The sequence below is a fragment of the Streptomyces sp. AgN23 genome (genome assembly GCF_001598115.1).
GTDB lineage: Bacteria > Actinomycetota > Actinomycetes > Streptomycetales > Streptomycetaceae > Streptomyces > Streptomyces antimycoticus.
Genome location: NZ_CP007153.1, coordinates 3,383,773 through 3,611,011 on the forward strand (window position 1 = coordinate 3,383,773; position 227,239 = coordinate 3,611,011).

The 227,239-nt window shown below is 71.6% G+C and carries 203 protein-coding genes, 1 tRNA gene, 1 other RNA gene, 12 pseudogenes and 1 riboswitch (2 of these 218 running past the window's edge); of the genes and pseudogenes, 126 read left to right on the forward strand and 91 right to left on the reverse strand.

Going from position 1 to position 227,239, the window contains the following annotated elements; translation table 11 throughout:
* A protein-coding gene (locus AS97_RS14840) for an MFS transporter (RefSeq protein WP_247204371.1) crosses the window boundary here: on the reverse strand, positions 1–139 show its beginning. 1,115 nt of this gene lie to the left of the window's left edge; only the first 139 of its 1,254 coding nucleotides appear in the window; its start codon is at positions 137–139; its stop codon lies off the left edge, out of view.
* A 1,012-nt stretch (positions 140–1,151) separates the two neighbouring features.
* Between AS97_RS14840 and AS97_RS14845 the strand changes: the two genes are divergently transcribed.
* Positions 1,152–1,913, forward strand: a complete 762-nt coding sequence (locus tag AS97_RS14845) for a helix-turn-helix domain-containing protein (protein ID WP_059143374.1) — start codon at positions 1,152–1,154, stop codon at positions 1,911–1,913.
* A gap of 445 nt (positions 1,914–2,358) precedes the next feature.
* Here the strand turns inward: AS97_RS14845 and AS97_RS14850 are convergent, their stop codons facing one another.
* Entirely contained in the window at positions 2,359–4,020 is a 1,662-nt protein-coding gene (locus tag AS97_RS14850; protein ID WP_210565040.1) for a regulator, read from the reverse strand.
* Positions 4,021–4,224: 204 nt separating this feature from the next.
* Here AS97_RS14850 and lipB point away from each other — a divergent pair, with 204 nt between their 5' ends.
* The 4 genes from lipB (at position 4,225) to AS97_RS14870 (ending at position 7,433) form a co-directional block, all read left to right on the forward strand.
* Positions 4,225–5,049, forward strand: coding sequence for a lipoyl(octanoyl) transferase LipB (lipB, locus tag AS97_RS14855; protein ID WP_197049042.1), 825 nt, complete (start codon positions 4,225–4,227; stop codon positions 5,047–5,049).
* Positions 5,050–5,347: 298 nt separating this feature from the next.
* Positions 5,348–6,298, forward strand: coding sequence for a lipoyl synthase (gene lipA / locus AS97_RS14860; RefSeq protein ID WP_210565042.1), 951 nt, complete (start codon positions 5,348–5,350; stop codon positions 6,296–6,298).
* 246 nt (positions 6,299–6,544) lie between these two features.
* Positions 6,545–6,742, forward strand: coding sequence for a hypothetical protein (locus tag AS97_RS14865; protein WP_014060111.1), 198 nt, complete (start codon positions 6,545–6,547; stop codon positions 6,740–6,742).
* A gap of 10 nt (positions 6,743–6,752) precedes the next feature.
* On the forward strand, positions 6,753–7,433 hold the full coding sequence (locus AS97_RS14870; RefSeq protein WP_059143230.1) for a DUF4191 domain-containing protein: 681 nt from the start codon (positions 6,753–6,755) through the stop codon (positions 7,431–7,433).
* 106 nt (positions 7,434–7,539) lie between these two features.
* On the opposite strand, the gene AS97_RS14875 is transcribed toward AS97_RS14870, so the two are convergent.
* Positions 7,540–8,007, reverse strand: a complete 468-nt coding sequence (locus AS97_RS14875) for an RDD family protein (RefSeq protein ID WP_078641008.1) — start codon at positions 8,005–8,007, stop codon at positions 7,540–7,542.
* Between the two features lie 254 nt (positions 8,008–8,261).
* On the opposite strand from AS97_RS14875, the gene glnA (AS97_RS14880) reads away from it, so the two are divergent.
* Complete coding sequence (gene glnA / locus AS97_RS14880) at positions 8,262–9,671, forward strand: type I glutamate--ammonia ligase (RefSeq protein ID WP_059143228.1); 1,410 nt, start codon at positions 8,262–8,264, stop codon at positions 9,669–9,671.
* A gap of 76 nt (positions 9,672–9,747) precedes the next feature.
* Here the strand turns inward: glnA (AS97_RS14880) and AS97_RS14885 are convergent, their stop codons facing one another.
* Positions 9,748–10,338 carry an Ig-like domain-containing protein gene (locus AS97_RS14885; protein WP_059143219.1) on the reverse strand — a complete coding sequence of 197 codons (591 nt, stop codon included), beginning with the start codon at positions 10,336–10,338 and terminating at the stop codon, positions 9,748–9,750.
* 383 nt (positions 10,339–10,721) lie between these two features.
* Here AS97_RS14885 and AS97_RS14890 point away from each other — a divergent pair, with 383 nt between their 5' ends.
* Entirely contained in the window at positions 10,722–11,060 is a 339-nt protein-coding gene (locus AS97_RS14890; RefSeq protein ID WP_059143218.1) for a nuclear transport factor 2 family protein, read from the forward strand.
* Between the two features lie 85 nt (positions 11,061–11,145).
* Here the strand turns inward: AS97_RS14890 and AS97_RS14895 are convergent, their stop codons facing one another.
* Positions 11,146–11,784, reverse strand: coding sequence for a LysE family translocator (locus AS97_RS14895; protein ID WP_059143217.1), 639 nt, complete (start codon positions 11,782–11,784; stop codon positions 11,146–11,148).
* A gap of 220 nt (positions 11,785–12,004) precedes the next feature.
* On the opposite strand from AS97_RS14895, the gene AS97_RS14900 reads away from it, so the two are divergent.
* Positions 12,005–13,951, forward strand: coding sequence for an ABC transporter ATP-binding protein (locus AS97_RS14900; protein WP_210565044.1), 1,947 nt, complete (start codon positions 12,005–12,007; stop codon positions 13,949–13,951).
* Positions 13,952–14,021: 70 nt separating this feature from the next.
* On the opposite strand, the gene AS97_RS14905 is transcribed toward AS97_RS14900, so the two are convergent.
* A complete protein-coding gene (locus AS97_RS14905) occupies positions 14,022–14,531 on the reverse strand; it encodes an inorganic diphosphatase (protein WP_059143215.1) in 510 nt (169 codons plus the stop codon).
* Positions 14,532–14,614: 83 nt separating this feature from the next.
* Positions 14,615–15,331, reverse strand: a complete 717-nt coding sequence (locus AS97_RS14910) for a TetR/AcrR family transcriptional regulator (protein ID WP_059143214.1) — start codon at positions 15,329–15,331, stop codon at positions 14,615–14,617.
* A 120-nt stretch (positions 15,332–15,451) separates the two neighbouring features.
* On the opposite strand from AS97_RS14910, the gene AS97_RS14915 reads away from it, so the two are divergent.
* Positions 15,452–16,507, forward strand: coding sequence for a medium chain dehydrogenase/reductase family protein (locus tag AS97_RS14915; RefSeq protein ID WP_210565046.1), 1,056 nt, complete (start codon positions 15,452–15,454; stop codon positions 16,505–16,507).
* 105 nt (positions 16,508–16,612) lie between these two features.
* Complete coding sequence (locus AS97_RS14920) at positions 16,613–17,245, forward strand: GntR family transcriptional regulator (RefSeq protein WP_059143212.1); 633 nt, start codon at positions 16,613–16,615, stop codon at positions 17,243–17,245.
* 137 nt (positions 17,246–17,382) lie between these two features.
* On the opposite strand, the gene AS97_RS14925 is transcribed toward AS97_RS14920, so the two are convergent.
* The 3 genes from AS97_RS14925 to AS97_RS14935 all read right to left on the reverse strand — a co-directional run bounded on the left by AS97_RS14925 (position 17,383) and on the right by AS97_RS14935 (position 20,132).
* Positions 17,383–17,763 carry a cupin domain-containing protein gene (locus tag AS97_RS14925; protein ID WP_210565047.1) on the reverse strand — a complete coding sequence of 127 codons (381 nt, stop codon included), beginning with the start codon at positions 17,761–17,763 and terminating at the stop codon, positions 17,383–17,385.
* Positions 17,760–18,569 (reverse strand): carbon-nitrogen hydrolase family protein, encoded by an 810-nt coding sequence (locus AS97_RS14930; protein WP_210565049.1) that lies wholly within the window; start codon positions 18,567–18,569, stop codon positions 17,760–17,762. The genes AS97_RS14925 and AS97_RS14930 overlap by 4 nt, the downstream gene beginning before the upstream one ends.
* A gap of 210 nt (positions 18,570–18,779) precedes the next feature.
* On the reverse strand, positions 18,780–20,132 hold the full coding sequence (locus tag AS97_RS14935; protein ID WP_210565051.1) for an MFS transporter: 1,353 nt from the start codon (positions 20,130–20,132) through the stop codon (positions 18,780–18,782).
* Between the two features lie 285 nt (positions 20,133–20,417).
* Here AS97_RS14935 and AS97_RS14940 point away from each other — a divergent pair, with 285 nt between their 5' ends.
* The gene (locus AS97_RS14940) at positions 20,418–21,131 is read left to right on the forward strand and encodes a DUF2848 domain-containing protein (RefSeq protein WP_086711045.1); all 714 of its coding nucleotides are present in this window, start codon (positions 20,418–20,420) and stop codon (positions 21,129–21,131) included.
* Between the two features lie 165 nt (positions 21,132–21,296).
* On the opposite strand, the gene AS97_RS14945 is transcribed toward AS97_RS14940, so the two are convergent.
* A complete protein-coding gene (locus tag AS97_RS14945; protein ID WP_059143207.1) occupies positions 21,297–21,737 on the reverse strand; it encodes an SPW repeat protein in 441 nt (146 codons plus the stop codon).
* Between the two features lie 167 nt (positions 21,738–21,904).
* Entirely contained in the window at positions 21,905–22,276 is a 372-nt protein-coding gene (locus tag AS97_RS14950) for a 5-carboxymethyl-2-hydroxymuconate Delta-isomerase (protein ID WP_059143206.1), read from the reverse strand.
* 201 nt (positions 22,277–22,477) lie between these two features.
* On the opposite strand from AS97_RS14950, the gene AS97_RS48570 reads away from it, so the two are divergent.
* Together AS97_RS48570 and AS97_RS14955 are read left to right on the forward strand one after the other, a co-directional pair.
* On the forward strand, positions 22,478–22,609 hold the full coding sequence (locus AS97_RS48570; RefSeq protein WP_256649896.1) for a hypothetical protein: 132 nt from the start codon (positions 22,478–22,480) through the stop codon (positions 22,607–22,609).
* A gap of 72 nt (positions 22,610–22,681) precedes the next feature.
* Complete coding sequence (locus AS97_RS14955; RefSeq protein WP_210565052.1) at positions 22,682–23,275, forward strand: winged helix-turn-helix domain-containing protein; 594 nt, start codon at positions 22,682–22,684, stop codon at positions 23,273–23,275.
* Positions 23,276–23,365: 90 nt separating this feature from the next.
* Here AS97_RS14955 and AS97_RS14960 read toward each other — a convergent pair whose 3' ends face one another.
* On the reverse strand, positions 23,366–25,561 hold the full coding sequence (locus tag AS97_RS14960; RefSeq protein ID WP_210565054.1) for an MMPL family transporter: 2,196 nt from the start codon (positions 25,559–25,561) through the stop codon (positions 23,366–23,368).
* A gap of 238 nt (positions 25,562–25,799) precedes the next feature.
* Here AS97_RS14960 and AS97_RS14965 point away from each other — a divergent pair, with 238 nt between their 5' ends.
* Entirely contained in the window at positions 25,800–27,074 is a 1,275-nt protein-coding gene (locus AS97_RS14965) for a histidine kinase (protein ID WP_125757103.1), read from the forward strand.
* Positions 27,071–27,382 (forward strand): hypothetical protein, encoded by a 312-nt coding sequence (locus tag AS97_RS14970; protein WP_210565056.1) that lies wholly within the window; start codon positions 27,071–27,073, stop codon positions 27,380–27,382. Before AS97_RS14965 ends, AS97_RS14970 begins: the two co-directional genes overlap by 4 nt.
* Here the strand turns inward: AS97_RS14970 and AS97_RS14975 are convergent.
* Complete coding sequence (locus AS97_RS14975) at positions 27,372–28,775, reverse strand: PT domain-containing protein (RefSeq protein ID WP_247204372.1); 1,404 nt, start codon at positions 28,773–28,775, stop codon at positions 27,372–27,374. The genes AS97_RS14970 and AS97_RS14975 overlap by 11 nt on opposite strands.
* 285 nt (positions 28,776–29,060) lie before the next feature.
* Between AS97_RS14975 and AS97_RS14980 the strand changes: the two genes are divergently transcribed.
* The 3 genes from AS97_RS14980 (at position 29,061) to AS97_RS14990 (ending at position 35,168) form a co-directional block, all read left to right on the forward strand.
* The gene (locus AS97_RS14980) at positions 29,061–29,708 is read left to right on the forward strand and encodes a response regulator transcription factor (protein WP_014060135.1); all 648 of its coding nucleotides are present in this window, start codon (positions 29,061–29,063) and stop codon (positions 29,706–29,708) included.
* 116 nt (positions 29,709–29,824) lie between these two features.
* Positions 29,825–32,965, forward strand: a complete 3,141-nt coding sequence (locus tag AS97_RS14985) for an alpha-N-acetylglucosaminidase (RefSeq protein WP_210565057.1) — start codon at positions 29,825–29,827, stop codon at positions 32,963–32,965.
* Between the two features lie 262 nt (positions 32,966–33,227).
* Positions 33,228–35,168: a hypothetical protein gene (locus AS97_RS14990; protein ID WP_210565058.1), complete on the forward strand. Its 1,941-nt coding sequence runs from the start codon at positions 33,228–33,230 to the stop codon at positions 35,166–35,168.
* Between the two features lie 261 nt (positions 35,169–35,429).
* Here the strand turns inward: AS97_RS14990 and pulA are convergent, their stop codons facing one another.
* The 4 genes and pseudogenes from pulA to AS97_RS15010 form a co-directional block, all read right to left on the reverse strand.
* Positions 35,430–38,087, reverse strand: a complete 2,658-nt coding sequence (pulA, locus tag AS97_RS14995) for a pullulanase-type alpha-1,6-glucosidase (RefSeq protein ID WP_247204373.1) — start codon at positions 38,085–38,087, stop codon at positions 35,430–35,432.
* Between the two features lie 43 nt (positions 38,088–38,130).
* A pseudogene (locus tag AS97_RS15000) lies at positions 38,131–39,519 on the reverse strand (alpha-amylase family protein); the annotation flags it as partial.
* Positions 39,520–39,786: 267 nt separating this feature from the next.
* A complete protein-coding gene (locus tag AS97_RS15005) occupies positions 39,787–40,119 on the reverse strand; it encodes a putative quinol monooxygenase (protein WP_210565059.1) in 333 nt (110 codons plus the stop codon).
* Between the two features lie 156 nt (positions 40,120–40,275).
* Positions 40,276–40,443 (reverse strand): annotated as a pseudogene (locus AS97_RS15010) (alcohol dehydrogenase catalytic domain-containing protein); the annotation flags it as partial.
* A 189-nt stretch (positions 40,444–40,632) separates the two neighbouring features.
* Here AS97_RS15010 and AS97_RS15015 point away from each other — a divergent pair.
* Complete coding sequence (locus tag AS97_RS15015; RefSeq protein WP_210565060.1) at positions 40,633–41,337, forward strand: hypothetical protein; 705 nt, start codon at positions 40,633–40,635, stop codon at positions 41,335–41,337.
* Here AS97_RS15015 and AS97_RS15020 read toward each other — a convergent pair.
* From AS97_RS15020 to AS97_RS15035, 4 genes are read right to left on the reverse strand one after another with little or no spacing between them, the layout of a single operon-like run.
* On the reverse strand, positions 41,292–42,383 hold the full coding sequence (locus AS97_RS15020; RefSeq protein WP_059143194.1) for a LacI family DNA-binding transcriptional regulator: 1,092 nt from the start codon (positions 42,381–42,383) through the stop codon (positions 41,292–41,294). The two genes, AS97_RS15015 and AS97_RS15020, sit on opposite strands and share 46 nt — an antisense overlap.
* Positions 42,380–43,210: a carbohydrate ABC transporter permease gene (locus tag AS97_RS15025; RefSeq protein WP_059143193.1), complete on the reverse strand. Its 831-nt coding sequence runs from the start codon at positions 43,208–43,210 to the stop codon at positions 42,380–42,382. Before AS97_RS15025 ends, AS97_RS15020 begins: the two co-directional genes overlap by 4 nt.
* Positions 43,211–43,212: 2 nt before the next feature.
* Positions 43,213–44,226, reverse strand: coding sequence for a sugar ABC transporter permease (locus AS97_RS15030; RefSeq protein ID WP_210565061.1), 1,014 nt, complete (start codon positions 44,224–44,226; stop codon positions 43,213–43,215).
* Between the two features lie 11 nt (positions 44,227–44,237).
* On the reverse strand, positions 44,238–45,518 hold the full coding sequence (locus AS97_RS15035) for an extracellular solute-binding protein (protein WP_125757089.1): 1,281 nt from the start codon (positions 45,516–45,518) through the stop codon (positions 44,238–44,240).
* A gap of 263 nt (positions 45,519–45,781) precedes the next feature.
* Here AS97_RS15035 and AS97_RS15040 point away from each other — a divergent pair, with 263 nt between their 5' ends.
* On the forward strand, positions 45,782–47,443 hold the full coding sequence (locus tag AS97_RS15040) for a glycoside hydrolase family 13 protein (protein ID WP_059143190.1): 1,662 nt from the start codon (positions 45,782–45,784) through the stop codon (positions 47,441–47,443).
* A 25-nt stretch (positions 47,444–47,468) separates the two neighbouring features.
* Positions 47,469–48,521: a LacI family DNA-binding transcriptional regulator gene (locus AS97_RS15045; protein WP_059143189.1), complete on the forward strand. Its 1,053-nt coding sequence runs from the start codon at positions 47,469–47,471 to the stop codon at positions 48,519–48,521.
* A gap of 60 nt (positions 48,522–48,581) precedes the next feature.
* Here the strand turns inward: AS97_RS15045 and AS97_RS15050 are convergent, their stop codons facing one another.
* Positions 48,582–50,162 carry an IS1182 family transposase gene (locus tag AS97_RS15050; protein WP_210564187.1) on the reverse strand — a complete coding sequence of 527 codons (1,581 nt, stop codon included), beginning with the start codon at positions 50,160–50,162 and terminating at the stop codon, positions 48,582–48,584.
* A gap of 197 nt (positions 50,163–50,359) precedes the next feature.
* On the opposite strand from AS97_RS15050, the gene AS97_RS15055 reads away from it, so the two are divergent.
* From AS97_RS15055 to AS97_RS15100, 10 genes and pseudogenes are all read left to right on the forward strand, one after another.
* Complete coding sequence (locus AS97_RS15055) at positions 50,360–51,208, forward strand: phosphatase PAP2 family protein (protein WP_079059252.1); 849 nt, start codon at positions 50,360–50,362, stop codon at positions 51,206–51,208.
* A 124-nt stretch (positions 51,209–51,332) separates the two neighbouring features.
* Complete coding sequence (locus tag AS97_RS15060; RefSeq protein WP_079059251.1) at positions 51,333–52,256, forward strand: Cof-type HAD-IIB family hydrolase; 924 nt, start codon at positions 51,333–51,335, stop codon at positions 52,254–52,256.
* Positions 52,204–53,484 (forward strand): threonine synthase, encoded by a 1,281-nt coding sequence (locus AS97_RS15065; protein ID WP_247204374.1) that lies wholly within the window; start codon positions 52,204–52,206, stop codon positions 53,482–53,484. Before AS97_RS15060 ends, AS97_RS15065 begins: the two co-directional genes overlap by 53 nt.
* Positions 53,481–54,158 (forward strand): PAS domain-containing protein, encoded by a 678-nt coding sequence (locus AS97_RS15070; RefSeq protein WP_059143187.1) that lies wholly within the window; start codon positions 53,481–53,483, stop codon positions 54,156–54,158. Before AS97_RS15065 ends, AS97_RS15070 begins: the two co-directional genes overlap by 4 nt.
* The gene (locus tag AS97_RS15075; RefSeq protein ID WP_086710858.1) at positions 54,158–55,084 is read left to right on the forward strand and encodes an aminoglycoside phosphotransferase family protein; all 927 of its coding nucleotides are present in this window, start codon (positions 54,158–54,160) and stop codon (positions 55,082–55,084) included. The genes AS97_RS15070 and AS97_RS15075 overlap by 1 nt, the downstream gene beginning before the upstream one ends.
* Positions 55,085–55,320: 236 nt before the next feature.
* Positions 55,321–56,024, forward strand: a pseudogene (locus AS97_RS15080) (N-acyl homoserine lactonase family protein).
* A gap of 362 nt (positions 56,025–56,386) precedes the next feature.
* Positions 56,387–56,581 carry a hypothetical protein gene (locus AS97_RS48955; RefSeq protein ID WP_349017591.1) on the forward strand — a complete coding sequence of 65 codons (195 nt, stop codon included), beginning with the start codon at positions 56,387–56,389 and terminating at the stop codon, positions 56,579–56,581.
* Between the two features lie 159 nt (positions 56,582–56,740).
* Positions 56,741–57,115 (forward strand): hypothetical protein, encoded by a 375-nt coding sequence (locus AS97_RS15090; RefSeq protein WP_125761849.1) that lies wholly within the window; start codon positions 56,741–56,743, stop codon positions 57,113–57,115.
* An 83-nt stretch (positions 57,116–57,198) separates the two neighbouring features.
* Positions 57,199–58,299: a hypothetical protein gene (locus AS97_RS15095; RefSeq protein WP_210565062.1), complete on the forward strand. Its 1,101-nt coding sequence runs from the start codon at positions 57,199–57,201 to the stop codon at positions 58,297–58,299.
* Positions 58,296–59,510, forward strand: a complete 1,215-nt coding sequence (locus AS97_RS15100; RefSeq protein ID WP_210565064.1) for a hypothetical protein — start codon at positions 58,296–58,298, stop codon at positions 59,508–59,510. The genes AS97_RS15095 and AS97_RS15100 overlap by 4 nt, the downstream gene beginning before the upstream one ends.
* 23 nt (positions 59,511–59,533) lie before the next feature.
* Here the strand turns inward: AS97_RS15100 and AS97_RS15105 are convergent, their stop codons facing one another.
* Together AS97_RS15105 and glnA (AS97_RS15110) are read right to left on the reverse strand one after the other, a co-directional pair.
* Positions 59,534–62,770 carry a bifunctional [glutamine synthetase] adenylyltransferase/[glutamine synthetase]-adenylyl-L-tyrosine phosphorylase gene (locus AS97_RS15105; RefSeq protein WP_210565066.1) on the reverse strand — a complete coding sequence of 1,079 codons (3,237 nt, stop codon included), beginning with the start codon at positions 62,768–62,770 and terminating at the stop codon, positions 59,534–59,536.
* A 474-nt stretch (positions 62,771–63,244) separates the two neighbouring features.
* On the reverse strand, positions 63,245–64,606 hold the full coding sequence (glnA, locus tag AS97_RS15110; RefSeq protein ID WP_059143153.1) for a type I glutamate--ammonia ligase: 1,362 nt from the start codon (positions 64,604–64,606) through the stop codon (positions 63,245–63,247).
* A gap of 427 nt (positions 64,607–65,033) precedes the next feature.
* Here glnA (AS97_RS15110) and AS97_RS15115 point away from each other — a divergent pair, with 427 nt between their 5' ends.
* A complete protein-coding gene (locus AS97_RS15115; protein WP_210565067.1) occupies positions 65,034–66,806 on the forward strand; it encodes a multicopper oxidase family protein in 1,773 nt (590 codons plus the stop codon).
* A 159-nt stretch (positions 66,807–66,965) separates the two neighbouring features.
* Entirely contained in the window at positions 66,966–68,720 is a 1,755-nt protein-coding gene (locus tag AS97_RS15120) for an NAD+ synthase (RefSeq protein WP_210565068.1), read from the forward strand.
* 49 nt (positions 68,721–68,769) lie between these two features.
* On the opposite strand, the pseudogene AS97_RS47330 reads toward AS97_RS15120, so the two are convergent.
* The 5 genes and pseudogenes from AS97_RS47330 to AS97_RS15140 form a co-directional block, all read right to left on the reverse strand.
* Positions 68,770–68,913 (reverse strand): annotated as a pseudogene (locus AS97_RS47330) (alpha/beta fold hydrolase); the annotation flags it as partial.
* A 44-nt stretch (positions 68,914–68,957) separates the two neighbouring features.
* On the reverse strand, positions 68,958–70,163 hold the full coding sequence (locus AS97_RS15125) for an MFS transporter (protein WP_059143150.1): 1,206 nt from the start codon (positions 70,161–70,163) through the stop codon (positions 68,958–68,960).
* 241 nt (positions 70,164–70,404) lie between these two features.
* The gene (locus tag AS97_RS15130; protein ID WP_125760249.1) at positions 70,405–71,430 is read right to left on the reverse strand and encodes an endonuclease/exonuclease/phosphatase family protein; all 1,026 of its coding nucleotides are present in this window, start codon (positions 71,428–71,430) and stop codon (positions 70,405–70,407) included.
* Between the two features lie 172 nt (positions 71,431–71,602).
* On the reverse strand, positions 71,603–72,211 hold the full coding sequence (locus AS97_RS15135) for a TetR/AcrR family transcriptional regulator (RefSeq protein ID WP_210565070.1): 609 nt from the start codon (positions 72,209–72,211) through the stop codon (positions 71,603–71,605).
* Positions 72,208–73,833, reverse strand: a complete 1,626-nt coding sequence (locus tag AS97_RS15140) for an MFS transporter (RefSeq protein WP_210565072.1) — start codon at positions 73,831–73,833, stop codon at positions 72,208–72,210. The genes AS97_RS15135 and AS97_RS15140 overlap by 4 nt, the downstream gene beginning before the upstream one ends.
* Before the next feature lie 222 nt (positions 73,834–74,055).
* On the opposite strand from AS97_RS15140, the gene panB reads away from it, so the two are divergent.
* The 3 genes from panB (at position 74,056) to AS97_RS15155 (ending at position 76,880) form a co-directional block, all read left to right on the forward strand.
* Entirely contained in the window at positions 74,056–74,916 is an 861-nt protein-coding gene (gene panB / locus AS97_RS15145; protein ID WP_210565074.1) for a 3-methyl-2-oxobutanoate hydroxymethyltransferase, read from the forward strand.
* Between the two features lie 132 nt (positions 74,917–75,048).
* Positions 75,049–76,059, forward strand: coding sequence for an ATP-binding cassette domain-containing protein (locus AS97_RS15150; RefSeq protein WP_059143145.1), 1,011 nt, complete (start codon positions 75,049–75,051; stop codon positions 76,057–76,059).
* Complete coding sequence (locus AS97_RS15155) at positions 76,056–76,880, forward strand: ABC transporter permease (protein ID WP_059143144.1); 825 nt, start codon at positions 76,056–76,058, stop codon at positions 76,878–76,880. Before AS97_RS15150 ends, AS97_RS15155 begins: the two co-directional genes overlap by 4 nt.
* Before the next feature lie 106 nt (positions 76,881–76,986).
* On the opposite strand, the gene AS97_RS15160 is transcribed toward AS97_RS15155, so the two are convergent.
* On the reverse strand, positions 76,987–80,364 hold the full coding sequence (locus AS97_RS15160; RefSeq protein ID WP_210565076.1) for a BTAD domain-containing putative transcriptional regulator: 3,378 nt from the start codon (positions 80,362–80,364) through the stop codon (positions 76,987–76,989).
* 221 nt (positions 80,365–80,585) lie between these two features.
* Between AS97_RS15160 and AS97_RS15165 the strand changes: the two genes are divergently transcribed.
* Positions 80,586–81,383, forward strand: a complete 798-nt coding sequence (locus AS97_RS15165) for a site-2 protease family protein (protein WP_059143142.1) — start codon at positions 80,586–80,588, stop codon at positions 81,381–81,383.
* A 16-nt stretch (positions 81,384–81,399) separates the two neighbouring features.
* Here AS97_RS15165 and AS97_RS15170 read toward each other — a convergent pair whose 3' ends face one another.
* The 6 genes from AS97_RS15170 to AS97_RS15195 all read right to left on the reverse strand — a co-directional run bounded on the left by AS97_RS15170 (position 81,400) and on the right by AS97_RS15195 (position 86,886).
* Positions 81,400–81,600, reverse strand: coding sequence for a hypothetical protein (locus AS97_RS15170; protein ID WP_059143141.1), 201 nt, complete (start codon positions 81,598–81,600; stop codon positions 81,400–81,402).
* Between the two features lie 103 nt (positions 81,601–81,703).
* The gene (gene npdG / locus AS97_RS15175) at positions 81,704–82,441 is read right to left on the reverse strand and encodes an NADPH-dependent F420 reductase (RefSeq protein WP_059143239.1); all 738 of its coding nucleotides are present in this window, start codon (positions 82,439–82,441) and stop codon (positions 81,704–81,706) included.
* A gap of 47 nt (positions 82,442–82,488) precedes the next feature.
* On the reverse strand, positions 82,489–83,472 hold the full coding sequence (locus AS97_RS15180) for a carbohydrate ABC transporter permease (RefSeq protein WP_236670263.1): 984 nt from the start codon (positions 83,470–83,472) through the stop codon (positions 82,489–82,491).
* Positions 83,469–84,410, reverse strand: a complete 942-nt coding sequence (locus AS97_RS15185) for a sugar ABC transporter permease (RefSeq protein WP_059143140.1) — start codon at positions 84,408–84,410, stop codon at positions 83,469–83,471. The genes AS97_RS15180 and AS97_RS15185 overlap by 4 nt, the downstream gene beginning before the upstream one ends.
* On the reverse strand, positions 84,407–85,762 hold the full coding sequence (locus tag AS97_RS15190; protein WP_059143139.1) for an extracellular solute-binding protein: 1,356 nt from the start codon (positions 85,760–85,762) through the stop codon (positions 84,407–84,409). Before AS97_RS15190 ends, AS97_RS15185 begins: the two co-directional genes overlap by 4 nt.
* Positions 85,759–86,886 carry a sialidase family protein gene (locus tag AS97_RS15195; protein ID WP_210565078.1) on the reverse strand — a complete coding sequence of 376 codons (1,128 nt, stop codon included), beginning with the start codon at positions 86,884–86,886 and terminating at the stop codon, positions 85,759–85,761. Before AS97_RS15195 ends, AS97_RS15190 begins: the two co-directional genes overlap by 4 nt.
* A 262-nt stretch (positions 86,887–87,148) precedes the next feature.
* Here AS97_RS15195 and AS97_RS15200 point away from each other — a divergent pair, with 262 nt between their 5' ends.
* The gene (locus AS97_RS15200; RefSeq protein WP_059143137.1) at positions 87,149–87,754 is read left to right on the forward strand and encodes a hypothetical protein; all 606 of its coding nucleotides are present in this window, start codon (positions 87,149–87,151) and stop codon (positions 87,752–87,754) included.
* Positions 87,755–88,097: 343 nt separating this feature from the next.
* Positions 88,098–89,423, forward strand: a complete 1,326-nt coding sequence (locus AS97_RS15205) for an MFS transporter (RefSeq protein ID WP_210567217.1) — start codon at positions 88,098–88,100, stop codon at positions 89,421–89,423.
* A 288-nt stretch (positions 89,424–89,711) separates the two neighbouring features.
* On the opposite strand, the gene AS97_RS15210 is transcribed toward AS97_RS15205, so the two are convergent.
* Positions 89,712–89,936: a hypothetical protein gene (locus tag AS97_RS15210; RefSeq protein WP_059143136.1), complete on the reverse strand. Its 225-nt coding sequence runs from the start codon at positions 89,934–89,936 to the stop codon at positions 89,712–89,714.
* Between the two features lie 88 nt (positions 89,937–90,024).
* Here AS97_RS15210 and map point away from each other — a divergent pair, with 88 nt between their 5' ends.
* Both map and AS97_RS15220 read left to right on the forward strand, forming a co-directional pair.
* Positions 90,025–90,882: a type I methionyl aminopeptidase gene (gene map / locus AS97_RS15215; RefSeq protein ID WP_059143135.1), complete on the forward strand. Its 858-nt coding sequence runs from the start codon at positions 90,025–90,027 to the stop codon at positions 90,880–90,882.
* A gap of 127 nt (positions 90,883–91,009) precedes the next feature.
* Complete coding sequence (locus AS97_RS15220) at positions 91,010–91,654, forward strand: biliverdin-producing heme oxygenase (RefSeq protein ID WP_086710027.1); 645 nt, start codon at positions 91,010–91,012, stop codon at positions 91,652–91,654.
* Positions 91,655–91,712: 58 nt separating this feature from the next.
* Here AS97_RS15220 and AS97_RS15225 read toward each other — a convergent pair.
* A pseudogene (locus AS97_RS15225) lies at positions 91,713–91,916 on the reverse strand (GNAT family N-acetyltransferase); the annotation flags it as partial.
* A gap of 737 nt (positions 91,917–92,653) precedes the next feature.
* On the opposite strand from AS97_RS15225, the gene efeO reads away from it, so the two are divergent.
* The 4 genes from efeO (at position 92,654) to AS97_RS15245 (ending at position 96,989) form a co-directional block, all read left to right on the forward strand.
* Positions 92,654–93,787: an iron uptake system protein EfeO gene (gene efeO, locus AS97_RS15230; RefSeq protein ID WP_125760831.1), complete on the forward strand. Its 1,134-nt coding sequence runs from the start codon at positions 92,654–92,656 to the stop codon at positions 93,785–93,787.
* Between the two features lie 11 nt (positions 93,788–93,798).
* Entirely contained in the window at positions 93,799–95,082 is a 1,284-nt protein-coding gene (efeB, locus tag AS97_RS15235) for an iron uptake transporter deferrochelatase/peroxidase subunit (RefSeq protein ID WP_210565080.1), read from the forward strand.
* A 73-nt stretch (positions 95,083–95,155) separates the two neighbouring features.
* A complete protein-coding gene (gene efeU, locus AS97_RS15240) occupies positions 95,156–96,133 on the forward strand; it encodes an iron uptake transporter permease EfeU (protein ID WP_059143125.1) in 978 nt (325 codons plus the stop codon).
* Positions 96,084–96,989 (forward strand): hypothetical protein, encoded by a 906-nt coding sequence (locus AS97_RS15245; RefSeq protein WP_059143124.1) that lies wholly within the window; start codon positions 96,084–96,086, stop codon positions 96,987–96,989. Before efeU ends, AS97_RS15245 begins: the two co-directional genes overlap by 50 nt.
* A 146-nt stretch (positions 96,990–97,135) precedes the next feature.
* On the opposite strand, the gene AS97_RS15250 is transcribed toward AS97_RS15245, so the two are convergent.
* A complete protein-coding gene (locus tag AS97_RS15250; protein WP_059143123.1) occupies positions 97,136–97,873 on the reverse strand; it encodes a bifunctional DNA primase/polymerase in 738 nt (245 codons plus the stop codon).
* Between the two features lie 169 nt (positions 97,874–98,042).
* Between AS97_RS15250 and AS97_RS15255 the strand changes: the two genes are divergently transcribed.
* A complete protein-coding gene (locus AS97_RS15255; protein ID WP_210565081.1) occupies positions 98,043–98,945 on the forward strand; it encodes a glycerophosphodiester phosphodiesterase in 903 nt (300 codons plus the stop codon).
* Between the two features lie 375 nt (positions 98,946–99,320).
* Positions 99,321–100,352, forward strand: a complete 1,032-nt coding sequence (locus tag AS97_RS15260) for a small ribosomal subunit Rsm22 family protein (RefSeq protein WP_210565082.1) — start codon at positions 99,321–99,323, stop codon at positions 100,350–100,352.
* Between the two features lie 182 nt (positions 100,353–100,534).
* Here the strand turns inward: AS97_RS15260 and AS97_RS15265 are convergent, their stop codons facing one another.
* Positions 100,535–101,539, reverse strand: coding sequence for a serine hydrolase domain-containing protein (locus AS97_RS15265; protein WP_210567218.1), 1,005 nt, complete (start codon positions 101,537–101,539; stop codon positions 100,535–100,537).
* A gap of 59 nt (positions 101,540–101,598) precedes the next feature.
* Positions 101,599–102,939, reverse strand: a complete 1,341-nt coding sequence (locus AS97_RS15270) for a multidrug effflux MFS transporter (protein WP_210565083.1) — start codon at positions 102,937–102,939, stop codon at positions 101,599–101,601.
* A 91-nt stretch (positions 102,940–103,030) separates the two neighbouring features.
* On the opposite strand from AS97_RS15270, the gene AS97_RS15275 reads away from it, so the two are divergent.
* Positions 103,031–104,044, forward strand: coding sequence for a Gfo/Idh/MocA family oxidoreductase (locus AS97_RS15275; protein ID WP_059143119.1), 1,014 nt, complete (start codon positions 103,031–103,033; stop codon positions 104,042–104,044).
* A gap of 84 nt (positions 104,045–104,128) precedes the next feature.
* Here AS97_RS15275 and AS97_RS15280 read toward each other — a convergent pair whose 3' ends face one another.
* A complete protein-coding gene (locus tag AS97_RS15280; RefSeq protein WP_125760497.1) occupies positions 104,129–105,751 on the reverse strand; it encodes an alkaline phosphatase D family protein in 1,623 nt (540 codons plus the stop codon).
* A 173-nt stretch (positions 105,752–105,924) separates the two neighbouring features.
* On the opposite strand from AS97_RS15280, the gene AS97_RS15285 reads away from it, so the two are divergent.
* The 3 genes from AS97_RS15285 to AS97_RS15295 all read left to right on the forward strand — a co-directional run bounded on the left by AS97_RS15285 (position 105,925) and on the right by AS97_RS15295 (position 108,632).
* Positions 105,925–106,698 (forward strand): SDR family oxidoreductase, encoded by a 774-nt coding sequence (locus tag AS97_RS15285; RefSeq protein ID WP_059143117.1) that lies wholly within the window; start codon positions 105,925–105,927, stop codon positions 106,696–106,698.
* A 252-nt stretch (positions 106,699–106,950) separates the two neighbouring features.
* Complete coding sequence (locus AS97_RS15290; protein WP_125760495.1) at positions 106,951–107,565, forward strand: hypothetical protein; 615 nt, start codon at positions 106,951–106,953, stop codon at positions 107,563–107,565.
* A 182-nt stretch (positions 107,566–107,747) separates the two neighbouring features.
* Positions 107,748–108,632, forward strand: coding sequence for a glycosyltransferase family 2 protein (locus tag AS97_RS15295; protein ID WP_260613516.1), 885 nt, complete (start codon positions 107,748–107,750; stop codon positions 108,630–108,632).
* Positions 108,633–108,681: 49 nt separating this feature from the next.
* Here the strand turns inward: AS97_RS15295 and AS97_RS15300 are convergent, their stop codons facing one another.
* A complete protein-coding gene (locus AS97_RS15300) occupies positions 108,682–109,302 on the reverse strand; it encodes a TetR/AcrR family transcriptional regulator (RefSeq protein WP_059143115.1) in 621 nt (206 codons plus the stop codon).
* Positions 109,303–109,476: 174 nt separating this feature from the next.
* On the opposite strand from AS97_RS15300, the gene AS97_RS15305 reads away from it, so the two are divergent.
* From AS97_RS15305 to AS97_RS15330, 6 genes and pseudogenes are all read left to right on the forward strand, one after another.
* On the forward strand, positions 109,477–110,562 hold the full coding sequence (locus AS97_RS15305; RefSeq protein WP_059143114.1) for a DMT family transporter: 1,086 nt from the start codon (positions 109,477–109,479) through the stop codon (positions 110,560–110,562).
* Positions 110,563–110,712: 150 nt separating this feature from the next.
* Entirely contained in the window at positions 110,713–111,915 is a 1,203-nt protein-coding gene (locus AS97_RS15310) for a PP2C family protein-serine/threonine phosphatase (protein WP_210565084.1), read from the forward strand.
* A 330-nt stretch (positions 111,916–112,245) separates the two neighbouring features.
* Positions 112,246–113,649 (forward strand): annotated as a pseudogene (locus tag AS97_RS15315) (AAA family ATPase); the annotation flags it as partial.
* Between the two features lie 159 nt (positions 113,650–113,808).
* Positions 113,809–114,072 (forward strand): UBP-type zinc finger domain-containing protein, encoded by a 264-nt coding sequence (locus AS97_RS15320; RefSeq protein WP_059149545.1) that lies wholly within the window; start codon positions 113,809–113,811, stop codon positions 114,070–114,072.
* Between the two features lie 502 nt (positions 114,073–114,574).
* A complete protein-coding gene (locus AS97_RS15325) occupies positions 114,575–115,006 on the forward strand; it encodes a DUF2267 domain-containing protein (RefSeq protein ID WP_059149544.1) in 432 nt (143 codons plus the stop codon).
* Between the two features lie 83 nt (positions 115,007–115,089).
* A complete protein-coding gene (locus AS97_RS15330; protein WP_059149543.1) occupies positions 115,090–115,860 on the forward strand; it encodes an IclR family transcriptional regulator in 771 nt (256 codons plus the stop codon).
* 3 nt (positions 115,861–115,863) lie between these two features.
* On the opposite strand, the gene AS97_RS15335 is transcribed toward AS97_RS15330, so the two are convergent.
* A complete protein-coding gene (locus tag AS97_RS15335) occupies positions 115,864–116,817 on the reverse strand; it encodes a citryl-CoA lyase (RefSeq protein WP_210565086.1) in 954 nt (317 codons plus the stop codon).
* Complete coding sequence (locus AS97_RS15340; protein ID WP_086705638.1) at positions 116,814–118,040, reverse strand: CaiB/BaiF CoA-transferase family protein; 1,227 nt, start codon at positions 118,038–118,040, stop codon at positions 116,814–116,816. The genes AS97_RS15335 and AS97_RS15340 overlap by 4 nt, the downstream gene beginning before the upstream one ends.
* Before the next feature lie 134 nt (positions 118,041–118,174).
* Between AS97_RS15340 and AS97_RS15345 the strand changes: the two genes are divergently transcribed.
* The 5 genes and pseudogenes from AS97_RS15345 to AS97_RS47345 form a co-directional block, all read left to right on the forward strand.
* Positions 118,175–119,566 (forward strand): MFS transporter, encoded by a 1,392-nt coding sequence (locus AS97_RS15345; protein ID WP_059149540.1) that lies wholly within the window; start codon positions 118,175–118,177, stop codon positions 119,564–119,566.
* A gap of 4 nt (positions 119,567–119,570) precedes the next feature.
* The gene (locus tag AS97_RS15350) at positions 119,571–120,023 is read left to right on the forward strand and encodes a serine hydrolase (RefSeq protein WP_059149539.1); all 453 of its coding nucleotides are present in this window, start codon (positions 119,571–119,573) and stop codon (positions 120,021–120,023) included.
* 420 nt (positions 120,024–120,443) lie between these two features.
* Positions 120,444–120,683, forward strand: coding sequence for a PAS domain S-box protein (locus tag AS97_RS47335; RefSeq protein WP_247204376.1), 240 nt, complete (start codon positions 120,444–120,446; stop codon positions 120,681–120,683).
* A gap of 134 nt (positions 120,684–120,817) precedes the next feature.
* Positions 120,818–120,985: pseudogene (locus AS97_RS47340) on the forward strand (hypothetical protein); the annotation flags it as partial.
* 119 nt (positions 120,986–121,104) lie between these two features.
* Positions 121,105–121,337 (forward strand): annotated as a pseudogene (locus tag AS97_RS47345) (SpoIIE family protein phosphatase); the annotation flags it as partial.
* 370 nt (positions 121,338–121,707) lie between these two features.
* Here AS97_RS47345 and rnpB read toward each other — a convergent pair.
* Positions 121,708–122,109: RNase P RNA component class A (rnpB, locus tag AS97_RS15360), an RNA gene on the reverse strand.
* 181 nt (positions 122,110–122,290) lie between these two features.
* Here rnpB and yaaA point away from each other — a divergent pair.
* Together yaaA and eda are read left to right on the forward strand one after the other, a co-directional pair.
* The gene (gene yaaA, locus AS97_RS15365) at positions 122,291–123,094 is read left to right on the forward strand and encodes a peroxide stress protein YaaA (protein ID WP_210565088.1); all 804 of its coding nucleotides are present in this window, start codon (positions 122,291–122,293) and stop codon (positions 123,092–123,094) included.
* Between the two features lie 151 nt (positions 123,095–123,245).
* Positions 123,246–123,905: a bifunctional 4-hydroxy-2-oxoglutarate aldolase/2-dehydro-3-deoxy-phosphogluconate aldolase gene (gene eda, locus AS97_RS15370; protein WP_210565089.1), complete on the forward strand. Its 660-nt coding sequence runs from the start codon at positions 123,246–123,248 to the stop codon at positions 123,903–123,905.
* 86 nt (positions 123,906–123,991) lie between these two features.
* Here eda and AS97_RS15375 read toward each other — a convergent pair whose 3' ends face one another.
* From AS97_RS15375 to AS97_RS15390, 4 genes are all read right to left on the reverse strand, one after another.
* Positions 123,992–125,167 (reverse strand): bifunctional RNase H/acid phosphatase, encoded by a 1,176-nt coding sequence (locus tag AS97_RS15375; RefSeq protein WP_210565091.1) that lies wholly within the window; start codon positions 125,165–125,167, stop codon positions 123,992–123,994.
* A gap of 4 nt (positions 125,168–125,171) precedes the next feature.
* Positions 125,172–125,915, reverse strand: a complete 744-nt coding sequence (locus tag AS97_RS15380) for a C4-type zinc ribbon domain-containing protein (protein WP_079059972.1) — start codon at positions 125,913–125,915, stop codon at positions 125,172–125,174.
* A 126-nt stretch (positions 125,916–126,041) separates the two neighbouring features.
* Positions 126,042–126,902 carry a Nif3-like dinuclear metal center hexameric protein gene (locus AS97_RS15385; RefSeq protein WP_210565093.1) on the reverse strand — a complete coding sequence of 287 codons (861 nt, stop codon included), beginning with the start codon at positions 126,900–126,902 and terminating at the stop codon, positions 126,042–126,044.
* Positions 126,903–127,040: 138 nt separating this feature from the next.
* Positions 127,041–128,072 carry an iron-siderophore ABC transporter substrate-binding protein gene (locus AS97_RS15390; protein ID WP_086709173.1) on the reverse strand — a complete coding sequence of 344 codons (1,032 nt, stop codon included), beginning with the start codon at positions 128,070–128,072 and terminating at the stop codon, positions 127,041–127,043.
* 227 nt (positions 128,073–128,299) lie between these two features.
* Here AS97_RS15390 and AS97_RS15395 point away from each other — a divergent pair.
* From AS97_RS15395 to AS97_RS15405, 3 genes and pseudogenes are all read left to right on the forward strand, one after another.
* Positions 128,300–129,313, forward strand: a pseudogene (locus AS97_RS15395) (hypothetical protein); the annotation flags it as partial.
* A gap of 1,154 nt (positions 129,314–130,467) precedes the next feature.
* Positions 130,468–130,758 (forward strand): hypothetical protein, encoded by a 291-nt coding sequence (locus AS97_RS15400; RefSeq protein WP_210565095.1) that lies wholly within the window; start codon positions 130,468–130,470, stop codon positions 130,756–130,758.
* A 137-nt stretch (positions 130,759–130,895) separates the two neighbouring features.
* A complete protein-coding gene (locus AS97_RS15405) occupies positions 130,896–131,057 on the forward strand; it encodes a hypothetical protein (RefSeq protein ID WP_185930445.1) in 162 nt (53 codons plus the stop codon).
* A 288-nt stretch (positions 131,058–131,345) separates the two neighbouring features.
* On the opposite strand, the gene AS97_RS15410 is transcribed toward AS97_RS15405, so the two are convergent.
* The 3 genes from AS97_RS15410 to AS97_RS15420 all read right to left on the reverse strand — a co-directional run bounded on the left by AS97_RS15410 (position 131,346) and on the right by AS97_RS15420 (position 134,392).
* Positions 131,346–132,344, reverse strand: coding sequence for a 3-oxoacyl-ACP reductase (locus tag AS97_RS15410; protein WP_247204377.1), 999 nt, complete (start codon positions 132,342–132,344; stop codon positions 131,346–131,348).
* Entirely contained in the window at positions 132,329–133,414 is a 1,086-nt protein-coding gene (locus tag AS97_RS15415) for a Zn-dependent alcohol dehydrogenase (protein WP_086707894.1), read from the reverse strand. Before AS97_RS15415 ends, AS97_RS15410 begins: the two co-directional genes overlap by 16 nt.
* A 123-nt stretch (positions 133,415–133,537) precedes the next feature.
* Positions 133,538–134,392: a MaoC/PaaZ C-terminal domain-containing protein gene (locus AS97_RS15420; protein WP_059142206.1), complete on the reverse strand. Its 855-nt coding sequence runs from the start codon at positions 134,390–134,392 to the stop codon at positions 133,538–133,540.
* Between the two features lie 338 nt (positions 134,393–134,730).
* Between AS97_RS15420 and AS97_RS15425 the strand changes: the two genes are divergently transcribed.
* The 7 genes from AS97_RS15425 to AS97_RS15455 all read left to right on the forward strand — a co-directional run bounded on the left by AS97_RS15425 (position 134,731) and on the right by AS97_RS15455 (position 141,048).
* Complete coding sequence (locus tag AS97_RS15425; RefSeq protein WP_210565096.1) at positions 134,731–135,939, forward strand: histidine kinase; 1,209 nt, start codon at positions 134,731–134,733, stop codon at positions 135,937–135,939.
* Between the two features lie 77 nt (positions 135,940–136,016).
* The gene (locus AS97_RS15430; protein ID WP_210567219.1) at positions 136,017–136,622 is read left to right on the forward strand and encodes a response regulator transcription factor; all 606 of its coding nucleotides are present in this window, start codon (positions 136,017–136,019) and stop codon (positions 136,620–136,622) included.
* A 142-nt stretch (positions 136,623–136,764) separates the two neighbouring features.
* Positions 136,765–137,361, forward strand: coding sequence for a class I SAM-dependent methyltransferase (locus AS97_RS15435; protein WP_247204806.1), 597 nt, complete (start codon positions 136,765–136,767; stop codon positions 137,359–137,361).
* A 219-nt stretch (positions 137,362–137,580) separates the two neighbouring features.
* A complete protein-coding gene (locus tag AS97_RS15440) occupies positions 137,581–138,501 on the forward strand; it encodes an N-acetylmuramoyl-L-alanine amidase (RefSeq protein WP_247204378.1) in 921 nt (306 codons plus the stop codon).
* 162 nt (positions 138,502–138,663) lie between these two features.
* On the forward strand, positions 138,664–139,491 hold the full coding sequence (locus tag AS97_RS15445) for a DUF5336 domain-containing protein (RefSeq protein ID WP_197048984.1): 828 nt from the start codon (positions 138,664–138,666) through the stop codon (positions 139,489–139,491).
* Positions 139,492–139,678: 187 nt separating this feature from the next.
* Positions 139,679–140,689 (forward strand): LLM class F420-dependent oxidoreductase, encoded by a 1,011-nt coding sequence (locus AS97_RS15450; RefSeq protein WP_059142209.1) that lies wholly within the window; start codon positions 139,679–139,681, stop codon positions 140,687–140,689.
* A gap of 65 nt (positions 140,690–140,754) precedes the next feature.
* Positions 140,755–141,048, forward strand: coding sequence for a hypothetical protein (locus tag AS97_RS15455; protein ID WP_043237004.1), 294 nt, complete (start codon positions 140,755–140,757; stop codon positions 141,046–141,048).
* A 374-nt stretch (positions 141,049–141,422) separates the two neighbouring features.
* Here AS97_RS15455 and AS97_RS15460 read toward each other — a convergent pair whose 3' ends face one another.
* From AS97_RS15460 to AS97_RS15470, 3 genes are all read right to left on the reverse strand, one after another.
* Entirely contained in the window at positions 141,423–142,523 is a 1,101-nt protein-coding gene (locus AS97_RS15460; RefSeq protein WP_059142210.1) for a prenyltransferase, read from the reverse strand.
* A complete protein-coding gene (locus AS97_RS15465; protein WP_059142211.1) occupies positions 142,520–143,263 on the reverse strand; it encodes a class I SAM-dependent methyltransferase in 744 nt (247 codons plus the stop codon). Before AS97_RS15465 ends, AS97_RS15460 begins: the two co-directional genes overlap by 4 nt.
* Positions 143,264–143,349: 86 nt before the next feature.
* On the reverse strand, positions 143,350–144,687 hold the full coding sequence (locus AS97_RS15470; protein ID WP_210565099.1) for a glycosyltransferase family 4 protein: 1,338 nt from the start codon (positions 144,685–144,687) through the stop codon (positions 143,350–143,352).
* Positions 144,688–145,116: 429 nt separating this feature from the next.
* Between AS97_RS15470 and AS97_RS15475 the strand changes: the two genes are divergently transcribed.
* The gene (locus AS97_RS15475; protein WP_059148498.1) at positions 145,117–145,731 is read left to right on the forward strand and encodes a TetR family transcriptional regulator; all 615 of its coding nucleotides are present in this window, start codon (positions 145,117–145,119) and stop codon (positions 145,729–145,731) included.
* A gap of 270 nt (positions 145,732–146,001) precedes the next feature.
* Positions 146,002–146,622: a response regulator transcription factor gene (locus AS97_RS15480; RefSeq protein WP_174887350.1), complete on the forward strand. Its 621-nt coding sequence runs from the start codon at positions 146,002–146,004 to the stop codon at positions 146,620–146,622.
* 27 nt (positions 146,623–146,649) lie between these two features.
* Here AS97_RS15480 and AS97_RS15485 read toward each other — a convergent pair whose 3' ends face one another.
* Both AS97_RS15485 and AS97_RS15490 read right to left on the reverse strand, forming a co-directional pair.
* On the reverse strand, positions 146,650–146,883 hold the full coding sequence (locus AS97_RS15485; RefSeq protein ID WP_059148499.1) for a ferredoxin: 234 nt from the start codon (positions 146,881–146,883) through the stop codon (positions 146,650–146,652).
* On the reverse strand, positions 146,883–148,349 hold the full coding sequence (locus tag AS97_RS15490) for an aldehyde dehydrogenase (RefSeq protein WP_210565101.1): 1,467 nt from the start codon (positions 148,347–148,349) through the stop codon (positions 146,883–146,885). Before AS97_RS15490 ends, AS97_RS15485 begins: the two co-directional genes overlap by 1 nt.
* A 241-nt stretch (positions 148,350–148,590) precedes the next feature.
* Between AS97_RS15490 and AS97_RS15495 the strand changes: the two genes are divergently transcribed.
* On the forward strand, positions 148,591–149,643 hold the full coding sequence (locus AS97_RS15495) for an MBL fold metallo-hydrolase (protein ID WP_210565103.1): 1,053 nt from the start codon (positions 148,591–148,593) through the stop codon (positions 149,641–149,643).
* A gap of 96 nt (positions 149,644–149,739) precedes the next feature.
* Here the strand turns inward: AS97_RS15495 and AS97_RS47355 are convergent.
* Positions 149,740–150,384: pseudogene (locus AS97_RS47355) on the reverse strand (transposase); the annotation flags it as partial.
* Positions 150,385–150,510: 126 nt separating this feature from the next.
* On the opposite strand from AS97_RS47355, the pseudogene AS97_RS47360 reads away from it, so the two are divergent.
* The 7 genes and pseudogenes from AS97_RS47360 to AS97_RS15525 all read left to right on the forward strand — a co-directional run.
* Positions 150,511–150,799, forward strand: a pseudogene (locus AS97_RS47360) (cytochrome P450); the annotation flags it as partial.
* A gap of 82 nt (positions 150,800–150,881) precedes the next feature.
* Positions 150,882–151,454, forward strand: coding sequence for a GNAT family N-acetyltransferase (locus tag AS97_RS15500; RefSeq protein WP_247204379.1), 573 nt, complete (start codon positions 150,882–150,884; stop codon positions 151,452–151,454).
* A gap of 56 nt (positions 151,455–151,510) precedes the next feature.
* Positions 151,511–151,585: riboswitch (cobalamin riboswitch) on the forward strand.
* A 168-nt stretch (positions 151,586–151,753) separates the two neighbouring features.
* Positions 151,754–153,046 (forward strand): prenyltransferase/squalene oxidase repeat-containing protein, encoded by a 1,293-nt coding sequence (locus AS97_RS15505; RefSeq protein WP_210565105.1) that lies wholly within the window; start codon positions 151,754–151,756, stop codon positions 153,044–153,046.
* A gap of 314 nt (positions 153,047–153,360) precedes the next feature.
* Positions 153,361–153,981: an SCO2322 family protein gene (locus AS97_RS15510; RefSeq protein WP_236670216.1), complete on the forward strand. Its 621-nt coding sequence runs from the start codon at positions 153,361–153,363 to the stop codon at positions 153,979–153,981.
* A gap of 8 nt (positions 153,982–153,989) precedes the next feature.
* Positions 153,990–155,294 (forward strand): energy-coupling factor transporter transmembrane component T, encoded by a 1,305-nt coding sequence (locus AS97_RS15515; RefSeq protein ID WP_247204380.1) that lies wholly within the window; start codon positions 153,990–153,992, stop codon positions 155,292–155,294.
* The gene (locus AS97_RS15520) at positions 155,291–156,913 is read left to right on the forward strand and encodes an ABC transporter ATP-binding protein (protein WP_125759395.1); all 1,623 of its coding nucleotides are present in this window, start codon (positions 155,291–155,293) and stop codon (positions 156,911–156,913) included. The genes AS97_RS15515 and AS97_RS15520 overlap by 4 nt, the downstream gene beginning before the upstream one ends.
* Positions 156,910–157,866, forward strand: a complete 957-nt coding sequence (locus tag AS97_RS15525) for an ECF transporter S component (RefSeq protein ID WP_247204381.1) — start codon at positions 156,910–156,912, stop codon at positions 157,864–157,866. Before AS97_RS15520 ends, AS97_RS15525 begins: the two co-directional genes overlap by 4 nt.
* A gap of 59 nt (positions 157,867–157,925) precedes the next feature.
* On the opposite strand, the gene AS97_RS15530 is transcribed toward AS97_RS15525, so the two are convergent.
* A complete protein-coding gene (locus tag AS97_RS15530; protein WP_059148527.1) occupies positions 157,926–158,492 on the reverse strand; it encodes a hypothetical protein in 567 nt (188 codons plus the stop codon).
* Between the two features lie 381 nt (positions 158,493–158,873).
* Between AS97_RS15530 and AS97_RS15535 the strand changes: the two genes are divergently transcribed.
* Complete coding sequence (locus tag AS97_RS15535; protein WP_282615723.1) at positions 158,874–160,034, forward strand: UDP-N-acetylglucosamine--N-acetylmuramyl-(pentapeptide) pyrophosphoryl-undecaprenol N-acetylglucosamine transferase; 1,161 nt, start codon at positions 158,874–158,876, stop codon at positions 160,032–160,034.
* A 265-nt stretch (positions 160,035–160,299) separates the two neighbouring features.
* Here the strand turns inward: AS97_RS15535 and AS97_RS15540 are convergent, their stop codons facing one another.
* Entirely contained in the window at positions 160,300–161,469 is a 1,170-nt protein-coding gene (locus AS97_RS15540) for a steroid 3-ketoacyl-CoA thiolase (protein ID WP_086706355.1), read from the reverse strand.
* Positions 161,470–161,731: 262 nt separating this feature from the next.
* Between AS97_RS15540 and AS97_RS15545 the strand changes: the two genes are divergently transcribed.
* Both AS97_RS15545 and AS97_RS15550 read left to right on the forward strand, forming a co-directional pair.
* Complete coding sequence (locus tag AS97_RS15545; RefSeq protein WP_059148507.1) at positions 161,732–162,964, forward strand: cytochrome P450; 1,233 nt, start codon at positions 161,732–161,734, stop codon at positions 162,962–162,964.
* A gap of 86 nt (positions 162,965–163,050) precedes the next feature.
* A complete protein-coding gene (locus tag AS97_RS15550) occupies positions 163,051–163,320 on the forward strand; it encodes a hypothetical protein (RefSeq protein WP_210567461.1) in 270 nt (89 codons plus the stop codon).
* 74 nt (positions 163,321–163,394) lie between these two features.
* Here the strand turns inward: AS97_RS15550 and AS97_RS15555 are convergent, their stop codons facing one another.
* The 3 genes from AS97_RS15555 to AS97_RS15565 all read right to left on the reverse strand — a co-directional run bounded on the left by AS97_RS15555 (position 163,395) and on the right by AS97_RS15565 (position 167,301).
* A complete protein-coding gene (locus AS97_RS15555; protein ID WP_059148509.1) occupies positions 163,395–164,027 on the reverse strand; it encodes a superoxide dismutase family protein in 633 nt (210 codons plus the stop codon).
* A gap of 98 nt (positions 164,028–164,125) precedes the next feature.
* A complete protein-coding gene (locus AS97_RS15560; RefSeq protein WP_086706349.1) occupies positions 164,126–166,213 on the reverse strand; it encodes a bifunctional glycosyltransferase 87/phosphatase PAP2 family protein in 2,088 nt (695 codons plus the stop codon).
* Positions 166,214–166,485: 272 nt separating this feature from the next.
* Positions 166,486–167,301 carry a helix-turn-helix domain-containing protein gene (locus tag AS97_RS15565; RefSeq protein WP_086706364.1) on the reverse strand — a complete coding sequence of 272 codons (816 nt, stop codon included), beginning with the start codon at positions 167,299–167,301 and terminating at the stop codon, positions 166,486–166,488.
* A gap of 232 nt (positions 167,302–167,533) precedes the next feature.
* Between AS97_RS15565 and AS97_RS15570 the strand changes: the two genes are divergently transcribed.
* Together AS97_RS15570 and AS97_RS15575 are read left to right on the forward strand one after the other, a co-directional pair.
* A complete protein-coding gene (locus AS97_RS15570) occupies positions 167,534–167,860 on the forward strand; it encodes an antibiotic biosynthesis monooxygenase (protein WP_210565107.1) in 327 nt (108 codons plus the stop codon).
* 153 nt (positions 167,861–168,013) lie between these two features.
* Entirely contained in the window at positions 168,014–168,490 is a 477-nt protein-coding gene (locus AS97_RS15575) for a hypothetical protein (protein ID WP_210565108.1), read from the forward strand.
* Here the strand turns inward: AS97_RS15575 and AS97_RS15580 are convergent.
* Together AS97_RS15580 and AS97_RS15585 are read right to left on the reverse strand one after the other, a co-directional pair.
* The gene (locus AS97_RS15580; RefSeq protein WP_236669570.1) at positions 168,462–169,082 is read right to left on the reverse strand and encodes a GNAT family N-acetyltransferase; all 621 of its coding nucleotides are present in this window, start codon (positions 169,080–169,082) and stop codon (positions 168,462–168,464) included. The genes AS97_RS15575 and AS97_RS15580 overlap by 29 nt on opposite strands.
* Before the next feature lie 232 nt (positions 169,083–169,314).
* Entirely contained in the window at positions 169,315–169,500 is a 186-nt protein-coding gene (locus AS97_RS15585; protein WP_210565110.1) for a hypothetical protein, read from the reverse strand.
* 147 nt (positions 169,501–169,647) lie between these two features.
* Between AS97_RS15585 and AS97_RS15590 the strand changes: the two genes are divergently transcribed.
* Positions 169,648–170,838 (forward strand): helix-turn-helix transcriptional regulator, encoded by a 1,191-nt coding sequence (locus AS97_RS15590; protein ID WP_210565111.1) that lies wholly within the window; start codon positions 169,648–169,650, stop codon positions 170,836–170,838.
* A gap of 19 nt (positions 170,839–170,857) precedes the next feature.
* Here AS97_RS15590 and AS97_RS15595 read toward each other — a convergent pair whose 3' ends face one another.
* The gene (locus AS97_RS15595; RefSeq protein WP_125759382.1) at positions 170,858–172,033 is read right to left on the reverse strand and encodes an epoxide hydrolase; all 1,176 of its coding nucleotides are present in this window, start codon (positions 172,031–172,033) and stop codon (positions 170,858–170,860) included.
* An 82-nt stretch (positions 172,034–172,115) separates the two neighbouring features.
* On the opposite strand from AS97_RS15595, the gene AS97_RS15600 reads away from it, so the two are divergent.
* Positions 172,116–172,691, forward strand: coding sequence for a CGNR zinc finger domain-containing protein (locus AS97_RS15600; RefSeq protein ID WP_210565113.1), 576 nt, complete (start codon positions 172,116–172,118; stop codon positions 172,689–172,691).
* Between the two features lie 48 nt (positions 172,692–172,739).
* Here the strand turns inward: AS97_RS15600 and AS97_RS15605 are convergent, their stop codons facing one another.
* Entirely contained in the window at positions 172,740–174,074 is a 1,335-nt protein-coding gene (locus tag AS97_RS15605) for a phosphatase PAP2 family protein (RefSeq protein ID WP_247204383.1), read from the reverse strand.
* 414 nt (positions 174,075–174,488) lie between these two features.
* Between AS97_RS15605 and AS97_RS15610 the strand changes: the two genes are divergently transcribed.
* From AS97_RS15610 to thrS, 7 genes are all read left to right on the forward strand, one after another.
* Positions 174,489–175,904, forward strand: coding sequence for an acyltransferase (locus AS97_RS15610; protein WP_282615724.1), 1,416 nt, complete (start codon positions 174,489–174,491; stop codon positions 175,902–175,904).
* Between the two features lie 168 nt (positions 175,905–176,072).
* Positions 176,073–176,807, forward strand: coding sequence for a response regulator transcription factor (locus AS97_RS15615; RefSeq protein ID WP_059148518.1), 735 nt, complete (start codon positions 176,073–176,075; stop codon positions 176,805–176,807).
* A gap of 18 nt (positions 176,808–176,825) precedes the next feature.
* Positions 176,826–177,563, forward strand: a complete 738-nt coding sequence (locus AS97_RS15620; protein WP_059148519.1) for a HAMP domain-containing sensor histidine kinase — start codon at positions 176,826–176,828, stop codon at positions 177,561–177,563.
* A gap of 123 nt (positions 177,564–177,686) precedes the next feature.
* Entirely contained in the window at positions 177,687–178,931 is a 1,245-nt protein-coding gene (locus AS97_RS15625; RefSeq protein ID WP_210565116.1) for a cytochrome P450, read from the forward strand.
* Positions 178,932–178,954: 23 nt separating this feature from the next.
* Positions 178,955–179,152: a ferredoxin gene (locus AS97_RS15630; RefSeq protein ID WP_059148521.1), complete on the forward strand. Its 198-nt coding sequence runs from the start codon at positions 178,955–178,957 to the stop codon at positions 179,150–179,152.
* Positions 179,149–180,372, forward strand: a complete 1,224-nt coding sequence (locus AS97_RS15635) for an FAD-dependent oxidoreductase (RefSeq protein WP_210565118.1) — start codon at positions 179,149–179,151, stop codon at positions 180,370–180,372. The genes AS97_RS15630 and AS97_RS15635 overlap by 4 nt, the downstream gene beginning before the upstream one ends.
* Before the next feature lie 132 nt (positions 180,373–180,504).
* Entirely contained in the window at positions 180,505–181,854 is a 1,350-nt protein-coding gene (thrS, locus tag AS97_RS15640; protein WP_210565119.1) for a threonine--tRNA ligase, read from the forward strand.
* A 305-nt stretch (positions 181,855–182,159) separates the two neighbouring features.
* Here thrS and AS97_RS15645 read toward each other — a convergent pair whose 3' ends face one another.
* The 5 genes from AS97_RS15645 to AS97_RS15665 all read right to left on the reverse strand — a co-directional run bounded on the left by AS97_RS15645 (position 182,160) and on the right by AS97_RS15665 (position 186,034).
* The gene (locus AS97_RS15645; protein WP_210565121.1) at positions 182,160–183,305 is read right to left on the reverse strand and encodes a serine hydrolase domain-containing protein; all 1,146 of its coding nucleotides are present in this window, start codon (positions 183,303–183,305) and stop codon (positions 182,160–182,162) included.
* A 159-nt stretch (positions 183,306–183,464) separates the two neighbouring features.
* Complete coding sequence (locus AS97_RS15650; RefSeq protein WP_247204385.1) at positions 183,465–184,007, reverse strand: GNAT family N-acetyltransferase; 543 nt, start codon at positions 184,005–184,007, stop codon at positions 183,465–183,467.
* 55 nt (positions 184,008–184,062) lie between these two features.
* Complete coding sequence (locus tag AS97_RS15655; RefSeq protein WP_210565122.1) at positions 184,063–184,638, reverse strand: XRE family transcriptional regulator; 576 nt, start codon at positions 184,636–184,638, stop codon at positions 184,063–184,065.
* Positions 184,639–184,796: 158 nt separating this feature from the next.
* A complete protein-coding gene (locus tag AS97_RS15660; protein ID WP_059146661.1) occupies positions 184,797–185,336 on the reverse strand; it encodes a hypothetical protein in 540 nt (179 codons plus the stop codon).
* Positions 185,330–186,034, reverse strand: a complete 705-nt coding sequence (locus tag AS97_RS15665) for a hypothetical protein (protein WP_086707547.1) — start codon at positions 186,032–186,034, stop codon at positions 185,330–185,332. The genes AS97_RS15660 and AS97_RS15665 overlap by 7 nt, the downstream gene beginning before the upstream one ends.
* 126 nt (positions 186,035–186,160) lie before the next feature.
* On the opposite strand from AS97_RS15665, the gene AS97_RS15670 reads away from it, so the two are divergent.
* The gene (locus AS97_RS15670) at positions 186,161–186,736 is read left to right on the forward strand and encodes a GNAT family N-acetyltransferase (RefSeq protein ID WP_059146663.1); all 576 of its coding nucleotides are present in this window, start codon (positions 186,161–186,163) and stop codon (positions 186,734–186,736) included.
* A gap of 20 nt (positions 186,737–186,756) precedes the next feature.
* Here AS97_RS15670 and AS97_RS15675 read toward each other — a convergent pair whose 3' ends face one another.
* Positions 186,757–188,850 carry an MDR family MFS transporter gene (locus AS97_RS15675; RefSeq protein ID WP_185930054.1) on the reverse strand — a complete coding sequence of 698 codons (2,094 nt, stop codon included), beginning with the start codon at positions 188,848–188,850 and terminating at the stop codon, positions 186,757–186,759.
* Between the two features lie 162 nt (positions 188,851–189,012).
* Between AS97_RS15675 and AS97_RS15680 the strand changes: the two genes are divergently transcribed.
* A complete protein-coding gene (locus AS97_RS15680; protein ID WP_125759982.1) occupies positions 189,013–190,014 on the forward strand; it encodes a peptidoglycan-binding domain-containing protein in 1,002 nt (333 codons plus the stop codon).
* Positions 190,015–190,155: 141 nt separating this feature from the next.
* Entirely contained in the window at positions 190,156–190,806 is a 651-nt protein-coding gene (locus AS97_RS15685; protein WP_125759981.1) for an HAD-IA family hydrolase, read from the forward strand.
* A gap of 459 nt (positions 190,807–191,265) precedes the next feature.
* Here the strand turns inward: AS97_RS15685 and AS97_RS15690 are convergent, their stop codons facing one another.
* Positions 191,266–191,847 carry a TMEM165/GDT1 family protein gene (locus AS97_RS15690; protein ID WP_059146667.1) on the reverse strand — a complete coding sequence of 194 codons (582 nt, stop codon included), beginning with the start codon at positions 191,845–191,847 and terminating at the stop codon, positions 191,266–191,268.
* A gap of 619 nt (positions 191,848–192,466) precedes the next feature.
* On the opposite strand from AS97_RS15690, the gene AS97_RS15695 reads away from it, so the two are divergent.
* From AS97_RS15695 to AS97_RS15720, 6 genes are all read left to right on the forward strand, one after another.
* Positions 192,467–193,135 carry an HNH endonuclease family protein gene (locus tag AS97_RS15695; RefSeq protein WP_210565125.1) on the forward strand — a complete coding sequence of 223 codons (669 nt, stop codon included), beginning with the start codon at positions 192,467–192,469 and terminating at the stop codon, positions 193,133–193,135.
* Positions 193,136–193,241: 106 nt separating this feature from the next.
* Positions 193,242–194,954 carry an alkaline phosphatase D family protein gene (locus AS97_RS15700; protein WP_125758083.1) on the forward strand — a complete coding sequence of 571 codons (1,713 nt, stop codon included), beginning with the start codon at positions 193,242–193,244 and terminating at the stop codon, positions 194,952–194,954.
* A 148-nt stretch (positions 194,955–195,102) separates the two neighbouring features.
* Positions 195,103–197,076, forward strand: a complete 1,974-nt coding sequence (locus AS97_RS15705) for an FAD/NAD(P)-binding protein (protein WP_210565126.1) — start codon at positions 195,103–195,105, stop codon at positions 197,074–197,076.
* Between the two features lie 132 nt (positions 197,077–197,208).
* Positions 197,209–197,691 (forward strand): DoxX family protein, encoded by a 483-nt coding sequence (locus AS97_RS15710; RefSeq protein WP_059146671.1) that lies wholly within the window; start codon positions 197,209–197,211, stop codon positions 197,689–197,691.
* A 217-nt stretch (positions 197,692–197,908) separates the two neighbouring features.
* Positions 197,909–198,598, forward strand: coding sequence for a VTT domain-containing protein (locus AS97_RS15715; protein WP_059146672.1), 690 nt, complete (start codon positions 197,909–197,911; stop codon positions 198,596–198,598).
* Positions 198,599–198,682: 84 nt separating this feature from the next.
* Positions 198,683–199,381, forward strand: a complete 699-nt coding sequence (locus tag AS97_RS15720) for a lytic transglycosylase domain-containing protein (RefSeq protein ID WP_210565128.1) — start codon at positions 198,683–198,685, stop codon at positions 199,379–199,381.
* Here AS97_RS15720 and AS97_RS15725 read toward each other — a convergent pair.
* Positions 199,365–200,147 (reverse strand): alpha/beta hydrolase, encoded by a 783-nt coding sequence (locus tag AS97_RS15725; protein WP_210565130.1) that lies wholly within the window; start codon positions 200,145–200,147, stop codon positions 199,365–199,367. The genes AS97_RS15720 and AS97_RS15725 overlap by 17 nt on opposite strands.
* Before the next feature lie 58 nt (positions 200,148–200,205).
* Between AS97_RS15725 and AS97_RS15730 the strand changes: the two genes are divergently transcribed.
* The 4 genes from AS97_RS15730 (at position 200,206) to AS97_RS15745 (ending at position 202,526) form a co-directional block, all read left to right on the forward strand.
* Positions 200,206–200,424: a hypothetical protein gene (locus tag AS97_RS15730; protein WP_210565132.1), complete on the forward strand. Its 219-nt coding sequence runs from the start codon at positions 200,206–200,208 to the stop codon at positions 200,422–200,424.
* A gap of 127 nt (positions 200,425–200,551) precedes the next feature.
* Positions 200,552–201,187, forward strand: a complete 636-nt coding sequence (locus AS97_RS15735; RefSeq protein ID WP_210565134.1) for a histidine phosphatase family protein — start codon at positions 200,552–200,554, stop codon at positions 201,185–201,187.
* Between the two features lie 241 nt (positions 201,188–201,428).
* Entirely contained in the window at positions 201,429–202,040 is a 612-nt protein-coding gene (locus AS97_RS15740) for a helix-turn-helix transcriptional regulator (RefSeq protein WP_247204386.1), read from the forward strand.
* A gap of 105 nt (positions 202,041–202,145) precedes the next feature.
* A complete protein-coding gene (locus AS97_RS15745; RefSeq protein WP_210565135.1) occupies positions 202,146–202,526 on the forward strand; it encodes a hypothetical protein in 381 nt (126 codons plus the stop codon).
* Between the two features lie 39 nt (positions 202,527–202,565).
* Here the strand turns inward: AS97_RS15745 and AS97_RS15750 are convergent, their stop codons facing one another.
* Positions 202,566–203,171, reverse strand: coding sequence for an ATP-dependent Clp protease proteolytic subunit (locus AS97_RS15750; protein WP_059146678.1), 606 nt, complete (start codon positions 203,169–203,171; stop codon positions 202,566–202,568).
* Between the two features lies 1 nt (position 203,172).
* Entirely contained in the window at positions 203,173–203,835 is a 663-nt protein-coding gene (locus tag AS97_RS15755) for an ATP-dependent Clp protease proteolytic subunit (RefSeq protein ID WP_093461421.1), read from the reverse strand.
* 317 nt (positions 203,836–204,152) lie between these two features.
* Between AS97_RS15755 and AS97_RS15760 the strand changes: the two genes are divergently transcribed.
* The gene (locus AS97_RS15760; RefSeq protein ID WP_210565136.1) at positions 204,153–204,866 is read left to right on the forward strand and encodes a restriction endonuclease; all 714 of its coding nucleotides are present in this window, start codon (positions 204,153–204,155) and stop codon (positions 204,864–204,866) included.
* Positions 204,867–205,394: 528 nt separating this feature from the next.
* Complete coding sequence (locus AS97_RS48960; protein ID WP_349017592.1) at positions 205,395–205,838, forward strand: BBE domain-containing protein; 444 nt, start codon at positions 205,395–205,397, stop codon at positions 205,836–205,838.
* Here AS97_RS48960 and AS97_RS15770 read toward each other — a convergent pair.
* Positions 205,783–206,511, reverse strand: coding sequence for an NAD(P)H-binding protein (locus AS97_RS15770; protein ID WP_125758094.1), 729 nt, complete (start codon positions 206,509–206,511; stop codon positions 205,783–205,785). The two genes, AS97_RS48960 and AS97_RS15770, sit on opposite strands and share 56 nt — an antisense overlap.
* 151 nt (positions 206,512–206,662) lie before the next feature.
* On the opposite strand from AS97_RS15770, the gene AS97_RS15775 reads away from it, so the two are divergent.
* The gene (locus tag AS97_RS15775) at positions 206,663–207,139 is read left to right on the forward strand and encodes an Rrf2 family transcriptional regulator (RefSeq protein WP_059146718.1); all 477 of its coding nucleotides are present in this window, start codon (positions 206,663–206,665) and stop codon (positions 207,137–207,139) included.
* A 258-nt stretch (positions 207,140–207,397) separates the two neighbouring features.
* Here the strand turns inward: AS97_RS15775 and AS97_RS15780 are convergent, their stop codons facing one another.
* Entirely contained in the window at positions 207,398–207,814 is a 417-nt protein-coding gene (locus AS97_RS15780) for a MarR family transcriptional regulator (RefSeq protein WP_125758096.1), read from the reverse strand.
* Positions 207,815–207,916: 102 nt separating this feature from the next.
* On the opposite strand from AS97_RS15780, the gene AS97_RS15785 reads away from it, so the two are divergent.
* On the forward strand, positions 207,917–208,837 hold the full coding sequence (locus AS97_RS15785) for an alpha/beta hydrolase (protein WP_210565138.1): 921 nt from the start codon (positions 207,917–207,919) through the stop codon (positions 208,835–208,837).
* 226 nt (positions 208,838–209,063) lie between these two features.
* Here AS97_RS15785 and AS97_RS15790 read toward each other — a convergent pair whose 3' ends face one another.
* A complete protein-coding gene (locus AS97_RS15790; protein ID WP_201724605.1) occupies positions 209,064–210,077 on the reverse strand; it encodes an NADP-dependent oxidoreductase in 1,014 nt (337 codons plus the stop codon).
* Between the two features lie 112 nt (positions 210,078–210,189).
* Between AS97_RS15790 and AS97_RS15795 the strand changes: the two genes are divergently transcribed.
* Positions 210,190–210,747, forward strand: a complete 558-nt coding sequence (locus tag AS97_RS15795; protein WP_059146685.1) for a TetR/AcrR family transcriptional regulator — start codon at positions 210,190–210,192, stop codon at positions 210,745–210,747.
* Positions 210,748–210,964: 217 nt separating this feature from the next.
* Here the strand turns inward: AS97_RS15795 and AS97_RS15800 are convergent, their stop codons facing one another.
* From AS97_RS15800 to AS97_RS15815, 4 genes are all read right to left on the reverse strand, one after another.
* A complete protein-coding gene (locus AS97_RS15800) occupies positions 210,965–211,936 on the reverse strand; it encodes an SDR family NAD(P)-dependent oxidoreductase (protein WP_059146686.1) in 972 nt (323 codons plus the stop codon).
* 87 nt (positions 211,937–212,023) lie between these two features.
* The gene (locus AS97_RS15805; protein ID WP_059146687.1) at positions 212,024–212,248 is read right to left on the reverse strand and encodes a cold shock domain-containing protein; all 225 of its coding nucleotides are present in this window, start codon (positions 212,246–212,248) and stop codon (positions 212,024–212,026) included.
* A 66-nt stretch (positions 212,249–212,314) separates the two neighbouring features.
* Positions 212,315–212,992: a response regulator transcription factor gene (locus AS97_RS15810; protein ID WP_210565140.1), complete on the reverse strand. Its 678-nt coding sequence runs from the start codon at positions 212,990–212,992 to the stop codon at positions 212,315–212,317.
* Positions 212,993–214,174, reverse strand: coding sequence for a histidine kinase (locus AS97_RS15815; RefSeq protein WP_086709332.1), 1,182 nt, complete (start codon positions 214,172–214,174; stop codon positions 212,993–212,995).
* A gap of 190 nt (positions 214,175–214,364) precedes the next feature.
* Between AS97_RS15815 and AS97_RS15820 the strand changes: the two genes are divergently transcribed.
* From AS97_RS15820 to AS97_RS15835, 4 genes are all read left to right on the forward strand, one after another.
* The gene (locus AS97_RS15820) at positions 214,365–214,640 is read left to right on the forward strand and encodes a hypothetical protein (RefSeq protein ID WP_059146690.1); all 276 of its coding nucleotides are present in this window, start codon (positions 214,365–214,367) and stop codon (positions 214,638–214,640) included.
* 157 nt (positions 214,641–214,797) lie between these two features.
* Positions 214,798–216,264 (forward strand): alpha/beta hydrolase, encoded by a 1,467-nt coding sequence (locus tag AS97_RS15825; RefSeq protein WP_125758100.1) that lies wholly within the window; start codon positions 214,798–214,800, stop codon positions 216,262–216,264.
* A gap of 13 nt (positions 216,265–216,277) precedes the next feature.
* The gene (locus AS97_RS15830) at positions 216,278–216,937 is read left to right on the forward strand and encodes a hypothetical protein (RefSeq protein ID WP_210565142.1); all 660 of its coding nucleotides are present in this window, start codon (positions 216,278–216,280) and stop codon (positions 216,935–216,937) included.
* 124 nt (positions 216,938–217,061) lie between these two features.
* Positions 217,062–217,595, forward strand: a complete 534-nt coding sequence (locus tag AS97_RS15835; protein ID WP_247204387.1) for a hypothetical protein — start codon at positions 217,062–217,064, stop codon at positions 217,593–217,595.
* Between the two features lie 6 nt (positions 217,596–217,601).
* Here the strand turns inward: AS97_RS15835 and AS97_RS15840 are convergent.
* Positions 217,602–217,739 (reverse strand): annotated as a pseudogene (locus AS97_RS15840) (transposase); the annotation flags it as partial.
* A gap of 300 nt (positions 217,740–218,039) precedes the next feature.
* On the opposite strand from AS97_RS15840, the gene AS97_RS15845 reads away from it, so the two are divergent.
* From AS97_RS15845 to AS97_RS15855, 3 genes are all read left to right on the forward strand, one after another.
* Positions 218,040–218,492 carry a hypothetical protein gene (locus AS97_RS15845; RefSeq protein ID WP_210565144.1) on the forward strand — a complete coding sequence of 151 codons (453 nt, stop codon included), beginning with the start codon at positions 218,040–218,042 and terminating at the stop codon, positions 218,490–218,492.
* Between the two features lie 219 nt (positions 218,493–218,711).
* The gene (locus tag AS97_RS15850) at positions 218,712–219,698 is read left to right on the forward strand and encodes a GlxA family transcriptional regulator (RefSeq protein ID WP_125758105.1); all 987 of its coding nucleotides are present in this window, start codon (positions 218,712–218,714) and stop codon (positions 219,696–219,698) included.
* A 177-nt stretch (positions 219,699–219,875) separates the two neighbouring features.
* Positions 219,876–220,505 (forward strand): DJ-1/PfpI family protein, encoded by a 630-nt coding sequence (locus AS97_RS15855; RefSeq protein WP_059146696.1) that lies wholly within the window; start codon positions 219,876–219,878, stop codon positions 220,503–220,505.
* Positions 220,506–221,112: 607 nt separating this feature from the next.
* Here AS97_RS15855 and AS97_RS15860 read toward each other — a convergent pair.
* Positions 221,113–221,184: transfer RNA gene (locus AS97_RS15860), tRNA-Val, on the reverse strand.
* Positions 221,185–221,518: 334 nt separating this feature from the next.
* On the opposite strand from AS97_RS15860, the gene AS97_RS15865 reads away from it, so the two are divergent.
* The 3 genes from AS97_RS15865 to AS97_RS15875 all read left to right on the forward strand — a co-directional run bounded on the left by AS97_RS15865 (position 221,519) and on the right by AS97_RS15875 (position 224,219).
* Entirely contained in the window at positions 221,519–222,790 is a 1,272-nt protein-coding gene (locus tag AS97_RS15865) for a hypothetical protein (RefSeq protein WP_247204807.1), read from the forward strand.
* A gap of 65 nt (positions 222,791–222,855) precedes the next feature.
* The gene (locus AS97_RS15870; protein WP_078641178.1) at positions 222,856–223,086 is read left to right on the forward strand and encodes a zinc ribbon domain-containing protein; all 231 of its coding nucleotides are present in this window, start codon (positions 222,856–222,858) and stop codon (positions 223,084–223,086) included.
* Positions 223,087–223,319: 233 nt separating this feature from the next.
* On the forward strand, positions 223,320–224,219 hold the full coding sequence (locus tag AS97_RS15875) for a DUF4383 domain-containing protein (RefSeq protein ID WP_210565145.1): 900 nt from the start codon (positions 223,320–223,322) through the stop codon (positions 224,217–224,219).
* 65 nt (positions 224,220–224,284) lie between these two features.
* On the opposite strand, the gene AS97_RS15880 is transcribed toward AS97_RS15875, so the two are convergent.
* From AS97_RS15880 to AS97_RS15890, 3 genes are all read right to left on the reverse strand, one after another.
* Entirely contained in the window at positions 224,285–224,947 is a 663-nt protein-coding gene (locus tag AS97_RS15880; protein ID WP_059146698.1) for a class I SAM-dependent methyltransferase, read from the reverse strand.
* Positions 224,948–225,090: 143 nt separating this feature from the next.
* Positions 225,091–225,951 carry a hypothetical protein gene (locus AS97_RS15885; RefSeq protein ID WP_059146699.1) on the reverse strand — a complete coding sequence of 287 codons (861 nt, stop codon included), beginning with the start codon at positions 225,949–225,951 and terminating at the stop codon, positions 225,091–225,093.
* On the reverse strand, positions 225,948–227,239 hold the end of the coding sequence (locus AS97_RS15890) for a phosphoribosyltransferase (protein ID WP_247204808.1). 1,369 nt of this gene lie beyond the right edge of the window; only the last 1,292 of its 2,661 coding nucleotides appear in the window; the start codon falls outside the window, past its right edge — the gene reads right to left on this strand; it ends in the stop codon at positions 225,948–225,950. The genes AS97_RS15885 and AS97_RS15890 overlap by 4 nt, the downstream gene beginning before the upstream one ends.

Sequence of the window (227,239 nt, forward strand, 5' to 3'; positions counted from 1 at the left end):
TCGGCGCGAGCGCGCACCCGGCGGAGGCCACCGTGAACAGCCCGAGCCCGGCGAGGAACACCCGCCGATGGCCCAGCCGGTCCCCCAGCCCGCCACAGAACAGCAGCAGCCCGGCGAAGACCAGCGTGTACCCGTCCACGATCCTCCCCCAGCCTTCGGCCGGGAGGTGCCCCCTGCAGCGCGCCCTGCCCGGCCGCCAGCCCGGCGCCGATACGGGGCGCGGCCACATTGACGACGGTGACGTCCAGGATGACCAGGAAGTACCCGAGGCAGATGGCGAGCAACGGCATCCTCCGTACGGCGGCCGCCACAGGCGGAGCCGAGGATTCCGAGGTGCGATGCGGGGAGCGGTACGTCCTCATGCCTCCACCCTCGCCCCTGATCCCTTCGGCCCAGACCGAAGCATGGCGCGCCCAGGCGCGCGCGAAATGGGTGCCATGAACCTCATCGGACGACGTCCGGTCCCGCCCGAAGCGCCTGCCTACGCCGCAGCACACGGCCTGCGGCCGGAGGCTCGTACGGCGAGGCGTCCGGCCCCAAGCACGCGGCGCCAGGCGCGCGGGCCGAGGCGTGCGGGCCGAGGCGTGCGGGCCGAGGCGTGCGGGCCAAGACGTGCGGGCCAAGACGTGGCGCGCGTAGGGCGCGCGGGGAACGGGGCATCACCCGCCGGACACCGGCGGAGGTCTCGGACCGCATCGCACCCGAAGTACGGGCACGCCGGAGCCCGCGGCCACAGGCGGATGCTCCTAGGGCGAGGCACCCAGCCCCAAGCAGGCAGCGCACGGCGCGCGGGCCGAGGGCGGGTGCGCGCCTGGAGCACCGGGGAACGGCGCAGGGCATGCGGGACGGGCGGCGTCGGGGGCCACATCGCGCAGCCCCGGCGCTCGGCTCCGCCCGGCCCGAAGGGCGGCCATGCCGGAGCCTGCGGCCTCAGGCCGGAGGCTGGAAGGCGCGGCAGGCCCAAGGCGCGCGGCGAACGGGGCCAGCGAGGCGCGCGGGGGAGGCCCCGCGGACTGCGTCGCGCCAACCCGCCCGGCCGGGCCCGAAGCGCGCAGCACAAGGCTGTGCTACGGGCCGTATCGCCGAGGTGCGCACGGGCGTCCGTCCACACTTCGTCCGCTGCCGAAGCGACCCCGACCTACGCTGGACCCATGGCCACCACCACGGACGCCCGTGACGCCGACATCGCCCGCGCGGCCGCCGCGATTGCCGATCCGTCTCGCGCCCGCGTCCTGCAGGCGCTGTTGGAGGGCCGCGCCCTGCCCGCGAGCGTGCTGGCCACCGAGGCCGGGGTCAGCGCCTCCACGGTGAGCGGGCATCTGGCCAAGTTGCTGGAGGCCGGGGTGGTGCGGGTCGAGCCGCACGGGCGGCACCGCTACTACCGACTGACCGGCCCCGCCGTCGGCGAGGCCCTCGAGGCGCTGGCCCGGATCGCCCCGCCGCTGCCGGTCACCTCGCTGCGCCAGAGCACCCACGCACACGCCCTGCGCCGGGCGCGTACCTGCTACGACCATGTCGCGGGCGCCCTCGGAGTAGCTCTGATGGCAGCGCTGCTGGAACGCGAGGTCCTGGAGGGCGGCGACGGACGCTTCCATCCCGAGGCGACGGAGAGCGACCGGCTCTCCGCCCCGGGCAACGACACCACGTACCGGCTGACGGACCCGGGGCGCGCGGAGCTGGCGGCGTTCGGCGTGGACGCGGACGGGCTCCCCGCGCGCCGCCCGCTCATCCGCTACTGCGTGGACTGGACCGAGCAGCGCCACCATCTGGCCGGGGCGCTGGGGGCCGCCCTGACGGACCGACTGTTCGCGCTGGACTGGATCCGCCGTGGCAGCCGCCGCCGCGTGATCCACCTGACCGACGCGGGCCGCACCGGCCTGGAGCGCACCTTCGGCCTCGTCGTGGACGCCTGACCCGCCCGGTGCCCTGACCACGACCGCACCCGGCCCTGACCACGCCCGGCCCTGGGCACACACCCGTCGCGGACGTGACCCCATCCACCCCGAGCACCCCTCCTGGACACCTGACCCGTCCGGCTCAGGCAACGTCCTGGACTCCTGACCACACCCGGCCCAGGCAACCTCTTGGACACTGAACACACCCCGCCCAGGCAGCGTCTGAACGCCTGATCACACCTCGCCCGGGCACCATCCGCGCGCCTGGACGCGCGCCTCGCCACCTGTGCAGCGACGCCCCGCCCTGCGGCCCCGCACCCCGCCACCCGAGCGGCGACCGCCCCGCGCCGCAGCCCCGCGCCCCGCCGCCTGATCAGCCACCCTCCCGCCCTGCGCCCCCGCCCCGCCACCTGAGTCAGCGCCATCCCGCCCCCGCGCCCCCGCACCCCTCCCACCCCCGCCCCTACCCCAGCGCCGCCACCCGCTCTCGGTAGCCCCGGGCCGGGGCCGCGTCCCGGTAGGGCTCCAGGCGGCGCTCGAAGTCCCGTACGTACTCCACCGCCCGCACCGACCGCATTTCCGAAGCCTGCTGGGCGGCCTCCGCCGCCAGCTGGCATGCCTGTTCCAGCTCGCCGAGGCCCAGCCGCGCGCTCGCCAGCACCACCCGGCAGAACAGCCGACTGCGCGCGAAACCGGCGCCGTGGAGCTGCAGGGAGCGCTCCGCGTGCTGGGCGGCGGCCCGGTACTGCTGCAGATCGCGGTGGCAGTGGCCGAACTCGTCGGCCAGCTGCGCCTCGTCGAAGAGCCGTGCCCAGTACGGCACCTCGTCCCCCGGCCGGGCCGTCTCCAGCGCCCGCTCGGCGCGGGCGAGCGAGGCGGTGCACGCGCGCACCTCGCCCAGGACGCCATGGCCGCGCGCCTCGATCGCGTGCAGCAGCGACTGCAGCACGGGCGGGGCGCCGCCGCCGACCCCCTGCTGGGCCACCCGGGCCAGCTGCACGGCCTCCCGCCCATGGCCGAGATAGACGGCCTGGCGGCTCATCGTCACCAGCACATAGCTGCCGTACGTGCGGTCCCCGGCCGCCTGCGCCAGCCGTAGCGCCTGGACGAAGTAGCGCTGCGCCAGACCGTGGGCGGCGATGTCGAACGAGGTCCATCCGGCCAGCCGGGTCAGATCGGCGACCGCGCCGAACAGCCGCCGCCCGGTCGCCTCGTTGTACGAGCCGCGCAGCATCGGCTCGCCCTCGTGCTCGAGATAGCGCACCAGGGCCTGGCGGGCGTGGCCGCCGCCGTACGTCTGGTCCAGCGCCGCGAACAGCTCACCGACCGAGCGCAGGGCCGCGATATCGCCGGAGGTCACCCGGTAGCCCGGTGCGCGCCGGTCGCGGTCGTGCCGGCGCTGACGGGGCAGCGGCGCCCGCCCCTGGGCGCCGTGAGCGCCGTGGGCGGCGTGGGCGCCCTGCGCGCCCTGAGGGCCGTTCGCGCCCTGCGGGCCATGCGCGCCCTGAATGGCCGTACGCCCCGGTGCCACCCCGGCCGGGCCCCCCGCCCGGCCGCCCTGCGCGGGCAGCCGCCCGGCCGCGGCCCCGGCCCCGGTACCGACCCCGGCCCCGGGCCCCGTCCCGGCTCCCACGGCCGCCCCCGCCGGGACGCCGCCCGCCGGTGGCTCACCGCGCGCCACCCGGTCGTCGGGCCGCCCGATCAGCCAGTCACGGCTCGGGACGACCAGCCCCGCCGGAGTGAAGGCGATCTTCCGCAGCTCCGCATGGCTTCCGGAGTCCTTCCGCCACAGCCCGCTGACGATGTCCACCGCCTCTTGCGGGGTGGCGGCGAACTCCAGCCCCGCGTAGACGGGCGCACAGGCGTCCAGGCCCAGGTCCTGGGCGGTCAGCCGTCGCCCTAACCGCCGGGTGAACACCTCGGCGATCAGCGCCGGGGTGGTGCCGCGTGGCTGCTGTCCGCGCAGCCACCGCGTCACCGATGTCTTGTCGTACCGCAAGTCCAGACCGTGCTCCAGCCCGAGCTGGTCCACCCGCCGGGCGAGCCCAGCGTTGGAGAAGCCAGCCTCGGCGATGAGCGCGGCGAGCTGACGATTGGGAATGCGCTGCGGGGGTCGTTCCGTCATCAGCTTGCCGGTCTCCCTGATCGCTCTGTGGAACGGCGCGAATGTAACTGCCGCTAGAGGGCTGATCGCGGCCGTCGGGCGGCATTCATCCGATCGTGTGAGAACGGGCCGGGTGAGGACGTAAGGGGACACGGTCGTACAGTGGCGGGGGCGCCGCCGCGAGGCTCCGCCCCCAATCGCACGTGGGCCGAAAAGGAGCTTGCCGTGACCGCCGTGACCACTGCTTCGCCGGGGTCGGTCCCCGGCTCACCGGCACTGCGCTACGTCCACCTGGGCTTCGGCGCGGACGCCGTGGACTACGAGGAGGCGTGGCAGGAGCAGCGCCGGGTGCACGCCGCCCGCTTCGCGGACGAGATCCCCGACACCTGCCTCATGCTGGAGCATCCCCCGGTCTACACGGCGGGCCGGCGCACGGCCGACAGCGAGCGCCCCCTGGACGGCACCCCGGTGGTGGACGTGGACCGGGGCGGCAAGATCACCTGGCATGGCCCGGGCCAGCTCGTCGGCTATCCGATCCTCAAGCTGCCGCGCCCGGTGGACGTCATCGCGCATGTCCGCCGCCTGGAGGAGGCGCTGCTGCGCACCTGCGCGGAGTTCGGCGTGGAGACGACCCGGGTGGAGGGCCGCAGCGGGGTGTGGGTGCTGGGCGACCCGGTGGACCAGCGCCCCGCGCTCGGCGGGCTGAAGCTGGACTTCGACCCGCGGCTGGAGGACGAGGAGTTCGACGCGCGGCTGAACGGGCCGGAGTACGCCCCGTCCAACGCCGGGCAGCGCCGTGAGGACCGCAAGCTGGCCGCCATCGGGGTGCGGATCGCCAAGGGCGTGACGATGCACGGCTTCTCGCTCAACTGCAATCCGGACAACACCTGGTTCGACCGGATCGTGCCGTGCGGTATCCGGGACGCGGGTGTGACCTCGCTCTCGGAGGAGCTGGGCCGGGATGTGCCGATCTCCGAGGTGCTGCCGGTCGTCGAGCGGCATCTGCGGGACGTCCTGGAGTCCTCCGTCCCGCTGCCGCGGGCGGTCTGACCCTCCCGGGCCGGGCCCACCCGCCGGGGCCCACCCGTCGGGGCCCGGGGCCCACCGGCCCGGCCTTTCCGGGTCCGGCGCTCCGGAAAGGCGCCCCTTCCCGGTCCGGCGCTCCGGCATCGCGGCCCTTCCGGGTCCGGCCCGTCCGGGAATGCGCCCTCGCCCCTATCGGTTGCCCTGGACGTAAATGCGTACGAACCACGGGCGTACCCTGGTGACCGCCGACGATTCGAAAGCCCGCCGGCAAACTCGCCACGCCGAGCCGCCAAGCAGAGCCAAGCAAAGAGGAGTGCCGGACGTGTCCGCAGTCGCACCCGACGGACGCAAGATGCTGCGCCTGGAGGTCCGGAACAGCCAGACCCCCATCGAGCGCAAGCCCGAGTGGATCAAGACCCGGGCGAAAATGGGCCCCGAGTACACCGAACTGCACGGCCTGGTGAAGCGCGAGGGCCTGCACACCGTGTGCCAGGAGGCGGGCTGTCCGAACATCTATGAGTGCTGGGAGGACCGCGAGGCGACGTTCCTCATCGGCGGCGACCAGTGCACCCGGCGCTGCGACTTCTGCCAGATCGACACCGGCAAGCCGCAGGAGCTGGACCGCGACGAGCCGCGCCGGGTGGCCGAATCCGTACGCACGATGGAGCTGAAGTACGCGACCATCACCGGTGTGGCCCGTGACGACCTGGAGGACGGCGGCGCGTGGCTCTACGCGGAGACCGTCCGCCAGATCCACTCCCTGATGCCCGACACCGGCGTGGAGTTGCTGATCCCGGACTTCAACGCGGTCCCCGAGCAGCTCGCCGAGGTCTTCTCGTCCCGCCCCGAGGTGCTCGCGCACAACGTCGAGACGGTGCCGCGGATCTTCAAGCGCATCCGTCCGGGCTTCCGCTACGAGCGCTCGCTCGAGGTGATCACCAAGGCGCGCGAGGCGGGTCTGGTCACCAAGTCCAACCTGATCCTGGGCATGGGCGAGGAGCGCGAGGAGATCAGCCAGGCGCTGCAGGATCTCTACGACGCGGGCTGTGAGCTGATCACCATCACCCAGTACCTGCGGCCGTCCGCCCGGCACCATCCGGTGGAGCGCTGGGTCAAGCCCCAGGAGTTCGTGGAGCTCAAGGAGGAGGCCGAGGAGATCGGCTACGCGGGCGTCATGTCCGGCCCGCTGGTCCGCTCCTCGTACCGGGCCGGCCGGCTGTACCAGCAGGCCATCGAGCAGCGCAATGTCGCCGCGGCCTCCCCGGCGGTCTGAGTCACACTCCGTCACGGACCGTGCGCCGATCGCCCCGTGTGAGCAACACGCTGTGTGATTGCGGGCACACACATATCCGAAGGCTTTGAGAACGCCGCAGGTCAAGGGTGAAATACGGGCCGCAGCAGGGCTTCATCGGTGTTTGACCGGCCAGTCACGCACTGGTAACACCAATGGGTAACGATTGAGCCACGCACTGCTTATACGTTGTGCGTAGCGATCATCCGCCGCTTCCGAGGGGTACCCATGCCGGCTGCGCCCGTACGCCCGTCCGTCACCGACGCGCTCCTCGTCCTGGAGGGTCTGCTGCTGCGGGGCGGGCAGCGCACCGCCCGCCGCAACGCCTGGACGGCCGTGCTCGAGGACCGCCGTCGGGCCAAGGACCGGGACGAGGCCGAACACGTGCTGGAGGCCGTGTCCACCAGCACCTCCCAGGCCACGTAAACTTCGCTGTATGGCGAGGAAGGAAACATCCGAGAACCCCGGGCGGCTGAAGCAGATCGCCCTGACCTACAAGATGACCAAACGGGTCGACCCGAAGGTCACTCTTGTCGTCGCCGGCGTGGGGATTGTCACCTTCGGTGTCCTTCTCGCGATCGGCTTCCTGATCGGCCACCCGATCTTCGCTGGCATCCTGGGCTTCGTCCTGGCGTTCCTCGCGATGGCGATCATTTTCGGCCGCCGTGCCGAGCGGGCCGCCTTCGGGCAGATGGAGGGCCAGCCGGGCGCGGCAGCCGCAGTACTGGAGAACGTGGGCCGCGGCTGGTCGGTGACCCCCGCGGTGGCCATGAACCGGAACCAGGACGTCATCCACCGCGCGGTGGGCAAGGCGGGCGTCGTGCTGGTCGCCGAGGGCAACCCGAACCGGCTCAAGAGCATGCTGGCCGCCGAGAAGAAGAAGATGGCGCGCATCGTCGCGGAGGTTCCGGTCCACGATGTGATCGTGGGCTCCGGCGAGGGCCAGGTCGAGATCAAGAAGCTCCGCACCACGCTGCTGAAGCTTCCGCGGGTGCTGCCGGGCGCACAGGTCACGGTGGTCAACGACCGCCTGCGCGCGCTGGGCGACCTGATGAGCAACATGCCGATCCCGAAGGGGCCGATGCCCAAGGGGATGCGGATGCCGAAGGGGCGCTGAGCGCTCCCCGCACCGAAACGGATACGAGACGGCGGCCCGGACATCCGGGCCGCCGTCTCGTACGTAACGCCGTTGTACGCAATCCGTACGGGTGTGAACCCGGGGCTCAGACCCTGATCTGCACCGCGCGGGAGAGCCGGTCGTGCAGCCCGCGGGTGTCGCGGTCCCAGACCACCGCCGGGATGACCAGCACCACCAGCACACTGCGCAGCACGGCCTTCGGCAGGCTCAGCCGCACCCCGCCCTCGCCGATGACCCGCAGCTTCAGCAGCAGCTTGCCGGGGGTGGCGCCGACGGTGCCCACCGTGACCAGGCTCAGCACCAGGAAGACCAGCAGCGCCCAGTTCCCGGCGGCCTGGGCGTCGCGGCCGGACAGCAGGGCGTAGGAGACGAGCAGGCACAGGGCCCAGTCGATGAAGAGTGCCCCGAAACGGCGGCCCAACGGCGCTATGGCGCCCGGTCCGCTCTCGGGGAGCCCGAGCCCCTGGCCCCGGTAGCCGAAGTCGACGCCCATGTCCTCGGCGGCCGCGCGGGGCCCGGAAAGCCACGATCCGATTGCTTGCCTCTTGTCCACCCGTCTACGTTACTGCGACCGCATACGTTCCCCGGGCCTGGCCCCCGCCCGTCGGCCCCGGGCAGGCCGTCCGGTGCCTTTTCCGAGGCCACGAGGTCCCCGTAACCCCCCTCCGGCCGGTTAACCTGGGTGAAACAAATGGGTCATGCCCGGGAAATCCCGTCTGCCTATGGTCGGCGACAGCGCGCCACCGCACATGGACCGCGCGACCGGACAAATCCCCGTCCCACCGCGGCCGGGCTAGGAGGAGTTGGATGTTCCAGAACGCCGACGACGCTCGGAAGTACATCTCGGACGAGGACGTCAAGTTCGTCGACGTCCGCTTCTGCGACCTTCCCGGCGTCATGCAGCACTTCACCGTACCGGCGGAGGCGTTCGACCCGAACGAGGAGCTGGCCTTCGACGGCTCGTCGATCCGCGGCTTCCAGGCCATCCACGAGTCGGACATGGCCCTGCGCGCGGACCTCTCCACGGCGCGTGTCGACCCGTTCCGCCGGGACAAGACCCTCAACATCAACTTCTTCATCCACGACCCGATCACGGGTGAGCAGTACAGCCGTGACCCGCGGAACATCGCCAAGAAGGCCGAGGCGTACCTCGCCTCCACCGGCATCGCGGACACCGCGTACTTCGGCCCGGAGGCGGAGTTCTACGTCTTCGACAGCGTGCGCTTCGAGACCAAGGCGAACGAGTCCTTCTACCACATCGACTCCGAGGCGGGCGCCTGGAACACCGGCGCGCTTCAGGACAACCGTGGCTACAAGGTCCGCTACAAGGGCGGCTACTTCCCGACCCCGCCGGTCGACCACTTCGCCGACCTGCGCGCCGAGATCAGCCTCGAGCTGGACAAGGCCGGGCTCCAGGTCGAGCGCCAGCACCACGAGGTGGGCACCGCCGGCCAGGCCGAGATCAACTACAAGTTCAACACGCTGCTGGCCGCGGCCGACGACCTGATGCTGTTCAAGTACATCGTCAAGAACGTGGCGTGGCGGAACGGCAAGACCGCGACCTTCATGCCGAAGCCGATCTTCGGTGACAACGGCTCGGGCATGCACGTCCACCAGTCGCTGTGGCAGGGCGGCTCCCCGCTCTTCTACGACGAGCAGGGCTACGCGGGCCTGTCGGACACCGCCCGCTACTACATCGGCGGCATCCTCCGGCACGCCCCGTCGCTGCTGGCCTTCACCAACCCGACGGTGAACTCCTACCACCGCCTGGTCCCGGGCTTCGAGGCGCCGGTCAACCTGGTGTACTCGCAGCGTAACCGCTCCGCCGCGATGCGTATCCCGATCACCGGTTCCAACCCGAAGGCCAAGCGCGTCGAATTCCGCGCCCCGGACTCCTCCGGCAACCCGTACCTGGCCTTCTCCGCGCTCCTGCTCGCGGGCCTGGACGGCGTCAAGAACAAGATCGAGCCGGCCGAGCCGATCGACAAGGACCTCTACGAGCTGGCCCCCGAGGAGCACGCGGGCGTCCCCCAGGTCCCGACCTCCCTCCCGGCCGTCCTCGACGCGCTCGAGTCCGACCACGAGTTCCTCCTCCAGGGCGGTGTCTTCACCTCCGACCTGATCGAGACCTGGATCGACTACAAGCGCACCAACGAGATCGCGCCGCTGCAGCTGCGCCCGCACCCGCACGAGTTCGAGCTGTACTTCGACGTGTGATCCGTACCGGCTCCGGCCGGGCCCCCGCCACCGCCCCGATGGGCGGGGGCGGGGGCCCGGCGTTTGTGCGCAGGTGTCACGCGGCGGCGTTGACCGTCTGGGTGTCGGTGCCGGAGGACGGCAGGAAGCCGGTGTCGCCGGTGTAGAGGGCGACCACGGGGTGGGTGCCGACACCCAGGGCGTTGACGGACAGCGTCGCGACGCCCCCCGACAGCGGCTGGACGAACGCCCCGCCGCCGGGAGCGCCGATGATGAAGGTGACCGTCCCGGTCGGGACACCCGTGCCGGGCGCGACCGGGGTGACGGTGGCGGTGAACGTCACCGTGGCGCCCTCTGTCGACGGGTCCGGCGCCGAGGACACCGAGGTGGTGGTCGCCGACTGGACGACGAGGATGACGTTGGCGCCGGTGGACGGGGAGAAGTCGGCGTCACCGTTGTAGTTGGCGAGGACGGCGTGGGCGCCGACGCTCAGGCTGGGGACGGTGACCGAGGTGGTCCCGCCCGACAGCGTCCCGGTCACGGTGGGGCCACCGGTGACGACGAAGGTGACGTCGCCGGTGGGAGTTCCCACGCCGAGCGGGATGACAGTGGCGGTGAGCGTGACCGACTGGCCGGACGACGCGGGTTGGGGTGAGACCGTGACCAGGGTGATCGTGGGCGTAGCCATGGTGGCCCTCCAAATGGTGTGGAGTGGTGGGCCGTTGCTCGCCACGCATGCGGGAACACGGCGCGGCGGTGCATCGGGAGGCTGGGGGGTGCGCACTTACGGCGATTCACGCGGGGAGATCCCCGCGTCGCCGTCCCCCGGCAGATGGGGAACCCACCGGTATGTAGCACCAGTAGGCGCGCGACTCGCCGCCACCGCCAGGGATACACCCCGAATTACCCCATACAGCCCAGCGCCCGCCCCCTCCCCCGGCGCACCACCCACCCCGCGCACGGCGCGCGCCCCGACTCCCCGACTCCCCGCGCACGCGGGGCGCCGGAGCCCGCGAAACGGGGCGGTACGGTGGCGGGACAGAGTCGGCCGTCCGCCCCAGGGAGCCCGAAATGGCCAACAGTCCGGCAGGCGTCGTCGAAGCGGCGTTTCAGTACTACATGGCGCAGGACGGCGACGCGGCCTTCCCCCTCTACGCCGATGACTTCACCTTCACCAGTCCGCAGGACGATCACATCGACAAGGCAGCGTTCTTCGAGCGCTGTTTCCCGACCGCCGGCCGGCTGAAGGAGCAGCGGTTGCTGCACATCACCCCCGCGGACGACGAACTCGTCTTCGCCTATTACCAGTACGAGCTCACGACGGGCGAGAAGCACCACAACGTCGAGGCGATCACTGTCCGGGACGGACTCATCCGAGAGGTGCAGGTTTTCTTCGGCGGCAAGGTGTGACCAGCCGTCTCGTCTGCTGGCCGTCGGTGCGGAGGGTGCGTATCCGGTCGATCCGCCGCCGGGCGACGGGGAAGTCCGTGCGCGGCTAGTCCGTGCGGCCGGTCGCGGCGACGGTGACGCCGAGGCCGATCATGGAGAGCCCGCCGACGCCGCCGACCAGGGCGAGGCGTCGTGGGGAGCGGGCGAACCAGGTGCGGGCGGTGGCCGCGGCCAGGCCCCAGACGCTGTCGGAGACCAGCGCGATGGCGTTGAAGATCAGGCCGAGGAGCAGCATCTGAAGGGGGACATGCCCCTGGTCGCGGTCGGCGAACTGGGGCAGTACGGCGGCGAAGAACACCATCGTCTTGGGGTTGGCCACACCGACCGCGAACCCCTCCCATAGCGTGCGCAGGCCCCCGTGGGCGGGACCGTCGCCGGTGAAGGCGGCCTGCAGCGAGCGGCGCTGCCGTACCGCTTTGATGCCCAGATGGACCAGATAGGCGGCGCCCACCAGCTTCAGCGTGGTGAAGACGACGGCAGAGCGCTCCACCACGGATCCGACGCCCAGCGCCACGGCTATGACCAGCACATACGCGCCGAGCATATTGCCGATGACCGTGGTCAGCGCCGCGCGTCGACCCTGGGACAGTGCCCGGCCGACCACGAAGAGCACGCTGGGGCCGGGGATCACGATCAGCAGAAGAGACATGGCCGCGAAGGCGAGCAGCCGGTCGATGGACACCATGGGGCGCATCGAAGCACACGGACGGGCGCGGCTCCAACCGTTTTTCCGGTCGTCCGAGGTCGGCTGAGGTCGGCTGAGGCCGCCTGAGGTGAGCGGGCCGCCTGAGGTCAGGGGGCCGCTCCACGATCGGTGGACCTCGCCGTAAACCACGGGCGCCCGAGTCTCGGTCTGCGGCAATCTGAGGCATACCGAACGGAAAACACACCCTCAGGGGGGATTTGTGACGTCCCGAGCCACGGAGCAGGCGGAACAACCACCGGAACAGCCGTCGAAGCAACCGCCGGAACAACCGGCCGAGCGGCCCAATGAGGAGTTACGGTTCCGGCCGCCCGCGCTGACCGCCCTGGAGAAGAACCCCATCACCACCCGGGCCATGGCCCGCAGGCTGCCCCAACTGGTCCGCCGCTCCATGGCGTTGGCCTGGAAAGTGGACCGGACGGCCGTGGTGGCGCTGCTGGTGTGCCAGGCGCTGTCGGGCTTCTTCGAGGCGTTCGGGCTGCTGGCCACCACGGGCACGATCACGGCGCTCATCTCCTCCGGCCACATCACCGACCGGCTCCGGGACGCGCTGCCCTCGATCGCGGTGCTGGCGGGGGCGGCCGGGCTGCGGGCGTTGCTGGGGATCGCGGTCAACAACATCTCCAGCCGGCTGTCCCCGCGGATCTCCCGGGAGGCCGAGACGCAGATGCTGGACGCGGCGATCAACGCCGAGCTGGCGGCGTACGACAACCCCGGGTTCAACGACAAGTGGGACGCGGCGGACCGGGGCGCCGAGGTGGCACAGGGTCTGATCACCGAGTCGCAGCAGCTCATGGCGTGTCTCTCGTCGCTGATCGCGGCGGCAGGCGTGGTCACCGTGCTGCATCCGGCGCTGCTGCCGCTGTTGCTGCTGACCGCGCTGCCGCAGGGGATCGCGGGGATGAAGGCGGCCCGGGTGCACTACGAGACCAGTCGTGCGATGAGCGCCGACCGGCGCACGCTCGGGCTGCTGCGCTGGTACATGGTGGACAAGGACATCGCCGATCAGCTCCGTTCCGGCACCATGGCGGAGTTTCTGCTGAAGCGGTACCGGGCCATCGGGGCGCGGGTGGACGCGGCCACCGACACGGCGGTCCACCGGGGCGCGCGGTACGCGGTGCTGGGCGCGCTGGCGGGAGGGCTGGCGTCCGGGCTGGTCTGGGTGTCGCTGGCGCTGCTGCTGGGCGCGGGGCAGATGTCGGTGGCGTCGGCGGGGACGGCGGTGTTCGCGCTGCGGACGGTGGGTGCCTCGCTGCAGGGGATGGTCGGTTACGGGACCCGGCTGTTCCGTACGGGGCTGTATCTGGACGACTGGGCGGAGTTCATCGAGGAGGCGGGCGGGCACCGGATGCGGCGCGGCACCCGGGTCCCGGCCGCGCCGCGCGTGATCAAAACCGAGGGGCTGACGTACACCTATCCGGAGTCCGACGCCCCGGCCCTGGACGATGTCACGCTCGAGGTGCGGCGGGGCGAGGTGCTCGCGCTGGTCGGGGAGAACGGCTCGGGCAAGACCACCCTGAGCAAGCTGCTGACCGGGCTCTATCTGCCCACCAAGGGCACGGTGACCTGGGACGGCGTGGACGTGGCGGAGCTGGATCCGCAGGCGATGTGGCGGCATACGGCGGTCGTGCCGCAGGACTACGCGCACTGGCCGCTGTCCGCCCGCGACAACATCACCCTGGGCCAGCCGCACGGCGGGGACGAGACGGTCCGGGAGGCGGCGGTCCACTCCGGGGCGCATGAGGTGGTGGACGGGCTGCGCAGCGGGCTGGACACCCTGCTCGCCCGGCAGTGGTGGGGCGGGGTGGAGCTGTCCGGCGGGCAGTGGCAGCGCATCGCGCTGGCCCGCGCGTTCCACCGGCCCGCCGGGCTGCTGGTGATGGACGAGCCCACCAGCGCGCTGGACGCCCGTGCCGAGCACCGGATCTTCGCGGGGCTGCGGCGGATGGCGGAGGACCGCGCCGTCGTCCTGGTCACGCACCGGCTGGCGAACGTGGCCGTGGCGGACCGGATCGTCGTGCTGGAGCGGGGGCGGGTGATCCAGCAGGGCACGTTCGCGGAGCTGACGGGGCGCCGCGGGCTGTTCCGGGAGTTGTGGGAGCTGCAGAACGACCGGGGGGTGCCGGTGCCACGCGGGGAGACGCTCTGAGCGCGGGCGCCCACGAGGAGAGCCCTGAGCGCTGGCGCCGCGTGGGGAGCACCCTTGGCCCCATTCCTGATCAGGGGCTCGGGAACCAGCCGGTTTCGGCGGCGCGGACGCGGGAGGCGGCTATTTCGGCGTAAGCCCGGTCACGGCCCTCCCAATGGGAGCCTTCGACGGACTTGCCGGGCTCGAGGTCCTTGTAGACCTCGAAGAAGTGGGTGATCTCCCGCCGGTCGAATTCGGGGACGTCCTCGATGTCCTGGACGCCGACATAGCGCGGGTCATGGGCCGGGACGCAGAGGATCTTCTCGTCCGGGCCCTGCTCGTCGCGCATGCAGTACATGCCGATGGCGCGGCAGAGGATGACACAGCCGGGGAAGGTCGGCTCGGCGACGGTGACGAGGGCGTCCAGCGGATCGCCGTCCCGGCCGAGGGTGAGGTCGACGAAGCCGTAGTCGGCCGGGTACTTCGTCGAGGTGAAGAGCATCCGGTCCAGCCGGATCCGGCCGGTGTCATGGTCCATCTCGTACTTGTTGCGGGACCCCTCCGGGATCTCCACGACCACATCGAACTCACCGTGCTCCATCGCGGCCTCCGGTCACCCGTGCGCTCCGCTGTCCTTCCAGTGTGCGCCCGGCCCGCGGGGCGGGCAGCTCGGACCTGGGCACCTCAGCCACCCCGCACGAGGGCGTCGATCTCGGCCTCGAAGAGGACCGAGGGATCGAAGCCCATGCCCGTGAACTGCCCTTGCACATCAAGGCTGATCACGCCGTGGAGCCGGGTCCAGGTGCGCAGCGCACGGCCCTTCAGCTCGCCGCCGGGCTCCTCCCCGGCCACCCAGGGGCCCGCGCCCTCCAGATGGCGCGCCAGCGCGGCCTCGAGCTCGGTGAGGGGCTGCCCACCGCTCATGGCGGCGCCACTTCCCCCGGCGCCACCGTCACCGGCGCCGACACCGTCCCCGCCGACGGTGGCGCAGGCGTCGACGATGGTCCGCATGAGCCCGGCCGCGATCTCGGTGGTCTCCGGCGGCGCCTGGTAACCGGGCACCGGAGTGCCGTAGATGAGCAGATAGCGGTCGGGCTGCCGCTTCGCCCAGTCGCGCAGGGCGAGGGCCAGGGCGCGGAAGCGGTCGGCGGGGGTGGCGTCGGCGACGGCCCGGGCGAGGGTTTCGGCCAGATCGCGGTAGGTGTCCGTGATCAGCTCGGTCAGCAGCTCGTCCCGGCTCGCGAAATAGCGGTAGAGCGCGGGGCCGGTCATGCCCATCGCCTTCGCGATGGCGTTCACCGAGATGCCGGCCGTGCCCGACTCGGAGAGCTGGGCCAGGGCCACGGCCTTGGCCTCCTCCCGGGTCTGTTTGCGGTAGCGCTCTCGCCGTGCTGTCGCCATGGACGGGCCTCTCGTACGGGTCGTCGATGCGGGACTTGACACCTCGAGAGTAACAGGTTCATTGTTTGGTTAGAAGTTCTCACAACAACGAGAAGCCCTTACACGAGAGCGAGATCCGCCATGATCACCGAAGTCGTTCTGCCGGGCCAGGTGGAGCCGGAGGGGCTCCAGCTCCGCACCCGTCCGCTGCCCGAGCCCGGCCCAGGGCAGGCGCTGGTGGCCGTCGAGGCGTCGGGGGTCTCCTTCGCCGAGCAGCAGATGCGCCGCGGGAAGTACTACGACCAGCCGCCGTTCCCCTTCGTGCCCGGCTATGACCTGGTCGGCACGGTGGTCTCGACCGGCCCCGGGGTGGATCCGGCCCTGCGGGGCCGCCGGTTCGCGGCGCTCACGAAGATCGGCGGCTGGGCCAGCCACACCCTCGTCGACGCGGGCGATCTGGTGGAGGTCCCCGAGGGGGTGGACGCGGCGGAGGCCGAGACGGTGGTGGTCAACGGGATCACGGCCTGGCAGATGCTCCACCGCGTGGCCAAGGTGCGCCCCGGGATGACCGTGCTGGTGCACGGGGCCAATGGCGGAGTGGGCACCACCCTGGTCCAGCTCGCCCGCCATGCGGGCGTCAAGGTCATCGGCACCGCCTCACCCCGCCACCACGACGCGGTGCGCGCCCTCGGCGCCATCCCCCTCGACTACCGCGATCCGGATCTGCCCGGCCGGGTGCGCGCGCTGGCGCCCGGCGGGGTCGACGCGGTCTTCGACCACATCGGCGGCGAGGGCATCCTCGACTCCTATCGGCTGCTCGCCCGCGGCGGCACGCTGGTCTCCTACGGCACGGCCGCCACCCGGGACATCCCCGGATCATCCCGGGCCCCGGTGCTCAAGCTGCTCGCCCGGCTGACCCTGTGGAACCTGCTGCCGAACGGGCGGGGGGCACACTTCTTCAACCTCTGGGCCGGACGGCGACGCCTGGCCGCCTATCAGGCGCGCATCCGCGCCGATCTGGGGCACGTGCTGGCGCTGCTGGCGAGCGGCGCGTTCACCGCAGTGGTGGCGGCGCGGATTCCGCTCTCCGATGCCGCGGAGGCGATGCGGCTGGCCGAGTCCGGCACCGTCACCGGAAAAGTGGTCCTGGTCGCGGACCAGAGCGCCCGCCGGGACAGCGAGGAGGGCGCGCGATGAGTGCCGAGCCCTTCGGCGGATCCACGGCTCCTGGATCCCCGACCCGGCCGCCGGTCCGTGATAATTTTCGTATACGAGTTGTATGCGACGCAGTATGGGGGCCCAGTGCCAGCGCAGTCCGGACGAGAAAAGGCGTACGCGTTCCTCAAGGAAACCGTGCTGACCGATCCCGACATGCAGGGCCGGTTCCTCACCGAGCAGGAGATCGCCGACCGGATCGGCATCTCCCGGACCCCGATCCGTGAGGCCCTGCTCCTGCTGGCGGCCGAGGACCTGGTCCAGCTGGTCCCCAAGCGGGGTGCGCATATCGCCCCGCTCTCCGGCCGGGAGATCACCGAACTGATGGAGCTGCGCGGGATCGTCGAGCGCTATGCCGCCGAGCACACCATCGAGGCGGGCACGGTGCCGGTCGCGAAGCTGATCGAACTGCTGGACCGGCAGCGCGAGCTGATGGGGCCGGACCAGGCCAAGGAGTTCATCGCCATCGACCACCTCTTCCACGCGACCATGGTCGCCGCGGTGGGCAATGAACTCCTCAACCGGCACTACGACGGACTGCGCAGCCGCCAGATCCGGGCCGGAGTGGTGGCCCTGTACAACCAGACCGGCCGCCAGCAGGAGGTGCTCGGCGAGCACCGGGCGATCCTGGACGCGGTGGCCTCCGGGGACAGGGAGGCGGCCCGCACGGCGATCAGCGCCCATCTGGAGTCGACGCTGAAGGTGCTGCTCACCGGATGAGTCACCACCCGGCGCCCGGACGGGGCTGAGTCACCACCCGGCGGCCGGACGGCCGAGTCAGCGCCCGGTGGCCGGACCGGTGAGTCACTGCCCGGCCCCCGGACGGTAAGTCACCACCCGGCGGCCGGACCGGTAAGTCAGCGCTCGGCGGCCGCCTCCGGATAGGTGATCACCAGCATGGTGACGCCCTCCTCGGAGACCCAGGGGCCATGCGGCATCCCCGGGGGCCGGCAGGCGTAGAAACCACGCGAGAAGGTCCTCCCCAGAGTCAGATCACGCATGCTGCCCTCGAGGAGATAGACCTCCTCCCAGCCGTCGTGGCGAGCGACCCCGGACCGGGAGGTGTCCGTCCCCGGCTCCCAGCGCACCAGGGCGGTGGTGTGGGAGCCGCTCCCGTCCGCGGCCAGGATCTGTTCGCTGACCCCCGCGCCCGCGCCCGGCGGCCGTTGCCAGGGCCCGGCGGGCAGATGGAACTCGAGCTCCGGTTTGGCCCCTTCGGCCTCGCGGGCGTCGCTCATCGGCTGACGCCCAGCCTGCGGTTGGCCAGGACGGACACCGTGCGGCGCACCGCCGTGACCTCCTCGGTGTCCACGTCCCCCATCAGCAGCCCCGGCCCCGCCTCCAGCCGCTCCCGTACGGTGCCGTCGGGGCCGATCAGGGCGCTGTGGCCGATACCGGTGGGGGCGGAGCCCGCGGCCGTCACGCCGGACGCCGCCGGATCGGCCTGGCCCACGGCCGCCAGCCATACGGTGGCGTCGAGCGCCCGCGCCCGGGTCAGCAGCTCCCACTGCTCGCGCTTGCCGGGCCCCGCGCCCCAGGAGGCGGGCAGCACGGAGAGCACCGCGCCCGCGTCGGCGTGGGCCCGGAAGAGCTCGGGGAACCGTACGTCGTAGCAGGTGGCCAGGCCGATCCGGACGCCCTCGAGATCGAAGGTCACCACCTCCGAGCCCGGGGCCACCGTCTTGGACTCGGCGAAGCCGAAGGCGTCATAAAGGTGGATCTTGTCGTAGGAGGTCTCCACCCCCGGGCCGGTGGCCAGCAGGGTGTTGGTCACCCGGCCGTCGGGCGCCGGGGTGAACATCCCGGCCACGACCACCAGCCCGGCGTCCTTCGCGATCTGCCGGACCTCGGTGGCCCAGGGCCCGTCCAGCGGTTCGGCGATCGGGCCGAGCCGGGTGCCGAAGCAGGCCATGGCCGCCTCCGGGAAGACGACCAGACGCGCCCCGGCCTCCGCCGCCCGCTGTGTCCCCTGGCGCAGAAGGGCGAGGTTCGAGGCCGGGTCCGGGCCCGTGGTGAGCTGGCTCAGTGCGATGCGGAGGGGCATGGCGGGTGCTGCCTCATTTCCTGGTCGGGAGGGTCGGAGTGTAGGCGGGGTGCCGGGGTACGCGGTCCCGTCCCGCGTACGTGATCCCATCCCGCCCCTTCCCCGGCACGGCTCGCTTTACAGCTCCGCGGAGCCGGGAGCCGGGAGCCGGAAGCCAGGTGCAGGGCCGGGACGGGATGGGGACGGGGACGGGGACGGGGACGGAACGGGTCAGGACACGGTGGTGGAGGCGGTCTGGCCGACGGGGAGCGGCTCCGGCTCCTCCTCCTGCGCGGAGGAGGGGTCCCGGCCCAGCCAGAGACCCGCCACCGTGACCGCGGCGGTGACCGCGATGTAGATGGCGAGCGGCACCCAGGCGTGATAGATCCCGAGCAGCGTGGTGAAGAGCAGTGGCGCGATCGCGCCGCCGATGATCCCGGCGAGGGTGTAGGCGAGCGAGGAGCCGGTGTAGCGCAGCCGCGGGGCGAACTGCTCGGCGACGAAGGCCGCCTGCGGCCCGTACATCAGCGAGTGGATCACCAGCGCGCCGACGACCCCGAGGGTGAGCAGCGCCCAACTGCCATCCGCGACCAGCGGGAAGAACAGAAAAGGCCAGACACCGGCGGCGACGGCGGCGCCCCCGTACAGCCACCGCCGGTTGACGCGGTCCGAGAGCGCCCCGGCCAGCGGGATGAGCACGATCTGCAGCGAGGAGCCGATCAGCACGGCGGTGAGCGCCGAGCCGCGTGACATGTCGAGTTCCTCGGTGGCGTAGGTGAGCACGAAGACGGTGAACATCGCATACAGCACATCGGGGGCGACCCGGCAGAGGATCGCGGCGATCAGCGCCCTCGGCTGGGTGGTGAACACCTCGCGCACCGGCGCCTCCGGGCGGTCCTGCGCGGCCTCCATCGCCTTGAAGACCGGGGTTTCCTCCAGCTTGGCGCGGCCCCACAGGCCGAATCCCACCAGGGCGCCGGAGAGCAGGAACGCCACCCGCCAGCCCCAGCTGAGGAACTGGTCCTCCGTCAGCAGCGCGCCCAGTGCGGCCAGGACGCCGTTGGCCAGCAGATTGCCCGCCGGGGGGCCGACCTGCGCGGCGGAGGCGTAGAAGCCGCGTCGCCGCGGATCGCCGAACTCGCTGGACAGCAGCACCGCACCGCCCCACTCACCACCGACGCCGACGCCCTGCGCGAAGCGCAGCAGCACCAGCGCGGCCGGGGCCGCGACACCGACCGTGGCATAGGTGGGCAGCAGCCCGATCAGCAGCGTGGCGCTGCCGATGAGCACGAGCGTCGCGATGAGCACCTTCTTGCGGCCGATGACATCGCCGAGCCGGCCGAAGACGAAGCCGCCCAGCGGCCGGGACACATAGCCGACGGCGTAGGTGGAGAACGCCAGCAGGGTGCCGGTGAAGGGGTCCTTGGAGGGGAAGAAGAGGTCGCCGAAGACCAGGGCCGCGGCGGCGGAGTAGACGGCGAAGTCGTACCACTCCAGGGCGGTGCCGGTGAGGCTGGCGACGAAGGCGCGGCGGACCCCGGACCGGTCGGCCCGGGGCGGTGCGCTCGATGCGGTGGGTTGCATGTTCCGTCCTCGAGGTGGTGCGTGAGGCTTACGTGATGGTACGTGGCGTTTGCGCGGTAGTGCGATGAGATGGTCGGGGGGTGTGCGTGGGTCGACCTTCCGGCATACTTGTTGTATACCAAGCGTATGCGCAACCCCTCCGGGGGAAGTTAACCGCTTCGAAATCGCGAAAAGCGCGGTCAGCGCAGCGCGCGCACAACCGCACAACCGCACAACCGCGGAAGCGGAAACAGCACAACCGCGGAAACAGCACATCGCCCCACAGCGCCTTGGAGAGCCCAGCCCATGACGACGCAGCCCACACAGCCCGCCCGGTCCTCGCTCACCTTCGAACTCCCCGATGGCTCCCTCCACCACGTGGAGGTCGTCCAGGTGCTCAACGCGGGCTACGCGGGACGCCGCCAGGACGATGTGGCCGCCCATGTCGCCGAGCTCGCCGAGCTGGGCGTGCCCGCGCCCTCCGTGACGCCCGCCCTCTACCCCGTCTCCCCCTACCTCGCCCAGCAGACCGGCCAGGTCAGCGTCCAGCACGACCGCACCTCGGGCGAGGCCGAGTGGGCGCTGGTCGTGGCCGCGGACGGGGAGCTGCTGCTGACGGCCGCCTGCGACCACACCGACCGGGCGCTGGAGGTGCACGGCGTGGCCTGGAGCAAGAACGCGGCCCCCGATGTGCTGGCCACCCGCGCCTGGCGGCTGTCCGATGTGGCGTCCCGCCTGGACGATCTGACGCTCCGTGCCTGGGTCACTCACGACGGTGAGGAGACCGAGGTGCAGAGCGGCACCCTGGCCGAGCTGCTGCCGCCCTCCTACTGGGTCGAGGTGCTGCGCGAACGCGGTGACCTGGTGCCCGGCACCGTGCTGATCTCCGGCACCATCCCGATGACCGAGGGCGTGGACCAGTTCGCCGGGCGCTGGCGGGTGGAGCTGGGCGACCCGGCCACCGGCCGGACCATCGACTGCTCCTACGACGTGGTCCCGCTGCCCGAGCCGATCGGCTGAGACCGGCCCGCACACCGGCACCCGGCGCCCGCACACCGGCACCGCGCCGCGCCGCGCGAAGAGGGCACCGGCAACGCACGAAGGCCGTCCGCCGCACGACCCCCGAGAGGCGTGCGGTGAACGGCCTTCGCCGATGCGCAGACGGTTCGGTGATTCAGCGTCCGGTCAGGTCTCCCTGCCCTTCCGCATCACCATGCCGGCTGCGATCAGGCCGAACAGGCAGGTGATGGCACCCACGACGACATTGTTCGCGATCACTCCGGCATCGGCACCGCGGGCGACGACCCAGGGGGAGATGATCATCCATACACCGATCGCGGACATGGCCCAGCACAAGCTGTACATCCTCCTCGGCGCCGTGGTGAGGCCGATGCCCAGCAGGGCGATCGCGATGCCGAGGACGAGGTTGTTGACCATGAGGTTGGGGTTGGTGCCCGAGAAGTGCACTACCCAGGGAGAGATGGCGAAGTACAAACCGGCGAGAAGTACCGGCCCGTCGAGGAAGACAACATCCCGAGCGTCCATCATGCGCGCGTAGCGCTCCCGCATCTCGGACACGTCGGGGTGGCCCCTAAGATCACCTTTTGCACGTGAGACGTCGGCCATTCGACTCGCCTCCTTCGATCCATGCAAGTCTGACCGCGCAGTGCGGTAAAAACACCGCACCACCATTGTGCGCCTCGCCCTGGTATATAGGTAGATGTCGGATTCGCATTAAATGACGTATAGTTGTCGGCCGCCGCACGGCGTGCGCACGGGAGGCAGGGGAAGCGTCAGACCGGATGGACCGCCTCGTGCTTCTCGTAGCAGTCACGGTCGAGATCGCGGATATCGACGGTGGTCTGCACGGTCAGCCCCGGCACGGGCGACACATGGGCGCGAGCCACCTCCAGCACGGCGGCGGACAGCTCCCGCTTCGTCCCGGCGTCCCGCCCGGACAGGATGGACACCTCGATGTGGATCATGGCGAGGTCCGGGGCGCCGTCCGCGAGATGGGCCTCCTCTATCCGCCGGAAGCGGGTCTTGCAGCCCGCCACCGCCGTGTCGACGGTCTTGGCGACCACCGGGTGCAGGGCGGCACCGAAGCCAGGGCGGTCGAACGCGTCGGTCAGGGTGTCGGAGTATTCGACGACGATATGCGGCACGGGCTTGCGCTCCTCAAGGGGTACGCGGCGGCCGGTGGCACTGCCGCGGGGGGCCTCTTACGCCCGCATCGTCGCACCTCGCCCCGCTCCACCGCCGAGCACCCCGAGCCCGCCATCGGCTTGAGTCCCAGCCCCGTATCCGCTTCGGTTCCGGCCCGTATCCGCTTCAGCCCTGACCCCGGTATCTGCTTCAATAGCCCTATGGCCAGCCTCCATGACATCGCGACGGGTCGTTACGACCTCGAGCCGTTCTGGCCGTCCCGGCAGGCGCACCACTTCGACCGCGAGTGTTGCCGCGCATCCGATGCGCGGGCCCGCTCGCTCGGCCGCTGACCTCTCCGCCCGGCCGCCCAGCCCGCGCGCACGACGTCCACTGACGCCCTCTCGCGCGAAAGAGCTGACCTCATGACGAACCTCCGTGGCCTGTCGTCCGCCTCCGCCACCCCGGCCGCGACGTCCGCACCGTCCGTCCCGGCCAACCGCCAGCGGCTGCGAGCCGTCGCACCGGACGAGGTGCCGCCGGTCGCCGATCTGCTGCACCCCGGCGCCACCTGGCTGCCCGCTCCCCCGCACACCCTGCCCACGCTCCCCGGCCATCCGCCGATGGTCGGCTATCTGGTGCTGGTCCCGGCCGACCGGCAGCGGCCCGAGGCGGCGGGGCCGCCCCCGGAGGGAATACCGGCCGTGACGGGTGAGACGGGTGAGACGGGTGACGAACTCATCCGGATCGACCCCGACCATCGGACCGCCGAGGTCGCGGGGCGGCCGCTGGACCTGACCTATCTCGAGTTCGAGCTGCTGAGCCATCTCGTCGCCCATCCGCACCGGGTGCACTCCCGCGATCAGCTGGTGACCACGGTGTGGGGGTACGGCCATGTCGGCGACGGCCGGACCGTCGATGTCCATGTGGCCCGGCTGCGGCGCAAGATGGGCCCCGAGCACCGGGGCACGATCGTGACGGTGCGGCGGGTGGGGTACAAGTACGTGCCCACCGTCTGACCGCATCCGTGAACCCATGACGCTCGCCGTGCCGGACAGGCCGGAAGCCTGTCCGGCACGGCGAGCGCGTACCCGGATGCGGACCCTTGCTCAGCGGCCCGCCCCCACCAGCGGCGGCCGCGGCCGCTCCACCGGCTCCTCGCCGTGGTCGAGCCTCGGCAGCCACCGCAGGGCGCGCGGCAGATACCAGTTGCGCTCCCCCAGCAGCGCCATCAGCGAGGGCAGCAGCACCATCCGCACCAGCGTGGCATCCACCAGCACCGCGACCGCGAGCCCGACGCCCATCTGCTGCATGTCCTGCATCCGCAGCAGCGCGAAGACCGCGAACACGGCGACCATGATGGTGGCCGCGCCGGTGACCGAGCCCGCCGTCGTCCGGATGCCCTCCCGGATCGCGTCCCGGGTGGCGAAGCCCCGCTCATGGGCCTCCCGGATCCGCGAGACCACGAAGACGTGGTAGTCCATCGACAGCCCGAAGAGGATGACGAGGACGAACAGCGGCATCCACGACTCGATCGCCCCGGCCGGCTCCATCCCCAGCAGCTCCGCGCCCCAGCCGTGCTGGAAGACGGCGGTCATCGTGCCGTACGCGGCGCCCACCGACAGCAGGTTGAGCAGGATCGAGACGAGGGCGATCGGCAACGACCGGAAGCAGAGCAGCATCAGAACGAACGTCACGGCGGCGATGAAGAGGAAGACCGGTGCGATGTCGGTCTTCAGCTGGTCGTTGAAGTCGCGGCTCCCGGCGAGCTCACCGGTCACATACACCTGGTCGGAGACCGGCCCGAGGATCTTCGGGACCAGATCGTCCCGGAGGGTGTCCAGGGCGCGCCGGGAGGTGGCGTCCTGGCCGTTCCCGGCCAGCGGCACCTCGATCCGGGCCACCCCCTGCGTACGGTGCGCCTCGACGTCGACCGTCCTGCCGAACCGTCCGGACGCGGCGAGTTCCTTCTTGAAGTCCGCCACGGCCGTCTCGAAGCGGGGCGAGGCGATCTCGTCGGAGCGCAGCACCACCTCGGCCGGGGCGGGGCCGCCGGGGAAGGAGCCGGTGATCTCCTGGTAGGCCACGGTGATCGGGGCGTCGGAGCCGAACTGCTTGTCCATGCCGAGCTGTTCGGTCTTCATCCCGAGGGCGGGCGCGGACAGCACCAGCAGCAGCGCGCCCGATACGGCGGCGAACAGCTTCGGCTTGGCCAGGACGGGCCGCATCAGCCTGACGGTGACGCCGCCGCTGGAGTGCACGCCCTTCTTCCGGCGGCGGCCCCGCAGCGGCACCCGCCCGGCGTCGATCCGGTCGCCCAGCCACGACAGCATCGCGGGCAGCACGGTCACCGAGCCCAGCATCGCCATCAGGACGACCAGGATGGTGGCGACCGCGAAGCCGTGGAACAGCAGCAGCCCGGACAGGAACATCCCGGACATCGCCAGCATGACCGTGACCCCGGAGATCAGCACCGCCCGGCCGCTGGTGGCGGCGGCGATCCGCAGCGCGGTCCCGGCGTCCCGGCCCGCGGCCCGCTCATCGCGCTCCCGCCGCAGATAGAACAGCGAGTAGTCGACGCCGACGGCCAGGCCCACCAGGAACATCACCGAGGTGGTGGAGTCGAACATGGGCAGCTTGTGGCTGACCAGGGCGAGCAGTCCGAAGGTGCCGACGCAGGCGGTCACCGCGAGCAGCACCGGCAGCAGCGCGGCGACCAGCGCCCCGAAGACCACCAGCAGAATGCCCAGCGCCAGCGGTACGGCGGTCAGCTCGGCCTTCTTGAAGTCATTGGTGAGCATGTCGTCGAGCCGGTGCTGGGCGGTGGCGTCGCCGAACTCGTAGACCACGATGCCCCGATGGGCCGACTCGGTCTTCTTCACCGCCTCGACGACCGGCTCCACCCGCTTCCCGGCGGTGTCCGGGTCGCCCTTCATCTCAAAGCTGATCAGGGCCTCCCGTCCGTTCTCCGAGCGCACCGGGGGCTGGACGCGCACCGCCTCGCCCGTCCGCTCCAGTCGCGCCGTAAGGTCGCGGGCCGCGTCCCGCCAGCCGTCCGGGCGGTCGCCGCGCAGCATCACCATCTCCCCGGCCGGGGTCTGGAGGCCCGCGTCCTCCAGGATCTTCTCCGCACGTGCGGAATCGCCCGTACCGTTCTCGGAATTGGTCATCTGCCGGGAGCCTGACATTCCGCCGACCACGGCGACGACCACGACGAACAGCAGCCATCCGATGATCGCGGTCTTGCGGTGGCGAGTGCTCCACCCACCCAGCCGCACGGCCAGGCCCTTCCTCGTTGCGCTCATGGCGTCTCTCCCCGTGAGGTACGGACGGAACAGGTCATGCCACGACGCTAGAAAACCGCAGGTCCGCACCCCAGCCGGGCAGCCACCCAGTCGCCGAGCCATAAGGCGAGGTGGGGAGGTGGTGCCAGGTACACCCCCGGACGGTGCCCGGCCCCCGTGTCCGGGCGCCAGGGCGCTGACACACTGAGATGGCCCGACGACACGGGCACGAAGATCCGACCAACGAGGGGGACTCAGGATGAACGGACGCAGAACGCTGACGGCCTGCGCACGGGGGTTCGCCGTCTCCTGGCTCGCGCTGGTGTCGATCACCCTGTCCGTGCTGACGATCCTGTCGATCTCCTTCATCCCGCTGGGTCTGGGGGTCTTCACCACCCCTCCCCTGATCAAGGCGGTGCGCGCACACGCCAACCGGCGCCGGCTCCTGGCCGCCACGTGGTCCGGCGTCACCATCCGGGCGCCGTACCGGCCGCTGCCCGCCGATCGGCGGGCCGGGGTCACCGGGCAGGTGGAGCTGTGCACCTTCCTGCTGAAGGACCCGGCCACCTGGCGCGATCTGCTGTGGCTGCAGGTGGACATGACGGCCGGGTACGTCACCTCGCTGCTGGCCTTCGTTCTCGTGCCGTACGGGATCGAGGGGTTCGTCCTGGCCGCCGGGGTGTGGAAGCCGATCGTGGAGGCGGGCGGCACCTACTGGTACGCGTTCCTCCCCATCGATTCGCTGGGGACCGCCCTGCTGGCCGTCCCGCTCGGCGTCGGCTTCATGGCGCTCGGGGCGACCGTCTCCCCCCTCCTGCTGCGCGGCCACTTCCTGCTGGCGCGCGCCTTCCTGGACCCGACCCCGCAGATGTCGCTCGAACGGCGGGTGCAGCGGCTCACCGAGACCCGGCATGACGCCGTGGACACCTCCGCCGCCGAACTGCGCCGCATCGAGCGCGATCTGCACGACGGCGCCCAGGCCCGGCTGGTCGCCATGGGCATGAGCCTGGGCACCGTGGAGGCCCTGATCGAGAAGGACCCGGCCAAGGCCAAGGAGCTGCTCGCCGCGGCCCGTACGAACTCCGCCGAGGCCCTGGCCGAGCTGCGCGACCTGGTCCGCGGCATCCATCCGCCGGTCCTGGCCGAGCGCGGCCTGGGGGACGCGGTGCGCGCCCTGGCGCTGCGGATGTCGGTGCCCGTGGAGGTGGACGTGGAGCTGGCGGGCCGGGCCGATGAACCGGTCGAGTCGGCCGCCTACTTCGCGGTCAGCGAGGTGCTGACCAACGCGGCGAAGCACGCGGGCGCCTCGCGGATGTGGCTGGACGTGCACCACGCGGAGGGCATGCTGCGCATCACCGTGACCGACGACGGCCGCGGGGGCGCCCAGATCACCCCGGACGGCGGGCTGAGCGGGGTCGAGCGGCGGCTGGGCACCTTCGACGGAGTCCTCGCGGTCAGCAGCCCGAGCGGCGGGCCGACCATGGTGACGATGGAGATCCCCTGCGCGCTCTCGGCGCAGGGCGCCGCCCGATGACCCACCGCCGGGTCTTACCCCAGAGGGGCCGGGGTAAGGCCCTATCGGAGGCCGAGCGGGAGCCCGGGCGGAAAATCCGCGCGGCCGGGGCCGACTCCGTACGGGCGGATCCGGCCACCATGCCGCTGATCCGGCCGGCGACCTATGTGCTCTCACTTCCGCTGGCCGAACGGGCCGCGCCCCGTGCCGAGTTGACCGCCGCGCCGCGCGCCAAGACCGCACCGTTCTCGCCCGACATCAGCGTCGGGGTGGACGACGTCCTGGGCCACCGCCGACACTCCACCGCGCCACACGCGCTCAGTCAGTGATGTACCAGTCGTCCTTCATGTACTCCAGGGTGCTGGTCCCGATCTCGTCTTCGGAGAAGGTGACGGAGGCCTTGACCGCATCGGCCGAAATGTCGATCTTGGCGGGGCTTCGTACGACGACCTTCCGCGGATCGACCGTCGCGGTCTGCAGAGCCTTCTTCTGCGTAGGCGAGATCATCTGGAACGTGATGAGGAACGTGGACGTGCACGGACCGAACCCCTGGTCCTCCGCCTGCTTCGCCGCGGGCCCGGCCACCTCGCAGACCGTCTTGATGTCCTCCCGGCCCACGGCGTGCAGATACTCCTCGTACCGCCGGATCGCCCCTTCCGTCGTCCTGGGCGCGGCCTGGTCCGTGGGCTGTTGTGTGGGCTGGCCCGTCGGCTGGCCCGTCGGCTGGTCCGTCGGCTGGTCCTTGGGCGGATCCGTCGGCGGATTGTCGGCGGGCCCGCAACTGTCGTGGGTGAAGATGCCCGACAGCAGACGCCCCGGGCGCGGGCCCATCGGCCCGTTGAATCCGCTCACATGCTGCTGCGACCCCCACCACCCGGCGTACCCCCACCACGGCTCCCGGTTGACAGGGCGGGCGTGCTCCCAAGTGCGCCACTCGGCGCCGCCCTTCGAGGGCCGATCGAGCGTGCCGTTCACCCACTGGTTCTTATCGGTCGGATAGGAGCCGTGCGAACCACGCGCCGAGTACACCGTCGGATGCCCGTCCTGCGGATCCAGTTCCGACCACTGCACACTGCACGTATCCTTGCCGTGCTTCGCGAACGTCACCGCCTCCGGCTTGCCGTCGCGCAATTGGACCGCGACGCGCTCCCAGTCGCCCTCGTGCCGGTTGCCCGGGGTCAGGTTGTTGTAGGCGTAGAAGAACCAGTAGACGTACGCCGCGCGCTTCGGGTCGGTCTTGTGGTTGTGGTACTCCCAGTAGACCGGCGCGTCAGTGCCCTCGCCCTTCCGCACCTCCTTCGGCGGGTCGAGATAGAAGCCGCCGTCGGCCTCGGTCGAGGTGTGCCACTTATCCCCGTGTCCGGGGCAGGACACCGGCTTGGACGACGACTTCCCCGGCTGCACCTCCGCGTGCTTGTAGGAAGCGCCCTCACTCCCCAACCGCCGCGGGTCGATCGGATCGGCCACCGGTCCCTCGTCGCGGCAGAAGCCCTCGTGGTCGAAGCGCAGCGCGGACCGCCCGATGAACCGCGTCGCGTCCATCGGCAACAGCGACTCCCCCTTGGCCAGCCGCACCAACGGCGCGAACCGCGCGGCCTCGGCCGCGGACCCCTTCGAAGGCTCCGCCCCCGTCCACTCTTTCTCCTTCTCCGGCCCGCACGCCACCAGCGCCACCGAAAACGACAGCGCCACGCCCACCATCACCCGCATCCGACCCAGCACCGGCTCCCCCTTCGTTCGCCCGCCACCAGCCGGCAGCACGTCAAGAGGACATTACGCAGGATCCGGCAGAACGGTTCCCCGCGCGGGGTGCCCATCCTGTATCCCCTGCTCCAGGAGAGGCATCGATGTCTCGGCCGATATGGCGGAAGTCAAGCTTCCGCACCAGAGAAACCGGCGCCCTGGACCACCCGGCCCGCTGATCCCCTCCCGCTCACCGCACAGCGGTACATTCGTCGGATTCGGTCACGTCCCCACCCCAGGGCCCGACGAAGTCTTGGAGCCGCCGTGCGCGTTGTCCTCGCCGAAGATCTCTTCCTCCTGCGGGACGGGCTGGTCCGCATGCTGGAGGCGTACGACTTCGAGGTCGTGGCGGCCGTGGAGAGCGGGCCCGAGCTGAGCAAGGCGCTGGCGGAGCTGGAGCCGGATGTCGCGGTGGTGGATGTGCGGCTGCCGCCGTCGTTCAGCGATGAGGGGCTGCAGTGCGCGCTGCAGGCCCGTCGGGCGCGGCCGGGGTTGCCGGTGCTGGTGCTCTCCCAGCATGTGGAGCAGCTGTACGCGCGGGAGCTGCTCGCGGACGGCAGCGGCGGCATCGGGTATCTGCTCAAGGACCGGGTCTTCGACGCCGATCAGTTCATCGACGCGGTGCGGCGGGTGGCCGCGGGGGGCACGGCGATGGATCCGCAGGTGATCTCGCAGCTGCTGGACCGGCGCGCCCAGGACAAGCCGCTGGGGCGGTTGACGCCGCGGGAGCTGGAGGTGATGGAGCTGATGGCGGAGGGGCGGTCGAATACGGCCATCGCGGCGCAGCTCTTCGTCACCGAGCGGGCGGTGGCCAAGCACACCTCCAATATCTTCGGAAAGCTCGGTCTGCCGCCCTCGGACGACAACAACCGCCGGGTGCTGGCGGTGCTGGCCTACCTCGACCGGGGCTGATGGTCCGTGGCCCCCGGGAACCGGCACCTCCCCGTGCGCCCCATTGCTCCCACCCCATAACGCTGGTTAAGTGCCTTCTTCATACGACGCATTGGCCGTTGTCCGATGGGGGGCGCATGAGCGACCTGAGCAGACGCACGCTGATCGGAACCGCCGGAGCACTGGGGGCCGGGGCCACGCTGGGGAGCCGCATCCCCGCGGTGGCCGATGAGCCGCACGACGCACAGGACACCGCCGTGACCGCTTTCGACACCGCTCCCGCACGCACCGCCCTGCGGCGGCTGCTGCCGACCCACGCCGATCAGTTCCGGCTGGTGGCGGTGGCGAAGCGGGGCGATGAGGAAAGGTTCGAGGTCGACGGGTCCGCGGGGCGGGTGACGGTCTCCGGGACCAGCCCGGCGGTGCTGCTCACGGGCGTGCACTGGTATCTCAAGTACACCTGCCACGCCCAGCTCACCTGGTCCGGCGATCAGCTCAACCTGCCGGAGAAGCTGCCCGCGCCCGCCCGGCGCCTCACGCACTCGACCGCGCTGCCGCACCGCTTCGCGTTCAACGACACCCATGACGGCTACACCGCGCCGTTCGCCGACTGGGACCGCTGGGAGCACCTGATCGACGTCGCGGCCCTGCACGGCTGCAACGAGCTGCTGGTCACCGCCGGCCAGGAGGCCGTCTACCACCGGCTGCTCCAGGAGTTCGGCTACACCGAGACCGAGGCGCGCACCTGGCTCCCCGCCCCCTCCCACCAGCCGTGGTGGCTGCTGCAGAACATGAGCGAATACGGCGGCCCGGTCTCCACCGCGCTCCTGGACAAGCGCGCCGAGCTGGGGCGGCGGATCGCCGACCGGCTGCGGGAGCTGGGCATGCGGCCCGTGTTCCCCGGCTACTTCGGCACCGTCCCCGACGGCTTCGCGGACCGCAACCCGCAGGCCCGTACGGTGCCGCAGGGCGACTGGAACGGACTCAGGCGCCCCGACTGGCTCGATCCGCGCACGGAGTCGTTCCGGAAGGTGGCCGCGGCCTTCTACCGCCATCAGCGCGAACTGTTCGGCGAGGCCGAGCTGTTCAAGATGGATCTGCTGCACGAGGGCGGCGACCCCGGCGACGTCCCGGTGCCCGACGCCGCCCGCGCCGTGGAGACCGCGCTGCGGACCGCCCGCCCCGGCGCCATCTGGGTGATCCTCGGCTGGCAGGAGAACCCCCGCCGCGATCTGCTGGACGCCGTCGACCACGACCGGATGCTCGTGGTGGACGGGCTGTCGGACCTGGACACGGTCACCGACCGGGAGAAGGACTGGGGCGCGGTGCCGTACGCGTTCGGCACGATCCCCAACTTCGGCGGCCGCACCACGATCGGCGCCAAGACCCATATGTGGACGAAGCGGTTCACCGTCTGGCGCGACAAGCCGGGCAGCAAGCTGGTGGGCACCGCCTATATGCCGGAGGCGGCCGAGCGGGATCCGGCCGCGTTCGAGCTGTTCAGCGAGTTGGCCTGGCGGGAGGAGGCGGTGGACCGGGCCGAGTGGTTCCGCTCGTACGCCGAGGTGCGCTACGGCGGGCGGGACGCCAAGGCCCGGGAGGCGTTCGCCGCGCTGCGCGACACCGCGTACGAGATCAGCAGCAAGGACGGCCGCCCGCATGACTCGGTCTTCGCCGCCCGCCCCGCCCTGACCGCCCGTTCGGGCACCAACTACGCGACCCACACCCCCGCCTTCGACCCGGCGGGCTTCGACGTGGCCTTCGCGGCACTGCTGGGCGTGCGCGCCGGGCTGCGCGACAGCGACGCCTACCGCCATGACCTCACCGACATCGCGCGGCAGGCGCTCGCCAATCGCTCCTGGCAGCTCATCCCCCAGCTCCAGGACGCCTACGACCGTAAGGACCGCACGGCCTTCCGGACGCTGGCCCGGCTGTGGCTCAAGCTGATGCGGCTCAGCGACGACATGACCGGCGCCCACCGGCGGTTCCTGCTGGGCCCGTGGCTCGAGGACGCCAAGCGGATGGCGTCGGGCGAGGAGGAGTCGGCGCAGCTGGAGCGGGCCGCGCGCATCCTCATCACCACCTGGGCGGACCGCGCCACGGCGGACGGCGGCAAGCTGGCCAACTACGCCAACCGCGACTGGAGCGGCCTCATCGCCGACTTCCACCTCCCCCAGTGGCAGTCCTATCTGGACGAGCTGGAGGACGCGCTGGCGGAGAACCGGCCCCCGCGCGCCTTCGACTGGTTCACCGTCGAGGAGCCGTGGACGCGCGAGCGCAAGAGCTACCCCGTGCGGCCGACGGCCGACGCCCACCGCACCGCCCAGCGGGTGTACGAGGCGCTGGCGAAGGCCCCGTACCAGGGCACGCTGGCCGTCACCGCCGAGCCCGCCGCCCTGCCGCCCGGCGGCACCGCGGCCCTCACCGCCGCCCTGCGCAACGTCAACGGGCTGCGTTCCACCGGGCGCGTCGACTTCGACCTCACGGTGACCGGTCTGGACCCGGACCCGGACCCGGACGGGCCGACCCGGCTGCCCGGCGTCCCCGCGGGCGGCACGGGCGAGGTCCGCTGGCGCGCGACCGCGCCCGCCGAGCCGCTCGCGCATCCGCTCAAGCCGCTGCCGTACGAGCTGGGCGTCACCTACGGGCCACGGGGCGAGGACCGGGTGCGGGCCGTGCGCACCGGGACGCTGTGGATCGCCGGACCGCTGGCGGACGGCTTGCGGACGGTCACCAACAGCGGTGCGGCCTTCGGACAGCTCGACGAGCGGTTCGCGATCGACGGCGCGGGCCAGGACCTGTGGAAGGGCACCGCCGAATTCGGCTCCGTCTACCGCGACGGCGTCCTTACGGTGGGCACCGCCATCACCGTCACGGTGACCGCCCAGGCGGCCACCGGGCCCTGGGCGCGGGCCGGGATCATCGTCCGCAACGACCTCGCCACGGCGGGCTCCCCCGGCTTTGTGAACCTCTCCGTCACCCCGGCCAACGGGGTCGTCCTGTCGTACGACTCGGGCGGCGACGGCACGCTGGACACCTACCAGCGGATCACCGGCGTCAAGGCCCCCGTCCTGCTGCGGCTGACCCGCACCGCGGCCACCTCCTACACCGGTGAGCTGTCCACCGACGACGGCGCGACCTGGCGCAAGGTGGCCACCGTGACGGCGCCGGGCGCGACGGCCGCGCAGGACGCCGGGATCTTCATGACGGCGGCTAACGGGGGCACGGGGGCCCGGGGGACGGTCGAGTTCAGCGGGTGGAAGACCGGTACGCCGTAGCGGGTCGGCATCGGTGGCGGACCACGCGGCGGAGCCGCATATCGATGCGTTCCCCACCCCGCCCCTTCCCGCGGTATCGATGTGCGCCTCCGCCGCGTGGCGGGCTTCGCCCCTGGCCCCCGGGGTCTGGGGCGGAGCCCCCGTTGTGGGAAGGGGCGGGGAGGCGGAAGCATCGGTGGCGGACCGCGCGGCCCGCCGCAGACGCCAAGTCCCGCCGGACACCCGTAGGTGACCAACCCGGCCCGCCACTCGTTCACGACATGTGGACCAGCACCAGGCGACAGTCGCCCCCGACGACGAAACCACCGGCCTGATCGACGTCGAGCGGGCCGAGGCCGCCCTCGTCGAGCACTACCCGCGGCTGGTGCGGCTCGCGTATCTCATCCTGCCGCCGGGCATCGGGCGCACCCGCCGGGTGCTCGCGGCGCATGCCCTCGCCCAGCGCGCGCTGCCCCGCAATCGGGGCTACGGCACGGGCCCGGAGCCGCACCCCGATGTCGAACTGCCCTGGCAGCGCGGCACGAAGGGCCCGGGTGCCGACACCGGCTATGCCTATGTGCGGCTGCGGGTGCTGCGCCTGGCGCTGCGCGCCGCCCGGCCGCGGCGGTGGTGGCAGCGGCCTCCGGCGCTGCCGCAGGTGTTCGGGCTGCGGCTGTTCCCGCGTTCCGGCGGGGCCGATGAACTCGCCCTGGAGCGGGCCTTGTCGGAGCTGTCCGGGCCCGGCCGCGCCGCATACCTCCTGCGGGAGCTGGAGCGGCTCGGCGAGCACGAGGCGCGCACCCTGCTGCGCGCCGCCGGGGTCGCCGACGCGCGGGCCGCGCTGGACGAGGCGGATGCGGTGCCCGAGCAGGCCGGCAGCCGGGACGGATCGCTGCTGGAGTCCCCGGAGTTCGACCCGTGTTCGCTCCAGGCGCGGCCCACCGATCTGATGCGCCGCCGTCAGCATGTGCGGGCGGTGCTGGTGGCCGTGGTGGCGCTGGTGGTGTGCGGGACGCTGCTGGGCGTGCCGGGGCGGGGCTGGGGGCCGACCGGTTCGGCCGCGCCCTCGTACGCCCGCAATCCGTCCTCCGAACGGGCCCTGGATCCCGCGCGGTTGACGCGGGCCGCGCCCGACGCCTGGCGCACCGCGTCCCGCGCCGGATTCTCCTCCTGGCCCGCGCGCGGCGACCGCGTCCGGGACACCGCGCTGCTGCGCCGCGCGCTGGCCGTCTGGGCGCGGCCGGGCCGCTCCGTACGGGTGTCGGCCACCCTGGGCACGCAGTCCGGGCCGCCCTCGGGGCCGCCGCAACTGCTGTTCGCGGGCGAGGTGGACCAGGCCACGGTGGTGCTGTTGTACGACGGGCTGCGGGTGGCGCGGTACGCGGAGGCGGGCGAGGGCGGTGCGGCCGCGCTGGACTTCGCCCGGCTGGACGCGGCCGACGCGGCCACCTCGACCGCGCTGGTCCTCAGCCGCACGGACGGCAACGTCCGCTATCTGACCGCCCCTTGGGTGCGCCATGCCCGGGTGCGGGATCTGCTCCACCCGAACGGGGCGCCGCGTCCGCTGCACCGCACCGGGCACGGGGTGACCGACCCGGTGCGCACCGTTCCGCAGCTGCGGCCCTGCCGTGGCTGGCCCGCGCTGCAGTTCGGCTCCCGACTCGTGGCCGACCTGGGCGAACTGGCCCCGGCCCGGCTCACCTACGGCACCCCCGGCGCCGGTGTGCGCGATGTGGCGGGGCGGGCGGCCCGTGCGAGCTGGGCCAGGACCGGCTGCCGGCTGGCGATGATGCGCGGGCGGGGGGTGCGCTCGGTCAACTCCTGGCGGTTCGCCGCCCAGGCCCTGCCGGAGGCGGGGGGCCACGCGGCCTGGCTGTGCACCCGCGCCGACACCTGGCGGGACACGGGCAGCAAGGTCCTGGCCCAGTTCCAGCCGTGGGACACCCGCCGGGGCGCGGCGGGGGCGGTCGTCTCCAGCGCCGACAACTCCCCCGCCTGCGGTCCGCGCGAGCCGCGGGTGCTGGCGGGGGTGCTGTGGAAGGCGCGCTCCGGCCGGTGGTATCTGCTGGCCGCCGGAAGCCGTCAGGTCACCGGGATCGTCGCCACCGGCGGCGTCCGGGGCCGGTCCTACGGCCGCGGCCTGACCCTCCCCGCGAAGGCGGGTGCCCGCGCCGACCTGAAGGCCCGACTGGCGGACGGTGGCCGGCTGAGCCCGCTGCGCTAGGGGGTGTGCGGCGCGTCTTGACGCCTGCGGCGGGCTGCTCCCCTCCCCGCCCCTTCCCGCCCCTTCCCGCCCCTTCCCGCCCCTTCCCGCAGCGTCAATACGCGGCTCCGCCGCGCGGTGCGGCTCCGCCCCAGACCCCGGGATCCGGGAGCGGAGCCCCTGCCGATCCAGCCCCTCCGGCGTTTGAGGAGCGGAGTCCGGGGCGGAGCCCCGGCGAGGGACCAGGGGGCGGAGCCCCTGCCGTGCGGTCCGCCCCCCTGCCTAGCCCCCGGCCGCGTAGACGGCGACCGAACGGCCGGGCACCGTGAAGGTGCCGGTCGCGCGCTCGTACCGGGACGTCCTCACCGTGGCGTCGGCGCCGTGCGCCTGGATCGGATGGAGGGCGTACGGGCTCCCGGCCAGGGCAGGGACAGTCTGCGACTGCCGGGACGGGGTGGCGTTGAAGACCACGACCAACCCGCCGAGCCGCATGGTGATGACGCCCGGCGTCTCCCCCGTCCCGGACAGCGGGAAGGACAGCGCCTTCTGCACCCCCTCCGCCGTGCCCTGGCTGAACGCCTTCTCCGTGGTGCGGATCCGCAGCAGATCCCGGTAGGCCGCCGAGGCGCCCGTGATCTCGGGGCAGCCGGGGCGTGCCGCCGGGTTGGTCAACAGGGGTTCGGCGTACGGCCACTTGGACTCGTTGTCCGCCGCCGGGGGCAGTCCCCGGCCGAAGCCGTTGCCGGACGCGCAGTCCCAATGGATGGCGTTGAACCAGTCCCCGCTGTCGAAGGAGTTGCGGTCCAGCGACTTCGAGCGCAGCAGGTCGGTGCCGGCCTGGCTGAGCGCCGGGCCCTGGGAAAGGGTGGCGGTGGCCAGGGCCAGCACCTGTGCGCGGGCCCGGTCGGCGGCCGAGGTGGCGGCGGGCAGCTTGTAGACGAGCGCGTCGTAGAGGGTCTCGTTGTCATGGGCGTCGGCGTAGGCGAGCGCGTCACCGGGGGCGGCGGCGTAACCGGCCGGGGAGCCGTTGTAGTCGACCTCGGAGCCCTTGACCCGGCGTCCGCCGCTATCGGTGAAGGCGTAGTCGGCGAGGTTGCCGGAGAGCCCGACCTTGATCAGGTCCTGGGCGTGCAGCAGCCGGGCCCGCTGCTCGTCCGGGCTCCCGCCCGCGGGCGACCCGTTGGGGTCGGTGAAGAGCCCGGTGGCGAAGCCCTGGACGCGGGGGTCCTCGTCGAACGGCCCGCCGCCGCGCACCGCGTCCCGCGCCCGGTCGCTGAAGGTGGCGATGCCGGTGCCGGCCAAATTGCGCTGGGTGGCCTGGACGAAGCGGGCGTCGTCGGCCACCTCGCCGAAGTTCCAGCCCTCGCCGTAGAGGATGATCGACGTGCCGTCCACCCCGTCCTTGGCGGGGGTCAGGGCGTCGAGGGCCTTGCGTACGGCCAGGATATTGGCCTTAGGGTGGTGGCCCATGAGGTCGAAGCGGAAGCCGTCGACCTTGTACTGCCTGGCCCAGGTGACGATCGAGTCCACCACCAGCTTGCCCATCATCGCGTGCTCGGGCGCGGTGCCGGGGCAGCAGGTGGAGGTGGCCAGGCTGCCGTCGTCCAGCAGCCGCTGGTAGTAGCCGGGCACGATCCGGTCGAGCACCGACTTCTCGTCCTGTCCGGCGGCCACGGTGTGGTTGTAGACCACGTCCATGACGGTGCGCAGCCCTGCGTGGGCCAGGCCCTGCACCATCTGCCGGAACTCGCGGGTGCGGGCCGGGCCGTCCGGGTCGCCGGCGTAGGACCCCTCCGGCACGGTGTAGTGCAGCGGGTCGTAGCCCCAGTTGAAGCCGTCCTTCGCGGCCGTCTCGGCCACGCATTTCTGCTGCTGGTCGGAGTCGGCGGGCAGGGCGGCCAGATCGCAGCCGGGCCGGGCCTGGTCGGACCGCCGCTCCGGGACGGTGCCGAAGTCGAAGGCGGGCAGCAGGTGGACGTACGAGGTGCCGGACCGGGCCAGCCGCCCGAGGTGCCGCATCCCGTCCGAGTCGCGGTCGGTGAAGGCGAGGTACTGGCCGGGGTGGGCGCTGGTGCGGTCCGCGCTGGAGAAGTCGCGGATCTGCAGCTCCTGGATGCGGGCGTCGCGCAGCGGGACGGCCTTGGGCTTCTTCAGCGCGGCCCAGCCGGCGGGAGCCAGCCGGGGGTCGGCCAGGTCGGTGACCAGGCTGCGGGCGGAGTCGGCGGTCAGGGCGGTCGAGTAGGGGTCGGTGACCTCGTTGGTGACGGTCTTGCCGACGCTCGGCGCCCAGACCTCGACCCGGTAGCGGTAGGGCTTGTCCCGCCAGTCGGGGTCGCCGGTCACGCTCCACACCCCGCTGCCGGGGTCCCGCCGCATGGCGACGGTGCGCCCGTCGAGGTCGAGTGACACGGACCGGGCGGTCGGCGCCCATACCGAGAGGGTGGGGCGGGCTCCGTGGAAGACCGGGCCGAGGCGGGCCGAGCGCGCCCGGTCCGCGTAGAGGTCGTCCAGGACGCCGGGGATCTGCACCCTGGTGCGGTGCAGTACGTCGTCGTGGTCGCCGGCCGCGCGCTGGACGGCGGTGAGGGGCCCGCGCAGCGCCGTGGCGGCCTTGTCGCGGTCGCGCGGGTCGAGACGATAGGCGGGACGGCCGGCCAGATGGGGGTAGGCGGCCTTCTGTGCGTCGGTCAGGGAGGCCGGGGTCAGCCGCAGGGTGCCGCCGTCGGCGTAGCTCAGCTCCTCGACGGTCTCGGCGGTGTGCTCGGCCCGCCAGACGACGGTGGCGCGGTCGATCCACTGCGCCTCGGCGGGCGCCGCCTCCGCGGTGGCGGGCGTCGCGGCCCGGGCGGTCTGCGATACGGCGGGCACGGCCGCCGCGCCCAGTGCCAGAGTGGCGAGCGCGGCGGCCGTGCGAAAGAGGGTGGCTCTCGGGGGTTTCACGGGGCTGGTGGCTCCTTGAGTGGCGGGTGGGCGAGGTGGGTCAGCCGCAGTTACGGGCGCCCACATGCAGTGCCACCGCCGTATTGGCTCCCAGCGTGGCGGTGAACTTCCCCGAGGAGTCGACGGTCACGGCCTTGCCGCTCTGCACATCGCAGTAGCCGCCGGCCGGGAGCGAGGTCTGGAAGGTCTGGGTGAGGGAGCCGCTTTCGTGGTTGATGGCCACGTACGCCTTGTCGCCGCGTCCGAAGGCGATGGCGTTGTCGCCGTTGTCCCACCAGTTGGTCACCGAGGCGCCCCGGGCCGTGTTGCGGAGGGCGACCATGCTCATGATCTCGGGCCACTTGTGCTGGCACTTCCAGCCGTCCTGGTAACAGGCGCCCACCGAGCCGCCGTTCGGCGGGCCCGCGTCGTTGTCGCTGAACTCGTAGCCGGAGTGGACGTCCGGCGAGCCGTAGGGCCAGGCCAGCATGAAGACGTTGGCGAGGGTGTAGTCGGCCCCGTTCTTGTAGGTGAGGGTGGAGCCGTTGCGCTCGGTGTCCCAGTTGTCGACGAAGACACCGGACTGGCCGCTCGCCATATAGCCCCAGCCCTCGCCGAAGTTCTTCAGATGCGCCAGCTTCTCGCCCTGGAACACCCGCTTGAGATCACGGCCGTAGCGGAACTCCTGCACATCGCCGTTGCGCAGATACTCCGTCGGGGAGACCGCCTCGCCCTCGCCGTAGATGACCTCCTGCTTCCAGTAGACGCCGGGGTCGCTCAACTGGCCCTTGATGGCGGCCAGGTCCTCGGTCGGGATGTGCTTGGCGCCGTCGACGCGGAAGCCGTCCACGCCGAGCGAGAGCAGGTCATTCAGGTACTGCGCTATCCGGGTGCGGACGTAACTCTCACCGGTGTCCAGGTCGGCCAGGCCCACCAGCTCGCAGTGCTGCACATTCCAGCGGTCCTGGTAGTTGCTGATCTGCGAGGTGCAGTCGTCCATGTCCTGGGCCTGGTAGATCCCGGGATAGCTGTACTTGGTGTACGAGGAGCCGCCGGTGCCGGTGCCGGATCCGGCGGACATGTGGTTGATGACGGCGTCGGCGACCACCTTGACGCCCGCCGAGTGACAGGTGTCGATCATGTTCTTGAAGGCGGTGCGGTCGCCGAGCCGTCCGGCGATCTTGTAGCTGACGGGCTGGTAGGAGGTCCACCACTGGCCGCCCTGGATGTGCTCGGTGGCGGGCGACACCTCGACATAGCCGTATCCGGCGGGGCCGAGGGTGCTGGTGCACTCCTTGGCGACGGAGTCGTAACGCCACTCGAAGAGTTCGGCGGTGACGTCCTTGGTACCGGGCGGTGTCGCCTGGGCCGTCTGCGGGGGCAGTGCGAAAAGGGCCACCGAGCCCGCCGCGAGGGCGAGTGCGGTGGCAAGGGGAATGCGGTTGCCGGCCATCGTTCCTCCGTGGGGGGAAGAGCTGGGGTGACGATTGAGCCTCATGCGGCAACGCGCCATGCCCGCAAGGCCAGTTGAAGGTTCTTGCTGCAAGACGTCAGTCCTGCGGTGGTGACCGGACCGTACTCGCGCGCCCTCCTCGTTGCAAGACCTTTCGCAAGCTGTTGCGGCGGTGTAAATTCAACCCCGTTCTCCGGTCCGGCCGGTCGGGGGTCCGGTCAAGGGCCCCACGCGCCCGGCCGGCCGGACCGGTTCAACGGCCATGGATCAGTCGCGGTCCTCGACGGCCATTTCCCCGAGGAGGGACCAGTCCTCCTGCGGGACGTTCATGTTGACGATCCGCGGAGTCGCGGCGAGATGCGGCGGCAGGGTCCGCTGCGCGGCCTTGAAGTGCGGCGAGTTGACGTGGGCCGCACCGGCCTCCTCGTCGCGGAACGCCTCGACCAGGACGTACTCGTCCCAGTCCGCCACACTGCGAGACCAGTCGAACCACAGACAGCCCGGCTCGGCGCGGGTGTCCCGGGTGAAATCGGCGGCGATCTCGGGCCACCGGTCCGCATGCTCGGGCAGGACGCGGAACTTCGCGGTGATGAAGATCATTGGGGGTTCCTCACATTGTGTCAGGCCGGTCGGCCCGTGGGCATGGACCGGCGGTGTTGCAGGGTCGGCGGTGTTCTGGGGACGGCGGTGTTCCGGGGGCGGCGGTCAGGAGACGAGAATGACGCGCCCCCGCATCCGTCCGGCGCCGAGGAGGCTCACCCCGGACTTGTCCGCCCACTGGCCCTCGAGGATGTGGAGGTCGGTGCGGCACACACCCGCGCCGCCGATCTTGACGATCACGTCGTACGGGCCGGTGACCTCGGGTTCCGGTACATCGGCCATCCGCGGGTGCTGGCCGTAGCCCACGACCTGGACTGCCCTCATGAAGCGTTCTCCTTCCTCGGGAAGAGGTAGCGCGCGGGGAGACCGATCGGCCCCGTCCGGAGATCCACGCTGGGCAGCGTCTACCCACGTCAGCGAGGTACCGGATGTCTCATTTCGAGAGGCCCGCCTTCGCGAGACGGCCCGGCGGGGAGTACCTCGCCACGCTCGCCGGGTCCCCTGGAGGTCGAAGTGGACAGCCGCCGCCTGGCCCCGCGCCTGCTCGCATCGTGGCAGCGCAGCGAGCGGTACGGGCTGTCGCCGGAGGAGATGCGGCCGGTGTTCACCGGTTCGGTCGACACCGCCTCCCTGCTCGACGCATGCGGCCATGAGGCGCTGCGGGACCTGCGCGGGACGCTCGCCAACGAGGCGGTCAGCATGATGATCGCGGACAGCGACGGCCTGGTGCTGTACCGGATGTGCGACGACGCCTCGGCCCGGGGCACCGGTGGGAAGGGCCGGTCACTCCCGCCGCCGGGCCGGGTGTTCCGGGTGTACGCCGACCGGTACGAGCAGCCCGACGACGCCCATCGGCCGCTCTCCCCCGGCTGGACGGACGCCCTCACGACGGCGCGTACGGCCCTGGCCCGCGGGCGGGTGGTCGCGGTGGTCGGTGAGCCCGGCGCGCGGAAGACCGCGCTGCTCTCCGCCGCCCGTCGGCAGATGGGGGCACGGGAGCGCCTGCTCAGCGCGCGTCCGCCCGCTCCCGGCGAGGCCGACGCCTGGCTGCGGCTGTGGACTCCCGAGCTGGAGAAGGACAGCGCCTGCGTCGTCGTCTCCGGGGTGGACCGGCTGCCGGCCTGGGCCGCCACCGAGCTGGCCGACGCCACCGTCTACCGCAAGATGGCCCGCTACGGCATCCAGGTGCCGGGCGGGCGGAGAGGTACCGGGTCCTGAACGGCAGGCGGCGCCTGGGCCGTCGAGCCGCGGACGACCAGGTCCGGCTGGAAGACGAACTCCGTGTGCTGCACCGGGTTTCCGGCCATCTCCTCCAGCAGCGCCCCCACCGCCGCCGTCGCCATCGACTGCACCGGCTGGCGGACGGTGGTCAGCGGCGGATCGGTGAAGGCGATCAGCGGGGAGTCGTCGAAGCCGACCACCGACACCTCGTGCGGCACCCGCAGCCCCCGCCGGGCCGCCTCCCGGATCACCCCGAGCGCCATCAGATCGCTGCCGCACACGATGCCCGTACAGCCCCGGTCCAGCAGGGTGGCCGCCGCCACCTGCCCGCCCTCGACGCTGAAGAGCGTATGCCGCACCAACTCCCCCGCCTCGGCGGGCGATCGGCCGAGCAGCTCGGTGCTGGCCGCGAGGAACCCCTCGACCTTGCGCTGCGCGGGGACATAGCGGGCGGGCCCCACCGCGAGGCCGATCCGGTGGTGGCCGAGCGCGGACAGATGGCGGACGGCCATCCGCGCCGCCGCCCGGTCATCGGGCGAGACGAAGGTGGCCTGGATGTGCTCGTTGTAGCCGTTGATCAGCACGAACGGCACCTTGCGCCCGGCCAGCCGGTCGTAGCGGGCGGGGTCGGCCGTGGTGTCGGCGTGCAGTCCGGACATGAAGACGATGCCCGCCACATCGCGCTCCTCCAACTGCTCCACCAGCTCGTCCTCGGTGGCGCCGCCCGGCATCTGGGTGCACAGGATCGGGGTGTAGCCATGGCCGGCCAGCACCTGCTCGATGATCTGCGCGAAGGCGGGGAAGACCGGGTTGGTCAGCTCCGGGATCACCAGGCCGACCAGCCCGGCGCTGCGCCGCCGCAGCCGCACCGGCCGTTCGTGGCCGGGTACCTCGAGAACGCTGAGGGCGGCGAGCACCCGCTGCCGGGTGGTGTCCGCCACCCCCGCCTTGCCGTTGAGCACCCGGCTGACGGTGGCCTCGCTGACGTTGGCCTGTGCGGCGATATCGGCGAGCCGCGGCCCCGCCGCGGGTGGGCTCGTCACGACTTGGTCGCTCCGGCCGTGAGCCCCGCGACGAGATGGCGCTGAGCCCAGGAGAACACCAGCGCCGCCGGGATGGCGATCATGACGGCCGCGGCCGTCATGGAGCCCCAGTCGGAGGTGTACTGGTTGACGAAGGTCTGCAGCCCGGCGGCGAGCGTGAGGTTGTCCTCGCCCGTCATGAAGGCGGAGGCGTAGGCGACCTCGGCCCAGGCGGTGATGAAGGTGTAGAACGCGGTCACCGCGAGCCCCGGCTTGGCCAGCGGGACGACCAGCCGCCAGAAGGTCCCGAACGGGTTGAGGCCGTCGACCCGGCCCGATTCGTCGATCTCCACCGGGATGGTGTCGAAGAAGCCCTTCATCATCCAGGCGCAGAACGGCACGGCCACCGTGAGGTAGGTGACGATGAGCGAGATCGGCTGGTTGAGCCAGCCCAGCGTCGACATGATGTTGTACAGCGGCACGATGAGGATGGCCACCGGGAACATCTGGGTGATCAGCAGCAGCCACATCAGCGGGCGCATCCCGGGGAAGCGGAAGCGGCTGACGGCGTAGCCGGTGGTGGCCGCGATGAAGACGCCCAGAATCGTGGTGATGACCACGATGAACAGCGAGTTGCCGAACCAGGTGAGGAACTCGGTGTCGCCCAGGACGTGTCGATAGTTCCCCAGCGTCGGGTCCTTCACCACATCGGTGCTGAACGCCTCGCTCTTGGGCTTGAACGAGGTCACCACCAGCCACAGCGGCGGGAAGACCGCGACGGCGGAGGCGATGACGAGCGTCGTGTGCAGCCCGACGGAGGCGAGCGGGCCGCGTCGTTGGTCGCGCATGGCTACCACACCTCTCCCTGCTTGCGGAGCGAACGGCGGTAGACCACCGCGAAGAGCATCAGGATGAGCAGGATCAGCACACCCCAGGCCGAGGCACCGGCGAAGTCGCGCGGGCTGTTGACGAAGGAGAGCCGGTAGGCGTACGTCACCAGGATCTCGGTGGCGTCGCCGGGCCCGCCGCGGGTCAGCAGGAAGATCACCGGGAACATGTTGAACGTCCAGATGGTGGACAGCAGGATCACGGTGGAGCTGACCGAGCGCAGCCCGGGCAGGGTGATGTGGCGGAACCGCTGCCAGGGGCCGGCCCCGTCCATCTCGGCGGCCTCGTACAGCTCACCGGGGATGGACTGCAATCCGCCGAGCAGCGCGACCAGCATGAACGGCACCCCGAGCCAGATGTTCACGGCGATCACCGACGCCTTGGCCATGGTGGGGTCGTTGAGCCAGGGCACCGCGTCGATCCCGCCGCCGTCCAGCACCTTGTTGAGGATGCCGTTCTTCTCGTTGTAGAGCAGCCGCCAGGCGAAGACGGAGACGAAGGCGGGGACCGCCCAGGGCAGGATCAGCAGCGACCGGTAGAGGGTGCGCCCGGCGAACCGCCGGTTGAGCAGCACGGCCAGGCCCAGGCCGATCGAGAAGGTGAGCGCCACACAGCAGACGGTCCAGGTGACGGTCCAGCCGAGCCGGTCCCAGAAGACCTGGTCCTGCAGGATGGCCTTGAAGTTGTCGAGGCCGACGTTCTGGTAGGTGGCGGGGATGTGGTTGATCCCGATGGTGCGCTCGACGTTGGCCTCGTTGGCGTCGGTCAGCGACAGATACAGGCCGCGGCCCAGCGGATAGCCGATGATCAGCCCGATGACGATCACGACGGGCGCGACCATCGCCCAGGCGTACCAGTGGCGGGCCAGCGCGTTGCGGATCCGGCCGCGGGGCGGAGTTCCGGCCTTACGGGCCCGGCCGCGGGCGCCCTTCGCGCCCGCGGCCGGGTCCAGCGGCCGGCTGGTGTCGACAGCCATCGTCGCCGGCCCTACTTCCAGTCGCCCTTGAGGAGCTTGCGGTACGCGTCACCGGCCGACTTCGCGGCCTTCTCGGGTGAGGTCTTGCCGGTGAGGACGTTCGGGAACTGCACCAGGATCGCCTGGAAGAGGCTGTTGCCCTCGGGGATCCAGGGGCGCTCGACGGCCTTGTCGACGGCGGACTTGAAGAACTTCACATTGAGGTTCGCGGCCACCGACTTGTTGGAGTAGACGGAGGTGCGGGTGGGCAGCAGGGAGAGCTTCTCGGTGGTCTTGGCCTGGACCTCGGCCGAGCTCATGTACTGGGCGAAGGCGTAGGAGGCGTCCAGGTTCTTCGACCCGGCGTAGACGGTGAGGTTCTGGCCGCCCTGCGGGGCGCCCTGGCCCTTGCTGCCGGCCGGGACGGGGACCACTCCGAGGTTGGACTTGTCCTTGAACGCCTTGCCCGCGAGGGTGTCCTCGATCGCCCACGGCCCGTTGATCGTCATCGCGACGTCGCCGTTCTTGATGGCGTTCTGCATGTTGTCCCAGCCGTCGGTGGCGTCGGTCTCCGCCGCCTTGGAGGTGACCAGGTCCCGGGCGGCCGCGAACGCCTTGATGCCGGGCTCGTCGTCGATGGTGACCTTCTTGGCGCCGGTGTCGAGGAGATCGCCGCCCTCGCCGTAGATGAAGGGCAGGTACCAGTAGGCGTCGTCGCCGCGCAGATACAGACCGGTCTTGCCGGTCTTCTCCTTGATCTTCTTGGCGGCGGCCTTGAGCTCGGTCCAGTCCTTGGGCGGCTGGACTCCGGCGTCCTTGAGCATCTTCTTGTTGTAGAAGAGGCCGAGGGTGTCGATGACCTGCGGTACGGCGTAAGTCTTGCCCTTGAACTTGGCACCGGCCAGGGCCTTGGGCAGATAGTCGGACTGGTCCGCGAGGGCGGGGGTGCCGTCCAGCGGGGCGAGATAGCCGATGTTGGCGAGGTCCTGGGTCCAGGCGACCTCGGTGCGCAGCACATCGGGCGCGCCGGAGCCGCCGGAGCCCGCGGCGTTCTTGAACTTGGCCAGTGCCTCGCCGAAGGGCACATTGACGTAGTCGACCTTGACGTCGGGGTGCTTCTTCTCAAAGCCGAGGGCGAGCTCCTTGTAGGTGCCCTTCTCCGCCTCGTTCGACGTATCCCAGTAGGTCACGGTGCCGGAGAGCTTGCCGCCGGACTTCTTGTCGCCGCCGCTGCCGCCGTCGTCACCGCCGCATGCCGTCGCCGCGAGCGCCATGGCCGCGACGAGTGCGGTGGCCGCTATGCCACGTCGCATCTGAACTCCTCCAAAGCCGGCCGCTCCGTCGCGGCCCCGGGTTGCGGAGGAACGTAACAGGGCCGCAAGCCCACCGAAAGAGCTTGCGGCAAATTTCTGCAAGGCGCTCGGCATCGTTACGTCCGCGTGTCCCCGCGGTAGCCGCTCCGCTCCCGGTCAGGCGCTTGACATGCGCCCACAGCACGACCGGAGCCACCGCCAAGGGCACCAGCGCCCCCTGCAAGCTCTTCCGCAAGGCATTGCAGAGCTGTTACGTTCGCGCCATGACCCAGGAGCTCACGACCTCCCTTCCCACCGAGCCGGTGCGACCGTCAAACGGCCCCGGATGGTGGCGCGACGCCGTCATCTACCAGGTGTACGTGCGGTCCTTCGCCGACAGCGACGGCGACGGGATCGGCGATCTGCGCGGGGTGCGGGAGCGGCTGCCGCACCTCGCCGGGCTGGGTGTGGACGCCGTCTGGCTGACCCCCTTCTACGCCTCCCCGCAGGCCGACGGTGGCTACGACGTGGCCGACTACCGCACCGTGGACCCGCTCTTCGGCACCCTCGGCGACGCCGACGACCTGGTGCGCACCGCCCATGAGCTGGGGCTGAAGGTGATCGTGGACGTCGTCCCGAACCACAGCTCGGACCAGCACCCATGGTTCCGCGAGGCGCTCGCCGACCGGCCCGGCGGCGCGGCCCGCGCCCGGTACCACTTCCGCAGCGGCCGCGGCGCCCACGGCGAACTGCCGCCGAACGACTGGGAGTCGGTCTTCGGCGGCCCCGCCTGGACCCGTACCACCGATCCGGACGGCACCCCCGGCGAGTGGTATCTGCACCTCTTCGCCCCCGAACAGCCCGACCTCAACTGGGACTCCCCCGAGGTGCGTGCCGAATTCGACTCGGTGCTGCGCTTCTGGCTGGACCTGGGCGTGGACGGCTTCCGGATCGATGTCGCCCACGGCATGGTCAAGGCCGCCGGGCTGCCCGACATCGGCCGTACCGAACAGGCCAAGCTGATCGGCTCCCAGGTGCTGCCGTTCTTCGACCAGGACGGGGTGCACGAGATCCACCGCTCCTGGCGCCGGCTGCTGGACTCCTACCCCGGTGACCGGATCGGTGTCGCCGAGGCATGGGCGCCCACCTCCGAGCGGCTGGCCCTCTACGTACGCCCCGACGAGCTGCACCAGGCGTTCAACTTCCAGTTCCTCAAGTGCCCGTGGGACGCGGCCGCGATGCGCGAGGTGATCGACGAGTCGCTGGCCGCGACCCGCTCCGTCGGCGCCCCCACCACCTGGGTGCTCTCCAACCACGACGTGGTCCGGCACACCACCCGCTACGCCGACGGCGGCCCGGAGCGGGGGCTCGCCCGCGCCCGTGCCGCGGCCCTGCTCACCCTCGCGCTGCCCGGCTCGTCCTACCTCTACCAGGGTGAGGAGCTGGGCCTTCCCGAGGTGACCGATCTGCCGGACGAGCTGCGCCAGGACCCGGCCTTCTTCCGCACCTCCCCCGACGGGGAGGACGGCCAGAACGGTCAGGACGGCTTCCGCGACGGCTGCCGGGTGCCCCTGCCCTGGACCCGCTCCGGCGAGAGCTACGGCTTCGGTCCCGGCGGCAGCTGGCTGCCCCAGCCGGACGACTGGTCCGGGCTGTCCGTCGAGGCGCAGACCGGCGACCCCGGCTCCACGCTGGAGCTCTACCGCGGCGCGCTCGCGCTGCGCCGTGAGCTGCCGGGCCTGGGGGACGGGCCGATGAACTGGCTGGAGGCCCCGGCGGGGGTGCTCGCGCTGTCCCGGCCGGGCCTGGTGTGCACGCTCAACACGCTCGGGGAAGAGGTCGAACTGCCGGTCCCGGGGCGTGCGCTGCTGTCGTCGGCGCCGCTTGCGTACGGGGCCGGAACCGTACGTATTCCGCCTGATTCGTGCGCGTGGTGGGCAATCTGACACGCGACCGGTACAGTCCCACTCCATGACCGCACGGCTTGCTGACATCGCAGCCCAGGCGGGGGTCAGCGAAGCCACCGTCAGCCGCGTCCTCAACGGCAGGCCGGGGGTGGCCGCGGCCACCCGCGAGTCCGTCCTCGCCGCTCTGGACGTCCTCGGCTATGAGCGGCCCGTGCGGTTGCGGCAGCGCAGCGCCGGGCTGGTGGGACTGATCACCCCCGAGCTGGAGAACCCGATCTTCCCCGCGCTCGCCCAGGTCATCGGGCAGGCGCTCACCCGGCAGGGCTACACCCCGGTGCTGGCCACCCAGACCCCCGGCGGCTCGACGGAGGACGAGCTGACCGAGATGCTGGTGGACCGGGGCGTGGCCGGGATCATCTTCGTCTCGGGGCTGCACGCGGACACCTCGGCCGATATGCAGCGCTATGACCAGCTGCGCGGCCAGGGTGTTCCGTTCGTGCTGGTGGACGGCTTCTCGCCGAAGGTGCGGGCGCCGTTCATCTCCCCCGACGACCGGGCGGCGATGGGGCTGGCGGTCACCCATCTGGTCTCGCTCGGGCACACCCGGATCGGTCTCGCGCTCGGGCCGAAGCGGTTCGTTCCCGTACTGCGCAAGATCGAAGGCTTCCAGCAGGCGATGCGGGACCGGCTGGGGCTCTCCCCGGAGGAGTCCGAGGAGCTGATCCAGCATTCGCTGTACACCCTGGAGGGCGGCCAGGCGGCGGCGACCGCACTGATCGACCGGGGCTGTACGGCGGTGGTGTGCGCGAGCGACATGATGGCGCTGGGCGCCATCCGGGCGGCCCGGCAGCGGGGTCTGGGGGTCCCTCAGAACATCTCGGTGGTCGGCTTCGACGACTCTCCGCTGATCGCCTTCACCGATCCGCCGCTGACCACGATCCGCAAGCCGGTGCAGTCGATGGGGCAGGCGGCGGTGCGGGCGCTGCTGGAGGAGATCGGCGGCACCCCGGCCCCGCCCAGCGAGTTCGTCTTCCTTCCCGAACTGGTGGTGCGCGGCTCCACGGCATCGGCCCACGGGGTGGAGGCGCGGAGCCGGGCGGCCGGAGGCGGGGCCTAGAAGGCCGATGAAGATCTTGGTGAGGGGCTGTCCGGCCGGAGGCCGGATGGCCCCTCTTCGTTATGTGGTGGCTGGGGCGAGGTGCCAGGCGCCGTCGATGCGGGTGAGTCCGAGGTTGATCAGTCGGCGGAGGTTGAGGGCGGCGGCTCGGGTGTGGAGCCAGGTGTCGTTCTTGAGGGTGCCGCGGTAGCGGAGTCGGCGGTTGCCGTGGTGGACGAGCCATGCGACGGCGCGTTCGACCGGTGGTCTCCAGCGGCGGTAGTCGGCCTGCCAGTCAGGATCGGTGGCGGCCTGGTGGCGGGCGGCCGCTTGGAGGTCGTGGTGCGGGCGGATGGTCAGGATGCGTCCGGCCTTGGCCTTGGTGCACTGCTCGCGCAGGGGGCATCCGGTGCATAAGTTCCCGAAAGAGGCTTTGCGCTGGTGGTGCTGCCCGCCGGGGTCGGACAGGCCCACGGCGTGTCCGGCCGGGCAGGTCACGATGGCGGTGGTGGTGTCGATGGCGAAGTCGTCGAGGGTGAAGCCGCCGGGGACGGCGGGCCGCAGCGGGGCGGGTTTGAGGAACAGCCGGTGCCCGGCCCGGTCCAGGGCCTGGCGGGCGTCGCCGGTGGAGTAGGCGGTGTCACCGAAGGCGTCCACCGGGGTGTCCTCGTCGGCGAGCAGCTCAAGACCCACGGCAGCCTCATGGTGCTCGGGCCCGGAGCCGGGCCGCAGGGCGACGGCGGTGTATAAGCCGGTCTCGGGCTCGATGGCCAGGTGGGCCTTGAAACCGTCCTGCTGGTGGCTGCGGGTCTTGTGGATGTGCCGGGCTTCCGGATCGATGGTGGAGACCATCCGGCCAGGGACGGTGCCCCGGGTGATGCGCCAGCGTCCGTCGCGGCCGTCGGAGTCCTCGGCGGGCTCGACGTCCTGACCGGCGACCAGGGCCAGGATGCCCACCGCGTTCGCGGCCTTCTCGCCGAGTTGCTGTTCGGGCAGGTGGCCCAGCAGCCGCAGCGCGTCCGTGACGAGTGCGTCGACCAGCTCGGCGCGGGCCTGCTCGTCGTTCCAGGCGATCTTCGGTTTGCCTGGGTCGGTGTAGTCGTGGGCGGTGCACTGGGCAGCGGCGGCCGTGTCGGCGCCGGGGACTTCGCGGATCACCGCGCGGACGGCGGCGATGATCTGGGTGACGGTGTCCTGGGTGGCGACCGCGTCGTCCAGCACAGTGGAGTCCAGAGCCCGGCGGTGCTTGCCCTTGAGGACACCGGTGGCCTTCACGACCTCGCGTACGGTCTCGAAGATGCGGTTCGGGCGGGCGGAACGGGCCAGCCGGCGGCGGAAGTAGGCCAGCAGCGATGGATCGAACGCCATGTCGTTGAGGCCCAGGCCGCATGCGGCCTTCCACCGCAGGTCGCACCGCAATTCCTGGACTGTCTCGAAGTCCGACAGCCCGTGCAGGGCCTGTAGCGCGATCGCGGCGGCCAGGATCTGCGGCGGCATGCTCGGCCGTCCATTCGCCGACGGATACATGTCCACGAACATCTCAGCCGGGAACAGCTCGCCACGATGCTCGGCCAGGAACGCGAACACACTCCCGGCCGGAATCAGGTCCCGGCAGGTCTCCCACACATCCGGCCCGACCATCTCGCCGACCCACTCACCCATCGCCACAAGACAAGTCTGGCCCTGCCGCTGACACGGCAGGGCCAGAACCCAAGATCTTCACGAGCCTTCTAGGCCCCGACCGGGGGACGTAGCTGCACATACGCCCCATGAAGGACCCCCGGACCAGGACATAAGCAACGAAGACCCGATGCCGCGGATGATCTGCGGGTGGACGTCGTCTGGCAGACTGTTGCCCTATGGGTGGAGCGACTATCAGGACGACGGCGGGCCGAATGGCCACCCCGGCACCTCTCGCGGACACCGATGCGGCACGGGCGCCGCACCACACCCTGATGGACCGGTTGCGTACGCCCAGAAGGCCCCGGCTCTGGTTCGAGATCGTCCTCATCGCCGTCAGCTACTGGACGTATTCGCTGATCCGCAACGCCGTCCCGGAGCAGCGGCCGGAGGCGCTGCGCAACGCGGGCTGGATCTGGGAGTGGGAACACCGGCTCGGCATGGCCTTCGAACGCGGGGTCAACCACGCGATCGACTCGGTCAGCTGGCTGATCGTGGGCATGAACTACTACTACGCGACACTCCACTTCATCGTGACGCTCGGCGTACTGGTGTGGCTCTACCACTGGCATCCGGGCCGTTACGCCGCCACCCGGCTGGCGCTCTTCGCGACCACGGGCGTGGCCCTGCTCGGCTACTACTTCTTTCCGCTGGCCCCGCCCCGGCTGATGAGCGGCGGCCATTTCATCGACACCGTGGTGGCGCACAACACCTGGGGCTCGATGGCCTCGGGAAACCTCGCCGATATGTCGAACCAGTACGCGGCGATGCCCTCGATGCACATCGGCTGGTCGCTGTGGTGCGGTCTGACCATCGCCACGCTGGCCCGTCCGGTGTGGGTGAAGATACTGGGGCTGCTCTACCCCTCGGCCACGCTGCTGGTGATCGTCGCCACCGCCAACCACTTCTGGATGGACGCGGTCGGCGGGGTCGTCTGTCTCTCCTTCGGTTTCGTGCTGTCGTGCGCCTGGTACGGCTCGCTGCCGTACCGGCTGCCGAAGCAGGTGGCCGTGATCTGCACGGCTTGATCGTCCCCGGCGGAGCCGCCATTCTCTGTTCCGCATGTCCGACATGAGTTCAGGGGCTCCATGTGTCGCGCTGATCGACGCGGAATGAGCACGATGAGCGTGACGAAAGGGACCACCGGCCACCGTGCACACCGCCGACACCGCTGACGCTGCCGTATCCGCGTCCGTACCCGCCTCCGCCGTATCCGTCACCGGGGCTGTCGCCGCTCCGGGCGTGCTGCTCCCCCGGCCCCGTACCGCCGGGCGGCCGCGCTTCCCGCTGGTGGCCACCGACCTCGACGGCACCCTGCTGCGCAAGGATCTGACGGTCTCGCCCCGCACCCGTGAGGCGCTCGCCCTCGTCCGGGCCGCCGGGTCGCGGCATCTGGTGGTCACCGGGCGCCCGGCCGCGTCCTGCCGGGAGTTCCTGGTCGCGATCGGCTACCGCGGGCTCGCGGTGTGCGGACAGGGCGCGCAGTTGTACGACGCCTCCGCGGACCGGCTGCTGGTCTCGGCGTCGCTGGACCGGGAGCTGGCCCGGTCGGTGGTGGAGCGCACGGAGGAGGCGCTGGGCGCGGGGCCGCTGGAGCTGGCCGTGGTGACGGCGGCGCCCGAGAACCGCTTTGTCGTCACCGCCCGCTTCACCGACCGGAGGCGCCCGGAGTGGGGGCTGGCCGAGCGGGAGGAGCTGTGGACGGCACCGATCGAGAAGGTGCTGATGCGCCATCGGACGGTGGCCGACGGGCTGGTCGCCGAGACCGCGGAGCGGGTGGGCGCGGGCGAGGTGGCGGTGACCCACTCCGAGAAGGGCATGATCGAGCTGCTCCCCGCCGGCACGGACAAGGGGGTGGGGCTGCAACTGGCCGCCGACCGCATGGGGTTCACCCCCGCGGAGACGATCGCGTTCGGCGACATGCCCAATGACCTTCCGCTGCTGGGCTGGGCCGGATACGGGGTCGCGATGGGCAACGCGCATCCGGATCTGATGGCGATAGCCGACGAGGTGGCGCCGTCCCATGAAGAGGACGGGGTCGCGGTGGTGCTTGAACGGCTGTTCGCCCACCCTTGAGCGGCTCTCGCACCGCACTCGCGACCCGCTGGAGGCGCCCGTCGCACCCTTGACTGGGCATATAGAACTAAACAAAATATCCAAGGTGCGAGCTGAACCACGAGCCGAAGCCCACTACGTCGACGAGCGCTCCGGAGCCACGTACTCCATCGACGACCTCCGCTGGTGCGGTGACGACGGGGCTCCCCTCACCGTCTCCGCGCTGCCCGGCATCACCCGCGAGCAGGTGGACACCGGGGCCCGGTCACTCTGGCGCTACCGAGCGGCCCTCCCGGTGCGCATCGACGCCCCGGTGTCACTGGGTGAAGGGTGCACCCCGCTGGTCGAGAAGGGCTGGGGGGAGGATCGGATTCTGTTCAAGCTGGAGTGGTTCAGTCCCACCGGCAGCTTCAAGGACCGCGGCACCAGCGTGATGATCTCGCTCCTCGCCCAGCGGGGCGTAGGGGAGGTCATCGAGGACAGCTCCGGCAACGGCGGGGCCTCCGTCTCGGCGTACTGCGCCGCGGCCGGCATCCGGGCCAGGATCCTCGCCCCCGCCACCACCTCCCCCGCGAAGATCCTCCAGAGCCGGGCCTACGGCGCCGAGGTCGAGCTGGTGCCCGGCGACCGGGACGCCACCGCCGCGGAGGCGCTGCGCCAGTCGGCCCATACGTACTACGCCAGCCACAACTGGCACCCCTTCTTCCTCCAGGGCACCAAGACCCTGGCGTACGAGCTGTGGGAGGACCTGGGCTTCACCGCACCGGACGCCGTGGTGACCGTGGCGGGTGCGGGCAGCACCGTGCTCGGCTGCGACCTCGGCTTCTCCGAGCTGCTCGCCGCGGGCCAGATCACCCGCCGCCCCCGGCTGCTGGTGGCCCAGCCCGCCCACTGCGCGCCTTTCCACGCCGCGTTCCGCGCGGGCACCGAGACCCCGGTGCCGTCTCTCCACGCCCCGACCATCGCCGAGGGCACGGCGATCCGGGAGCCCGTCCGCTTCCCCGAGGTGCTGCGCGCCATCCGCCGCTCGGACGGCGACATGGCGGCCATCCCGGAGGACGCGATCGCCGCGGCAGTCCGCCGGCTGGCCGCGATGGGGCTGTACGCGGAGCCGACCAGCGCGACGGCGGCCGCGGCGATCGAGGTCTTCCGGGCCCGGGGCGCGATCCGCCCCGGTGAGACCACGGTGGTGCTGCTGACCGGGTCGGGCCTGAAGGCGGCGCCGACGATGACGGAGCTCTTCGGATGACCGGGGAGAGCGTTCAGGAGCCGACGGGAACACCCGAGGACGAGCTGCTGCTGCGCGAGACCGAGAAGATCGTGGTCGCCATCGGCCGGATGTTCCCCGGACTGTGCGAGGTGGTCCTCCACGATCTGCGCAACCCCGACCAGTCCATCCGCGCCATCGAGAGCAATCTCTCCGGCCGCGAGGTGGGCCAGCCCACCACCGAGCTGGGCCTGGCCCGGATCCAGGACCCCGGCTTCCCCGACATCGTCCAGAACTACGCCAACCGCTTCCCGGACGGCCGCCCGGCGAAGAGCACCTCGATCGGCATCAAGAACGGCGCGGGCCAGTACGTCGCCGCCATCTGCCTCAACTTGGACGTCTCCCTCTTCGGGAGCGTCGCCCGCAGCCTCAACAACCTGGTCAGGACCGATGAGCAGCAACAGCCGCTCACCGAGACCCTCCGCGCCCGCACCGCAGCGGAGCTGCGCACCGTCATCGAGGAGTTCGCCGCCGCCCGCGGCCAGACCCCACGCAGCCTCGGCACCCCCGCCAAGAAGGAACTCGCCCGCACCCTCAGGGCCAGCGGCTACCTCCAGGTGAAGCACTCCGTCCAGGTGGTCACCGAACTGCTGGGGGTCTCCCGCGCCACGGTCTACAACTACCTGCGCTCATCTGATGCCGGAGACCACCCCTGATGACGCCACCGATCGGGCGCATCGACGTCCCCGAAGCCTTCGCCGCGTCGTTCGGCGAGCACGACGCCGCCGGACGCGCCTGGCTCGCCGCGCTGCCCCGGCTGGCCGCGGACTTCCTCGACCGCTGGGACCTGCGCCCGGCCGGTCCCGCCGCCCATGGCATGGCCTCGCTCGTCCTCCCGGTGACCGGCGCGGACGGAACTCCCTCGGTCCTGAGGCTCCAGCAGGTCAGGGAGGAGACCGAGGGCGCCCCACTGGGCCTGCGGACCTGGAACGGCAACGGCGTGGTGCTCCTGCTCGACCACGACCCGGACACGGGCACCATGCTGCTGGAGCGCCTGGACGCGTCCCGCCCGCTCTCCTCGCTGCCCGACGACACCGCCGCGATCAGCGTCCTGGCCGACCTTCTGGCCCGGCTGACCTCGGTGCCGGCCCCCGGCGGCCTGCGCCGCCTGTCCGACATCGCCGCCGCCATGCTCGAGCGGACGCCCGACGCCGTACCGGCCCTGAGCGACCCGGCGGAACAGCGGCTGGTCCGCGTCTGCGCCTCCGCCGTGGCCGAACTCCTCGACGAACCCGGAGACCGGCTGCTGCACTGGGACCTCCACTACGACAACATCCTCGCCGGTGAGCGCGAGCCCTGGCTGGCCATCGACCCCGAACCGCTCACCGGCGACCCCGGCTTCGAACTGCTCCCGGCGCTGGACAACCGCTGGGACGAGGTCCTGGCCACCGGCGATCCCACCCGTGCGGTGCTCCACCGCTTCGACCTGCTGACCGAGGCCCTCGCCCTGGACCGGCGGCGGGCCACCGGCTGGACCCTCGGCCGCGTCCTGCAGAACGCCCTCTGGGACATCGAAGACGGCAAGACCGCCCTGGAACCGGCCCAGGTCACCATCGCCACGGCTTTGCTGAGCCGCCGTTAGGCGGGCTCCCGTCCGCTCCCGGCAAACCGCCGGGCGCGCACGCCACGCACCACCGCCACAACCCTGCTGAACCGCTGTCAGGCGGGCTCCCGGTCTGCTCCCGGCAAACCACCGGGCGCGCACACCGCGCACTGCGCCACCACCGCCACAATCCTGCTGAACCACCGTTAGGCGGGTCCCCGTCTGCTCCCGACAAACCGCCAGGCGCGCGCCACGCACTGCGCCACCATGGCGGGATGGCCAACGACATCTCCGTGCACCGCCTCGACCTCGGCTACTTCGTCCGCCCCGCCGTCGAGACCGGCGGCCCTCGGCCACGGGTCGAACCGGTACTCGCCTATCTGGTACGGCACGACCACGGGCTGATCCTCTTCGACACCGGCATCGGCGCCGCCGACGCCGAGACCGAGGCGCACTACCGCCCTCGCCGTCGCGCCCTTCCGGAGGCGCTGTCGGCGGCCGGGGTCGCGGTCGCGGACATCTTCCTCGTGGTCAACTGCCACCTCCACTTCGACCACTGCGGCGGCAATCCCCTGCTGGGCACCGACCGATCCTGGTCCAGGGCGTGGAGCTGGCCACCGCGCGCGGGGGCGACTACACATTCGAGAAGTTGGTGGACTTCCCAGGCGCCAGGTATGAGGAGCTCGACGGCGAGGCCGAGATCTGGCCGGGCGTTCACGTCCTCCCGACCCCCGGGCACACCGACGGCCATCAGTCACTGGTCGTCCGCCAGTCCGACGGCACGGTGATCCTCGCTGGTCAAGCGCATGACTTCGCCACCGAGTTCGGCTCGGACCAGCTGGCCCGCAGGGCCGCCCTCGACGGCGTGGCGCAGCCCCTCCCCCCGTACCGCCCCTGGCTGGACCGCCTCACCGACTTCGCCCCCCGGCGCGTCCTCTTCGCTCACGACTGCGCGGTCTGGGAGCCGGCGGGCGGCTGACGGTCTCGTCTCGCGCCTTCGGCGCCTTTGAGCAGGGGCCGGGGGGTGGGGGCGCGGGTGACGTCGCCGACCGCCGGGCCGTAAGTGGCGAGACCGGTGGCGGCTCCGGTGCTCGGAGGCTTGTGCCGATGCCGGACCGCCGGGGGTGGGGTACCCCCCCCTGGAAAACCTTTGACGAATTAGTTGCTTCAGATCAAGCGTTTTGGGAAGGGGTACCCAGAGGGGCCGTCAGTCCGGCCGGGTCCCAGCCCAGGACCGCAGAAGCCGTCACCAATGCCGTCAACGCCTGCCGCACCAGCGGCTGTTCGGCGCCCGTCACCCTCTACGCCGAGTGGGGACCGTACGGCACGCTGCGCGTCCTCGTGAGCGATGACGCTCCCGGCATCCCCGCCCAGCGCGGCCTCGCCCGGGACACGGCCGACGCCGAGAGCGGCCGGGGGCTGCTCATCATCGGCGGCTCCGCCACCGACTGGGGCGTCTGCCAGCACGGCCCAGGCCCGGGAAAAGCGGTGTGGTTCCAGGTGAGCGGGCCCGAACTGCCTCGCCCGGGGCGGTAGCCGACACGTAGTCGACACGTAGCCGGCACCCGGCGCGCACGCCATACGAGAGCACTCGGGGCCCGCCTCTCTCACTTTCGGGCAACGGGCCGGGGGTGCTCCCCCGCGCAGCTACCGTGACGCCACGACTCCCCTGACCCTCGGCACCTGGAGGATGGTGTGCGGTACAAAGGACCGCTTCCCAAGCGATTCACCGACCGGTTCAACGCCTGGATGGTCGGGCTGCGGTCCTCCCCTCGGTGGGGGCGGAGGGTGAGCGGGCGGCTCACGGTCGTCACGTACACGGGGCGGCGCTCGGGCCGTACGTTCAGTACGCCGGTCGCCTATCAGCGCGCCGCCGACGTCGTCACGATCGCCGTCGCCATGCCCGAACGCAAGCTGTGGTGGCGCAACTTCACCGGTGAGGGCTGGCCGATATCGCTGGACCTGGACGGGAGCGGCCGGATCGGGCATGCCGTCGCTGACGTGGACGGCAAGGGGCGCGTCACCATCAGCGTGCGGCTCGACCACCCGCCCGCCGCGAGCAGCCGCTGACGCCTACGGAATTGCCATGACCCCTTCACGTCGTGCGCGGAGCCGCTGAGTAGGATCGGCGACCACACGGGGGAAGGTCATCAATGAAACAGCTGATGGGCGGCGCACGCCGCCGGGCGGCTCTGGTCGGCGCCGTCGCGGTGCTGGTGGCGGCCGGGGTCGGGACGTGGGCCACGGACACCTGGCCGTTCGACGGCAAGGACACCTACTGCTGGGGCGCCTGGAAAGAGGACAGCGGGCCGGGCTTCCTGAGCCGCGAGGCGCTCGACGAGGACAACGCCAGCCGTACGGCCAAGGAGACCGTGCCGACACCGGGGCGGCAGCGCGGGCGGTGCACCGTGGCGCTCCACTCCGAGCGCGTGAGCAGCGACGGCGGCAAGGTCGTGGAGGAGACCGAGATCACGGTCACCTATGGCCCCGCGCCCGAGAGCGCCGCGGAGCGCATGGAGTGGATCGGCGGCTACCTCGGCGACCGGGCGATGCCGCTGCCCGACGGGCTGCCCGGCGCCACCGACGGCCGGCACGCGCTGCTGGTGCTGCCGAAGGGATGCGATGCCCGCGACGGGCGGCCGACCGCGGTGACGCTCGACTCGACGGCGCGGTCGGTCTACAGCGACTCCACCATGCCCGGCGACGCCGGGCTCGGCGGCTCCCAGTCCGTGGCCCGGTTGCTCGTCGCGGCGGCCAACCACGCGATGGAGAAGGCGGGTTGCGCACCGGCCGAGCCGCTTGAGGCGGTCTCGCCGATGCCCACACTGCCCGAGGAGGACGAGGACTTCTTCACCCGGGCCTGCCGGATCAGGGGGCTGGAGTTCGGCGGGAAGGCGGCCCGCGACCTGGAGTACCAGGTCGGCGCGGTCACCCGGGATCTGCAGTCCTGTTCGGTACGGACGGAGCACGGTGAAGGCCGGTACTTCGACGCCCTGATGGTCGCCGAGCCACGGCTCTCCGCGCTGTTCGACGGGGCCACCGGCAGCAAGCCACCGGCGCGCGGCTGGCGCGGTACGGGGGTCTTCGCCGACGACTACAAGGTCGTACGGGCCGACTGCGCGGGGCGCCCGCTCACCGTGCTGATGCTCGCCCCGTCGCTGCACGAGACGACTCCGTACTTCGCCGCCTTCGCCGACGCCGTGGCGCGACGCGTCGGTTGCGCGCCCGTCGCACCTGGGGGTTCCAGCCGATGAACGACTCCGAGAACAACGAGAACAACGAGAACAACGAGAACAACGAAAGCAACGAAGCCGACGAGAGCGGCATCCGCGTGCCGCTGCACGAGCGGCGCCGCCCCATGTGGCACTGGCAGCGCGTGGCCCGCTCCCGGCCCCGGCTGGGCGTGATCATGGCCGTGGTCGGAGCCGTCGTGGGAGCGCTGCTCGGCGGCGCGGGGGTGGCCTGGCGGGCCGAGGCGGGCCCGTTCGCGGACGACCGGGCCTGCTGGGGGGCGTTCGGTCAGGACGATGTGGCGGCGCTGTTCGACGGCAAGCGGGACATTGAGACCTCCGAGGTGCCCATCTCCACCGATCGCATCGGCACCGAGGGCCCCTCGGGCGAATGCCGTCTGACGTCGCCGCGCGGGCGGCGGATCACGGTCGAGACGCACCGGCTGGACTCCGGGTTCGGCGGCGCGGGCGACCGATGGGCCGATGAGTTCCTGTCCGCGCGGCTCACCCCGCTGGGCGACGGGCTGCTGGGCATGGCCTCGGACACCCGGGCCTGGCTCGCGGTGCCCGACGGCTGTATCGGCCGGCCGAGCGGGCTGGACGCCAACGGCGGCCCCACCGTGATCGACATGGAGACCGGCTGGACCGTCTACGACGACGAGGTGGACACCGAGGCCCGCGACGCGCTCGCCCGCGCCGTGGTCAAGCTGGTCAACCACTACATGGCCGACGCGGGATGCACGGGCGAGATCGCCGACCCGGTCCGCCGGATGTCCGGGCCACCGCGGTCCCTGGACGAGAAGAAGGACGCGATGTGCGACATCAAGGGGCTGCGGCTCCCGGCCGCGTTCAACCACGGGGCGAGGGGCGGCACCGTACTGACCCAGGGCGACGGCCCGGTGCGCACGTGCGACCGCGACGTGCTCTTCGGCCACCCCCAACTGCGGCTGATGACCATCGAGGACCCCCGGCTCGCGATGCTCTACGACGGGCTGTCCCGGGACGGCGCCAAGGCCCGGGTAAGCGCCGGTGAGCAGGACGGACGCGGGTTCGTCCGCGACGACATGGGGCTGTTCCAGGCCGAGTGCCAGACCGGTCAGGTCACCTTCCTGGTCCGGGCTGAGAACGGCGACCATCCCGGCGACATCCGTACGATCCTCCCCCGCTACGTGGCCGCGGAGGCCGACCGGATCGGCTGCGGCCCGTTGCGCGTCACCCTGGCCGCGGACGGCTGAGCTGGGCCGCGCACCGCGGGAGTTCAGCTCTCGTAGTCGTAGAAGAGCCGCTCCACCACCGCCCGCGCCCGGCGGGTGATACGGCGGTAGTCGTCCAGCATCTCGCCGACGTGGCCGGGGCCGTAGCCCAGATAGCGGCCCACGGCGGCCAGTTCGCGGACGTCCGTCGGGAAGGTGTCGCCGGGGCGGCCGCGGACGAGCATGACGGCGTTGCGGACGCGGCTGGCGAGGATCCACGCCTCGTCCAGGGTCTGGGCGTCCTCGGTGGAGATCAGCTCGGCGGCGTGGGCGGCGGCCAGGGCCTCGCGGGTGCGGGTGGTGCGCAGGCCCGGCTCGGCCCAGCCGTGGCGCATCTGGAGGAGCTGAACGGTCCACTCGACATCGCTGAGGCCGCCCCGGCCCAGCTTGGCGTGGGTGGTGGGGTCGGCCCCGCGCGGCAGCCGCTCGGACTCCATCCGGGCCTTGAGCCGCCGGATCTCGCGGATCGCGTCCTCGCCCAGCCCCTCGGCCGGATACCGCAGCGGATCGATCAGCTCGATGAACCGCCGGCCGAGCCCGGGGTCGCCGGCCACCGGCTCCGCGCGCAGCAGCGCCTGGCTCTCCCACACCAGCGACCAGCGGCGGTAGTAGGCGGCGTACGAGCCCAGCGTGCGCACCAGTGGCCCGGACTTGCCCTCGGGGCGCAGGTCGGCGTCGATGAGCAGGGGCGGGTCGGTGGTGGGGAGCTGGAGCAGCCGGCGCATCTCGTTGGCCACGGCGAACGCGGCGCGGGCGGCCTCCTGTTCGTCGGCTCCCTCGCGCGGCTCATGGACGAAGAGCACATCCGCGTCGGAGCCGTAGCTGAGTTCGTGGCCGCCGAAGCGGCCCAGGCCGATGACGGCGAAGCGGGTGGGCAGCTCATCGCCCCAGGTGTCGCGGACGGCGGCGCGCAGGGCGCCGGCGAGGGTCGCGGCGTTCAGATCGGAGAGGGCGTCGCCGACCATGTCGATCAGCGCCGCGGCGTCCACGGGGGATTCGGCGGCGGGGGCGGCCGGCCGGGCCGGCATATGAGGTTCGGATTCCCGCAGGGCGCTGGGGACCTCGGGGACCCTGGCCGGCGAGGGGGCGGGCGCCGTCACCGTCGGTCCCGTGGCCCGGCCGGGCGTCCGCTCCTCCGACAGCGGCCAGCTCACGGTCGGGCGCACCTCGCCGTTGGCCAGCCGGGCGCTTTCGATGACGTCCGCGGCCGCCGTACGGAACATCTCGCGCCGCCGCACCCCGCGCGCCACCGCGACCGCCTGCTCGGCGCCGTCGGCGCGCCCGACGGCGGCCAGCACCTCCTGCTCCAGATGGGCCCGGCCGCGCGGGCGCAGCCCCTCCGGGTCGCCGAGCAGGGCGACCGCCTCGGGGGCACGCAGCAGCAGATCGGGGGCGAGTCGCCCGGCGGAGAGCACCCGGGCCAGGTTTTCGGCGGCGGCGCCCTCGTCGCGCAGCAGCCGCAGGTACCAGGGCGTCTTGCCGAGCGCGTCCGAGACCTTGCGGAAGCCCAGCAGCCCGGCATCCGGGTCGGCGGAATCGGCGAACCAGCCCAGCAGCACCGGCAGCAACGTACGCTGAATCGCCGCTTTTCGGGTCACACCGGAGGCCAGCGCCTCCAGATGGCGGAGCGCACCGGCCGGGTCCGCGTACCCCAGAGCCGTGAGGCGCTGACCGGCCGCCTCGGGGCTGAGCCGGATCTCGCCGGGCTGGAGCTGGGCGACGGCGTCCAGCAGCGGCCGGTAGAAGAGCTTCTCGTGCAGCCGCCGCACTTCGCGGGCGTGCCGCCGCCAGGCGGTGCCCAGTTCGGTCACCGGCTCGGTGCGGAACCCCAACGACCGGCCGAGGCGGCGCTGATCGGCCTCGCCCTCGGGCATCAGATGGGTGCGGCGCAGCCGGTAGAGCTGGAGGCGGTGCTCCATGGTGCGCAGAAAGCGGTACGCGGCGTCCAGCGCGGCGGCGTCGGTGCGCCCCACATAGCCTCCCGCGGCCAGGGCCGCGAGCGCGTCCAGCGTCGTACCGCTGCGCAGCGACTCATCGGACCGCCCGTGCACCAACTGCAGCAGCTGGACGGCGAACTCGACGTCGCGCAGGCCCCCGGGGCCCAGCTTGAGCTCGCGGTCGACCTCGGAGACGGGGATGTTCTCGACCACCCGGCGGCGCATCTGCTGCACATCGGGGATGAAGTTCTCGCGCTCGACGGCCTGCCAGACCATCGGCGCGAGGGCGTCCACATACGCCTGGCCGAGCCCGGCGTCGCCCGCCATCGGCCGGGCCTTCAGCAGCGCCTGGAACTCCCAGGTCTTGGCCCAGCGCTGGTAGTACGCCAGATGGCTGGAGAGGGTCCGCACCAGCGGGCCGTTCCGCCCCTCGGGGCGGAGGTTGGCGTCGACGGGCCAGATGGTGCCCTCGACGGTGACATCGGAGCAGACCCGCATCAGCCGGGAGGCGAGCCGGGTGGCGGCCCGCACCGCCTCGTCCTCCTGGACCCCCTCGACCGCCTCCGCCACGAAGATCACGTCCACATCGGAGACGTAATTCAGCTCGCGGCCGCCGCATTTGCCCATGCCGATCACGGCCAGCTTGCAGGCGGCGGCGTCCTGCGGCTCCTCCTCGGCCGCGATCTCCAGCGCGGCCCGCAGCGTCGCGGTCGCCAGATCGGCGAGTTCCGCGGCCGTCTGGGTGATGTCGATGGTGCCGCACACATCACGGGCCGCGATGGCCAGCAGCGCCCGGCGGTAGGCGACGCGCAACGCGTCGGGCCGGGGCAGCCCCGCCCCGGGCGCGCCCCAGACCCCCTCGGCCAGAGCCCGCTCGAACTCGGGGGTGGCCGGATGCAGATCGGCCGACTCATAGGTCACCAGGGCGTGCCAGTCCCCCGGGTGGCGGGCGAGGTGGTCACCCAGCGCCTCGGATGCGCCGAGCACCCCGAGCAGCCGGTCGCGCAGCGGTTTGGCGGTGACGAGGGTGTCCAGCAGCGCCTGCCGCGAACCGGCCCGCTGCCCGCCGTTCGGCTCCCCCGCCTCCCCCTCGTCCTCCGGCAGCGCCTCGACGAGCCGTACGAGCCCGAGCAGCGCCAGATCCGGGTCGGCGGTCGCGCCGAGCGCCTCCAGCAGCACCGAATCGCTGCGCACCGAGGCCAGCTCGGGCGCGTCCAGCAGCCGCTGGGCGGCCGAGGCGTCGGTGAAACCGTGCCGCAGCAGCCGGGTGACATTGCTGCTCCTGCGTCCCTGCGGTACGGACATCCCGCCGCCTCCCGTCCCTGGTCGACTCCGCGCCGCTCGACCACCCGCACACCGATGATCAAAGGCGCCGCTGCCGAGCCTAAGCGACCCCGAGGGCGAAGCGGCAGGTCCGGGCGGCTACGAGCGGCGCGGGGCGGCACGCTTCCCGCCGGGTGGCCCCCCCCAATTGGCCGACGGAGTGGCCGCCCTCCCCTTGATCGCTCCCGTCCTGGCAATCGCCGTCACCGCTCTCGGGATCACCGGTCTGGTGCGTCCCGGTCCCGACCCCCGCTGACACGGGCGGCCGGTGCACGGCCCCGGACGCGGCCGGCCGGGGCACGGTCCCGGGAAACGAAACGCCCGGCCCCCGCCCGTCCGGCGTCCCCGGCCGGTCCGGGCCCGGACCGGCCCGATCCACCCGGCGAGCGGATCAGCACGGGCCCGGGCCGTCACGTCACGTCACGTCACGTCAGCGGCGGACGCCCTGGCCCGCGCCTACAGCACCGGCAGGTTCTTGCGCAGCTCGAAGGGGGTGACCTCGGAGCGGTACTCCTCCCACTCCTGCTTCTTGTTGCGCAGGAAGAAGTCGAAGACATGCTCCCCGAGCGTCTCCGCGACCAGTTCGCTGCGCTCCATCAGGTCGATCGCCTCGCCCAGGTTCTGCGGCAGCGGCTCGATACCGAGCGAGCGGCGCTCGGCGTCGGAGAGGGCCCAGACGTCGTCGTCGGCGCCGGCCGGGAGCTCATAGCCGCCCTCGATGCCCTTGAGCCCGGCGGCGAGCAGCACCGCGTAGGCCAGGTAGGGGTTGGCGCCGGTGTCCAGGGAGCGGACCTCGATGCGGGTGGAGCCGGTCTTGCCGGGCTTGTAGAGGGGGACGCGGACGAGGGCGGAGCGGTTGTTGTGGCCCCAGCAGATGTAGGAGGGCGCCTCGCCGCCCGCACCGGCGGTGCGCTTGGAGCCGCCCCAGATGCGCTTGTAGGAGTTGACCCACTGGTTGGTGACGGCGGAGATCTCCCCCGCGTGGCGCAGCAGCCCCGCGATGAAGGAGCGGCCCACCTTGGAGAGCTGGAACTCGGCGCCGGACTCGTAGAAGGCGTTGCGGTCGCCCTCGAAGAGGGAGAGGTGGGTGTGCATGCCCGAGCCGGGGAACTCCGAGAAGGGCTTCGGCATGAAGGTGGCCTGCACGCCCTGCTCCAGCGCGACCTGCTTCATGACCAGGCGGAAGGTCATGATGTTGTCGGCGGTGGAGAGCGCGTCGGCGTAGCGCAGGTCGATCTCCTGCTGGCCGGGGGCGCCCTCGTGGTGGGAGAACTCGACCGAGATGCCCATCGATTCCAGCATGGTGATCGCCTGGCGGCGGAAGTCCATGCCGATGTTCTGCGGGGTGTGGTCGAAGTAGCCCGAGGAGTCGGCGGGCACCGGACGGCTGCCGTCCACCGGCTTCTGCTTGAGCAGGAAGAACTCGATCTCGGGGTGGGTGTAAAAGGTGAACCCGAGGTCGGAGGTCTTGGCGAGGATGCGCTTGAGGACGAAGCGGGGATCGGCGAAGGACGGGGAGCCGTCCGGCATCAGGATGTCGCAGAACATCCGAGCGGTCCCCGGGGCCTCGGCGCGCCAGGGCAGGATCTGGAACGTCCCCGGGTCCGGCTTGGCGATCATGTCGGATTCGTAGACCCGGGCGAAGCCCTCGATCGCGGAGCCGTCGAAGCCGATGCCTTCGTCGAAGGCGCCCTCGAGCTCGGCCGGCGCGACGGCCACGGACTTCAGGAAGCCGAGCACATCGGTGAACCAGAGCCGCACGAACCGGATGTCGCGCTCTTCGAGCGTGCGGAGCACGAACTCCTGCTGCTTATCCATGGTCCCCTATCCTTGCAGGTCAAACGGCTCTTTTCGCGGGCGCGGGGCACCTTCCGCAGCCCAGTATCACGCGGTGGGATTACACGGAGGTTTCGTCCGGTCGCCCCGGTCTCCCCTCACTTCACCACGATGGATGCATCGTACTTTCACCCGGCCGGTCCCGGCCCCGGACGTTCCGTGCCCACCGTGGCGCCTGCGGGAGCTCCATACCCCTTGGGGGTAGGGTGCCGATTATCACGATGATCAAACGGTCAGATGATGATTTGAACGGTCAGATGGAGGCGGCGATGCGAAGAAGCCCCTCACCCCAGAGCCGATCGCTGATGCGGCGCATAGAGCGGCGCGTCGGCCGCCCGCCCTCCCGGCGGGACGGTGGACGCGCCGACCCTCACGCATCCGGCACACATCAGCATTGGGGTACTGACTCATGCACGAAAAGACTCGCCGTGCCGTGCTCGGCACGGGCATCGCCGCCGCGGGCAGCGGTCTGCTCACCGCCTGCGGCTCCCCCGGCCCCCGCCCCCGCGCCGAAGGCCCCGACGGCGTGGACGGCGTGGACGGCAACGCGATGGGCGCCCCCGCCAGACCCGGCGCGCCCGCGGACGACACCCCGGCGCAGTACGTCTCCCCCCACGGCCCGGAGGTCGCCGCGACCGAGCAGCGGCGGGGCCCCGGCCCGGTGCGGACGTTCCGGCTCACCGCCACCGCGACCACCCTGGACATCGGCGCCCGCAAGGTGACGTCCTGGGCGTACGAGGACCAGGTGCCGGGCCGGGAGATCCGGGTGACGGCGGGCGAGACGATCGCGCTCACCCTCGCCAACAACCTGCCGCAGCCCACCACGCTGCACTGGCACGGCATCCGGCTGCGCAACGACATGGACGGCGTCCCCGGAGTCACCCAGCGGCCGATCAAGACCGGCGCCGCCTTCGACTACCGCTTCACCGCGTTCTACCCGGGCACGTACTGGATCCATCCGCACTCGGGCGTCCAGCTGGACCGGGGGCTGTACGCGCCGCTGATCGTGGAAGATCCGAAGGAGCCACTGAAGTACGACAAGGAGTGGGTCGTCGTCCTGGACGACTGGCTCGACGGGGTGGGCGGCCGCACCCCGGACAAGGAGTTCGAGCGGCTCAACGCGGGCAAGGGCGGCGCGGTCGGCCATGCGATGGACGACGGCTCGATGGGCGATGGCTCCACGGACGGCGGCTCGGCGGACGGCGGCTCGGCGGACAACCACGGCAAGCGCGGCGCCAAGGCCACGGCGACAGCCGAAGCCACGGCGACAGCCAAGGCCAAGGCCACGGCGACAGCCAAGGCCACCGCCAAAGGCACCGCCGCCGGCGGTGCCAAGCGCGACCGGACCCGGTCCACGGCGCGGAAGGAGGCCGCGCCCATGGAGAGCCGACTGCTGGGCGGCCACGCGGGCGATGTCACCTACCCCTACTACCTGGTCAACGGCCGCAGCCCGGAGTCGCCGCAGGTCTTCCGCGCCAAGCGCGGCGACCGGATCCGCATCCGCCTCATCAACGCGGGCGGCGACACCGCCTTCCGCGTCGCCCTCGGCGGCCACCGGATGACCGTCACCCACACCGACGGCTACCCCGTCGTACCGGCCAAGACGGACGCGCTGCTGCTGGGCATGGGCGAGCGCTACGACGTGCTGGTGACCGTCAAGGACGGGATCTTCCCGCTCGCCGTCCTCGCCGAGGGCAAGGGGCGGTCCGCGATGGCGGTGCTGCGCACTCGCGGCAAGAGCCCGGTGAAGTTCCCGCGTCCCAAGGAGCTGGACGGCGAGCTGCTCACCGCGGACCGGCTGAAGGCGGCGGAGGACGTACGCCTGACGCCCAAGGAGCCCGACCGCATCATCCGGATGCGGCTCACCGGCTCGATGCGGCGCTGGGACTGGGCGATCAACGGCCGGCCGTACGACCCCGCGCAGCGCTATCCGGTGCGGGCCGGTGAGCGGGTGCGGATCTCCTTCATCAACGGCACCGACATGTGGCATCCGATGCATCTGCACGGCCACACCTTCGCGCTGCCGGACGGCGGCCCCCGTAAGGACACCACGATCCTGCGGCCGCACCACAAGGTGAACGTGGATCTCGACGCCGACAATCCGGGGCTGTGGATGGTCCACTGCCACAACGTCTACCACTCGGAGTCCGGGATGATGACCGTCCTCGGCTACCGGAAGTAGCCTCGGCGTCCGGGACGGCCCGGCCCCCGGAGGCGACGGGGCCGGGCGGAATCCGCCCCGGCGCGGCCGGCGGCGTGAGAAGGCCGCCGGCGTGAGAAGGCGGCGTGAGAAGGCAGACACCCCCGGCTATCGCGTCAGACAGACGATTACACTGGGCGCGTGCCTCAACTTCGCCTCGCTCTGAACCAGATCGACTCGACCGTCGGAGACCTCGACGGCAACACCGAGTCGATACTCCACTGGACCCGGCACTCCGCCGAGCAGGGCGCCCATCTGGTGGCGTTCCCCGAGATGGCGCTGACCGGCTACCCCGTCGAGGACCTGGCGCTGCGCTCGTCCTTCGTCGAGGCGTCGCGCGCGGCCCTGCACGCGCTCGCCGAGCGGCTGAACGCCGAGGGGTTGGGCGAGCTGCCGGTGGTCGTCGGCTATCTCGACCGCAGCGAGCGCGCCCGGCGCTACGGCCAGCCGGCCGGCTCACCGCAGAACGCGGGCGCCGTGCTGCACCGCGGCACGGTCGCCCTGACCTTCGCCAAGCACCATCTGCCGAACTACGGCGTCTTCGACGAGTTCCGCTACTTCGTGCCCGGCGACACCCTGCCCATGGTGCGCGTCCACGGCATCGACGTCGCGCTCGCCATCTGCGAGGACCTGTGGCAGGACGGCGGCCGGGTGCCGGCGAGCTGCTCGGCGGGGGCCGGGCTGCTGCTGTCGATCAACGCCTCGCCGTACGAGCGGGAGAAGGACGACACCCGGCTGGACCTGGTGCGCAAGCGGGCCCAGGAGGCGGGCTGCACCACCGCGTATCTGGCGATGATCGGCGGCCAGGACGAGCTGGTCTTCGACGGCGACTCGATCGTCGTGGACCGGGACGGCGAAGTCATCGCGCGCGCCCCGCAGTTCGCCGAGGGCTGTGTGCTGCTCGACCTCGAGCTGCCCGCCGCCGACCCGGAATCCGTCCCCGAGGGGGTCGTGGACGACGGGCTGCGCATCGACCATGTCACCCTCTCCGCCGACCCGCTGCCCCGCTACGAGCCGGAGCTCGCGGGCGGCGAGGCCGAGCGGCTCGGCGACGACGAGGAGGTCTACACGGCGCTGGTCGTGGGGCTGCGTGCCTATGCGGCGAAGAACGGCTTCCGCAGTGTGCTGATCGGGCTCTCCGGCGGGATCGACTCCGCGCTGGTGGCCGCCATCGCCTGTGACGCGGTCGGCGCGCAGAATGTGTACGGCGTCGCGATGCCCTCGCGCTACTCCTCCGAGCACTCCGTCGACGACGCCACCGAGCTGGCGCGGCGCACCGGGCTCAACTTCCGCACGGTCCCGATCGCCCCGATGTTCGACGCCTATATGGGCTCTCTGCAGCTCACCGGGCTGGCCGAGGAGAACCTGCAGTCGCGGCTGCGCGGCACGATGCTGATGGCGATCTCCAACCAGGAGGGCCATATCGTCCTCGCCCCGGGCAACAAGTCCGAGCTGGCCTGCGGATACTCCACGCTCTACGGGGACTCGGTCGGCGCGTACGGCCCGATCAAGGACGTCTACAAGACGTCCGTCTTCCGCCTGGCCACATGGCGCAACCGCGCGGCGGAAGAGCGGGGCCAGACCCCGCCCATCCCCGAGAACTCGATCACCAAGCCGCCGAGCGCCGAGCTGCGCCCCGGCCAGGTCGACACCGACTCGCTCCCGGACTACGAGATCCTCGACCGGATCCTGGAGCTGTACGTCGACCGCGACCAGGGGCGTCAGGACATCGTGGCGGCGGGGTACGACGATCCGCTGGTGACCCGGATCCTGCGGCTCGTGGACACGGCCGAGTACAAGCGCCGGCAGTACCCGCCGGGCACGAAGATCTCCGCGAAGGGCTTCGGCAAGGACCGCCGGCTGCCCATCACCAACCGCTGGCGCGAGCGCACCTGAGCCGGTGGGCGGGGGCCCTGTGGGCCAGGCCCGGTCGTCCTGGGCTGTGGGCTAGGGTGTCCAGCTCCAGCGGCCCGCTCGCGCGCGGGGTCCGGCCGGAGCCGGGGTAGTCGGGGCCGACCACGCGGTGGCGCTCGGCGAGGCCGTCCAGGATCGGGCCGTAGTTCCCGTCGATGGAACCGGTCCCGCCATGGCGGGCCGCGCCCCTGAGGGGCAGACCCGCCGAACCCCCGTAGCTCAGCGCACCTCGGACATCCGCGGCATCGACTCGCTGCTCGCGACAACCCGCGAGCCACCCGCCGGAGCCCGGTCGGTCCGCCCCGCGATCAGCGCGATCACCAGACCGATCACCGCGAGCACCGCGCCGACCAGCGTCGGGGAGGTCCAGCCCCAGCCCGCCGCGATGGCGACGCCGCCCAGCCACGCGCCACCGGCGTTCGCCAGGTTGAACGCCGAGTGGTTGGAGGCGGAAGCCAGCGTCGGGGCGTGCTGGGCCTTGTTCATCACCAGCATCTGCAGCGGGGTGGTCGTCATGAAGCCGACCGCGCCCAGCACCACGACCGACACCAGCGCCGCCCACTTCACATGCACCGTGAAGTCGAAGGCCACGAGCGTGACCGCGAGCGCCGCCAGCGAACCGTAGAGCGTCGGGCGCAGCGCCCGGTCGGTCAGCGGACCGGCGATCAGGGCGCCCAGCGTCATGCCCATCCCGAACAGCGCCAGCACCAGGGTGACCGTCGACTCACCGAACCCGGTGACCTCGGTCATCATCGAGGCGAGGTAGCTGTAGACGGCGAAGACGCCGGCGAAGCCGAAGACGGCGGTGAGCAGCCCGAGGATGACCTGCCGGTCGCGCAGCGCGCCGAGCTCCTGGCGCAGGCCGCCGTGCTGCTCAGGGGAGACCTGCGGGACGAGCCGGGCGAGCGCGGCCATGGCGACCACGCCGATCGCGGAGACCACCAGGAAGGTCGCGCGCCAGCCGAGGTTCTGGCCGAGCAGGGTGGCCACGGGGACGCCGACGATATTGGCGATGGTCAGCCCGAGGAACATGGTGGCGACCGCGCGGGCCCGCCGGTCCTCGGACACCAGCCGCGAGGCGACCACCGCGCCGACGCCGAAGAACGCGCCGTGGGGGAGCCCGGCGAGCACCCGGCCCGCGATCAGCAGCCCGAAGTTGGGGGCGAAGGCGGAGGCGAGGTTGCCCACCGTGAAGAGCGCCATGAGCAACACGAGCATCCGCTTGCGCGGGATTCGGGAACCGAGGGCGGTCAGCAGCGGAGCGCCCACCACGACCCCGATGGCATAGGCGGAGACGAGGTATCCGGCCGTGGGCACCGAGGTGTCCAGATCGCCGGCGACATTGGGCAGCAAGCCCATCATCACGAACTCGGTAGTACCAATGCCGAAGGCGCTCACAGCAAGGGCGAGCAGGGCCAGGGGCATGAGAGACCTTTCAAACGAAGGAGAAAAGTGCAGAGGATGCATATGTTCTCTAGCTGAACAAAGTCTCTCACGCCGGATGTTCCCAAGGAGATCCCCAAGGTGAACAGGACGTAAGATCTCGCCGGATGGGCCGTGAGCTGAGTCACCCGCCGGGGTCCACCCCGCCCGGGTTCATCCGACGGGGCTCACCCGCCGGGGTCCGTCCGACGGGGCTCATCACCCGCCGGAGTTCATCCGCGGCTCAGTAGTCGACCGACGCCGCCAGCGGAAGGTGATCGCTGCCGGTCTTGGGCAGCGCCCACGCCGCGACCGGATCCACGCCCCGCACCATGATCTGGTCGATCCGCGCCATCGGGAACGAGGCGGGCCAGCTGAAGCCGAAGCCGTCGCCCGCCGCGCCCTGGGCGGACCGCATCTGCGCGGTGACGGGGGCCAGCGCCCGGTCGTTCATGGTGCCGTTCAGATCGCCGAGCAGGATCACCTTGCGGAGCCGTTCCCGGGAGATGGCCTGGCCCAGCGCCTCGGCACTGGCGTCGCGCTGCCCGGCGGTGAAGCCCGCGTTGAACTTGACGCGCACCGAGGGCAGATGGGCCACATAGACACCCACCTCACCGCGCGGTGTGGCGACGGTGGTGCGCAGCGCCCGCGTCCAGCCCAGCTTGATGTCCACCGGCTTGGTGCCGGACAGCGGGTACTTGCTCCACAGCCCCACCGTGCCCTGCACGGTGTGGTAGCGGTAAGTCCCCGCCAGGGCCCGCTCGTACGCGGGCACGGCCTCACCCGTCAGCTCCTCCAGCGCCACCACATCGGCGCCCGAGCCGGCCACGTCCTCGGCGGTGCCCGTCGGGTCGGCGTTCTCCGCGTTGACGTTGTGGGTGACGACGGTCAGTTCACCGCCGCTGCCGGACTTGTCGGAGAACATCAACCCGCCGAAGAGGTTCAGCCAGACGGCGACGGGCAGCACCAGCGCGAGCACGGCGCTGGCCGACCGCCGCACCAGACCGAGCACCAGCAGCACCGGAAGGGCCAGGCCCAGCCACGGCAGGAAGGTCTCCAGCAGGGAGCCGAGGTTGCCCACCCGGTTGGGGATATCGGCGTGGAAGATCATGACCAGGGCGAGCAGGATCGCGATCGCCGCCAGCACCAGTCCGCGCCGCCAGATGCCGCGATCGTCCCGGAACCGGTCGAGCAGGCGGCCGATCCGGGAGCCCGATCGCCCGGGCGCGTCCCCGAGCTGTCCCGTCTCCTGCGTGTACGCCTGCGTCATTCGCGTCCCTCACTGCCTCAACTGCCGCGCCTTGGCTACGACCCTAGGTGATGACCAGGGCTTTTCCGGACGCCCCCGGGGGCGTCTCCCGTCCGAGGACGTCGGGTCGGCGGCCGGGAGTTCCACATCCCGGCGCGGGAGGGGCTGTTGTGACACAACAGGCACAAACCGCTCAGCGGCGTGGGGAGACCCCTTCCAGGACCGCGTCGACGATCCGCTCGGCCAGCCCGTCGGGGAGTTCCTTCCACTCGTGGAGCATGGCGCGGGCGAGCATCGGGCCGGTGAAGAGGTCGGCGAGCAGTTCCAGATCCACATCGGCGCGGATCTCACCGCTCTCCCGCCCCCGCCGCAGCACGGCGCGCAGGGTCGCCCGGCGGGCCGCTATGACGTTCTCGTCGTAGGCCCGCCACAGCTCCTTGTGCGCGTGCATCTGGGTGATGACGCTGCGCAGCAGGGCGGAGTGACGCTTGGCGAGCCCGCGGCGGCGCATGAACTCCAGGACGGTGACGAGGTCGTCGCGCACCGAGACCCCGGCCGGCTCGGGGCTGGGCTCCTCCAGGGAGCGGAGCACATCGAGCATCAGCGCGTCCTTACCGGGCCAGCGGCGGTAGACGGTGGCCTTGCCGACGCCCGCCTCGCGGGCGATCCCCTCGATCGACAGCCCGCCGACCGAGGCGCCCTCCTCCAGCAGCCGCAGCGCGGCCTCGATGATCGCGGCGTCGGCGGCGGGGCTGCGGGGGCGGCCGCGGAGTTTGGGGGCGGAGCTCTCCGGTGCGGTCATCGGTCGGCCGACGCCTCCTTCCGCGGATGCGGCCGCCCGCTGTCGGGGGCCTCGCCGGAGGCGCCCTTGCCGGGCAGGAAGGCGAGGACGACCAGCGCGCCGAAGAGGGCGACGCCCGCGGAGCCGAGGGCGGTGACATGCATGGCGTGGACGAAGGCGTCCTGCGCGGGGCCCACCAGCTCCTGGCCCCTGGGCCCCAGCTTCTCGGCGACCCCCAGGGTGGCCTCGACGGACTCGCCCGCCGAGTGCCGTACGGAGTCGGGGAGTCCGGGCACGGCGGCCAGGGTGTCCCGGATGCCCTCGCGGTAGGTGGAGGAGAGCACCGAGCCGAGCACGGCGACCCCGAGCGCGCCGCCGACCTGCCGGAAGGTGTTGTTGAGCGCCGAGCCGGAGCCGGCCTTCTGGCGCGGCAGCGCCTGCATGATCGCGGTGGTCACCGGCGGCATGATATGCGCCATTCCGGCGCCCTGGGCGAAGAACAGCAGCTCCAGCACGACGATCGGGGTGTCCACGCCCAGCAGCAGGAACCCCGACATCGTGGCGGACACCAGCAGCATGCCGCCGGTGCACACCGCGCGGGCGCCGAACCGCTCGACGACCAGCCGGGCGCGCGGGGCGAAGATCAGCTGCGCCACGGCCAGCGGCAGGATCAGCAGCCCGGATTCGAGCGCGCTGTAGCCGCGCACGCTCTGGGTGTAGAAGACCATGAAGAAGGTCACGCCCATGAGGGCGAAGAAGACCAGGGCGACGGCGCCGATGGCGGCGGAGAAGGCCGGGTTGCGGAAGTAGCCGATGTCGATGGCCGGGTGGCGGCTGCGCTTCTCGTGCAGCACGAACAGGACCAGGACGGCGAGCCCGGCGGCGATGGAGCCCAGCACCTGGGCGTCGGCGAAGTCGGCGAGCTGGCCTCCCTTGATGATGCCGTAGACCAGCAGCACGAGTCCGACGACGGACAGCAGCACACCCGGTGGGTCGACCCGGCCGGGCGCGGGGTCCTTGGAATCGGGGACGAGCAGCACCATCGCGATCAGTCCGACGATCACGATCGGCACATTGACGAAGAAGACCGAGCCCCACCAGAAGTGCTCCAGCAGCAGTCCGCCGGTGATCGGGCCGATGGCGATGGCCAGCCCCACCGCGGCGACCCAGATGCCGATCGCCTTGGCCTGTTCCTCGCGTTCGAAGACATTGACCAGGATGGCGAGGGTCGCGGGCATCACGAAGGCGGCGCCAAGACCCATGAGCGCCCGGAAGCCGATGAGTTCACCGGGTGAACCGGAGAAGGCGGCGAGCACCGAGCCCGCGCCGAACACCACCATCCCGCCGAGCAGGACCTTCTTACGGCCGATCCGGTCACCGAGGATGCCCGCGGTGAACAGCAGTCCGGCGAAGACCAGCGTGTAGGAGTTGATCGCCCACTCGAGCTGGCTCTGGGTGGCCCCGAGCCCGGTGGGCCCTGGCGAGGCGATCGTCTTCATCGCCACGTTGAGTATCGAGTTGTCGAGGACGACGACCAGGACGCTGAACATCAGGACGGCGAGGATCGCCCAGCGTCGGCGGTAGATCGCCTCGGGGGCGCCGGACCCGTCCGGGGCGCCCTGGGTGCTGGATGGGGAGGCCATGCCGCCCAGGCTAGGCGCAATACGATACGAAACCGTATCGTATTGGAAGATCTTTGCGAGGGTTTTGGCCGACGGCCCGGAGAAGGGGCCCGCGAAAAGGTGGTCAAGGCCACCGCCCGGGGGATCCGGGCCCACTTTCGCCCCGGCAGGAGCCGTGCCAGCATGGGGTTGGTCCGGGGACGCCGTCAGGGCGCCTCGAGATGATGAACAGGAGCCGTAGCGATGACGCACGTCAATCCTGCGCAGAAGCAGTCCGAGAAGGCCCTCTACGGGGGCACGGGCTCCCGCCGCATCACCGTCCGTGACATCGCGGCCGCCAAGGAGCGCGCCGAGAAGTGGCCGATGCTCACCGCCTACGACGCGATGACCGCGTCCGTCTTCGACCAGGCCGGCATCCCGGTGCTGCTGGTCGGCGACTCGATGGGCAACTGCCACCTGGGCTATGAGTCCACCGTCCCCGTCACCATGGACGAGATCGCGCTGCTCTCCGCCGCCGTGGTCCGCGGCACCCGGCGCGCCCTCGTCGTCGGCGATCTGCCCTTCGGCTCGTACCAGGAGGGCCCGGTGCAGGCGCTGCGCAACGCCACCCGCCTGGTGAAGGAGGCGGGGGTGGGCGCCGTGAAGCTGGAGGGCGGGGAGCGCTCGGCCCATCAGATCGAGCTGCTGGTCCAGTCCGGCATCCCGGTCATGGCGCATGTGGGCCTGACCCCGCAGTCCGTCAACGCCTACGGCGGCTATCCGGTCCAGGGGCGCGGCGAGGAGGCGGCCCAGCAGTTGCTGCGGGACGCCAAGGCGGTGCAGGACGCGGGCGCCTTCGCGGTCGTCCTGGAACTGGTCCCGGCCGAGCTGGCCGCCGAGGTGACCCGCTCGCTGCACATCCCCACCATCGGCATCGGCGCCGGGTCCGCGTGCGACGCCCAGGTCCTGGTGTGGACCGACATGGCGGGCATGACGGACGGCCGGGTGCCGCGCTTCGTCAAGCAGTACGCACAGCTGCGCCAGGGCCTGGGCGACGCGGCGCGGGCCTTCGCGGAGGACGTCGTCGGCGGGGCCTACCCCGCCGAGGAGCACTCCTTCCACTAGGCACCACGAGCCACTGGCCACCAGGCACCCCGAGCCACTGCGGTACAACGACAGCCCGCCGATCTTCCCCCGTCGGCGGGCTGTCTGCCGCTTGTCGGCGGTCTGTCGGCGGCGGCTGTCATCCTGGGCGGCATGACGCGGGAACAGAGGATCAGGGACGGCAACGCCGTCGAAGTTCGGGGGCTGGTCAAGCACTTCGGTGACACCAAGGCCGTCGACGGAGTGGATCTGGACGTGCCGGAGGGCACCGTCCTGGGTGTGCTGGGCCCCAACGGCGCCGGTAAGACGACACTCGTCCGCTGTCTGTCCACCCTGCTGGTGCCGGACGCCGGCACCGCGGTGGTGGCCGGATACGACGTGGTGCGCCAGCCCCGGCAGTTGCGCCGCACCATCGGGCTGACCGGGCAGTACGCGTCGGTCGACGAGAAGCTCCCCGGCTGGGAGAACCTCTACATGATCGGGCGGCTGCTCGATCTCTCCCGCAAGGAGGCCCGGGCGCGGGCGGACGCCCTGCTCGAGCGGTTCTCGCTCACCGAGGCCGGCAAGCGACGCGTGCGCACCTACTCCGGCGGTATGCGCCGTCGGCTCGACCTGGCCGCGTCCATGATCGGCCGGCCCTCGGTCCTCTATCTGGACGAACCGACGACCGGTCTGGACCCGCACTCCCGCAACGAGGTGTGGGACGAGGTCAGGCGGATGGTCACCGAGGGGGCCACCGTGCTGCTCACCACCCAGTACATGGAGGAGGCCGAGCAGCTCGCCGACAACCTGACGGTGATCGACCGGGGCAGGGTCATCGCCGAGGGCCGGGTGCACGAGCTCAAGGCCAAGATCGGCGGCCGCACCCTGCAGATCCGTCCGTCCGACCCCGGCGAGGTGCACCGCATGGTCGGCGCCATCACCCAGGCGGGTCTGGACGGCATCGGCGGCGCGACCGCCGACGTGGAGGAGGGCCAGGTCAGTGTGCCCATCGCCAGCGACGAGCAGCTGACCGCCCTGATCGGTCTGCTCAGTGAGCGCGGTTTCACGATTGCCGGGATCGACACCCATATGCCCAGCCTGGACGAGGTCTTCCTGGCCATCACCGGCCGGAAGGCGTCCGCACCGCAGGACCACAAGACGCTGGAAGAGGTCGCCGCGTGAGTACGGCCACGATGACCGCGCCCGTGCGGGGAAAGAGCGACGGCCGGATCGGCCCCCGCGCCAATCTGCGCCACATCGGCGCGCTGGTGCGGCGCAACGCCCTGCAGATCAGGTACGAACCGTTCGCGATGTTCGACGCCCTGGCGATGCCGATCGTCTTCGCGCTGCTGTTCACGTATGTCTTCGGCGGCGCGATGACGGGCGGCAACCGCTCCGAGTACGTCAACTACTTCATCCCCGGCCTGATGGCGATGGGCGGGCTCAACATCGCGATGTCGATCGGCAGCGGCGTCAATGACGACTTCAACAAGGGCGTCATGGACCGCTTCCGCACGCTGCCGATCGCCCGCTCCTCGGTGCTGATCGCCAAGCTGGTCGTGGAGTGCGGCCGGATGCTGCTGTCCACCATCATCCTGCTGATCATGGGCTTCATCATGGGCTTCGAGCTCAAGACCGGGCCGCTGGAGCTGTTGGCCGCGGTGGCGCTGGCCGTGCTCTTCGGATCCTCGCTGACCTGGATCTTCATGCTGCTGGGCATGTCGCTGCCCACCCCGCAGGCGGTCAGCGGCATGGGCTTCCTGGTGATAATGCCCCTGCAGTTCGGCTCGTCCATCTTCGCCCCGACCGCCACCATGCCGGACTGGCTGCAGTCCTTCACCGAGTACAACCCGCTGTCCCGGCTCGCGGACGCCGCACGGGCCCTGACCAGCGGCCATGGCGCGATAGCCGAACCGGTGACGGTGACCCTGAGCTGGACGGTGGCCATCACGGTGCTCGTGGCGCCGCTCGCGGTGCGCAAGTTCCGCGACAAGACCACCTGACGGTCCACGGTCTCGAGCCACCGGCCGGGCGCACCCTACGGGGGGGCGCCCGGCCGGCCATCGTGTCCTCACTCCCCGTGCTTCCCGGACCCGCTCACCGGCCCGCTCAGACCAGCACGACGGCCTCGTCCAGGGTGAGGCCGCCGCCCTCGGCATGGGCCCGCTCGTACGCGGCGTCCCCGAACTCGGCCCGCACCGCGGCCTCGGTCCGCTCCCGGCGCGCCCGCTCACTGCCGGAGACCCGGTACTGCTGGGGCTTGCGCAGCGCGTCGTACGCCCCCAGCAGGCGCGCCGCCCGGGCCCGCTCCGCCCCGCCGAGGCCGCTCAGCGCCTCGGCGGCGGTCAGCAGATGGGTCACCGGGATGAACGGCGCGACCATCTCCGTCATCCGGCCGGTGTTCTTCGCCAGCGCACCGCGCACGGTCGTCAGGGCGTCGCCCGGCCGTCCCTCCAGCACCTCCAGCCAGGCCAGCATCCCCTCCACCATGCCCTCGAACATATGCAGCGCCCGGTGCTCGAACTCCTCGTGCAAGGTGGACAGAAGGGTCCGCGCCTCCGCCAGGCGGCCCGTGGTGCCGTAGCGCTGCGCCAGATGGATCTGGGCGTACGACAGCGCCTCGGCGCCCGCGTGCTGCCCCTGCTCGACCACCTCGCGCAGCATCCGCTCGCCCTCGGCGGCCTTCTCCTCGTCCCCGAACTCCACGAACAGCCCGGCCAGCCGGGACCGCAGGGACGTCACCTGGTCATGGGCCCCGAGCTCCTGGGCGCAGCGGATCGCCGCGCGGTAGTCCGCGGCCGCGGCCGCGCCCTCGCCGCGCTTCTCCCAGGTCTCACCGCGGCCGGCCAGCGCCTCCGCCTCGCCCCATACGTCACCGAGCCTGCGGAAGATCGCCAGGCTTTCGTCGGCGTCGCGGGTGGTCGCGTCCTGGAGCTCGCCGCTGCGATCCCGGTAGAACTTGGCCCGCAGCTGGAGGGTGAACGCCAGCTCCCATGCGTAGTCCAGCTCCCGGCAGGTGCGCACCGCCTCGTCGGCCATCTCCCGCAGCAGGACGAAGTCCCCCTTGAGGATCACCGCGAAGAACCACAGGATGCCCGGGAGACGGCAGGTCTGGGGCAGCCCCGGCCGGTAGGCGGAGACGATGCCCTCCAACTCGCGCTGGGTGTCGTCGCCCACCATGGACTGGGGGTCGCCGTCGATGTTGGCCAGCGCGTACAGCCGCACTCCGCGCCGCGCCTCCGCCAGCAGGGCGGGCCCCATCGGCGGCGGGGCGGCCGTGCAGCTGACGTACAGCGGCGGCGCGGGGGCCACGGGCGGTGCGAAGGGGCTCGGCCCGAGGTCTGCCGCGGCGGTCGCCCAATGGCGCGCCTCGCCGCGGTGGCCGCGCAGATGCCAGAACCAGCCGAGCGAGAGCACCAGGCACAGCGCCTCCTGCTCGTCGCGGGCGGCCACGGCCCGGCGCAGCGCGGTGCGCAGATTCTCGTGCTCCGTCTCCAGCCGGACCAGCCAGTGGCGCTGTGCGGGGCCGCGCAGCAGCGGATCGGCGGTACGGGCCACCTCTCGGTAGGCGACCAGATGGCGCTGTTCGACCGCGGCCCGCTCGCCGGACTCGTCCAGCCGCTCCGCCGCGTATTCGGCGACGGTCTCCAGCAGCCGGTACCGCATCTCCGCGTCCGTCCCGGGCTCCGGGCCGGCCGCGGTGACGACCAGCGATTTATCGATAAGGGAGCCGAGCAGCGCGGCCACGTCCCGGGGCTCCACGGCCCCGTCACGCCCGGCGCGCTGTTCGTGCTCCGCGTGCTCTTCGGGGCGTCCGCGCACCGCCTCGGCCGCGTCCGCGCACACCGCCTCCGCCTCGGTCAGACCGCAGCCTCCGGCGAAGACGGACAGTCGGGCGAGCACGGTGCGTTCGGCGGCGTCGAGCAGGTCCCAGGACCAGTCGACGACGGCTCGCAGGGTCTGCTGGCGGGGCAGCGCCGTACGGCTGCCGCTGGTCAGGAGGCGGAAGCGGTCGTCCAGGCGGTCGGCGAGCTGCCGTGGGGTGAGCAGCCGCAGCCGCGCCGCGGCCAGTTCGATCGCCAGGGGCAGTCCGTCGAGGCGCCGGCAGATCTCGGCGCACGCGGCCGGATCGTCCTCGGTACGGAAACCGGGCCGGGCCGCCGCGCCCCGGTCCTGGAGCAGCCGCAGCGCGACGGGGTCGGGCAGTGGCTCCACGGGACGCACCAACTCGCCCGGGACGGCCAGGGGTTCGCGGCTGGTGGCCAAGATCGTGACCCCGGGACACTGGGCGAGCAGGGACTCGGCGAGGTGGGCCGCGGCCGCGACGAGGTGTTCGCAGTTGTCGAGCACGATCAGCATCCGGCGCGGGGCGCAGTGCTCGATGAGCCGGGCGCGCGGATCGCGCACGGCCGGGTCGGCCGCGGCGCGCAGCCCTTCGGGCGAGGTGCCGAGGAGGACCGTCTCGCGCCCCCCGACCGCGCTGAGCACCGTCTCCGGAACGGTCTCGGGGTCGTCGACCGGCGCGAGCTCGGCCAGCCACACCCCGTCCGGCCAGCCGGGCGCGAACGATTCGGCGGCCTCCTGCGACAGCCGCGTCTTCCCGGCGCCGCCGGGCCCGAGGAGGGTGATCAGGCGGTGGCCGGACAGATCGCCGCGCAGGGTCGCCAGATCGGCCTCGCGGCCGACGAAGCTGGTCAGCCGGGCCCGCAGATTGCCACCGCCGCTGCGGGCGGGGGCCGGGCGGGGCGGTAGGGGAGAGCCCTCATCGCCCGCCGCCAGCAGCTCGGCGTACAGCCCCCGCAGCTCCGGCCCCGGATCGGCGCCCAGCCGCTCGGCGATCTCCGTACGGATCACCTCGTACGCGGCCAGCGCCTCCGCCACCCGCCCCACGTCCCGCAGGGCCCGGATGCGCAGCGCGTGCAGCGGCTCGTCCAAGGGGTGGCCGTCGCAGAGCCCGGTGAGCGCGGGGAGGGCCTGGGCGGGGCGGCCGAGGGCGAGGTCGGCGGCGAGCCGGGCGCGCCGCGCGTCCAGCCGTCGCGCCTCGGCGCGGGCGACGGGCGCGGTGGCGTCGGGCAGATCGCTGAGCGCCGGCCCGCGCCACAGCGCGAGCGCGGCGTCGAGCAGATCGACGGCCTTGGCCGGATCGCCGCCGGCGAGGGCGTGGGCGCCCTCCTCCGCGAGCCGTTCGAAGCGGTACAGATCGACGTCGTCGGGGCCGGCGCTCAGCCGGTACCCGCCGGGGACGGACTCCACGGCGTCCTTGCCGAGCGCCCGCCGCAGCCGCCCGACCAGCGCCTGCAGCGCGCCGTGCCCGTCGGCGGGCGGATCGGTGATCCAGATCTCCCCGATCAGCGCCCCGGTGGTCCGCGCCTGCCCGGGCGCCAGCGCGAGCGCCGCCAGCAGCGCACGCAGCCGCGCCCCGCCGACGTCCACGGGGGTGCCGTCGTCGTGGCGGGCCTGGGTGGTGCCGAGGATGCCGTAGCGCACGGCCCCATTCTGATGGATGCCCGTCTCCCGGCCGACCGCGCCTGCCCCGGCGGTTCTCCCGCTGACCCCGGCCCGGCCGTTCTCCCGTTCCCCGTGGCCCCGGCCGCTCCCCCGTTTCCCCTGGCCCGGCCGTCTTGCCGTTTACCCTGGCCCGGAACTCCGCGCCCCGTGTTCGACGTTTCCCCCTCAGCGCTCACCAGCCCGTATGGAGACCCCACTCGATGACCACCGCCATCAGCCGCCGCGAGCGGCGCATCAGCCCCGTCTTCCTCGGACTGTTCGCGATCATGGTCGTGTCCGCGTGGGCCGTGTGGACGGAGTACTCGGCCAGCCCCGGCTTCGCCGTCTTCCTGTTCGTCGTCTCCGGCTGGGTCGTCTCCCTGTGCCTGCATGAGTACGCCCATGCGCGCACCGCGCTGCACGGCGGGGATCTGTCGATCGGCGCGAAGGGCTATCTGACCCTCAACCCGCTGAAGTACACGCATGTGGCGCTGAGCATCGTGCTGCCCGTGGTCTTCGTGATCATGGGCGGGATCGGGCTGCCGGGCGGGGCGGTGTTCATCGAGCGGCACCGGATCCAGGGCCGCTGGAAGCACAGCCTGATCTCGGCCGCGGGCCCGCTGACGAACGTGCTGTTCGCGGCCGCGCTGACCGCCCCGTTCTGGCTCGACGCCACGGACCAGGTGCCGGAGCTCTTCCGCTTCGCCCTCGCCTTCCTGGCGTTGCTGCAGGTCACGGCGGCGATCTTGAACTTCCTGCCGGTGCCGGGCCTGGACGGGTACGGGGTGATCGAGCCCTGGCTGTCGCACCGCATCCGGCGCCAGGTCGAGCCGTACGCGCCGTTCGGGCTGCTCGCGGTCTTCGGGATCCTGTGGATACCCGAGGTCAATGAGGCGTTCTTCGGCGCCATCGACGCGGTGATGCGGGCCCTGGGCGTATCGGAGTGGGACACCTACTGGGGCCAGGAATTCTTCCGCTTCTGGCAGGGCGAGCCCGATATCCCCCGCCTCGACTTCTAGCCCCCGCCCGGCGGCCTCAGCTCGTGGCGCCCGTGCTCTCCCGGTCGGCCGCGCGGTCGGCCCGGGCCTTGCGGACGTAGTACCAGGCCATGTTGGACGAGATACCGGCGATCAGGATCCAGATGATCCCGAGCCAGCTCCCCCGCGCGAAGGACACGACGGCCGCGGCGATCGCGAGGACGCAGACGGCCAGGGTGCAAAGGGCGAGGCGGGGCATGGGGTCGGCTCCTGTCGGCGGATGTGGCACTCCCCGGCATTGTCCCCCATGCGCCGCCGCAGGGGCGGGGCGCCCCGGATGTGCCGGTCGGGCGGCGGCGCCCTCAGACGTCGGTGACGCGCAGGCCCGCATGGGCCTTGTAGCGGCGGTTGACCGAGATCAGATTGGCCACCAGGGACTCCACCTGGTGGGCGTTGCGCAGCCGGCCCGCGAAGACGCCGCGCATGCCCGGGATGCGGGCCGCGAGCGCCTGGACCAGGTCGGTGTCGGCGCGCGACTCGCCCAGGACCATCACGTCGGTGTCGATCTGCTCGACCTCGGGGTCCTGCAGAGTTACGGCCGAGAGGTGGTGGAAGGCCGCGGTGACCCGGGAGTCCGGCAGCAGGGCGGCGGCCTGCTCGGCGGCGCTGCCCTCCTCCGGCGTCAGGGCGTACGCGCCCTTCTTGTCGAAGCCCAGCGGGTTGACGCAGTCGATGACCAGCTTGCCGCTGAGCTCCTCGCGCAGCGAGTCCAGCGTCTTGGCGTGGCCGTCCCACGGGACCGCGACGATGACGATGTCGCTGCGGCGCGAGCACTCGGCGTTGTCCGCGCCCTCGATGCCGAGCGCCGCGCCGCCCAGCTCCCGCGCCGCGGTCTGCGCGCGCTCGACGGCGCGCGAACCGATGATCACCTTCTGGCCGGCCCTGGCCAGCCGGTAGGCGAGGCCGCGGCCCTGGTCGCCGGTGCCGCCCAGGACGCCGACGGTCAGGCCGGACACATCGGGGAGGTCCCAGGGGTCCTTGGCGGGGGCCTTCTTCGCGGGGGCGTCGGACACGGAGTTCGGGGCATCAGGAGTAGTCATGACAGTGATCCTGTCACGCACCGCGGCCACCTTCATGGTGACGTCTCTTACGCTTTGACACTCCCCTCCGTCAGCCCTGTGCGCCAGTACCGCTGGAGTACGCCCATCAGCACCATCAGCGGCAGGACGGACAGGAACGCCCCGCCGACCGTGTACTGGTACAGCTCCGGCTGCCGGTCCGCGTACCCCTGCCAGGACGTCAGGCCGAGCTGGATCGGGTAGAGATCGGAGTCGGAGAGCATGACCAGCGGCAGAAAGAAGTTGTTCCAGATGTGCACGAACTGGAACAGGAAGACGGTGACCAGCGCCGGGGTCATCAGCCGCAGCCCCAGCGTGGAGAAGATCCGGGCCTCCCCCGCGCCGTCGATCCGCGCCGCCTCCAGGAGGGAGTCCGGCACGGCGGCGGCCGCGTAGATCCGGCACAGATAGACCCCGAAGGGGCTGACGATGCTGGGGATGAGCACGGCCCAGTAGGTGTTGGCCAGGCCGATCTCGCTGAAGAGGAGATAGAGCGGGAGGGCGAGCGCCGTGCCCGGGATCAGCACTCCGGCCAGGATGACGTTGAAGACGCCCTCCCGGCCGGGGAAGCGGAACTTGGCCAGGGCGTAGCCGGCGGCGGCCGACAGCAGGGTGGCGGCGAGCGCGCCGACGCCCGCGTACATCAGGCTGTTGGCGAACCACCGTACGTAGATGCCGTCGTCGTAGGTGAGCACCCGGTGCAGATAGTCGAGCGGGTGCGGGTCGTGGAACCAGAAGCCGAAGGTGCCGAAGAGATCGCTGCTGGACTTGGTGGAGGAGACGACGAGCCAGTAGACCGGGGTCAGGAAGTAGAGGGCGGCGACGGTGAGCAGCGAGACGGTGACGATCCGGTGCCGCAGAGGGGGTTCCGTCCCCTCCCGGCCCCTCGCCGCGCGGCGGCCCGCACCGGGCCGGTCATCGGGCGGGACCGCCTCCGGCCGCCCCTTCCCGGGTGCGGCCTCGTCCGCGGGCTCGCTCGCGACCGCGCCCGCCAGGTCGTTCGCCTCGTTCATCCGTTGTCGCCGTCCTTCCCCCGCCGGCCCACGAGTCTCAGGAATCCGAAGGACAGCACGCAGGCGACGAGGGCGAGCAGAACCGCCTCGGCCGCGGCGATGTGCTGGTTGTTGCTGGTGAACGCCTCGTTGTAGGCGGCCAGATTGGGGGTGTAGCCGGAGTCGATGGAGTTGCTCAGCGGTTTGAGCACCTTGGGTTCGGCGAAGAGCTGCAGGGTGCCGATGAGGCTGAAGACGGTGGTGAGCACGAGCGCGGGCCGGATCAGCGGGAGTTTGATGTGCCGGGCGACCTGCCAGGCATTGGCCCCGTCGATCCGCGCCGCCTCGTACAGCTCTCCGGGTACGGCCTTGAGCTGGGCGATCAGCACCAGCATGTTGTAGCCGGTGAACTGCCAGGTGACGATGTTGGCGATGGACCACAGGACCGCTCCGCGGCCCAGGAAGTCCACGTCCCAGCCCATCGAATCGGCCATCTCCACCAGCGGGCTGATCCCGGGGACGTAGAGGAAGCCCCACAGGATCGACGCGATCACCCCGGGCACGCCGTACGGCAGGAAGAAGGCGGTCCGGAAGAAGCCGACCCAGCGCGCGGAGGCCGCGTCCAGCAGCAGTGCGAGCGCGGTGGCGAAGGCGATCATCAACGGGATCTGGACGGCGCCGAAGAGCAGCACCCGGCCGAAGCCCGCCGTGAACCGGTCGTCCTCCAGGGCGTGGGCGTAGTTGGACAGGCCCGCCCACACCTGTTTGGTCTCCCCGCCGAGGCCGAGCGGTCCGGTGCGCTCGACCTTCAGCAGGCTCTCGTAGAGGGCGTAGGCGATGGGGGCGATGAAGCACAGCAGGAAGAGCGCAAGGAAGGGCAGCAGAAACCCGGACGCCGCCCGGGCGCTGCGTGCCTCGGTCCGGGTGAAGCGGCGGGGGGCTTTGCTCACCCGCCTCACCCGGCCTTCACCTTGAGGCCCTTTTCCTTGAGGTCGGTGATCGTCTCGCCCTGCACCTTCTTCAGCACGGAACGGAAGTCGGACCCGTCCCCGATGGCGGCGGTGAAGGCGTCGCCGAGCCGCTGGTAGAGGGTGTCCGTGGCGGGGCCCCACTTCCAGCTGGTGTCCACGCCTTTGCTCGCCTCGTCGAAGACCTTGCTGTACGCCTGGCCCCCGAAGAAGTCCTTGTGCACATCGAGCTGGGAGGTGGTGTACCCCTGCTTGGCGCCCGGGGTGCCATAGCCGTTCTCGATCAGGAGCTTGATCGACTCGGGATCGGTGTTGAGCCAGATCGCGAAGGCCAGCGCGTCCTTGGGGTACTTGGTCTTGGCGAAGACCGCGGTGGTGGAGCCGCCCCAGTTGGCGAAGGAGGCGTCGCCCCTCTTCCACTGCGGCATGGGCACCACGCGCCACTTGCCCGCGGTCTTGGGCGCGTTGCCGACCAGCAGGGCGTCGCCCCAGCTCGCGCCGAGCCAGGAGGCGATGGAGCCGGTCTGGACGTCCTTGTACCAGGCGTTCTGCCGGTCCGGAATGGTCTTGATGAGCTTCCGCCGGGCCAGGTCGTACCAGTAGTCGGCGACCTTACGGGTGGGCTCGTCGTCGATGGAGACGGTCCAGGTGTCGCCCTCGGTGCCGAACCAGCGCGCCCCGGCCTGCCAGGCCAGCCCCGCGAAGCGATTGCCGTTGGTGGCCGAGAAGGTCTCGATCCAGGCGCCCTTCTTACGGATCGCGGTAGCCGCCGCCTCGTACTCGTCCCAGGTGGTGGGCGGTTCTATGCCCCACTTGTCGAACAGGTCCTGACGGATGAACAGGCCCATCGGACCGGACGCCTGCGGTACGGCGTAGACCGCCTTGCCGAAGACGGACTGCTGCCACTGCCAGCCGATGAACATGTCCTTGTGCTCGGCGACCCCGTACTTGGTCAGATCCAGCAGCCCGTTGTCGACGAGGAAGCTGGGCACGACCGGGTATTCGATCTGGCCGAGGTCCGGCGGATTGCCCGCCTTGATGGCGGCGTGCATCTTGGCGTACTGGGCGCCGTCGACGGCCGAGACCTTCTCGACCTTGACCCGCACCTCGGGGTTCTCGCTGTTCCACAGGGCGACGGGCTTGTCGATGCCCGGCACCCAGGACCAGAAGGTCAGGGTGATCTTCTCGCCCTTCTTACGGTCCTCGGGTTCCCCGCCCCCGTCGTCGTCCGAGCCGCAGCCCGCGAGGGCGAACCCGGCCGCCGCGGCGGCCGCGCCGCCGAGGACGGCGCGGCGCGGCGTGCCGGACGGCCATGTGTTCCCGTTTCCTGCGGTATCGCTCATACCAGCCTCTCCACCGGAATGCGCCGGAATGTGATGGTCGAGTAGGCGCTGAAGTCGCCGGTCTCGTAGAGCAGTCCGACCGTGGCCTCGTCGAGCCGGACCAGATCGGAGTAGGCGGCGGGCAGGCCGTTCACGGTGTGCGTGGGGTGCCAGGTGACACCGCCGTCATGGCTGGTGCGGACGGTCATCAGCGCCCGGTACGCGGGGTCGGCGGGGCCGGAGAAGAGCAGCGCGTCCGGTTCGCCGAGGTGCAGCACACTGCCCTCGACCACGGGGGCGACCAGACCGGCCTGCGGCCGGAAGGGCAGGTCCAGGGTGGCGCCGCCGTCACCGGAGTGGGCGTCGGCGCGGTTGCCGGGCGCGGTCGCGTCGGTGCGGGTGTTGAAGTAGACGCGGCCGTCGGAAAGTTGGGCGGCGGTGGTCTCGTTGACGTTGACATAGCCGTCGGGGTTGTCGTCCACGTACCCGATCCGCCAGGTGGCGCCGTCGTCGTCGCTGAGCAGATCGTGGCCGCCGTTGTACCGCCCCTCGGTGCCGTCGTCGCCGGGGACGGTCGGCGGCAGGGAGTGGTTGGCCGCGACGACGATCCGGCCCGCGTGGGCGCCGTACCGCAGCTGGAGGGCGTGGCCGGGCGTGGTGGCGTACCAGCGCCATTCGGGCCGTTTGATGCTCGCGGTGATCTCGCGGGCCCCGCTCCAGCTCGCGCCGTCGTCATCGCTGTACGTCAGCCACACCCGCCGTCCGTCGGCCGCGCTCACCTCACCGCGCCGGATCCGGTCCTCGGTGGCCGAGGCCGCGCTGCGGATGTGCACCAGCAGGACGCGGCCGTCGTGGGGGCCGCCGTCGAGGACGACGGGGGCGGGGTTGCCCGCCGTTCCGTCCTCGTCGCGGGCGACGATCTGTAACGCGCCCCAGGTCCGCCCGCCGTCGGCCGACCGCTTGAGCACCAGGTCGATATGGCCGTAGTCGGCGGAGGAGTCCACCCGGCCCTCGGCGAAGGCGAGGACGGTTCCGGCGTGGGTCAGCACGACCGCCGGAATCCGGTAGCTCGTGTACCCCTCGGTTCCCGCCCGGAATGGAACGGACACCTCGTACGAGCGTGCCGCCCCCGTATCGACTGTCACCAGACCTCCCGATGCCCCGTCGCAATCGAGTGCCGAGTCAGAAAAATGGGACGTAGGACGTCCCTTGTGTCCGGTGACCTTAGGGTTTGCCTCACAGAGCGTCAAGAGACGGCGCATGAACAGTTGGAGACGCGGAAAGGAGCACAAACGGCCGCCGGGCGGGGGCTCGATTGACGGCATGCCTGCCGCATATGCCCCGATCGGGTGAGCCGGGCCCGAATCGCGCCCGCCGGGGCGCGGGCCGGGGCAGGATCCGGATGCCATGGACGCCGTAAGGGTTGCACTGCTGCGCGAAGCCCTCGCCGGAACGGAATGGCTCCAGGCCACCCGCCGCTTCGCGGGCTCGCTACGGGCCTCGGTCGGACCGCGCGCGGGCGGACTGCTGCTGGTCGGCAGCGAGAGACACGAACCGTGGCACCTGGCCGCGCACCTCGACGACGAGGCGGCCTGGTCCGGACTGCCCGAACTGTCCCCCACCCTCGTCCGCCACCGGGTGCCGGAGGGCGGCGCCGTGCCCGCGCATCTGGCGGTCGGCCTCGGGCGGCTGGAGGGGGCGGGCCGCGGGGAGACCCTGCTGGTGGTCGCGCCGGACGACCCCGGGGCCGGGCTGCTGGAGCGGGTGAACGACGCCCGCCGGGGCGGGGCGACCGTGCTCGCCCTCGACGGCGGCGACACTGGGCTGCACGCCCTGGCCCATGACGCGCTCTCCGCCCCCGAGGGCGGCGAACTCGACCTCGACACCCTCCAGCACCTGGTCAGCGCGGCCGCCGGGGAGAACAGCCTGCCGCGCCCGGGCCGGCGGCGCTTCCAGGACCGGCTGGCCCGGCTGGCCGAACACTTGGCGGCGCCGCCGCCCACGCGGTGGTGAGGGCCGCTCCGGTGCGCGCATTGGTGAGGGTCGCTCCGGCCCGCGCACTGGCATGGATCACCCTGGCCCGTACACGGGTGAGCGACACCCCGGCCCGCACGCTGGTGAGGGCGCCCCGGCCCACATACCGGTGACGGCCCCCCAGCCCGCACACCGGTGACGGCACCCCGGCCCACACACCGGCGACGGCACCCCGGCCCACACACCGGCGACGGCACCCCACGAGCCGTAAGGCCACGAGCCGTAAGGCGCCGCGCGGCCCGTCATAGCAATAAGGCGCCGCGCGGCGGGTAATTCGGTTGCTCAGCGCGGGGGCCCGGTCGGACGATGTCACCTCGTGACCCTGACCGACCAGGACGACCCTCCGGGGCCCCGCGCGCCGCGGCGGGTTCGCGCGCTACTGCCCGACCTCGCCCCCTGGCACTCCTCGCGTGACTTCCGGCTGCTGTGGACCGCGGGGCTGGTGACCGCCTTCGGCAGCTTCCTGACGATGGTGGCGCTGCCGCTCCAGATCAAGGAGTTGACGGGCTCCGCCGCCGCGGTCGGCGCGATCGGGGCGGTCGAGCTGGTGCCGCTGATCGTCTTCGGGCTGTACGGCGGCGCGCTGGCCGACGCCGTGGACCGGCGGCGGCTGATCCTGCTGACCGAGGCCGGGCTCGGGCTGCTCGCCGCACTGCTGCTGGTCAACAGCCTGCTGCCGGATCCCATGCTGTGGCCGCTGTACGTGGTGGCCGCGCTGGCCAGTGCGCTGACCGGGCTCCAGCGCCCCGCCATCGACGCGGTGGTGGCCCGGATCGTCCCGCACGGCCAGCTGACCGCGGCCGCCGCGCTCAACTCGCTGCGCTGGCAGCTGTCCGCCATCGCGGGGCCCTCGCTCGCCGGGGTCGTCGTGGCGTACGCCGGGCTGCCGCTCGCCTACGGCCTCGATCTGCTGACGTTCGCCGTCTCCGGACTCCTGGCCCTCCGGCTGACCGCCGCCCCGCCCGCGCACGACGCCGAACCGCCGTCGCTGCGCGCGATCGGGGAGGGCGCGCGCTACGCCTGGCGGCGCAAGGAGCTGCTGGGCACCTACGCGGTGGACATGGCCGCCATGTTCTTCGCCTTCCCGAACGCGATCTTCCCCTTCCTCGCCGACGATCTGGACGCGCCCTGGGCGCTCGGCCTGATGTACGCGGCGGGGTCGGTCGGCTCGGTGGTGGTCAGCGCGACCAGCGGCTGGACGTCCCGGGTGCACCGCCACGGCCGGATGGTGGTCGCGGGCGCGGCGGTCTGGGGCCTGGCCATGGCGGCGGCCGGAGGGCTGTCCAACGTCTGGCTGGTGCTGCTGTGCCTGGCAGTGGCGGGCGGCGGGGACATGGTGAGCGGACTGTTCCGCGCCACGCTGTGGAACCAGACGATTCCCGAGAGACTGCGCGGCCGGCTGGCCGGTATCGAGCTGCTCTCCTACGCCACCGGCCCCCAACTGGGCCAGGTCCGGGCCGGAACCATGGCCGGGTGGGTGGGCGTACGGGCCTCGGTGTGGTCCGGCGGGCTGGCCTGCGTGGCCTCGGTCGGCCTGCTGGCGCTGGCGCTGCCCCGGCTGATGAGCTACGACGCCCGGACGGACGAGCACGCCCGCCAAGCGCGCGAGGCGCGCGAGGCGCGCGAGCTCCGCCCCGCCACCGGCTGATCGCCGGGCGCCGTGCGCCCGGCGCCCGGCGCACGGCGCCCGGAAAAGCCTCGGCGCCCGGGACAGCTCACCGCACCCGGGAAGCCTCAGCCTGCCGCCAGTGGCTCGCGCTCTCGCGCGGTCTCCATCGCGCGGGCGGCCTCCTCCGGGGGCGTACGGGCCGAGGCAGTGGGCGGCCCGGCACTGGGGGGCCGGGCCGCTGGTCCCCCGGCACCCCGCACCGGGGAAGCGCTCCGCGCCCCGGCAGGGGCCCGAGCGCCCGGGGAAACTCACCCCACCCAGTGCGTCTCAGCGCGCCGCCGGGGGCTCGTCGTCCCGCCAGCGGGGGTCGTTCTGCCACTCCTCGTTGCGCTCGCGCGCGGTCTCCATCGCGCGGGCGGCCTCCTCCGGGGAGGCGTAAGGCCCGAGGCGGTCGGCGGCGCGGCACTCCGGGCCCTCCTCGACCTTCTGGTGCCGGATGCAGTAGTACCACTCACCGGGCTTGCCGGCGGTTCCCCTCTTGAACAGCGCCATCCCGGCCTCCGGCCTCCGCTCGTTCCCCAGTGGCCCGAAGGGCCCTTGCGGCCATGCTGCCCCATGCGCCGCCGATACACTCGCTGATATGTCTGGCCAGTCGCTTCTAGTCCCGGGGACGCTCTCCCCCACCCGCCCCGTCCCCGCCTCGATCCCGCGCCCGGAGTACGTCGGCAAGGCGGGCCCGACACCTTATGACGGGCCCGAGGTCCAGGACGCCGAGACGATCGAGCGCATGCGGATCGCGGGGCGTATCGCCGCACGGGCGATGGAGGAGGCCGCCAAGCTGATCGCGCCGGGGGTCACCACGGACGAGCTGGACCGGGTGGCCCATGAGTACATGTGCGACCACGGGGCGTACCCCTCGACGCTGGGCTACCGCGGGTTCCCCAAGTCGCTGTGCAGCTCGGTCAACGAGGTCATCTGCCACGGCATCCCCGACACCACCGTCCTGAGGGACGGCGACATCGTGAACCTCGACGTCACCGCCTACATCGGCGGGGTGCACGGGGACAACAACGCCACCTACCTGTGCGGCGAGGTGGACGAGGAGTCGCGGCTGCTCGTGGAGCGCACCCGGGAGTCCCTCAACCGCGCGATCAAGGCCGTCAAGCCGGGCCGCCGGATCAACATCATCGGCCGGGTCATCGAGTCGTACGCCAAGCGCTTCGGCTACGGGGTGGTCCGCGACTTCACCGGCCATGGGATCAACTCCTCGTTCCACTCCGGCCTGATCGTGCCGCACTACGACAGCCCGCACCACACCACCGAGATCAAGCCGGGGATGACCTTCACCATCGAGCCGATGCTGACGCTCGGCACCTATGAGTACGACATGTGGGAGGACGGCTGGACCGTGGTCACCAAGGACCGCAAGCGGACGGCGCAGTTCGAGCACACACTGGTGGTGACGGACTCCGGGGCGGAGATCCTCACCCTGCCGTAGTGGGCTGACGGGTTCTGGGGAGCAGCGGGGCCTCACCGACGGCCCCTCTTCAACTGCGGGCAGTTTTACCGACAGCCTGTCGGGAAAGCATTGGCTAACCTACCCGCCTCGGCCCCGGAGGTCCACCGTGGAGTTCTCCGCCCTCATCCGCACCGCCTCGCGGGAAGCCCACACGGACGTCGGCAGCTCGTCGTTCATGACCGATCTGCTCGGCGGGCGGCTGGGCGTGGCGGCCTACCGCCGCTACTCCGAGCAGCTGTGGTTCGTCTACCGCGCCCTGGAGACCCCGGCCGACGCGCTCGCGGCGGACCCCGTGGCGGGGCCGTTCCTCCGGCCGGAGCTGGCCCGGATAGCCGAGCTGGAGCGCGATCTGGCCTATCTCGGCGGCCCGGACTGGCGCACCGGCCTCACCGCGCTGCCCGCCACGACGGCGTACGCGGCGCGGGTGGCGGAGTGCGCGCGCGAGTGGCCGGCGGGCTATGTGGCCCACCACTACACCCGCTATATGGGCGATCTCTCCGGCGGCCAGTACGTGCGGGACACGGCGGAGAAGACCTGGGGCTTCGACCGTAAGGGCGACGGGGTACGGTTCTACGTCTTCGAGTCGATCGGCAACCCGGCCGCCTTCAAGCGGGAGTACCGCGCGCTGCTGGACGCACTGCCGGTGGACGATCTGGAGAAGCAGCGCGTCGTGGAGGAGTGCAAGCGCGCCTACGCGCTGAACGCGGGGATCTTCCAGGAGCTGGCCGAGGAGTTCCGGCTCAGCGCCTGAGGCACCGTACGCTCAGCGCCCTGCTGAAGGCCCAGCTCCAACCTTCCCTGTTCTGGGACTACTTCAGGGGCAGCTCGGCGAGCATGACGGCGTAGACCGGGGAGTCCGGGAAGGGCTGGCGCTCCCCCACCTCGCGGAAGCCCCAGGACTCGTACAGGGCCTGGACCCGGGGGTGTTCGGCGTCCACCAGCAGGACCACGAGATCCTCGTCCCGGCCTGCCATCAACGCGCGGGTCAGCCGCTCGGACACGCCGCTCGCCTGGGGTCGATCCGCCTCGTTGTCACCCGGCCGTCCGAGACGTTCGTCCGCCTCGGCGTGGTGGACCGGTCCCGCAATATCCCCTACCTGCGGACGGACTCAGGCGGCGACAACACCCGGGGCCGGGGGCTGCTGTTGGTCGATGCCCTCACGGACCGGTGGGGGACGGACCGATGCGTGGTCCCCGCACCGCCGGTGCTCGCGGTCCGGCTCCGCCTCGCGAACACCCCCGCCCCATAAGCCGGGTGGGTCGCTGGACTCCGGGCCCCGTACCGGACGACGGCCCCAGCGGCCCGCCCTCCAGGCAGGAGGTACCCCGGATGACCGCTCCGGCCCCATCCATGACGGCCCACTGGCACTGCTACCGCTGGGCCGGAGACCGCCCCATCTACGACGATGAGTCCGCCCGGGACGCCGCGCCGCTGCCCCGGGTCTACCGGCGGCCGGTGGAGGCGATCCGCCGTCCCCGCACCGGGGGGCCGATCGTGCTGCCGCCGCGCGACCGGCGGCGACGGCCCACGCCCGGAGAAGGGGCCAGCCCCAGGAGAGAGGTGCGTCACTCTTTCCCGACAACGAACCGCATCAAATCAGCCAGCTTGACCGAATCTTTGTCATTCGCAGGGGAATTCTTGACCTTACCCGCGATCCACACAGGCAAGGCTCAGTTAAGTTAGGCCCGCCTTATCCGACTGCCTTGCTCCCGCCCTATCCGCTCTGTCCTGATTCCGTCTGGAGCCTGTATGCGAGCCGCTCGCACCCCTGTTGTCGCCGCGATATCGGCGCTGACGACGATCACCGCCGTGGCCGGTTGCGCCCAGAAGTCCGACGCCAAGGGCTCCGACGCCATTCAGGTCACCGCCTCCGACAGCGCGTGCGAGGTCTCCAAGAACTCCTTCCCCGCCGGGCATGTGAAATTCGCGGTGGAGAACAAGGGCTCCAAGGTCACCGAGGTCTATGTCTACGCCCCGGGCGACCGGATCGTCACCGAGCGGGAGAACATCGGCCCCGGCACCCGCGCCTCGATCAACGCCGAGATCAAGACCGGTTCGTACGAGATCGCCTGCAAGCCCGGGATGAAGGGCCACGGCATCCGCCAGAAGGTGTCCGCCACCGGCAAGGGCAAGCCGGCCCAGCGCGACCCCAAGCTGGACAAGGCGGTGGCCGAGTACCGGACGTACGTCCAGAAGCAGGCCGACGACACGCTGCCCGTGGTCCAGAAGTTCGCCGACGCGATCAAGAAGGACGACCTCGAGGGCGCCAAGAAGCTCTACGCCCCCTCGCGCGTCGGCTGGGAGCGCACCGAGCCGGTCGCCGAGTCCTTCGGTGACATCGACCCCAAGGTCGATGTGCGCGAGGACGGTCTGGAGAAGGGCCAGAAGTGGACCGGCTGGCACCGGCTGGAGAAGTCGCTGTGGCAGACCAAGAAGATCACCGCGGCCGACCACGCCCTCGCCGACCAGCTCATCAAGGACCTGAAGGACTGGCAGAAGCGCGTCGGCACCGCCGACATCACCCCCACCGGCATGGCCAACGGCGCCAAGGAGCTGTTGGACGAGGTGCAGACCGGCAAGGTCACCGGTGAGGAGGAGCGCTACAGCCACACCGACCTGGTGGACTTCGAGGCCAATGTCGAGGGCGCCGAGACCTCGTACAAGCTGCTCAAGCCGGTGGCGTCCAAGAACGACGCGGCGCTGGCCAAGGACCTCGACAAGCAGTTCGCGGCCGTCGGGAAGCTGCTGGACAAGTACCGCGAGGGCGAGGGCTTCGTGTCGTACGACACCGTCTCGGAGTCCCAGCGCAAGAAGCTGTCCGACGCGGTCAACGCGCTCGCCGAGCCGCTGTCCCGGCTCGCCGCCGCCGTCGTCACCAAGTGAGGGGGCCGGACATGACCGACGAGGCCAACACGGCTCCCTCGCCCGAGGCCAACACCGCACCCTCGCGCCGGGCGCTGATCGGCTGGGGAGGCGCCGGGCTCGCGCTCGGCGCCGCGGCAGCCGGCGGCGCGGCGGCCGCGCTGGGCGGCGGTGCGGACGACACCGAAACGGTCGCCGACAGCGGCGCCGCGGTGCCCTTCTACGGGGCGCACCAGGCGGGGATCGCCACGGCGGTGCAGGACCGGCTGCACTTCGCGGCGTTCGACGTCACCACCGACGACCGCGCCGAGCTGATCGCGCTGCTCAAGGAGTGGACCAAGGCGGCGGCCCGGATGACGCAGGGGCATGCGGTCGGCGGTGGCGCGGTGAGCGATCTGGCGGAGGCACCGCCGGACGACACCGGCGAGGCGCTCGGCCTCATGGCGTCCCGGCTCACCCTCACCATCGGCTTCGGGCCCACGCTCTTCACGGACAAGAAGGGCAAGGACCGCTTCGGCATCGCCGACCGCCGCCCCGAGGCGCTGATCGACCTGCCCGCCTTCCCGGGCGACAACCTCGACGCGGCGCGCAGCGACGGCGATCTGTGTGTGCAGGCGTGCGCGGACGACCCGCAGGTGGCCGTGCACGCCATCCGCAACCTGGCCCGGATCGGCATGGGCAAGGTGGCCATCCGCTGGTCGCAGCTGGGCTTCGGCAAGACGTCCTCGACCACGCCGGACGCCCAGACACCCCGCAACATGATGGGCTTCAAGGACGGCACCCGGAACATCGCGGGCACCGACACCGCCGCCCTGGAGAAGCATGTGTGGGTGAGCGGGAAGGCGGGCCCGGCATGGCTGGCCGGCGGTTCGTATCTGGTGGCGCGCCGGATCCGGATGCATATCGAGACCTGGGACCGCACCTCGCTCAAGGAACAGGAGGACGTCTTCGGCCGGGACAAGGGCGAGGGCGCGCCGCAGGGCAAGCAGCATGAGCGCGACGAGCCGAATCTGAAGGCGATGCTGCCCACCGCGCATGTCCGCCTCGCGCATCCGGACTCCAACGGCGGGGCCCGGATCCTGCGCCGCGGCTACTCCTTCACCGATGGCACGGACGGTCTGGGGCGGCTGGATGCGGGGCTGTTCTTCCTCGCCTACCAGCACGACGTACGGGACGGGTTCGTACCGGTGCAGCGAGCGCTGGCACGTAAGGACGCGCTCAACGAGTACATCCAGCACGTGGGTTCGGCGCTCTTCGCGGTCCCGCCAGGCGTCCGGGACGCGGACGACTGGTGGGGCAGGGCGCTGTTCTCCTGACGGACCCTCCCACGTTCTCCTGACGGACTCCCCCAGAAACCCACCGGATCCCTCGACAAGGAAGGCGAACCCCGTGTTCGGCAATTACCTGATCGGTCTGCGCGAAGGGCTCGAAGCCAGCCTGGTGGTGTGCATCCTGGTCGCCTATCTGGTCAAGACCGGGCGCCGGGACGCACTGCGCCCGGTGTGGCTCGGGGTCGCCGTCGCGGTTGGCTTGAGCATGTCCTTCGGCGCGGCGCTGGAGTTCGGCTCGCAGGAGCTGACCTTCGAGGCGCAGGAGGCGCTGGGCGGCTCGCTGTCGATCCTGTCGGTGGGCCTGGTGACCTGGATGGTGTTCTGGATGCGGCGCACCGCCCGCCATCTGAAGTCCGAATTGCACAGCAAGCTGGACGCGGCACTCGCGGTGGGCACCGGGGCGCTGGTGGCCACGGCTTTCCTGGCGGTGGGCCGGGAGGGCCTGGAGACCGCGCTGTTCGTATGGACGGCGGTGCGGGCGAGCAACGACGGTACGGCGGATCCGCTGATCGGCGTGGTCCTGGGACTGGTCACCGCGGTGGTGCTGGGCTGGCTGTTCTACCGGGGCGCGCTCCGGATCAACCTGGCGAAGTTCTTCACCTGGACGGGCGCGATGCTGGTCGTGGTGGCCGCCGGGGTGCTCGCGTACGGCTTCCACGATCTGCAGGAGGCCGACTGGCTGCCCGGGCTGCACTCCCTGGCCTTCGACATCAGCTCCACCATCGCGCCGGACTCCTGGTACGGCACGCTGCTCAAGGGCGTCTTCAACTTCCAGCCGGACCCGACCTGGCTTCAGGTGTGGATGTGGGCGCTCTATCTGGTCCCCACGCTCGCGCTGTTCCTGCGTCCCGGTAGGGTGTCGCCGTCCACAGCAGCCCCCAGGAATCGGGAGCCGGAGCCCCATGACACGCAGGCCGCCCCGCCGGCAGTTGACAGTTCCGACCGCAGCGGCGGTACTGACGCTGGGGATGACGCTGACGGGGTGCATGACGGTCCACGGCGAGCGGGAGAACATTCCGTCGGTGGACAAGGCTGAGGCACCCAAGGCGCTCGAGCGGTTCACCGACACGTACAACAAGGCGTACCGGGAGCTGGATCCGGCGCTGGCGAGCCAGGTGGAGACGGGCCCGCTGGAGGCCATCACCACCGCCGACCTCAAGGCCCAGCACGCGAGCTCCCCGAACGGCAACCCCAAGTACCCGGCGCTGGAGCTGTCCGACGTCACCTACCGCATCCCCAAGCAGGTGGGCTGGCCGAAGTTCTTCGTCGCGGACACCGACAGCAACCGCGACGACAACCGCTGGCTGTTCGTCTTCACCCGCGGCGGTGCGGACGAGCCCTGGAAGGCCGCCTACCTGTCGATCCTCAGCCAGGACGAGGTGCCGGACTTCGCGACCGACAAGGACGGCTGGGCCAAGCCGGTCCCGACTGAGGGGCCGACCCCGAAGCTGGCGACCCGGCCGGACAAGCTGAGCGCGGAGTACACCGACTACCTGATGACGGGCGAGGGCTCGGTCTTCGCCGACGGCCAGTCGACCTCGGGGCTGCGGGACACCCGGAAGAAGTTCCTGCGCACCCCGAAGTTCTGGACCGAGTACATCGACACCCCGGCGCAGGGCGCGCAGAACGCCCCGGTGGGGCTGCGCACCTCGGACGGCGGGGCGATCGTGTTCTTCTCCTCACACCACCGGCAGAAGCAGACGATGGCGAAGGGGTTCCGGCCCAACCCGGATCCGCAGATCAAGGCGCTGATGACGGGCGAGGCGAAGAAGGCGGTGACGCTGACGAGGGTTTCGGAGTCGGCGGTGCGGGTCCCCGCGAAGGACGCGGCGGACCCGAAGGTGGTCTTCCTCAACCGCCTGGAAGGCGTCACCGCGGCAAGGGGCGAATAGGCAAGGTTGTGGGCAATCGTTCCTCCTCCCAGCTACCGCTGGGAGGTGCCCCCGGCGAGGGGGGTACCTCCCATGCCCTTAAGGCTATGGGGGAGGGTGGGCACAACCGGGCCACCGGCCCGCACCCGACAACGCAACCGCAAGGGCTACCGCCCTATAGGCCAAGCAGCCGATTCGTGCTCATGGTCCTCGCCCACGAACCGCGCACACGCATCGGTCAGCGCCTCCAGCAACGTCAGCGGATCCGGCAGCGGCCGCTCCGGCCCGAGCAGCCACCCCACATGCCCGTCCCCCGGCAGCTTCGCGGGCGGCATCAGCACATAGCTGCCCCGGCAATGCCACCGCAGCCCCGGATGCTCGTCCATCGTCTCCGGGTGGCAGTCCAGCTCACAGGGCCACCACTCGTCCTCGTCATCCGGCGTGCCCCGGGTAGCGGTGAAGAACAGCATCCGCCCCTGCTGGAGATCGCCGCTGCTCGTGGCCACCGGCCCGACCTCGACCTCGGCCGCGCCCAGCCGCTCCAGGGCCAGCCGCCCGGCGTCCGCGGGTACGTCGAGCACATCGTGGACGATGCCGGTGGCGGTGATGAAGTTGGCCTGCGGATCGGCGCGCAGCCACTGCGCGACCTTGTCCGGGTCGGTGGTCGCCTGGGTCTGCCAGGCGAATGAGACGGGGTGGCGGCCCGGGGTGGGACAGCCGATGCGGTCACAGGAACAGCCGTAACCGGAGGGGTGGGCGGCCGGCGCGAGCGGGAATCCCGCCGCCGCGGCGGCCATGAGCAGGTCCTCGCGGACGCCACCGGCGCCCGCTCCCGTGTCGTGGTCGCCGCCCGCTCCGCTCCTCGGCCGACGCAGCCACTGGGAGAACCTGCCCTTGCGTTCCATCTACCGCCTCGCTTCACCGCCGGTACCGGCGGTACGGCCGATACCCGATCAATGCTGCCACCATCCTGCTCCGGAAGTGGCCGGTGTCCGCATCCGGGGTGGGTGAGACCACCCCGACCGGGTGTCGATATCAGGGCATCATCGACATCTCGCCCCTAGCGTTCCCTCTATGATCAGCAGGCATTTTCTGACCGCCGTCGTGGTGCTCGGCCTGTCCATACCGGCGGCCGTCGCGGCCCACCCCACCGCTCGTCCGTCCGTACGACGCCTCATACCCCCGACCGGCGAACCGGCGCGGCTCCAGCCCGCGCTCACGGCGCCGTCGGCCGGCAAGCCCGCCGTCGTCTACACCGCGCACCGCGGCGGCGCCCTGGAAGTGCCCGAGAACAGCATGTCCGGGCTGGCCAGTGCCTTCAGTCGGCACGACGTCCAGGTCCTCGACTTCGACACCCGCATGCTGGGGGACGGCACGCTCGTGGTGATGCACGACGCGACGCTGGACCGCACCACCGACCGGACCGGGCCCGTACGGGCTCTGACCGCCGCCCAGTGGCGGGGTGTCCGGCTGCGCCCCGACCCCTCCCTGCGCGGCACCTGGCGGCCCGAGCGGCCGCCCACCGTCGCCGAGGCGCTGGACCGGTTCGGCGGCCGGATCACCTTGATGGTGGAGGCCAAGGACCCGGAAAGCCTGCCCCGGCTGGCGCGGATGATCCGCGACCGGGGTCTGATCCTCTCCGTCTACGTCAACAGCAACCGCCCCGAGGTGGCCCGCGAGGCCCACCGGAGGGGGCTGATGACCCAGCTGTGGCGGTCCGCCCGGCAGATGCGCACCGACACCCCGCGCGACTGGCGCGGCGTCGTCGATCTGCTGGACGTCGACTACCGGGCGCGCGAGCAGGATGTGCGGCGGGCCGTCGCCTCCGGGATACCACGGGTGTGGGCGCACACCGTGGACACCCCGGCGCAGCGGGACCGGATGCTGCGGCTGGGGTGCGACGGCATCATCACGGACGCACCGGCCCTGCTGGTCTCCACACCCGCACGAACGCCGCGGGCACCCGGCGGGAGGTGAGCGACAGCCGACGGCGGTGGGCGTCGGCCATACCCAGACCGCCCGCCGGTGCCGCCCCGACCGACCAGCGACCCCGGGCCGGGCGGCAAGGCCGACCTGCGCGACGCCGCCCCTGGGGGCAGCGGGGCCCCGCGAGGCGCCCGGCCCGGACGGCGAGGCCGACCCGGGTGAGACCGACCCTGAAGGCAACGGGGCTCCGCGAGGCGCTCCGGCCCGGGGCAGCGGCCCGGCCCCCGGTCCGCGCGGCGGAGGCGGCCCTGGGGGCAGCGGACCGCGCGGGAGGTTCCCGGCCCAGGCGGCGAGGGCGCCGCCCAGGGGCAGCGCGGCCCCGCCCAGGCGCCGAAGGCGCCCCCTCCCGCCGGTAGAATCCGCCGAATGCACGCCCCCGACACCACCCGCGCCGACGAGACGCCGCAGACCGCGCTCGCCGGTCTGCTCGACGGTCTGCCGCCCCGCCAGGCGGCCCAGGCGGTCGACCGGCTGATCGGCCACTACCGGGGGCGCACCCCGACCGACGCGCCCGTGCTGCGCGACCGCTCCGACGTCGCCGCCTACGCCGCGTACCGGATGCCCGCGACCTTCGAGGCCGTGCGCGCCGCCCTCACCGCCTTCCGCGCCCGGACGCCGGCATGGGCCCCGGCCTCGCATATCGACATCGGCGGCGGTACGGGCGCGGCGAGTTGGGCGGTGGCCGCCACCTGGCCGCGCGACGGGCACACCACCACCGTCCTGGACTGGGCGGAGCCCGCACTGGCCCTCGGCCGCGAGCTGGCCGGGCAGGCGCCCTCCAAGGCGCTGCGCACCGCCCGCTGGCAGCGCCGGACCATAGGGGACGGGCTCGCACTGCCGGACGGGACGGACCTGGTCACCGTCAGCTATGTGCTGGGCGAGCTGACCGAGGCCGACCGGCGGGCCGTGGTCGCCGAGGCGGCGCGCGCGGCCCAGGCCGTGGTGCTGATCGAACCGGGCACCCCGGACGGCTATCTGCGGATCCGCGAGGCGCGGGACCGGCTGCTGGCGGCCGGGCTGCGTATCGTCGCCCCCTGCCCGCACGGCGCGGCCTGCCCGATCGAGCCCGGCGCCGACTGGTGCCACTTCGCCGCCCGGGTCCGCCGCTCCTCCCTCCACCGGCAGGTCAAGGGCGGTTCGCTGCCGTACGAGGACGAGAAGTTCAGCTATGTCGCGGCCGTACGGTTCGACGCCACGCCCGCCGACGCGCGGGTGGTGCGCCGCCCGCAGATCCGCAAGGGCCAGGTACTGCTGGACCTGTGCGCCCCCGAGGAGGGGCTGGGCCGCACCACGGTGACCAAGCGTCAGGGGCCGCTGTACCGGGCCGCCCGCGATGTGTCCTGGGGCGATGTCTGGCCGCCGGAGGACCAAAACCCATCCAGCGCCTCGGGCCGGTAACGCGATCCCGCCCCTCCGGCGTTTGAGGAGCGGGGGCCGGGGCGGAGCCCCGGCGGGGTTCGAGGGGGCGGAGCACCCTCGTTTCGGGAAGGGGCGGGGAGGGGAAACAGCCGGACACCCCGCAGGACGTCGTGCGGCCGGGGAAGCTCAGGGCCGGGGAAGCCCAGGAGCCCGGGGCCCTCTCAGCCCATCGCCCGCGCCAGCGCCGTGCCCACCGCCGCGCGGGGCGCGCTGTCGCCGGGGCGGCGGCGCGGATGCACGGTCGTGGCGAGCAGCACCAGATAGACCCCGCGGGCCCGGTCCACCACCAGGCTCGTCCCGGTGAACCCGGTGTGCCCCGCGGCGCCGCGCCCGGCCAACTCGCCCATGAACCACGGCTGGTCGACCTCGAAGCCCAGCCCCGGCGCGGTCAGCATCAGCTCGGTGGACTCTCGCGACAGTACGGGCCCGCCACCGGCCAGCAGCGTCCGGCACAGCACCGCCAGGTCCCCGGCGGTCGAGAAGAGCCCGGCATGGCCCGCGACCCCGCCCAGCGCCCACGCGTTCTCGTCGTGCACCACGCCCCGCAGCATCCCCCGGTCCACCTTGCCCCAGGGCCGCCGCTGGTCCTCGGTGGCCGCGGTCCGGGGCAGCCAGGAGGCGGGAGGGTTGAAGCGGGTGGCGGCCATGCCCAGCGGGCCGGTGACCGTCTCCCGCACCAGCCGGTCCAGCGGGCGCCCGGCGGTCCGCTCCACAACGCGCTGGAGCAGCAGGAAGTTGAGGTCGGAGTAGCGGCGGGCGGTGCCGGGCGGGGTGACCGGTGGCTCGGCCGCGAGCCGGGCCAGCCGCCGATCCACCCCGTCCTCCTCGTACAGCGGCAGTTCGGGAATCAGCCCCGAGGTGTGGGTGAGCAGCTGCCGCACGGTGATGCCGTGCTCGGCGGCGGCCGTGCACTCCGGGGCGTACGCGGCGACCCGCGCGTCCAGCGCGATCAGCCCGCGCTCGGCGGCCCGCAGCGCCACGATCGTGGTGCACAGCTTGGTGAGCGAGGCGAGGTCGAAGAGGGTGTCGCGGCGCACCGGCACCCACCGCTCGCGCGGCAGCTCCACACCCCGGTCGGCCCGCTCGTCGTACGCCGCGTAGCGCACCGCCCAGCCGAAGCACTCCTCGGCCAGCGGGCCCGATGCGGTCCCGGCGGCCAGTGCCACCCCCGAACACCAAGGGCGCTCCCCTTCGGGAAGCGCCCTGACGATCTCCAGCAACCGGGTCAGACCACGGTCACGCTCTGCTTGGTACGTCGCTGCCACGGACGGCAGAGTCCCACGAAGCAGGCGATGGCCGCGAGCGCGGAGACGAGCTGGACGACGGCCAGCGGCACCGCCGTGGTCTCCCCCGCGATCCCCACCAGCGGGGAGGCGACGGCGCCCAGCAGGAAGGTGGAGGTGCCCAGCAGCGCGGAGGCGGAACCGGCGGCGTGCGGCGTGCGGTTCAGGGCCTGGGCGTTGGTGTTCGGCATGGCCAGGCCCATCGCGGACATCAGCACGAACAGGCACCCCGCCACCGGGACGAGACCGGCCTTCCCGAAGACCCCGGAGGCCAGCACGAGCAGCGCGGCCGCCGCGACGGTGATCACGACCAGCCCGACCATCAGCACCTTGTCCATGCTGACCCGGCCGACCAGCACCCGGCCGTTGAGCTGACCGGTGGCGATCAGGCCGATCGAGTTCAGCCCGAAGAGCAGGCTGAAGGTCTGCGGTGAGGCGCCGTAGATCTCCTGGACGATGAAGGACGACCCGGCGACGTAGGCGAAGAGCGCCGCGAAGGCGAAGCTGCCCGCGAGCATGTAGCCGGTGAAGACGCGGTCGGCGAGCAGCCCGCGCATGGTGCGCAGGGTCTGGCCGAGCCCTCCGTCCTGGCGCCGCTCGGGCGGCAGCGTCTCCCCCAGCCACCGCCAGACCACCAGGGTGAGCAGGGTGCCGATCACGGTGAGCACCGCGAAGACTCCGCGCCAGTCGGTGAAGCGCAGGATCTGGCCGCCGATGAGCGGGGCCACGATGGGCGCCACGCCGGAGATCAGCATCAGGGTGGAGAAGAAGCGGGCCATCGCGATGCCGTCGTAGAGGTCCCGGACCACGGCGCGGGCGATCACGATTCCGGCCGCGCCCGCGAGCCCCTGGAGCAGCCGGAAGCCGATGAGCAGCCCGGCGGTGGGGGCGAAGGCGCAGATGGCGGTGGCGATGACGTAGATCACCATGCCGATGAGCAGCGGACGGCGGCGCCCCCACCGGTCGCTCAGGGGGCCGACGGCGAGCTGGCCGAGCGCCATGCCCATCAGGCAGGCGGTGAGGGTGAGCTGGGCGGTGGCGGCCGAGCTGTGGAACCCGTCGGTGACCTCCGGCAGGGCCGGGAGGTACATGTCCATGGACAGCGGCGGGAGTGCGGTGAGCCCGCCGAGGATCAGGGTGACGAGGAGGCTCGTACGGCGCTGCGCGGTGAGCCCGGGAAGGGCGGCAGCGGAGGTGCGGGAGGCGGCGGAGGTGTCGGGGGACAAGGTTCCGGGACGGTCGGCCCGGGTGGGAGCGGCGGCCGGTTGGCCGGACTGCTGCATGCGTACCTTCCATGAGTCGTCGATGCGTCTCTATGCTCTCAGCAATTCGAATGGAGTCGAACTCCTGTGGGCAGGGGGGAACGGGGTCGGGATGGCCGGGACAAGCGGGTCAAGGGCCGTGCGATGGGGGATTCTGGCGACCGGTGGGATCGCCGCCTCGTTCACCACGGATCTGCTGGAGATGGCGGACGCGCAGGTCATCGCGGTCGGCTCGCGCCGGCCGGAGTCGGCCAAGCGATTCGCGGAGCGGTTCGGGATATCCCGCGCCTACGGCGGCTGGGCGGAACTGGCCGCCGATGACGACATCGATGTGATCTATGTCGCCACCCCGCACTCGGCCCATCGGGAGGCGGCCGGACTGTGTCTGGAGGCGGGGCGGGCGGTGCTGTGCGAGAAGCCGTTCACGCTCAATGTCCGTCAGGCCGAGGAGCTGGTGGACCTCGCCCGGGCCCGGGGCCGCTTCCTGATGGAGGCGATGTGGACGTACTGCGATCCGGTCGTCCGCAGGATGACCGAGCTGGTCCACGACGGCGCGATCGGCGAGGTCCGGGCGGTCCACGCGGACTTCGGACTGCCCGGCCCGATCGACCCGGACCACCGGCTGCGCGATCCGGCGCTGGGCGGCGGCGCCCTGCTGGACCTCGGCGTCTATCCGGTGTCCTTCGCGCAGTTGCTGCTCGGCGAGCCGGCCGAGATACGGGCGGTGGGTCAGCTCTCCCCCGAGGGCGTGGATGTGAACACGGGCCTGGCGCTGGGCTGGGACAGCGGGGCGGTGGCGCTGCTCTCCTGCTCGATCACCGCGGATACGCCGATGACGGCGGCGGTGACGGGCACGGCGGGGCGGATCGAGTTCCCGCGCGGCTTCTTCCACCCCGAGCGCTTTGTGCTGCACCGGCCCGGCCGGGATCCGGAGGAGATCACGGCGGTGGACGGGCTGCGCTCCTACCAGCGGGAGGCGGCGGAGGTGATGCGCTGCCTGCGCGCGGGCGAGACGGAGTCCCCGCTGGTGCCGCTGGACGGCACGCTGGCGGTGATGCGGACCCTGGACGCGGCGCGGGAGCGGCTGGGGGTGCGGTATCCGGGCGAGGACGAGGGCGTGGGGTGACGAGGTGTGAGGACGAGGTACGAGGTACGAGGTGTGAACCGGGCGGGCCCGGCGCTTGGGGTGCGCGCCGGGCCCGTCCGTTCGTCAGACCTGCTTGAGGCCGGGGTTCCCGGCCTCGCTGACGAATGACGCCGCCGTGGTGAGCGGCGCGTCCGGGGTGGTGACCGCGGAGACGGTCTTGTAGTCGGCCCGTGCCCGCTCCTCGTCCAGCGAGACCGTCACATAGCCGCGCCGGCCGTTGTAGAACTTCATATGCGGGTTGGCGGCCATGTAGGTGGCCCAGTTGTCGGGCTTGTCGGCGCCGTCCTTGCCGCTGCTGACGGAGGTGCCGACGAACTCCACACCCAGGGTCCGGGACCCCGGGTCGTCGAAGTCCTTCTTGATGTCGAAGGCGTAGTGCACATGGACATCGCCGGTGAGCACCACGAAGTTCTCCAGGCCCGCCTGCTCGACACCGGCCAGGATCCGCTCGCGGGAGGCGGGGTAGCCGTCCCAGGAGTCCATGGAGAGCTTGGAGCGCGCGGCCGTGGTGTTCTTCCGCTGGGAGAAGGTGACCTGCTGCGGCAGTACGTTCCAGGTGGCGGTGGAGCTCTGGAAGCCGCTCAGCAGCCAGCGCTCCTGGGCGCTGCCGGTGAGGGTACGCGCGGGGTCCTCGGACTCCGGGCCGGGGTACTGCCAGCCGTCGCCGTACGCCTGGTTGGAGCGGTACTGCCGGGTGTCGAGGATGTCGAACTGGGCCAGCTTGCCGTAGTGGAAGCGGCGGTAGAGCCGCATATCGGCGCCGTCCGGCTGCTGCGGCATCCGCAGCGGCATGTTCTCCCAGTACGCCCGGTAGGCGGCCGCCCGGCGGATCAGGAACTCGTCCGAGGGGCCGCCGTTCTCGTCGATGTCGCCCGCGTAGTTGTTCTCGGTCTCGTGGTCGTCCCAGGTGACGTACCAGGGGAAGGCGGCGTGAGCGGCCTGGAGGTCCTCGTCGGACTTGTAGAGCGCGTAGCGCAGCCGGTAGTCCTCGAGGGTCATCGTCTCGGCGTTGAACACCGAGGGGAGGGTGCGGTCGGTGTACTTCCGGGCGCCGCCCACGGAGTTGACCGCGTACTCGTACTGGTAGTCGCCCACGTGGAAGACGGCGTCCAGGTCCTCGTCCGCCAGGTGGCGGTAGGCGGTGAAGTAGCCGTCGTGGTACGCCTGGCAGGACACCAGGCCGAAGCGCACGTCCCGGACCTTGGCGCCCACGGCGGGGGTGGTGCGGGTGCGGCCCACCGGGCTGGTCCAGTTCCCGGCCCGGAAGCGGTACCAGTAGACGCGGTCCGGCTCCAGCCCGCCCGCGTCCACGTGCACCGTGTAGTTGAACTCGGCGTGCGCGGAGGTGGTCCCGCGGCGGGCGACGCGCTGGAACTTCTCGTCGCGGGCGATCTCCCAGCCGACCTTGACGGTGCCCTCTTCGGGCAGCCCGTTGCCGGGCTCGTACGGGCGGGGCGCCAGCCTGGTCCACAGCACGACCGCGCCGGGCAGCGGGTCGCCGGAGGCCACGCCGAGCGTGAAGGGGTTGTCGGCGAGCGCGCGCGGGGTCACCTGCGCGGCGTGGGCGCTGGGCAGATTGGTGGTGAACGCGAGCGCGGCGGCGGCTCCGGTGACGGTGAGGAAGCGGCGGCGTCCCAGACGTGCGGCCGCGGCTCGTATGGCCTGCTGGTGCGAGTCGTGTGCCATGTGCTCTCCCCTGGCTCGTGGCGTCAGAGGAATTGCAGTGTCGGGGGGCGGCCGGCCGCTTGCGTGCACGCGACATCGATATGGCCGCTGGGTGAGGTCCGTCGCCGGAAGGGACCATTGCGGCGAATCGACACCTCCACACGGCGAACTGACGTGGCGTACGCTGCGGCGCCATGAGCGACGGTCGTGTGTCGGTGGTGTCGAAAGTGGCGGTGGTGACGGGCGCGGGCTCCGGCGTCGGCCGGGCGGTGGCGCTCGAACTCCTGGAGGCGGGCTGGTCGGTGGTGCTGGCGGGGCGCCGCGAGGAGGCCCTGGCGGAGACGGCGCGGCTGGCCGGCGGCGGCCCGCCGGCCCCCGTGGTGCCGACGGATGTGGCCAGTCCGGAGCGGGTGGAGGCGCTCTTCGCGGCGGCGCGGGAGCGGTTCGGACGGCTCGATCTGCTGTTCAACAACGCGGGGAGCTTCGGCCCGCGCGGTGTGGCCCTGGCGGACCTGGCCTACGAGGACTGGCGGTCGGTCGTGGACACCAATCTGACGGGCGCGTTCCTGTGCGCCCAGGCGGCGTTCCGGCAGATGCGGGATCAGGAGCCACAGGGTGGACGGATCATCAACAACGGCTCCATCTCGGCGCACGCGCCCAGGCCGGACAGCGTGGCGTACACCGCCACCAAGCACGCCATCACGGGGCTCACCAAGTCGCTGTCGCTGGACGGGCGCCGGTACCGCATCGCCTGCGGGCAGATCGACATCGGCAACGCGGCGACCGAGATGACCGAGCGGATGTCCGCCGGTGTACCGCAGGCGAACGGGGAGGTGGCGGTCGAGCCCGTGATGGACGTCGCGGACGTGGCGCGCATCGTGCGGCATATGGCGTCGCTGCCGCTGGAGGCCAACGTGCAGTTCGCGACGGTCATGGCGACGGCGATGCCATACATCGGCCGCGGCTGACGGATGAGGGTTCGTCACCCGTCCTAGATAACCCTCCAATTGTGGAGATGATGTGAGGATGCGGGCAATTCACTCCATCGGCTCAGCGGCTTCGACGCCACGGCCGACACACCCGCTCACCCACCTCCGGACCGGCCCCCTCTGCCACCCCCGGACTGTTCGAGGCCCGCTCCATATGGCAAGGTCGTTTCCCACCGCGCCGCACCTTTCACCACCGCCCCACGACCGCCATCCGAACGAAGAGAGACCGCCGTGCGTTCTCTGCCGCTCACCTTGGTCGCCCGTCTGCTGCCCGTCGCCGTCCTCGCCGCCGCGGGGGTGGCCATGACGACGTCGGACGACTCGGACGCGGGCGCCACCCCGGCGGGCCCCTCCCCGCAGACCTCGGCCCCGGCCACCGGCGCCGCCGCGCCGCGCTACGCCAAGCCGCCCGCGGAGGCGTGCACCACCCTCCCGGAGTCGATGATCAAGGACCTGGTGCCGGGCGCCAAGGCGGCCGGGAACGAGCTGAAGTCCAGCGACCTGGGCCGCCGCACCGGCTGCTCCTGGCACGCCCTGGACGACTTCGACTACCGCTGGCTGGACATCGCCTACGACGTCAAGAGCACCGCCGGGAAGAAGAGCGGGAGCGAGGGCGGCAGCGCGGTGCCCGGCCTCGGCGACGACGCGACGGTGACCGAGAAGACCACCGAGGACGACGACCAGGGCATACGCGAGGCGGTGGTGACGGTCCACCAGGACAATGCCACGGTCACCGTGACGTACAACGGCGGCGACTTCGAGAGCCATAAGGCCGCAGACGGCGATGCGATCCGTAAGGGCGCCATCAGCGCGGCCAAGAAGGCCCTCTCCGCACTCGACGGCTGATCGTTCCGCTCAGTCCTTTTGCTCTGCCTTTTGCTCTGCCTTTCGTTCTGCTCGGTCTTTTTGTTCCGCTCGCTCTTTGAGGCCGGCCGCTCGGTCCTCGATGAACATCAGCCGTACGGAAGTGTCCTTCCGGGTGAACGGATACGATCGCGGGCATCGCACCCGAACTCTGGAGTCCCACCGTGTCCGCCGCCCCCGAACCACGCCTGGGTATCGCCGTCCTGACCATGGGCAACCGGCCCCGAGAGGTGGCGGCCCTGCTGGAGTCGGTCGCGAAGCAGGACGTTCCCCCGGCCCGCATCGTGGTCGTCGGCAACGGCTCCCCGCTCCCGGAGTTCCCCGCCGAGGTGACCGCGGTCGAGCTGGAGGAGAACCTCGGCGTCTCCGGCGGCCGTAACGTCGCCTGGCGGCGGCTGCGCGACTTCGGCGACGTGGACATCGTCATCGACCTCGACGACGACGGGCTGCTGGTGGACGCCGACGTCTTCCGCCGGGTGCGCGATCTGTACGCCGAGGACCCGCGCCTGGGCATCGTGAGCTTCCGCATCGCCGACGAGACGGGTGAGACCCAGCGCCGCCACGTGCCCCGGCTGCGCGCCTCCGATCCGATGCGCGGCGGTGAGGTGACCACCTTCCTCGGCGGCGGCCACGCCCTGTCGGTGGCGATGCTGGAGCAGATCGGCGGCTGGCCGGACGCGTTCTTCTTCACCCATGAGGAGACCGACCTCGCCTGGCGGGCACTGGACGCGCGCTGGAAGGTCGTCTACGCCCCCGAGCTGCTGCTCCAGCACCCCCGGACCTCCCCCGCCCGGCACGCCGTCTACCACCGGATGACCGCCCGCAACCGGGTCTGGCTGGCCCGCCGCCACCTGCCGCTGCCGCTGGTCCCGCTCTACCTCGGCACCTGGACGCTGCTCACCCTCGCCCGCACCCGCTCCCTGACGGGGCTGCGGGCCTGGGCGGGCGGCTTCCTGGAGGGCCTGCGCACCTCCTGCGGCCGCCGCCGCCCGATGCGCTGGCGCACGGTGTGGCGCATGACCAAACTGGGCCGCCCGCCCGTGATCTGACGGGGTGACGGACGAAAGGGCTGACGGCCCGGTGGCGTGACCGGCGGCCCTACGGGGCCAGCCCGAGGGCGGGGAAGACCGACGCTTCGAGGAAGCGCGTCAGATAGTCGCGGTCGGCGAACCGGCCCTCCAGCAGATGGCGGACCCGCATCGCGCCGATCAGCTGGGTGGGGACGAACTCGACGGCGGGATTGTCCGCGGCCACCTCGCCGCGCTCCACTCCCCGGCGGACCATCGCCTGGATCGTCTTCACCTCGTGCTCGATCAGCGCGGCGCGCAGCGCCTGGAGCAGATCGGAGTCCTGCAGCGCGGCGTGCCCGACGGCGTACACCAGCGCCGTATCACCGCCGCACACCTCCCCCGCCTCCCCCACCGCCGCCGCGACGGCGCGCAGATCGCCCGCGAGCGAGCCGGTGTCGATGCCCTCCAAGGCGAAGGGGCGCTTGCACGAGCGCAGCGCGGCGACGACGAGCTGGGGCTTGCCGCACCACTGCCGGTAGAGGGTGGAACGGCTGGCGCGGGTGCGGGCGGCGACCGCCTCGATGGTGAGAGCCTCGTAGCCGCCCTCCTGGAGCAGATCGAGGACCGCCTGGTAGAACTCCTGCTCGCGCTCGGGGCTGATCTTTGAACGGCGCTGCGGCGCGGCCGTCTCCGGGCCTTGCGTCGCCATCGGCTCTCCTCCTCGGTCACCGGACTACGACCCCCCGACCACGCAGTGTACCGACACATCCGCGTACCGATACACCCATGTACCGATACAGTTCCGGACCGGTACACTCTCGTATCGATACGTTTGTGTGCCGATGGCGCCAGACAGATGGGCGCCCAGAGGAAGGCACGGTGGATGAACCCGACCGTCATAGCCGTCGCGCTCGCGCTCGCCTCGGCCGTCGCCTACGCGACCGCCGCGGTGGCTCAGGAGCGGCTGGCCGCCGGCGGGCGGCCGGGCCGCATGCCGGGACTGCTGCTGCGCGGCGCCTGGTGGGGCGCCGTCGGCCTCAACTCCACCGGTGCCCTGCTGCATGTGGCCGCGCTGCGGTACGGACCGCTCACCCTGGTCCAGCCGCTCGGCGCGCTGACCCTGGTCGCGGCCGTCCCGCTGGGCGCGCGGCTCGCGGGGCGGCGCGTGGCCCGAAACGAGTGGCGGGGCGTGGCCCTCGCACTGCTCGGCCTCGGCGCCCTGCTGCCGGTCACCGCCGGGGAGACCCCGCGCGACACGCTCAGCCTGCCGCAGGCGGTCGGGCTCGCGGGCGTCGTCCTGGTGTTCATCGCGCTGTGCGTCCGGCCGGGGCGCAGGGGGCGCGGGACGCCGGGCCGGGGTCTGCGGCACGCCACCGCGTCCGGGGTCGCCTCGGGCGTCGCCTCGGCGCTCACCCAGACCCTCACGGTCGCGCTTGCCGACTCCCGCGTCCCCGGGGCGGCCCTGGTGTCCTGGCGGGCCGTGATCGTGGCCGTCCTGGTCGCGGTCTTCGCGGTGAGCGGTCTGCTGCTGGCCCAAAGCGCCTACGGCAGCGGCCTCGGCGCACCCCTCGCGACCCTGACCCTCGCCAACCCGGTGGCGGCCGCCGCCATCGGGATCGTCCTGCTGGACGAGCGCTTCCGGGGCGGCCCGGCGGGCTGGGCCCTGGCCGCCGCGGGCGCGGCGGCGGCCGCCCGCGGCGTGGTCCTGCTCTCCCGGGCTCCCCAGGCGGGCGCGGACATGCGCGGGGACGCCGTGGCCGTACGGGAGGCCGCCGCGACCGTACGGCGGGCCACCGCACGCGACGCGGCCGTGCGCCACGCTGCCGTACGCGAGATAGCCGTACCGGAGAGCCGCGCACCCGACGAGGCCCCGCGCGAGCCCGTCACCGTCCCCCGGGAACCCGTGCGGGAACTGGTGCGGGACCCCGTACGGGAGCCGGTACGGGAGCCGGTGCCCACGCCCCCGTGATCGTCCGGGCGTACGGCGGCCCGCCGCCGTATGGTGGACCGCCGCCGTACGGTGGACCGCCGCCGTACGGTGGACCGCCGCCGTACGGTGGACCGCCGCCGTATGGTGGACCGCCGCCGTACAGTAGACCGCCGCCGTATGGTGGATCGCATGGTGGACGCGAGCGTGTTGACCTCGGCCGAGACTGCTGAGCAGTCGCTGGACGAGCTGCTCCGGGCGGCCCACGAGGCTTCACCCGCGGAGCTCTCAGGAGCCCTGGACCGCTACACCGCGGCCATGCACATGGGCCATGCGGTCGTCTTCCTGATCGACCTCCAGCAGCGGCTGCTGATCCCGCTCGACGAGGACGTATCGCGGCTGAACCTCGATGACTCCCTGGCCGGATTCGCTTACCGGACCAGCACCGTGCGGGTCAAGGAGGACAACAGGGGCGGGCTGGACGTCTGGCTGCCGCTGATGAACGGCGCGGAGCGGCTGGGGGTGCTGCAGCTGCGGATGGACTCCCTGGACGCGCTCACGCTCTGGCGCTGCCGGACGCTGGCCTCGCTCCTCTCCCTGGTCATCACGTCCAAGCGCACCTCCATAGACAGCTTCGCCCGGCGCACCCGGACCCGGTCCATGGAGCTGCCCACGGAGATGGTGCGGGCCTTCCTTCCGCCACGTTCGATCGGCACCGGCCGGGTGATCTCGACGGCCGTTCTGGAGCCCGCGTACGAGCTGGGCGGCGATGCCTTCGACCATTCGTTCACCGAGGACATCCTGCACGCCACGATCCTCGACGCCATGGGCCACGATCTGGCGTCCGGGCTGACCACCTCCGTGGCGATGGCGGGCAGCCGCAACGCCCGGCGCATCGGCGCCGACCTGGCGGAGCTGGTCACCACCGTGGACGAGGCCCTGAACAAATGGCTTCCGGACCAGTTCTGCACGGGCGTCTTCCTCCGGCTGCACATGCCGAGCGGGGCGCTGCGCTGGTCCAACTGCGGCCATCCCACCCCGCTGGTCATCCGCCGCCGGCGGCTGCTGGACAAGGAGCTGGAGCGCGCCTCCGAACCGCCGCTGGGGCTGCCCCCGCGTCTGTCGGCGGCGCCCCGCCGGATCCATGAGACGGCCCTGGAGCCCGGCGACCGGATTCTGCTGTACACCGACGGGGTCGTGGAGTCGCGCGACGAGGGAGGCGAGCAGTTCGGCCTGGAGCGCTTCGCCGACCACATCATCCGCTCGATGGCCGCCGGGGAGAACGCCCCCGAGGTGCTCCGGCTGCTCATCCACGCCATCCTCGACCACGGGCACAGCCGGCTCAGCGACGACGCCACGATTTTGATGATCGAGTGGCGACCGCCGGATCCCTGAGCCGTCGAGGCGATAGGCGATGACGCCCCCCGACCCCGCCGCCCGCCGCGTCCGGCCGACCCCTCGCGCGGCGCCCCCGACCCGGCCATGGCCACCGTCGACGACCACGGCGTGGCGACCGGGTGGAGCGAGGGCGCGCGGCGGCTGCTGGGTGATCGCGCGCAGGACGTCGTCGGGCGGGCGGCGGGCAAGCTGCGCGCCGAAAGGACCGTCGGGGACGCGGCGGGCGGCGCCGGGCCGTGCCTGGCGGAGGAGCCCCGGTGGAGCGGACGGATCGCGCTGTGCCACCGACGGCCATCGGATGGAGGTCGAGCTGCTGGCCCAGCGCGCCCCGCCGAACTGGACGAGACCACCCGCCGGGTCACCCGGCTGGAGATCGAGGAGGCCGCGCTCTCCAAAGAGACCGACCCGGCCAGCCGGCAACGGCTGGAGGAACTCCGCCGCGAACTGGCCGATCTGCGCGCCGAGGCCGACGCCAAGCACGCCCAGTGGGAGGCCGAGCGGCAGTCCATCCGCCGGGTCCAGGAGCTGCGCCGGGAACTGGAGGAGGTACGCCGCGAGGCCGAGGAGGCCGAGCGCGCCTACGACCTCAACCGCGCCGCCGAACTGCGCTACGGCAGGCTCCAGGAACTGGAACGCAAACTGGCCGCCGAGGAGGAGCAGCTGGCCGCCAAACAGGGGGCGCACCGGCTGCTGCGCGAGGTGGTCACCGAGGAGGAGATCGCCGACATCGTCTCCGCCTGGACCGGCATCCCGGTCTCCCGCCTGCAGGAGGGCGAACGGGAGAAACTGCTGCGCCTGGACCAGATCCTCCAGGAGCGGGTCATCGGCCAGGACGAGGCCGTCAAGCTGGTCACCGACGCCATCATCCGGGCCCGCTCGGGCATCCGGGACCCGCGCCGCCCGATCGGCTCGTTCATCTTCCTCGGCCCCACCGGCGTCGGAAAGACCGAGCTGGCCAAGGCACTGGCCGCCGCGCTCTTCGACACCCAGGAGAACATGATCCGCCTGGACATGAGCGAGTACCAGGAGCGGCACACCGTCAGCCGGCTGGTCGGCGCCCCTCCCGGATACATCGGCTACGAGGAGGGCGGTCAGCTCACCGAGGCGGTGCGGCGCAAGCCGTACTCGGTGGTGCTCTTCGACGAGATCGAGAAGGCGCACACCGATGTCTTCAACACCCTGCTGCAGGTTCTGGACGACGGCCGGATCACCGACGCCCAGGGACGGCTGGTGGACTTCCGCAACACCGTGATCATCATGACCTCCAACATCGGCTCCATGCACCTGCTCGACGGCGTCACCTCCGACGGCGAACTCAAACCGGACGCCCGGAGCCTGGTGATGACCGAGCTGCGCGGCCACTTCCGCCCCGAATTCCTCAACCGCGTCGATGACATCGTGCTGTTCAAGCCCCTCGGCGAGCCCCAGATCGAAAAGATCGTGGAACTCCAGTTCAACGAACTGCGCAAGCGGCTGGCCGAGCGCCTGATCGCCATCGAACTGACCCCCACCGGCCGCAAGGTGATCGCCCACGAAGGCTACGACCCGGTGTACGGGGCCCGTCCACTGCGCCGCTTCATCTCCCATGAGGTGGAGACCCTCATCGGACGCGCCCTGCTGCGCGGCGATGTCGAGGAAGGCGCCACCGTCAAAGTCGACGCCCAGCACGGCGAACTGCTGATCACCTACGAACGGCAGCCGGAGATCGCGGGACTCGGAAAGGCCGCGTGAGAACGATGCCGGGCCGAACCGCCCATGCCTCCCCCAGCGGTTCGAGGTGCAGGCCGTGCCGACCCTGCTCATCCTGGACAGGGGGCGGCCCCGCGTTCGTGGGTCGAGCGGGTGTCGAGCGGTGATGCGCGGCCGCGACCGCCAGAAAGGATGAACGCCATGGCCATCGAGCCCGATCCGCACCTGTCGATGGTGCACGACGTCACCCCGAGCACCCCCGAGGGGTGCGAGGAGTGCCTGCGCCTGGGGTCCCCCTGGGTCCATCTGCGGCTCTGTCTGACCTGCGGACACGTCGGGTGCTGCGACTCCTCGCCGCTCAAGCACGCCCGTGCGCACGCGTACGCCGAACAGCACCCGATCGTCGAGCCCCTGGAAGCGGGCGAGACCTGGCGGTGGTGCTATGCCCACGAGGCCATGGCCTGATGTGATGACGGACGAGGACCGGCCCCGGGGCGCCGCACCGGAGGGAGCCGTACCGGTCGAGGTACCGGAGCACGCGGTACCGGACGAGACCCCGGATATCTACGGCGCGTATCCACGGCTGACGGACGAACAGATCGCCTGCCTCTCCCGACACGGCACCCGCCGGGCCCCGGCCGCGGCTGTCCGAGCCTGGAGACCACGCTGCCGGGGGTCTTCGCCGCCGGTGATGTGGGCGGCGGCTCGGTCAAGCGGGTGGCCTCGGCGGCCGGCGAGGGGGCGATGGCCATCCACCACGTCCATGACCGCCTTGCCCGCACCGCCGCCCCTGCCCACCCGAGCGGCCCCCCTCCAGCCCCTTCGGCTCCTCCAGCCCCTTCAGCCCCTTCAGCCCCGTCCGGCCGGTCCGCCGCGTCGGGCGCTGATCCGCCCGTGCCCCTTCCCCTGCGCATCCGCGACACCCGCGCAGCCACTCCACCTGACCCCCCGACCGGAGGACGAACACATGGTTGCCACAGGCTTTGCCTCCTTCGACACGACGGTCGACAAGACCAACCGGCTCCTCAAGGAGATCGAGGACGCGTACGGCTGGCCCAAGGAGCGCCGCAAACAGTCGTACGCCGCCCTGCGCACGGTCCTGCACCAGCTACGGGACCGGCTGACGGTGGACGAGGCCGTCCAGTTCGGCGCACAGCTCCCGATGCTGGTGCGCGGCATCTACTACGAGGGGTGGAAACCGGCGGAGACGCCCGTGAAGATGCACAGCGAGGAGTTCTACCAGCGGATCCGGCACGACTTCCCGTACTCGATCCAGGGCGATATCGAACAGCTCGTGCACACCGTCCTGGAGACCCTGCAGCGCCATATCAGCGAGGGCGAATGGCACGATCTGCGGGGCCGGATGCCCGCCGACCTGGTCACCGTCATCCCGGCCTAGCGTGAACCACCTGGTGGTACTACCTGGTGGTACTGTCGCACCGTTAGATGGTTTTACGCGTGGTGCGGCGAGGAGGACAGGCGATGGGGACGGCAGCCGGAGAGGGCGGCGAGGGAGTACGGAGTGTACTGCGCGCACTGGATCTGCTCGCCCTGTTCGACGAGTCCCACCGCTCCCGCAGCGTACGGGAGTTGACCGACGCCACCGGACTGGCCAAGTCCACCGTGGTCCGTCTGGTGGCCACCCTTGAGCAGCGCGGGCTGCTGTGGAGCCGGGGGGACGGCCGGCTCACCCCCGGTGCGGGCCTGCTGCGCTGGGCGGCGCTCGCACAGGACGCCTGGCGGCTGCCCCCGGAGGCGGTGGAGTGCCTGCGTGTCCTGTCCGTACGGTCCGGCGGCGAGTCCTCGCGGATCTACATCCGCCAGGGGGCCTCCCGGGTGTGCGTGGCCCAGCACGAGGGCACCCAGCAGCTGCGCCATGTGGTGCGCATCGGCGAGGAGATGCCGCTGTGGGCCGGTGCCTCCGGGCATGTCCTGCTCATCGGCGGCTCGCCCCGGACCCTGAGCCGGGTGGCCTCGGCGGCCGGGCGCGGCCCCGACTTCACCTCCGTCCTGGCCGAACGGGCGCGCCTGGCCGCGCAGCGGGGCTGGGCGGCCAGCCACGGCGAGCGCGAGGACGGGGTGTCCGCAGTGGCCGCCCCCGTCACCGACGCGAGCGGGCAGGTCGTCGCCGCGGTGGGCCTCGGCGGCCCCACCAGCCGCTTCACCGAGGAGCGCGTCGAGTCCTTCCGCCCGGCGCTGACCGAGGCGGCGAGGCGGCTGTCGGAGCTGCGGTTCCTCGGCGAGAGCGGCTGACGGTCACGCGCCCTCCGCGCTGTCCGCACGTCCTGTGCTCCCCTCGCTCTTCTCGCTCTCCTCACTCTTCTCGCTCTCCGGCCGGATGAGGTCCCGGGGGGCCGGGCCCTCGTAGGAGGGCAGCAGCCGCCGGGGAATGGGACCCTTGATCCTGGCTCCACCGGACTTCTCCTCCCAGGCGTGGGAGAGGATGCCCACGCTGCGGGAGAGCACGAACAGCCCGCGTCCGAGCTCGGGCGGAAAGCCGAGTTCGCTGTAGACGATGGCGGTGGCGCCGTCGATGTTCATCGGCACGGGACGGCTGCGGCCCTCCGCCAGTGCCCGCTCCAGGGCCATCCCGGCGCGCAGCGCCCAGCCCGGCGCCTCGCCGTCCGCCACCGCCGCGCCCACCAGGTCGAGCAGGGGGCTGCGGCGCGGGTCGTACGGGTGGAACCGGTGGCCGAATCCGGGGACATGGGAGCGAATGGCGCGGTACTCCGCCACCAGGTCCTTCGCGGCATCGTCGACGTCCGCCCCCTCGGCCACGGCCCGCTCCAGCTCGGTCAGCACCTGCATGCACTGCTGACCGGCCCCGCCGTGGACGTCCCCCAGGAGGTTCACCCCGGTGGCCACCGCGTTGTTCAGCCCCAGTCCGCAGGTGGCGGCCATGCGGGCGGCGGCGATCGACGGGGCCTGGGGCCCGTGGTCGACTGCGGCGACGAGCGCGGCCTCCAGCAGTCGGCCCTGGGTCCGGGTGGGCAACTCGCCGCGCAGCATCAGCCAGATGGTCTCGGCGAAGGACATCTGGCCGATCAACTGCTCCACCGGGTAGCCGCGCAGCAGGATCTCACCCGGCCGGATGCGGCTGACGGCGGTGGACCACCAGTCGGTGACCTCGCGCGGATCCATGAGGTTCTGCGGAGGCGTGACGTCCTGCGGAGCCGTTGCGGCCTCCTCGTCTCCGGACCGGCGGGTCATATCGCGCCACGCTCCTTCATCGCGTCGATCTCCTGGGCGCTGTAGCCGAGTTCGGCCAGGACCTGTTCGGTGTGCTGCCCCAGCAGTGGTGGCGGGGCGGTGGCGGCCGCCGGTTCACCGTCGACCCGGAACGGACTGCCCAGGACGCGCAGATCGCGCTCGCGCCCGTCCGGGAAGGGCAGGGTGCGGACGAAGTCCCGCTCCGCGAGCTGCTCCAGGCCCAGCGCGTCGGGTACGGACAGCACCCGCGCGGCCGGCACCCCGGCGTCGGCGAGGATCTCCTCCCACTCCCCGGCGGTCCGCTCGGCCAGGCCCTTCTCGATCTCGGCGCGCAACTCCTCGCGGTGGGCCTTGCGGTCCGCGGGATGCGCGAACCGCTCGTCCGCCAGCAGTTCCGCACGGCCGATGAGCCGGCACAGGGTGGCGAACTGCTGCTGGCGGTTGGCCGCGATGTTGAGGTATCCGTCCGCGGTGCGGAACGTCCCCGACGGTGCGGCGGTGAAGTTCTCGTTGCCCATGGGCCGCGGCGGGCGGCCGGTGATCAGATAGTTGGAGGTCACCCAGCCCATCGCGGTGAGCGCGGCCTCCAGCATGGAGACGTCCAGATACGCGCCGCTCCCGGTGCGCTCCCGGCGCACCAGCGCCGCCGCCACGGCGAAGGCGGCGGCCATGCCGCCCAGGGTGTCGGCGACCGGGAAACCGGCGCGCAGCGGGCTGACCTCGGGGGTGCCGGTCACGCTCATCATGCCGGAGAGGCCCTGCACGATCTGGTCGTACGCGGGCCGGGCGCGCAGCGGTCCGGTCTGGCCGAAGCCGGAGACGGCGCAGTAGACCAGCCGCGGGTTCTCCCGCATGAGGACCTCCCGGCCGACGCCCAGGCGGTCCATCACCCCGGGACGGAAGTTCTCGAGGAGGACGTCGGACTCCCGCACCGCGCGCAGCAGGGCCTCGCGTCCCTTCTCCTCCTTGAGGTTCAGGGTCAGCGAACGCTTGCCGGCGTTCTGGGCGAGGAACGACGCGCCCAGCAGCTCCTCGCTCAGCTGCCGGTCGGCGCCCAGTTGGCGCGCCAGGTCCCCGGCCCCCGGCATCTCGACCTTGAGGACGTCGGCGCCGTGCAGGGCGAGCTGATATCCGGCGAAGGGCCCGGCGAGGACATTGGTCAGATCCAGGACCCGGATGCCGTCGAGCAGGGGCGGTGGGGCGGCGGGGGCGGGCGTGCTCAACGGCTGACCTCCAGTGCGAATCAGGGTGTGACCCCTTGCCACGGGGTGTGTGCCTCCATAACATCACCGAACCATCAAGCGGCACAAGCGAACCACCCAGTGGTACTCGATTCACGGTGACGAGGGAGTCCCCCATGACGCATACCGGCAGTTCCACCGCCAGAAGGCCGGTTTTCCAGCCCAAAGTCGCCCTCGCCGCCGTCTTCGGCACCACGGTGGAGTGGTACGACTTCGCCCTCTACGGAACCGCGGCCGCCCTGGTCTTCAACAAGGTCTACTTCCCGGACAGCGATCCACTGGTCGGCACGGTCCTCGCCTACGGCACCTTCGCCATCGGCTTCCTCGCCCGGCCCCTGGGCGGCGCCTACTTCGGGGAGCGGGGCGACACCCAGGGCCGTAAGGGCGTACTGGTGGCCACCCTGCTGATGATGGGGCTCGCCACCACGGCCATCGGACTGCTGCCGACCCATGCGCAGATCGGCGTCGCCGCGCCGGTGCTCCTGACCCTGCTCCGCTTCGTCCAGGGCTTCGCCGCGGGCGGCGAGAAGACCGGAGCGCTGATCATCCTCTTCGAGAACGCACCGCCCAAGTGGCGCGGTCTGCTCACCTCACTGCCCGCGATCGGCACCGGCACCGGCACCCTGCTGTCCACCGGCGCCTTCGCGCTCACCACCGGGCTGCTGTCCGAGGACGCCTTCCTCGCCTGGGGCTGGCGGATTCCCTTCCTGCTCAGCGCCGGGCTGACCTTCTTCGGCCTCTGGGTGCGCCGCTCGCTGCCGGAGACCGCCGAATTCCAGCAGGTCCAGCAGGTCCAGCAGGCGGGTCCCGCCGCCGCGACGGCGCCGCGCCCGCTGCGGCAGCGGATCGCCGAGAGCCGATGCGTGGCCGCCTGGCGCCGCTACCCCAAGGAGATGCTCATCGTGATCGGCGCGGGCGCCGCCGAGAACGCGGGCTACTACGTCTTCGGCACCTTCTCGGTCACCTACGCCGAGGACCGCGGCCTGTCGACCAGCGCACTCCTCAGCGGCATCTCGCTGGTCGCGGCCGTGAAGCTGGTGACGGTGCCGGCCTTCGGCGCGCTCTCCGACCGCATCGGCCGCCGCCCGGTCTCGATCGGCGGAGCCCTGGTGCTGCTGGCCGCCGCCTGGCCGTTCTTCACGGTGATCGACGGCGGACACACCTGGGCCATCTGGCTCGCACTCTTCATCACCCTGGGCATCGGTCAGTCCGCCGTCCTCGGCTCCCAGCCCGCCTTCTTCGCCGAACTCTTCGACACCACGGTCCGGTTCAGCGCGGTCGGCATCGCCAACAACATCGGCACCGTGGTCACCGGCGGCATCGCCCCGATGCTCGCGTCCGCCCTGCTGCTCTGGTTCGACCACAGCGTCACGGGCGTGGTCGTCTTCATCGCCCTGATGAGCGCGCTCACCGTGGCCACGGTGGCCCTGGCGCGGGAGACGCGCGGGGCAGCCGAACCGGCCGAGGAGACGGCCACGCGGAAGCAGGACGTCCCGACGACACCGTGACGCCATGGGGCGCCGCCGGGTCAGCCGCTGCCGCTGCCGGATCAGGTGCTGCTGGGGCCCGCACGCCGGGTCAGGCGCTGCCGTAGTCCCCGAGGAACGTCCGCAGCCGGCGCAGCGTCTCGTCCGGCGCCTCCCCGGGAAGGTCAACCGGTTCCTGGCCGCCCTCGTACGCGGCAGGCTGCTGCGCCCGGCCCAGCTGCGGCAGATGATGAACACCCGCCCGACCGGCAACCCGGACGGCCGGGCGTACGGCCTCGGCCTGGAGAGCAGGCCCCTGCCCTGCGGCGGCCCCTCCTGGGGGCACACCGGCGATGCGCTCGGGTACGAGACGATGGCCGGCGCCACGGTCGAGGGCAGGCAGGCGACGGCCATGGTGAACCTCGACCCGGGCGGCTCGGACGCACAGGACGACGACATGAAGGTCGCCGTCCAGACGGCGCTGTGCGGGAGCCGATAGCTCGGCACGCGGTACCGGCGTGCCCCGCCACACGGACGACGGGGCTCCCCGTGCCCGGGCGCGGTGGCGCCACGTGCTCGGGGAGCCCCGTCGGTGTCACTCGGCAGAGCGCCTCGGATCAGGATGATCAGGACTGGGGCCGACTGCCGTGGTTGGCTCCGTTCTTACGACGGGCCTTCTTCTTGCGACGTCGCTTCGACGACATGTCGCCTCCTCTCCAACGATGCTTTCGCCCTATATGTACCGATCAGACCGGCATCTCAAGCGGTGATCACGCGGGCGCGTACCCAGCCCAGCCCCTCGCTACGTCACCCGCTTCCGTGAAGCACCTCACGTCACCGCCCTGCCTTGCCATCCCGAGGTGGGCGGGGCCACTGTGGAAGGGCCTGCTCCTGTGAGAGGAGGGCAAGGCAGGACCCCATGGACAGACCGGGTGCGCTCGGCCGGCCGCCCCCCGACATGAGCGACGAGCCTCTCGACACGTCAGCCGCCATCGTCCTCACGGACCCCGGCGGGCGCGTGACGGCGTGGAGCACGGGAGCTCGACGGCTGCCGGGGTATGCCCCCGCGGAGATCATCGGCAGCCTCGCCGCCGATCTGTTCGTCTCTGCCACGGACTTCCCGGCAGGGGAGCAGGTGGAGCAGGGCAGGCCGACTTGACCGAGACTGTGAGCGGTCCGGGGGAGAGCACGGGAGAGAGTCCGGGGGACGGCCCGGGGCCGGCTCCGGGGGAAACCCACTTCCACACCGAGCCCTCACCACCGGCCCGGTGTCTGTTGACGTCGCAGGCAGTCGTGCATCAGGCGACCGACCCGGAGATCGCCGTCTGGCTCGCCGCCGACCCGGTCCAAGCCGAGCAAGCCCGGCGGCACGGCCTGCACTCGCTGATCGCCGCTCCCCTCAAAGCGCGGGGCAAGGACCTGGGAGTGGTTCTCCTCGTCCGCCACACCGCGTCCCGGGAGCCCTTTACCGAGGACGACCTGTTCGTCACGGAGAACCTGGTCGCCAGGGCCGCCATCTGCATGGACAACGCCCGTCGTTACGCCCGCGAACCCGGTATCGCGCCACCTGCCTCTACGCCATCTACGACCCCGTCTCCCGACGCCTCACCCTCGCCACGGCCGGCCACCCGGCCCCCGCCCTCGCCTCCCCCGGCGGCACCGTCCAGTCCATCGACCTGCCGACCAGCCCCCGCTGCGCCTGGGAAGCCTGCCCTTCGAGGCAGCGGAGCTGGAGATACCCGAGGGCACTTCGCTGGTGCTCTTCACCGACGGTCTGCTCGAAGCGCGGGACCGAGACGTGGACGAAAACCATGTCGCCCAATGGGACCTGACCCGCGACCTCGCCATCGTCGCCGAAGCCCGCGAGCACGCTTCCCAACAGCTCACCACATGGGGCGTGGACAACGCCGTCTTCACCACCGAACTCGTGGTCAGCGAACTCGTCACCAACGCCATCCGCCACGCCACCGACCCCAGCCAACTACGCCTGATCAGACAGCCCCACAGCCTGATCTGCGAAGTCTCCGACGGCAGCGCCACCACTTGCTTTCCTGCCACGGGGCCACGCGTGCGAAGCAGCTTGCCCCCGGAACGTTCCGGGGGCCCTGGAGGGGTGCAGGGGCGGGCCGCCATACAGTCGGCGCGCCCAGGCAGGGCGTATGCCCAGGTCAGGAGGCTGATGGCGGACGAGTCGGCCTGTACGCCGGGTTCTGTCTCCCGGGGGCCTTGCGGACCCCGGGGAGGCGGCCATCCATCTAGGACCGGCGTTGCCGCCGGTCTCGTGCGGTCTACCCGCGGACTCGGGCGGGCAGCCCTCGATCGTCCGCGCAGAGCCGCCGGGTGGCGGCTCCTCTTGACCTTGCTCCAGGTGGGGTTTACCGAGCCATCCGAGTCACCTCGGACGCTGGTGGTCTCTTACACCACCGTTTCACCCTTACCGGGGGCCGAAGCCCTCGGCGGTCTGTTTTCTGTGGCACTGTCCCGCGGGTCACCCCGGGTGGGCGTTACCCACCACCTTGCCGTGTGGAGCCCGGACGTTCCTCGGCGGGGCCCGTAGACCCCGACGCGACCGCCCGGCCGACTCGTCCGCCGTGATGACCATGATACCCGGCACCTCCGCCCGGCCGGCGACGGTCCGGCTGCGTTGACGGTCCGGGCTGCGTTGACGGTCCGGCTGCGTTAGCGGGAGGTCGTAGGCTGCGGGCGGGGCGGGCGTGGTTCTCCGGGCCCGCCCCGCCGCCAACGAAACGTTCGAGGAGATCCGCCGTGCTCGTCCTGCTGCCGCCGTCCGAGGGAAAGGCCACGGGAGGCTCCCGCTCCCCGCTGGACCTGGGAGCGCTGTCGCTGCCCGAACTGGGCGAGGCGCGGGCAGAGGTCCTGGACGAGCTGGTGTCGCTGTGCTCGGGCGACGAGACGAAGGCCGCCGAGGTGCTGGGGCTGAGCGAGGGGCTGCGCGGCGAGATCGCGAAGAACGCGGCGCTGCGGGAGGCAGGGACCCGGCCCGCGGGCGAGATCTACACCGGAGTGCTGTACGACGCGCTCGGCCTGGCCACCCTCCCCACCGCCGCCCGGCGCCGGGCGGGCCGGTCGCTGCTGGTGTTCTCCGGGCTGTGGGGCGCGGTGCGGATCGGCGACCGCATCCCCTCCTACCGCTGCTCGATGGGGGTGAAGCTGCCGGGGCTCGGCGCGCTGGGCACGTACTGGCGGAACCGGACCCCGATGGCCGAGGTGATTCCGCAGGCCGCCGGGCGCGGGCTGGTGCTGGACCTCAGGTCGGCGGCGTACGCGGCGGCGTGGAAGCCCAAGGAGGCGCTCGCTGAGCGTACGGCGGCGGTGCGGGTGCTCCAGTCGAAGATCGTGAACGGGGTCGAGAAGCGGTCCGTCGTCAGCCACTTCAACAAGGCGACGAAGGGCCGGATGGTACGGGACCTGCTGACCGCCGAGGTCACGCCGAGCGGGCCCGGTGAGCTGGTGGAGGCGCTGCGGGGGCTCGGGTACCTGGTGGAGGCCGCGCCGCCGGAGCGGGCGGGGCAGCCGTGGGGGCTGGACGTGGTGGTGACCGAGCTGTAGGGCCTGGGCGCCGCCGCACCGGCGGCGTTGCGAGCTGTAGCAGCTGGCAGCCAGGTGGCGTTGCGAGCTGTGGCACCCGGGAGCCACCCCGACGGCATGAGCGTTGCGGCATGCGCAACTGCCATTGCGCAGCGCGCCGCACCTGGGCAGGATGGGCGCCGTGACTAGCACCGCGCCCTCCCCCGGTTCCCCGGCATCCTCGCTGCTCGACCTCGCCCCCGTGATCCCCGTGGTCATCGTCCAGGACGTGGACCAGGCGGTCCCGCTGGCCCGTGCGCTGGTGGCCGGCGGGCTGCCGGTGATCGAGGTGACCTTCCGGACGCCCGCCGCCGCGGACGCGATCCGGGCAATCGCCGAGGAGGTCCCGGACGCGGTCGTCGGCGCCGGGACCGTCCTGAGCCCGGAGCAGGTGGAGACGGCCGTCGCCGCCGGGTCGCGCTTCCTGGTCACGCCCGGCTGGACGGACCGGCTGCTGGGCGCGCTGGACGCGTCCGGTCTGCGGTATCTGCCGGGGGTCTCGACCACCTCGGAGGTCGTGGCGCTGCTGGAGCGCGGGGTCGAGGAGATGAAGTTCTTCCCGGCGGAGGCGGCCGGGGGGACGCCGTATCTCAAGGCGCTCGCCTCACCACTCCCGCAGGCCCGCTTCTGCCCGACCGGCGGCGTCAACGCCGCGACCGCCCCCCAGTATCTGGCCCTCTCCAACGTCGGCTGCGTGGGCGGCACCTGGATGCTGCCCGCAGACGCGCTGGATGCGGGCGACTGGGGGCGCGTCGAGTCCCTGGCCCGGGAGGCCGCGGCACTGCGGGGGTGACCTCTCGAGGTGACCTCCCGGGGTGACCTCCCGGGGTGACTTCCCGGGGTGACCCGCGAAGGTCACAGCCGCCGCGGTAGGCGCCCCTACCGCAGATGCGCCGTCTCGTTCAGCAGCCTCAACGACGCGTTTCCGTCCGCGTAGTACGCCACCGCCGACAGCGACGCCGCCGAGAGCTCCATGCGGAACAAGGTCTCCGGCGGGGCTCCCAGGGCCAGCCTGACCAGGGTTTTGATCGGTGTGACATGGGTGACCAGCAGCACCGTACGGCCCGTATAACGGGCGATCAGCTTGTCGCGGGAGAGCGCGACCCTGCGCGTGACCGCCGCGAAGCTCTCGCCGCCGCCGGTCGGGGCCACCTTGCTGGAGGCCAGCCATGCCTCCAGGTCGTCCGGGTGGCGCTCCTTGACCTCCGCGAAGGTCAGGCCCTCCCAGGCGCCGAAGTCCGTCTCCCGCAGCCCCTCCTCGACGCGGACGTCCAGGCCCAGGCGTCGGGCCACCGCCTCGGCGGTCTCCCGGCAGCGCCGCAGCGGTGAGGTGACGATGGCCTGGATGGTGCCGCGTGCGGCGAGCGCCGCGGCCACTCGCTCGGCCTGGTGGCGGCCCACATCGGAGAGTCCGGGGTCGGTGCCGCCGCTGCCGGAGAAGCGCTTCTCGGGGGTGAGCGGGGTCTCCCCGTGCCGGAGCAGGACGAACGTGGCGGGGGTGCCCAGATCCGCGGCGCCCCAGCCCACCGCCGGGGCGCCGGTGGCGGCGGGCTCGGCGAGGGCGTCGTCGGCGGGGGCCGCGGCCTCCGGCGCGCCCGCCGCCAGCGTGCCGCCGGGCGGCACCTTCGGCTGCCACTGCTCGCCCCGCTTGCCCGCGTCCATCGCCTCGTTGGCGAGCCGGTCCGCGTGCTTGTTCTTCTCGCGCGGGATCCACTCGTACGTCAACTGGCCGGGCGGCATGATCGCCTTGGCCTCGGCGGCGAGCGGCCGCATATCGGGGTGCTTGATCTTCCAGCGGCCCGACATCTGCTCGATGACCAGCTTGGAGTCCATCCGCACCCGGACCTCGGCCTCCGGGTCCAGGGCGTACGCCGCCCGCAACCCGGCGATCAGGCCCTTGTACTCGGCGACGTTGTTGGTCGCCGTGCCGATGTACTCGGCCACCTCGGCGAGCGGCTCACCGGTCTCCGCGTCGAGCACGACCGCGCCGTAGCCGGCCGGCCCCGGGTTGCCCCGGGACCCGCCGTCCGCCTCGACGACGAAGCGCCGCGCCATCGCCCTACAGCCCCGACTCGGGCGTACGGATCAGGATCCGGCGGCAGTTCTCGCACCGCAGCACCGTGTCGGGGGCCGCCGAGCGCACCTCGTTGAGCTCGGTGATGGCGAGTTCCTGGCGGCAGCCGTCACAGCTGCGCTGGTAGAGCCGGGCCGCGCCGACACCGCCCTGCTGCTGGCGCAGCTTGTCGTAGAGCTTCAGCAGATCGGCGGGGATGGTCCCGGCGATCACCTCGCGCTCCTTGGTGGCGGTCGCGATCTCGGCGTCGATCCCCTCGGCCGCCGCGTCCCGGCGCGTCTGGGCGTCGCCGATCCTGGACTGGAGGGACTCCACCCGTTCGGTCAGCTCGGCGATCCGCTCCTGGACGGACTCCCGGCGCTCCATGACCTCCAGGACGACGTCCTCCAGGTTGCCCTGGCGCTTGGCGAGAGAGGCGATCTCGTGCTGGAGGTTCTCCAGGTCCTTCGGCGAGGTGACGGCACCGGAGTCCAGGCGCTTCTGGTCGCGGGCGGCGCGCTGGCGCACCTGGTCCACGTCCTGCTCCGCCTTGGTCTGCTCGCGGGCGGTGTCGCTCTCCTCGGTCTGCGCGGCGATGAGCAGGTCGCGGAGCTGGGTGTGATCGGCGTTCAGCGTCTCGATCTCGGCGTGCTCGGGCAGCGTCCTGCGCTTGTGCGCGAGTTGCGACAGCCGGACGTCGAGCGCCTGGACGTCGAGGAGGCGGATCTGATCGGCGGGCGCGGCATTCAGCGTGGGGCTCCAGGGGAGTCGAGTGGAACGGAAAACGAGGTCAGGGAAGTCACGGGGTCGAGGGGATCAAGGGGCGGAAACGGAAAGAGCGGGTGTTCGAGCGGTGCGGGGTCAAGCGGAGCGAGGTCAGGCGGAGAAGGACGGAGCGGCCGCGCGGACGGCGGGGGCCGTGGCGTGAGCCGTCCAGGGGTCGGTGACGATACGGGAGACATGCGTACGCAGGCCCCAGCCGTGCCGGTCGGAGATCTCGTCCAGCTGGGCCGCGGCCTGTTCGGTCCAGGGCCATTCGGTGGCCCAGTGCGCGGCGTCCACCAGGGCGAGATCGCTGTGCTCCCGTGCCTCCGAGGAGGGGTGGTGGCGCAGGTCGGCGGTGAGGAACGCGTCGACCCCGGCCGCGCGCACCGCGTCGAAGAGGCTGTCGCCGGAGCCGCCGCTGACGGCGACCCGGCGGATCGTACGGTCCGGGTCGCCCGCGGCGCGGATGCCCTGCGCGGTGGCGGGCAGCCGGGCGGCGGCGCGCTCGGTGAACTCCCGCAGCGTCTCGGGGTGGTCGAGCTCGCAGACCCGGCCCAGACCGCGGCGGCCGTCGGGGTCGGTGGCATCGGGCACCAGTGGGCCGACGATCCGCAGGTCGAGCGCGCCGGCGAGGGCGTCGGAGACGCCGGGGTCGGCGGTGTCGGCGTTGGTGTGCGCCACGTGGAGGGCGATGTCGCATCTGATCAGCGTGTGCACCACCCGGCCCTTGAAGCTGGAGGCGGCGACCGTGGTCGTCCCCCGCAGATAGAGCGGATGGTGAGTGATCAGCAGATCGGCGCCGAGGTCCACCGCCTCGTCGGCCACTTCCTGGACCGGGTCGACGGCGAACAGCACGCGGGTGACCTCGGCCTCGGGGTCACCGCACACCGTGCCGACGGCGTCCCACTGCTCCGCCCGCTCGGGCGGCCAGAGGGCGTCGAGTGCGGCGATGACGTCGTTGAGTGCGGGCACGGGGCAAGGCTACCTCCCGGATCAGGGCTGAGCCCTGCCCCGGCCTTCACTCAGCGCGACTACGGTCGCGGTGGAGCCGTGCGCGTATCAGCGGTGGAGCCATGCGCGTATCAATGTGCGCGTATCGATGTGCGCGTATCAATGGACGAGGTAGCCGCGGAGGTCGTCGAGGACCCGGTCGGCGGCGGTGACGCCGAGGCCCAGGTACCAGGTCTCCTCGTCCACGTTCTTGGCCTGGCCGTCCTTGACCGCCTTCAGCTTCTTCCACAGCGGGTTGGACTGCGCCTGGTCGCGCTTGGTGGCCTTGGGGTCGCCGTAGACACCGGTGAAGATCCAGTCGGCGTCGGCGTCGTCGATCCGCTCCGGGCCGATCTCGGCGGCGAGGTCGTTGATCCGCTGGTTCTTCGGGCGCGGCAGGCCGACGTCCTGGAGGATGGTGCCGATGAAGGACGCCTTGGCGTAGAGCCGGGTGGCCTGCGGCATGAAGCGGAGCATGGTGATGGTCGGCTTGTCGGGACCGATGTCCTCGCCGAGCTTCTTCGCCTTCCGCTCGTACGCGCCGAGTGCGCGCTTGGCATCGGCGGTCCGGTCCAGGGCCGCGGCGTTGAGGAGGTAGTTCTCCTTCCAGGTGAAGCCGGGGCGGATGGCGAAGACGGTCGGGGCGATCTGCTTCAGCTCGTCGTAGAGCGGCTCGGCGCGCAGCTTGCTGCCGAGGATCAGATCGGGGTGGAGGGCGTTGATGGCCTCGAGGTTGAGGTTGTTGATGGTGCCGACGTTCTTCGGGTTCCCGGCGTCCTTCTTGAGGTAGTCGGGTATGGCCTGGTCGCCCTCGGAGGGGGCGTAGCCGACCGGCTTCAGCCCCAGCGAGACGACGTTGTCGAGTTCGCCGACGTCGAGCACCACGACCCGCTTCGGCTTGCTCTTGAGCTCGGTCTTGCCCATCGCGTGGGTGATGGTGCGGGGGAACGCGCCGGGCCCCGCGTCCGTGCCCATCTTCGCGGTCTGCTCGGCCGCCGTGCCGAAGTCCTTGCCGCCCTGGGCGACGGACTTGCCGCCCCCGCCGTTGCGCTTGGCGCCGTCCCCGTCGTCCGACGATCCACAGGCGGCGAGGGACAGAGCCCCGGCCAGGGCGAGGGCGAGGGCGGCAGTGCCGCGGACGCGCAGGGACATGACGGAACTCCTGGGATCGCAGGGGGGCGCCGTTCTCACGAGCGCGCCAGACGCACTTAGGTATGCCTTACTTTAATCACAAACCATCCTCCCGTCTCTTACAGCACATTCACCCCCGATCTCTCAGGCGAATCGGGCAAGAGCCACACTTACGGGTGGAGCGCACCCATTACGGCCTTCGGCGGGGAGTACGAAAACTACGTTCTGTGGCCGGAGGTGACTGAACGATGACTGCCTGTGCCTTCGACACCGCCCTCACCGGGGGCGTCGGCGACCGGCCACGAGGGGGTTTCACCATCGCCTCGGACCGCTCGTACGGCGCGCGGCTCGCGCTCAGCGACGAGGCGTGCTGCTGGTATCCCGAGCGCTGGACGCTGGACGGCCCGGAGCCCTACGCCGTGCCGTTGCCCGCCGCCCAGCCCGAGGAGCCGGACAGCGAGCTGCTGCCCCTGGCCGACGGGCAGGTGCTCATCCACCGCCGGGTGGCCGGGCACCACGCCTTCTCGCTGCTCTACCCGGCCGGTCCCGGCACCGGCGAGCGCTCGCTCGGCGGCATCGACCGCGCCGAGGTCTCGCTGCTGCCGCCCGCGCCCGGCGGCCTGTGCGCGTTCGCGCTGGGGCGCGGGCCGCAGTCCACCTCCATCTGGCTGGTGGCCGGGGGCGGCGTCCTCGTCCCCCAGCATCTGGCCGAGGTGCCCGGCCGCTGTACGGGCGGCAGTTGGCTGGACCGTACGGGCCGGCTGCTGGCGCTCGACCGCGAACTCGACGGCCGGACCAAGACCGTGGTGGTCGATCTGCGGCGCGGCGGTGAGACCAGCCCGCTGCTGCAGATCACCGAGCGCAGCGACGACCGGCTGCTGCTCGCGGACCCCGACAGCGGTCTGCTGCTCGTACGGTCCGACGCTCCCGGGGAGGAGCGGCTGGGGTGGGGGGTGCTGGGCAGCACCCGGCCGGTGCGGTTCCCGGACTGTCTGCGGCCCGCGGGGTGGTCGGAGGCCACGCCGTTCGCGGTGCAGCCGGGGCAGGTGCTGACGCCGGAGGCGTGCGCGGTGGCCTTCCGCGTCGACGGACGGGGCGCGGCCGGGCGGCCGTGGGTGGGCGTATGGCGCCCGGCGGAGCGGCGGCTCCGCGAGTTCCCGGCACCGGAGGGCTGGCTTCCGGGCGCGGGTCTGTGGACCCGGGACGGCGAGCTGCGGCTGCCGTACGCGACTCCGCAGGTGCCTTGCGGACTGGCCCGGGTGCGGCCGTCGGGGGGGCCGGGGGCGGCGGCGAGGCTGTCGGGGAGTGGGGGTTCCTGGGTACCGGCGGCGGCGACGGGTGGGGCGGGGGCGGCGCGGGTGGCGGACGTTTCGGAGGGGCGGGTGGGCCGAGTGGTGTCGGTGGTGTCTCGGTCGGTACGTCGGGCGGTGCCGGGGGCGGTCCGGGCGCGGCCGGTGCCGGGGGCAGTGTGGGCGCGGCGGGCGCCGGGGGCGGTGTGGGCGCGGGCGGTCCGGGCGTGGCCGGTGCCGGGGGCGGTGCCGCGGGCGGTGCTGGCGCGGCCGGTGCCGGGGGCGGTATGGGCGCGGGCGGTCCGGGCGTGGCCGGTGCCGGGGGCGGTGCTGGTGCGGCCCGTGCCGGGAGCGGTATGGGCGCGGGCGGTCCGGGCGTGGCCGGTGCCGGGGGCGGTGCGGGCGCGGCCCGTGCCGGGGGCAGTGTGGGCGCGGCGGGTGCCGGGGGCGCCCCGCGCGCGGCGGAACCGTCCGGGACGCCGGAGCTGTCCGGGACGCCTGAGTCGCCGTGGCCACCGGACAGCGCGGCGGGGTCGTGGCGACGCGACGAGTCGACGGGGTCGTGGCGACGGGACGAGTCAACGGGAGCGTGGCGATCGGACGAGTCGACGGGAGCGTGGCGGCCGGACGAGGTGATGGCGGCTTGGCGATCGGACGGCGCGACAGGGGCGCGGCGATCGGACGGCACGACGGGATCGTGGCCTCGGGACAACGCGACGGGATCGTGGCCACGGGACAACGCGGGATCGTGGCGGCTGGACGAGGCGACGGGGGCGCGGCGGATCGCGCGGATGACACGGGTGTTGTCCGAGCCCTCCGCACGGGAGACCGAGTCCTCCGGCCGGGTGGCCGCGGAACCCCCGCATCCGGCCCCGGGCCCGGCCGGGGCGCGGGACGTGCGGACGCCGCGGACGACGTCCCCCGCGGCCGAGATCGCGACCCGGATCACACCGTGGACCCGGGTCGGCGGCCCCGGCGGAGCGGACCCCGCGCGAGTGCCCGGGCTGACGCCGCTGCGGCCACCTGGACCGGCACCGGAGCTGAGACCGTCGCGAACGGCCGGACCGGCACCTGACCTGAGACCCTCGCGAAACGCCGGACCGGCACCGTCGCGGACACCCGAGCCGATGCCAGTGCCGGTCCCGATGCCGGTGCCGGTGCCGGTGCCGGTTCCGGTGCGGGAGCGGTCGCCGATGCCGGTGCGGATGCCGGAGCCCGAAGGCGGATCGGGCGTCGAGCCCTGGGGCGGGACCGGCTCATGGGCCGGGGTCGAGCAGGAGATGGGGCCCGAGCCGGACCCCGATCCCGGCGCCGGTACCAGCCCCGCCCTGCGGCCCGTACCGCTGCAGCAGGCGCCGCTCGCCCGGCCCCCGCAGCCCCGGCCACCCCGCTGGGTCCGGGATCACCGCCGTGGTTAGACTCGGTCGGGGGCTGCGCGTCCCCGCGTTCCGTCACGCGCGGGGCGCCCCGGGCGATGCGCATGGAAGGGCGTGCGCCATCGTGGTCAGCCCCCTTCGCACAGTACAAAGCGATCTGACGGGGTGACGTACCCACCATGTCCGAAACCCACATCGACACGACCCAGGCTCGCCCGCGGGACGCCGCCGCGGCCCAGGCCGATGGCTCTCAGGGCAAGCACCGGGGGCAGGCAGCATCCGAGGAGTCCCAGGCACCGGCCAACGGCCGCCACCGACGCCCGGCCGAGAACGCCGCCTGAAAACCTCAGGCTCTGGGATCTTCAGGATCTGAGATCTTCAGGATCTGAGCGTCCCAGGATCGTCGTGAGAACCTCAGGCTCGTCCTGACACAGGGCAGCCAGGCCCCCAGGGGAGCGTCTCCGATCGCGGGACGGGCTGGATTTCCCTCGGAAGTCCAGCCCGTCCGGCGATCGTGGGGCGCCCCCGGTCCGGCCCCCAGGGCCCCGGCCCGGCTCCCGGCCTGCCCCCCCGGGGCCCCACCTCGGCCGCCGGCCTGCCCCCGGGCCCCCACCCCGGCCCCGCTCCCCTCACCCCCGCTTGAGGCCCAGCACCTCCACCGCCGCGAAGCTCTCCCCGCCCCGCTCCGCGAAGTACGGCGTCAGCACCGCGTCCAGCTCCTCGAAGCCGAAGGCATCCCCCTTGGCGTCCAGCTTCGCCGCCACCTTCGGCCGCTCCAGGATCGCCACCATGCCGCCGTGCACCACGAACACCTGGCCGTTCACCTTCGCCGCGCCCGGTGAGGCGAGATAGCCGACCAGCGGGGCCGCGTGTTCGGGGGCGAGGGCGTCGAGCCGGCCGTCCTCCGGGAGCTCGAAGTCCGCGAAGACGTCCTCGGTCATCCGGGTGCGGGCACGCGGGCAGATGACGTTGGCCGTCACCCCGTACTTGGCGAGCGCCACCGCCGTGGAGGTGGTCAGCCCGACGATGCCGCCCTTCGCCGCCGCGTAGTTCGGCTGGCCCGGCGAACCGGCGAGGAACGCCTCCGAGGAGGTGTTGATGATCCGGCCGTGGACCGGGCCGCCCTCCGCCGCCTTGGACCGCTCGCGCCAGTGCGCGGCCGCGAAGCGGATGGTGTTGAAGTGGCCCTTGAGATGGACCCGGATCACCGAGTCCCACTCGTTCTCACTCATCGAGAAGACCATCCGGTCGCGCAGGATGCCCGCGTTGTTGACCAGGATGTCCAACGCGCCGTAGGTGTCGATCGCGAGCTGGACCAGCTCGCCCGCCTGCGCGAAGTCGCCAACATCGCCCGCATGGGCCGTGGCCCGGCCACCGGCCGCGCGGATCTCCTCGGCGACCTCCTCGGCCGGGCCGGCCGATGCCTCGCCCGAGCCGTCGCGTCCGCCCTGTCCGTAGTCGTTGACGACGACATTGGCGCCCAGCCGCGCCAGTTCCAGGGCCTCGGCCCGGCCGAGGCCGCGCCCGGCGCCGGTGACGATCGCGGTCTTCCCTGCCAGTGGGCTCCCGGTCAGTGGGCTCCCGGTCAGTGGACTCCCCGCCAGGGGGCCCGTCAGATCTCGATGCATGTGCGCAGCGCCTCCCCGGTCCGCATCTGGCCGATCGCCTCGTTGATCTCGCCGAGCCGCACCCGGTGGGTGATCAGCCCTTCGAGGTCGATCCGGCCCGCCCGCCACAGGTCGATGGTGCGCCGGTAGGAGCGGAGCACATCGCCGCCCCCGTAGAGCGAGGGCAGGATCCGCTTCTCCTCGAAGAACAGCTCGAACATGTTGAACTGCAGGAAGTCGTCCAGCGCCCCGGCCCCGACCACGCACAGCGTGCCGCCGCGCCGGGTGCTCTCGTAGGCCCGGCGGGCGGTGGCGGAGCGGCCCACGACCTCGAAGACGTAGTCGAAGCCCTCGCCCGCCGTGACGCTGTTCTTCGCGGTGTCAAGGCCGTCCGGCGCCACCGCCTCGGTAGCCCCGAAGCGCAGCGCGGCCTCGCGCCGCGACTCCACCGGGTCGACGGCGACGATCTGCGCGGCGCCCGACGCCCTGGCCCCCTGGATGACGCTGATGCCCACGCCGCCGCAGCCGATGACCGCGACCGACGAACCGGCCTCCACCCGGGCGGTGTTGAAGACGGCCCCGAGCCCGGTGGTCACCCCGCAGCCGATGAGGGCCGCGATGTCGTACGGGACGTCGTCGGGGATCGGCACGGCACAGGCGGCGGGCAGGACGATCTCCTCGGCGAAGGTGCCGGTCCCGGACATGCCGAAGAGCTCCTGCGAACTGCCGCCGGAACGGCGGAAGTTGGGGGTTCCGGCGTTCATGAACCCGGTCAGGCATAGCTCGGTCTGACCGCGTTGACAGGCCGGACAGTCGCCGCAGGCGGGCAGCCAGCACACCAGCACCCGGTCACCGGCGCTCAGCCCGGTCACCCCGTCGCCCACGTCGAGGACCTCGCCCGCGCCCTCGTGGCCGGGGATGAACGGCGCGGGCTGCGGCAGCACCCCGGCCATCGCGGAGAGGTCGGAGTGGCACAGCCCGGTGGCCCTCAGCCGCAGCCGGACCTTCCCGGGGCCGAAGCCCACCGCCTCGATGTCGTCGAGGACTTCGAGCTTGTCCTGTCCCGTCTCATGCAGTACGGCCGCGCGCACGACGCCTCCTTGGGGATCACACTGGGATCACGCTGGCTCACGCCGGATCGAGCCCGCTCACGCCGGACGAACCTGTTCACGCCGGAACGCCGCTCAATCCGGATCGAGCCCGCTCAAGCCGGATCAAACGTGGTCGACGATGGTGTCGGTGAGGACCGGTGCGTCGTCCCGCTCGACGGCGGTCGCCGTCACGTGGACGCGCCCCTCGTCCCGCCACATCCGCACGCGCAGGGTCTCGCCCGGGTAGACCACCCCGGCGAAGCGTGTGGTGTACGAGCGCACCCGGGCGACGTCCCCGTCCAGCGCCGTGTCCACGACAGCCTTGAGCACCATCCCGTACGAGCACAGCCCGTGCAGGATGGGCCTCTCGAACCCCGCGACCTCGGCGAACGCGGGATCGGCGTGGAGCGGGTTCCAGTCCCCGGAGAGCCGGTAGAGCAGCGCCTGGTCCTCGCGGATGGCCCGCTCCACGGTGTGGTCCGGCTCCCGGGCGGGCGGCTCCACGCGGTCGGAGGGGCCGCGCTCGCCGCCGAAGCCGCCCTCGCCCCGGGCGAAGATCCGGGTGTCGCAGGTCCACAGCGGGCCGTCCGCGTCGGCGACGTCGGAGCGCAGCACGATGACGGCCGCCTTGCCCTTGTCGTACACCGCGGCGACCTTCGAGGTCTGGGTGGCGTCCCCGCTGACCGGGATCGGCCGGTGCAGTTCGACGGTCTGGCCGCCGTGCAGCACGGCGGCGAGGTCGACGTCGATCCCGGGTGCGCTCATGCCCCCGGCGACGGCCATGCCGCCGCCCGCCACGGTGGCGAAGCTGGGGAGCACATGGAGCCTGCTCTCCAGGGTGTAACGGAGCTCTTCGGGGTCGGTGGCGGGGATTCCGGCGCCGATGCCCAGGTGGTAGAGCTGGATGTCCTTGTGCCCCCAGGTGAGAGCGGTGCTGCGGGGTTCGGCCGAGATGGCCTTGGCGGCATCGATGGGCATAGGGCGACAGCACTCCTTGGTCCGCTCGCTCGGCCACGGTCCGAAGACCCCGGCCCGCCCGTCCGCACCGTCGGCCGTGCCGGGGTCGTCGCTGGTCGGCCGGGTCGCGTCGCTCGCATGGATATGTAGAACGCGTTCTAGCCGATGGCACCCTGTATAGCCCAATCGCTCCGCAGGGGGAAGAGTGCTGACGGGCCATCAGATGGACACGCGGACCTCCGTCGGACGGCCTTCAAAGACCGCTGTCCGGGGTGACGAAGGTCCCGGGACAAATGTCACGACCATCCCCCGACATCCGCATCTGCCCAGCTCATAGCCGCTTCCGTAAGGTCGGACGCATGTATGCCACCGCCGCGCACATCGAGCGCCTCAAGCCGCCGGGCCGCCGCGCCTTTCTGCCCTGGCTCTTCATGCTCTCGGGGGATGTGCAGGCGCTCTTCAAGGGGAAGACCCCGCTGCCCTGGCTCGGCGGCGCGGGGGCGGCGGCCTTCGTCGTGCTCTACGTGACCACCATCTACACCAGCCTGGACGAACGCCGCCGCCACACCCGGGCCCCGCTGCTGGCGCTCGCCGGGCTTGCGGCCGTCACCTACGCGCTGGGCATCGGCTACGCCGGGGACTGGCTGCTGTGCTTCCCGCTGCTGTCACTGGCCTCCGGGATCGTGCTGCGCGGGGGAAAGCGACCGCTGGGACCGGTCATCCTCGCCCTGTCCGGCTCCGCCGGGATCATCGCCGGGTTCCGCGGCGGCGCCTCGGACTCGCTCACGGTCTCGTACGGGACGATCCTGTCCGGCCTGGTGACGGCGGCCATCCTGTCGCTCTTCGAGACCGTCGCCCAGCTCCGCGCTACCCGCCAGGAGCTGGCCCGTACGGCGGTGGAGAAGGAACGGCTGCGGTTCTCCCGCGATCTGCACGATCTGCTGGGCCACACCATGTCGGTCGTCGTGGTCAAGGCGGAGGCGGTGCGCCGGCTCGCCCCGAAGAACCTGGAGGCCGCGCTGGAGCAGGCCGCGGACATCGAGGCGGTCGGGCGGCAGGCGCTCACCGAGATCCGCGAGGCCGTCACCGGCTATCGCGAGGGCAGCCTGGCCACCGAGCTGGACCGGGCCCGCTCGGCGCTGGACGCCGCCGGTATCGAGGCCGCCGTCCGCCGCTCCGGACCGCCGCTGGCCCCGCAGACCGAGGCGCTGCTGGGGTGGGTGGTCCGCGAGGGCGTCACCAATGTGGTGCGGCACAGCGGGGCGGCCCGGTGCGAGATCGAGGTCCGCGGCGGCATGGACCGGATATGGCTGGAGATCACGGACGACGGGGGCGGCGTAGGCTCCCGTGCCACCGGTACGGACGCGACGAGCACGGCGGGCGGCGAAGCGGCAGAGGGCGCCATCGGCGGTACGGGCCTCAAGGGCCTGGCCGAACGGCTGTCCGCGGCGGGCGGCTCGCTGGAGTCCGGCCCCGGCGCGCGCCGCGGCTTCCGGCTCGTGGCCGAACTGCCGGTGGATACGGAGGATCCGATGGAGCCCGAGGTCAAGGAGGCCCGGACGGCGTGAACGACGCGGACGGTGTGAGCGACACGCAGGGCACGCAGGGCACGCAGGGCACGCAGGGCGTGAACGACGCGCAGGGCGTGATCAGGCTCCTGCTGGCCGAGGACCAGGGGATGATGCGGGGCGCACTCGCCCTGCTGCTCGGGCTGGAGGAGGACTTCGAGATCGTCGCGCAGCTCGGGAACGGCGACGAGATCGTGCCCCGGGCCCTGGAGACCCGGCCCGATGTGGCGCTGCTCGACATCGAACTCCCCGGCCGCAGCGGTCTGGACGCCGCCGCCGCGCTGCGCGAGGCGCTCCCGGAGAGCCAGGTGCTGATCCTCACCACCTTCGGCCGCCCCGGCTATCTGCGCCGCGCGATGGAGGCGGGCGCGGCCGGGTTCCTGGTCAAGGACGGCCCGGTCGAGGAGCTGGCGGTGGCGATCCGCCGGGTCCTGGCCGGTGAACGCGTCATCGACCCGGGCCTGGCCGCCGCCGCCCTCAGCGCGGGCCCCAACCCGCTGACCCAGCGCGAGCGCGATGTGCTCTCGGCGGCGGTGGACGGCGCGACGGTCGCGGACATCGCGGCCAGGGTCCATCTGTCCCCCGCCACCGTGCGCAACTACCTCTCCTCGGCCATCGGCAAGACCCAGACCCGCAACCGCATGGAAGCCGTCCGCGCCGCCCGCCAGAACGGCTGGCTGTGAGCGCCGCGCACCGGCCGACCCCTCCCCTCCCGCCGGGGAGGTCGTACGGGAGGATGGGCCGGTGACTCAGTCTGCTGCCGCCGCCGCGCCCGCGGTTCCCGATCGCACCGTGCTCGACGCCTTCGAAGGGGCGAAGGGGTTCATGCCGCTGGACGAGGGGCTGGCCCTGCACGCGGCCGCGGCCGACGCCGCCGGTCGGCTCGGGCTGCCGCTGCTCGAAGTCGGCACGTACTGCGGGCGCTCCACCATCCTGCTGGCCGATGCCGCCCGCGCGGCGGGGACGGTCGTCGTGACCGTGGACCATCACCGGGGCTCGGAGGAGCAGCAGCCGGGGTGGGAGTACCACGACCCGGAGGTGGTCGACCCGGAGGTGGGGCGGATGGACACGCTGCCCACCTTTCGCCGCACCCTCCACCAGGCGGGTCTGGAGGACCATGTCATCGCCGTGGTCGGGCGGTCGCCGCGGGTCGCGGCGGTGTGGGGGCGGCCGGTGGGGCTGGTGTTCATCGACGGCGGGCACACCGACGAGCATGCGAGCGCCGACTACGAGGGCTGGGCGCCGCATCTCGCGGCGGACGGGCTGCTGGTGATCCACGACGTCTTCCCGGACCCGGCCGACGGCGGCCAGGCCCCCTACCGGATCTACCGTCGTGCGCTCGGCTCCGGCGCGTTCGCCGAGGTCTCCGCGATCCGCTCGCTGCGCGTCCTACGCCGCACCGCGACCGCCCCGGCCGCCTGAGCCGCGTAACGCGGCCCCCGGCCGCCTGGTCGTACATCCCGGTCCGGCGGCAGTCGACGGACGAGTCCTCCCCCGGCCCCGTGCCGGAGGGTATCCGCGTCGTACGCCGTGGCCGACGCGCCCGCCGCCGCGCGCCATGGCGGCGGGCGGCCCAGGGCGGCGCGGCCGTCGTCGTCCCCGCGCCTGAGATGCGGCGGCGGCACGACTACCATCGCCCGCGTGTCCAACGGCAGCTTTCCTCCTGAGCCCGGTCGCCGCGGCGGCACTCTCGCCATCGTTCTGGCGGCGTTGCTACCTGCCTGCTTCGCCGGCTGGCTGCTGTGGAGTTCGCTGGGAGATTCGAAGGACGACGGCGCGGACGGGGTGGGCGCGCCCACGACCTCCTCGACGTCCTCCCCCTCGCCGCCGTCGTCCGGCGCGCCCGCCGCGCCCTCGCCGCCGACGCCGTCCGGAAACGTGTCCGGGAAGCCCCTCGCGGGCAAGGTCGTGGTCATCGACCCCGGCCACAATCCGAACAACCGCGACCACCCCTCGCAGATCGCCCGGCTCGTCGACATCGGCACCGACGAGAAGGAGTGCGACACCACCGGCACGGCCACCAACTCCGGCTATGCCGAGGCGTCCTTCACCCTCGATGTGGCGCGCCGCGCCCGCACCCTGCTCGAAGCGCGCGGCGCCACGGTGCGGTTCACCCAGGACGGCGACCGGCCGTACGGGCCGTGTGTGGACGAGCGCGCGGAGATCGGGAACAAGGCCCATGCCGACGCCGTGGTCTCCGTGCACGCGGACGGCGCGGCCGCCGGGGAGCGCGGCTTCCATGTGATCCTGCCCAAGTCCGTCCGGGGCGGCGGCGCGGACACCTCCGCCATCACCGCCCCCTCCCGCCGGCTCGGCGAGCGGCTGCGCAGCCGGTTCGCCAAGGCCACCGGCAGCGAGCCGGCGCAGTACATCGCCGACGGCAGCGGGCTGGACGTCCGGGGCGATCTGGGCGGGCTCAACCTCTCCACCGTCCCCAAAGTGTTCATCGAGTGCGGCAATATGCGCGACTCCCAGGACGCCGCCGAACTGACCGACAAGACCTGGCGCGAGCGCGCGGCGGACGGTGTCGCACAGGGCATTACGGACTTCTTGAACGAGTAGCGCTCCCACAACCGAACGGGAGGTCACGAGCGGGATACCGATGGGCCACCCCCGGTCTCCGCAGGCAGATTCACCCGTACGATGGGGCCCACCCCCGACGCCTTCGCGCCACGCGCCTGGCGGCAGCGCTACGTTAAGACGAAACCGACAAAGGACCTCACGTTGAACATCCGCTCGCTCACTCGAGGCGACGGCGTGGTGATCGGAGCAGCGGTGCTGCTGTTCATCGCCTCCTTCCTCGACTTCTACACCATCGACTGCGGTGGCAGCAGCTTCTGCAAGGACGCCGGTGAGAACGGATGGAAGTCCGACTTCTTCCCCGTACTGCCGTCGATCTTCCTTGCCGGTGTGATCGCCGCGGTGCTCATCGTCTCCGCTCGTTTCCAGCCCGCGGGCCGCAACCTCTTCGGGCTCTCGCTCGACCAGTGGGGCACGGCGCTCGCGGTTTTCGCGGCCTGGAGCTCGCTGTGGACGATCATCGGTGGCCCGGAGGGGGTCGACAAGGGCGTCGGACAGATCCTCGGCCTGATCGGCACGCTGGCGATGGCGGCGGTCGCGCTGCTCATCCAGCGCGTCCCGGCCCTGAAGGCCCCGCTGGTGAACGCCTCCGGTCCGGCCCCGTCCCCGTACGGTGCGGCCCCGCAGCCGGGGTACGGCTACCCGGGTGGTGCCCAGCCCGGCGCCCCCGCGCCGTACGGCGCCCAGCCCGGTCAGCCGCAGCCGGGGCAGCCGCAGCCCGGTCAGTCCTTCGGCGGCCAGCCGGCCCCGGCCCCGGCGCCCTCGGGCGGCGGGGACTTCGCCCCGTTCTGGTTCGCGGTGCCGGTGGCCCGCCCGCTGTACGCCGAGGACGGTTCGTCGAGCACCATCGCCGAACTGGCCCCCGGCACCTGGTACCTCGCGGTGGAGCAGCGCGGTCAGGCGCTGGTCGCCCAGACGCAGGACGGCCGTCGCGGCGTCCTGCAGGACACCACGGGGATCCAGCGCGGCTGAGCCGAGCCGAGCCGCGCGTTCCATGACGCGCCCCGCGCGTCGCGCATGACCGCCGACGGCCCCTCGCCCGTAACGCTCGGGCGAGGGGCCGTTGCCATGTGCGCCCCCGGCCCGTACAGTCCGGCCGGTGCGGCTGACCTGCCGTCAGTCGCCTCTCCACCCTGTCCGGCGGAACGAGGGGGCTTCCATGCGGCTCGGTCTGGCGCTCGGCTACTGGGGCCGCGGCCCCGACCCCCGCCATCTGGAACTCGCCCAGGAGGCGGAGCGGCTGGGCTACCACTCGGTGTGGACCGCCGAGTCCTGGGGCTCGGACGCCTTCACCCCGCTCACCTGGCTCGCCGCGCACACCACCCGGATCAAGCTCGGCACGGCGGTCGCGCAGATGGCCGCCCGCACCCCCACCGCCACCGCGATGCAGGCGCTCACCCTGGACCATCTCTCCGGCGGCCGGATGATGCTGGGGCTGGGGCTGTCCGGACCGCAGGTGGTCGAGGGCTGGTACGGACGCCCGTTCCCCAAGAGCCCGCTGACGGCGACCCGTGAGTATGTCGAGGTCATCCGGCAGGCGCTGGAGCGCGCGGCGCCGGTGCGGCTCGACGGGCGCTACCACCCGCATCCGTACGCCGGTCCGGACGCCACCGGTCTCGGCAAGCCGCTGAAGTCCATCGTCCATCCGCTCCGCGCCGATCTGCCGGTGCTGCTCGGGGCGGAGGGGCCCAAGAACATCGCCCAGACCGTGCGCATCGCCGACGGCTGGCTGCCGCTGTACTGGTCGCCGTCACGGACGGAGCTCTATCAGGAGACGCTGGCCGACGCGCGGGACGGCTTCATGGTGGCGCCGATGACACAGGTGCGGGTGTGCACCGATGTGGCGGAGGGGCTGAAACCGGTGAAGGCGATGCTCGGCTTCTACATCGGCGGGATGGGCCACGCGGCCCGCAATTTCCACGCCGACCTGATGGCCCGTTTCGGCTATGAGGCCGAGGCGCGCCGGGTGCAGGAGCTGTTCCTGGCGGGCCGGCGCGCGGAGGCGATCGACGCGGTGCCGGACGCGTTCGCCGATGAGATCTCGCTGGTCGGGCCGCGTGAGCGGATCGCGGAGCGGCTGGAGTTGTGGCGCAAGGGCCCGATCACGGATCTGCTGGCGGTGGCGCCGGATCCGCGGACCTTGCGGGTGCTGGCGGAGCTGGCGGGCTGAGCGTGTCGTACGGGTGTGCGGCCGCACCCTGGTTTGGCTCCGCGGAGGCGGGCAACACGTGAGGCATGTCACGAAGTTATCGCCACGGAAGCAACCAGGCGGCGACCGTCGTGGCGGTCGTCGCGGACGTCATGGCCGTCATCCTCGGCCTCTGGATTCTGTTCGCCCTTCTCGATGCCAACCGTGCCAACGACCTCGTCACGGTGGTCCATGACGCGGCGAGCTGGCTCGCGAGCTGGTCCCATGACCTGTTCACCATGGACACGGACTGGCTCCGGACCGTCCTCAACTACGGCCTGCCGGCCGTGGTGTACCTGTTCATCGGCCACGCCATCGCGGGGCGGCTCCGCCGCGGCTAGGCATGCCTGCGGCGGCCCATTCCCCTGCCCGCCCCTCCCCGAAACTGGAGCTCCGGCCCAGGCCCCATGGGGCGGAGCCGCATATCGATGCCGCGGGAAGGGACGGGGTACGGAAACGTCCGCCGGGCACCCGGTAACGCTCCGCTGGAAGTGCCACGCCATGCCGTCGACCTTCCGCGACGCCGCCGTGGCCGGTCGCGCCCACGCGGCGGAGCCGCTCATCGACACAGCTCCGCGCCCCTTCGGGGCGCGCACCCGGCCACGGCCTACGGGTGTCCGGCGGTGCCGAGCCCCCGGGGTCTGGGGCGGAGCCCCCGTCACGGGAAGGGGCAGGGGAACAAGCCTGCCGCGGGCGGCTCGATCAGCCGGACACGCTAGCCACAGCAGTCCGAGTCCAGCCCCCGCGGCAGCCCCTCGCCGCCGAAGACGGCCGTGGTCGCCTCGTCGCCGCCCAGGGCCGCCACGGCGAGCAGCAGCGACCCGGCCGTCCAGGTGGTGCGCTCCTCCGGCCAGACCGCGTCGTCCTCGAAGACGTAGCCCGTCCAGTACATCCCGTCCTCGGCCCGCAGCGGCCGCTGGATCCAGCGCAGGATGTCCACCGCGTGGTCGGACTCCCCCATCGCCCAGAGCGCGAGCGCCAGTTCGCAGCTCTCGCCGCCGGTGACCCAGGGGTTGGGCGAGACACAGCGCACCCCGAGCCCCGGGACCACGAAGCGGTCCCAGCCCTCCTCGATGCGCTCCTTGGCGGCGGCGCCGGTGAGGGCGCCGCCGAGGACCGGGTAGTACCAGTCCATCGAGTAGCGGCGCTTGTCGAGGAACCGTTCGGGGTGGTGCCGTATGGCATGGCCGAGCAGCCCCGCCGACAGCTCCCAGTCGGGCTGGGGCTCCTCGCGGTGCTCGGCGATGGCCAGGGCGCAGCGCAGCGCCTGGTAGACGGAGGAGGAACCGGTCAGCAGGGCGTCGGAGTCGATGGTGCCGTCGGCGCCGCGCCGCCAGCCGATCTGGCCTCCGCTCTGCTGCATCCCGAGGACGAACTCGACGGCGGCGAAGACGGTGGGCCAGATCCCGTCGAGGAAGGCGTCGTCGCCGGTGGAGAGGTAGTGGTGCCAGGCGCCGACCGCGACGTAGGCGCAGAAGTTGCTCTCCCGGCCGCGGTCGGTGGGGGCGGCGGCGGCCACGCCGTCCGGGGTGTCGGGGTAGGCCGCGTACCAGGAGCCGTCGGGGTTCTGGTGCCGGACCAGCCAGCGGTAGGCGGCGGTGGCGCGCTCGTGCTCGCCCGCCGCGTCCAGCGCCATCGCGGCCTCGATGTGGTCCCAGGGGTCGAGGTGGTGGCCGCGGAACCACGGTATGGCGCCGTCCGCGTGCTGGACGGCGGCGATGCCCTCGACCGTGCTCAGCACCTGCTCGGGGCTGAGCACGCCGGGCAGCGCGAGCCGTTCGGTGCGGGGGCCGGGGCGCGGTCCGAGCGCCGTCACGCCTGGTCCTCGCGCGGGGCGTGGGGCTTGGTCGCGTACGCCACGAAGCTCTTGCCGACGATCGGGTTCAGCGCACGCTCGGCGACCCGGGTGGCCAGCGGCTTCTTCATGATGTCCCACACCAGCAGCTTGTGGTACGCGCGCACCGGCAGCGGCGCCTCATCACCGTCCTTGTCGACACCGAAGGCGCACTTGAGCCACCAGTACGGGCTGTGCAGGGCGTGTGCGTGATGGGTGCCGTACGGCCGCAGCCCGGCCTCGCGCATCTTCTCCAGCAGCTCATCGGCGCGGTAGATGCGGATATGGCCGCCCTCGACCTCGTGGTAGGCGTCCGACAGCGCCCAGCAGACCTTCTCGGGGCCGTAGCGCGGCACGGTGACGGCGATCCGGCCGCCGGGCCTGAGCACCCGCACCATCTCGGCGAGCACGCCCTTGTCGTCGGGTATGTGCTCCATCACCTCGGAGATGATGACCACGTCGAAGCTGTCGTCGGGGAAGGGCAGGGCGAGGGCGTCGCCTTCCATGGCGGTGGCCGTGGCGCCCGCCGGGGCCTCACCGGCCTCCTTCATGGCGGCGAACCACTTGGCGACCTCGCGTATCTCCTCGCCGTTCTGGTCGAGCGCGACGACCTGGGCGCCGCGCCGGTAGCACTCGAAGGCGTGCCGGCCGGCGCCGCAGCCGAGGTCGAGGACGCGATCGCCGGGGGCGAGGGGGAAGCGGGTGAAATCGACGGTCAGCACGGGGGTCTGCTTTCGTCCGGCGGGTTCGTGGGGCGGGAGGGGCAGGGGCGGGGCTCAGCGACGGGCGGGAGGGGCGGGGAGCGGGCTCAGCGGCGCTCGGCGGGCGCGGATACGCCGATGGCCCGGCGGTACTGCTCGACGGTGCCGCGCGCGGCCTGTTCCCAGGTGAAGCGGCGCAGCACCCGTTCACGGCCCGCGGCGCCCAGCCGCCGTCGGAGGTCGGCGTCGCCCAGCAGCCGGATCAGGGCCGCGGCGAGCGCGTCGGCGTCGCCGGGCGGTACGGCAAGGCAGCTCTCGCCGTCGGGTCCGGCGACCTCGGGGATCGCGCCGCCGGTGGTGGCGACCAGCGGGGTGCCGGTGGCCATGGCCTCGGCGGCGGGCAGCGAGAACCCCTCGTACAGCGAGGGCACACAGGCGATCTGGGCGCCGCGCACCAGGTCCACCAGTTCGGCGTCGCTGATGCCCTTGACGAACTCGACGGCGTCTTCCAGCCCGTGGCGCGCCATGGTGGTGGCCACCGGTCCCTCCTGCGGCCGCTTGCCGACGACGACCAGATGGGCCTCGGGGTTCTCGGCGCGGACCTTGGCGAGCGCCTCGATCAGATACACCAGGCCCTTGAGCGGCACATCCGCGCTCGATGTGGTGACGATGCGCCCGGGAGTCACGGGGACGGCGGGGTCGGGCGAGAAGAGCCCGGTGTCCGCGCCGATGTGCACCACATGGATCCGGTCCGGCCGCACCCCGAGGTCCTCGACGATCTCCCGGCGGGAGGAGCCGGAGACGGTGAGCACCGAGGGCAGCCGCCGGGCCACCCGCTTCTGCATCCGGGTGAAGCCGTACCAGCGGCGCACGGAGAACCGGCGCTTCCAGCCGTCGGCGGCGTCCAGCTCCAGCTGCCGGTCGACGGTGATCGGGTGGTGGATGGTGGTGACCAGCGGGAAGCCGAGCCGGTCCAGGCCCAGCAGCCCGTATCCCAGGGTCTGGTTGTCGTGGACGACGTCGAACTGGCCGAGGCGCGCCGCGAGATGGCGGCGGGCGCGCAGGCTGAAGGTGAGCGGCTCGGGGAAGCCGCCGGTCCACATGGTGGAGACCTCCAGGGCGTCGACCCAGTCCCGGTACTCCTCGCGCCGGGGCGTACGGAACGGGTCGGGCTGGCGGTAGAGGTCGAGGCTGGGCAGCTCGGTGAGGGTGACGCCCTCCTCGGCGTCCAGCACCGGATACGGCTGGGCGCCGATGACTTCGACGGTGTGGCCGAGCCGGGCGAGCTCCCGGGAGAGATGGCGCACATAGACGCCCTGGCCCCCGCAGAATGGATTCCCCTTGTAGCTGAGCAGGGCGATGCGCAGCGGCCGTTCGTCGGTGGCGGTGGGGGGCGCTGCTCGAAGCGGGTCGGCCCCGGTCTCCTGCGCGGCCTCTGCGGTCATCGCGCCCCCTCCTTGGTGCAGTTCAGCGGGAGCGTATCCGCTTCCGTTTATCTAGAACAAGTTTCACTAGCGCATCCCCTGAGGAGTCACGAAGATACCTGCCCCACATGGCCGCTCCAGGGCCGGGGCGGGTGATCCCTACCACTCGGTAGCCGGGGCGCCGGGAAGAAGTCGACGACGGGCGTGTGCACCGGGTGGGCCGCCCGCCGGCCCGGCCGCGAGCGCCACACGAGCGCCGCGCGGCGACAACCCGCCCCGACTGCCGCGACAGCGACCTGCGTCAACTGCGCGGACACGGGCGCTTCGGGGAGGACCCGCGCTAGCCTAGAACGAGTTCCAGTGACTCGCAGGCCCCGAGCCCGCCCTGCCATCATGCACGACGTCCGCTTGCCGCCGACCCGCACACGCAACACATTCGAAGTGGGACACATGACCGCAGAAGTCAAGCCAGCCGCCCTGCAGCTGACCGAGCGACAGGAGGCGCGCCGCCGACGCATCCTGCACGCCAGCGCCCGGTTGGCCAGCCGAGGCGGCTTCGACGCGGTCCAGATGCGCGAGGTCGCGGAGAACTCCGGGGTGGCGCTCGGCACCCTCTACCGCTACTTCCCCTCCAAGGTCCATCTGCTGGTCGCGACGATGCAGGACCAGCTGCAGCATATGCATGAGACGTTGCGCAAGAGGCCCCCGACCGAGGAGGAGCCGGCCGCCCGGGTCGCTCAGACCCTGATGCGCGCCTTCCGGGCCCTGCAGCGCGAACCCCATCTGGCCGACGCGATGGTGCGCGCCCTCACCTTCGCCGACCGGTCGGTCAGCCCGGAGGTGGACACGGTCTCCCGGCTCACCACCGCGATCATCCTGGACGCCATGGGCCTGGCCGACTCCCCGACGCCCGAGCAGCTCTCGGCGGTCCGCGTCATCGAGCACACCTGGCATTCGGCGCTGATCACCTGGCTCTCGGGGCGCGCCTCGATCGCCCAGGTCAAGATCGACATCGAGACCGTCTGCCGGCTGATCGACCTCACGGCGCCCGCCCCGGCCCGGTAGCCAGGCGTACCGCATATCCAAGGTCGGGCGTGCCGCACATCAAGGTCGGGCGTACCGAACATCCAAGGTCGGGGGTACCGCATATCAGGGGCGCATGGATCAATTCTTGCGCCCCTTCGAGCTTCTGGACATGGTTTGTGCGCCCTCACGCCCCCTCTTGGCTCAAATTCCGCGTTCACGCCCTGCCCAATCCCGGTATTCATGAACGGCGCGCGACAGAGCGACAACGGCGCGCGACGAGAGAACGCATCGTGGGGGGTGGAGAAGTTCGTGATCAGGTTACTTCTGGTACACGAGTCAGGGCTGCTGAGAACGGCCCTGGCCTCGGTCATAGGGGCCGAACCAGACATCGAGGCGGCCGCGTGTGCCTGGCGTGACGCGCGTAGCAGAGCCCGTTCCATGGAGCCACAGGTGTGCGTGGTGGACACGGACTGCCCGGCGGCCGACAAGGCGGCACGCAAGGGCGAGTGGGGGAAGTTCGTGGCGTCCGCCTCCGGGGAGGGCGGGGACTGCGGGCTTCTGGTGCTGGTCAACTCGGAGCGGCCGGGCCCACTGCGCCGCGCCCATGAGGCCCGGGCACTGGGGTACGTCGACAAGGACGCCCCACCGCAGCGGCTGATCGAGGCCATCCGACGGGTGGCACGGAAGGAGCGCTATGTCGATGACGCGCTGGGCTACGGCTTCCTCCAGGCGGCCAAGATCCCGCTGACCGAGCGCGAGCTGGGCGTGCTGTCCCTGGCCGCCGACGGCGCCTCCATCTCGGAGATCGCCCGTACGCTCCATCTGTCCACCGGGACGATCCGCAACTACCTGGCCGCGATCACCCGGAAGACCGGGGCGCGCAACCGCGTGGACGCCATACGGATATCCCAGTGCGAGGGCTGGGTCTGACCTCTGCCGACCGCGGCTGGGGAGCCGCTACTCGTCAGGGGGAAAGACCTGTTCACCGGTGTCCGACAGGCGCAGGGCGATGGCCTCGACCGGGCAGCCCTCGGCCGCCGCGAGCACCGCCTCGGAAGCATCGGCCTCCGTCTCGACGGGATGCGACTGCCGCGCCCCGTCGAGCCGGAAGCCGCCCGGCGCGGTGCTCACGCACATCCCCGAGCCGATACACACGCCCCGGTCCACCTCGATCCGCCAGCGGTCTCCCATCAGTCCGTCTCCCCGTCCCAGCCCTGGGGCAGGTGGATCATCTTGTGCTCCAGATACGCGGAGAACCCCTCCGGGCCGAACTCCCGGCCCAGACCGGAGTTCTTGTAGCCGCCGAACGGCCCGAGCATGTCGAGGCTGAAGGTGTTGACCGAGTAGGTGCCGGTGCGGATGCGCCGCGCGAAGTCGATGCCGTGCCCGACGTCCGCCGTCCACACAGAGCCGGACAGCCCGTAGTCGGAGTCATTGGCGATCCGGGCCGCCTCCTCCTCGTCCCCGTACGGCAGCAGACAGATCACCGGCCCGAAGATCTCCTCACGGGCGATCCGCATGCCGTTGCCGACATCGCCGAAGAGCGTGGGCTCCACGTACCAGCCGGTGTCCAGGGCCTCCGGACGGCCGCCACCCGTCAGCACCTTGGCGCCCTCCCGCTGGCCCAGCGCGATGTAGTCCAGCGACCGCTCCTGCTGCCGCCGCGCCACCAGCGGCCCGACCTGGGTGGCCGGATCCAGGGGGTCGCCGACGACCAGGGCGGAGGCGGCGGCCGCGAACCGCTCGGCGATCTCGTCGTAGTGGCCACGCGGGGCGAGGATCCGGGTCTGGGCCACACACGCCTGGCCGTTGTTCATCCAGGCGTTGGGCACGATCCCGGCGACGGCCGCCTCCAGGTCCGCGTCCGGCAGGATCACCGCGGCCGACTTGCCGCCCAACTCCAGCGTGACCCGGGTCAGATGGCGCGAGGCGACCTCCATCACCCGCTTGCCGGCCGCGACCGACCCGGTGAACGACACCTTGTCCACGCCCGGATGGCCGACCAGATACTCGCTGACCTCGCGGTCGGCCGGAAGGATCGACAGCACCCCCTCGGGCAGCCCCGCCTCGGCCGCGATCTCCGCCAGGATGTAGGAGTCCAGCGGCGTCTCGGGGGACGGTTTGAGGATCACCGAGCACCCCGCGAGCAGCGCGGGCGCCAGCTTCGCGGCCGCCACGAACTGCGGCACGTTCCACGGCACCACGGCCGCGACCACCCCGACCGGCTCCCGCCGCACCAGCAGCGGTCCGAGCACCCCGGCCCGCCGCTCCTCGTAGCCGAAGTCGCGGGCCACGGTGATGGCCGCGTCCCACACCATCATCGCGCCGAGCGCCTGGGCGAGGACGCTCCAGGAGTACGGGGAGCCGTTCTGCGCGCTGATGACCCGGGCGATCTCCTCATGGCGTACGGCGATGGCGTCCTTGATCCGGGTGACCACCGCGATCCGCTCGGCCACCTCCATCCGGGGCCAGGGGCCCTCGTCGAACGCCGTCCGCGCCACCGCGACCGCCCGGTCCACATCGCCGCGCGCGGCGTGTGGCACCCGGCCGATGACCTCCTCGGTATGGGGCGAGACGACCTCGATGGTGTCCTCGCCCGCCGGATCGGTCAGCGTGCCGCCGATGAAGAGCTGCCCGTGCTCGATGAGGTCGCCCATCGTTTGCCTCCGGCCGATGACTGAGGGGTACGTCCGGCTGGCCCGCGCCCGGGGCCGCCGACAGCAGGCCCGCACTCGGGGCCGCCACCAGCTCGCCCGATCGCGGGACCGCCACTGGCCCGCCCGATCCGGGGCCGACAGCTCGCCCGCACCCGGGGCCGCCAATATCTGACGCTGCATCAGAACTGATACCAGTTCCAGCTATAGTGAGCAATGCTTGTGTCGAGGAGAGGGGGAGCCGATGGCGCAGGTGACGCGGGTGACCGAGCACGGCGGCGGGGTCTGGAGCATCCCGGTCCCGATCCCCGACAATCCGCTCGGGCACACCCTGGTCCACCTTCTCGACACCGACCGCGGCCCGGTCCTGATCGACACCGGCTGGGACGACCCCACGGCCTGGGACACCCTCACCGCCGGGCTCGCCGCCTGCGGCACCTCCGTCGCCGATGTCCACGGCGTCCTCGTCACCCATCACCACCCCGACCACCACGGGCTGTCCGGCCAGGTGCGGGAGGCGTCCGGGGCGTGGATCGCGATGCACGCCGCCGACGCCCAGGTCGTCCGGCGCACCCGCGAGGCCGAGCCCTCCCGCTGGCTCCTCTACCTGGAGGAGAAGCTGAGCGCGGCCGGGGCGCCCGAGGAGCATCTGGCCCCGCTGCGCGCCGCCCGCGCGGCCGGCCGCGCGGGCCTTCCGGGGCAGCGGCCCGCCCTCCCCGACCGCGAGATCGTCCCCGGTGAACTCCTCGATCTGCCCGGCCGCCGGCTGCGCGCCGTCTGGACCCCCGGCCACACCCCCGGCCATGTCTGCCTCCACCTCGAAGAGGCCCACCCGGCGGCCGGCGAGGGCATGCCCGGCCATGGCCGCCTGTTCTCCGGTGACCATCTGCTGCCCGAGATCACCCCCCATATCGGGCTCTACGAGGACCCCGACGACACGACCGTCATCGACCCCCTCGGCGACTATCTCGACTCCCTCGAACGCGTCGCCGCCCTCGCCCCGGCCGAGGTGCTCCCGGCCCATCAGTACGCCTTCACCGACGCCCCGGCGCGAGTGCGCGCGCTGCTGAGCCACCACGAGGAGCGGCTGGCCGGGCTGCTGACCCTGCTCACCACCCCGCTCACCCCGTGGCAGCTCGCCGAATCCATGGAGTGGAACCGCCCCTGGGAGCAGATCCCCTACGGCTCCCGCAACATCGCGGTCTCGGAGGCGGAGGCGCATCTGCGCCGGCTGGTGAAGCTGGGCAGGGCCGAAGCGGTGCCGGGCAGCAATCCTGTTATGTACCAAGCGATTTGATTGGCTGCTCCCTTCCCTGATGGGTGGGGATTCCTGGCTCAGGCTGCCTCCGGGAGCTGCGCTCCCGGAGGTCTTACGCCCTCGGCACCAGCCGGGTTCAGAGGTGGTGGTCGCGGTCTGCTTCACACCCCAGTCCACACCGAGCACCCTGCCGGTCTCCGGCAGCGGCCGCACCCGGGCGGGGACCACAAACGAGCAGTACCAGTGCCCGACACTGTCCTGGTACACGCGCACCGAGGAGGGTTCGGCGGGCAGCGCCCGCGACCACACCACCGTCAGCGCGATCCCTCCCGCCAGGTACAGACGGTCGTCCCTCAGCCGGAACCCGCGCCGGGTGTAGTTCAGCGTCGGAAAGGCTTCGCGCTTCTTCTTCCACTTCGGCATACCGGCCCGCTGCCGCTGAGGCAGCCGTTCCCGGATGTCCTTGTGCGCCTTGGCGCGGGACCTGCCGAAGTCCCGGATCACCTGCTGCTGCGGAACGCTGGAACCCTCGCGTAGCCACGGCGTACGCTCCCGCGCCTCGGTCAGCATCCGGTCGAGCTGCGCCGGGCCACAGGTCCGCTTCCCACCCGTGGTCTTGTTGTACAGGTGGGTGGCCCTGGACTTGGCGACGCATTCGTTCCAGATCCACCGGCACCGGTCCCACTCCGCCAGCAGCGCCCCACGCGCGGTCGACGACACGCGAAGCCGGTACGTGTACCGGGCGTGCCCGGCCCCGTCGGCTTCACTTGGCGTCATCATGTCGCCAACGTAGCGTCACCGTCCGTTTCTCACGACGCATCCCGGCAGACCTACCCGAACGGGTGACCGACCAAGCTGCTGCGGACCGGCGGCCCCTCAGCTCCGGGGTCCTTCATCTCCTGGAGGCTGGCGTGGAGCGCGGGCCCGCACACCTGCCTCGCGAAGGACTCGGCCCAGCTCATCGATTCCGTCGCGATCGAGAAGCTCCTCGACTGCCTCCCCGACCTCGAACTGGCGCTTCCGGCCGATCAGTTGGAGTGGCGGCCCGGCCCCTTCCACCGGGCCCTGACCGCGCTGCCGGTGCGCATCGGACACGGCATCCGTCACGACTGCGCCGGAGTCCGACCCCGGCTCCGAGCGCGAGACCCGGCGCCGCTGGTGGAAGTCCCTGGCCCAGTGGTGGCGCCGCGGGTAGCGGAGAGCACGGAGCACGCTGTCCCCGGCCCCCGGCATTATCGGATTGCCGGGTGGTGTCCGGCCGCGTAGCGTCGCGGCGCATGACCGCGACGCTGCGCACCGCGCGCCTGCTGCTCGAGGCGTACCGGCCCGAGGACGAGGACGCCTTCGTGGCGCTCTTCCAGGACCGGCGGGTGTCCCGCTGGATGGGGGACGGGACGCCCGCCCCGGAGGCGGAGGACCGGGCGCTGTTCGGGCGGATCTTCACCAAGGTCTACGCCCGGCGGCTGTTCGACGTCTGGGCCGTCCGCGAGGACGGCCGGTACGTCGGCCACGCCGAGATCAAGCCGACCGAGGTCACCGGCGGCCACGAGATCGTCTACGCGCTGGCGCCGGAGGCGTGGGGGCGCGGCCTGGGGACGGAGCTGGCCGAGGCGGTCGTCGGCCACGGCTTCGACGCGCTCGGCCTAAGCGCGGTGCACGCCACGGTCACGGCGGCCAACGACGCCTCGCTGGCCCTCCTCACCCGGCTCGGCTTCGCGCACCGCCGCGATATCGAGGAGGACGACGGCACCACGACGCGCTGTCTCACCCTCGTCCGGGGCGACCGGCGTCCATGGACGGCATCGGCGAGCGGCCTCCGTGAGGGGCCGAGGGCGAGGGAGGGCGGCTGAGGTCGTCCGATAAGTCGGCGGATAAGCTGTCCGTAAACTTCATACGCGTCCGATCGGGGGAAGCCGGTGCGATTCCGGCGCTGACCCGCAACCGTGAGTGCGCCCCGCGGGGCGTACGAGCCGGAACACCCGGGCGGGCGCGACGACGCAGGCTCCCGCCGCCGGAGGACCGGTGGCGGCACCGTCGAGGTATGCGGAGCTGAGCCGGGTGCCAGACGTGTCGCGGAGCGTTCCGCGCGCGGATGGACGGCCGTGCGCGGCTGCGTGCGCCCGTCCACCGACCGAGAGGCACCACAGCCATGAACATTCGCCGCAGCGTGGCGGCTCTTTCCGTGTGCGCCGCCCTGGGCGCGGCCGCCGCGCCTGCCGCGGTCGCCGACGACAGCCCGGCCGGGCGTTCCAAGGGGCTCTACGGCGCCAAGGACCCGAAGTTCGACGGGGTGTGGCGGCAGTCGCTGGCGCTGCTCGCCCAGGACGCGGTGGGCGTCACCCCGGCGAAGTCGGCCATCGACTGGCTGGCCGGGCAGGGGTGCGCGGACGGCGGTTTCGCGGCGTATCGCGCGGACACCTCGAAGGCGTGCGACCCGAAGAAGGGCGAGTTCACCGACGCGACGGCGGCGGCGATCCAGGCGCTGGCCGCGGTGGGCGGCCGCGCCGACACCGTGGAGAAGGGCGTCGGCTGGCTGAAGCGCCACCAGAACGACGACGGCGGCTGGGGCATGAACCCGGGCGGGCCGAGCGACGCCAACTCCACCTCGGTGGCGATCGGCGCCTTCGCCGCCACGGGTCAGGACCCGGCGAAGCTGAACTCCAAGGGCGGCAAAAGCCCGTACGACGCGCTGCTCGGACTGCAGCTCGGCTGCTCGGCGAAGGCGGAGGAGCGCGGGGCGTTCGCGTACACCGCGGACAAGGGCAAGCCCGTCGCCAATGAACTGGCCACCGCGAGCGCGGCGCTGGCCACCCAGGGCAAGGGCTTCGTCTTCGAGACGGTCGGCAAGGACGGCGGCGCGACCCCCGAGCCGCTGCGCTGCGCGGGCGGGAAGGGCGGGGCCGACAAGGCAGACGGAGCAGACGGAGCCGGTACGCCGAAGGATGCGGCGGAGGCCGCGCTGGCCCATCTGTCCCGCGTCATGTCCGACACCGATATGCACCTGAAGTCCGCGATGCCCGGCGCCAAGGACCAGCCCGACTTCGGCGGCACCGCCGACGCCGTGGTGGCGCTCGCCGCCGGGGAACACAGCGCCACCGCGGGCAAGCCACTGCAGTGGCTGCAGGGCAAGGACAGCGGCGCGGCGGCCTGGGCCAAGGGCGACCCGGGCGCGCTCGCCAAGCTGATCCTCGCGGCCCACGCGGCCGGCGCCAACCCGCGCGACTTCGGCGGCACCGACCTCGTACAGCAGCTCAACGCCACCGGCCCGAAGCCCGAGGCGGCGGACCCGGGCGCGGAGTCGGACGGCAAGAACGAGAAGAGCGAGAAGAAGAGCGACGACGACGGCGGGGTCGGCGGCGTGTGGTGGACCGTCGGCGTCTGCGCGGTCGCGGGTGTGGGCATCGGCTTCCTGCTCAGCGGCCGCAAGAGGCGGCAGCTTTGAGCTTGCACACGAAGGCGGCCTCGGCCCCGCACACGGAGGCGGCTTCGGCCCCGCGCACGGAGGTGGCTTCGGCCCCGCGCACCGGCGCGGCTCGGGCGCGGCGCATCCGCGCGACGTGGGTCCGGTGCGCGTACACGGCATGGGCCCTGTGTACTCGCCCGGCTCGGGTCCTGCGCAACCGCGTGGCTCAGGCCCCGCGCGCCCACGCGGACTCGGCCGTACGCCCGCGCGCGGCCTCGGCCCCGCGCACACGCCCCGCCCGGTTGCTGTTGTCCGTCGTTGCCGCGCTGCTGCCCGTCCTCGTTCTGTTCGCGATGTTCGGCGCTGCCCCCGCGCAGGCTGCCGATGGGTATCGCTACTGGTCGTTCTGGCAACGGGGCGGGGACGGCGGAGGCTGGACCTATGCCGTCCAGGGGCCCTCGTCGGCGCGGCCCGGTGATGGTGACGTGATCGGTTTCCGCTTCGCGGTCAGCGAGGACTCCGACGACGCCACCCGGCCGCGCGGTACGGCCGGTTTCACCGCCGTCTGCGCCGACACCCCGGCCAAGGGCGGCACCAAACGGGTCGCGGTGGTCCTCGACTTCGGCACGGCCGCCGACGCGCCCGACCACCGGACGCCGCCCGCGCCCCGTACGGAGTGCGCACAGGTCGGCGAGGACGCCACCGCCGGGGAAGCGCTCGCCGCGGTCGCGAAACCGCTGCGCTACAACTCCGCCGCGCTGCTGTGCGCCATCGCCGGATATCCGGAGTCGGGCTGCGGTGACAAGGTGACCACCTCCGGGAAGGCCCACGCCGCCCCGAAGGGCGACGGCGGCGAGGCGAGCGACGGCGGCGGCGGCTCAGGTGGCCCCTCCGCCGGGCTGATCGGCGGGCTCGCCGCCGTGGTCCTGCTCGGCGCCGCGGCGGTGTGGCAGGCGCGCCGCCGTCGCGTATGAGCGCGCGGATGACCACTATGCCGCCACCGCGCGCCACTCCCGACGCCACCGCCCCGCGCCGCAGCCGCACCGGGTTCCGCACCCGCACCGGGTTCCGCCCCCGTCCGCGAGCCGGTGCCCCGCGCAGCGGAGGCGCGCTGCACGCGGGGGCCTGGTGGCTGTGGGCGCTCGGGCTGGCCACGGCCGCGTCCCGGACCACCAACCCGCTGCTGCTGGGGCTGCTCATCGCGGTCGCGGGTTATGTGGTGGCCGTACACCGCACGGACGCCCCGTGGGCCCGCTCGTACACCGCGTTCCTCAAGCTGGGCCTTGTGGTGCTGGCCATCCGGCTGTTCTTCGCGGTCTTCTTCGGCTCGCCGATCCCCGGGACGCAGGTGCTCTTCACACTCCCCGAAGTCCCGCTACCCCACTGGGCGCAGGGGGTGCGGATCGGCGGCCGGGTCTCGGCCGAGGGGCTGGTGTTCGCGCTGTACGACGGGCTACGGCTGGCCACCCTGCTGATCTGCGTCGGCGCCGCGAACGCGCTGGCCAGCCCGGCGCGGCTGCTCAAGTCGCTGCCCGGCGCGCTCTACGAGGCCGGGGTGGCGGTCGTGGTGGCGATGACCTTCGCACCGCATCTGGTGGCGGACGTCCAGCGGCTGCGCTCCGCCCGCCGGTTGCGCGGCCGCCCCGACCGGGGTGTGAAGGCGCTGCTGCAGGTCGGACTGCCGGTGCTGGAGGGCGCGTTGGAACGGTCGGTGGCCCTGGCGGCGGCGATGGACGCGCGCGGCTACGGCCGCACGGCCCAGGTCCCGCCCGCGGTCGCCCGTACCACCACCGCGCTGACGCTGGGCGGACTGCTCGGCGTCTGCTGCGGTACGTACGGCCTGCTCTCGGCCGAGGGCGCGGGCTACGGTCTGCCACTGCTGCTCGCGGGCCTCGCCGCCGCGCTCGGCGGACTGTGGCTGGGCGGCCGCCGCTCGGTGCGCAGCCGCTACCGTCCGGATCGCTGGGGCGTCCGGGCGTGGCTGGTGGCGGGGTCGGGTGCGGCGGTCGCGGCACTGATGATCCGCGCCGCCTCGTACGCCCCCGGGGCTCTCCAGCCGCCCGTCGTCCCGCTCACCGCCCCGACGCTGCCGCTGTGGCCCGCGGCCGGGGTACTGCTGGGCCTGCTCCCGGCCTTCGCGTCCCCAGCACCAACACGGGCTCCGGCCCGCGAACCGGTCCCGCCGGACGAGGCCCCCGACAACCACCCCATCCCCACCGCACACACCCCGCCCGGCGAGCGAGAGGACGAGCGAGCCGGGGCGGGGGCCGAGGAGGCCAGCCCGTGATCCGGTTCGAGCAGGTGTCGGTCCAGTACGACGGGGCGGCGCGGCCCGCACTCGCGGGGGTGGATCTGACCGTTCCCGAGGGCGAGCTGTGTCTGCTCGTCGGTCCGTCCGGGGTCGGCAAGTCGACACTGCTGGGCGCCGTCTCCGGTCTCGTGCCGCATTTCACCGGTGGCACCCTGCGCGGCCGCGTCACCGTCGCGGGCCGGGACACCCGTACCCACAAGCCGCGCGAACTGGCCGACGTCGTCGGCACCGTGGGCCAGGACCCGCTCGCGCACTTCGTCACCGACACCGTCGAGGACGAGCTGGCCTACGGCATGGAGTCCCTCGGCATCGCGCCGGACACCATGCGCCGCCGGGTCGAGGAGACCCTCGATCTGCTGGGCCTCGCCGAGTTGCGGGACCGTCCCATCGCCACGCTCTCCGGCGGGCAGCGGCAGCGCGTGGCGATCGGCTCGGTGCTCACCACCCACCCCCGCGTCCTCGTCCTCGACGAACCGACCTCCGCCCTCGATCCGGCCGCGGCCGAGGAGGTGCTGGCCGTGCTTCAGCGGCTGGTGCACGACCTGGGCACCACCGTGCTGATGGCCGAGCACCGCCTGGAGCGGGTGGTGCAGTACGCGGACCAGATGATCCTGCTGCCCTCCCCCGGCGCCGCCCCGCTGACCGGCGCACCGGCCGAGCTGCTGCCGGTGTCGCCCGTCCAGCCGCCCGTGGTGGCGCTGGGCGGCCTCGCGGGGTGGCCGTCGCCGATGCCGCTGTCCATACGGGACGCGCGCCGCAAGGCGGGGCCGCTGCGGGAGCGGCTGGCGTCGCTCACGCCGCGGACGGTGGCCGATCCGCCGCCGGGCGAGCCGGTGGGCGAGGTGGCGCGGCTGTCCGTGCGCCACGGCCGGGTCGAGGCGCTGCGCGGGGTGGACCTGTCGGTGCGGCCGGGCGAGACGGTGGCGCTGATGGGACGCAACGGGGCGGGCAAGTCCACGCTTCTGGCCAGTCTGGTCGGGCTGCATGAACCGGCCTCGGGGTCGGTGCGGGTCGGCCCGGGCCGGGTCGTACCGCACCGCACCCGCCCCGCCGAACTGCTGCGCCAGGTCGGCCTCGTACCGCAGGAACCGCGCGATCTGCTCTACGCGGACACGGTCGCCGCCGAATGCGCGGCGGCCGACCAGGACGCGGGCGCGGCGCCCGGCACCTGCCGTGAACTGGTCGGCCGGCTGCTGCCGGAGGTGGCGGACACCGCCCACCCCCGCGATCTGTCGGAGGGGCAGCGGCTGGCGCTGGCCCTGTCCGTCATCCTCACCGCCCGCCCGCCGCTGCTGCTGCTCGACGAGCCGACGCGCGGGCTCGACTACGCGGCGAAGTCCCGGCTGGTGGAGATGGTGCGGGGGCTGGCGGCGGACGGCCATGCGATCGTGCTGGCCACCCACGATGTCGAGCTGGCGGCCGAACTCGCCCACCGCGTCGTCATCCTGGCCGAGGGCGAGGTGGTCGCGGACGGGCTCACGGCGGAGGTGGTGGTGTCCTCCCCAGCGTTCGCCCCGCAGGTGGCCAAGGTCCTGGCCCCGCTGCCGTGGCTGACGGTGCCACAGGTGCGCGAGGCGCTGGAGGGAACACCATGAGCGGGCAGCGCCCCCTGAGCGACGAACCACACCGGGCCAGGGCGTACGGCACACAGCCGACCGAGACGCACGACACCGGGCCGACCGCCGCATACGGCGCACAACCAACCACGACGCACGACACGACGCCGACCGGGGCCTCCAGCGGCCGCGTCCGGGCCGTGCGCCTCGGCCCCCGCTCCGTGGCGGCGCTCGCCCTCGTCTCCGCGATCGGTGTCGTCGCCTTCGGGTGGCCGCTGTTCGCACCGGGCGACTCCGGGATCACCACCCACGCCGCCGACGCGCCCTGGCTGTTCGCCGCGCTGCTTCCGCTCCTGCTGGCCGTGGTCGTGGCGACCATCGCGGACACCGGTCTGGACGCCAAGGCCATCGCGATGCTCGGGGTCCTGGCGGCGGCGGGGGCGGCTCTGCGGCCACTGGGCGCGGGGACGGCCGGGATCGAGCCGATGTTCTTCCTGATGGTGCTCTCGGGGCGAGTGCTGGGCCCCGGTTTCGGCTTCGTCCTGGGCGCCGTGTCGATGTTCGCGTCCGCGCTGCTCACGGGCGGGGTGGGCCCGTGGATGCCGTTCCAGATGCTGGCCATGGGCTGGGTGTCGATGGGCGCGGGGCTGCTGCCGGGCGCCGCCCGGCTGCGCGGCCGGGCGGAGTCGCTGCTGCTCGCCGGGTACGGGGCGGTGGCGTCCGTGGCGTACGGGACGGTCATGAACCTGCAGGGCTGGACCCTGATGCAGGGCATGGCTTCGGGGATCTCCTACGTCCCCGGCGATCCGCTCGGCGAGAACCTCGCCCGCTTCGTGGCGTACTGCCTGACCACCTCGCTGGGCTGGGATCTGCCGCGCGCCGTGGTCACGATGGTGCTCACCCTCACCCTCGGCGGACCGGTGCTGCGAGCGCTGCGCCGGGCCACGCGCCGGGCGGCGTTCGAGGCCCCGGTGGCGTTCGAGGACGGGTAGCCGGGCGGGCCCGGCGCGTTGTCCGCACCGGGCCCTTGACTACTCCCGCTGGCGGGGCGTCAGTTCTGGTGGAAGACGCTGGCGTCCCACTGGGCGACCCACCTGCCATCGCCGAACCCCAGGTTGGCCGTGCACTTATAGGTGTCACCGTCGCAGTTCAGGGCGGTCACCGGCACCGGGGCGGCGGCCTCCCGCGGAGCCTTGACCGTCTTCGCCGACGCGGCGGGCACGGCATTGGTCACCGCCTGGTGGAACACATTGGCGTTCCACTGGGCGACCCACCTGCCGTCACCGAACTGAAGCCCGGCGGTGCACTTGTAGGTGTCCCCGTCACAGGTGAGGGTCGTGACCGGAACCGGGGCCGCGGCGCTGCGCAGCGCGTCCGCCGACCGGGTGGCCCGCTGATGGCTCGCCGCGCTCTGGTGGAATACGTTCACATTCCACTGGGCGACCCACCTGCCGTCACCGAACGCCAGGTTGGCCGTGCACTTGTAGGTATCGCCGTCACAGTTGAGGGCGGTCACGGGGACGGGCGCGGCGTTGGCCGCCGGGGCGACCGCCGTGGCGGCCAGAGCCAGGGCTCCCAGCCCCAGGAACGTACCGGTGAGCATTCGGCGAGCTGACATATCGTCGCTTCCCTTCGACTCCGACCGCACAAGGCGCAATTCCCCATCAAACACCCCAAGCGGCCAATTCGATGACATCACAGAGATTAGCTGGCTTTAAAGGATTTTCATGCGCTCGTACTACATGAACTCATATGCGAAACACCGCCCGTTACGGCGATGGCGGTCACCGTGGATTGACGATTCCAGGCATACGAAAACGGCGGCGCCCCAAGGGGCACCGCCGAGGAATCGATACCGCCGAAATCCAAGCCCGGGATTCCGGTCGATCAGCGCTCGACCATAGCCACACTCTCGCCGATGGCGGGGCGCGGCTGGAATCGTCCTTCGGGCTGCGGTCGAGCCAGTAGGGTGCGCGGGGTGAACGAACCTGCTTCCCGTCTGTCGAGTACCTTCCGCCTCATCGTCACGGGCGGAGGTACCGGCGGCCACACCTACCCTGCCTTGACCGCGGTTCGGGCGTTGCAGGCCCGGCTGGCGGCCGAGCGCCGCGCGCTCGATGTCCTCTGGATCGGCACGCCTGACGGGCTGGAGGCCCGCGTCGCCCCGGCCGAGGGCATCGCCTTCAAGACGGTCGCGACGGGCAAGATCCGCCGGTCCGCGAACCCGCTCAAGATGATCAGCCCGGCGAATGTCAAGGACATGGCGCGGGTACCGCTCGGTGTCGCCCAGGCCCGCAAGATCGTGTCGGATTTCCGGCCGGACGTCGTCCTCGCGACCGGCGGGTACGTCGCCGTCCCGGCCGGGCTGGCGGCGCGGATGTGCAAGCGTCCGCTGGTGCTGCATGAGCAGACCGTGCGGCTCGGGCTGGCGAACCGGAAGCTGGCCGGTTCGGCGGCGCGAATCGCCGTGTCGTCGGAGTCGACACTCCCGCTCCTCCCAGAGGCCGTACGGTCTGCGGCCGTTGTCACCGGGAACCCAGTGCGGCCGGAAGCGTTGGCCGGCCACGCGGAGAAGGCGGTCGTCGGGCTCGGGTTGACCGGCTTCGACCGGCGGCTCCCGACGCTGTACGTCACCGGCGGCGCCCAAGGCGCACAGCAGATCAACGATGTGATCCGGGACGCCCTCCCGTGGCTCCTTGAACGGGCCAACATCATTCACCAGTGCGGGCCGACGAACGTCGAGGCCCTGCGCACGACCGCGGCCGGGCTCCCCCAGCACCTCACCGGCAGGTACTTCCTCACCGGGTTCGTTGGCCCAGAACTCCCTGACGTCCTGGCGCTCGCCGACGTCGTGGTCTCCCGTAGCGGTGCCGGCACTCTCGCGGAGCTCACCGCCCTCGGCAAGCCCGCGATCTTTGTGCCTCTGGCCTCCTCGGCGGGGAATGAGCAGGCGCACAACGCGCGGCACCTCGAGGAGGCGGGCGCCGCCGTCGCGCTGGAGGGCGAGGTCACCGCGGACCGGCTGCAAGACGCCCTCGGGCCGCTCCTGACCGACCCGGCGCGGCGGGCGGGGATGGCGGAGGCGGCCCGGGCGCACGGACGGCCGGACGCGGCGGACAGGCTCGTGGACGTGATCCTGTCCGCCGCGTCCGGCGGGTGAGCGGCCGAGGCGGGTCATGATGTGCCCGTCCAGGCGCTCAGAACCCGTCAGCGCATCGGGCAGGGGATTGTCGGGCGGATGCGGTTGGCGGTGCATGCGACGACCTGGACCGAGGCGAATCCGGTACCTCGCAGGTACCATCCGCCGACGACATCGCCGCCCCAGCCGAGCCGGTCATCCGCTGCCGCGAACCACTCGGCCTGAGGCTGCCGCCCGCCGGGCGGACGGCCAACGCCCCCGGCCGCGACCGCAGCCTGACCGCCCGCTACAGCCGCTGGATGATCGTGCCCGTGGCCAACGCCCCACCCGCGCACATCGTGATCAGCGCGAATTCCTTGTCCGCGCGCTCCAGTTCATGCAGCGCCGTCGTGATCAGGCGCGCCCCCGTGGCCCCCACCGGATGCCCGAGCGCAATCGCGCCGCCGTTCACGTTCACCTTCGCCAGGTCCTGCTCGAAGACCCGTGACCAGGACAGCACCACCGAGGCGAACGCCTCGTTGATCTCGACCAGATCGATGTCCTTCAGCGTCATCCCGGCCTTGCCCAGCACCGCCTTCGTCGCGTCGATCGGCCCGTCCAGATGGAAGTGCGGATCGGTGCCGACCAGGGCCTGGGCCACGATGCGGGCGCGGGGGCGCAGCTTCAGCGCGCGGGCCATCCGCTTGGAGGCCCACAGCACCGCGCACGCGCCGTCGGAGATCTGGGAGGAGTTGCCCGCGGTGTGCACGGCGGCGGGCATGATGGGCTTGAGTCCGCTCAGCGCCTCCATGCTGGTGTCGCGCAGCCCCTCGTCCCGGTCGACGGCCCGCCACATGCCCTCTCCGGCCGTCTGTTCCTCCTCCGTCGTCGGCACCTGCACCGCGAAGGTCTCGCGTTTGAACCGCTCCTCCGCCCAGGCCCGCGCCGCCCGCTCCTGGGAGATCAGCCCGAGGGCGTCCACGTTCTCCCGGGTCAGGCCGCGGTGGCGGGCGATCCGCTCGGCGGCCTGGAACTGATTGGGCAGATCCACGTTCCACTCCTCCGGGAACGGTTTGCCCGGCCCGTGCTTGGAGCCGCTGCCCAGCGGCACCCGCGACATGGCCTCGACCCCGCAGCCGATGCCGATGTCGATGACACCGGTGGCGATCATGTTGGCCACCATATGGTTGGCCTGCTGCGACGAGCCGCACTGGCAGTCCACCGTCGTCGCCGCGGTCTCGTACGGCAGGCCCATCGTCAGCCAGGCGGTGCGCGCGGGGTTCATCGACTGCTCCCCCGCATGGGTGACCGTGCCGCCGACGATCTGCTCGACGCAGTCGGGCTGTATAGCGGTACGGGCGAGGAGTTCGCGGTAGGTCTCGCCGAGCAGATAGGCGGGGTGGAGGTTGGCGAGCGCGCCTCCGCGCTTGCCAATGGGAGTGCGTACGGCTTCGACGATGACGGGTTCCGCGGCCATGGCTGTCTCGTCCTCTCATCGCATCCGCGGGGCTCCCGGCAGCGCCCGCGCCAGAACTAGTACGCGTTCTAGTTCTTCAGCTCAGTCTGCTGAGGCCCGGCCCGGCGGCGCAAGGGTTGTGCAGGGGTTGGGCGGACCAGGAGCGGCACCAATCCCCCGAAACAATGGCCGCGTTCTCTCTTGCGACTTGTAGAACCGGTTACTACGTTGCGGACACTTCTGATAGGCCGTCAGATCTCCCGTAAAGATCTCTGGAGTGGCCATGTCCTGTCCAGCGCTCCCCGAAGGCTTTGACCTCACCGACCCCGACCTCCATCAGCACCGGGTGCCACTCCCGGAGCTCGCCCGGCTGCGGCAGACCGCTCCCGTGTGCTGGATCCCCCAGCCCCACGGCATCGCCGGGTTCGGCGACGACGGCTACTGGGCCGTCACCCGTCACACCGATGTCAAGGAAGTCTCCACCCGGCCGGAGATCTTCTCCTCCCACGCCAATACCGCGATCATCCGCTTCAACGAGCACATCCAGCGGGACCAGATCGACGTCCAGAAGCTGATCATGCTCAATATGGACCCGCCCGAGCACACCCGGGTCCGCCAGATCGTCCAGCGCGGCTTCACCCCGCGCGCCATCCGTGCCCTCGAGGACGCCCTGCGCGACCGCGCGGAACGCATCGTGGCAGGGGCCCGGGAGAGCGGCAGCGGGGACTTCGTCACCGATGTCGCCTGCGAACTGCCGCTGCAGGCGATAGCCGAGTTGATCGGCGTCCCCCAGCGGGACCGGTCCAAGATCTTCGACTGGTCCAACAAGATGGTCGCGTACGACGATCCGGAACTGGCCATCACCGAGGAGATCGGCGCCGAGTCGGCCATGGAGCTGATCTCGTACGCCATGAACCTCGCCGCCGACCGCAAGGCGTGCCCGGCCAAGGACATCGTCAGCCGGCTGGTGGCCGCCGAGGACGAGGGCAATCTGGGCTCGGACGAGTTCGGCTTCTTCGTGCTGCTGCTCGCCGTCGCCGGCAATGAGACCACCCGCAACGCCATCAGCCACGGCATGCACGCCTTCCTCACCCACCCCGACCAGTGGGAGCTGTTCAAGGCCGAGCGCCCGGCCACCGCCGCCGACGAGATCGTGCGCTGGGCCACCCCCGTGATGTCCTTCCAGCGCACCACCACCCAGGACACCGAACTGGGCGGACAGCGCATCGAGGCGGGCGCGCGGGTCGGTGTCTTCTACTCCTCCGCCAACAACGACCCCGAGGTCTTCGACCGCCCCGAAGACTTCGACATCACCCGCGACCCCAACCCCCATCTGGGCTTCGGCGGTGGCGGACCGCACTTCTGCCTCGGCAAGAGCCTCGCGGAGCTGGAGATCCGGCTGATCTTCCAGGCCATCGCGGACACCCTCCCGGACATCCGGCTCGCGGGCGAGCCCCGGCGGCTGCGCTCGGCCTGGCTGAACGGGATCAAGGAGCTGAGGGTGACCTACGCGTAAGCTGTTCGTGGCGCGCCAGGAGTCCCGCACGGCGAGTTCGAACGCGAGGCCGGGCAGCGGCTCGACCTCACCAAGATGCTCAAGCTGTGCCTGATGCACGACCTCGTCGAGATGGACGCGGTGGCCGTACGACCGAAGCGTGTCTGGTGCGCGGGGTGGACCGGCTCAATCCCACCCTGATGCGCTGTCTGACCGGCCAGGGCTGGGGTGATATGGCCACCGACAGCCACGCTCCCGTGGACGCCGAGGCGCTGGACGGGCTGCATCTGCCACGGGTCGCCGTGAGCGAGACGCTGCGCGCGCTGTACGAGGGGATCAGGAACGCCTCGGTGGAGGGTGGGCTGCTGCCGCCCTGAGGCCGACCGCCCTCCGAAATCCCGAGACGCCCCCGAACGCCGCTACGTGACCGGAACGCCGGAACGGAACGCCGCTACTTGAACGGCACGTTCACACACGCCACCCGGGCGCCGGCCTGTCCGGCCTTGCCCGACGTGGTGCCCGTCGCATGCTGGTGGATCACCACAGAACGGGCCTCATCGGGCCGGAAGTTCCACTTCACCCAGGACTTGGCCCAGCCCTTGCCATTGCTCTTGGTAGTGACGTCCAGCCACACCTCGTTGTGCGGGTTGGCGTACTTCGAGTTGGTCGAGGGCTGCTTGGGGTCCTGCTTGTTCTGGTAGTGCGGCCCCGACGAGTCGGGCTTGGTGCCACACGGCTTCGTGTGGACGTGGATCCCGAAGTGGTGATCGGCCGCGAGGCCACGCACGCTGATGAACACGAACGTGCCCTTGTGCATCTTGTACTGGCCGTGGCCCTCCCCACCTTCGTGGTGGTTCTCCATGCCCTTGCCGCTCAGCCGCGCCTCCGCGATGAACACCGACGCGGACGTCGGCACCAGCGACTTGTCGTAGGTCACCGCACCGGCGTGCTTCGCCTCCGACGCCGGCTGGAACCTGTCGTGGACGAAGACGAAGGGGTGCGGCGGCGCGGCGGCCGCGGGGGTCGCTATGGCCATCGAAGCGCCCATCGCGACCGCCGCGGTGACTGCCTTCACCAGGGACATCGTTGATCCCTCCTCGGTCGGGGCCCCGCTCCCCGTCTCGATTCCCGGATCCCCCCGCTTAACGCGCTTGTGCGCCTTTGCGCCCCCTTCTCACCACGCTAGACCCGCTGGTCATGGTGCTCAACGCGAGCCTGTCCCCCTTTCGGGGGCTCGTCCGCGGCGTCGGACCGATCCTTCCCGGCGGACTCGGCGTCGACCGGCTCCGCATCGTCGTGCCCACCGCCGCGCTGCCGCACCAGCCCCCTGGCCCGGGCCACCGCGGCGCCCATCGCCGCCGACAGCGGTGGCGCCTCCTCGCGCGGGCGCTTGCCCACACCGAGCAGCACGTACTGCAGCCCGAACCCGGCCGAGACGATGGCCGCGCCGCCGACCGCGTCCAGCACATAGTGGTTGGCGGTGCCCACGATGACCGCCGTCGTCAGCAGCGGGTACAGGATGCCGAGCACCTTCGCCCACATGTACGGCGCCACGATCGCGATGACCACTCCGCACCACAGCGACCACCCCACATGCAGCGAGGGCATGGCCGCGTACTGGTTGGACAGCTTGGTGAGCGCGCCGAAGTCCGGGTTGTTCAGATCCTGCGGGCCGTGCGCGGTGTCCACGTACCCGAGCCCCATCAGCCGCGGCGGGGCCAGCGGGTAGAGCCAGAAGCCGACCAGGGCGAGCATCGTGGCGAAGGCCAGCGGGGTACGGGCCCAGCGGTAGGTCGCCGGGCGGCGCAGATACAGCCAGGCCAGCAGGGACAGCGGGATCAGGAAGTGGAAGGTGCTGTAGTACCAGTTCATGAAGTGCTTGAGCCATGAGGTGTCCGCCACGATGGCGTTGAACCAGTGCTCGATGTCGATATGCAGCCGGCTCTCGAGGGTGAGCACCTGGTCTCCGTGGCCCTCGGCCACGCTGCGCTCGTCCGGGGCATGGGCCCGGATCCAGGAGTAGGCGAAGTAGCCGACGCGGATCAGCATCAGCTCGAGCATCAGGTTCGGGCGGGACAGCGGCCGCTTGAGGAAGCGCAGCAGCGGCACCCAGGCGTAGCGGCTCTTGGCCGGGTCGGCGACCGGCGTCGGCTCGGGGTCGTCCCAGCGCGGCGAGGTGCGGGAGTGGAACGGCACCACACAGGCGGCGGCGAGCGCGGCCAGAAGCGGCGCATTGTAGCCAATATGGCCGAGGATCTCGATGTCGGGCAGCAGCGCGGTGCGGCTGAGCGACATCGCCAGCACCACCAGAACCGGCCACACCAGCCGGTCGGAGCCGCGCCGCCCCACTCGGCCGACCACGGCCAGCAGGATCCACAGCTGCTGGTGCTGCCAGGAGGTGGGCGAGACCGCGAGCGCTACGCTGCCGGTGATGGCGGCGGCGAGCAGTAGCTGCCCGTCCTTCGCGTAGTGCACCGCGCGCCGCAGGCCGATCACCGCGACGGCGACCGCGAGCACGGCCAGCAGCGCCAGCTCGACCGGGCCCTCGAGACCGATGCGCAGCAGCAGCCCGTGCAGCGACTGGTTGGACAGACTGTCGGCGGGCGCGCCGAGCCCGGCACCGCCGATGTGGTGGCCCCAGTACGTCCAGGAGTCGTGCGGCATGGCCGCCCAGGCGAGCGCGGTGCACACGGCGAACGTGGCGCCCGCCAGCGCCGCGGCCCGGCGCCGGCCGATGAGCCACAGCACGACCGCGAACAGCAGCAGCGCGGGCTGCAGCGCCGCGGCGACCCCGATGAGCACACCGGCCTGCCGTCCGGAGGTGCTGGGCAGCACGGTGAGGACGACCAGGAGCACCGGGATGATGCTGGTCTGGCCGAGGGTGAAGGTGTTGCGCACCGGAAGCGAGAGCACCAGCAGGCTGATGGCCAGCGGTGCGGCGATCAGCGAGGTGCGGCGGGAGACCGGGCCGGGCAGCGCACGGGCCGCGACCAGCCCGAGGATCACGACCAGCAGCAGGGTGCCGAAGGTCCAGGCGACCCCGAGGCTCTGCTCGGCGGCCCGGGTCAGGGGCTTGAGGACGAGCCCGGAGAACGGTGTGCCGGTGAAGGAGTCCCCGTCGTACAGCGACCCCCTGACATGCAGCACACCCTCTTCGCCGATCCAGGTCTCCAGGTCGGTCAGCCGCTCGTCGGGTGGCAGCCGCAGCACCGCCGCCGCCTGACGGACCGCCAGCAGGCCGGCCAGGAGCCACAGGGCCGCGAGCCCCATTCTGGTCCGTGACGTCCGCGCCCCGACGGCACCGGGGCCCGACCCCGTGTCCGGGGTTCTCCCCAGTCCGCTCCGCTCCACGTTCGCCACGCCCTGCCGCTCCCCCACTCGCTCTTTTCACCTGTCCTGGATGTTTGGAGACCCTACTGAGCCCACTACTCAGACGCCGAACACGCCCACTTCACCTGACCGTCGTCCGAGGTTGTCCGAAAGATGTCAGGCTTTGGCAGGGAGCTTTCGCTCCGCGTGAGTCCGTACGGTCCGGCCCAATTTCACCAGGGCTGCGGGGTGCGCGGCGAATCGGGCCCCGCCGCGCGCTGAAATGTTCCCGGCGTCACTCCGAAGCACCGCACGAACCACCGGTGGAAATGGCTCTGGTCGGCGAACCCCGCCTGGGCCGCGGCCTCGGCCGCGCTACGGCCCGCCACCAGCAGCCCGCGCGCCCGTCGCAGCCGAAGCTGCCGCTGGAAGTCGCTCGGCGCCATCCCGTACGCGGCGCGGAACGCGCGGTAGAGCGCGAACCGGCTGCACCCGGCGGCCTCGGCGAGCCGCGCCGCCGGGATCTCCTCCAGGTACGCCTCCTCCAGCAGCGCCCGGGCCCGCCGCGCGGCCCGCGCCTGCTCACCGCTCCCGCCCGGCAGCTCCCGGGCGCGCAGCGGCCCGGTGGCCCCGCGCCGCACCAACGCCCCGACGGCCGCCGTCAGCCGCTCGTCCCGCACCAGCGGACCGGCACCGCCGACCAGGGCGGTGTGCAGCCGCAGCAGGGCGGGGACCAGCACGGGATCGGAGACCACCGGCCGGTCGAACAGCGGCAGCGCCGCCCGGTCGGCCGCGCCGGCGGCCACATCGGCGAGGACATCCCGCATCACATCGGGACCCATATGGACGATGCGGTACTTGTATCCGAGCTCGGCGGCCGCCTCGCCGTCATGCGGATCGTCGGGGTTGAAGACCATCACCATCCCCGCCCCGCTGGTCCGCAGCGCGCCCCGGCACCGGAAGCGCTGGGCGCCGATCTCGGTGACGGCGAAGGAGTAGGCGTCATGGCTGTGGGGATGGAAGCGATGGCTGAAGAAGTGGGCGTGCATGGCCTCCACGGCCCGGTCGGGATCGCGCCAATACCGGGCCCAGTCCTCAGGCCCCCGCTCCCCTTCTCCTGCCACACCCACGCCCCCATTGTGCCGTCGCGGTTGGCGCACCAGCGTCCAAGACCGCGGGCGGGATCGTGGCGAGACTGCCGTCCATGCAAGGGCCTGAAGCTGCACGGCTGAGGGTGAGCCGCCGCGGAAGCGTGGTCTCGGCTACGGCAAGATGGGGGCCATGAGCGTAGTCAAGATCAATGTGCTGACGGTCCCGGAGGAACAGCGCGAGGTGCTGGAAAAGCGCTTCGCCGCACGGGCCGGGACGGTCGAGAACTCCGACGGCTTCGAGTGGTTTGAGCTCCTGCGTCCCGTCGAAGGGACTGACACCTACCTCGTCTATACGCGCTGGCGCAGCGAGGAGGACTTCCAGGCGTGGATGGAGGGCCCCATGAAGGCGGCCCACCAGCGCGGCGGCGAGGACGCCCCGCGGCAGAAGCCCGCCGCATCCGGCTCCACGCTGTGGTCCTTCGAGGTCGTCCAGCAGGCCGCGCCCAAACAAGGCTGAACCGGGCCCTGACGAACATCGTCAGCCCCCTGGCCGAGGCCGGAGGGCTGACGATGGTTCGTCTGGCTCGATCCACCGGTTCGCCATCATCTTGGCCTCGGCCATCGACGCTGCGATCGTTGCGGTGGGTCGCACACTCACACGGAGGCGTCGATGAATCCGCATGCCGACGACAGCACGCGAGAGATCTGGAACCGGTCTCAGTCCAGCCGCTGGATGCTCGCCGTCGGCGCGATCATGGCTGGAGGACTGATCGTCTTAGCCGTCGTCGACGCGGCATACCGGGCCGTCAGCCTGGCCCTGCTGATCGCGGCGGCCGCGTTCCTCGTCACGGGGGCCATCAAGGTCACCGTCTCCCCGCGCGGCGTCACGGTGGCCTCCGTGCTCGCCCCCTTCCTGCGGCGGAACATCACGATGGACCGGATCGAGCGTGCCACGGCGCGCTGGACCCGCCCCATGGAGATCGGCGGCTGGGGCTACCGGTGGAAGCCGGGCCTGTGGGCGGTCTCGCTCCGGAAGGGCGACGCGCTCTGGCTTGAACTCACCCGCGGAACCCGCTTCGTCATCACGATCGATGACGCGCAGACGGCGGCGGAACTGGTCAACCGATACCTTCCCCCCAGGCCCTGAGGGCCGCTGACCCCGCCGCGCGCCCCTGACGAAACGACCCGGCCGGGCCGGACGGCGTGACCGCGGACCACACGCCGAACCACTGCTCGGCGCCGTACTCCTCGAACCGCTCCACCTCGGTGAACCCCAGCTTCGCCGCGAGGCGCAACGAGCGGTCGTTGGCGGTCTGGGTGCAGAGCACCACCGGCTCGCCGGGAAGCGCGCCGACGAACCAGCCGAGCGCCGCCGCGCACCCCTCGGCGGCGTACCCGCACCCCCACGCCTCCGGCAGGAACACATAACCGAGTTCGGCCTCCTCGGCATCCGGACGGATGTGCCCCGGACGCTCCGCACCGCGCCGATCGAGCGTGATCATGCCGATCATCGCCCCGTCGAGATCCACCACGAACAGGCCAGGCCGCCGACCGGGCACCTCAGGCATCGCGGCTTCGAGCTCCTCACGCGATTGAGGGCCACCCAGATAGGTACGCACCTCCGGCGATGCGAACAGCTCGATGAACGCCGCCCGGTCCCGCGCCTCGGACTCCCGTAGCAGGAGCCGTTCGGTCCCTATCGGGGCAGGTGGCCAGGCGACGGGTCCGAGTCCAGTCATGGCGGGCAACCTATCGCACGCCCGTGAGCGCGATCCGGAAGAGAAGTCCTGACGCGGCTTCACCGTGGCCGTCGGCCAGCCACTTGGGCCGATACGCATCGGGCGCACTCGCACGGCGGCCACACCGACGTCTCCACCGGCATCAGGGGATCGGTGGACTTGACCACGCGGGTCGGCCCGTAGGTCTTCCCGCTGTCCCGCGACACGCGCAGCGTCATCATCGTGCGGTCCTTCACCGGGCTGCCTCGCCGTGCGGCAGGCCGTCGTGGTGCCGCTGGAGTTCGATGAGACTGGCGGTCGCCCACTTCTGATCCCCGTTGCGCCGTGCTTCGGCCTGCTGTCGTAACAGCGCCCCGCACACATCGCAGGCGTCGTTGGGCGTGTTCGCGGGTGGGGTGGCTGGGCTAGTGTCCGACACGTTGTCGCTCCCGTTGGCGATGGCCATGCCCCCGGGCCGGTCGCACGGTCGCGGGGGTCCTTGCGTACGCCCAAGACAACCGCGAACGTGCGGTCGCGGTTGGTGACCGCTTGGTGACTACGCGGTGACAGCCGTACTCTGGTCACCATGAACTGCGGGGAGTTCAGCCAAAGAGTCCGCGACCTGCTCCGTGACCGGGGCATGAGTGTTCGGGCGGTCGCCCGCCATCTGAACTACGACCATGCCTACCTGTCCCGCGTCCTCACCGGGAAACAGCAGCCGTCGACGCAACTCGTCACCGCGCTGGACAACCTGTTCAAGACGAATGGGGAACTCGCCGACATCGCGGTACGAGTAGCACCGCCGACAGCTTCACCGGAAGCTGCTCCGGCCATCACTGATCGGATACTCACACTCAACGAGGCACGCGGAGCCGACTTCGTACAGGCCATCCGGGAGACGTCCCGTCGCCTGGTCGTCCTGGACAACGAACTCAGCGGGGTATCCATCGCCGAGCCCGCAGGCCGCGCGTTCAAGGTCGTGCATCGGCGGCTCGGGGTCGGAGACTACGACCCCCGGTACGAGCGCGACATCCAGTCGGCCGCCGCAGAACTCGCCGAGGTCGCCGGCTGGGCTCTCTGGGACGCGGAAAGAGACGACGCCGCCCAGCGCTTCAACCATGAGGCACTGTTCCTCGCGAATCTCTCGGGGGACCGCTCCATCGCATTGCTGACGCTGCAGAATATGGCGATGCACAGTGAATGGCGCGGACGGAACCAGGAGGCGCTGTCCATCGCCCGGTCGGTGCTCAACGGTAAACGGCTGTCCCCGCGCGTCGAGGCGATGTTCCGCATCCGTGAAGCCAAGGGATTGGTCGGCACGGGACGTACGTCGGATGCCATCGAGTCGCTTCAACGCGCCCGGTCGCTCATCGAGGACGGTAACGATGTCGGGGAACCGGACTGGACATGGTGGGTGACCAGCGGGGAAATTGACCGCCAGTGGGGTCACGCACTTCAGATGGCGGGGGACGCGCAGAAGGCAATCGAGCTACTGCTGCAATCCGTACAACCAGGGCGCGACGTCACGACTGGCTACTCAAGCGAGCGAGTCGCACGACTCGCACAATGCCTGCTGGACGTCAATGCCTGGCGCGACGCGGAAGACGTCGCCAGATCCCTGGTCACCGCCGCACCCGGAATCTCCTCGGGGCGGACCCTTCGCCTCATCGGTCAGGTCGCCAAACAGCGCGAAAGGCTGGACGGCGCACCGCCGAGCCTTACGGACACTCTCGAGCACCTGGGAGAAAAGCTCAACGAGGATCCCTTCACTCTTTAGTGCCGACACCCAGTCGCGTTCACCGATTGGCGGCCAGCACTGCCGCGAGGCCCTCTTGTAGATCTTTGACGAAATACTCGGGAACCTCCAGCGACGGGAAATGTCCCCCGATTTCGGCCGCCCTCCATCGGACGATCTGCCGGTACCGCTCCTGTGCCCAGGGGCGCGGGCACTTCTCGATGTCGTGGGGATACACAATGATTGCCGACGGGACGTCGACGCGAAGTTCGGGGTCGAGCGAGAGGTGGCTCTCGTAGTAAATGCGGGCCGACGATGCGCCGGTCCGCGTCAGCCAATACAGGGTGACGTTGTCAAGAAACCTGTCCATGGAAATCGTCTCGAACGGGCTGTCTTCGGTATCCGTCCACGCGGCGAACTTGTCAAGGATCCAGGCGAGAAGCCCGACCGGTGAGTCCACGAGCGAGTAACCGATGGTCTGCGGTCGGGTCGCCTGCTGCTTCGCGAACGCCGCGGCGGGGCCATCCCAGAAATCGCGCGTTTCCTCGGTCCACTTGCGCTCGGCCGCCGTCAGCCCGTCCGTGGTCAACCCGGGCGGTGCCTGCGCGGTCGTTGTGTGGATGCCGAGAACGTGCTCCGGGAACCTGCCGCCGAGGACCGTGGTGATCGGACCTCCCCAGTCGCCGCCGTGGGCTGCGAACGTGCTGTAGCCGAGCCTTCCCATCAGTTCCACCCATGCGGCCGCGATCTTTTCGAGTCCCCACCCGGTGGTGGCGGGCTTGTCGCTGTAACCAAAACCCGGCAACGACGGGACCACGACGTGGAACGCCGGCGCGTCCGCGTCTTTCGGATCTGCCAGCTCGTCCACTACATCGATGAACTCCGCGATGCTGCCTGGCCAGCCGTGCGTCATGATCAGAGGAGTGGCATCCGCGCGCGGGGAGCGGCGGTGCAGGAAGTGGATTCCCAGATCATCAATGGTCGTGCGGAACTGGCCGATCCGGTTGAGGCGCTCTTCGAACGACCGCCAGTTGTAGCCGGTGCGCCAGTACTCCACGACATCGACGAGGTCGGCGAGCGGAACGCCCTGTTCCCATCGGCGAGGGTCGGGCGCGGCGCGAGAGACCGTCTCGGCCTCCGGTAGCCGCGCCGCGGCGAGTCGCGCACGCAGATCGTCGAGGTCAGCGTCCGTTGCGTGGGCTTCACATGCGTGCACGTCGCTGGCTGGACGGGGCATGAGACCTCCTGGCCATCGCGGAACCGGCTAAGGCGGTTCTAGCAGTCCGCCGAACCACGCCGCAACCCCCTAAGGTGGTTCCATGCGTGCTCGGTTCCCTGACTTCCGCCTCGGCAGCGTGCTGGCGACCAGCTTCACGGGGACTCTCTCGGAGCGTCATGGCGACGCCGTGGAGCGCATTCCCACGCCGCAGCGACTCGTCGACTGGCTGGCGGTGAATGGCCTCGCCGTGGACTCCTGCACCGTCGCCCAGCTCGACCTCGCCCGGGAACTGAGGGAGTCGATTCACGCCGCCGCGACAGCGGCCGCGAACCAGGACGCTCTCCCCGCGTCCGCTGTCCGCGTCATCAATGACCGCAGCGCTCAGGGTCGGGCCGCGGCGATCCTGACGCCCGAGGGCAAGCGGCGATGGCGGCTCAGCTCGGCTTCCTGCGTGGAAGATGCCCTCGGCGTGATCGCCGCCGACGCGATCAGCATCATCGCGGGCGAACGAGACGGGAAATTGGCCTTGTGCGCATCACCAACCTGCCAAGCCGCCTTCTTCGACACCAGCCAAAGCCGCAGCCGCAAATGGTGTGACATGAACACGTGCGGAAATCGCCAGAAGAAAGCGCGCTTCCATGCCAACCAGCGCAAAAAACCCGGATCAGCGGAGTGATCGTTACCCCTGCGCGGCCCGCTGATCGGCCACCCCTCGCCAGCCCAGTCACACCAGCTCGGGCTGTGGCTCCGGTCGCAGCGCCGGTGCGGCCTTCGGCTCCCACAGCCTGGTAGTCCGTACGTAGCCGTGGATCACCGAGCCCATCGCCAGCAGGAGAAGGGGCCCGAACAGCCACGGATGTCTGGCCATCTCCACCGGCAGATAGCGATAGGCCACCAGGAGGGCGGCGAAGACCGCCACGCCGTGGGCGACCAGTTGGGTCGCCGACCGGTCCCAGCCACGTGCGAGCGAGCGCAGCGCCGCCTCGATCGTGAGCGCGAACACCACGCCCGCGATGAGATCCACGCCATAGTGGTAGCCGAATCCCAGCGTCGCGCCGAGCGTCGCGATCAGCCAGAACGTGCCGGCGTAGCGCAGCAGACGTGGGCCCTGGCGGGAATGGATGAAGATCGCGGTGGCCCACGCCGTGTGCAGGCTGGGCATGCAGTTGCGTGGCGTGATCTCGTCGAACGGCATCGAGTGCGGGGCGCTGATGGGCGGCGGCGTATGCGGCCACAGGTTGGCCAGCGCCCAGTGCTCGCCGCCGGTGCCGAAGGCGCCGGAGCCGTAGGCGAAGATCGGTCCGACCACCGGGAAGACCATGTAGATGGCCGGTCCGAGGAGGCCGATGGCCAGAAAGGTGCGCACCAGATGGTGGCGCGGGAAGCGGCGCTCGACCGCCACGTTACGCAGCTGATAGATCGTGACGATGACCGCGGCCACCGGAAGCTGAATGTAGACGTAGTCGAGAACATGGGCGCCGATCGGTCCCATGGCCTCGACAATCCGGCCTGCCAGCCACGACGGGTTGCCCAGCGCGTGATCGGCGGTCGCCAGGTACCGGTCGAGCACCGCCGGGCGGGACTTCGCCGTGATGAGCAGCCAGGTATCGCCCGTCTTACGGCCGGCCACCAGCACCAGGCCCAGCCCGGCACCCTTGAGCAGCAGGGCGCGTTCCCGGCCGGTGCGGCGGGTGAGGGCGATGACCACACAGCCCAACATCACCCACAACGCGCCGTTGCCGAAGGGGTGGCCCTCGGTCAGCTTCGCGCCGACCGCCCACCGCACCAGCAGGAAGACGACGTCGATGCCGATCGCGGCGCCGACCGCGATGAACCGTTGCCGCCAGGTGAGCACCACCATCATCAAGGCCATCCCGGCGTACAGCAGGAAGCCCGACTTGGGTGGCAATACCACCTCTTGCACCTGATTGGTGACCGGCCCCGGCAGGCCGTAGCGGCGCGCGGTGATCTCCAGCGCGACGAAGAATCCGAGGGCCACCACACCCGCCACGGCGTACAGCATCGCCCGTGGTCGACGCCACGTGGTGAACGCAGCCATGCGGCTTATTCGGGAAATCACCCGCGATGCTATAGATATCAATGCTTTGGCCGATTTGCTAGATGTTGGGCATTGGTCGCCCTTCGTACCGGATAGCGCCGTTTTCTGGCGATGGGCGGACGATGGGGGCTCTCGTCGTGAGTTCCGCCATGCTAACGGAGGGATGCGAGTGGGTGACGTAGCAGCGCCGTAGCCCCGCAGTCGGGTCTCGTCACCTCGGCGGGCAGCGAGACCCCAGCCGGCCGCAGGGCCCCTCGGGGGTCGGCGGGCACCTCCGCGAGCCGACCCGCCCGCCCGTTTTTCAAAATTGCCTGAAACAAGTTCTCGTCAATGAGGCAGCGTTCGCCCCGGGGGTAGGGTCAATCCACCGACCCAGAAACACTTCCGGACGGAACGAAAGAACGTGCGCAAATGATGGCATCCCCCACTGCCACCGAGAGCGAAACCAAACGATCGACCACCGTGCGCGCCGGAGAGGCGAGCGGTGACCGCATACGTTTAAGCGTCTACGACATGCTCATCGGGATGGTCTACACCCCACGTACTTTTTTCTATCGCGAAACGCTCGACGGCGATGCGCTGCGCGCCTCCCTCAGCAGAACACTGCTCAACTTCCCGATGGTTTCAGGCCGTATGAAGAAGGATCCCGACGGCCGCCTCAGCGTGCTCTGCGACGACGCCGGTGTGCGCTTCATCGAGACACACGCATCCGAGCCCATGCCGGATCACGGGCCTCATCACACGGCGAAAAAGGGCATCAATCGCTATCTGAGTCAGGTCAACCCGCTCCAGGTGGTCGACGGCGACACACCGCTTTTCACGGTGAAGCTCACCCATATGAAGGGCGGCGGCTCGGTTCTGGGTGTCAGCATGAACCACGCCGTGGCCGATGGATCCGCCTATATGCGGTTCATGGAGAGCTGGTCGAAGGAGCATCGAGGGCTCGGGTACCCCGCACCCGGCCACGACCGCGGCATCATCGACGCCCTCGCGGCGCCGGTCGCGGGTGACGCCCGGCCGGACAACGACCACTTCACGGTCACCAGGCGCGGCCGGAAGTCCGCCTATGTGGCCCGTATCCTGCTGAGCAGCATCGCCAAGGTGACGACGATGGTGACCACCCGCTTCACCGCCGCCGAACTGGCCACCATGAAGGACGCCGCGATGGCCGACCTCGCGGGCACGGAGCGATGGGTGTCGACCAATGACGCGCTGACCGCCCATCTCTGGAAAGTCCTCGGCGCATTGCGAGACCGCCCCGGCACGAGCATGGAAAAGCTGGGCCTCCTCGCCGACTTCCGTGCTTTCGGCGGCGGGGCCGTACCGGACGGCTACTGGGGCAACACCGTCACCAACACCCGGCCCGAGATGCCCGCGGCCGAACTGCGCTCCCGCCCTCTCGGCGAGGTCGCCATGGCGGTCCGCGCGGGCTATGCCGAGAACACGGAGGAGAAAATCCGCCAGGAAACGGCGATCCTCTGTGCCGAATACGAGGCGGGACGCCTCAAGCGCGTCCTGCCCACCATGACGCTCGACAAGTTCGAGAACACCATCGTGATCAACAATTGGTCGAAGCTCCCCTTCTACCGCCTCGACTTCGGAGCGGGCACGCCCTTCTGGTACGACGTCCCGGCGCTTCCCACTCCCTGGACCGTACTCATCGCGCCGACTCCGGCGGACGAGCCCGGTGGCCGCGATGTGCATATGGCAGTGCCCCGTGCATTGGTCCAGACCCTTCAGAAACAGTCCTGGACCGACCGGTTCCACTGTTACGCGGATTCCGGCGAGGCGTCCGCACTGACTTTCGGATCGCCCAAAGCCGGAGGGTGAGGAAACCGAAGGGCGCGGAAACCGGAAGACCGCGCGGGCCGTGGGGGCAGGCGCCCCCACGGCCCGTATGAGCCGCCCCCCTGCCCGCCCCGTCCCCCTGTCCGGATCCCATCGGTCGCGGTCAGGGCCCCCGTGCCCCGGAACGGTCGGTTCACGTAGTGTCATGGCGTGTACGGGAGTGTCAGCGAGAAACCAGCGCCCGCCCGTGGCAACGGGCAGCACATCCTGGTCGTCGACGATGAGTCGAGAATCGCCGAACTGCTCTCGACCACGCTCGAGCTGGCCGGTTACCGGGTCGGCACCGCGGCCACCGGCGGAGAGGCGCTCGATCGGGTCGGGCGGGAGCGGCCCGACCTGGTGATCCTCGATGTGATGCTGCCCGATCTGGACGGCTTCACGGTGTGCCGCCGCCTGGTCGCGGCCGACGAGAACCATCCGCCGGTGCTCTTCCTCACCGCCCGCGACTCGCTGGACTCGCTGGTCACCGGCCTCGGTATCGGCGGGAACGACTACGTGACCAAGCCATTCCGGATCGCCGAGGTGCTGGCCCGGGTGCAGGCCCTGCTGCGCACCCGCAACCGGCGGCGGGAGGAGCCCTCGCCACGCTACGCGGATCTGCTGCTGGACGAGACGACCCGTCAGGCCCGGCGCGGTCGGCGGGCGCTGGAGCTGACCCCGGCCGAATTCCGTTTGCTGCGCTATCTGCTGGTCAACGCGGGGCAGGTGCTGTCCAAGGAGCAGATCGGCGAGCATCTGTGGGTGGCGGACCACCGGCGGTACGGGGACAACGCCATCGAGAAGCTGGTCTCCCGGCTCCGCCACAAGGTCGACGAGACCGAGCCCGCCCTGATCCACACCCGCCGTGGCTTCGGCTACTGGCTCGGCCGGCTCGCCTCCCCATGAGCATGAGCGAGCACCCGTATGGATGAGGACGGCGGCGACGGCCGGCACCATGGCGAGGACGCGTACGAGCGCCAGCAGCGGCTGGAGGTCCTGCTGCACGAGCTGCGCACCTCCCTGACCACCATCCGCGGCTGGGCCGAGCTTCCGCTGCAGGGGCTCAGCGACGACCCCGAGCTGATGGTGCGCGCCCTGCGCCGGATCCAGGACGAGGCCGACCATATGCACCAGGCGGTCCAGCAGGTGTTTCCGCGCGCGGACACCTCCTGGGTACGGCCGCTGGACGCGGAGCCGGTGGATCTGCGGGACGTGGCCGACGAGGCGGTGGCGGATCTGGGGCTGCTCGACCCCGAACGCCCCATCGCCCGGGAGAACTCCGGCCGGCCGACCCTCGTCGCCGACAACCGCATGGTGCGGCATGCCATCCGCAATCTGCTGGACAACGCGCTGCGGCACACCCCCGCCGGATCCCCGGTGACCGTGGCGGTGCGCGGCCCGGTGGCCGGGTCCGGTGGGCGGCCGCAGGTCGAGCTGTCGGTCAGCGACCAGGGGCCGGGCATGAGCCCGCACGACATCGCCCGGCTCACCTCCCCCCGCTCCGAGGACCGCCGGATCGAGCCGGGCGGCGGCCTCGGTCTCTCCATCGTGCGGCGGGTGGTCGAGCGGCACGGCGGCGAGGTGAGCGTGCACAGCGCACCGGACCGCGGCACCACGGTCACCGTGACCTTCCCCACAGTCAGCGTTTCGTCAGGTAACTGACCGGAGGGCGTCAGGTCGAGCGGGTTCGCTGGTCATCGTCCCCGTAACGCGAAAGGTTCACGTCCCCCCTGACGCGCAGGCGCACGCTCCGCTCCCATCGGAATCCCCCACCCGAGGAGAGACATGACCGAAACGCTGGCAGAGACCACGGCCGAGGCGGAAGAGCCGCTTCCGGAGTTCCCGATGCCGCGGGCGAACGGCTGCCCCTTCGCCCCGCCCCCGACCACACGGGCGCTGCACACCGAACGGCCGGTCACACGGGTACGGCTGTGGGACGGCAGCGCCCCCTGGCTGGTGACCCGGTACGCCGACCAGCGCGCCCTGCTCGGCGACCCGCGGGTCAGCTCCGAGGCCACCCGGCCCGGCTTTCCGCATGCGAGCGCCGGCTTCCGCGAGAATGCCAGGCGGCGGCGCTCCTTCATCACCATGGACGACCCCGAGCACGCCCGGATCCGCCGGATGGTCACCGCGCCGTTCGCCATCAAGCGGGTCGAGGCGATGCGGCCCGACATCCAGAAGATCACCGACGATCTGATCGACTCCATGCTGGCCGGGCCGACCCCGGTCGACCTGGTGCGCGCGTTGGCGCTGCCGCTGCCGTCGCTGGTGATCTGCCGGCTGCTCGGAGTGCCGTACGAGGACCACGACTTCTTCCAGCGCAACAGCTCGCTCCTGATCAACCGTAACTCCACGACCGAAGAGGTGGTCGGCGCCAACGAGGCGCTGACCGACTATCTGGACGAGCTGGTCAGCGCCAAACTCGCCAACCCCGCCGACGACATGCTCTCCGAGCTGGCCGCCCGGGTCACGGCCGGAGAGCTGACCCAGCGCGAGGCCGCCAATATGGGCGTGCTGCTGCTGATCGCCGGCCATGAGACCACCGCCAACATGATCGCCCTCGGCACCGTCGCCCTGCTGGAGAACCCCGACCAGCTCGCCGTCCTGCGGGAGACCGACGACCCGAAGGCGGTCGCCAAGGCCGTCGAGGAACTGCTGCGCTATCTGACCATCGTGCACACCGGCCGGCGCCGGGTCGCGCGGGAGGACATCGAGATCGGCGGCGAGACCATCCGCGCCGGGGACGGGATCATCATCTACACCGGCACCGGCAACTGGGACGCGGAGGTCTTCCCCGAGCCCGAGCGGCTGGACATCGGCCGCGACGCCCGCCGCCACATGGCGTTCGGCTTCGGCGTCCACCAGTGCCTGGGCCAGCCGCTGGCCCGGGTGGAGCTGCAGGTGGTCTACGGCACGCTCTACCGCCGTATCCCCACGCTGCGGCTGGCGACCGGGGTCGACCAACTACCGTTCAAGGACGACGGTTTGGTCTACGGCGTCTATGAACTGCCCGTCACCTGGACGTCTTGAGCAACGGAGGCAAGGGAGTCACCATGCGTGTGGAAGTCGATGTTCCCAAGTGTGTGGCATCGGGTCAGTGCGTGATGATCGCACCCGATGTGTTCGACCAGCGGGAGGAGGACGGCATCGTGATCCTGCTGGACGAGCAGCCCGCGTCCGAACTCCACGCCGATGTGCGTGAGTCCGCGGTGGTCTGCCCGGCGGCGGCGATACGGGTGGTCGAGAATTGAAGCAGGTGGTGGTGGTCGGTGGATCCGCCGCCGGTCTGGCGGCGGCGGAGACGCTGCGCCGGGAGGGGTACGAGGGCACGATCACGCTCATCGGCGATGAGCCGTACCACCCGTACGACCGGCCACCGTTGTCCAAGCAGATCCTCGGCGGGCAATGGGAGCCCGACCGGGTGCCGCTGCGCGCGCCCGCCGACCTGGACGCGCTCGGCCTCGATCTGCGCCTCGGGGTCGCCGCGACCGGCCTCGACCTCGCGGGCCGTACGGTCGCGCTGGCCGACGGGGCGCGGGTGCCGTACGAGGGCCTGGTCATCGCCACCGGCGTCCGCCCGCGCCGGCTGCCCGGCGACGGGAACGGCGAGGGGAACGGCGAGGGGAACGGCGACGGCGGGGGGCGCGCGCATGTGCTGCGCACCCTGGACGACGCCCTGGCCCTGCGGGACCGGCTGGGCCCGGGGCGGCGGCTGACGGTGGTCGGCGCCGGATTCCTCGGCGCCGAGGCGGCCGCCGTCGCCCGGGGGCTCGGCACCGAGGTGACACTGCTGGAACCGGCGCCGGTGCCGCTGGCCCCGGCCGTCGGCGAGCGGGTCGGCCGGGTGCTCGCCCAGGCCCACCACGACCACGGCGTCGATCTGCGCACCGGCGTCATGGTGGCCGAGGTGGCCGACGGCGGGGTGCGGCTGGCGGACGGCACACTCGTCGAGGCCGATGAGGTGCTGGTCGCGATCGGTTCGGTGCCCAACACCGGCTGGCTGGAGGGCAGTGGCCTCACCCTGGGCGACGGCCTGGAGTGCGACGAGTACAGCGCCGCCGCGCCGGATGTGTACGGCGCGGGGGATGTGGCCCGCTGGCACAACCCACTGTTCGGCACGGCGATGCGGATCGAACACCGGACCAACGCCACCGAGCAGGGCATGGCCGTGGCCCGCAACCTCCTCCGCCCGGACGAACGGCGGCCGTTCGCGCCGGTGCCGTACTTCTGGTCGGACCAGTACGACCTCCGGATCCAGGCCCATGGCCATCTGCGCGGCCATGAGGAGGTCGCGATCGTGGAGGGCGCCCTGGAGGAGCGGAAGTTCCTGGCCGTCTACCGCTCCGGGGACCGGGTGGCCGGTGTGCTGGCCGTCGGGATGCCCCCGAAGGCGATCCGCACCTGGCGGCAGGCGGTCGCGACGCGGGCCGCGTGGCGGGACACGGTGGGGGAGCTGGTGCCGGGGGCGTAACCGGTGCGGCGGCTGCGGGCCGTGGCCCGGCCCCGGAAATTGCCGGGCGGGCCGCGCCGGGCCTTGCTACGGTCATCGGCATGAAGCGCGCTGCCATCGCTGCCCTCGTCGCCAAGACGACGACGCCGGAGAGTGTCCCGGCGCGCTGATCGATGTTCTGATCCGAAGCCCCGGGGCGAGTGCCCCGGGGCTTCGCCGTGCGGTCACTCGCCCGACAGCCACCATGCCGACGAGGAGACCGCGATGTCCGACCACCGCAAGCTGGGCCGTGAGCTGGGCCTGTTCGACACCGACCCGCTGATCGGCGCGGGGCTGCCGTACTGGCTGCCCGACGGCGCGACCGTACGGCACACCCTGGAGGAGTACATCCGCGACGCCGAGCGGCGGGCAGGCTACCGGCATGTGTACTCGCCGGTGCTCGGCAAACGGGAGCTGTACGAACTGTCGGGGCACTGGTCGCACTACAGCGACGACATGTTTCCCCCGATGGAACTGGGCGCGGAGCAGGTCGTCCTGCGTCCGAGCCTGTGCCCCCACCATGCGGTCATCTACCGCTCCCACGGCCACAGCTACCGCGAACTGCCGCTTCGGATGGCCGAGTTGGGAGGGATGTACCGATCGGAGCTGTCGGGGGTGCTCGGCGGGCTGACCCGGGTGAGGGCCATCCAGCTCAACGACGCCCATATCTTCTGCACCCTGGACCAGGTCGCCGACGAGGCGGCGGCCGCCCTGGAGATGATCCGCCGGGCGTACGAGGCGCTCGGCATCACCCCGGCCCGCTATCGGCTCTCCCTCCCGGGCCCCGGCGGCAAGTACGTCGCCGCCCCCGAGATGTGGCGTCGCTCGACCGCCCTGCTGACCGACGTCCTGGACCGCTCCGGTCTGGCGTACGAGGCGGTGGAGGGCGAGGCGGCGTTCTACGGCCCCAAGATCGATGTGCAGGTCGCCGACGGAGCCGGGCGGGAGTCCACCCTGTCCACCGTCCAGATCGACTTCCACCAGCCCGAGCGGTTCGATCTGCACTACATCGGGCCGGACGGCGCACGGCACCGTCCGGTCATGGTCCACCGCAGCATCATCGGCAGCGTGGAGCGGGCCGTGGCCCATCTCATCGAGGAGCACGGCGGGGCCTTCCCTGCCTGGCTCGCCCCCACTCAGCTGGTGGTGCTGCCGATCTCCGAGGCCGAACTGCCGCACGCCGAGGCACTCGTCCGGCGGTGCGTGGACCTCGGGCTGCGCGCGGAGCTCGCCGGACCTGAGCGCGGCAGCCTGGGCGCCCGGATCCGGGAGGCCCGCCTTGTGCCCTACCAGGCCGTCGTGGGCGCCAGGGAGGCCGACGACGGCCGGGTGGCCCTGCGGCTGCGGGACGGCCGCAGGCTGGACCCGCTACCGTCCGACGAGGCGCTGGCCCGTATCGGCGCGCTGGTGGCGGCGTACAGCACCGAGCTGTGGACCCCCCGCCCCAGTCCCTCCGGCGATTGAGGAGCGGGGTCCGGGGCGGAACCCCACCGAGGTCCGGGGCGGACCCCGACCGGGATCCAGGGCGGAACCCCACCCGCCCAGTCCGGGGCGGAACCCCACCAGGATCCGAGGCGGAACCCCGACCGGGATCCAGGGCGGAACCCCACCCGCCCAGTCCGGGGCGGAACCCCACCAGGATCCGAGGCGGAACCCCACCCGGATCCGGGGCAGAACCCCACCGGGGGACCCCACCTTGGATCCGGGGCGAACCCCACCCGGACCCAGGGCGGAGCTCCCGTTTTCGGGAAAGGGCGGGGTGGGGCCGATCAGCCGCCCAACGACTCCCGCAGGGCGGCGACGAGGCGGGTGGCGCGGGCGTCGCCGTGGCCGATCATGCGGTTGGCCACATAGGCGAAGCCCACACCGAACTCGTCGTCGCCGAAGGCGAATTGGCCACCCGCCCCGTCGTTGCCGAAGCTGCGCTCCCCCAGCATCGGCCGGAAGGACGGCGAGTCGAGCAGAAAGCCCGAGCCCCAGCGCGCTCCCATGTCGAAGCCCAGCCATCCCTTGCCGGACGAGATCTCGCGGACCGCGTCCGTCACGGTCTCGGGGCTGAGCAGCCGCCGATGGCCCTCGATACCGGTCACGGCCGCCGCGTACAGCCCGGCGAGCCCGGTCGCCGACGCGGTGGCGCCCGCGCCGGGCAGCTCCATGCCGAGCAGCGTCGGGTCGTTCCAGCCGTGCGGCTCCTCCAGGCCGGGGAAGGCCAGCGCGCCGTTCATGGTCACGATGCGGGTCAGCAGATGCTCGGGCCCCGGCATCCCGGGCCGCCCCTCGGCCTCGACCAGCCGGGCCCGTCCGTCCCTCTCCGCCGTCGGCAGCCCGATCCAGGCCCGCAGCCCCAGCGGATCCGCCACGGCCTGACGGAAGTACGCGCCGGGAGTGTGTCCGGTGATCCGCCGGATGACCTCACCGATGAGGAAGCCGAAGACATGGCCGTGGTACTCGTACGACGTGTCCGGCTCCCACAGCGGCGTCTGCCCCTCGATGGCGCGGATCACCGGCGCCCAGTCGGCGATCTCCTCGAACGTCAGCACCCGGTCGAGCACGGGGACCCCCGCCCGGTGCCCGAGGACCATCCGGCAGGTGATGGCCTCCTTGCCGTACCGGTCGAACTCCGGCCAGTACCGGCTCACCGGGGCGTCGAGATCCAGCCGCCCCTCCTGGGCGAGGAGATGGGCGCAGACGCTCACGATGCCCTTGGCGCACGAGAACACCGGCACGACGGTGTCCCGCTCCCACGCCCGCCCGCTCCCCTGGTCCGCGACGCCGCCCCACAGCTCCACGACCTCGCGTCCACCGGCGAAGACGGTGACCGCCGCCCCGAGTTCGGGAAACTCCTCGAAGTTCCGCGCGAACACCTCGGCGACGCCGCCGAACCCCTCATCGGCCCACCCGCTGTACCGGTCCATCGTGCCCCGCCCCTTCACGGCCCCTGGCCGGCCCTGTCCGAACCCGGCCGGCCCTGACCGAACTTGCCTGGCCCTGTCCGAACCTGCCTGGCCCTGCCTGAACCTGCCTGATCACAACCGCGCCACGGTAGGCCGTGCCCCGTCCCCCGTACGACCGATTTACGACCCCGTCGGCGTCGTGAGGTGTTTGTAGAAGAAGCTGCAGTCCTCCAGGGAGCCGTCCGGGTCGGCGGCGTAGGCCGGGACGATGCCGTAGCGGGTCCAGCCCTCGGCGCCGTAGACCCGCTCGGCGGGGCTGCCGGTGCGGGTGTCCAGGAGCAGGAGGGTGACCCCGGCGGCGGTGGCGGCGGCCTCGGCGGTGGCCAGGAGGGCACGGGCGATGCCCTGGCCCCGGGCCTCGCGATGGACGATCAGTTTGAGGATCTCGGCCCGGTGACGGCCGTTGGGCTTCCGGGAGAAGGCCAGGCCGACGGTGCCGGTGATACCGCCGGTGTCATGGCAGACCCAGACGGCCAGGCTGCCGTCGGCCACCGCCGAGGTCTGCGTCTGCCACCAGCTCGCGGCGGTCTCGTGGTCGAAGGGGGCCAGGAAACCCATGGAGGCCCCGTCGTCGACGGCGTCGACCAGAAGCTCGGCCAGGCCCTTGACGGTGTCGGGAAAGTCGGCGGCGGTCAGGCGGTCGATGCGGTGCGGTGCGGGCACGGGGTGCTTCAACTCCCTGCGGGATGGGTTGGGGGCTCGCGGTGTCGCGGTGCCGTTACGGCAGGACGACCATCAGCGCGTAGCGCACCGGATCGGGGCCCACGCAGCGGAATCGCGAGCTTCCCCACAGCCGGAACCGCAGACAGTCCCCCGCCCCCAGCTCGTACGCCTGGCCGTTGGCCGTGATGTCCACCGCGCCCTCCAGAACCCAGATGTGCTGCTCGACGCCCGGGACCGGTGGTCCGTCGTACGCGATGTCCGCGCCCGGGCGCAGCGTGCCCTCGACCACCTCACCGCGCAGCCCCGCATGCGGCGGGGACACCGAGCGGCGGGCGAACCCCGAGGTCTCGTCCCGCCACACCGGCTGCGCGGCAGCGCGCACCACCTGGGGCGGCTCCGCCTCCACCTCGGCCAGCAGTCGCGACATCGTGCGCTCGTAGGCCGCGCACAACGTGTTGAGCAGGGTGGCGGTCGGGCTGATCTCGCCGCGTTCGAGACGGGACAGCGTCGAACGGCTGATGCCCGTCCGGCGCGCCAACTCGTCCAGCGACCAGCCTCGTTCCAAGCGCAAGTCGCCGAGGCGGGTGGCCAGACGGGCCTCCAGCGGTGCGACGGTCTCCGAATCTCTCATATGCGAGAAGATATCCCAGAAATGAGAGGTGGCCACCACCCGGAGGGAATCCGGGCAGTGACCAAGGGGTGGCCCTGATGGTCTCGCCGGTTTGATGGCGTTTGGCGGCGTTTATCGATGTCCGGCGATGTCTGGCGGTGTCTGGCGGCACTGGGCGGTCAGACGCTGATGAGGCGCTCCAGCACATTGCGGTAGCCCCGCATCGCCAGGCGCAGCTCTTCCGTCTCCGAGATGACCGCGTCATTCTCATGCCAGGCGGCACGGAGTGTGCCACGGCGTTCGGCCAGGAGATCGGCGAGCCGCGTGGCCACCTCCCCGAGCAGGGCATCGGCCTCCTCGACGGCGCCACGTGGGGAGTCGACGAAACCGCTGACCGCGTGCCGCAGCCGCTGGGCCAGCATGTCGTGCTCGCTGGTGGGCAGCACGGGGAAGCTGGGGCCGTTCGGGGTGTTCGGCTGCTCGGCGGACGACCCGGACGGTCCGGGTGTCGTCGGCTTCGTTCCGTTCGACGGCTGCGATCCGTTGGACGGCCGTGTTCCGTTCGTCGGCATGGGCGAATGCCAGGACGTCATCGGATCCGCCGCTTCCCTGTTGTCCCTGTTGCCGGCCCCCTGGGACAGCGGCGCCACTTCATGCTTCTCCAGTCCATGGCGCCGCCGGCCGTCGTGCTCCGCCGGGTCGATCGGATCCGTCACCACGCGCCGCCCTTCCTGGTGTGGCCGAACCGCGTATGGCCCGTCCCGGCCCTGGTTCCGGACCCGGTCCCGGGCAGCCACCGGCGCAGTCCGCTTCCGCTCCGCCGCTCGCCGTAGGGCTGGTGTGCGGTCCCGGGGCCGGTCGTGGCGCCGTGGTGCGGGGGCCTGACCAGGTCCTCGAAGAACGGCCGGGCGTGCACGATGGCCTCGCGCAGCTCCTCGGTGTCCGCGCGCCCCTCCCGGGCGAGGCCGGACGTGTCATGGATCTGCCGGTAGCCCTGGACGTGCTCGGCGTGGTGCACGGACAGCGCCGCGACCTGCTCCTCGTAACGGTCCGACGGATAGCCGCGGTCGTGGGCGAGGCGGGCCAGCAGCCGATCGGCGCTGGTCACCGCGCGCTCCGGAGACTCGATGAACATCTCCTGCACGGCCGCCCACTCGGCCACGTACCGCTCGCGCAGCTCACCGGGCAGCGGCTGGGTCCTCAGATCGCCGTACAGCCGCAGCCGTTCGTCCAGCTCCCGCTGCGCCGCCTTGGAGTCGCCCGCGTGCTGGGCGACGTTCAGTTCGTACTCGGGCCCGAAGCGGCGTCGCAGAGCGCGTTCCCTACGGCTGGCGCCCGCACGGACGACGCGGATGATGAGCGCGGCCGCGACGACGACCGCGACGACAACCACGATGCCGATGACAGCAGTTGACATGGTCTGCTTCTGCCTTCCCGCTCGCTTCCCCCTCCGCGTTCGGGGGGCTCCTCTCTTCGGGTAGCCCGGTCTCCGGCCCTCAAACTGCGGTGCGTGACGCGGGCGCTGGGTGCCAGGATGCCGACCATGACGAGTACGCCACGTACCCAGGACGGTTCGCGCGCCTCGGCCTCCCCCGCGACGGAGCCGACGAGGGGCTGGACGATCGCCGCGCGGCCCGTCGAGGATCCGGTCTCGGCCATGCTGCTGCGCGAGTACCTCGTCGATGTCGCGGACCGCTACTACCAGCTTCACGAGGAGCGGGACTCGACCCCGGAGGAGATCGAGCAGGCGCTCGCGGAGATGCCCAGCGACGATCTCGCCCCGCCGCGGGGGGTCTTCCTGCTGGCGCATCACGACGGCGAACTCGCCGGTTGTGCGGGGGTGCGGCTGATGGACGGGCGTACGGCGGGGCTGACGCGTGCGGCGGAGCTGAAGCGGGTGTACGTACGGCCCGCCAAGCGGGGGTTGGGCGGCGGCGCCGCGCTGCTCGCGGCCGTCGAGACGGCGGCGGGCGAACTGGGCGCCGAGCGGGTCGCGCTCGACACCCGGCTCGACCTGGTCGAGGCCCGCGCGCTGTACGCCCGGCAGGGGTACCGGGAGGTCCCGCCCTTCACGGAGGGGCCGTACGCCGAGGTCTGGATGGCCAAGGAGCTGGGCTGAGGCCCGCGACGCCCCCGCGGTCAGGGCGTGCGCGGTGGCGGTGGGCGGCGGTGGTCGGGGCGAGGGGTGCCTTCTGTCGGCTGTTCCGCGTCGCAGCCGCACAGCTCATGCGTCAGCTCGTCCACCAGCTCGCTCAGGTCGGTCGGGCGGCCGGGCGACCACCAGTCGCCCAGGAGTTCCGCGAGGGATGCCTCGCGGGCCCGGTAGAGCCTGGTCGCGACCTCGCGGCCGTCATCCGTGAGGATCAGGTCCAGTCCGTAGCGGCGGCCCAGGCCCCGTTCCTCGATCTGCCGGGCCGCCTCAGTGATGGCCCGCAGCGGTACGGGCGAGCGCTCGGCGAGCATCGCGGGTTCGACCGAGCCGTAGTGCTGGATGCGCAGCAGCATCCAGCTCGCGGCCGGTCCGAGGTCGAGGCCGGCGCGTCGGGTGATGTCGACGTAGATCTTCCGGCGGCCCTCCCGGCTGCCGAGCAGGGACAGGGCGCGGGCGCATTCCTCGTGCGAGGAGCGCTGGACGGGGTTGCTGGCCAGTATTTCGCTGCCGTCGGGCGCGGTGACGCTGCCGCGCAGCGGCTCCTCCCGGAGGAACCAGGCGAGGAGGAAGGCGAGCAGCACGACCGGCACCGCGTACAGGAAGACGTCGGTGATGGAGACGGAGAACGCGTGCCGCACCGCCGCCCGGTCCACCGGGGGCAGCCGGCCGAGGCCGCGGGGGTCGGAGGTGAGGGCGCCGGGGGTGATACCGGGTGGCAGGCGTCGTCCGGCGAGGGCGTCGGCGATATGGGGGCCGAGGTTGTTGGCGAAGATCGTGCCGAAGACGGAGACGCCGAACGAGGCGCCGATCGAGCGGAAGAAGGTCGCGCCGGAGGTGGCGACGCCCAGGTCCTGGTAGCTGACCGAGTTCTGCACGATCAGCACCAGCACCTGGATGACCAGGCCGAGACCGCAGCCGAAGACGAAGAAGTACGCGCTCATCTCCGCGACCCCGCTGGACTCCCGTAGCTGGTGCAGGAGCAGCAGCCCGATGGCGGTGATCGCGGTGCCCAGGACCGGGAACACCTTGTAGCGGCCGGTGCGGCTGACCAGATGGCCGGAGACGGTGGAGGACAGGAGCATGCCGAGGACCAGCGGCAGCAGGTGGAGGCCGGACGTGGTCGGGGAGACGCCCTGCACGATCTGGAGGAAGGTCGGCAGATACGTCATGCTGCCGAACATCGCGAAACCGACGATGAAGCCTATGACCGCGCAGAGCGTGAAGGTGCGGCTGCGGAAGAGGGTGAGCGGCAGCACCGGCTCGGCCGCGCGGAACTCCACCCGTACGAAGGCCGCCAGCAGCGCCATGCCGGCCACCGCGAGCCCGATGATCTGCCAGGACCCCCAGCCGAAGGTGACCCCGCCGAGGGAGGTCATCAGCACCAGGGCGGCGGCGACCGCGGCGATCAGGAAGGTGCCGAGGTAGTCGATGGTGTGCGAGGTGCGGCGCACCGGGATCTGCAGCACGGAGGCGACGACGAGGAGGGCGACGATGCCGACGGGCAGGTTGATGTAGAAGACCCAGCGCCAGCTCAGATGGTCGACGAACACCCCGCCCAGCAGCGGCCCCAGCACACTGGCGGCGCTGAAGACGGCACCGAAGAGGCCCTGGTAGCGGCCTCGGTCGCGGGGCGGGACGATATCGCCGACGATGGCCATCGACAGGACCATGAGGCCGCCGCCGCCCAGCCCCTGCAGCGCGCGGAAGACGATGAGTTCCGCCATGTTCCCGGCGAGCCCGCACAGCGCGGAGCCGATCAGGAAGATGACGATCGCGGTCTGGAAGAGCCTCTTGCGGCCGTACTGGTCGCCGAGCTTGCCCCACAGCGGGGTGGCCGCGGTCGAGGCGAGCAGATACGCGGTGACGACCCAGGACAGATGCTCCAGGCCGCCGAGGTCGCTGACGATCGTGGGCAGCGCGGTGGAGACGATCGTCTGATCGAGCGCGGCGAGCAGCATGCCGAGCAGCAGCGCGCCGATGGCCACCAGGACCGTGCGCCGCGGCCGGCCCTCTCGCGGGCCGGGAGCCACGGCGTCGGAGGCTCCTGGGGCCGGAGCCGGGCTGCCGCCGTCCCGCGCCATGGCGACTCCTCCTCGCTCCTCCGTTCCCTCTTCATCCTCACCCCATCCTCACCTTTATGCCCTGTTACGGCCCGCCGTGCCGGTGCGCACGGCGGGCGAACACCTGCGCGGAAGGGGATCGGATGCGCATAATCGCTGCGAACTCCAGGGAGGGAAAGTTCCGTGACGGCAGAGTCCTGCCCGCACTGCTTCGCACCGGCGCGCGCCAACGGCCGCCCGGGCTGTACGTGTGCCGAACGCGCCGCCGCGTCCACCGCGGCGGCAGGCGAGACCGACGACCAGACCCATCCGCAGCCGTACGTGACGCGCTCGGAGGAGCACCCGAGCGGGCCCGATCCGCGTGATCTTCGTCTCTTCGAGGAGGCGGAGAGGAAGAAGGCGGAGAAGGAGGAGGCGGAGAAGGGGGACACCGAGGAGACGCGGGTGATCGACCGCGTCGAGGAGAGACCCCGCGGAGGCGGGGCGGACGGCGACCTCTTCGCCGACGGAGGCGCACCGGGAGAGGAGCCCGGCCCCGCCCGGCACCGCAAGAGCAAGCGCAAGGTCGTGGCGGCCGTGCTCGCGGGGGCGGCGGCCGTGGCCGTGGCCGGTTCGCTGGCCGTCGGCACCGGTCTGCTCGGCGGTGACCACAAGGAGGACGGCGGCGGCGCGAGCGACCGCACGCTGGCCGACAGCACCGCCAGCGCCCCGGTCGAGGAGGAGCTGCCGGCCGCGGAGGGCAGCCCGTCGTCCGGCGCCCCCTCGTCGAGTGCCACGCCGCGCCCGTCCGCGCCCGGCTCGGCGAGCGCGAGCGCGAGCGCGTCCCCGAGCGAGACGGGCCCCTCGGCCACCGCCCGCCCCTCGGCGTCGGGCTCCGCGACCGGCTCGGCGACGAAGCCCGGTCCTACCGCCTCCGGCGGTCCGACCTCCGCCCCGTCCGATCCCCCCGGGCCCACCGGCCCGCCGGCGCTGCGCGAGGGCGACAGCGGGCCCGAGGTGGCCGAGCTGCAGAAGCGGCTGTCCCAACTGCTGCTGTACATCGGCGCGGCGGACGGGGAGTACGACGCCGGGGTGCGGAGGGTGGTCTCCAGCTACCAGGACCAGCACGACATCACGGGCGACCCGGATGGCGTCTACGGCGAGAACACCCGTCGCGACCTCGAATCCAGAACCAGAGAGCCGTAGAGACGAGCCGTGGGGACACCCCCCCTGGCGCATACGGGCCCCGCTTTGTATCGTGAAGGAACAAAGTGGTTCCGCCCGCTTCCCCTGACCGGCGGGCGGAGCCGCTTGTGTTCCTTACCGCGCCCGCGCCCAGGAGTCCCGATGCCGCTCACCGCCCGCGCACTCCTCCTCGACATGGACGGCACCCTGGTCAACTCCGACGCCGTCGTCGAGCGCTGCTGGCGGCGGTGGGCGGCCGAGCAGGGGCTGGACGCGGAGAGCGTGCTCCAGATCGTCCACGGGCGGCAGGGCCACGCGACGATGGCAGTGCTCCTCCCCGACCGGCCGGTCGAGCAGAACCTGGCCGACAACCAGCGAATGCTGGAGTGGGAGACCACGGATCTCGACGGCGTCGTGCCGGTGCCCGGCGCGCCCGCCTTCATGGCCTCGCTGGCAGACCTTCCGCACGCCCTGGTGACCTCCGCCGACGAGGGGCTCGCCGACGCGCGGATGCGCGCCGCCGGGCTCACGATGCCGGAGGTGCGGGTCACCGCGGAGTGCGTCGGCGCGAGCAAGCCGGACCCGGAGGGCTTCCTCAAGGGCGCGGCCGAGCTGGGCTTCACCCCCGCCGACTGTGTCGTCTTCGAGGACTCGGAGGTCGGCATCGCGGCGGGCCGGGCGGCCGGGATGCGGGTCGTCGGCGTCGGACCGCGCGCGGCGGCACACGCCCCGGACGCCCATGTGCGGGACCTGGAGCAGGTGCGGGTCGAGGCGCTGCCCGACGGCACGCTGCGGCTGCACATCTCCGGCTGAGTGCCGGGATCCTCGCCCCCCTGGACATCTCGGCCCTCTTGCCCCCACACGTCACGGGCGTCTTGGGCTGAGCCTCGCGCCTCACGCCCCGGCGTCCGGGCTCAGCGCCAGAACTCACACTCCCCCGGAATTCTCCGACCCCATACCCCCACACACCGCGAACTCCTCGGGCCGAGCCTCGCGCCTCACGCCCCGGCCTCCGGGCTCAGCGCCAGAACTCACACTCCCCCGGAATTCTCCGACCCCATACCCCCACACACCGCGAACTCCTCGGGCCGAGCCTCGCGCTTTGCACCCCGGCGTCCGGGGCTCAGCACCGCGCCACGCCACCGGCCTCCCGGACTCAACACCGCACCGCCCCGCGCGGCCCGGGCGCCCCGGGAGCCACGCCCCGGACAGCCTGGCGCCCCCCGGGGCGCCCGGGCGCGCCACTCGGACGCGCCCGGACGCGCTGCCCGCTCAGCCCGCGATGGCCTCGTACAGGCTGAATCCGCCCAGCGCCAGCATCACCAGCGCCGCGATCTTGGTGATCAGCCGGAGCGGTACGTACCGCATCAGGGTGCGGCCGCCCACGATGCCCAGCCCCGCGACGGCCCACAGCGCCAGCACCGCGCCCACACCCACCGACAGCGGGTCGTCGTAGCGGGCGGCGAGGTTCGCGGTCATGATCTGGGTCAGATCGCCGAACTCGGCGACCAGGATCAGCATGAAGCCCGCGCCCGACACCTTCCAGAAGCTCTGGTCGGCGGGCTTGCGGACCTCCTCCTCCCCGTCGTCCTTCTTGAAGAGCAGCATCGCCGCTCCCCCGAGGAAGAGGGCCCCCACGATCGCCTGCAGCAACCGGTGCGGCAGCAGGGTGAGGACACTGCCCGCCGCGATGGCGAGCCCGACGTGAAGGGCGAAGGCCGCGGCCACGCCGACGAAGACGTACGAGGCGCGGTAGCGGGTGCCGAGCATCAGCCCTGCCAGGGCGGTCTTGTCGGGAAGTTCGGCGAGGAAGACGACGCCGAAGACCACGGCGGCGACAGTAATGCTGAACACGGAATGGATACCTCGTAGATCGGGCCGCGCCCAAGGGCCCCGGGGAGGGATCGCTTCGGCACGGCAGCGTCGGACACTGCGGCCGAAGGTCTCGCTGGCGCACGGCCTCCGCGTCACACGCGGTGGTCCCGTACGCTCCGGGCGCCGGCCCGCACCTCGAGGGGCGGGCAGTATGTCGACGGTCCGGCGAGGAGCTACTCCCCTTCTGCTGCCGACAAGGATACGGGAAACCTCCGGCGCGCCCACCGCCCGGGCCACCGGCCCCGGCCCCACCGCGTCGTCGGCGATCAGCGCGAACAGCCGCCCCGCGCCCGCCTTCACGGATGACGCGCCGCCGGCACCCTGCCGCCGAAGCCGCCGGAAGATGTGACCAGGCCCACAGTCCGGGTCCGGTCGCGCCCCGCGGCGACGGGCGCACGGAACACGCGGCGCGCGGAACACGCGGCGCGCGGCGACCGCGCCGGATCGCATACGTGGCCCCAACCGCCTCCCGGAACCCCTTGCGTTGACATGACCGCGTCGTCACTCTGTTACCTGGCGCCCACCCCACGGAAACCCGGCGTCGCAAGCATGGCCGGGCACCAGCGGCCAACGACCCCCCACCCTCAAGGGAGTTCGCATGTCAGACATGCACCGTCACCCCACTCGCCGTCGCGTCTACGCGCGTCGCGCCTCCGTCTTCGGTGGGTTCGTCGCCCTGCTGGGCACGATTGTCATGAGCGGGCCCACCGCCCAGGCTTCCCCGCCCACCCCGCCGAGCGCCGCCACCGCCCGCACCCAGCTCGCCTCGCTGACCGTCAGGACCGAGGGCTCCACCGACGGTTACAGCCGCGACAAGTTCCCGCACTGGATCACCCAGAGCGGCTCCTGCGACACCCGCGAGGAGGTCCTCAAGCGCGACGGCACCAACGTGCAGACCGACTCGAGCTGCAAGGCCACCAGCGGCTCCTGGTACTCCGAGTACGACGGCGAGACCTGGACCGCCTCCTCCGACGTGGACATCGACCACATGGTCCCGCTCGCCGAGGCGTGGAAGTCCGGCGCCAACAGCTGGACCACCGCCCAGCGCCAGACCTTCGCCAACGACCTGACGCACTCCCAGCTCATCGCCGTGACGGACAACGTCAACCAGTCCAAGAGCGACCAGGACCCCGGCGAGTGGCTGCCGCCCCGGACCGCCTACCACTGCATGTACGCCCGCATGTGGGTCTCGGTGAAGTACACGTACGACCTCAGCCTCGACTCGGCCGAGAAGTCCGCGCTCAGCGGCATCCTCAACGGCTGCTGAGACGGCATACCGACCGGCACACCGCCGGGTGGAACCGCCGCACCTCCTCCGTCGTTCCGTACCGTACGCATGACGAGCACATCGGAGAACGACGGAGGAGGTCCGGATGGCCGGGCTGCGCCTGGGACCACTACTGCGCCAGGTCGACTGGGAGACCGGCACCGGCGCGACCGTCTGGGTCGAGGCCGACCGGGCCTGTGAGGCCGAGGTGCGGTGCGCCGACGGCGCGGGCGGCACCGCCCGCACCTGGCAGATCGCCGGCCACCACTACGCCCTGATCCCGGTCACCGGACTGCGGCCGGACGCGGAGACCGCCTACCGGGTCCTGCTCGACGGTGAGCAGGTCTGGCCGCTGCCCGACTCCCCCTTCCCCGACAGCACCATCCGCACCCCCGCCCCGGGGACGGACGCGCCCGTGCGCGTGGCCTTCGGCTCCTGCCGGTGGGCCGCGCCGCCCTCCGACGCCTCGCACGACCCCGTCGGTCCCGACGCACTGGACACCCTCGCGCAGGCGCTGGCCGCCGCCCCCGAGCGCCCCCGCCCCGATGTGCTGGTGCTGCTGGGCGACCAGGTGTACGCGGACGAGACCTCCGCCGAGACCCGCCGCTGGCTGGCCACCCGCCGCGATCTGAGCGAACCGCCGGGCGAGCAGGTCGCGGACTACGAGGAGTACACCCGCCTCTACTACGAGTCCTGGCTGGACCCCGAGGTGCGCTGGCTGCTCTCCACCGTCCCCAGCTGCATGATCTTCGACGACCACGATGTCATCGACGACTGGAACACCAGCGAGGCATGGCAGCGCCGGATGCGCGCCACCCCGTGGTGGCGGGAGCGGATACTGAGCGGCCTGATGTCCTACTGGGTCCATCAGCACCTGGGCAACCTCTCCCCCACCGAACTGGCCGCCGACCCGCTCTACGCGCAGGTGCGCACGGCCGAGGACGGCACCGAGGCGCTGCGGGAGTTCGCCACCCGCGCCGACGCCGATCCGTCGTACACCCGCTGGAGCTACCGCCGCGACTTCGGCCGCACCCGGCTGCTGATGGTCGACACCCGCGCGGCGCGGGTGCTGGAGGAGGGCCGGCGGGCGATGCTGAGCGAGAAGGAGTTCGCCTGGGTGCGTGAACAGGCCATGGAGGGCGCGGGCGGTACGCACGGCAGTCCCGGCCAGGAACAGCCCGGGGCCTTCGGCGGCTATGACCATCTGCTGCTCGGCACCTCGCTGCCCTGGCTGCTGCCGCATTTCGTGCATGACGTGGAGGCGTGGAACGCCTCGGTGTGCTGCGGCAGGCGCGGTGGTCGCTGGGCGCGGATCGGCGAGGACCTGCGGCAGCGCGGCGACCTGGAGCACTGGGCGGCGTTCCCCGAGTCCTTCGACGCGCTCACCGACACCATCGCCACGGTGGGCGGCGCGCCGGGGGCACCGGCCACGATCAGTGTGCTCTCCGGCGATGTGCACCACGCCTATGTCGCGGCGCCGGACTGGTCGCGGTGGTCGTCCCGGCCACCCCGCAGTCAGGTGCGGCAGTTGACCTGCTCTCCGGTCCACAACAGCATCTACGCCTCGATACGGCTCGGCTTCCGCTTCGGCTGGAGCGCGGCAGGCCGCGCCCTGGGCCGGCTCTTCCGGCGCCATGGGCGGGTGCCGGGCTCCCGCCTGACGTGGCACAAGACGGGCGGGCCCTGGTTCGGCAACCAGCTCATGACGCTGACCCTCCAGGGCCGCAGCGCCCAGCTGCGGCTGGACCAGGCGCGGTCGGACGCCTCGGGCGGCGCGGCCCGGCTGGTGACGGTCCTGGAGACGGACTGGGCCGGGTAATCGGTCCCTTGAGTACCGTTCCGCGCCGTACGTCACGTGATACAGCCCACAACGGAGCGGTACGTTCCGGAGACCAGGTCGATTCGTGTGGAGCGAGCGGCATGATGGGCGCGCATCCTGCGTCACATCTGCCCCGGGAGACACGACCTTGGCCGGAGACCCTCACGCGATAGCCGTCGTCGGCGCCGGGCCGCGCGGTACCAGCGTGCTGGAGCGCCTGTGCGCCTCGGCCCCGGAACTGGCGCCCGGCACTCCGCTGACGGTGCACCTGGTGGACCCCTCGCCGCCCGGTGCGGGACGGGTGTGGCGCACCGCCCAGCCGGCCGAGTTGCTGATGAACACCGTGGCCTCGCAGGTGACCTTGTTCACCGACGCCAGTGTCGAATGCGGCGGACCGGTGCGGACCGGGCCGAGCCTGTACGAATGGGTCGCGGCGCGCGGGCTCGCACCCGGCCTCGGCCCGGATGACTATCCGAGCCGCGCGCTCTACGGCCGCTATCTGGAGTGGGTGTTCGGCGAGGTGGTGCGGGGCGCGCCGAAGACCGTGACCGTCCGGACGCACCGGGCCCGCGCCGTACGGCTGGAGGAGCGGGCCGACGGCGAGCAGGTGCTGACGCTGGACGACGGGAGTCGCCTGGAGGGGCTGAGCGCGGTCGTGCTGGCGCAGGGCCATCTGCCGGCGGCCACCGATGCCACGGAGCGGCGGTACGCGGCGCACGCGGAGCGGCACGGGCTGCGCTACTACCCGCCCGCCAACCCCGCCGATGTCGACTTGTCGCCCATCGCACCGGGCGAACCGGTACTGCTGCGCGGTCTCGGCCTCAACTTCTTCGACCATATGGCGCTGCTGACGGCGGGCCGGGGCGGCACGTTCGCACCCCATCCGCGCGGCGGTCTGGTCTACCGGCCCTCGGGGCGCGAGCCACGGCTGTACGCCGGGTCGCGGCGCGGCATCCCGTACCACGCGCGGGGCGACAACGCGAAGGGGCCGTGCGGCCGGCACACCCCGCTGCTGCTGACCCCCGATGTGCTCGGCCACTTCCGCAAGCGCGCGGACTCCGGCGATCCGCCGGACTTCCTCGCCGAGATATGGCCACTGGTCGCCAAGGAGGCCGAGACGGTCTACTACGAGGCGCTGCTGGCCCTCCGCGCACCCGATACCCGCGCCCCGGAGGCCCCGGAAGCCTCCGGGACCGAGCCCGGCTCCCCCGCCCCGTTCGCCTCAGCACGCTTCAGGAGTCACTTTTTGGCCACCGAGCACGGCAGCCCTGAAGAGGCCGCCGTGCTCACGGCGTACGGCATACCGGACGCGGAGCGCTGGTCGTGGGACGCGGTCTCCCAGCCGTATCGCGGACGCCGGTTCACGGGGCGTGACGAGTTCCGGCGGTGGCTGCTGACCTACGCCCACCAGGATGTGGCGCACGCCCGGCTTGGCAATGTCGAGGGCCCGGTCAAGGCGGCCCTCGACGTGCTGCGCGACCTCCGCAACGAGGTGCGGCAGATCGTCGACCACGGCGGACTGACGGGGGCGTCCCGCCGGGCCCATCTGGACCGCTGGTACACCCCGCTCAACGCCTTTCTCTCGATCGGCCCGCCGCGCCGCCGGATCGAGGAGATGGCCGCGCTGATCGAGGCGGGCGTCCTGGAGGTCCTCGGCCCACGGCTCGAAGTGACCTTGGAAAGCTCGGACACGGGGGCCGAAGGCGCTGGTTTCGCCGCCCGGTCGGCCGAGGTACCGGGTCCGCCGGTGGTGGCCACGACCCTGATCGAGGCGCGGCTGCCGGAGCCGGATGTACGCCGGACCGCCGATGAGTTGGTGATCCATCTGCTCGAGACCGGGCAGGGCCGTCCGCATCGGGTGGGGGGCTATGAGACCGGCGGACTCGATGTCACCACCACCCCCTACCGGCTGGTGGACGCCCACGGCCGCCCGCATCCGCGGCGGTTCGCCATCGGGGTGCCGACCGAGGGGGTCCACTGGGTGACGGCCGCGGGCGCGCGGCCGGGCGTGAACTCCGTCACCCTCTGCGACACGGACGCGGTAGCACGCGCGGCGCTGCGCGTGGCGCGGACGGGAGAGACCCTGCAGGAAGGTGTCCCGATGTGCGCGGCGGGGCTCTGAAGAGCGGCTTTTCAAGCGCTTTGAAGGGGGCCGCGGGGCACCGACATTGGCATGAACTTGAACTTGCAACAAAAGATGAGGGGTACCTAACCTGGCGTTCCGCTGTCCCCAGGAGCAAGGAGCTCCCCTCCCATGCCTTCTTCCCCCACCCCCCGCACCCTCGGCGAGGCGCTCGATAGCGCCAGGCCGTACGTTCTCTCCCTCTTCCGCATCGTCGTCGGACTGCTCTTCTTCTGCCACGGCGCCTCGTCGCTGCTCGGCTGGTTCGGCGGCGTGATGGGCACCGGCAAGACCATCGAGGCCGGCACCTGGCCGGGCTGGTACGCGGCGGTGATCCAGCTCGTCGGCGGCGCCCTCGTGATGCTCGGCGTCGGCAGCCGCAGCGCGGCGTTCATCTCCTCGGGCTCGATGGCCTACGCGTACTTCCATGAGCACCAGCCCGAGAAGCTGTGGCCCATTCAGAACGGCGGCGAGGCCGCCGCGATGTTCTGCTGGGCGCTGCTGCTGCTCGTCTTCACCGGCCCCGGCCCCTGGGCGCTGGACCGGATATTCGGCTCGGCCCGCGCGAGCGAGGCGGCGCCCGAGACGCAACGCGAGCCGTCGGCTGTCGGGTAGGCATCACTTCTCCGCGTTCGGCCGACAGCCAGCATCACCTGACCGATCACGCCATGCAGGGTCGAACGCCCTGCATGGCGTGATTCGAACAACCTGATGACGCCCCTTACCGTTATCCTCGTCAGGCACAGGCGTACGCTGTATGGCTGTTACAGGCTGACGCCTGCCGCTTCCCGGCGACATGCGCAGCGGGGGGACCGGGATCGGGAGTAGAACGTTGTTGGAACATCTGGGGTCGCTGACCAACACCCCATGGATCTATGCGGTGATCGGGGCGTCCGTCCTGCTCGACGTCTTCCTGCCCGTCCTGCCCAGCGGAGTTCTGGTCATCACCGCCGCCACCGCGGCCGCCGGCACCACCGTTGACGCCGTCGGCGTGGTGCGCCAGGCCGGCGCCGCCGACTTCCCCGCCATGTTCGGGCTGATGCTGTGCGCCGCGACCGCCTCCGTCCTCGGCGACATGGTCGCCTACCGGCTGGCCTGGCGCGGCAGCGACCGGCTCGACCGCGCCATCGCCCGCTCCCGCCGACTCACCTCCGCGCAGGAGAAGTTGGGCACCGCGCTGGTGCGCGGCGGCGGTCCGCTCGTGGTGATAGCCCGCTTCGCGCCCGCGGGACGCTCGGTCGTCAGCCTGAGCGCGGGCGCGGCCCACCGGAGAGTGAAGGAATTCCTGCCGTGGTCCGCGGTGGCCGGGCTCGCCTGGGCGGCGTACAGCGTGGCCCTCGGCTATATCGGCGGCCAGTGGCTCGGCGCCACCTGGCTGGGCACGGCGGTCTCGGTGCTCGCGCTCTTCGCGGCGGGGTCCGGCGCGGCGTATGTGATGAAGCGTCCGGGCGCGGCAGCGGCCGGACCGCTCCCCGCGGCACCCGCCGGACAGCCCCTGCCCCCGGTCCACCAGGCGCGATAGGGCCGTGTCGGCGACCGATTACGGATCGGCCCGCGAGACCCGCTACCGTCCCTGCATGCGTACCCCTTCCGTACCGCCCCTGGCATGCTGACCCGCGCCGCCGGGCTGGTCGCGGCGTTCGTCGCCGGGCTCGCACTGGTCGTCGCCGCGGTGCTCGTCGTACGGCACCTCACCGCACCCTCGGAACCGGAGCTTCCGGTGGTACCCGAGGCTCGGCGCCCCATCCTCGAGTCGGCGGTGCGCGCCTGCACCCCGCTGAGCGTGCCGCTGCTGGCCGCCCAGATCGACGCGGAGAGCGGCTGGCGTCCGGACGCGGACTCCGGGCACGCCCAGGGCATTTCGCAGTTCTCCCCGGCCACCTGGAAGGAATGGGGCCAGGACGGCGACGGCGACGGCAAGGCCAATGTCTGGGAGCCCCGCGACGCCATCCCCTCGCAAGCCCGCTACATGTGCCACCTGTACGAGGTGGTCAAGGTGGTCCCGGGCAGCAAGACCACGTTCGGGGCGACCCAGCTCGCGCTCGCGGCGTACAACGCGGGGCCGAACGCGGTGCTTCGGGCCCACGGCATCCCGAAGATCCTCGAGACGCAGGACTACGTCGACAAGATCGTGAAGGATCTGCTGCCCAAGTACCGGGAGAGCGAGGAGAAATACCAGCGGAGTGAGGCGAAGCACAAGAGCAGTGCCTCCGCCTCGCCGTCCGGCTCGTCTTCCACCTCGCCCTCCACCGATCCGTCCGCGACCGCCCCCGGCGCCTCACCGTCGGCTACGCGTCGGCCGTGATGAAGTCCTCCACCACCCGCACCAGTTCCTGTGGAGTCTCATCGGCGGGGTAGTGCCCGGCGTACTCCAGCTCCACCAACTCGGCGTTGACGTACCAGCGCAGCCAGGTCTTCCGCATCACCTCCGCCGTGAGCGCCGGATCGTGGGCGCCGACCACGATCCGGACCGGCACCTCGGCGCCGGCTATGTCCTCGTGGAAGTCCTCCAGCGCCCACGAGTCCAGCCAGGCGCGGAGCGCCTTGGGCTCGCTGTGCTCCAGTGAGTGGCGCACCATCAGGTCCAGCCAGGCGGCCGGGTGACGGCCGCCGGTGGTGAGGTCGATGATGGTCCGCCGGTTCTCCGGGTGGTCGGCGGCGGCCGCGAACAGCTGCCACTGCTCGCCCTCCATCGGCACTCCGCTGGCCGGCACCGGCGCGACCCCGACCAGCCGGCGGACCCGCTGCGGGGCGGCCGCCAGGACGCGCTGGACGACGGCCCCGCCCATTGAGTGGCCGACGAGCGAGAACCGCTCCCAGCCGAGGTGGTCGGCGAGCGCGAGCAGATCCTTCCCGGCCTCGCCGGTGGTGTACGCGCCGGGGATGTCGCGCGCCTCGCCGTAGCCGCGCAGATCGGGCAGAACATAGGTGAACCCGCGCCGGTCGACATGCGGCAGCATCGCGGCGTACGCGGCACGGTCCGAGAACCAGCCGTGCACCGCCATCACATGGTGCGGCCCGTCGCCGACGGTCTCATACGGTGGAACGAGGGGTGGAACGATCGGTCCCATGGCACCTCCGGTCCCAGTCGAATACGGGCGACGCGGCGCGTGCCCGTGGGGCTCAACGGTGACGTCTCCCGCAGAGGTGGGCAAGCCCGATGCGCATATGCGTGCCCGCGATACGACCCGTGGAGGGGCCGTATCGCGGGCGATCATCACCGAACGGAACGCCACCCGCCGCCAGGTCGAACACGTCTGCGCCCAACTGGCCGAAGCCGTCTTCCGCCTCGCCCCGGACGGGCCCCGCCCACCCGAAGGCGACCGGAAGTCCACGGACCGGCGGTAGGGGGCCCTCCGAGGGCGCCGCCGGGAAGGGGCACCGGGCGCCGGGCGGCCGGAAGCGGGCACCGGCCACCTGGAACCGCCACCCCGCGACGACCGTCCTTCCCAGCGACTCTCGACGGACAGGGACCATGCCCGCGACCCACGCCACCCGCTATCTCCATCTGACCCGCCACGGTGAGGCCACGCCGGACGAAGACGGGCTCACCCCCACCGGCCGCCGCCAGGCCGCGCTGCTCGGCGAGCGGCTCCGGGACGTCCCGCTGTCGGCGATCCACCACGGCCCGCTGCCCCGGGCGGCCGAGACCGCCCGGCTGATCGGTGACCGGCTCGACGGCGTACCCGCCCATGTCTGCGAACCGGCCGGGGACTATGTGCCGTACACGCCCCACCGAGACGAACTGCCCGCCGATTCGGCGGACTTCCTGCTCGACTTCGTCCACGGCTTTCCCCCCGATGAACGCGCCCATGGCCCGCTGCTGGCCCGTACCGCCGAGGAGCGCTTCACCGGCCCCGTGGACGGTCCCGAGGACCGCCATGAGCTGGTCGTCACCCATAACTTCCTCATCGGCTGGCTGGTCCGAGCCGCGCTCGACGCCCCGAAGTGGCGCTGGCTCGGCCTCAATCAGTGCAACGCGGCGCTGACGGTCATCCGCTACCCCCCACCCGGCCGACTGCCCTCGGTGCTCTTCTCCAACGACATGGCGCATCTGCCCGCACCACTGCGCTGGACCGGCTATCCGCCGGAACTGCGCATCACTTCCTGACCCGGGGAACCGGCCCCCGGCCTTCCGCCGGGGGCCGGGCCCGCGCTGTTGGGCCCGGCTCCCGCCGTGTCCGAGTACGCAAGCAGCCCAGCAAGCGTGAATAAGGACAGCCATACGGTAGAGCCGGGCACTGACAACGGGGCCGCGGCGAACCGAGGAAGGCACTCGAACGCTTGATCGGTTCGCCAAGGGCAGAGCGCCGCCCCCTTCCCGTCGGGCGCGACGCTCCTACCCTGAGGGGGTGAGCAGCCACGCGTCGAACCGAGCCCGCGTCATTCCCCTGCGTCCGGCCACCGCGGACCCGGCACCCCAGGCCGGAGCCACCGCCGGGGCCGCCGGAGCCCCCGCGGCGGGCCCCGCCGTCCCGGCCGCCCCGGCTGTCCCGGGCGGCCCGGCTGTCCCGGGCGGCCCGATCCGGCGGGAGCGGCCGGGCCTGGAGCCGGTGAAGGAGCCCCTGCTGCGGGATCTCGTCGGAGGCGTGCTGCGGCGCGAGCGCCTCGCCCAGCAGCGCACGCTCAAGGACGTGGCCGAGGCGGCCCGGATCTCGATGCCGTACCTCTCCGAACTCGAACGGGGCCGCAAGGAGGCGTCGTCCGAGGTCCTCGCGGCCGCTGCCCGCGCACTCGGCCTCAGCCTGGCCGACCTCCTCGCCATGGCCCAGGGCGAGCTGATCCGTCTCGTCTCCGGCCCGCGCCGGCGGCGCGACAGTTCGGTGGTGTCGGTCGCGTCCCTCACGTCCGTCACATCGGCCACCTCGGTCGCGTCCCCCACCTCCGTCGCGTCCCCCACCTCCGTCACGGACCGCGGGTCCCGGCACGCGGGGCGGCAGGGCGAGGTACGGCTCGCCGCCTGAGACACCGCCGCCCGACGCCCCGCGCCCGAGACACCGGCCCGACCGGGCCGACCGCGACCGGCGCGGTGGCCTCGCCCGCGCCACACACAACGCCGTAGCCGCGGCATGTGCTGCTCGGCGAGCGTTCGACAGGTTGCCCACAACGCCAAACCGTCGCTGGAGGCCCTCGCGGCTCCCGACGGGCAGCGTCTGGTCGCGGCGGAGTTCACGATCCTCAGCACCGGCGACGCCACCTACGACGACCCCGGCGACCCGGGGACGAAGGCCGTCGACTCGGCCGGGAAGGTGTATCCCGGTAAGCCCGGTAGCCCCACCGCCGGGGAGTCCATGGACCTCGCCATGATCCTCCAGCCGGGCGGCAGGGCCACCGGTTGGGTGATCCTCAACGTGCCGCAGAACGCGGAGATCACGGCCGTGACGTACCAGATGGACTCGCTCCCGCAGACCAACGGAGAGCACACGGGCAGGTGGAACCTCCGCGCCTGAGCCCGGAGTCCGGTGGGCCGAGAGGTTCGAAAGAACGACTCAGAAACCCCGGCCCGCGCGCCGGCTCAGCACCTCGTCGGCGAGCCCGTACGCCACCGCCTCCTGCGCCGTGAAGACCTTGTCGCGGTCCATGTCGGCGCGGAGCGTGGCGGCGTCGTGGGGCGTATGGCGGGCGAGCACCTCCTCGACCTGCGAGCGGATCCGGAGCATCTCCTTGGCCTGCAGGCTGAGGTCCGAGACCGTGCCCTGCTGACCGCCGCTCACCGGCTGCCCCAGCAGCACCCGGGCGTGCTCCAGCACGAACCGCCGCCCGGGGTCTCCCCCGGCCAGCAGCACCGCCGCGGTCGAGGCCGCCTGCCCTACGCAGAACGTCGAGATGGGCGCGGACACGAACGTCATCGTGTCGTAGATCGCCATCAGCGAGGTGAATGAGCCGCCCGGTGAGTTGATGTAGATCGCGATCTCCTGCTCCGAGCTCGACGATTCGAGGTGGAGCAGCTGCGCGATGACGACGTTGGCCACGCCGTCGTCGATCTCCGTGCCGAGGAAGATGATCCGCTCGGACAGCAGCCGGCTGTAGATGTCGTACGCGCGCTCCCCCTGCGTGGTGCGCTCGACGACCGTCGGAATCGTGTACTGCCCCATGTCAGATCCCCATCCTGCGTCGCGCACCGGCCGGCCGTACGTCCGCGAGGGACTCCAGGACCCGGTCGACCATTCCGTACTCCTTCGCCTGCTCCGCCGTGAACCAGCGGTCGCGGTCGCCGTCGCGCGAAATGGTCTCCACGCTCTGTCCGGTGTGTTCCGCCGTGATCCGCTCGATGGACCGCTTCATGAATTCCAGGTTCTCGGCCTGAATGGCGATATCGGCCGTGCTCCCCCCGATACCGGCGGACGGCTGATGCATCATGATGCGGGAATTCGGCAGGGCGTAGCGCTTTCCCGACGCTCCGACGGTGAGCAGAAACTGCCCCATGCTCGCGGCGAATCCCATGGTGAGCGTGGACACGTCGTTCGGAATCAGCCGCATCGTGTCGTAGATCGCCAGCCCCGCCGTCACCGAACCGCCCGGGCTGTTGATGTAGAGGCTGATGTCCGACCGCGGATCCTCGGCCGACAGCAGCAGCATCTGCGCGCACACCCGGTTCGCGGACACCTCGTCGACCTGCGTCCCGAGAAAGACGATGCGCTGGGTCAGCAGCTGCGAGGCAAGGTGATCGTCGAACCGCGTGGGTGCCGTGTCCCCCTCCGCGGCTCGCGGAATCGATCCCGGCTCCCAGCCGGTGGCGAATGCTCCGAATGTTCCCATCGGACCTCCCTGTGAGTGCCGCCTGTGCGTACCGCGACGCACACCGCCGCGGTCCTTTCACCATCGGCCCAATTCGCTTGCGCGGTAAGGAATCTCGGCCCGCGGCAGATTCGCCCACGGCAGACCCGCTCCGGCGGCTCATGAGGCGGTCTTGCGAGGGGCCTCGCCATTCCCGAGACTGCCGGGAAACGAGCCGACAGGGGGCGGGCGCGATGGCCGTGCGACGACGAGGGCAACGGTTACGGCAACGACGGCGGAAAGCGGCGTTACGGCGGGCGAAGGCACGGCTGCGCCGCACGGCCTGGAGCGGCGGCGCGGTGACACTCCTCGCGCTGGCCCTGGTCTGGAAAACGGTGTGGCCGTACGTCGTCGCGGTGGTCCTCGTGGGGCTGCTCGGCGGCGCCGGCTGGTGGTTGCGGCGTACACATCTGCGCACCGTGGCGGAACACCGCGCCTGGCAGACCGAGGAGGAGAACGCGGCACGTGAGCGGTCCATGGCCGAGGTCGACGCCATGACCTGGCAGCGGTTCGAACGGTACGTCGCCGAGCTGTGCCGCCGGGACGGCTGCACCCAGGTCGTCGTCTCCGGGAAGTCGGGTGACCTGGGCGCCGACGTCGTCGGCCGGATGCCGGACGGGCGCCGACTGGTGATCCAGTGCAAGCACTACGCGCCCCATCGCACCGTGCCGAGCGGCGATATGCAGAAGTTCCTCGGCACCGCGAAGGCCGAACACGCCGCGGATGTGGCGGTGTTCGTCGCCACCTGCGGCTTCACCCGGGAGGCGGAGCGGCTCGCGGTGAAGCACGAGATCGTCGCCATGCACCGCAACCTCCTCGGCGCCTGGGTGCGGGGCTCCACCTTGGAGTCGCTGATCCCGCTCAACGGGGCGGGCGACGGCCGTAGGACACGAAGCCTCAGGGACGCTCGGGGCACTGCCGCCCGCCCCGCGACGGGCCCACGACCACAGGGCCCACCGGGCCAATCCGGCCGATCCGGCGCCCCCGGCCCGGGTCACACCCGCCCTCGATGAGTCCCGGCCCGGCAGCCCTCGCCGTCACAGCTGGAAAACCACTCCGCGCCACGTCCAGCCAGCGACGGCCCATCGCTACGCCTCCGCTCCGGCATCGGGGCGAACCGATCCCGGCCGGGCCGGGACGTCCCCCCGGTCCATGATTCCCGTGCCGATCACGGTACGGCGGGGCAGACGGATCAGGACCTCATACGGGCGGTCTTGTGCGCGACCCGTGACACACACAGCATCACGGGCCTACCGTCACAAGCAGGTTCGACCCATGCCGAGCGCGAGCCCCCTCTCCCCAGGTGTGGCCTCTCGCTGCGATCGAGCCCGCTCGCGCCCCCGCGCCAACCCCCGGGGGCGCTGGCATGTGTCCGCACGGTCGCGCCCCTGCGTCAGGGGGCCGCACGAAGCTGTGCGGCCTCGTGGCGCAGCGGTGACCTAGGGACCCTCCGACTATCCGCTGCCCTGGCGCGGGGCGGCCTGGATCGTGCACCCCTTCGGCCGGTGGGACGACCCGGCCGACGACGCCCGCGTCCGGCCATGGGCCCATCACACCCGCGCCGATGTCCGGCCCTGGTCCCGCGGCGCGGTCTAGCTCAACTTCATCGGCCGGGAGTGCCGGGACCGGGCCGGGACCGGGTCATCGAGGGATTCGGCGCCGAGAACTACCACCGCCCGGCCGGGGTGAAGGCCCTGTACGACCCGGACGACGTCTTCCGGCTCGACCACAACATCGAGCCCCGCATCGAGCCCCGCATCGATCGAGCCCCGCCCGGCGGGGCGGTGACGCCGGACGGGCCGGCGTCTTGTCCGCTTCCGCCACGGCGGGCCAGGGCTCATCGCTCTGTGATCTACGGTCCGCGGGTCCGCGCTCCGCCTGCCGACGGTCCGCGGTCTGCGCGCCCGAGGGGGCGCGAGCGGGTCGCCGTCAGGAGAGCCAGTCGGTGTAGCGGGTGGGAGCGAGGTGGGCGCTCTTGTCGGTGAGGACGTCGCCCTTGACGGCAGCGAACATGCCGGCGGTGGGGTCGGTGACGACGGTGCGGTTGTCGCCCTTGCGGGACAGGGTGATCCGGCCCAGCTCATCCAGGGCGAAGACCTCGGGACCCCCGATGTTGTGAATGCCACGCACGGGGGTGCCCGCGGCGACCTCCGCCACCGCGGCGGCCACGTCCTTGGCGGCGATCGGCTGGATCGGCGTGGCGGGCAGCCGGACGGTGTCGGCGTCGGCGGTCCAGGACATGGCGGCGTCCATGAACTCCATGAACTGCGTCGCCCGGACGATCGAGTACGGGACCGGCCCGGCCGCGAGGATCTCCTCCTGGAGCACCTTGGCCCGGTAGTAGTCCAGCTCCGGCACCTGGTCCACGCCGACGATCGAGAGGATGACGAAGTGGCCGACGCCGCCCCGCTGGGCCGCGGCCAGCAGGTTGTCCATCGAGGTCTGGAAGAAGGCTGGGGAGGCTTCGTCGAAGGTCGGCGAGTTGGTCAGGTTGACGACGACATCGGCTCCCGCCACCGCCTCGTCCAGCCCCTGGCCGGTGATGACGTCGACTCCGGTGGACTGCGAGTGCGGCACCGCCTCGTGCCCGGCGGCGTTCAGGTTCTTGACGACCTGCGATCCGATCAGCCCGGTACCGCCGATGACTGCGAACTTCATGACATGCCCTTCGTCGGGATTACGTCTGAAATACGACATATGGATACCCATGCGAGCGGGGCATCCACCAAACTCGGATACATCTTGTCCGAGACAATACGCGGACACAAGTTGTCCGAGTAGGAGGGCTGATTACAGTGGTCCCGTGAAGATGTCCGGCGGAGTCGAGTGGGCCCTGCATTGCTGCGTCGTGCTCACGTCCGTCGAGGAGCCCATCCCCGCGACCAAGCTGGCGGAGCTGCACGACGTCTCGGCCAGCTACCTGGCCAAACAGCTGCAGGCGCTCTCCCGGGCCGGGCTTGTGCGCTCGGTCCAGGGCAAGGCGGGCGGCTACGTACTCACCCGGGAGCCCGCCTCGATCACGGTGCTCGATGTGGTGGAAGCGGTCGACGGCCCCGCCGCGGCATTCACCTGCACGGAGATCCGCCAGCGGGGCCCGCTGGCCACCCCGGCCGAGTCCTGCACCACACCGTGCCCGATCGCCCGCGCGATGTCCGGGGCGGACGCGGCCTGGCGAGAAGCGCTGCGCGCCGTCTCGATCGCCGATCTGGCGCAGGACGTCGCCGAGTCGTCGGGGCCGTCGGCGATGACGCGCGTCAGCGCGTGGCTGACAGCGCCGCAAGGCTGAGTGCCACGCGTGAGCCCCGAAGCCCCCGAGGACCCTGAGTCCCCTGAAGCCCCCGGGCCCCTCGGCCCCCGAGGGCCCTGAAGGCCCTGCGGACCCTCACTAACCGTCGATGAACGTGACCGTCTCGTCGAGCGGTGCCCGGCCCGTACGCTCGAGCCCCTGCGCGGCGTCCTCCACCGGCCGCGGGCGGCTCGCGCCGGATCGGCGCCTTCGAGCTGGGCGATGACCGAGGCGATCAGCGACGTACGCCAGGCATGCCTATTCGGCCTCGAGGAGCCTCAGCAGCATCCGGCGCAGTTCAGACCGGTCTCGTTCGTCGAGCCGCGCCATCATCGTCGAGAACTCCGCGGCAAGAGCTTCGAGGGCCTTGGCGCGCACGCGCTGCCCCTCGGGAGTTGTCATGAGGCGATGGCGGCGCAAGTCGCTCTCGTCGATCTCTCTGCGCACCAGCCCGCCGTCAACGAGGTTCCGCAGGTACGTCGTGACGCTCGCCTTCGGAAGCATCAGCTTCCGTGTGAGCTCCGCCGGGTACTTACACGCATCCACCTCGTCGAGAACGAAGAATTCCTTCGTCTCGAGCCCCAGCTCTTCGAGCTGCGGGGCGGCAGCGTTCATGACCCTGGTCAGAAGTCGTTGGTTCAACTTCCACAGCTCAGCAGCGTCATCCGCCGGCATGGCACTCCTTGAGGTACGGTACGGACTTGAGCTAGTTCGATTTGGAACTAGCTGGAAACCGAACAGCTCCGGAGGATTCTACGCGGAAGGCGCTGACCCCTCGTGCCACAGCACATCTCCATCCCTCACGGCGCCCTCGACCTCGCCGCCGACCTCTACCTCCCGGACGGCTTCGACGCCGCAGAACCTCAGGCCGCGGTCGTGCTCGCCACGCCAGGAAGCAGCGTCAAGGAGCAGATCGGCGCGAACTACGCGTCCCGACTCGCCGAGAACGGCTTCGCCGCCCTCACATTCGACCCTTCCCATCAAGGACAAAGCGGTGGACAGCCCCGTGACCTCGAAGATCCTTATCGTCGCGGCGAAGACATCTCCTACGCGATCGACGAACTGAGCACCATCCCCGGCATCGATCCACAGCGGATCGGCGCGCTCGGCATCTGCGCTGGTGGCGGCTACGCCGTGCATACCGCTCGCACCGATCACCGCATCAAGGCGATCGCCACGGTCGTCGCCGGCAACATGGGCGAGTCCTGGCGCGGGCCCGGCTTCTCCCCCGACGGCCCCGCCGCAACGCTCGATGATCTTGCCGCGGCACGGACGCGGGAGGTCGTCGAGCAAGACCTCGAGCGGGTCAACTGGTTGCCGGACACCCTCGAGGACGCGGCGGCGGCCGGATTCACCGACATCGACACCACTCAGGCGATCACGTACTACCGCACGCCGAGAGGCGGCAGCGAGCACTCGACCAACCGCCGCCTTCGCCGCAGCGACTCGCTGCTCCTCGGCTACGACGCCTTCCACCTCGTCGACCAACTGCTCACCCAACCGCTCCAGGTGATCGTCGCGGGGCGCCAGGGGAACACCGGCCAGTACGAGGCGGGCATGAAACTGTGGAGGCTGGCCCCCAACCCCATCGATCTGCTCATCGTCGAAGGCGCCGGACACTACGAGATGTACGACGAGCCCCGATACGTCGACCAGGCAATGGAACGGCTGACGGCCTTCTACGGCGAGTATCTGTAGCCGTTGGCTCGGGGCGCCCTTCCTACCAGGCGTTGTCCCTCCGACCTACCAGGCGCTGTCCGTCCTGGGACGGCGCCCAGTGCCTCCAGGTCCTGCTGATCCAGGGCGAAGGCGTAACGAGCCGGTGTCTGGTGGACGGCGAGCCGGCCGGCCGGGTCGAGGGCCACCTCCCCCGGGCGGATCGCGGCAAGGTGGGCGCTTCCCCAGCCGGGGGCGGCCTTCGCGCTCATGCGACCGTGAGCACGATCTTGCCCTGGAGGTGCCCCTGGGCAGCTCGCTCGTGCGCCGCCCGGGCGTCCGCGAGCGGGAAGGTGCTGTCGATCGCCACGCGGATCGTGCCGTCCGCGAGCAGGCGCCCCAGCTCGGCGAGCTGCGCGCCGTTCGAGCGGACCTGGGCGGCCGTGACCGTGACACCCAGCTTGGCGTTCTCCTCGTCGTCGAACTCGCCGAAGTACACCGGGTAGAGGGAGCCGCCGCGCTTGACGGTGCGCAGGAAGCGCCTGCTGTCGGGGCCCCCGACGGTGTCCAGGACGAGATCGATGTCACGGGCGAGGTCCTCGGGCCGCTCCTTGGTGTAGTCGATGAACTCATCGGCGCCGAGCTCGCGCAGGAACCGCTCGTGGCCACCGGAGGCCACGGCGATGACACGGGCTCCCTTCCACCCGGCCAGCTGGAGGGCGAGGTGCCCCACGCCGCCGGCAGCGCCGTTGACGAGCACCGTCTTCTCGCCGTCAAGTGCCATCGGGCGGTGCTGGGCGGCCTGGAACGGCGAGGGGTGGTCATGCCCGAGCTCGATCAAGAACTGCCACGCGGTCAGCCCCGACATGGCCAGGGCGGCGGCCCGCACATGGTCGACGCCGGCCGGTTTGCGGGCGAAGTCGGACGCCGGCGCGGTGACGTACTCGGCGTACGCGCCGGCCTGGAGCGCGGTGGGGAAGCGCAGCAGGCCGAACACCTCGTCTCCGGCCGCGAAGCCGTCGGCGTCGGCGGCGACGGCTTCCACGACGCCCGAGACGTCGGTCCCCGGAATCAGGGGGAGATCCATCGGGGGCTTCAGCTCGGCCGGTACGTTCGGCATCCCCTCGCGGGCGTACCAGTCCGGAGGGTTGACGCCGACCGCGTGCACGCGGACGAGCACCTCGCCCGGACCCGGTTCGGGAACGGGCACCTCCTCGTGACGCAGCACCTGGGGGCCGCCGAACTCGTGCAGCCGGATCGCCTTCATGGTCTGTGTAGGCACAGCTCTCTCCTGCGTCTCCCCGCGGGGTAAACTAAGTGAACCACGGATCCGTTTTTCCGAACCATTGATCCGAATATACGGGTCAGTGGTCCGGATATTCAAGGGAGGGCAGATGAGGGCGGATGCCCGGGCCAACCATGACCGTCTGCTGGTCGTCGCCGGCGCCGTCATCACCGAGCAGGGCGTCGACGCGTCGATGCGCGATATCGCCCGCCAGGCAGGGGTCGGGCTGGCGACGCTGTTGCGTCACTTCCCGACCCGGGAGGCGCTGCTCGAGGCCCTGCTCCGCACCAGCTTCGACGAGCTGACGGAACGGGCGGCCGAGGTCGAGACCACCAGCTCGCCTCAGGACGCGGTGATGTTGTGGCTGCGCGACTTCGTCGCGTGCACGAAGAACTACCGCGGGGTGGTGACGGCGATGATGAAAGCGATCGAGGACCCGGAGTCCGCGCTCCACACCTCCTGCGTCACCATGCGCGGGGCCGGCACCCGGCTCCTCACCCGCGCCCAGGCCGCGGGCGTGGCGCGGACCGACATCGACGGCGCCGACCTCTTCGCCCTGGCCTCGTCGCTCGCCTGGCTCGGCGACCAGCCCGGACTCGAGGCGCGCGCCGAGCACCTCTTCGGCGTGGTGGTGAGCGCGATCCTCACAGATCGAGCGGCGGTGTGACGCCGGAGGACGGCCCCCCTCTAGCCCGTCTTAGCCCGTCGATCCGCGCGGGCTACGCCACGCCGCCCGCTGCCGTTCGCGAAGCCCCCCCTCGCGCTCGCAGACATGCGCGTCGAGGCCACCGCGCCCGCGCGGCACCCGCATCCGCCGCCGCGCCCCGGCGACCCGGCGACCCGGCGACCCGGCGACCCGGCGACCCGGCGACCAGCCACACCTCTCAGGCGGCGAACGCGTTCACCCCGGTCAGCTCGGCGGACAGCGCCCACAGGCGGGCGGCCTGCTCCGGGTCCGTGGCCCACTCCTTGACGCCGACCCGGGAGCCGTCCGCCGGGGCGGGCTCGGCGATGTCGCAGTCGTCCAGGTAGACGCCGCCCATGCCGTCCAGCTGGGGGGAGGTCGCCGCCCACACCTGCGTGGCCGCACCCTGCTGCGGTGTCTTGAACGCCTCGGGGTGGAGCAGGTCGCCGTCCTCGTCGATCCAGCCCCGCTCGACCATCTCCTGCTTCGGCAGATGCCGCTGCAGCGGAGTGAGGATGCCACCGGGGTGCAGCGAGAAGGCCCGCACGCCCCGCTCCCGGCCGAGGCGGTCGAGGTGCACGGCGAACAACACGTTCGCCGTCTTGGCCTGGCCGTACGCCTCCCACTTGTCGTAGCCGTCGCGCCAGTGGACGTCGTCCCAGCGGATGGGGGAGGCATGGTGGCCGGTGGAGGAGACCGAGACGACGCGGGCGCCACCCGCCTCGATCGCCGGCCACAGACGGTTGACCAGGGCGAAGTGGCCAAGGTGGTTGGTGGCGAACTGGGCCTCCCAGCCCGGCCCGACCCGGGTCTCGGGGCAGGCCATGATTCCCGCGCTGTCGATGACGATGTCCAGGTTCCGGCCCGAGGCGAGGAACCGCTCGGCGAATGCGCGCACGCTGTCCAGGTCGCCGAGGTCCACTTCGTCCACCTCGACACCGTCGATCCCGGCCAGGCCCTCCTGTGCCGCGCCGACCCGGCGGGCCGGGACCACGACACGGGCGCCGGCCTTCGTCAGTGCGCGGGTGGTCTCGACGCCGATGCCCGAGTAGCCGCCCGTCACCAGGGCGAGCCGACCGGTGAGGTCGATGCCCGCGAGGACGTCGTCGGCGGTGCTCCGGGCGCCGAAACCCGAGCCGATCTTGTGCTGTGGTGTGATGCCGTCGCTCATGGCGGCACGCTACGGATTCGAGTGCGCTCCAAGTCAAGCGCGGCCCGCGGCGGTGGTCCGGGCAGGCCGCGTACGAGGAAGCGGGTGTCAGGCGGATCGGGGCACGATGCTCACCGCGCGGTAGTCGTACCCGTCCTGTGTGAAGCCGGGGGCTTCCCACTCGAGGTCCACCTGCTGCCCGGGGCTCAGTGTGCGGAAGCCGGTCGCCCGGATGTCGGAGAAGTGACCGAAGCAGCCACCCGGAGTCTCGGGCGAGTCGAGCACGCCCCAGCCTTCCTCATCGCTCCACTCACGGACCGTCGCAGTCACCATGGGGGAACCCTACAGAACCGACCGGGGCGGGCGGCGCACGGGCGTCAGGAGTTCATGGCCGCACGGTCATTCCTCCGCGTCGCGGACCAGGAGTGCGATCTGTACCCGGTTCTCGACCGCCAGCTTGGCGAACAGGCTGCTGGTGTGGGCCTTGACGGTCGCGACGCTGATGCGCAGCCGCTGGGCGACCTCCGGGTTGCCCAGTCCGTCCGCGATGGCCCGAGCGGTCTCGCGTTCTCGTTCGGTCAGTGCGGACAGCTGTTTCCGCGCCGCTTCGCGGGATGAGTGGCGAGCGTGGGCGGACTGCGGGCCGGTGGCCGCCGCGATCACCCGTGCCGTGGCCGCCGGAGACAGCACGGGGTTGCCGTCCGCGACGGTCCGCACCGCGTCGAGGATCTGCGGCGGTTGGGTGTCCTTGAGGACGAACCCGAGTGCTCCGGCGCGCAGGGCGCCCAGCACGAGGTCGTCGGAGTCGAAGGTGGTCAGCATGAGCACCCGTGGCGCAGGGCTCCGGGTGAGGAGTTCCCGGGTCGCGCTGAGACCGTCACGGCCGGGCATCCGCACGTCCATCAGCACGACGTCCGGCCGCTGCTCGTCCACCACGGCAATCGCGGCGTTCCCGTCGGCCGCCTCCGCGACGACGGTCAGGTCCGGTTCGCCGTCGATGACGAGCCGCAGCGCCATGCGCACCAGCTGTTCGTCGTCGACGATGACGACACGCACCGGCTCCCGCTCGCTGTCCACTCAGGTTCTCTTTTCGTGGGTGGGGTTTGGCCAAGGTAGTTGTGCGGTGAGGAGATATCCGTTGTCGGCTGTGCGGTGGTGGTTGAGTTTTCCACCGGCGAGGTCAATGCGTTCGGTGAGACCGAGCAGGCCGAATCCCGATGCCGGTGGTTGTGCGGTGGCCCTGGTGGCCGCGGAGTTGTGCACGCTGACATTGAGCGTGTCGCCCGCCGTTCCTTCGAGGGCGATGCGTACGGATGCGCCGGGGGCGTGTTTCGCGGCGTTGGTCAGGCCCTCTTGGACGATCCGGTAGCAGGTTCGTCCGACGACATCGGACGGAACCCCCGCCATGGTGGTGGTGAGCGTGACGTCCAGCCCCGATGCGCGGGAGTCGGCCACCAGGTCGGGGATTCGGTCGAGGGAGGGTTGCGGTGGTTCCGGGCGGCCCGGATCGGCCCGGAGCACACCGAGGACGTCCCGCAGTTCTTCCAGCGCTTGGTGGGAGCCGTCGGCGATGCCACGGACCAGCACGCGGTTCTCCTCGGCGGTGAGATCGCCGCGGTGGTCCAGCACTCCGGCCTGCATGGCGACCAGGGAGATCCGGTGCGCGAGCACATCGTGCATCTCGCGGGCGATCCGGTTCCGTTCCAGGGCCCGTGCCTGCGCCGCCCGCGCGGTCTGTTCCCGTTCCGCGCTCTCCGCCCGGTCCCGCAAGGACCGCACTTCGACCCGGCGCGCGCCGATGGCCATGCCCACGGCCACCGCGATGCCCGCGGTCAGCACCAGGAAGGTGAGTTCGAGCCACCACGAGTCGGACGTGCGCTGGACCGGGTAGAGCCCGCCGGAGAACTGTGCCGCGGTCACGAAGGCCAGCCCGACGACCCCGCTCTCCACCGGACGGCGATGAGTGGAGATCGAAACCAGCGCCAGAAACGCGGCGCCGGAGGCGAGTGCCGACGCGGTCGAGGCGATCGCGACCGTCAGGGCGACGGCGAGCGGGAACCGCCGCCGCCAGACAAGCGCCGTCAGGCAGCCGAGAGCCACCAGCGGATCACCGATCAGAAACCACGAGCTTGTCTCGCCCGTCTGCTCCCGCACCAGCACACCGATGGAGAGCCAGAACGGTACGCCCGCCGCCGCTGCCGCCGCGAGCCGCCAGGTCTGCTGCCACCACCCGAGCGGTGGCGCGACGTCCGTGTTCACCTGGTCATTATCGCGAGACCGTGCGGTCGGCGAATCCGACCAGGGGTGGGTGCGCCCTCGACCAGAGTCGAACCGCCACCTCGCCCGTGGTCGCAGACGGTTCGAGCCGCCGGGCCGATGTGCCGGGCCGCACCGCACGAACAGACTCGTTCACGTGCCGAGACAACCGGACACGAGACGGAGAAACGCGATGCGCGAGGGTGGCTATACGGCCCTTGAGGCGGCCGGGTTGGTGATCGCAGCCCTGGCCGCGCAAACGGTGATCCACGGTTTGCTCGACCGGGACTCCGAGGTGCTGTGGGGCATCCTCAACTGGGTCCCCGGGGGTCTTACCGGCCGGCTGATCCTCCTCGGATGCATCGCGCTCGTCGGAATGGTGGCCGGTGGCTGGGCACACACCCGCCAGAGACCGAACACCGGGCGGGCCGGTGATTCCGCGGGAAGCCGCGGCCGAGGAAAGCCCTGACGGCATCCGGGACGCCCCTGCTCGCCCCTGCGGCATGTGAACGGCCGGCAGCGGGGCCGTAACCGAGCCCGTCCATTCCCGCGCCCAAGCGCCCCGCGAACCCCACACACCCTGTTCGCCCCATGCACCCCATGCGCCCCCTCAGGAGAACCTTCACATGCGCAGAACCCTGCCCCTCGCGCTGGCCGCCACCGCGGTGGCGGCCAGCGCAATGGCGGCGACCGCAATTCCGGCGTCGGTGGTGGCGGCGACGCCGGACACCGTGCGGTGGGGCCCGTGCTCGGAGAAGGCCGCCTCATCCCGTCTCGAATGCGCGACGCTCAACGTCCCGCTGGACTACCGGGATCCGGACGGCCGACAGATCGAGATCGCGATCTCCCGGCTGGCGAGCGAGAAGCCGTCGCAGCGCCGCGGCGTACTGCTGACCAATCCAGGCGGCCCCGGCATCACGGGACTGGGCTACCCGGCCGCTCTTGCCGCCTCAGGGCTGCCGCGGAAGGTGCTCGACTCCTACGACGTGATCGGCTTCGACCCGCGCGGCGTCGGCCGCAGCACGCCGGTGACCTGCGATCTGACGCCGGAACAGCAGAAACGCGGCAACCTCCCGCCGTACGCGCACACCGCGGCCGATGTCGCGCGGGAGGCGGGGAACGCGCGGACGGTCGCCGAGCAGTGCGCCAGCTCGCGGACGGCGTGGATGCACCCGCACACCACCACCGCGAACACCGCGCGCGACATGGACCGGATCCGGGCGGCGCTGGGCGAGCCGAAGCTCTCGTACCTCGGCGCCTCGTACGGCACCTACCTCGGTGCGGTGTACACGACGATGTTCCCGGGGCACAGCGACCGGATCGTGCTCGACAGCAGCCTGGGCCCCGGCGGTTACGACGTCACGGCCATGCGGTTGTTCGCCCGTGGGCTGGAGGACCGGTTCCCGGACTTCGCGGCGTTCGTTGCCGCGCACCCCGAATACGGCCTGGGCACCACTCCGAAGCAGGTGACCGCGGAATTCTTCGACCTCGCGAAGCGGTTGGAGGCGAAGCCGGTCCAGGGCTACGACGGGAATCTGTTCCGCGGGATCACCTTCGACGCCCTCTACAGCGATGCGAACATGCCCCAGCTGGCCAAGACCTGGCAGACGCTCGACACGGACCGGCCAACGCCGCCCAACCCGCCGTTGCCGAACATGGAAAACTTCATGTCCGCCCGTTTTTCGGTGATATGCGGCGATAGTCGCTGGCCGGAAACGGTCCGGGAGTACCAGCGGAATGTCGCGGTCGACCGGCTGAGGCATCCGATGCTGGGCGGGTCCTCGGCCGGTATCGGACCGTGCGCGTTCTGGCCGGACAAGCGGGTCGAGCCGCCGGTACGCATCGGTGACCGGGGCCCGTCGAACGTGCTCATGGTGCAGAACGAGCGCGACCCGGGGACACCGCTGGCCGGCGCCCAGAAGCTGCGGCGGGCGTTCGGGAAGCGGGCCACGATGGTGACGGCCGACCAAGGCGGGCACGGTGTCTATCCGTTCGGCGCCAACACGTGCGCGAACGACGCGGTGACGGCGTTCCTGACCACCGGACAGCGCCCGGCACGGGACCTCGCCTGCGCGGCGGAGCCGAGCAGGTAACGGGAGTCGAGGCATGTTCAAGGACTTGCGGCATCGTCGGGCTGTCCAGCGGGTCAGGCCCGGCGACGGACGAGCGCTGAAGCGTTTCCGCTGGTGGCAGATGCTGTCCCGGGCACTGTTCTACCTCCGGCTGATGAACGACGACGGCCGGCAGACGGTCTACGCCGTCGACGTCAGGCATCAGCATCAGCATCAGTCGTCCGGCAAGGTCATCACCCATCTGTACCTCGATGGCAGGCATCACGCCGAGTCCAAAGTCCCTGCCGTCTTCCCCGTCCAGGGCGGCACCGTCGAAGTAAGGGCGAGCGCCTTCGGGCTCAAGCGCTGCCACTACGTCACCACCGAGAGGACCGAGCACCGGCTCATCCCGGACCCCCACTCCGCCGAAGGCCGCCGCGCCCGCCTCGACCGATCGCACCCCGCACTGAGCCGCTGGATCGGTTTCCTCTCGATGATCGTGCTCGCCATCGGCCTGCTGCTGCTGATCCTCCAGCTCACCGAACAGGTCACCCGGGCCCCGGAGGGCGTCGCCCGGTACGTCGGCACCTTCACCTCGCCCATCGATCTACCGGCCTGGGGCAACACCGTGGTCGGGCTCTGCACCGTGGCAGCCAGCACCGAGCGGGCGCTGCGGCTGCGTTACCACTGGCTGCTCGACGGCGGGGCGGGATGAGAATCACGTGGCGGCGAGGAACTGGACAGCCCGCTCATCCAGCTCAGCCGCACAGCGGGCACCTCGGGCCCGGAAGCGAGCGAGGTCGCTACGCCCGGGAGTGAACCGCCGCCCGGGGGCGACTGTGCCGACGAATCCCCAAGTCCTGCCGTGGACACCACCGCCCGCTGTGGACATCGAGGCGTTACCCGCAGGCAAATGGTGGGACGCCGTCAGAACCGCCCCAACCGTCGGCGAACGCGCGCTGGAACTCCTCGGTGAAGAGACCGGCGCCGTCATCCAGGACAAGCACGGCCCCCTGTACTGGCTCGTCGCCGTGGGCTCCGCTACGAGCTGGCACCTGCGGCAAGTCCGCGTCCTTACCCAGCTCGCGGACGAGAGCACCTACCTCGGCGTACCACCCGTCTCCTGGACCGAGGGCCCCCGCACCCACTGGCGCGTTCCGCTGTCGGCCGATCACTACCTGACCGACGCCTGGAAGCTGTGGGGGGCGCTGGCCGAGGCTGACCGCGCCGAGTACGGGCGCGCGCCCGAGGGGCGTCAACTCTGCTACCGCTGCAAGCTGCCCACCGACGAACCGATCCCGGTCGGCGTGGAGGACAGCGACAGCGCCGTCGGCAAGGTCACCTATGCATGCCCCGCCCACGCGCCGCTCTAACGCGAGGACGTCCGCGATCAGCTCCAGCAGGACCGACTCGTCGTTGAAGACCCGGCGGGAAAGGAGGCGTTCGCCCCGCTCGTCGACCACCACGCAGTGGTGGTGTTCCTTGCCGATGTCCACTCCGGCCCAGATCTGGGGCACGGTCACCTCCGCCAGCTCGTCGTCACACACTGATCCCGCAGACGACCTCGCCGACGTTGTCCTACACAGCGATCGAGTCGCGTATCCCAATGAGCGGTCGAGTCGTCGCGGGGCTCCGGGCGGCCAAGTTCTTTGAGCCATCCAACGGCGACAAGCTCACAGCCATACCCGAAAACCCGTGGGTCCGCCGATCTTACGAATGACCAGCTCAGACCCACGCTTGGAAGGTAGGACAAGCTGACCGCTCGGCCGGGTCGCTGGCGGGATCGGAAGAACCGGACGCTTGAAGAAGCCCTGGGCGTGATCCTCGGAGAGATCGAGGCGCGCGCTGTGGAAGACGTCCGGCGCAGGCAGGACGAGCAGCAGGCCAGGGCGAAGCGTGAGGTCCGTTGGCAAGCGGCTATAGACGAGGCGAAGAACGAAGCCGTTCGCGACCAGCTTGCTGAGGTGCTTCGCGACCAGGCCGGACGATGGCAGGAGGTGACTGTTCTCACCGAGTACTGCTTGGCAGTGGAACGCCGTATCGGCGAGCTGGAGGGCGCTGCGGACGAGTCGGATCTGGACTCGGCTCGACGCTGGCTGGAGTGGGCAAGAGAGTATGTGAGGTCGATCGACCCCTTGATTCGGCTTCCAGGAATGCCGCGCACAGGCGAACCCAGGCCGGAGGGACTCAAGCCAACGGCCGGCCGGTGTGGTGCCGATGACTCATCATGTGTGTCAGGCGTGTTGGGGTGCTGGTCAGGCCGCCTGTGACGGACGTCCGATGCGTGAAGGAAGTCGTCTGGCAGTGCCTCGCGGTTCCCGGACGGGTGGGGGAGAATCCTCACGTAGCGCACGGCGCCCTCGCGGCTCCCGTGTCGTGTGGGCTGTGCCATCGTGGGTGGCGGTGTGCGGGCGGAAGGCTGCCCCACCGCGAAGGCCCACTGACCCGGCGGTGTGATGGACGAGGTGCGCGCGGCGAGTATGGCCGGGGTGCGAACCCAGTCCGTTCTCGTCGTCCTGTTCGACGGTGTGCAGCCCCTCGATATCGCCGGTCCTGTGGACGTGTTCTCGGTGGCGGCCCGCTACACCGGAAGTGAGGGCACGCCCCCCTACGTCGTCCGCACCGCCTCGCTCGGTGGCGCGACCGTACGGTCCGCCGGGGGCCTTCGGCTGGTTCCCGATCTGGATCTGGCCGATGCGGAGAACCCGGACATCCTGCTCGTGCCCGGTGGGCCGGGCATGGGGGACGTCGGCAGCGGGCTTGTGACCTGGCTGCGCCAGCGTGGCCCTGATGTGCGACGTGTCGTATCAGTGTGCACCGGGGCCCATCTGCTGGCGCAGGCCGGGCTGCTCGACGGCCGCCGGGCCACGACGCACTGGGAAGCCTGTGACTACTTCGCGGGCAGGTTCCCCCAGGTGATGGTCGATCCGAACCCGATCTTCGTCCGGGACGGCACGATCTCCACGTCGGCGGGCGTGACGACCGGCATCGACCTCGCCATCGCCCTGGTCGAGGAGGACTACGGGCGTGCGGTGGCTGACGAGATCGCTCGGCTGCTGGTGGTCTTCGTCCGCCGGCCGGGGAACCAGGCGCAGTTCAGCGCCCAGCTCTCGGCGCAGACGGCCCGCTCCGATCCGCTGCGTGAGGTTCAGTACTGGGCCGCTGCCAACCTGGCCTCCGACCTTTCTGTTCCCGCGCTGGCGCAGCGCGCCGGTCTGTCTCCCCGTCAGTTCGCCCGTGCGTTCGTCGAGGAGGTGGGGGTCACCCCGGGCCGGTTCGTGGATCTTGTCCGTCTGGAGGCCGCGCAGCGCGCGCTGACGGACACTCGCGACGGCGTGACCGGTATCGCGCGCCGCTGCGGATACGGGTCACCGGAAGCGATGCGTCGTGCGTTCATGCGGGAACTCGATGTCTCGCCCACGGAGTACCGCCGCGGTTTCGGCAAGCCGTCGACACTCAGCCCCGACCCCCGGTAGCTCAGCCCCGACCTCCTGCCCAGAGGCGCCGTCCCGCGGGAGGTCCCGCCCCGTCGCATGGCAGATTTGTTGGTCTGCATGACATAGGCGTCACGAGGGGTTGCTTCTACGCTCGGTGGTGCAGCAACTGATCGGAATTGTGACCGCAATGTCCGGAACAACCGAAGGAACCCCTTCATGCAGATCGCGATCGTCCTCTATCCCGACTTCACCGCGCTGGATGTCATCGGGCCCTACGAGGTGCTGGGCCGCCTGCCGGACACCGAGGTCGTCTTCGTCGCCGAGAACCCGGGCCTGGTCCGCAACGACCTGGGCAGCCTGTCGATCAACGTCGTCGCACAGCTCGCCGAGGTGCCGAACCCGGACGTGGTGATCGTCGGCGGCGGTCCCGGCCAGGCGGACCAGATGGCCGACGGAGCCCTGCACACATGGCTGCGGTCGGTCGACCGGTCCTCCACCTGGATGACGTCCGTCTGCACGGGATCCCTGATCCTCGCCGCCGCCGGAATCCTCGCCGGCCGTCGGGCGACGAGCCACTGGGGCGCGCTGGAGCAACTCGCCGAGTTCGGTGTGACGCCGACCGACGAGCGGGTTGTCATCGACGGCCACTACGCGACCGCGGCGGGCGTCTCGGCGGGGATCGACATGGCCCTGACCCTGGCCGGTCTGATCGCGGGCGACGATGTGGCGCAGGCGGTGCAACTCCTCATCGAGTACGCCCCGCAGCCGCCCTACAACTCGGGGACCAAGGATGCCGCTCCCGCGGAGATCGTCGAGAAAATGTTCACGCTGTTCGCACCCAGCTGAGCGAGTGTGACGTACCGTACGTTTGCTCCTTGGAACTCGGTACCCCCTTGACCCGACTACTGGAGCGGCACGGCGACAACTGCCGTTCGTGGTAGCAGTGGCCGCAGGCATAGCGGACGGCGGGCGTGCACGTGCACGTCTCGGCGTCCACCGTCGGCGTCAGCACGCGGGGGGCTGGGGCGGTGAGATCGGCGTTCACGTGGTTGTCAGTAATCCCTGCATCGTCTCGGGTGTACAGCAGTGAGGTGCAACAACCACTGCGACTGTTCACATCCGGCAAAACCCTTCCTAGATGCAGCACGACCGTTACGCCTGTCAGCCACCTATCCGCCTAGAGCCACGAGGCAGAAGCTCCTGCCATCAACGAAACCGGCCTGGAGCGCACACCAGCATCTCTGTCAGTCCGCTGCATCAACCGTTGTTGCTAGCCAGTGCCGCTAGACGCGCCGTGCCCGATGGGTGCCCGACTGGGCGGTGAACCACGCAATGGGGGCCATTCTCAGCCCCTTCCGCGACACCGTCTGCTACCCGGTTCCAGCAGGTCAGAGATGGTTTGAGGCACACTGGGCGCGGGCCGCCGAGGCGGGATCCGCGCTGGTCCAGGGGGTGGGCGCAGACGGGTTCGAACCGCCGACATCTGCCTTGTAAGGGCAGCGCTCTACCGCTGAGCTATGCGCCCTGGGGGAGCTGTCAGCCTACAGGGTCCCCAGGGTGGTGCCGCAATCGTGAAGGCGGCCCAAGGAGGGGCCCATATCCGGGGCTCGGGCGAGAGAAGTCCGCAGATCGCGAACCGAACCGAGCCTGTATTCGTCAGTGTCGGGTGGGAGAATGACATTCGGACCTGGGCGATCCATCGGGAGCGGGTAGTGGCGGCGACATCTGCGGGGTCTGCACGTCCATCGCGGGAGTCTGCGCGTCCATCGCGGGAGTCTGCGCGTCCGGGAGCGCGTGTGCGTCGCTCGCGCCGTCCCTCCGTGCTCGGGCTGATGTTGCTGCCGGTGCCGTTGTTGGCCATGGTCGGATCGCTTTCGTTCGCTGGTGGGAGCGGGGGGCGGCGGTGGTTCGGGGGGCGGGGGGAGAGTCAGCGGGCCGAGGCGCAGGCGGCCAAGGACGCCGCGGCGGCGGCGTTCTATGAGCTGGACACGGCGCAGCGGGATCTGCGGATCTCCATCGAGACGATCACCGCCGTGGACGATTCGCCCGCCGCACGCCGGACGGCGGCCGACTTCTCGGCGCTGGGGCAGCGGATCGACCAGGTCAGCCGGGACTACATCACGGCGGTGGACGCGCATGACCTGGATCGGGACGATCTGGACGCGGCGACGGCCTCCCGGGCGCGCGCCGATCTGACCAGCGCGAAGGACGCGCTGGAGCGCACCAAGGCGGATCTGGACCGGTTCGCGCAGGGGCTGGGGCCGCTGCTGGAGCAGGCCGAGACGCGGCTGGCGCGGCTGGCGCCGGCGGTGGAGCGGGCGCGGCAGGCGCTGCTCGCGGCGAGTAATGCGCTGGACGCGGTGCGTGCGTCGGGGCTGCGGGCGGACGATCTGGCGGCCCGGCTGGCGGCGCTGTCGCCCGAGTTGACCAAGCTCAACCAGGGGGCCGGGCAGCACGGTGTGCAGGAGACCCTGCGGCGCGCCGACGATGTGCTGCGCCGGGCGGAGGCGGTGCGCGGGGAGGCCGAGCGGCTGCCGGAGCGGGCGGCCGAGATCGACAAGCGGCTGGTGTCGCTGCGCACCCGCGCGCAGGCGATCACCACGCGGGCCGCCGGGGTCGAGCCCGTCCTCAGCGAGCTGCGCCGCCGCTACACCGCGGCCTGCTGGCAGGATCTGCAGCAGGTCCCCGCGCAGGCGGCGCGGGATGTGGCGCAGGCCGAGGAGAAGCTCAAGGAGGCGCAGACAGCGCGCGAGGAGCAGCGCTGGCCGGATGCCACCGCGCTGCTGGCCACCGTGCGGGCGCTGCTGAACAGCACGGACGAGGCCGTCTCGGCGGCCGGGGACCGGCTGCGGCGGCTGGACGAGGTGTCGTTCGACCAGCAGAAGGAGATCGAGCGCACCCGGTTCGCGATCCGCGACGCGCAGCGGCTGGCCATGGCCGGACGCTCCACACCCGATCCGCGCCACGCACGCCCGCTGGACGATGCCGTGGAGCGCCTGGAGCGGGCCATCGCGGGGCTGGAGGGGCGGCATCCGGACTGGTGGCACTTCCTCTCCGAGACGGAGGCCGTACGGCAGACCGCCGCCCGGGTCGTCCAGGGGATTCGGGAGGAGCGGGGCAGCGGGCACTGAGCCCGCGCGCCGGGGCCCCTGTCGTTCGGGGGGCTGGCCTGCGGTGCGGTGGTTATGCTCCTGCCATGCCTCGCTACGAGTACCGCTGCCGCGCCTGCGGCACCACCTTCGAGCTGAACCGGCCGATGGCCGAGTCCTCCGCTCCCGCGTCCTGCCCGGACGGGCACGGCGACACGGTGAAGCTGTTGTCCACCGTGGCCGTCACCGGCGCCTCGTCCTCGTCCGCCTCCTCGGCCCGGCCCCCGTCCGGCGGCGGTGGCGGTGGCGGCTGCTGTGGGGGCGGCTGCTGCGGCTGAGGGTGTGCCGGTGTTGAGCTGCGGGTCAGTCGGTGTTGAGCTGCGGTTGAGCCGACGGGGACGGGGGCGGATGCTGGGAGGCAGGTACCCGTGTCGCGCCTCCGTACGTATGCCACGCACCCGGTTGTGCGCGCGTACGTCGTGTACGCGACGGTGGCGTGGCGTCCGCGGGTACCGCCTCGACCCCGCAGAGCGCGAAGCCGAGGTCCGGCGCCAGCAGAAGGAGGCCAGAGATGGCTATGGGCCGCCCCTCCCCCATCGGTCCTCACCCCGCCGGAGTGGCACGGCACTTCCCGGAGCGGATCGGGGCGCACACCTCGCTCGATGAGCATTTGCCGGTCGATCACCGGCTCAGCACGTTCTATCGCGTCGGCGCCGGGCTCATGGGGCTGGTGCTCGTCGCCTTCGGCATCCTGGGCCTGATCGACCAGGTCGGCTTCTTCGACATCGGCGGTGACACGGTCGCCGGGCTGAACACCAATGGCGCGCTGAGCGTGCTCTCCATCGTCATCGGGCTGCTGCTGTTCGTCGGCATGGTCATCGGCGGCAACTTCGCCTCGACGCTCAATCTGGTGCTCGGGATCCTCTTCCTGCTGAGCGGCTTCATCAATCTGGCGGTGCTGGAGACCACGTTCAACTTCCTGGCGTTCCGGATGCAGAACGTGCTGTTCAGCTTTGTGGTGGGGCTGCTGCTGATGTGGTTCGGCATGTACGGACGGGTCAGCGGCGGGCTGCCGCATGACAATCCGTACTGGGTGACCCGCCACCCCGAGCAGGCCGAACGCGAGGCCGTCCTCGCCCGGGACCTGATCGCCGCGCGCGGGCGCGCCGCCGAACAGACCGGTACGGCCGCCCCGCCGGGCACCCCGCTCACGCCTGGAGCCGCGGGCGGGCCCGTTGCGGCCGGTGCGGGGGCCGAGGGAGGCCCTGAGTCCGCCGAGCGACGCGGTGACCCCGGTGAGCGTCGTGGGGCCGCCGAGGAGTCGGGTGAACGGCGCGGTCAGCCGCCCGGTAAGTGGGGCAAGCTGGATCAGCCCGGCGGCGCCGAGCCCATCGCCGATCCCACCGACCAGCCCGACAAGCCCGGGAACCACCGCTGGGCCCGGTTCTTGCGGCGCCCCCGCTCTCGGTGACGCGGCCGGTCCGGCCCTCGTAACGCGGCCGGTCCGGCCCTCGTAACGCGGTCGGCCCGGCCGCCTCAGCCCAGCCGGCGCGCGAGCGTCAGGCCGTCGGCGACGGTGAGCATGACCGCCTCCATCCGGACGTCCGCCGCCACATGATCGTTGAACGCCTGGATCGCGGCGCCCGCGGTCGACGGCGTCGGGGCCGTGACGGCCCCGTGGTAGAACACGTTGTCCGCGACGATCAGACCGCCGGGGTTCATCCGCGGGACCAGCTCTTCCCAGTACGGGATGTAGTTCTCCTTGTCCGCGTCGAGATAGGCGAGATCGATATGGGGCTCGGCGGGCATCGCGCGCAGGGTGTTCAGCGCGGGCGCGATCCGCAGGTCGATGCGGGCCTCGACACCGGCCTTGGCCCATGCCTTCCGCCCGTACGCCGTCCACTCCTCCGACACATCGCAGGCGATCAGCCTGCCGTCGGCGGGCAGCGCCTGGGCCATGGCCAGCGCGGAGAAGCCGGTGAAGGTGCCGACCTCGACGATGTGGCGGGCGCCGACCAGCCGGACCAGGAAGGCCAGCAGCGGGGCCTGCTCCTCGGCCGACTGCATTCCGGCCTGCTGGGGGAGGCTGCGGTGGGTGACCTCGACGAGCTCGCGCAGTACGGGGTCGAGCGGCGGATTGTGCCGCAGGACGTAGTCGTACAGCTCGGCCGTGATCGGTGTGCTCTTGCTCTCGGCCATCGCGGCCCCCTTCGGTCTGCTCGGCTTCCCGGGCGATGTCGCACATGCCGACTGTGCCGACTGTGGTGCCTTGGCGACTGTAACCCGACGTCACGACAGCGCGAGAGATTCCGAAGGGGGGCCTGGGCGGGTGGTGGGACGGATCAGTCCCGGCCGCGGGAGACAGCGCGGATGACCTGGCTGCGGGCGCGCGCCCAGGTGACGGAGGAGCGTTCGCCCAGGGCGCGGACGATGGCCTCGCCCGCCGCGACGCCCGTCTCCTCGACCACGGTCACCTGGGGTGCCGTCCAGCCGGCGTCGGCCAGTTCGCCGTGGCCGGGGCGCCAGGCGTGGTCGGCCGCGAGCAGCAGATCGGTGTCGAGCAGCGAATCGCCCGCGGCGAGCACCTCGTCCGCTCCGGTGCGGTTCCTGATCTCGGCGACGGCCGCGCTCTTGGTGAGCGGCTTGGGCACGGCGTAGATCTTGCGGCCCTGCAGGGAGACCGTCCAGCCGCGCGGCTCGGCCCACTGCGTGAGCTCCTTGACGTACCCCTGGGGCAGCAGCTCCCGTTCGACCACGAGATAGGCGAACAGGTCCTCGGCCACCCGCTCCTTGAGCAGCCAGGCGGGGTCGGCGGTGGCGCTGAGGTGGGCGCGCACCTCCTCCAGGGGGGCGCAGGCGTCGCCGAGGGCGGTGCGGACCCGCTGGTTCCAGTCGGCGTCGGGCTCGCCGTTCACCAGCAGCTGGCCGCCGTTGGCGCAGATCGCGAAGCGGGAGGCGGGGCCGGGGAGGCGGATGCGGCGGTACTGCTCGACGGTGCGGGTGGTCGTGGGGACGAAGACGGAGGTGCGGACCAGCTCGGCGAGCAGCCCGGCGGCGGTCTCGGTCAGGTATGACAGCGGTCGGCCCTCGTACGTCTCGACGCACAGCAGCCGCGGGGCCTCGGCGTCCGGCATGTCGAGGCCGAGCGCGGCCGCGGAGTAGATCAGGGTGCGGTCGAGATCGCTTGCCACCAGGACGCTCATCGCGCGGCCACCGTTCTTTCGTCTCTGTTGGCGATGCCCGCCGTGTTCGCCTCGTGTTCCGTCTCTGTGGTGTCTGCTGTGCCTGCTGTGTCTGCTGTGGTCACTGCTTTTCCGTCGGCCCCGGTGGCGCCCCGGGTGTAGCGCGGGTGGATCAGCCCGACGCAGGTGTACGGAAGCCCGTCGATCTCCTCGACCGGCACTCCGCGCTGCTCGGCGAGCAGCCGCACATGGTCCAGGTCGGCGCCCGCGCCGCGCTGGGCGAGGATCTTCCACGGGACGCGCCGCAGCAGCACCCGGGTGGTCTCGCCGACGCCCGGCTTCACGAGGTTGACGTCGTGGATGCCGTACTCCTGGCTGATCCGCTCGACCGCGGCCCACCCCTCCCAGGTGGGGGTGCGGTCGGTGGCCGCGAGCTGCCTGGCGTCGGCCATGGCGGCCTCGGCGACCTCCGCGAAGCGGCCCGAGACGGTGTCCAGGAAGTATCCGGAGACATCGGATCCGGCGAGTTCGCGGTAGTACTTCGCGCCGTGGAAGTCGTTCGGGCCGACCAGGTCGGCGCGGAGCACGGTGCGCGATATCAGCCCGGAGACGGTCGAGTTGAGGCATGCGGAGGGGACGAGGAAGTCGTCCCGGGTGCCGTAGGTGTCCACACAGCGGCCGGGGTCGGCGAGGACCGCGATCCGCGGGTCGAAGTCCGGGTACGGGGCGAGGGCGTCCGACAGCTCGCGGGTGATGGCGCCCTTACCGGTCCAGCCGTCGACGAAGACGACGTCGGAGGGGTCGTGGTGGTCCGCCAGCCAGCGCAGCGCGGCGGTGTCGATACCGCGGCCGCGCACGATGGAGACCGCGTAGTGCGGGAGGTCGAGCCCATGGGCGTGCTGCGCCCAGCGGCGCATCAGCACCCCGACGGGGGTGCCGGCGCGGGCGAGCGAGACGAGGACGGGGCGCGGGGACCGCTCGGCGAGCACGGTCTCGGTGACCGCGCCGACGGCACGGGCGATCCGGGCGGCGGAGGCGTCGAGAGCGGCCCGGAAGAGCTCCTGGTAGCGCGCGTTCGGCTGGTACTCCACGGGCAGCGACTCGGCGTAGTGCGCGCCCCCGCTCTGGATCGCCTCCTCCCGCTCCTCGGTGGGCGCTTCGAGGGTGACGTGGGAGAAGTCCTGGAGCATCCAGCCGACCTCTTCGGGCGCGTAGGACGAGAAGTCCGGTCCGCGCAGGGGCTCGTACGACGGTCGGTGCATGGGCGGAGCCTGTCGTTCGGAGACGGTGCGGGGGGCGGGTGGGGTCT

Bases quoted from the DNA above. Each gene is read 5' to 3' on its own strand.
- AS97_RS14845 (WP_059143374.1), top strand. From the start codon at position 1,152: ATGGCCACCACCACGGACGCCCGTGACGCCGACATCGCCCGCGCGGCC.
- AS97_RS14850 (WP_210565040.1), bottom strand. From the start codon at position 4,020: ATGACGGAACGACCCCCGCAGCGCATTCCCAATCGTCAGCTCGCCGCG.
- AS97_RS14865 (WP_014060111.1), top strand. From the start codon at position 6,545: ATGCCGGCTGCGCCCGTACGCCCGTCCGTCACCGACGCGCTCCTCGTC.
- AS97_RS14870 (WP_059143230.1), top strand. From the start codon at position 6,753: ATGGCGAGGAAGGAAACATCCGAGAACCCCGGGCGGCTGAAGCAGATC.
- glnA (WP_059143228.1), top strand. From the start codon at position 8,262: ATGTTCCAGAACGCCGACGACGCTCGGAAGTACATCTCGGACGAGGAC.
- AS97_RS14885 (WP_059143219.1), bottom strand. From the start codon at position 10,338: ATGGCTACGCCCACGATCACCCTGGTCACGGTCTCACCCCAACCCGCG.
- AS97_RS14890 (WP_059143218.1), top strand. From the start codon at position 10,722: ATGGCCAACAGTCCGGCAGGCGTCGTCGAAGCGGCGTTTCAGTACTAC.
- AS97_RS14895 (WP_059143217.1), bottom strand. From the start codon at position 11,784: ATGGTGTCCATCGACCGGCTGCTCGCCTTCGCGGCCATGTCTCTTCTG.
- AS97_RS14905 (WP_059143215.1), bottom strand. From the start codon at position 14,531: ATGGAGCACGGTGAGTTCGATGTGGTCGTGGAGATCCCGGAGGGGTCC.
- AS97_RS14910 (WP_059143214.1), bottom strand. From the start codon at position 15,331: ATGGCGACAGCACGGCGAGAGCGCTACCGCAAACAGACCCGGGAGGAG.
- AS97_RS14915 (WP_210565046.1), top strand. From the start codon at position 15,452: ATGATCACCGAAGTCGTTCTGCCGGGCCAGGTGGAGCCGGAGGGGCTC.
- AS97_RS14925 (WP_210565047.1), bottom strand. From the start codon at position 17,763: ATGAGCGACGCCCGCGAGGCCGAAGGGGCCAAACCGGAGCTCGAGTTC.
- AS97_RS14930 (WP_210565049.1), bottom strand. From the start codon at position 18,569: ATGCCCCTCCGCATCGCACTGAGCCAGCTCACCACGGGCCCGGACCCG.
- AS97_RS14935 (WP_210565051.1), bottom strand. From the start codon at position 20,132: ATGCAACCCACCGCATCGAGCGCACCGCCCCGGGCCGACCGGTCCGGG.
- AS97_RS14940 (WP_086711045.1), top strand. From the start codon at position 20,418: ATGACGACGCAGCCCACACAGCCCGCCCGGTCCTCGCTCACCTTCGAA.
- AS97_RS14945 (WP_059143207.1), bottom strand. From the start codon at position 21,737: ATGGCCGACGTCTCACGTGCAAAAGGTGATCTTAGGGGCCACCCCGAC.
- AS97_RS48570 (WP_256649896.1), top strand. From the start codon at position 22,478: ATGGCCAGCCTCCATGACATCGCGACGGGTCGTTACGACCTCGAGCCG.
- AS97_RS14955 (WP_210565052.1), top strand. From the start codon at position 22,682: ATGACGAACCTCCGTGGCCTGTCGTCCGCCTCCGCCACCCCGGCCGCG.
- AS97_RS14960 (WP_210565054.1), bottom strand. From the start codon at position 25,561: ATGAGCGCAACGAGGAAGGGCCTGGCCGTGCGGCTGGGTGGGTGGAGC.
- AS97_RS14965 (WP_125757103.1), top strand. From the start codon at position 25,800: ATGAACGGACGCAGAACGCTGACGGCCTGCGCACGGGGGTTCGCCGTC.
- AS97_RS14970 (WP_210565056.1), top strand. From the start codon at position 27,071: ATGACCCACCGCCGGGTCTTACCCCAGAGGGGCCGGGGTAAGGCCCTA.
- AS97_RS14985 (WP_210565057.1), top strand. From the start codon at position 29,825: ATGAGCGACCTGAGCAGACGCACGCTGATCGGAACCGCCGGAGCACTG.
- AS97_RS15005 (WP_210565059.1), bottom strand. From the start codon at position 40,119: ATGATCTTCATCACCGCGAAGTTCCGCGTCCTGCCCGAGCATGCGGAC.
- AS97_RS15025 (WP_059143193.1), bottom strand. From the start codon at position 43,210: ATGCGCGACCAACGACGCGGCCCGCTCGCCTCCGTCGGGCTGCACACG.
- AS97_RS15030 (WP_210565061.1), bottom strand. From the start codon at position 44,226: ATGGCTGTCGACACCAGCCGGCCGCTGGACCCGGCCGCGGGCGCGAAG.
- AS97_RS15035 (WP_125757089.1), bottom strand. From the start codon at position 45,518: ATGCGACGTGGCATAGCGGCCACCGCACTCGTCGCGGCCATGGCGCTC.
- AS97_RS15040 (WP_059143190.1), top strand. From the start codon at position 45,782: ATGACCCAGGAGCTCACGACCTCCCTTCCCACCGAGCCGGTGCGACCG.
- AS97_RS15045 (WP_059143189.1), top strand. From the start codon at position 47,469: ATGACCGCACGGCTTGCTGACATCGCAGCCCAGGCGGGGGTCAGCGAA.
- AS97_RS15050 (WP_210564187.1), bottom strand. From the start codon at position 50,162: ATGGGTGAGTGGGTCGGCGAGATGGTCGGGCCGGATGTGTGGGAGACC.
- AS97_RS15055 (WP_079059252.1), top strand. From the start codon at position 50,360: ATGGGTGGAGCGACTATCAGGACGACGGCGGGCCGAATGGCCACCCCG.
- AS97_RS15065 (WP_247204374.1), top strand. From the start codon at position 52,204: ATGAAGAGGACGGGGTCGCGGTGGTGCTTGAACGGCTGTTCGCCCACC.
- AS97_RS15070 (WP_059143187.1), top strand. From the start codon at position 53,481: ATGACCGGGGAGAGCGTTCAGGAGCCGACGGGAACACCCGAGGACGAG.
- AS97_RS15075 (WP_086710858.1), top strand. From the start codon at position 54,158: ATGACGCCACCGATCGGGCGCATCGACGTCCCCGAAGCCTTCGCCGCG.
- AS97_RS15095 (WP_210565062.1), top strand. From the start codon at position 57,199: ATGAAACAGCTGATGGGCGGCGCACGCCGCCGGGCGGCTCTGGTCGGC.
- AS97_RS15100 (WP_210565064.1), top strand. From the start codon at position 58,296: ATGAACGACTCCGAGAACAACGAGAACAACGAGAACAACGAGAACAAC.
- AS97_RS15105 (WP_210565066.1), bottom strand. From the start codon at position 62,770: ATGTCCGTACCGCAGGGACGCAGGAGCAGCAATGTCACCCGGCTGCTG.
- glnA (WP_059143153.1), bottom strand. From the start codon at position 64,606: ATGGATAAGCAGCAGGAGTTCGTGCTCCGCACGCTCGAAGAGCGCGAC.
- AS97_RS15115 (WP_210565067.1), top strand. From the start codon at position 65,034: ATGCACGAAAAGACTCGCCGTGCCGTGCTCGGCACGGGCATCGCCGCC.
- AS97_RS15125 (WP_059143150.1), bottom strand. From the start codon at position 70,163: ATGCCCCTGGCCCTGCTCGCCCTTGCTGTGAGCGCCTTCGGCATTGGT.
- AS97_RS15130 (WP_125760249.1), bottom strand. From the start codon at position 71,430: ATGACGCAGGCGTACACGCAGGAGACGGGACAGCTCGGGGACGCGCCC.
- AS97_RS15135 (WP_210565070.1), bottom strand. From the start codon at position 72,211: ATGACCGCACCGGAGAGCTCCGCCCCCAAACTCCGCGGCCGCCCCCGC.
- AS97_RS15140 (WP_210565072.1), bottom strand. From the start codon at position 73,833: ATGGCCTCCCCATCCAGCACCCAGGGCGCCCCGGACGGGTCCGGCGCC.
- panB (WP_210565074.1), top strand. From the start codon at position 74,056: ATGACGCACGTCAATCCTGCGCAGAAGCAGTCCGAGAAGGCCCTCTAC.
- AS97_RS15150 (WP_059143145.1), top strand. From the start codon at position 75,049: ATGACGCGGGAACAGAGGATCAGGGACGGCAACGCCGTCGAAGTTCGG.
- AS97_RS15165 (WP_059143142.1), top strand. From the start codon at position 80,586: ATGACCACCGCCATCAGCCGCCGCGAGCGGCGCATCAGCCCCGTCTTC.
- AS97_RS15170 (WP_059143141.1), bottom strand. From the start codon at position 81,600: ATGCCCCGCCTCGCCCTTTGCACCCTGGCCGTCTGCGTCCTCGCGATC.
- npdG (WP_059143239.1), bottom strand. From the start codon at position 82,441: ATGACTACTCCTGATGCCCCGAACTCCGTGTCCGACGCCCCCGCGAAG.
- AS97_RS15180 (WP_236670263.1), bottom strand. From the start codon at position 83,472: ATGAACGAGGCGAACGACCTGGCGGGCGCGGTCGCGAGCGAGCCCGCG.
- AS97_RS15190 (WP_059143139.1), bottom strand. From the start codon at position 85,762: ATGAGCGATACCGCAGGAAACGGGAACACATGGCCGTCCGGCACGCCG.
- AS97_RS15200 (WP_059143137.1), top strand. From the start codon at position 87,149: ATGGACGCCGTAAGGGTTGCACTGCTGCGCGAAGCCCTCGCCGGAACG.
- AS97_RS15210 (WP_059143136.1), bottom strand. From the start codon at position 89,936: ATGGCGCTGTTCAAGAGGGGAACCGCCGGCAAGCCCGGTGAGTGGTAC.
- map (WP_059143135.1), top strand. From the start codon at position 90,025: ATGTCTGGCCAGTCGCTTCTAGTCCCGGGGACGCTCTCCCCCACCCGC.
- efeO (WP_125760831.1), top strand. From the start codon at position 92,654: ATGCGAGCCGCTCGCACCCCTGTTGTCGCCGCGATATCGGCGCTGACG.
- efeB (WP_210565080.1), top strand. From the start codon at position 93,799: ATGACCGACGAGGCCAACACGGCTCCCTCGCCCGAGGCCAACACCGCA.
- AS97_RS15245 (WP_059143124.1), top strand. From the start codon at position 96,084: ATGACGGTCCACGGCGAGCGGGAGAACATTCCGTCGGTGGACAAGGCT.
- AS97_RS15250 (WP_059143123.1), bottom strand. From the start codon at position 97,873: ATGGAACGCAAGGGCAGGTTCTCCCAGTGGCTGCGTCGGCCGAGGAGC.
- AS97_RS15255 (WP_210565081.1), top strand. From the start codon at position 98,043: ATGATCAGCAGGCATTTTCTGACCGCCGTCGTGGTGCTCGGCCTGTCC.
- AS97_RS15260 (WP_210565082.1), top strand. From the start codon at position 99,321: ATGCACGCCCCCGACACCACCCGCGCCGACGAGACGCCGCAGACCGCG.
- AS97_RS15270 (WP_210565083.1), bottom strand. From the start codon at position 102,939: ATGCAGCAGTCCGGCCAACCGGCCGCCGCTCCCACCCGGGCCGACCGT.
- AS97_RS15275 (WP_059143119.1), top strand. From the start codon at position 103,031: ATGGCCGGGACAAGCGGGTCAAGGGCCGTGCGATGGGGGATTCTGGCG.
- AS97_RS15280 (WP_125760497.1), bottom strand. From the start codon at position 105,751: ATGGCACACGACTCGCACCAGCAGGCCATACGAGCCGCGGCCGCACGT.
- AS97_RS15285 (WP_059143117.1), top strand. From the start codon at position 105,925: ATGAGCGACGGTCGTGTGTCGGTGGTGTCGAAAGTGGCGGTGGTGACG.
- AS97_RS15300 (WP_059143115.1), bottom strand. From the start codon at position 109,302: ATGGCGACGCAAGGCCCGGAGACGGCCGCGCCGCAGCGCCGTTCAAAG.
- AS97_RS15305 (WP_059143114.1), top strand. From the start codon at position 109,477: ATGAACCCGACCGTCATAGCCGTCGCGCTCGCGCTCGCCTCGGCCGTC.
- AS97_RS15310 (WP_210565084.1), top strand. From the start codon at position 110,713: ATGGTGGACGCGAGCGTGTTGACCTCGGCCGAGACTGCTGAGCAGTCG.
- AS97_RS15320 (WP_059149545.1), top strand. From the start codon at position 113,809: ATGGCCATCGAGCCCGATCCGCACCTGTCGATGGTGCACGACGTCACC.
- AS97_RS15325 (WP_059149544.1), top strand. From the start codon at position 114,575: ATGGTTGCCACAGGCTTTGCCTCCTTCGACACGACGGTCGACAAGACC.
- AS97_RS15330 (WP_059149543.1), top strand. From the start codon at position 115,090: ATGGGGACGGCAGCCGGAGAGGGCGGCGAGGGAGTACGGAGTGTACTG.
- AS97_RS15335 (WP_210565086.1), bottom strand. From the start codon at position 116,817: ATGACCCGCCGGTCCGGAGACGAGGAGGCCGCAACGGCTCCGCAGGAC.
- AS97_RS15345 (WP_059149540.1), top strand. From the start codon at position 118,175: ATGACGCATACCGGCAGTTCCACCGCCAGAAGGCCGGTTTTCCAGCCC.
- AS97_RS15350 (WP_059149539.1), top strand. From the start codon at position 119,571: ATGGGGCGCCGCCGGGTCAGCCGCTGCCGCTGCCGGATCAGGTGCTGC.
- AS97_RS47335 (WP_247204376.1), top strand. From the start codon at position 120,444: ATGGACAGACCGGGTGCGCTCGGCCGGCCGCCCCCCGACATGAGCGAC.
- eda (WP_210565089.1), top strand. From the start codon at position 123,246: ATGGGCGCCGTGACTAGCACCGCGCCCTCCCCCGGTTCCCCGGCATCC.
- AS97_RS15375 (WP_210565091.1), bottom strand. From the start codon at position 125,167: ATGGCGCGGCGCTTCGTCGTCGAGGCGGACGGCGGGTCCCGGGGCAAC.
- AS97_RS15390 (WP_086709173.1), bottom strand. From the start codon at position 128,072: ATGTCCCTGCGCGTCCGCGGCACTGCCGCCCTCGCCCTCGCCCTGGCC.
- AS97_RS15400 (WP_210565095.1), top strand. From the start codon at position 130,468: ATGCCAGTGCCGGTCCCGATGCCGGTGCCGGTGCCGGTGCCGGTTCCG.
- AS97_RS15405 (WP_185930445.1), top strand. From the start codon at position 130,896: ATGTCCGAAACCCACATCGACACGACCCAGGCTCGCCCGCGGGACGCC.
- AS97_RS15410 (WP_247204377.1), bottom strand. From the start codon at position 132,344: ATGCATCGAGATCTGACGGGCCCCCTGGCGGGGAGTCCACTGACCGGG.
- AS97_RS15420 (WP_059142206.1), bottom strand. From the start codon at position 134,392: ATGCCCATCGATGCCGCCAAGGCCATCTCGGCCGAACCCCGCAGCACC.
- AS97_RS15425 (WP_210565096.1), top strand. From the start codon at position 134,731: ATGTATGCCACCGCCGCGCACATCGAGCGCCTCAAGCCGCCGGGCCGC.
- AS97_RS15435 (WP_247204806.1), top strand. From the start codon at position 136,765: ATGCCGCTGGACGAGGGGCTGGCCCTGCACGCGGCCGCGGCCGACGCC.
- AS97_RS15450 (WP_059142209.1), top strand. From the start codon at position 139,679: ATGCGGCTCGGTCTGGCGCTCGGCTACTGGGGCCGCGGCCCCGACCCC.
- AS97_RS15455 (WP_043237004.1), top strand. From the start codon at position 140,755: ATGTCACGAAGTTATCGCCACGGAAGCAACCAGGCGGCGACCGTCGTG.
- AS97_RS15470 (WP_210565099.1), bottom strand. From the start codon at position 144,687: ATGACCGCAGAGGCCGCGCAGGAGACCGGGGCCGACCCGCTTCGAGCA.
- AS97_RS15475 (WP_059148498.1), top strand. From the start codon at position 145,117: ATGACCGCAGAAGTCAAGCCAGCCGCCCTGCAGCTGACCGAGCGACAG.
- AS97_RS15485 (WP_059148499.1), bottom strand. From the start codon at position 146,883: ATGGGAGACCGCTGGCGGATCGAGGTGGACCGGGGCGTGTGTATCGGC.
- AS97_RS15490 (WP_210565101.1), bottom strand. From the start codon at position 148,349: ATGGGCGACCTCATCGAGCACGGGCAGCTCTTCATCGGCGGCACGCTG.
- AS97_RS15495 (WP_210565103.1), top strand. From the start codon at position 148,591: ATGGCGCAGGTGACGCGGGTGACCGAGCACGGCGGCGGGGTCTGGAGC.
- AS97_RS15500 (WP_247204379.1), top strand. From the start codon at position 150,882: ATGACCGCGACGCTGCGCACCGCGCGCCTGCTGCTCGAGGCGTACCGG.
- AS97_RS15505 (WP_210565105.1), top strand. From the start codon at position 151,754: ATGAACATTCGCCGCAGCGTGGCGGCTCTTTCCGTGTGCGCCGCCCTG.
- AS97_RS15510 (WP_236670216.1), top strand. From the start codon at position 153,361: ATGTTCGGCGCTGCCCCCGCGCAGGCTGCCGATGGGTATCGCTACTGG.
- AS97_RS15515 (WP_247204380.1), top strand. From the start codon at position 153,990: ATGACCACTATGCCGCCACCGCGCGCCACTCCCGACGCCACCGCCCCG.
- AS97_RS15525 (WP_247204381.1), top strand. From the start codon at position 156,910: ATGAGCGGGCAGCGCCCCCTGAGCGACGAACCACACCGGGCCAGGGCG.
- AS97_RS15530 (WP_059148527.1), bottom strand. From the start codon at position 158,492: ATGTCAGCTCGCCGAATGCTCACCGGTACGTTCCTGGGGCTGGGAGCC.
- AS97_RS15540 (WP_086706355.1), bottom strand. From the start codon at position 161,469: ATGGCCGCGGAACCCGTCATCGTCGAAGCCGTACGCACTCCCATTGGC.
- AS97_RS15545 (WP_059148507.1), top strand. From the start codon at position 161,732: ATGTCCTGTCCAGCGCTCCCCGAAGGCTTTGACCTCACCGACCCCGAC.
- AS97_RS15555 (WP_059148509.1), bottom strand. From the start codon at position 164,027: ATGTCCCTGGTGAAGGCAGTCACCGCGGCGGTCGCGATGGGCGCTTCG.
- AS97_RS15560 (WP_086706349.1), bottom strand. From the start codon at position 166,213: ATGGGGCTCGCGGCCCTGTGGCTCCTGGCCGGCCTGCTGGCGGTCCGT.
- AS97_RS15565 (WP_086706364.1), bottom strand. From the start codon at position 167,301: ATGCACGCCCACTTCTTCAGCCATCGCTTCCATCCCCACAGCCATGAC.
- AS97_RS15570 (WP_210565107.1), top strand. From the start codon at position 167,534: ATGAGCGTAGTCAAGATCAATGTGCTGACGGTCCCGGAGGAACAGCGC.
- AS97_RS15575 (WP_210565108.1), top strand. From the start codon at position 168,014: ATGAATCCGCATGCCGACGACAGCACGCGAGAGATCTGGAACCGGTCT.
- AS97_RS15580 (WP_236669570.1), bottom strand. From the start codon at position 169,082: ATGACTGGACTCGGACCCGTCGCCTGGCCACCTGCCCCGATAGGGACC.
- AS97_RS15590 (WP_210565111.1), top strand. From the start codon at position 169,648: ATGAACTGCGGGGAGTTCAGCCAAAGAGTCCGCGACCTGCTCCGTGAC.
- AS97_RS15595 (WP_125759382.1), bottom strand. From the start codon at position 172,033: ATGCCCCGTCCAGCCAGCGACGTGCACGCATGTGAAGCCCACGCAACG.
- AS97_RS15600 (WP_210565113.1), top strand. From the start codon at position 172,116: ATGCGTGCTCGGTTCCCTGACTTCCGCCTCGGCAGCGTGCTGGCGACC.
- AS97_RS15605 (WP_247204383.1), bottom strand. From the start codon at position 174,074: ATGGCTGCGTTCACCACGTGGCGTCGACCACGGGCGATGCTGTACGCC.
- AS97_RS15610 (WP_282615724.1), top strand. From the start codon at position 174,489: ATGGCATCCCCCACTGCCACCGAGAGCGAAACCAAACGATCGACCACC.
- AS97_RS15620 (WP_059148519.1), top strand. From the start codon at position 176,826: ATGGATGAGGACGGCGGCGACGGCCGGCACCATGGCGAGGACGCGTAC.
- AS97_RS15625 (WP_210565116.1), top strand. From the start codon at position 177,687: ATGACCGAAACGCTGGCAGAGACCACGGCCGAGGCGGAAGAGCCGCTT.
- AS97_RS15630 (WP_059148521.1), top strand. From the start codon at position 178,955: ATGCGTGTGGAAGTCGATGTTCCCAAGTGTGTGGCATCGGGTCAGTGC.
- AS97_RS15645 (WP_210565121.1), bottom strand. From the start codon at position 183,305: ATGGACCGGTACAGCGGGTGGGCCGATGAGGGGTTCGGCGGCGTCGCC.
- AS97_RS15655 (WP_210565122.1), bottom strand. From the start codon at position 184,638: ATGAGAGATTCGGAGACCGTCGCACCGCTGGAGGCCCGTCTGGCCACC.
- AS97_RS15665 (WP_086707547.1), bottom strand. From the start codon at position 186,034: ATGTCAACTGCTGTCATCGGCATCGTGGTTGTCGTCGCGGTCGTCGTC.
- AS97_RS15670 (WP_059146663.1), top strand. From the start codon at position 186,161: ATGACGAGTACGCCACGTACCCAGGACGGTTCGCGCGCCTCGGCCTCC.
- AS97_RS15675 (WP_185930054.1), bottom strand. From the start codon at position 188,850: ATGGCGCGGGACGGCGGCAGCCCGGCTCCGGCCCCAGGAGCCTCCGAC.
- AS97_RS15685 (WP_125759981.1), top strand. From the start codon at position 190,156: ATGCCGCTCACCGCCCGCGCACTCCTCCTCGACATGGACGGCACCCTG.
- AS97_RS15695 (WP_210565125.1), top strand. From the start codon at position 192,467: ATGTCAGACATGCACCGTCACCCCACTCGCCGTCGCGTCTACGCGCGT.
- AS97_RS15700 (WP_125758083.1), top strand. From the start codon at position 193,242: ATGGCCGGGCTGCGCCTGGGACCACTACTGCGCCAGGTCGACTGGGAG.
- AS97_RS15710 (WP_059146671.1), top strand. From the start codon at position 197,209: ATGCCTTCTTCCCCCACCCCCCGCACCCTCGGCGAGGCGCTCGATAGC.
- AS97_RS15720 (WP_210565128.1), top strand. From the start codon at position 198,683: ATGCTGACCCGCGCCGCCGGGCTGGTCGCGGCGTTCGTCGCCGGGCTC.
- AS97_RS15725 (WP_210565130.1), bottom strand. From the start codon at position 200,147: ATGGGACCGATCGTTCCACCCCTCGTTCCACCGTATGAGACCGTCGGC.
- AS97_RS15735 (WP_210565134.1), top strand. From the start codon at position 200,552: ATGCCCGCGACCCACGCCACCCGCTATCTCCATCTGACCCGCCACGGT.
- AS97_RS15745 (WP_210565135.1), top strand. From the start codon at position 202,146: ATGTGCTGCTCGGCGAGCGTTCGACAGGTTGCCCACAACGCCAAACCG.
- AS97_RS15750 (WP_059146678.1), bottom strand. From the start codon at position 203,171: ATGGGGCAGTACACGATTCCGACGGTCGTCGAGCGCACCACGCAGGGG.
- AS97_RS15755 (WP_093461421.1), bottom strand. From the start codon at position 203,835: ATGGGAACATTCGGAGCATTCGCCACCGGCTGGGAGCCGGGATCGATT.
- AS97_RS48960 (WP_349017592.1), top strand. From the start codon at position 205,395: ATGGGCCCATCACACCCGCGCCGATGTCCGGCCCTGGTCCCGCGGCGC.
- AS97_RS15770 (WP_125758094.1), bottom strand. From the start codon at position 206,511: ATGAAGTTCGCAGTCATCGGCGGTACCGGGCTGATCGGATCGCAGGTC.
- AS97_RS15775 (WP_059146718.1), top strand. From the start codon at position 206,663: ATGTCCGGCGGAGTCGAGTGGGCCCTGCATTGCTGCGTCGTGCTCACG.
- AS97_RS15780 (WP_125758096.1), bottom strand. From the start codon at position 207,814: ATGCCGGCGGATGACGCTGCTGAGCTGTGGAAGTTGAACCAACGACTT.
- AS97_RS15795 (WP_059146685.1), top strand. From the start codon at position 210,190: ATGAGGGCGGATGCCCGGGCCAACCATGACCGTCTGCTGGTCGTCGCC.
- AS97_RS15800 (WP_059146686.1), bottom strand. From the start codon at position 211,936: ATGAGCGACGGCATCACACCACAGCACAAGATCGGCTCGGGTTTCGGC.
- AS97_RS15805 (WP_059146687.1), bottom strand. From the start codon at position 212,248: ATGGTGACTGCGACGGTCCGTGAGTGGAGCGATGAGGAAGGCTGGGGC.
- AS97_RS15820 (WP_059146690.1), top strand. From the start codon at position 214,365: ATGCGCGAGGGTGGCTATACGGCCCTTGAGGCGGCCGGGTTGGTGATC.
- AS97_RS15825 (WP_125758100.1), top strand. From the start codon at position 214,798: ATGCGCAGAACCCTGCCCCTCGCGCTGGCCGCCACCGCGGTGGCGGCC.
- AS97_RS15830 (WP_210565142.1), top strand. From the start codon at position 216,278: ATGTTCAAGGACTTGCGGCATCGTCGGGCTGTCCAGCGGGTCAGGCCC.
- AS97_RS15855 (WP_059146696.1), top strand. From the start codon at position 219,876: ATGCAGATCGCGATCGTCCTCTATCCCGACTTCACCGCGCTGGATGTC.
- AS97_RS15865 (WP_247204807.1), top strand. From the start codon at position 221,519: ATGGTCGGATCGCTTTCGTTCGCTGGTGGGAGCGGGGGGCGGCGGTGG.
- AS97_RS15870 (WP_078641178.1), top strand. From the start codon at position 222,856: ATGCCTCGCTACGAGTACCGCTGCCGCGCCTGCGGCACCACCTTCGAG.
- AS97_RS15875 (WP_210565145.1), top strand. From the start codon at position 223,320: ATGGCTATGGGCCGCCCCTCCCCCATCGGTCCTCACCCCGCCGGAGTG.
- AS97_RS15880 (WP_059146698.1), bottom strand. From the start codon at position 224,947: ATGGCCGAGAGCAAGAGCACACCGATCACGGCCGAGCTGTACGACTAC.
- AS97_RS15885 (WP_059146699.1), bottom strand. From the start codon at position 225,951: ATGAGCGTCCTGGTGGCAAGCGATCTCGACCGCACCCTGATCTACTCC.